The sequence below is a fragment of the Streptomyces sp. R35 genome, from assembly GCF_041053035.1.
Taxonomy (GTDB): Bacteria; Actinomycetota; Actinomycetes; order Streptomycetales; family Streptomycetaceae; genus Streptomyces; species Streptomyces lutosisoli.
Genome location: NZ_CP163440.1, coordinates 8,103,124 through 8,333,809, shown reverse-complemented (window position 1 = coordinate 8,333,809; position 230,686 = coordinate 8,103,124). Strand labels below are relative to the sequence as shown.

Genomic DNA, 230,686 nt, shown 5'->3' with positions numbered 1-230,686 from the left:
GCAGCGCGAGGGCCCGGGACACGGCCCGGGTCACGTCGGCCGGGAGCACGTCGTAGTCATTGGTCCCGGCCCGGGGAACGGCGACCGCGGCGTGGTAGATCCGCCGCACACCTTGTCCGGCCAGGGCCCCCGAGCTGGTGGCGGCCACCGTGCCGGGCAGCACCGGGCGTCCCGCGATCCCCTGCCGGGCCGCCCACTTGCGCAGTTCGTCGTGGACCGGGTCGTCCAGCACATCGCCGGTCACCCCGCGTACGGCGGCCGCACGGCGGAGCGACGCGGCGACCGACGACTTGAACTGCTCGGGGAGCGCGAGGTGGACGTTGGCAGGAGAGACGACCACGTCCACGTCCCGCAGCAGGTCCACGGGGTGCACATGGAGGGTGAGCCTCACCTGTCGGCCGCCGGCCCGGACCGACACGAACCGGTGTGTACCGACGCCCCACTCGTCCTCTTCCGCGCCCGGCACCTCCGTCTCCTGAGGCACCAGCCGGAGGACGTGCTCGGCGACCTGCCCGAGGACCATCACCTCGTGGTCCTTGCGGAAGCGCTCGACGCTCACGCCGTACACCGAGGCCGCCCGGGCACGACGCGAGGACGCCGGCCAGTCCCGGGTGCCCTGCGCCAGCCCCAGGGTGTACTCGGCGGCGGTGCGCAGCGTGCCCGCGTCGAGGCGCGACACGGCGAGTCGCAGCAGCGCCTCGACGGCCGCGCCCGGACTCCGGGCCGCGGTCACCGCTTCCGCGGCCGACTCCAGAGCCGGCAGTGTGCGCCCACGCAGCCGGACCAGCCCCGCACGCCTGACTTCCTTGAGTTCAGCGAGAAGTGACGCAGGGTCAGGAAGGGACGATGCCATGCGTTCACCATGGCATCACGCTTCACCCGCGGACAAGCGGGACCGCCGGCCCGCGGACGTCACTCCCGTCTCGGCCGCGAGATCTCCGACCGCAGCGGTTTGAGGATCTGGTTCGCCTTCTCGATGCCGGCGTCGGAGTCGAGGTCCGCGATGCCTCTCTCCGGCAGCACCTCCAGCGGCTCGCCGTCGCCGTGGCCGAACCGGTCGTGGAAGAGCACCAGGGCGCGCTGGGGCCGGTTGTGCCGGGACTGCCAGATCAGCCCCATGACGTCGGGTACCTGCGCCCGGATCTCGCTCGCCCAGCGCCTTGCCTGTACGTAGTTCCTCTCGTCCTCCAGGAGCGTGGAGTCCTGGCAGACGGCGGCCAGATCGGGCGCCTCGATCAGGGAGACCAGGTTCAGCTCGCACGTGGTGCGCAGCACGCTCAGCGAACGGCGCCAGACCGCGGCGTAGGGGATGAGCCGCATGCCCGCCGACGGTTCGAAGGGCCTGGAGCGCAGCACGCTTTCCGCGAGGGCCGTGGTCGCCGTGTCCGCCAGGTACAGACAGTGATACGGATCGAGCAGCGTGCCGTCGAAGCGGCTGCCGTCCTTGAACTCGAAGGGGTCCGCGAGCTTCGGGTTGAACTCGTTCGGCACGTACTTGGTGCTGTGGACGCGCCACAACTCCGTGCCGGCCGGGATCACATGACGGTTGGGGCGCAGCTCCAACGGGGTCATGGGGAAGAGGCCGCCCATCAGTCCCCCTCCACCAGTGCGGTGGCCGCACCGACCAGCTGCTGGTCGGGCAGCCGGCCGAGGAGCGACGCGGGGGTCCCGCCCAGCCAGGTGTTCCCGCTGAGCCACCAGGCCGCGGCACCCCGGGGGTCGATGTCCGCGAGGAGAAGACGGTTGACCTCGAGGACCACCTCGTACGGGGTACCGCCGCCCGCGGCGAACTGGAACTCCGGGTAGCGGTCGCCGCCCGGGTCCGACAGCCTGATCAACTCGGGCGGCGGTGCTGCGCCGCCGCACCGGGCCCGCGCCTCGTCCGCCGAGAGGGCCGGCGCCCGGAGCAACTCGTTCTGTGAGGCAGCGGCTTCGTGGGCCGGAGAGGGGCTCGCCAGCATGGCCAGCAGCTCCCGCGCTCCCGCCACGGCCGTCGGCCCGGGCGGCGCACCGACCAGCCGCACGGGGTCGAGCGCGATGCGCACCGGATGGCCGAGCGGCAGCGGGAGCAGCGCGCGGCGCACACCCTGCAGTGCCCTGCGGACGGCTCTGTCGTCGTCGGGCGCCACACCGGCGAGGGCTTCCAGCCTGGCGAGCAGCAACGCGTGCTGCTCGTCGTCGAGCGCCTCGCGGATGGTGGCCCCGTGCTCCCCGATCAGGGCGAGCAGTCGGTCGGCTGAACTCTCATGACCATCGTTCATCCGTTCCCCCCTCCCTTTCTTCCTCCTGCTTCTCCTGCTTCTCCTGCTGCCCCGGGTGCCCTTGATGAATGAAAGCGGCCCAGAGTGATATCCGGTCGAGATCCGGTCGCTCCAGCTGCCGCAGCAGTTCGCCGTGGAGCGAGCCCGGGTTCTCGCGGTGCGGGTCGAGCATCCACCGCTGCGCGGCCCGGAGCGCGTCGACGGGGCTGAGCCCACCGACGGTCAGGTGGTGGTGGAAGACTGCCATCAGCAGCGCCGACGCACTGTCGTTGGTCGTCCACCGGGATCCGATGGCATCACGCGCTCCGCCCGAGAGGAACGCCGTGGTGAGGGTCAGCGCCTCGTCGTGGTCGCGGGTGCTCAGGTCGGTCTGACAGGCACTCAGCACGACCAACGGCCCGTCCTCGGAGGCTTGTTGGGCATCCGGCCGGTCGAGGAGCCGAGTCACCGTCAGCATGCCCGGATCCGGCCCGTCGCCACCGTGCCCGGGGGCGGCGAGGTGCAGGGCCGAGACCGTGGGACGCGTGCCGGCCGAGCCGTGCGAGGCCACATGGAGCAGCGAGGCCCCGTCGGCGAGGAACCCGAGGACGTCGTCGGGCGTGCCGGGGACCAGCTCCTCCTCGGGCAGCTCGAAGATCCCCCCGCACATCCGGGCCTGCTGGTAGAAGGCGTCCCTCAGGGCCATGACCTCGACCTCGGCATACGTCAGGTCCATGGTCGGGTCGGCCAGCAGAACGGGGGTGGCCGCCGGATCCCGCGGCGCGCGTTTCACCGTACGCAGGAACTCCCTGCCGGACGCCGCGTAACTGATCACGTCGGTCTCGCACAGGTAGTCGTAGGGCGCGTCTTCCGGATAACGCGCGGCGTGCCAAGGGACGATGCCGAGCCGGCCGCAGGGCACCAGGACGACTCGGAGCGGCCGGCCGTTGGCCGCGAGCCCCTTGTCCACGTCGGCCAGCACGGGGCCGAGCACCTGGTAGGCCCACTCGCAGAGCGCCTTGAGGGCCTCCTCCCAGGCCTGTTCGGCGGACGGGTCGCTGCGGCCGCCGTCGCGTGCCGCGGCATCGCGCACGGCGGTGGCGTCGAGATAGCGCTCCAACGGGCCGCTCTCGGCGCCGGACAGCTGTTTCCGCACCGCCAGTCCGGCGCCGAGCCGCGGGGCCACCGTGATCACCACGCCGGCGTCCGCGTCCTCGCCGGGGACCAGATAGAGGAGCGCGTCGGCGCCGCTCTCCTCGACCCCGTCCGCGAGGTCGCTCAGCGTTGGCGTGGCGAGGAGTCCGCCCTCCCGGCGGTAGCCGAGGGCCTCGAGAGCCCGGCGGCGCAGGATGCTCGGCAGCTCACCGGGGACGCCGGCTCCGGCCCCGGCTCCCCTTCCGGGGCCCTGGGTGGCCGCGCCGACCGACCGCCACGCCTCGGCGAGTTCGTGGTGCCCGCCCGCGTCAAGGAGTTCGGGTACGGCCGACGAGGTGGACGCGGCGTGCAGCACCAGGGCCCGGCCCAGTTCCAGCGAGGCCACGGCCTCGTGCAGCCGTCCCTGCGAGCCCGCCCACAGAGCGGCCTGTACGGCCTTGCTCGCCCCGGAACGGGCCGCCCGCAGCCCGTGCTCCGCACCGGACTGGAGGAGGACGTCGGCGGCGAGCGCGGCCAGCGCCTCATTGGCGGCCTCCAAGGCCCTGATGTCCTTCACGTCCTGATTGAGGACTCCGCGCTCGCGGTAGGCCATGGCCAGCTGCCACAGCGCGTCGACGGCGATCCGCGGCGCCGTCCCCGCCCGGACGCCGTCACGGACCCGCTCCAGTTCGTCGATCAGGACGTCGAGGTCCGCGCGGTCGTGGGTGAGGGAGAAGCGCACGGCCAACGCGCCCGCGGATCTGTGCAGATCCTCCGTCGAGGCCCCGGCGGGCGGCGGGACGTGCTCCGGCAGTTCCTCCGTGCCGTCGCCGGAGAGGCCGCGGCGCAGCAGATCGAGGTCCGGGACATACGGCAGGGAGATCTCGTCGGCGAACGGGAGTCCGCTCTCCTTGACGCCGGTGAGCCCCTTCTCCATGTACGGCAGGGCGCGCAGCAGCAGTTCCTTGTCCCCGGTGAGGGCGCCGAGCCTGCCGTAGGCCGCACCCAGGGCCGCGAGGACGGTGAAGCGGTACTGATTGTCCTCGGGGACGGTCCGCTCCAGCTCTTCGGCCTCGTCCACGAGGTCCCGGAGCGCCTGGACGTCCTCCGCCTCCCCGGCGTCCATGACCCGGGCGTACAGCGTCAACGTCCGCCCCACGACGGCGGGATGCTCCATTCCCGGAGGCAGCTTCCCCACGGCCTCCTCGAAGTTCTCCATGTCGCGGACGATCTGCTCCAGGTGGGCCCGGCCCGCCGACTGGTCCTTGATGGAGCCGCCGACGTAGGAACTGATGTTGAGGAGGAGCGCCCTGACGGCCTCGAGCCCGGAGGCCGGGTCCGGCCCGGGGGGCGGGTCCTTCTGGACGGCGTCCAGCCTGCGGAGAAGTTCGTTGAGCGCCTCGGGATCGCCGCTCTTGAGTACGTCGGCGAGGCCGTGCGAGGAGGCGTGGATGGCGTCCAGGCCAGCGGCGAGCCGACGTAGGTCGTCGGGGGTGAGCGTGTGAGTCGGCTCGGGGTCGGGGGCGGGCTCAGGATCCGGCTCCGGCTCCGGCTCGGGGGACGGGCCGGACATCTGGCTCATCATCCGCCGCAGCTGGTCCGTGAAGGGATCCCCGGCGGGCATCATGCTGGTCAGCAGGTCGGTGAACTCCGCCCCCGGGGAAGTCGAGAAGATCCCCCGCATCCGCCGCAACTCCCCCAGGAACTCCGGCGGCAACGGCAGCTCCAGCACCTCCTCGGTCAGCTCTTCGAGCTCAGTCGCGAAGGTCGTCATCCCGGCGGGTCCCGCCCGTGCGATCCAGTCGACGAAGGCGGAGAGGTCGGGTACCGCCCCGTACCCGCCCTGCTGCGACCGTATCGGCGTAATGATCGACACCAGGTACAGGGCCGCCCATCGCCGGTCCTCCTCGGCCGTCGCGGCTCCCAGTGCCGTCCCGCGGTCCCGCGCCTCCCGCAGCAGCCGCTCCGCGCGCTCGCCGTCCGCGGGCCCACCGCCCCCGGCGGACTGCCGCATGGCCAGCGCACCGCCCAGCCATACGCTCACCGCGCCGCGGAGAGCGGGGTCGTGGTCCAGCAGCCCTGCCAGCTGGTCGAGTTCGGCGATCGACGCGTCGTACGCCCGAGGCGGCACATCTCTCGCGCCCATGGCGGGGGTCAGCCGCTTGACCCGCTCCGCGGCGTCCGCCGCCCAGGCACGCAGCCCCTGTACGCCGCCGCTCTCCTCGTCGTGCACCGGCACCCTGCCTCTCCCCCCGGACCCCGACAGCCCCGGGGATCAACGCCACTATGCCGATCCGCCGGACGCATGGCGACAAGATCCCGCGCTTCTCCTCCTCAACGCCCCAAATCCGCCCGGGACGCGCCCAGTTCGGCCCTCATCTCGCGCCGGGTCTCCCGCAGCCGGCCCCACAGTGCGTCGAGGTTCTCCTGCACGACGACCGGCGAGTCCCCTGCTCGCGGCACTCCGTCGTCCAGACGCCGCACCATGCCGAACACCGCGCCCAGGTCATGACTGAGGTCGCCCGCGAGTTCGAGCACACGCTCCGGCACCCGCATCTGAGCCTCCGCGTACACGTCCCGATGCTGGTCACGCGCCTCGGCCAGCCGCTGCCGCACGGACCGCAGATCCTCGTCGCGGCCCAGCGCGTGCAAGTGGTCGGTGAGCGCGGCCAGATACTGCCGGGCCGAGGTGTTGAGCGCCACGTAGCACGACCGCAGCTCCTGGGCCTCGCTGCGCCGCTCCCGCAACCGTTCGGCCCGCTCCCGCTCGCGCTGCCGGCTGCGGTCAGCCGCGCGCTGGGTCAACAGCGCGGACAGCAGCGTCCCGACGACTCCTACCACCGCGACCAGGAGAGCGGTCGTGCCACCGACGTCCACGCGGCCTCCATCCCTGTTCCGCCACAGCGCCACAGCGCCACAGCGCCAGCGAAGCAGCGGACCTCTCACCGTGTGAACCCCCACCCGAAGATCGCCCGATGTTCGGCCCGCCACCGACCAGCCGGGCGGGCGGGGCCGGAGCCGCGCACGAGCCGGCGGCGGACCGCTCCTCGCCCTCATACGGAAACCGTCCCGCAGCGTGCGGAGAGCCGCCGCCCGTTCTCGGGGCGGCGGCTCTCCGCACGTGTGCTCATCCCTGGGCGACGGTGATGTCCTGCTGCTGGGTCGCGTGGAAGATCGGCAGCGGCAGACCCGTGGCGCTCAGTTCCATGAGGGTGGCCTCGACGTGGGCGGCGCCGGGGGCGAGGGTGCCGGGCGTGCGCTTCTCCGTGTTGGTCCAGCTGTGTTCGGCGCCGTCACAGACCGCCGAGGTGCCGCCGATCCCGTGGCGGACCTGCGGGTCGCCCTGCGACACCGAGGAGGACACGTACACGGGCCCGGCGGCGCTCATACAGCGATAGGTGCCGGAGAGGGTGATGGTTCCGTCGGCCGCGACGGAGCCGGTCGGGTCGACGGTCACCTCGTCGTACGGGTCGGACAGGGCGACGGCGGACGGGGCGACGAGCAGCAGCAGTGCGGCGGCGGCGGCCGCGCCGACGGCCTGGCGCATGGACATGGGAGTACCTCCTGGAACGGGGCCGGGGTGGGGCCCGGAACGGGCGCTCCAGAGGTACCGGTCCGGCGCCCCGAGGGCGGTGATCATCACCCCTTTGGTGGCGAGTTGGCACCGTCCGTCTTGAGGACGTCCGAGTGTTGTCCGTGTGTTGTCACGCTTCACGACCGGCTGTTCCGATGAGTTCGCCGCGCGCGCATGGTCTAACCATGCGAGGCGGCGACACAGCCGCCGCCGTCCATCGCATCCGACCTGGAGGTGCGCCATGTGTTCCCACCAGTCTTCGTGCCCGACCGTGGACTCGGGCGCCGCGCACATCGTGGCGGCCCACCCCGAGCAGGGCTGGAACCTCCTGTGCAACGGCGCGATCGTCTTCGACGACACCGGCGAACTGCTTCCCGACGGCAGCGTGGTCGCTCCGCACCGGGTGTACGCCGAGCAACTGGCCATCGCCGCCTGAGTCCGCGCCGAGCGGTGCCCGGGAAGCGCGGCACGCCCCCAGAACCGCTCAGTCCAGCACCGCGAAGCCGTCGAGTTCGACCAGGGCCTGTTCGTCCCAGAGGCGGGCGGCGCCGATGACGGCCATCGCGGGGTAGTCACGGCCCGCCAACTCGCGCCAGATGCGGCCGAGTTCGGGGGCGTGGGCGCGGTAGTCGGCGACGTCCGTGGCGTAGACCGTGACCCGCGCGAGGTCGGCCGGGGTCCCGCCCGCGGCCCGCAACGCGGTCAGCAGGTTCGTCAGCGCCAGCGCGAACTGCTCCGGCAGCGCCCCGCCGACCACCTTTCCGTCCGGGTCGAGCGCGGTCTGGCCCGCCAGGAAGACGACGCGGGTGCCCGTCGCGACGACGGCGTGGGAGAAGCCGGTGGGCGGGGAGAGCTCGGGCGGGTTGACGCGCTCGGTGCTCATGGGGCCTCCGCCGCTCGCTCGGTCCCTCGGTACAACTCCTTGGCGATGACCGCTCGTTGGACCTCGCTCGCCCCCTCGTAGATCCGCGGTGCGCGGACCTCCCGGTAGAGGTGTTCGAGGAGATGGCCGCGGCGCAGGCCACGGGCGCCGTGCAGCTGGACCGCCGCGTCGACGACGTACTGGGCCGTCTCGGTGGCCAGCAGCTTCGCCATCGCCGCCCGCCCGGGTACGCCGGGGGCCCCTGCGTCGTACGCCGCCGCTGCCGCGTACACCATCAGGCGGGCCGCCTCCGTGCGCAGCGCCATCTCGGCGACCTGGTGGGCCACCGTCTGCAGGTCCTTCAGCTTGCCGCCGAACGCGTCCCGCCCCGCCGTGTGCGCGAGGGTCGCGTCCAGAGCGGCCTGCGCCATGCCGACCGCGAAGGCGCCCACGCTCGGCCGGAAGAGGTTGAGGGTGTGCATGGCCACCCGGAAGCCTTGGTCCGGTTCCCCGAGCACGTCGTCCGCCGTCACCGGTACGGCGTCGAAGGCGAGGGCTCCGATGGGGTGCGGCGAGAGCATGTCGAGCGGGGTGCCGGTGAGGCCCGGGCGGTCGGCGGGGACGAGGAAGGCGGTGACGCCGCGGGCTCCGGCGCCGAGGGTCGTCCGCGCGAACACGGTGTAGAAGTCGGCCTCGGGCGCGTTGGAGATCCAGCACTTCTCGCCGGTGAGCCGCCAGCCGTCGGGACCGTCCTCGGCCGCCCCGAGCGCCAGCGCCGCCGCGTCCGAGCCCGCGCCGGGCTCGCTCAGCGCGAAGGCGGCCACCGTGGTGCCGTCGCGGACGCCGGTGAGCCAGCGGTCCCGCTGAGCCCCGGTGCCGTACGCATGGACCGGATACGCGCCCAGGCCTTGCAGCGCGAGCGCCGTCTCGGCCTCCGTGCAGGTCTGGGCCAGCGACTCGCGCATCAGACACAGGTCGAGCGCGCCCGAGGTGAACAGGCGGGTGAGCAGGCCGAGTCGGCCGAGTTCGGCAACGAGGGGGCGGTTGACGTGGCCCGGCTCGCCCTTCTCCGCGAGTGGGGCCAGCCTGTCACCGGCCAGCATGCGCAGCTCGGCACACCAGGCGGTCTGTGCCGGATCGAGCGAGAATGCCGTCATTGCCGGTCCTCTCTGCTGCCGGGTTGCGGCTCCAGGCTATCGCGGACCGTTGACTGTCGTCACCAACACGATACGCTCCTGGTGCGAGCCCACCACGACGCCCACCAAGGCAAGGGGGGAACCGCCATGGACCCCAGCGACACCTTGGAGCCGACGACCTCGGCCCACGTCGACACCTTCCCGCGCGACCACCTCCCGCCCCCGGCACAGTGGCCCGAACTGCGGTTCGATCTGCCCGAGCTGCGCTACCCCGACCGGCTGAACTGCGCCGCCGAGCTCCTCCACCGGACCCGCCCCGAGCGCCCCGTCTTCCGCACCGCGTCCGGCGACCTGTGGACATACGGACAGCTCCGCGCCCGTGTCGACCGCATCGCCCATGTCCTGACCGACGAACTGGGCGTCGTCCCCGGCAACCGGGTGCTGCTGCGCGGCCCCACCACACCGTGGCTGGCCGCGTGCTGGCTGGCGGTGCTGAAGGCGGGCGCGGTCGCCGTCACCGTGCTGGCGCAGCAGCGGCCGCACGAGCTGACCACGATGTGCGAGATCGCCCGGGTGACGCACGCGCTGTGCGACATCCGTTCGGTCGACGACCTGGTCAAGGCGGAGATCCCGGGGCTGCGGGTCACCACGTACGGCGGTGACGCGCCCGACGACCTGCTGCTGCGGATCACGGGCGCGCCGGACGAGCCGTTCGAGGCCGCCGACACGGCCGCCGACGACGTCGCGCTGATCGCGTTCACGTCGGGCACGACCGGCCGGCCCAAAGGCTGTATGCACTTCCACCGCGATGTATTGGCGATAGCGGACACCTTCTCGAAGCATGTGTTGCAGCCACATGAGGACGATGTCTTCGCGGGCAGTCCCCCGCTGGGTTTCACCTTCGGGCTCGGCGGTCTCGTCGTCTTCCCGATGCGCGCCGGGGCCTGCTCCCTGCTGCTCGAACAGGCGGGCCCCAAGCAGCTGTTGCCGGCGATCGCCGAGCACCGCGTCTCCGTGCTGTTCACCGCGCCGACCGCGTACCGGGCGATGCTGGCGGAGCTGGAGGACCACGACACCGCGTCGCTGCGGCGCTGTGTGTCCGCGGGCGAGAACCTGCCCGCCGCGACCTGGCGGGCCTGGCACACCCGCACCGGGCTGCGCATCATCAACGGCATCGGCGCCACCGAGCTGCTGCACATCTTCATCTCCGCCGCCGACGAGCACATCCGCCCCGGCACCACGGGCATCCCGGTACCGGGATGGCACGCGCGCGTGGTCGACGCCGACGGGACGCCGGTGCCGGACGGCGAGCCCGGGCTGCTCGCCGTGCGCGGCCCGGTCGGCTGCCGCTATCTCGCCGACCCCCGGCAACGGGACTACGTACGCGGCGGCTGGAACATCACCGGCGACACCTATGTGCGCGACCCCGACGGCTACTTCCGCTATGTCGCCCGCGCCGACGACATGATCATCTCGGCGGGGTACAACATCGCGGGCCCGGAGGTCGAGGACGCGCTGCTGCGTCACCCGGACGTGGTCGAGACGGCGGTCGTGGGACAGGCGGACGAGTCGCGCGGGCAGATCGTGGTGGCCTACGCGGTACTGCGACCCGGCGCGCGCAAGGACACGGACGCGCTGCGCGCCTTTCTCAAGGCCGAGCTGGCACCCTACAAATGCCCCCGGGAGTTCGTCTTCCTGGACGCGCTGCCGCGCACCGCGACGGGCAAGCTCCAGCGGTTCCGGCTGCGGGAGCCGGGCGATCCGGCCGCACCGTCGCCGCCCGCGCCGGAGGGTGACTTGTCCACAGGCGGCGGCCCCAAGTGATCTTCGAGCACTAGAGTGATCAACGTGTCAGAGCAGCACGCCCCCCGGTCCCTCATCGTGACGTTCTACGGCGCGTACGGCCGCTTCATGCCCGGCCCCGTGCCGGTCGCCGAGTTGATCCGGCTTCTCGCCGCGGTCGGCGTCGACGCGCCCTCCGTACGGTCGTCGGTGTCCCGGCTCAAGCGCCGCGGCCTCCTGGAGCCGGCGCGCACGGCGTCCGGCGCGGCCGGGTACGCGCTGTCGCCGGACGCGCGGCAGCTGCTCGACGACGGCGACCGGCGGGTGTACGCGACGGCACCTCCCGAGGACGAGGGCTGGGTGCTCGCCGTGTTCTCCGTGCCGGAGTCCGAGCGCCAGAAGCGGCACGTGCTGCGCTCACGGCTCGCCGGTCTCGGCTTCGGGACGGCCGCCCCCGGAGTGTGGCTCGCCCCGGCGCGGCTCTATGAGGAGACGCGGCACACCCTGGAGCGGCTGCGGCTCGATCCGTACGTGGAGCTGTTCCGCGGGGAGCACCTGGGCTTCGCGGCGACGGCGGAAGCGGTCGCGCGCTGGTGGGACCTGACCGCGATCGCCAAGGAGCACGAGGAGTTCCTCGACCAGCACGCGCCCGTGCTGCACGCCTGGGAGCGGCGCGCGGACACCCCTCCGGAGCAGGCGTACCGCGACTATCTGCTCGCCCTCGACTCCTGGCGCCACCTCCCGTACGCCGACCCGGGGCTGCCCGCCGCGCTGCTGCCCCAGGACTGGCCGGGCGCCCGCTCGGCCGCCGTCTTCCGGGCGCTGCACGAACGACTGCGGGACGCGGGGGCGCGTTTCGCCGCCGTTCCCCCGGAGTCCACCGGGATGTGACCTCAGTTACATCACCAGTCGCTAAGGGAACCCTCAGGCTCCTCCATCCCTCTTCTCATGTTTCTTACCTAGCGTCGTGAGCCGCACGCCAGGACAGGAAGAGGACAGCACGTATGACCACCACGGCAAGGGCTCAGGGAGCCACCGTCTGGCTCACGGGCCTGCCGAGCGCGGGCAAGACGACCATCGCTCGCATTCTGGGCGGCACCCTGAAGGCCGAGGGGCACCGCGTGGAGGTCCTCGACGGTGACGAAATCCGCCGCTTCCTCTCCGCCGGGCTCGGCTTCTCCCGCGAGGACCGCAACACCAACGTGCAGCGCATCGGCCTGGTCGCCGAGGTCCTCGCGCGCAACGGCGTGCTCGCCGTGGTGCCGGTCATCGCGCCGTACGCCGACAGCCGCGAGGCCGTCCGCAAGCGGCACGAGGCGAGCGGGACGCCGTACATCGAGGTGCATGTCGCCACCCCGGTCGAGGTGTGCAGCGAACGCGATGTGAAGGGGCTGTACGCCCGGCAGGCCGCGGGTCAGCTCAGCGGACTGACCGGTGTCGACGATCCCTACGAGCCGCCGCTCGACCCGGCGCTCACCCTGGAGACGCACGTGCAGACACCCGAAGAGTCCGCGGCGTCCGTGTACGCGGTGCTCGCGGCGAGGGGGCTCGTGTGACCACCCCCACGACTGAACGTGCCTTCACGCTGTCGCATCTGGACGCGCTGGAGTCCGAGGCCGTCCACATCTTCCGCGAGGTCGCGGGCGAGTTCGAGCGGCCGGTGATCCTCTTCTCCGGCGGCAAGGACTCCATCGTCATGCTGCACCTGGCACTGAAGGCCTTCGCCCCCGCGGCGGTCCCCTTCACGCTGCTGCACGTCGACACCGGGCACAACTTCCCCGAGGTCCTGGAGTACCGCGACCGGACCGTGGAAAAGCACGGCCTGCGCCTCCATGTCGCCTCCGTGCAGGACTACATCGACCGCGGCGTCCTCAAGGAACGCCCGGACGGCACCCGCAACCCGCTGCAGACCCTGCCGCTCACCGAGAAGATCCAGTCGGAGCGCTTCGACGCCGTCTTCGGCGGCGGACGCCGCGACGAGGAGAAGGCCCGCGCCAAGGAACGCGTCTTCTCCCTCCGGGACGAGTTCTCCCAGTGGGACCCCCGCCGCCAGCGCCCCGAACTGTGGCAGCTCTACAACGGCCGCCACGCACCCGGCGAACACGTCCGCGTCTTCCCGCTCTCCAACTGGACCGAGCTGGACGTCTGGCAGTACATCGCCCGCGAAGGCATCGAACTCCCCGACATCTACTTCGCCCATCGGCGCGAGGTGTTCCAGCGCGGCGGTATGTGGCTGACCGCCGGCGAGTGGGGCGGGCCCAAGGAGAGCGAGACCGTCGAGAAGCGGCTCGTCCGCTACCGCACGGTCGGTGACATGTCCTGCACCGGCGCCGTCGACTCCGACGCGACCACCCTGGACGCCGTCATCGCCGAGATCGCCGCCTCCCGCCTCACTGAGCGGGGCGCCACCCGCGCCGACGACAAGATGTCCGAGGCCGCGATGGAAGACCGCAAGCGCGAGGGGTACTTCTAGACATGACCAGCACCACCACCGCCGTGACCGGCGCCACCATCGACACGCTGCGCTTCGCGACCGCCGGTTCCGTCGACGACGGCAAGTCCACGCTCGTCGGACGTCTGCTGCACGACTCCAAGTCGGTCCTGGCGGACCAGCTGGAGGCCGTCGAGCGCGTCTCGGCCAGCCGCGGCCAGGACACCCCCGACCTCGCACTGCTCACCGACGGCCTGCGCGCCGAGCGCGAGCAGGGCATCACCATCGATGTCGCCTACCGCTACTTCGCCACGCCCCTTCGCCGGTTCATCCTGGCCGACACCCCGGGCCATGTGCAGTACACCCGGAACATGGTCACCGGCGCGTCCACGGCCGAGTTGGCGATCATCCTGGTCGACGCCCGCCACGGCGTGGTCGAGCAGACCCACCGCCATGCCGCCGTCGCCGCGCTGCTGCGCGTCCCGCATGTGGTCCTCGCCGTCAACAAGATGGACCTCGTCGGGTACGAGGAGAAGGAGTTCGACCGCATCGTCGAGGACTTCGCGGGCCACGCCGCCGAGCTGGGTCTGCCCGGCTTCACGCCGATCCCGGTGTCCGCGCTGTGCGGCGACAACGTGGTGGAGCGTTCGGCGCACATGGACTGGTACACGGGTCCGGCGCTTCTGGAGTTCCTGGAGACCGTGCCGGTGGGCTCCGACGTGTCGGCAGCTCCGGCGCGCTTCCCGGTGCAGTTCGTGATCCGGCACGACGAAGTCCGCCACTACGCGGGCCAGTTGGTCTCCGGCCAGCTGCGCGTCGGCGACCGTGTCACGGTGCACCCGTCCGGTGAGACCTCCGAGATCATCGGCATCGACGTACTCGGCAACGACGCGGACATGGCGTACGCACCCCAGTCGCTGACGCTGCGCCTGGCCGACCAGCGCGATGTCGCGCGCGGCGACATGATCACCGCCGGGCCCGACGCGCCGGCGCTCACGCAGGACGTCCGGGCGGCCGTCTGCCATCTGGCCGACCGTGCGCTGCGGGTCGGTGACCGGGTGCTGGTCAAGCACACGACGCGGACCGTGAAGGCGATCGTCAAGGACCTGGGCGGCGCCCTGGAGCTGACCGCTAACGACCTCGGCAGGATCACCCTGCGCACCGCCGAGCCGCTGGCGCTCGACGACTACGCCGACTCCCGCCGCACGGGCGCGTTCATCCTGGTCGACCCGGCGGACGGTTCGACGCTGACGGCCGGGATGGCCGACCTGTCGTAGGCACTCCCCTTCCGTGCGACGCCCTCAAGTCCCCAGCGAAAGCCGGGGCTTGGGGGCGTCGGTGCGTCCGGTCTGCGGGCGCCGGCTGCCCGCCCGGTAGGGCATCGGCCAGGCGACACCGGGACCCTCGTACCCCTGCTCGGCCGCCGCGTGCAGCGTCCAGTGCGGGTCGTACAGATGCGGCCGGGCGAGCGCGCACAGGTCCGTACGCCCGGCCAGGATCAGGGAGTTGACGTCGTCCCAGGAGGAGATCGCGCCGACGGCGATCACGGGAAGGCCGGTCTCGTGGCGGATCCGGTCCGCGTACGGCGTCTGGTACGACCGCCCGTACTCGGGGTGCTCGTCCGCCACCACCTGGCCCGTCGACACGTCGACCGCGTCGGCGCCGTGCGCGGCGAAGGCCCGCGCGATCTCGACGGCGTCATCCCCGGTGGTGCCGCCGTCGGCCCAGTCGGTGGCGGAGATACGGACGGTCATGGGCCGTTCCTCGGGCCACACGGCCCGTACGGCGTCGAAGACTTCGAGCGGGAACCGCAGCCGCTTCGTGAGCGAGCCGCCGTACGCGTCGGTACGCCGGTTGGTCAGCGGCGAGAGGAAGCCGGAGAGCAAGTAGCCGTGCGCGCAGTGCAGTTCGAGCAGATCGAAGCCGCAGCGCGCGGCGCGCCAGGTGGCTGCCGTGAACTGCTCCCGCAGATCGGTGAGTTGGGCCCGGGACAGCGCGCGGGGTGGCTGGCTCTCCGGCTTGTACGGGATCGGGGAGGCGGCCACGAGCGGCCAGTTGCCGTCCTCCAGTGGCTCGTCGATGCCCTCCCACATCAGCTTCGTCGAACCCTTGCGGCCGGAATGGCCGAGCTGGATGCCGATCGCGGTACCCGGTGCCTGCCGGTGCACGAAGTCGGTGATCCGCCGCCAGGACTCGGCCTGCCGGGGCGTGTAGAGCCCCGCGCAGCCGGGCGTGATGCGGCCCTCGGGGCTCACGCACACCATCTCGGTCATCACCAGTCCGGCCCCGCCGAGTGCCCGTGCGCCCAGATGGACCAGATGGAAGTCGCCGGGGACGCCGTCAACGGCCGAGTACATGTCCATGGGCGAGACGACGACACGGTTGCGCAGCCTCAGGCCGCGCAGTCTCAGCGGCGTGAACATCGGCGGGGTGCCGGGCGGGCAGCCGAACTCGCGCTCGACCGCCGCGGTGAAGTGCGCGTCGCGCAGCCGCAGGTTCTCGTGCGTGACGCGGCGGCTGCGGGTGAGAAGGTTGAAGGCGAACTGGTGGGCGGGCTGGTCGAGATAACGCCCCAGGTTCTCGAACCACTCCAGGCTGGCACGCGCCGCCCGCTGCGTGGACGCGACGACCGGGCGCCGCTCCTCCTCGTACGCGACGAGTGCCTCTTCGAGGCCGGGCCGTTCCTCCAGGCAGGCGGCCAGCGCCAGCGCGTCCTCGACGGCGAGCTTCGTGCCGGAGCCGATGGAGAAGTGGGCGGTGTGGGCGGCATCGCCGAGGAGGACCAGATTGCCGTGCGACCAGCGGTCGTTGACCACCGTCCGGAAGGTGGTCCAGGCCGAGGCGTTGGACCGCAGCTGCCGCCCGCCGAGCGCGTCCGCGAAGATCTTGCCGCACTGTTCGACGGACTCCTGCTCGTCGAGGTCCGCGAACCCGGCCGCCCGCCATACCTCTTCGCGCATCTCGATGATGACGGTGGAGGCGCCGAATTGATTCTGCGGCCCGGAGGGCCTCGTTGAGGGGTGGTGGTCGGGCGACGGGCGGGAATACGGGTAGCCGTGCAGTTGCATCACGCCGTGCTCGGTCTCGGCGATCTCGAAGCGGAAGGCGTCGAAGGCGAAGTCGGCGGCGAGCCAGATGTAACGGCAGCGATGCTCCTCGACGGACGGCCCGAACACCTCCGCGTACGCCGCGCGCGTGAGGCTGTGCACGCCGTCGGCGGCGACGACGAGGTCGTACGCCGTCATCAGTTCGGCCACCGGCGGGGCCTCGGCCCTAAAGCGCAGCTCGACGCCGAGCGAGTCGCAGCGTTCGTGCAGGATCTCCAGGAGCCGGCGCCGGCCGAGCGCCGCGAAACCGTGGCCGCCGGAGGTGTGGCGCACTCCGCGGTGCACGATGTCGATGTCGTCCCAGCGTACGAACTCGTCCTGGAGCGCCGCGTACACGACCGGGTCGGCGTGCTCGATGCCGCCGAGCGTCTCGTCGGAGAGGACCACGCCGAAGCCGAACGTGTCGTCGGGGGCGTTGCGCTCCCAGACGGTGACCTCACGGCCGGGGTCGAGACGCTTGAGAAGGGCGGCGGCGTAGAGGCCACCGGGTCCGCCACCGATCACCGCGACGCGCATCGCACGCGCACCCCCGCGCATCGCCTGCTCACCCACGCGCATCCCCTACTCACCTCCCCCGCCACTTCGGCGACCGCTTCTCCGTGAAGGCGGCGTGGAACTCGGCGTAGTCCTCGCCGTTCATCAGGAGGGCCTGGGTCGAGGCGTCGAGTTCGACGGAGGCGGCGAGCGGCATGTCCAGTTCGGCGGTGAGCAGGGCCTTGGTCTGGGCGTAGGCGAGGGCCGGGCCCTCGGCGAGGCGGCGGGCCAGCCGCTGGGCGGCCTCGTCGGCGCTGCCCTCGTCGGCGAGCTCGCTGATCAGGCCGATCCGTTCGGCCTCGGGCGCGCGCACCGGTTCGCCGAGCATCAGCATCCGGGTCGCGTGGCCCAGGCCGACGACCCGGGGCAGCAGATAGGCCGCGCCCATGTCGCCGCCGGACAGCCCGACGCGGGTGAACAGGAAGGAGAAGCGGGCGCTCGGGTCGGCCACCCGGAAGTCGGCGGCGAGCGCGAGCACGGCTCCGGCGCCCGCCGCCACCCCGTGCACCGCCGCGATCACCGGGAACGGGCATTCCCGTACGGCCCGGACGACCTGCCCGGTCATCCGGTTGAAGTCGAGGAGCTGGGCGGTGTCCATGGAGAGGGTCGCGCCGATGATCTCGTCGACGTCGCCGCCGGAGCAGAAGCCGCGGCCCTCGCCGGCCAGCACCAGGGCGCGGACGGATCGCTCCCGGGACAGCTCGGCGAGCAGATCGCGCAGGTCGGCGTAGGCGCCGAAGGTGAGCGCGTTGAGTTTCTCGGGGCGGGCCAGCGTGACCGTGGCGACCCCGTCGGCGAACTCGCACCTCAGGTGCTGCCAGTCGGCGGTGCGGGCGGCGGAGCCGGTGAAGGGACTCATGACGTGCGGCCTCCTCGGGCGGGGGCGGCGCTCTGCGACTACACCTCGAAGCTATCACCGATCTGTGACTGTCGTCATGAGTGCGCGATAGAGCTGTCGCGAAATGACCGTTTCCCGTCACCGAGTCACGGGTCCTCGATAGCCCCGTAACAGCGGGAGCACCTCGCGGGAGACGGACCGTTCACCTGGGTACACAGCCTCATGCCGGGCCGAACGACCCGGGAGAACGCCCACCGAACGACCCGGACAGCGCCCGCCGAGCGCCTCTGTCCGGCCGCGCCGTACCATTCCTAAAGTTGAAAGCAGGACAGCCTGCTCATGAACGGACTCGCCTTGCACGACACCCCCGCCCCCGCCTCCTGGCGCATCGCACTGCCGCACACCGTCGCGGCCGTGCCCGTCGCCCGCGCCCTGGTCCGCACGGCGCTGGCAGAGGTGGAACACGCGGCCGACAGCGACACCGCGGAGCTGCTCACCGCGGAACTGGTCGCCAACGCCGTGGAGCACACCGCGGGCGACGGTCCCATAGAGCTGGTCGTGGAGCTGATGCCGGGCGGCTGCCGGGTCGAGGTGCACGACCCGGACCCGGTGCCGCCCGCCGATCTCACGGTCCCCCACCCGGTCGGCCAACCCGACCCCTGGCAGGAGCACGGGCGCGGTCTCCTGCTGATCCGCGCCCTCAGCTCGTCCTGCGGCCACCGGCCCACCGACTCCGGCAAGGCGGTCTGGTTCAGACTGCCTGTGGTTCCTCCGCAGCGACGGCCTGCCTAGCCCCGGCCTCGGCCAGCCGCGAATGACGGCGCCCGTAGAGGACGTACACGAGGAATCCGGCCGCCAGGAAGCAGGCGAACTGGATCCAGGCCGTCCAGCCCGTCTCGTACATCAGATACAGGCAGAAGCCCACGCCGAGCAGCGGTACGACGGGATAGAGCGGCACCCGGAAGGTGCGGGCGAGGCCCGGCTCCCGGCGCCGTAGCGCGATCACCGCGACATTGACGGCGGCCATGGTGGCGAGTGTGCCGATGGTGCACAGGTCGACCGCGGCGTCGAGCGACGCGAAGGCCGCCGGGACGGCGAAGACGACCGCGACGATCAGCGTTCCCGCGACCGGCGTCGAGGTCTTCGGCGAGATCTTCTCGAAGACGCGCGGGATGAGTCCGTCGCGGGACATCGACATCAGGATGCGGGTCTGCCCGTACATCACCGCGAGGACCACCGAGGCGATGGCGACGACCGCGCCGAAGGCGATGACCGAGCCGCCGACGGTGGAACCGGTGACCTCGTTCACCACGTACGACAGCGCGGCGGGCCGGCCGCCGACCGCGTCGCCGCCGATGGCGCCGATCGCCGCGAGCGCCACCGCGCAGTACAGCAGCGTGACCAGGCCGATGCAGATCAGGATGGCGATGGGAATGTTGCGGCGGGGGTTCTTGGCCTCCTCGCCGGCCGTGGTGATCGCGTCGAACCCGATGTACGAGAAGAACGCGGCCGTGGTGCCCGCGCCGATGCCGCCGAGTCCGGCCGGCGAGAACGGCGTGAGGTTGCCGTCCTTGAAGGCGCTGAACCCGATCGCGCAGAACAGCACGAGGATCGCCAGCTTCAGCACGGCCATGGCCGCGGTCGCCCGGGCACTCTCGCGCACACCGCGCATGAGCAGGACCGAGGCCAGCGCGATCACGATGACCGCGGGGACGTTGACGACTCCGCCGTCGGCCGGTCCCGAGGAGAGCGCGGCGGGGAGCTGCCGGCCCGTGAGGCTGCTGAGCAGCTCGTTCACGTACTGGCTCCAGCCGACCGCGACGGCCGACACGGAGACGCCGTACTCCAGGAGCAGACACCAGCCGACCAGGAACGCCGTGCTCTCGCCGAGTCCGGCGTAGGCGAAGGAGTACGAGGATCCGGAGACCGGGATCGCGCCGCCCAGCTCCGCGAACGCGAACGCGGTGAAGACGCAGGTGATCGCCGCGAGGAGGAAGGACACGACCACGGCGGGTCCGGCCTGGGCGACCGAGTCGGACAGGCCGACGAAGATTCCGGTGCCGACGATCGCGCCGACGCCGAAGCAGACGAGCTGGAAGAGGCCCATGGTGCGCTTGAGTCCATGGCCTTCGAGGTCCGTGCCGGATTCGGCGACGAGGAGCTCGGGGGATTTGAAGCGGGGAGCGCGCCGGGCGCGTGGAGCGGGCATGCGGGTGGTGCTCATTTCGGTGGTGCGGGGTGCGACGGGTAAGTCGCGCGGCGGCCGCGGAAGGGGTGGCTCCGGGCCGCCGGTCAGCATAAGGCCTGCTGGGACCGCGTTCAGGCCATCAGGCCAGCGTCGCGACCATGATCGCCTTGATGGTGTGCAGCCGGTTCTCCGCCTGGTCGAAGACGATCGAGTGCGCCGACTCGAAGACCTCGTCGGTGACCTCGAGGGAGTCGAGTCCGTGGGTCTCGTGGATCTCGCGGCCGACCTTCGTGCCCAGGTCGTGGAAGGCCGGGAGGCAGTGCAGGAACTTCACGGCCGGGTTGCCGGTGGCGCGCAGGACGTCCATGGTCACCGCGTACGGCGTGAGGGCCGCGATCCGCTCGTTCCAGACCTCCTTGGGCTCGCCCATGGAGACCCAGACGTCGGTCGCGACGAAGTCGGCGCCCCGGACGCCCTCCGCGACGTCCTCGGTGAGGGTGATGACGGCCCCGCTGTCCTCGGCCAGCTCGCGCGCCCGGGCCACGACCTCGTCACCGGGCCAGTACGCCTTGGGCGCGACGATGCGCACGTCCATGCCCAGCAGCGCACCAGTGATCAGGTAGGAGTTGCCCATGTTGAAGCGGGCATCGCCGAGGTACGCGAACGTGACACCGTCGTCGTAGATGTCCTTGTCGACGTGCTCGGTCATGGTGAGCACGTCCGCGAGCATCTGGGTGGGATGCCAGTCGTCCGTGAGGCCGTTGTACACGGGCACTCCCGCGTACGCCGCGAGCTCCTCGATCGCGGCCTGGCTGTCCCCGCGGTACTCGATCGCGTCGAACATCCGGCCGAGGACCCGTGCGGTGTCCCGCACGGACTCCTTGTGCCCGATCTGCGAGCCGGAGGGGTCGAGGTACGTCGTCGAGGCACCCTGGTCGGCGGCGGCGACCTCGAACGAGCAGCGCGTACGGGTCGAGGTCTTCTCGAAGATCAGCGCGACGTTCTTGCCCCGCAGGTACTGGGTCTCGGCCCCGGCCTTCTTGGCCGCCTTCAGCTCGGCGGCCAGCTCGATCAGACCGCGGAACTCCTCCTCCGTGAAGTCCAGCTCCTTGAGGAAGTGGCGGCCGGCGAGGGCGGTCGGAACTGTCGCCATGGGGAGCGCTCCAGGGGTACGAGGACGAGGGCGAACAAGAAGACGATTGGAAGTCTATACGATCGCTCACATTTCTATACGGCACCTATCAGGGGACCGCGGACACCAGCGCCCCTGAAAGGGGCGCGGGGCTGTGACATATGCGGCTCCGCCGCGTGGGCGCGACCAGCCCCCACCGACCCGCACCCGACATCAAGCCCCCACGGCTTCCCTCTCCACCGGACAGCTCATACACCGAGGCCCACCCCGACCCCGCCCCAGCTCACTCCCGGGAATCTCGATCACCTCGATCCCCTGCTTCCTCAGATGCGTATTGGTCGTCGAGTTCCGCTCATACGCCACGACCACCCCCGGCTCCACCGCAAGGACATTGCACCCGTCGTCCCACTGCTCCCGCTCCGCCGCATGCACATCCTGCGTGGCGGTCAGCACACGAATCTCGCTCAGCCCCAGCGCCGCGGCGATCGCCCGGTGCATGTGCTCCGGTGGATGGTCGGTGACCTTCAACTCCTTCTCCTCGGCGCCCGGTTCGATGGTGTACGAGCGGAGCATGCCGAGCCCCGCGTACTGCGTGAAGATGTCGCCGTCGACCATCGTCATCACGGTGTCGAGATGCATGAGCGCCCGCCGCTTGGGCATGTCGAGCGCCACGATGGTGCGCGCGGACCCGGCGGCGAACAGTTTGTGCGCAAGCATCTCCACCGCCTGCGGCGTGGTCCGCTCACTCATGCCGATGAGCACCGCTCCGTTGCCGATGACGAGCACGTCACCGCCCTCGATGGTGGACGGATAGTCCACCTGCCCCTCCGACCAGAGGTTGAAGGTCTCGTCACGGAAGAGCGGATGGTGCCGGTAGATCGCCTCGAAGTGCACGGTCTCGCGCTGCCGGGCCGGCCAGCGCATGGCGTTGATGGAGACCCCGTCGTAGATCCAGGCGGAGGTGTCCCGGGTGAAGAGGTGGTTGGGCAGCGGCCCGAGCAGGAAGTCGTCGAGGTCCATGACATGGAAGCGCACGGAGGTCGGCTCCTCGTGCGCGTCCAGGAACTCCCGCTTGGTCATGCCGCCGACGAGCACGGACGCCAGTTCCGGGGCGGGCAGGGTCTCGAAGGAGGCTCTCAGGTGGTCGGTGGCGAGCGGCCCGTACTCCTTCTCGTCGAAGACGCGGTCCAGGACGAGCGATCTGGCCGCCGGGATCTCCAGGGCCTCGGTGAGCAGGTCGCCGAAGAGATGGACGGTGACCCCGCGGTCGCGCAGCACGTCCGCGAACCCGTCGTGCTCCGCGCGCGCCCGGCGCACCCACAGCACATCGTCGAAGAGGAGGGCGTCCTTGTTGCTGGGGGTGAGCCTTTTGAGCTCAAGATCCGGTCGGTGCAGGATGACGCGGCGCAGCCGCCCGGCCTCGGAGTCGACGTGGAATCCCATGCCTCCATCCTGACCATCCGGACGCCCGTTCACCCGCCGATCGACCGACCCGGGCCTCTTTCATTTCGTCCCCTTGACGATAAGTGGACCGAGCCATTATCGTCTTACTGACGACAATGACGAACGAGGGGTCGCCGGGACCGCCCGGCGACAAGGGGGTACTCATGGCCGACATCACCCGACGTCTCGGCTGGCGCCATCTGCGCGGGGCGCCGACCGCGCATGTACGGCACCACCGTTCGGGGCGCCTGGTGCACGACGGCCCGGGGCTCAGCTTCTGGTACCGCTCCCTGACCGCCGCGCTCTCCGAAGTCCCGGTCGACGACCGCGAGTTGGCCATGACCTTCCATGCCCGTACGTCCGACTTCCAGGACGTGGCGGTGCAGGCGACCGTCACCTACCGGATCAGCGATCCCGCGATCGCGGCCGCGCGCCTCGACTTCTCCATCGACCCCGACACGGGCGCCTGGCGCGGCACCCCCCTGGAGCAGCTGGCGGGCCTGCTGACCGAGACGGCCCAGCAGCACGCGCTGGACGTGCTGGCCCGTACGTCGCTGGCGGCCGCCCTGGTCGACGGCGTCGCGGCGGTACGGGAACGGATCGCGGGCGGTCTCGACGCCGAACCCCGGCTGCCCGCGACGGGGATCGAGGTGGTGGCCGTACGGGTCGTCGCGCTGCGCCCGGAGCCCGAGGTGGAGCGGGCGCTGCGCACTCCCGCCCGCGAGCTGATCCAGCAGGAGGCGGACAAGGCGACGTACGAACGCCGTGCCGTCGCCGTCGAGCGGGAGCGCGCCATCGCCGAGAACGAACTCGCCAGCCAGATCGAACTCGCCCGGCGCGAAGAGCAGTTGGTCGACCAACGCGGTACGAACGCGCGGCGCGAGGCGGAGGAGCACGCGGCGGCGGACGCGGTGCGCGCCGGGGCGGAGGCGGCGCGCACGGTGCGCCTCGCGGAGGCGGAGGCCACCCGGTCGCTGCGGCTCGCCGAGGCCGAGGCCACCCGCAAGGTGCGGCTCGCCGGGGCCGAGGCACAGGCCGCGCGGGAGGTCGGCGAGGCACGGGCCGAGGCGCAGGCGGCCTGGCTGCGGGTCCACGGGGACGCGGACGTCGCCACGCTGCACGCCCTGACCGGCACCCGGCTCGCGGAGAACCTGCCGCGGATCGAGAGCCTGACGGTGTCGCCGGACGTCCTGACAGGCCTGCTCGCCAAGCTGGGCAACGGGGCCTCCGGGGAACCGGCGTGAGTCTCGCCCCGCGGGTCGTCCTCGTCCATCGCACCACGGAGTACGAGGAGTTGGTGGCCCGGCACGGCACGCACGGGCAGGCGGCGTTCTTCCTCTCCTCCCGGGGCCGGGACATCGAGGAGGTGGCCGAGCGGCACCGGCGGGCCCGGGAGGCGCTGGCCGAGGTGGTGTCCGCAGTGCCGATGACATGGCGTCAGGCGCGCGTGGAGCGGGGGGACTTGGACCGTTTCCTGTTCGCGCCGGAGGACGTGGTGGTCGTGGTCGGGCAGGACGGGCTGGTCGCGAACGTGGCCAAGTACCTGGCGGGGCAGCCGGTGGTGGGAATCGACGCCGACCCCGGACGCAATCCGGGCGTGCTGGTGCGGCACCGCCCCCGGGACGCGGGCGCGCTGCTCGCCTCCGCGCACGGGGGCCGGGCCGACGAGCTGACCATGGTCGAGGCGGTCGCGGACGACACGCAACGGCTGGTCGCGCTCAACGAGATCTACCTGGGAGCCGCGGGCCATCAGACGGCCCGCTATCGGCTGGGGCTCGACGAGTACGGGGGTGCCGTCGAGCCCCAGGCCTCCTCCGGTGTCCTCGTGGGCACCGGGACGGGGGCCAGCGGCTGGCTCCGCTCGGTCTGGCAGGAGCGGGGCGGCACCCAGCCGCTCCCGGGCCCCACGGACGAACGCCTCCTCTGGTTCGTCCGCGAGGCCTGGCCGTCACCGGCCACCGGCACCTCACTCGTGTCCGGCGAACTCACCGCGTCCGCACGGCTGTCCCTCACCGTGGAGTCGGACCGGCTCATCGCGTTCGGAGACGGGATGGAGGCGGACGCGGTGCAGCTGGTGTGGGGGCAGACGGTGCGGGTGGGGGTGGCGGGGGTTCGGTTGCGGTTGGTGGGGTGACACGACGCGCGCTAAAAGATTGCGCAGTTCCCCGCGCCCCTTAAGGGGCGCGGGGAACTGCGCAATCTTTTAGCGGGGGTATGGGGGCGCAGCCCCCAGGGATGGGACGGGCAGGGGCGGCGGGGGCGAAAGACTCACAGGCGTGGATCCACCGGCTCCGACTCCAGCGCCAGCACCCCGAACACCGCCTCATGCACCCGCCACAGCGGCTCACCCTCGGCGAGCCGGTCCAGCGCCTCCAGCCCCAGCGCGTACTCCCGGATCGCCAGCGACCGCTTGTGGTTCAGGAAACGCCCCCGCAGCCGCGCGAGGTTCTCCGGACGGGTGTACTCCGGGCCGTAGATGATCCGAAGGTACTCGCGCCCCCGGCACTTGATGCCGGGCTGAACCAGTCGGCCCTGCCCTCCCCCACTCTCGACTTCGCTCGAGCGGGGGGACCCCCATCGCACCACCGCGCCCACCGGCTTGACGACCATGCCCTCGCCGCCGCGACCGGTCATCTCCAGCCACCAGTCGATGCCGGCCCGCACCGACTCCGGGTCACCGGTGTCGACGTACAGCCGTCGGGTCGTCTGCAGCAGACCGGTCCCGTCGTGCTCCACGAGGCGGTCGAGCAGGGCGAGCTGCTCGTCGTGCGGCAGTCCGGCCAGGCTGCGGCCCTGGACCGCGAGGATCTGGAACGGGGCGAGGCGGACGCCGTCCAGGCCGTCCGTCGTCCAGCAGTAGCGGCGGTAGGCGTCGGTGAACGCCGAGGCGTCGGCGGCCCGTTCGCGCTGCCGGGCCAGCAGGCCGGTCACGTCGACACCTCGCGCCGCGGCGCCTTCGAGCGCGGCCAGCGCCCCCGGGAACACGGCCCCGGCGGCGGCGCCGACCGCCGCGTACTGACTGCGCAGCAGCCCGGATGCCTTCAGCGACCACGGCATCAACTCGGCGTCGAGCAGCAGCCAGTCGGTCTCCAGCTCCTTCCACAGTCCCGCCTCGGTCGCGGCGGCCCGCAGCCGGCCGAGGATCTCCTCGGTGACGTCGGCGTCGTCGAAGAAGGGACGGCCGGTGCGCGTGTACAGCGAACCTGTGGGCCCGTCCACCCCGAACCGCTCGCGCGCCACCCCCGCGTCGCGGCAGACCAGCGCCACCGCCCGCGAACCCATGTGCTTCTCCTCGCACACGACCCGGGCGACCCCGTCCTCCTTGTACTGCGCGAAGGCCTCGGCCGGGTGCTCCAAGTAGCCCTCGATGTGCGAGGTCGCCGTCGGCGCCATGGTCGGCGGCAGGTACGGCAGCAGTCGTGGGTCCACGGCGAAGCGGCTCATGACCTCCAGGGCCGCCGCCGCGTTCTCCTCGCGGACCGACACCCGCCCGGCGTGCCGCGTCTCGACGACCCGCCGTCCGTGTACGTCCGCCAGGTCCAGCGGACGGCCCTCGTGCCCGCCGGGCGCCTCGGAGGCCAGCGGCTTCGTCGGCTCGTACCAGACCTGCTCGGCCGGTACGTCGACGAGCTCGCGCTCCGGCCAGCGCAGCGCGGTGAGCTTGCCGCCGAACACGGCACCCGTGTCGAGGCAGATGGTGTTGTTCAGCCAGGTGGCCGTCGGGACCGGGGTGTGACCGTAGACGACGGCCGCCCTGCCCCGGTAGTCCTCCGCCCACGGGTAGCGCACCGGCAGCCCGAACTCGTCCGTCTCCCCCGTCGTGTCCCCGTACAGCGCGTGCGAGCGCACCCGGCCCGACGTACGGCCGTGGTACTTCTCGGGCAGCCCGGCGTGGCAGACCACCAGCCGGCCGCCGTCGAGGACGTAGTGGCTGACGAGTCCGTCGATGAACTCCCTTACCTGCGCCCGGAATTCCTCACTCTCCCCGTCCATCTGCTCGATGGTCTCGGCGAGGCCGTGCGTGTGCTGGACCTTGCGGCCCTTGAGGTGACGTCCGTACTTGTTCTCGTGGTTGCCGGGCACGCACAGCGCGTTGCCCGAGGTGACCATGGACATCACGCGGCGCAGCACACCGGGCGAGTCCGGGCCGCGGTCGACGAGGTCGCCGACGAAGACGGCCGTACGGCCCGCCGGGTGCGCGCCGTCGACGTAGCCGAGCTTGCCGAGCAGTGTCTCCAACTCCGAGGCGCAGCCGTGGATGTCGCCGATGATGTCGAACGGGCCGGTGAGGTGGGTCAGGTCGTTGAAGCGCTTCTCGGTGCGGACCTCGGCGCTCTCGATCTCCTCCACGCCCCGCAGGACGTGCACCTTGCGGAAGCCATCGCGCTCCAAGTGCCGCAGGGAGCGGCGGAGTTCGCGGGTGTGCCGCTGGACGACGCGGCGCGGCATGTCGGCGCGGTCGGTGCGGGAGGCGTTGCGCTTGGCGCACACGTCCTCCGGTACGTCCAGCACGATCGCGATGGGCAGCACGTCGTGCTTCTTGGCGAGGTCGATCAGCTGGCGGCGGCTCTCCTGCTGGACATTGGTCGCGTCCACGACGGTGCGCCGGCCGGCCGCGAGCCGCTTGCCCGCGATGTAGTGGAGTACGTCGAAGGCGTCGCCGCTGGCGCTCTGGTCGTTCTCGTCGTCGGCGACGAGGCCGCGGCAGAAGTCGCTGGAGATGACCTCGGTCGGCTTGAAGTGCTTGCGGGCGAAGGTCGACTTGCCCGAGCCCGACGCGCCGATCAGCACCACGAGGGAGAGGTCGGTGACGGGCAGGGTGCGCGCCTTCTTGGTCTCGTCCGTCATGCGGCCTTCTCCTCCTTCGTGGTCGGTGCGGCCGTGCTCAGGGAGAACACGGCCATCTGGGTGGGCGGGCCCACCTCGGGGTCGTCGGGTCCGACGGGTACGAACTCCACGTCGTAGCCGTGGCGCCCGGCGACCCGCCCCGCCCAGTCCCGGAACTCCTCCCGCGTCCACTCGAAGCGGTGGTCGCCGTGCCGGGAGTGTCCGGCCGGGAGGGTCTCCCAGCGGACGTTGTACTCGACGTTCGGCGTCGTCACCAGGACCGTCCTGGGGCGGGCGGAGCCGAACACCGCGTACTCCAGGGCGGGCAGCCGCGGCAGGTCGAGGTGTTCGACGACCTCGCTGAGCACGGCAGCGTCGTACCCCTTGAGGCGGTTGTCGGTGTAGGCGAGCGAGCCCTGGAAGAGCTGCACGCGCGACGCCTGCCGCTCGCCCATCCGGTCCAGCTTGAGCCGCCGCGAGGCGATGGTGAGCGCGCGCATCGACACATCGACACCGACGATCTCGGTGAACTGCGTGTCCTTGAGCAGCGCCTGCACCAACTGGCCCTGTCCGCACCCGAGATCGAGGACCCGGGCGGCCCCGGACGCCTTGAGCGCGGTGACGATCGCGTCCCGGCGCTGCACGGCCAGAGGCGCCGGCCTCTCCTCGGCCTCCGTCTCCTCCTCGACGGCGTTGTCGATCTCCTCGACAACGCTGTCGTCGGCCTCGGCGAGCCGCACCAGCTCCAGCCGCTCCATCGCCTCACGGGTCAGCGACCAGCGGCGCGAGAGGTACCGGCTGGTGATCAGCTTCTGCTCCGGGTGGTCCGGCAGCCAGCCTTCACCGGCCCGCAGCAGCTTGTCGACCTCGTCGGACGACACCCAGTAGTGCTTGGCGTCGTCGAGCACCGGGAGAAGTACGTAGAGGTGGCGCAGGGCCTCGGCGAGCGTGAGCTCCGCCGACTCCAGGACGAGGCGCACATACCGCGAGTCGCCCCACTCGGGGAACTCACTGTCCAGCGCCACGGCCTCGACCGTCACCGTCCAGCCGAGCGGCTCGAACAGAGACCGTACGAGGTCGGCGCCGCCGCGCGCGGGAAGCGCGGGCACCTCGATCCGGAGGGGCAGCGGCTGCCCGGGAAGGTCCGGCTTCGCGGTGCACTGGCCCTTCATCGCGCTGGAGAACACACCGCTCAGCGCCACGGCGAGCAGGGACGAGGCCGCGTACGGGCGGTCGTTGACGTACTGCGCGAGCGCGGCGTCGGGCGCGCCGCCGCGGCCCTTGCCCTTGCCGCGCCGGACCAGCGCCACCGGATCGACCTCGAGCAACAGCGCGGCCGTGCACCGCTCGACGGACGCCTCTGGGTACAGGACGTGCGCCGTGCCGTAGGAGGTCGAGAACACCTGCGCCTTGTCGGGATGCTTGTGCAGCAGAAAGCCGAGGTCGGTGGCGGGGCGCTCTGGGGTACCGGTGGTACTGATCGTCAGGAACACAGTGGGTGCCTCGATAGGTCTTCTGAGCTGCGGAAACTCACCGGACTGAGTGTCGCCGCGCGCATTGCGTGCGCATGCGCCGCATGCCGGTGAACCACAGCGATGGGAAAGCGCGCCTCGGTGATCACTGCTGCTGGCCCTTTCTCAACCTCGTAGCGGTGTGTACGCCGCGCTGCGGTCATCCGCCCGCGCGACGCCCCTCTCCGGCGCGCCTGCACAACGTACAGCGAACGCCCCAGGCAGACCCACGAATTTTCATCGCGCGAAGTGCGAGGTCAGGTGAGTTCGAGGACACCTCGGCGGACGGCCTCCGAGACCGCCGCCGCCCGGTTGTCGACCTTGAGTTTGCGGTAGACGCGGACGAGATGGGTCTTGATCGTGGCCTCGCTGAGGAACAGGGCCTCGGCGATGGCGCGGTTGCTGAGGCCCTCGGCCATCAGCCGGACGACCTCGATCTCGCGGTCGCTCAAGTCGTGCCGCGGGCTCACCACCTGGCCGACGAGTTCACCGACGATCTCCGGGGCGAGCCCCATGGAACCGGCGGCGGCGGTGCGGACCGCCCGGAAGAGTTCCTCGGGCGGTCCCGCCTTGAGTACGTAGCCGCGGGCGCCCGCCTCCAACGCGCGGACGACGTCGGCCCGTCCGGCATAGCTGGTCAGTATCACCACGGCCACGCGCGGGGCCCTGGCGGCGAGCCGGCGGGTCGCCTCGACGCCGTCGATGCCGTCGCCCGGGCCGGCGAACCGCAGATCCATCAGCGCGACGTCCGGCGTCAACTGGGCGGTCAGGCGGACGGCTTCCTCACCGCTGTGCGCCTCGGCGACCACATCGAGGTCGGGTTCGCCCTCCAGGAGGGCGCGCAGTCCGGCCCGTACGACGGCGTGGTCGTCCGCGATCAGGACGCGAAGCGGTTCGGCGGTCATCCGGCGGTCGCCGCCGTGGTGACCGGTGCGGTGGATGCGGCGGGTGCGGTCGATGCGGTGGATGCGGTCGGCCGGCGCTCGGGGCCGGCCGGCGCGGTGGCGCGGATCCTGGTGCCCCGGCCCGGTCCGCTGCCGACGTCGAGGTCACCGCCGCATTCACGCAGGCGTGCCCGGGCGGCGGGCAGGCCCATTCCGCGGTCCGGCCGCAGAACCGGGCGGACCTCCGCAGGGTCGAAGCCGATTCCGTCGTCACTGATGTCGAGGTCCACCCGGTCCCGGTGCCAGTGGAGGGTGACCAGCACATTCACCGCGCGGGCGTGTTCGCGGACGTTCGCCAGCGTGCTCTGCGCGACGCGGAACAAGGTGGTGGCGGCGTGCTCGTCGAGGACGGGCCGAGCCGTTCCGACCGTGCGGAACCGGACGCGGGCCGCGGTCCCGTCCGTCTGGGCGCGGGCGCACAGCAGCCGCAGAGCGCCCTCCAGACCGGCCTCGGCGACGGCCGACGGGGTGAGGTCCCGGATGATCCGCCGGGTCTCGGCGAGATTGGTGCCCAGCCCGTCGGCCACCGCACGGACGCGGGTGCGCGCCGCGTCCGGCCGCTCCTCCCAGTCGCGCTCGGCGGCCTGGAGCAGCATCAGGCCGCCGGCGAGTTCCTGGGCCAGGGTGTCGTGCAGATCGCGGGCGATACGGGTCCGCTCGGCGAGGACACCGGCCTGGCGCTGCTGCCTGGCCAGGGTGTCCCGCGTGCCGCGCAGTTCCTCCACCAGGCGTTGGCGGACGGCGGCGTCCCGCTGCTGGGACCGGTAGAGGGCGACCGTTCCCCAGATGGCCGTCACGGGGACGACCACGACCTCCAGGTCGAACCAGCCCGTGGACCGGATCAACGCCCAGACGAGTACGGCGGTGATCACGGCCACCGCGACCAGGGCGGAGCGGCGGCCGAGCACCCGCAGGGCCGCACACGCCAGCGGAACGGCGCACCACACATAGGCGGTCGTCAGCGATGCCGGGGCGAGGAGGACGAGGTCGCCCCACAGCACGAGCAGCACCGCGACCCAGGCGTGCCGGCCGACCACGCCGAGCCGGTTCCAGCACGCCGGCCCGCCCGCGTACGCCACTGCCAGCAGCCCGCTGAGGGCGACGATGTCCCAGCACAGCGGTGAGCGCAGCTGAGTGAGGCGCACGAGGGCGGCGCCGACCACGACGAAGAACGCCAGATGCGAGACCTGTTCCAAGGTGGGCCGGCTGCCGCGGATCCTCAGCGGTGATCGGGCGGGAGCGCGGTCGGGCACGGCAGATCCCCTTGGGCGGACTGGTCCGGTCGGGCAGGGTCCCCGAGTCTATCGGCCGCCTGTATGACTCATGTGAGGAGTGGGGCTGTTGGTCCGTGTGACGGCCCCACAGCCCCACTGGTCGCTAGGCGCCCGGGTGCAGTCCGAGCGAGCCCGGTGTGGGATCGCCCTTCACCTCGCCGAAGTAGAGGGCGAAGGTCTGCTTCCAGCGTTCGACCTGCGCGCGGTCGGCCATGAAGCGGGGGAAGCCGTCGATGTGCGCGTTCGGGTACTCCCAGATCGGCTTCAGGCCGGCGGCGGGCGTGACGTCGGTCCGTACGGACCAGCCGTTGAACGACGACTGCTGCCGGGCGGTGGACAGTTGCCAGTTCAGGTAGAGCTTGGCGGCCGTCGGGTTCTTGGCCTGCTTGAGGATCGCGGCGCGCTGGCCCCAGGCCATGAAGGGGTGGCCGTCGGCGACGACCCACTTCGCGGGCGAGGACGCCGGTGCGGCCAGCGAGCCCGCCGTGCCGATGCCGATCGTCTTCTGCCCGCCGAAGACCGCCTCCCCCGGGGAGTTGCTGCCCCGGGCGAACCGCACGTCCTGGGCGGCGAGCGCGGCCACCCAGTCCCAGCCGTACTGCTCGGCGTACAGGGTGAAGAGGTACAGGACCGCGTCGTCGTCGTGCGGATACGACGAGGCGATCTTTCCCTTCCACTTCGGGTCGGTCAGATCGAGCGGGGTCCGCGGGGCGTCCGCGCCGGCCGCGGCGACGTCGTACAGGAAGCTGAAGCCGATCGCACCGATGGCTACCCACGCGCCGTGCGGGTCCTTGAAGGCGTCGTGGACCTTCGCGAAGCCGGCCGGCTTGTAGCGCAGCAGGCGGCCCAGTTCATTCCAGCGCGTGAAGTCCTGCAACGTCTGGAGCTGTACGACGTCGGGGACGAGGGTGCCGGTCGCGAACTGGTTGTCCACGCGCACGTCGTGGTACTTGCTGTAGTCGACGATCAGCGTGAGGTCGATGTCGGGGAAGCGCTTGCGGAAGGCCGCCTTGGTGGCGTCCTGCTGGGTCGGGGTGTCCCCGCCGGCGTAGATGGCGAGCTTGCCGCCCTCCGCGAGGGCCGCCTGGTACAGCTCGTCGAGCGTCCTCGTCTCCTCCGTCCCGGCGGCCCGCCGGGAGGCGGCGGGCGAGGCGGCGGCGGGGGTCGCCGTGGCGCCGAGCGCGCCGAGGCCGAGGGCGGCACCGGCTCCGGTGGCAAGGACACGTCGTCTACTGAGGAAGCTGGACACTCTGCGGGGACCTCTCTGCTGGGGGGTGCGGACATGGGCGGGGACCCGGCGCCATGGCCTGTGGTGAGTCTTTCGCCGCGGAGAGGGCGTGCGCGTCGCCCGTACGGAGCGGGGCGCGTGCCAGAGATGGAAGCCGGGTTCAACCGAACGGTTGAACCGGTTGAACGGACAGGGGCGGGAACCGCGTTACGGATGTGCCAGCGGTTCAAGGCGGGGCGGTTGTTGTGACCGGTGCATGATGGATACATGGATCTTCGAGTCTTCACAGAACCCCAGCAAGGCGCGACCTACGAGACGCTGCTCCGCGTCGCCAAGGCCGCTGAAGACCTCAATTACGGAGCCTTTTTCCGCTCGGATCATTACTTGCACATGGGATCCGTCAGCGGCCTCCCCGGGCCGACCGACGCATGGATCACGCTGGCCGGTCTCGCCCGTGAGACCAGCCGGATCCGCCTCGGCACCCTGATGACCGCCGGGACCTTCCGGCTGCCCGGTGTGCTCGCGATCCAGGTCGCGCAGGTCGACCAGATGTCGGGCGGGCGCGTGGAACTCGGTCTCGGGTCCGGCTGGTACGAGGCCGAACACGAGGCGTACGGCATTCCGTTCCCCAAGGAGAAGTTCGGCCGGCTGGAAGAGCAGCTCGCCATCGTCACCGGCCTGTGGAGCACGCCCGCCGGCGAGCGGTTCTCCTTCGACGGGACGCACTACCAGCTCAAGGACTCGCCCGCGCTGCCGAAGCCGGCGCAGTCGAAGGTGCCCGTCCTCGTCGGCGGTCATGGAGCGAAGCGGACCCCGGCGCTCGCGGCGCGGTACGCGGATGAGTTCAACATCCCCTTCGCCTCGGTCGCGGACACGGACCAGCAGTTCGCGCGGGTGCGCGCGGCGGCCGAGCAGGCCGGGCGCAAGAGCGACGAGCTGATGTACTCCAACGCGCTCGTGGCCTGTGTCGGGAGGACCGACGCCGAGGTGAAGCGGCGGGCCGATGCCATTGGGCGTGATGTCGAGGAGTTGAAGGCGAACGGGCTTGCGGGGTCGCCCGCGGAGGTCGTCGAGCGGATCGCTCGGTTCGAGGCCGTCGGATCGCAGCGCATGTATCTGCAGATGCTGGACCTGGACGACTTGGATCATCTGGAGCTGATCGCGTCCGAGGTGATGCGCCAGCTCGGGTAGGGGTGGCGCTGGGCCGGCCGGTCACGCGGCTGGTCAACTCGGTCGGTCCTGGTGGGCGGGGTCTTCCTCGGTCGGGTGAAAACCGTCAACCCCCAGTGTGGGGCGGATCCGTGACAGTGACTCGGGTCGGTGGTGATCGTTGGCTCGGGCGGAGCCGGACCGCCCGGCACCCGTCGCCGGCGGTCGCCGGGGCGTCACGCTCGTCAGTGGCCCCCCTGCGCGGGGGCCGAGGAGGCCGTCGTGTCCCAGGAAGCCGTGCCACAGCAGGGCGCGCCCGCACCGCCGAAGGGGCTGCTCCAGCAGATGGAGGAGCTGATGGCCGCGCTGAACGCGGACCTGTCCCAGCTGGACGCGGACCTCTCCGGGCCCCGCCCCAGGCTTCCGACCGACCCCGACCGCCTCTGACCCACACGGCGGTTCCTCGCCCCCGCCGCCCCTACCCGTCCCATCCCTGGGGGCTGCGCCCCCAGAACCCCGCTCAAAAGATTGCGCAGTTCCCCGCGCCCCTTTTAGGGGCGCGGGGAACTGCGCGACCAGCCCCCACCCACCCTCTGCCGAAAAACCCACCCCCGGGGTCTGGGGCGGAGCCCCAGGAACGGGATGGGACGGGTAGGGGCGGCGGGGGCGAAAACCCCCACCCCACTACCCCGCCGCCGAATCCCGCTCCACCACCGCCTTCTGATCCCGCACCGCCAGCCGTCTCAACATCTCGAGCACCCGATCCCGGGACTCATCCGCCGCATCGATGGCCTCCATGCACTGCCAGTACGTACCCTCGTCATCCGCCGCGCTGGCAATCCCCACAAGGGCGATGCCGACCTCGCCGAGCAGCCCGCCCAGGCAGAGCAGCGCCTCACGGGCGTCACCCAACTCGGTGAGCTGCGCGGCGCGCAGGGCGCCGATGCCGAGGGTGGGGGCGTCGAGGACACCGCAGCCCCGGCCCGCCAGCTCGGTCAGTCCGAGGGCCTCGCCCCGGAGTTCAGGGGGGCCGGAGACGGCGAGGCGGCTGCCCATCGCCTGGGCGAGGGACTGTGCCTGCCAGGCTTCCGCCATCACCTCCGGAGTGTCACCGCTCTCCGCCAGGGCACGCCTGCTCGCCACGATGAGCCGCATCGCGTCCATGTGCTGCCCCCGTCTGTCCCGACGCGCTGGTCGCACGTCCGCCCGAACTCCCTTGTCCACTACCCAGAGTGAGAGCCCCTGAGACGAAAAGCCAGAGGAAGACCGAAATCTGTGGACACGCAATCGAATATGGACAGCGCGATGACTCCGGAGAGTGATGGATGGAGTCGGTGATGGATGGAGTCGGCGATGGACGGAGTCGTCGTCACGGACCCTCCGGCGCCGGGAACCTCCGCTCGTTCCGGTCGATCTTCGCGTCGAGCGCCGCGAGCGGGTCGATGCCGAGCACTTCGCACAGCTGGAGCAGATACGCCAGGACGTCCGCGACCTCGTCGGTGACGCGGTGCGCGGTGTCCGCGTCGTCCATGACCCGGGCCGACTCCTCCGGCGTCAACCACTGGAAGATCTCGACCAGTTCGGACGCCTCCACGCTCAGCGCGGCGACCAGATTCTTGGGGGTGTGGAAGGGCTGCCAGTTCCGCGCGGCCGCGAACTCGGCCAGTCGGCGCTGCAGCTTCGCTACGTCCAGTTCTGTCACGGCTAAAGGTCTACCGCAGGTCGTCCATAGATCTGCCGTAGATCTGCCGTAGATCTACCGCTGAAGGTTCACCACCGTGGCGCCGGCCACCCCGAGGGCCACCGAGGCGTCGTTCACCGCACCCAGCAGCCGGATGTGCCCGCGCTCGCACATCCGCGCCGCCAGCCGCACCAGCTCCCCCGTCTGCCGGGCGTCCAGGCAGCGGTCGAAGCTGTCGGCCAGGACCGTCAGCGACTGGAGCGCCGCGGGGACCTCCCCCGCCAGGTCCACCTCCAGCACGCCGGGCCCGGTGAGCAGCACCAGGGCCAGCGCGAGATACCGCAACTCGCCGTCTCCGAGCAGCCCGAGGTGCGTACGGACGCCGTCGCCGCGGTCGAGGAGCGCGCGGACCGTGCCGTCGCCGAGCGGCTCGGCCACCACGTCCGCGACCGGGCCGGCGCATCCGGCCCGGACCGCCGCCACCAGGTGCTGGTAGCGGTGGCCGCACTCCGACCGCGTACGCCACAGGACTTCGGCGAGGTTGTCGCAGCCCCGCAGCAGGCGGCCCGAGCCGAGTGGGGCGGGGGTACGCATGTACTGCGGGCTCGGGTCGCAGGCGTAGACGGACCGCAGCGCGAGCACCATCTGTTCGGCGGCGGCCAGGACTTGGCGTTCGCCGTCCGTGCGGCCCGCGACGCGCAGCGGCAGCAGTGCGGTGCCGAGACGGTCGTCGGGGAGCGGGACCCGGGTCACCGCGGACGAGCCCGCCGTGTGCCAGGCCGCCTGGACGACCGGGCGGCCCGGGTCGCGCAGCGCCGTCTCCAGCAGGGTCTGTCCGCCCGCCGTCAACCGCTCGCCCACGATGCGCAGTTCGGGCTCGGCCTGTACGGCGATGTCGAGCCGTACGGGGCCCTCGGGGCCGTCGACCGTGCAGCCGATACGGAAGCCGCGTCTGCGCTGGGCATCGGGCCGGGCCCGTTCCGGCACACAGGTGACCGGGTCGGGGAACACTTCCCCGAGCTCGGCGCCACTGCCGAGTCGCGCGAGCGCCTCGTACGCCCGCAGGGCGACGGTCTTGCCGCTGCCGCTCGGGCCGGCGACGAGGGTGAGCGGTCCGAGCGGGAACCGGACGCGGCGATGCGTGGCGAAGGCGGCGAGCCGCAGCTCGGTGAGGCCCGGCCGGTCGGGGCGCGCCTCCGCCGCCGCGGGGGCCTCCGGGGATGACACGGTCATATCGGGACGGTAGGCCTCCACCGCCAGGCGAACCGTTCCACCCCGGAGACCTTCCTACGATCGAGGGACCAGCTCCCCTCTCCCGGCCCCCTTCCCCCGGACCCTCCTCCCGGCCCCTTCTCCCGGGAGCCGGAAACCGTCTTCTCCCTCAGCCGGAACCCGGAAGCCGTCGTACGGTCGCCGGCTCCCGTCACGCGATCAGACCCCGGGAACCCCCGCTCCCTCCATCAGCCCCCGTACCTCGGTCCCCGGCGGCGTCAGCAGGAACACGTTCCGGTCCACCCGGTGCATGCCGCTCGCGAGGCCGAAGACCACGCCCGTACTGAAGTCCAGCACCCGCTTGGCGACCTCGGTCTCCGCGCCGGTCAGGTCGAGCAGCACGGGGATGCCCGCCATCAGCGTCTCGGCGACATCGCGGGCGTCCGCGAAGATGTTGACCCGCAGGACCACGAAACGGCGGCGGGCCTCGGTCGGGGCCTCGGGTATCGACCGGTGGTCGACCGCCGACGGCCACGCGTCCCGGCCCCGCAACGGAACGACCTGGGCGAGCCCCTCCCACTGTTCATCGGTGACGTCGCGGCTGTTCACCACACCACCCCGTCCTGGCTCGCACTCTTTATCTGCACCGGCCAATTCTTACGCATGGTCACCCGTTCGGCTCAACAGCGACACGGTCCGCGACGCGGTCAGGGGAGCGGCGGCTACGGAAAACTGCGCATAGTTGTCCAAACTGATCCCCCCTCACCGCAATCGAGGCCTCCTCCATGAGCCTGAGCATCCGCAACCAGCTTCCCGGCACCGTCATCTCCGTCACTCCGGGCGAGGTGATGGCGACGGTGAAGGTCCGTCTCGGCGGCGGTCAGGAGATCACCGCGGCCGTCACCCTGGAGGCCGTCGAGGACCTGGGCCTGGCCGCGGGGTCCACGGTCCGCGCCCTGGTCAAGTCGACGGAGGTGTCCCTGGCCACCGGCCCGCTGGACGGGGTGAGCATCCGCAACCAGCTGCCGGGCACGGTCACGGACGTCGCCGTCGGCGGAGCGATGGCCCGCGTCAAGGTCACGGTCGCGGGCGGTGAGCTGACCTCCGCGATCACCAAGGACGCCGCCACGGAGCTCGGTCTGACCGCCGGTGCCCAGGTCGTGGCACTCATCAAGTCCACCGAGGTGTCACTGTCCAACGCGTGACGCACCAGGTGGGCGGCCACCCTTCTTACCTGCCTCACACCGGACTCTTCACGTCCTGCCGCGCCCCGCTCACCTGCGGGAATTAGCGTCTGGAGCCGTGTACTTGGCAGAAACCAGGCTGTCGCCCACCGGTCGGCAGGTCCCCTCGAAGGCATCGCCCGACGGGGCGCCCGCGCAGTGGCATCCGGACGAGGCGCCCGCCCAGTGGCACCGTGTCCTGACCCTGCTCGCCGACATCAGCCTCTTCATCGGTACGCGCCCCTTGTGGACGCAGGCCGCGAGCCACCGTCTAGTCGTGGCCGCGGTCGTCTCGCTCTGTTACGCCTCGATCCTCGCGACGGGCGTCCTGACCCTGGTCGTACGCCGCGGCCGTACGCTGGCGCGGCTCGACCTGTGCGTCCTCGTGACCGCCGTGGCGCTTGCCGTGTGCGGGTGGGCGATGAACCACGGCGGCAGCGACGAGTCGGTCCTCACCACGCAGGCCGCCCACGAGTTCCTCGCCGGGCACCAGGTCTACGACCGGCCGTGGCCCTGGCTCTTCGGCCACGGCATCGCCCTCACCGCGACGATGAACGGCGGCTACGACTTCACGTACGGCTATCCGCCACTGACCCTGATGCTCACCGCGCCGCTGCTCTGGATCGGGCATGGCTCGGCCGCGGCGACGCTGGTCAGCACCGGGGCCCTGATCGTGGGTGCGATCGTGATGTGGCGGCTGCTGCCGGTGCCGTGGCGCTCGGCGGCCACGCTGGTCTGCCTCGGCTTCGGTCTGCTGCCCAACTACGCCCGGCTCGGCTATCCGGCGATCGTCGCCTGCGCCCTGCTCGTCCCGGTGGTGGTGGACTGGCCGCGGATGGGGCGCGGTGGCCGGGGCGACTGGGTGCGGGCGGTGTGTCTGGGCGCGGCCTGCGCGGCCCAGCAACTGCCCTGGTTCCTCGCGCCGTTCCTGCTGGCCGGGGTCTACGCGCTGCGCCGCGGTGAGCGGGGCCCGCGCGCGGCGGCGGCCGCCGTGGGTCGGATCGTCGGCGTGGCCGCGACGACCTGGCTGCTGATCAACGCGTACTTCATCGTGAGCGAACCCAGCTCCTGGGTCTCCGGTATCGCGCTGCCGCTCACGCAGAAGGCGGACATCCACGGCCAGGGTCTGGTCGGCATCTCGCTGTACTTCACCGACGGCAGCGACCGGCTGGCCTGGTACTCCCACGCGAGTCTGCTGCTGGCCGCGGGTCTGCTGGGCCTCTTCGTCCTGTTCGTACGGCGGCTGGGGCCGGCGGCGACGGTACTGCCCTGGTGCGCGTTCTTCGTGGCGACGCGCTCGCAGGACGGCTACTACCTGCTGATGACCCCGCTGTGGCTGGCCGCGGCCGTCACCGCGCCCTGGCAGTCCTTCACCGGCGCGTGGCAGCCCCGCCCCGCCTTCCTGCGCGGCGGGCACAGGCGCGGGGCCCGGGTGGCCGCGGCCGTGCTCCTGATGGCCCCGACGGCGGCAGCGGCGACCCTGGCCGTGTCGGGGTCACCGCCCCTGCGTATGGACGTCGTCGGCGCGCGCCGGGCCGCCGGCGCGCTGACCGGACTCACCCTGCGCGTCACCAACCTCGGCGGCGCGGCCCTGGACCCCCACTTCACCCTGACCACGGGCTCGGGCATGAGCCGCTACTGGTCCGTGGCGGCCGGCCCTGCCACGCTCCCGGCTCACGGCTCGGCGAGTTACGAACTCCGGCCGCCCGACGGGAAGTTCGTCCTCCCCCGCGCGGGCGTCCGGATCCGTGTACGGGCCGTCTCGGCGGCACCGATGACCCTGTCGAGCACGGACGTCGACCTGTCGGCCCTCAGCCTCAGCCCGTGACCCCATCAGATCGCCGTCCATCACGGCCGTACACCCCGGCTCGTCCGGTCCATCGCCGGCGGTCAGCCGCGCACGTGGAGCCCGAAACCCGTGCGGCCCGCGGGCTCCAGTCCCGCCTTCAGGTGCAGCGAGGGGATCTCGTAGTCACCGAAGTTCTGCCGCCGGAACGCGATCGGCTCGGTCGACTCCAGGGTGAGCAGGCGCTGCTCCCAGGCCTTGGCGACGTCCGGGTAGTCCTCGCCGGTCATCCGGTCGGTGCCGTACAGCACGAACGGCGGCAGCACCTCGATGCCCGGGTAGTAGAGGATGCCGTGCTGGATCGGGAACAGCAGATCGTCGATGGGGCCGTTGATCCCGCGGGCGGCGTAATGCGACTCCGGGCCGCCGGCGGTCACCGAGAGCAGAGCCTTCCTGCCCTTGAGGGTGCCTTCGCCGAAGCGCTCGCCGTACCTGGTGTCGCTGTGCTCGCCGACGCCGTACGCGAAGTGGTAGGTGAACACCCGGTCCACCCAGCCTTTGAGGATCGCGGGCATCGTGTACCACCACAGCGGGAACTGGAAGATGACCGTGTCGGCCCACAGCAGCTTCTCCTGCTCGGCGAGGACGTCCGGGGTGAGCGTCCCGGCGTCGAAGGCCCGGCCCGAGTCCAGGGCGACCTTCAGCGGACTTGAGGCGTCGGGGCCGTAGTCCGCGGCGTCCACGACCGCCTTCCAGTTCATCGCGTACAGATCGCTCACCCGCACCTCGTGCCCGGCGGTCTCCAATGTGGACACCGCGAGGTCCTTCAGCGAGCTGTTGAGCGACTTCGGCTCCGGGTGGGCGTAGACGATCAGCGTCTTCATGGGAACTCCTTCGGATCGGGTGCCTTCGATCCTGGGCGCCGCGGCGCCCGGCGTTCAGGGGCGCTTCTTCCGTCGGACGGGACTTCCTGGTACCGGCAGGACCACCTTCGCGGGCACCCACCGAGGCCATACTGGGGGCATGGATGATCTTGCGGGCTTCCTGCGGACCCGGCGTTCCCGGGTCGACCCGGCAGCCGTCGGCATCCCCACCGACAGCCGCCGCCGGGTCGAAGGGCTGCGCCGCGAAGAGGTCGCGCACCTGTCCGGAGTCAGCGTCGACTACTACGTACGCCTGGAGCAGGGCCGCGCGACCCAGCCCTCCGAGCAGGTCCTCGACGCGCTCGCCCGCGTCCTCGGCCTCGACGAGACCGAACGCGGGCACCTCTACCGGCTCGCCCGGCAGCGCCGCCGTCGCGCGAAGGCGCCGGGCGGGCGGGTCCGGCCGGAGCTGCTGCGCATCCTCGACCTGGTCGCCGACGCACCCGCGCTGATCATGGACCACCGCCTGGACGTGCTCGCCGGGAACCGCCTCGCCGGGCTCCTCTACGGCCGGCCGATGCCGGGCCTGAACACCGCCCGGCACATCTTCCTCGAGGAGGCCGAGCGCGGCCTTTACGCGGACTGGGAGAAATGCACCCTCGACGTGGTCGGGCACCTGCGCCTGGCCGCCGGCAAGTACCCCGAGGATCCCCGCCTGGCCTCGCTCATCGGCGAGCTGGCGATGGGCAGCGAGCGCTTCCGCCGCCTCTGGGCCCGCGCGGACGTGCGCGCCCGCACACATGGACGCAAGGCGTACCGGCACCCGCTGGTCGGACAACTGGAGCTGCACCAGGAGAACTTCGCGCTGCCGGACGAATCAAGCATGGAACTGCTGGTGCTGTCCGCGGCCCCCGGCAGCCCCGCCGAGGACGGGCTGCGCCTGCTCGCGGGCCTGGGCGCGGACAGCGGTGACGCGCATACCACAGTGAACGCTCAGAACGCCCAGGTCCGCGAGCAACTCAACGACGCCCACCCACCGCCGGGAACGCCTCAGTACTAGTACGCCCTACTTCGGTGCCTGGAAGCCGCCGATCCTCTGCTCCAGCAGTTCGGCCAGCCGCAGCGGGGTGCGGTCCTCGAACATCGGACCGATGAGCTGCACTCCCACCGGCAGACCCTCGGGCGACCGGCCCGCTGGTATGGCGGTGGCGGGCAGGCCGGGCATGGTGGCCAGACCGGCCCAGACGAGCTGGTCGAGGTACGGGTACCCGACGCCGTCGATGTCGATCCGGCGTTTCATCAGGTCGGGGTTGTGGTCGTGCGGGAACGCGGGGGTGGGCGTGATGGGACACACCACGGCGTCGAACTCGGCGAAGAGCTGCCGCCAGCCGTGGCGGTGGAGCTCGCGACGGTTGTTCGCTTCGATCCAGTCGCGGTGGCTGAACACCATGCCGCGCAGCCGCGTCGCATCGAGACTCTGGTCGTCTGCGCTCAGTGCGGCGGCCCAGGTCTGCATCTGCTCGTACGCTTCGACGGGAAAACGTGCAGCGGAGCTCGAAAACAGCAACTGCGTGTAGAGCACTGCGGCTTCGGTCAGATCGGGCAGCAGTGGACTGTGCCGTTCGACGCGGGCTCCGTCGTCGGCGAGCGCGTCGGCCACCCGGTTCACGCCCGCCCGCACAGCGGACCCGGTCGGAATGAGCGGATGCTCGTCGAGGACCAGGACCCGGAAGTCGCAGAGCCGCTCGTGGCGCGTGGGCGGCAGCGTCAGGTCGTGTGCCACACCGAGCGTCAGCGGGTCCGGTCCGGCCATGACGTCGAGCAGGAGCGTGAGGTCGCGGGCAGTGCGCGCCATCGGACCGACGACGGCGAGGTCAGGGTCGGCCGGCAGGGCCGGCGCGGGCGGCGGGACCATACCGCGGATCGCCGCCAGCCCGAGTGTCGGCTTGTGTGCGTAGACACCGCAGAAATGTGCGGGGGTGCGCAACGAACCACCGATGTCGGAGCCGATGGACAGCGCGCCGAATCCGGACGCCAGGGCCGCCGCCGATCCGCCGGAGGATCCACCCGGCGTACGACCGTGATCCCACGGGTTGTTGGTGGTGCCGTAGATCTCGTTGAAGCTCTGCACATCTTGCAGCCCCAAGGGCACATTGGTCTTGCCGAGCACCACCGCGCCCGCGGCCTTGAGCCGCGACACCTGCACCGCGTCCTCGGCCGGCATGTACTTCCGCTGTAGCGGCATGCCCCAGGTCGTGGGCAGCCCGGCGATGTTGTAGGACTCCTTGACCGTCACCGGAACGCCGAGCAGCGGCCGGTCCTCACCGCGGGCGCGCGCCTCGTCGGCACCGCGCGCGGCGGCCCGTGCACGGTCGAAGTCCGGCACACAGATCGCGTTGATCTCCTTGTCGTCCCGCTCGATACGGGCGATCGCCTCGTCGGTCAGTTCCGCCGAGGTCACCTCACCGGCACGCAACGCAGCCACGAGTTCTTCGGCCGACTGAAAATTCCACTCCATGAATCCGACCGTACCGACCTCTGCGACAAGCCACGAAATGCCTCTTCGCACAACGGGATTGCCGGATCGCACCTGTCGGGATGGCTCAACCACAGCTCCCGATCACGGTTGTTCGCGAGTGCTGGAAGGTGGCTCACCCGGGTTGTCCCGGCGGCGGTCTCACGGAGCCGACGTGCCGGAGGCCACACGTGCTGCAGTCCGACACCTCATCTAGGCATTCGGTCTGACCTTTGATATGTTTCAGCGATACCGAAGCTGCGGAGGGGTCCATGCTGTGGACTTTGAGCTGAGCGAAGATCAGGAGACCATCCGCAAGGCCGTCGCCGGCCTCTTGCGTGAATTCGACGACCGGTACTGGATGGAGAAGGACCGGGAGCACGCGTTTCCCGAGGAGTTCTACGCCGCCGTCGCGAACGGCGGCTGGCTCGGCATCACCATTCCCGAGGAGTACGGCGGCCACGGGCTCGGTATCACCGAGGCCTCGCTGCTGCTGGAGGAAGTCGCGCGGTCCGGTGGCGGGATGAACGCCGCCAGCGCCATTCACATGTCGATCTTCGGAATGCACCCCGTCGTGGTGCACGGCTCCGAAGAACTCAAACGCCGGACGCTGCCGCGTATCGCCACCGGTGATCTCCACGTCTGTTTCGGGGTGACCGAGCCGGGAGCCGGACTGGACACCGCGAGCATCACGACCTTCGCGCGGCGGGACGGCGACACCTATGTCGTCAACGGCCGCAAGGTGTGGATCTCCAAGGCCATGGAGTCCGAGAAGATCCTTCTCCTGACGCGCACCTCGAAGATCGGTGACGTCGCCAAGAGGACCGATGGAATGACGCTCTTCCTCACCGATCTGGACCGGAGCCGGATCGACGTCCGGCCCATCCCGAAGATGGGGCGCAACGCCGTCACCTCGAACGAACTCTTCATCGACGACCTGCGCGTTCCGGTCGAGGACCGCGTCGGCGAAGAGGGCCAGGGGTTCCGGTATCTCCTCGACGGACTGAATCCGGAGCGCATGCTGATCGCCGCGGAGGCGCTCGGGCTCGGCAGAGTGGCACTGGAGAAGGCCGTCGCCTACGCCAATGAGCGGGTGGTGTTCGGCAGGCCGATCGGCATGAACCAGGCCGTGCAGTTCCCCCTCGCGGACTCGCTGACCCGCCTCGACGCGGCCGAACTGATGCTGCGCAAGGCGACCTGGCTCTACGACCACGGCCGGCCCTGCGGACGGGAGGCGAACACCGCCAAATACCTCTGCGCGGACGCCGGGTTCACCGCCACGGACCGCGCGCTGCAGACACACGGCGGAATGGGCTACTCCGAGGAGTACAACGTCGCCCGCTATTTCCGCGAGGCCCGTCTGATGCGCATCGCACCGATCAGTCAGGAAATGATCCTGAACTATCTGGGATCCCATACTTTGGGAATGCCGAGGAGTTACTGATGGCCGACCATTCCGGGCTGTTCGATCTCACGGGACGATCGGCATTGGTCACGGGAGCCGCGGGCGGTATCGGCTCGGCGGTCGCCGAGGCGCTCGCCCGCGCCGGAGCCGCGGTCCTCGTGACCGATGTCGACGGGGCGGCGGCCTCGGCCGTGGCCGAGAAGATCTCCGCCACCGGCGTACGGGCGGAGAGTGCCGCCCTGGACGTACGGAACCGGGCGGCCGCCGACGCCGCGGCGGCACGGGCGGCCGGGCTCACCGGCGGAACCCTGCACATCCTCGTCAACAACGCCGGGGCCATCGCACCGGACATGTTCGAGAACCTCCAGGAGGAGGCCTTCCGCCGCATGCTCGACGTGCATGTGGTGGGCGCCTTCCACTGCGCGCAGGCGGCCCTGCCCTTCCTGCCGGCCGACGGCACGGGACGGATCATCAACGTCACGTCGTCGGCCGGCATCGTCGGCACGCTCGGGCAGGTCAACTACTCCGCCGCCAAGGCCGGCATCATCGGCCTGACGAAGTCGCTGGCGCGCGAACTGGCGCGCAGGCAGATCAAGGTGAACGCGCTGGCACCGCTGGCCGCGACCCCGATGACGGAGACCATCCGTACCCACAAGAAGTTCGCGGAGGCGATGCTCGCGCGGATCCCGCTGGGGCGGTGGGCCGAGCCCGAGGAGATCGCCGGGGCCTTCGTCTTCCTGGCGTCGGACGCCGCGTCCTTCATCACCGGTCAGGTACTGCCGGTGGACGGCGGAATGGTCATGTGAAACCCGGGGTGACCGTGAGCACGCGTACCATTCCCGATGATTGAAATGGTTCGGCCAAAGTGGTCGCACGACTCAGGGGTGCGCGAGATGTCCGGTAGGTCCCATGTCGGCTAGGTCCCATCCGCACTTCGACGCGCTGACCGTTCCAAAGGCTTCGGACGTGCTGGCGTCGGAGGTGCGCGAGCGCATTCTCTCCGGCGAGTTCACCGAGGGCATGGCATTGCCGCCGGAGCGCCAGCTGGTCGAGCAGACCGGGCTGAGCCGGGCGACGGTCCGGGAGGCGCTGCGGATCCTGGAGGTCGAGAAGCTCCTCCAGATCAGGCCGGGGCGGGGCGGCGGCGCCTTCGTGCACCGGCCCAATCGCGAATCCGTGGCCAGTACGGTGCAGTTGGTCATCCGGGGGCAGCGGATCCGGCTCGAGGCGCTGCACGAGACACGCGAGGCGATCGAGCCGACCTGCGCGGCACTGGCGGCGCAGCGCCGCTCGGACCAGGACCTCGCCGAGCTGGACGCCGCACAGGTCGACCTCGTCGAGGCCGGCGACGACATCCCGCGGTTCCTGCGGGCCAACATCCGCTGGCACAGCGCCGTAGCGCGGGCCAGCGAGAACGAACTGCTCATCGGGTTCATGAGCGCGCTGTCGCAGTCGATCTACGCCGCCACGAACCTCGAACAGTTCATGGACGCGGAGATCCGCGAGGTCACCGCCCGCGCGCACGCGAAGATCACCGAGGCGATCCGCGAGCGGGACGGCGCGGCGGCGATGCGGCGTATGGCGCGGCACGTGTGCGGCTTCGCGGACGCGGCCGCGCGGGTCGACCGGCGGGACCAGGTGGAGCTGTCGGTGCCGCCCGGCGATTGACCATCACCCGGGTCCACGCGCAGCCCGGGCTCGAATGAGAACGCCATATTCACGTCACGCGAACGCCACTCTTCACTTTTGGTCTGACCTTAAATAGGATCCCAGGGTGGAGAGGGGGTCCCATGGGCGAGCCGAATCCCGTCCTGACCGTGGTGGCCGACGGTGATGTCCGCGTCGTCACATTGAACAGGCCCGAGCGGCTGAACGGCGTTCCCGAGGAGCTCCACCAGCGGCTGGCCGAGGTCTGGCGCGAACTCGCGGCGGATCCGAAGGCGCGGGCCGTCGTCCTGACCGGCGCGGGCCGTGCGTTCAGCGCGGGCGGCGACTTCGACCATCTGCGCCGGCACCACACCGATCCGGACCTGCGGGAGCGCTCCATCCGGCTCGACCGGGCCATCCAGACGGAGATGATCCGGTTCCCGCTGCCCGTCGTCGCGGCGGTCAACGGCCCTGCGGTCGGGCTGGGTTGCAGCCTGGCGCTGGGCTGCGATCTGGTGCTGATGGCCGAGGACGCGTACCTCGCGGATCCCCATGTCTCGGTCGGTCTGGTCGCGGGCGACGGCGGTGTGTCCCTCTGGCCTCTGCTCACCAGTCTGCTCCGTGTGAAGGAGTACCTCTTCACCGGAGACCGCATTCCCGCCGCCACAGCGGTCGAACTGGGCCTGGCCAACCGCACGGTCCCCGCCGCGGACCTCCAGCGCGAGGCCCTCGCCCTGGCCGGACGGCTGGCGGCGCAGCCCGCGGAGGCGCTGCGCGCCACCAAGGCGGCGCTCGCCGTGCTGGTGGAGCAGGTGTCGCGGGGCGCCATGGAAGCGGCCCTCATGGCCGAGCGGGCCACCATGACCAGCCCGGACCACATACGGATCATCGACGAGCTGGCATCCGGAGCCCGCCGGCGGTCGACGCCACCGTCCGCGGGACCGGCGGCCACCGCGGCCGGGAAGGACTGACCGTGGAGGCCGAGGAGTTCCTGCTGGTGCGCGACCTGTTCCGCTCGTTCGCCGGGCGCTTCCGCATCGGCTCGGCCGACGAAGTGAAGCCATCGGTGCGAGCGGCCGCGCAGCAGGCACTCGCGGAGCTGGGCCTCGGCGAGTTGCGTCGCTCCTCACCGCCGGCCGCGACCGTCCAGGAGTGCGCCCTGCTCGCGGAGGAGCACGGGAGGCAGCCCCTCACCACTTCCCTGCTGGGGACGGTTCTCCTCGCCCCGGAACTCCTCCGCGTCCTGGGCGCCGAGCGGCGATCGGACAGCGGCACCACTCCGACGGTCGCGCTCGCCCGCGATCTGCGGTTCCCGCGGGCGGACACCTCCGAACTGGTCGCCTGGGACTGCGAGGGCGCGGACAGCGCGCTCTGCGTCACCTCCGACGGGGCCGTCACCCGCGCCGAGTTGGGGCCCGGAGCACCGAGCGCGGACCTCCTGCGCGGCATCCGGACCGTGGGGTCCCCGCAGCGGATCATCGGACGGCTCGACGCAGCGGGGCTTCAGCACTGGCAGGCGTACGCGCTCGTGATGGTGAGCGGTGAACTCGTCGGCGCGGCCCGGGAGTTCGTCGAGCAGAGTGTCGCGTACGCCCGCGAGCGCCGGCAGTACGGGCAGGCCATCGGGGAGTTCCAGGCCGTCCAGCATCTGCTCGCGGACGCGACGGTCGGCCTGGAAGCCTGCGTCAGCGCCACCCGGTATGCCGCCTGGTGCCTCGACAACGAACCCCCGGAGCGCGCCCTGACGGCCGCGCGCGTCGCGAAGGCCGAGGTGAACCGGTCGACCGTGGAGGCGGTCCAGGCCGGTATGCAGGTCTTCGGCGGCATCGCCCAGACCTGGGAGCACATCGCGCACCTCTACCTCCGCAAGGTCCTGCTGGGCGCCACGGTCCTGGCGACCACGGCCGACCTGCTGGTTCCCCTGGCCGAACCGGAGGTCACGCGATGACCGACACCCCCCTGGACTTCGGTGACCCCGCCGGCCTGGACCGGCTGCGCCGGGACTTCCGTGCCTGGCTGAACGGACACCCGCTTCCCGAGCGCCGGTCGGACGAGCCGCTGCCGGTCTTCCTGCACCGCTGGCACCGGCAGCTGCACTCCGGCGGCTGGGTCGGCCTCGACGTTCCCGAGCGCTACGGCGGGCGGGGCCTGAGCGCGCTGCATCAGGTCGCGATCAGCGACGAACTCGGGGCCTGCCATGCTCCGGGCATCCCCCGCATCGGCTATCTCGCCCACGCGCTCCTGGAGTTCGCGGACGAGGACCAGCGCCGGCGGTGGCTGCCGCGGATGCTCGCCGGGGACGACGTCTGGTGCCAGGGGTTCAGCGAGCCGGGGGCCGGGTCGGACCTCGCCGGGATGAGCACGCTCGCGACCCGGCACGACGGCCACTACAGCGTCCGCGGGCAGAAGCTCTGGACCAGCTACGCGCAGTACTCCGGCCTCTGTCTGCTGCTGGCCAGGACGGACCGTGGGGCGCCCGCGCACCGGTCGATCACCGCGTTCGCCCTGCCCCTCGACCGTCCGGGCGTGACCGTACGGCCGTTGCGGGCGATGAACGGCGACGACGAGTTCTGCGAGCTGTTCCTCGACGACGTCCGGATCGAGGAGTCCGAGCGGATTGGCGCCGAGGGCGACGGCTGGCCCCTGGCGATGACGACAGTGTCGTACGAGCGCAACGCACTCGACACCGGCCACATCTCGAAGTACGGGCTGCTCGTCGAGCGTCTTCGGCGCGTCGCCCGTGACCGTCGGGGCGAGCTCCCGGACGGGCTGCTCAGCGAGATCGGGCGGTGCTTCGTGGACTATGAGGTCCTCGTGGCGCACGCCCGGCGCCGGACCGCCGAGCGGCTCGGCGGGCAGGCCGCAGGGCCCGAGTCGTCCATCGACAAACTCCTGATGACCCGGACCGAACAACGGCTCTACGAGACGGCGCTCAAGGTGTTTCCCGAGGAACTCCACGAAGAGGGCGGGGAACTCTTCGGGGACTACCTCTATTCCAGAGCCGCGTCCGTGTACGGCGGAACCTCGCAGATCCAGCGGAACATCATCGCGAAACGCGTCCTGCACCTGCCTTCGCTCTCGAAGCCCCCCAACCCTGGAGCGACGTGATGCGCTACGACGACACCTTCCTGAGCATTCCGCACGCCATCAGGATCGCTTCCAGGAGTTTCGGCGACGACACCGCGCTGATCGACGGATCCCGGCGATGGAGTTTCCGCGAGCTTGAGCGGCAAATGGCCGAGGCCGTGAAAGCGACCGTCGCGCTGGGGGTCGAGCCGGGCGATCGGGTCGGGCTGTGCGCGCCCAACTCGGCGGAGTGGATTTTCGCCGCGCTGGGCATTCAGGGGGCCGGGGGCGTGATCGTGCCTCTCAATACACGGTTCAAGGCGGCAGAAATCTCGTACATTCTGCGGAAATCCGGCGCCAAGGCCCTGATCGCCTCACCTTTCCTGGGCAACGACTACATCGCCGAGCTGAGGAAGACCGACCCCGGACTGCCGGCCTTGCGCAAGACGGTGCCGATTCCCGCGTGGCCGGAATTCCTCCTGGGCGGCCGGGGTGTCTCCACCTCCCTGGTGCACGACCTCATCGACCGGCTGACCCCGAACGACGTCTCCGACGTGATGTTCACGTCCGGAACCACCGGTCATCCCAAGGGCGTCGTCCTGACGCACGGCCAGTCGCTGCGCGCGTACGGCTGGATGGCCGAGGAATACACCTTCGCCCGCTCCGACAGTTTTCTGATCATTCCGCCGTTCTTCCACTGTTTTGGATACAAGGCGGGCTGGCTCGCCTCCCTGATGCACGGGGTGACGGTCATTCCGATGCCCGTCTTCGACGCCGGACGGGCGCTCGACATCATCGCCAGGGAAAAGGTCAGCATTCTGCTGGGCCCGCCCACGATCTTCCAGGACCTGATCAGGCACCCGGACCGCCCGTCGTACGACCTGTCGTCGCTGCGGGTTTCCATGACCGGCGGCACCACCATTCCGGAATCACTGATCCGTGCGATGAAGAGTGAGCTGTCCTTCGACATCGTGATGAGCGCGTACGGGCTGACCGAGTCGACCGCGTTGGTGACGACCACCCGGATCGGGGATTCCGAGGAGACCGTCGCCCGCACCACGGGACGGGTCATTCCGGACGTCGAGATAAGGATCGCCGACGGTGAAAGCTCCGACGCCGGGGGAAAGGGCGCTCCCCCGGGACAGGACGGGGAGGTCCTGGTCCGCGGCTACAACGTCACGCGCGGATACTGGGAGGACCCGGAGGCCACCGCCGCGGCCATCGATCCGGAGGGCTGGCTGCGGACCGGTGACATCGGGCGGCTCGACGAGGACGGCAATCTGTCGATCGTCGACCGCAAGAAGGACATGTACATCGTCGGTGGATTCAACGCCTATCCGGCGGAGATAGAGAAATTGCTGCTCGGGCACGAGCTGATCGAACAGGCCGCCGTCATCGGGGTTCCCGACGAACGCCTCGGCGAGGTCGGCTGCGCCTTCGTCGTCGTGAAGCCCGGCCACCACGTCACCGAGAAGGACATCGTCGAGTGGGCGCGCGAGAACATGGCGAACTTCAAGGTCCCGCGCCACGTCCGGTTCAGCGGTCGACTCCCGCGCAACGCAAGCCAGAAGGTACTCAAGGACGAGCTGCGCGCGCGGTTCGTGAGCGGGGGCTGACATGGGAACGACCGGCCCGCTGGCGGGCATCACGGTGGTGGCGTTGGAGCAGGCCGTGTCCGCTCCGATGTGCACGCGCACCCTGGGGGACTTCGGAGCCCGGGTGATCAAGGTGGAGAACCCGGAAGGCGGCGACTTCGCCCGGCACTACGACGACGTGGTGGGCGGCCTCGGGGCGCACTTCGTCTGGGCCAACCGCGGCAAGGAGTCGGTGGCGCTGGACCTGAAGACTCCGGCCGGGATGACTGCGCTGCACCGGCTGCTCGACCGCGCCGACGTCCTGGTGTCCAACCTCGCTCCCGGGGCGACGGCCAAACTCGGCATCTCCCCGGCCGACCTGGCCGTGAGCCATCCGGAACTCATCGCGGTGGAGATCGACGGGTACGGTGCGGGCGGCCCGCTCTCCCACAAGCGCGCCTACGACCTGCTCGTCCAGGCGGAGTCGGGAGCGTGCGCGACGACCGGCCGTCCCGGTGCGCCGGCCAAGGCGGGTCCGCCGATCGCGGACGTGTGCAGCGGCCTGTACGCCGCCTTGTCGGTCATGGCCCTGCTCCATGAGAGGGCGCGCGGTCGCAGCGACGGTCCCGCCGCGGTCGCGGTGAGTCTGTTCGACACGATGACGGAGCTGATGGGGTACTCGCTCACCTACACCCGGCACACGGGCATCGATCAGGAGCCGGTGGGCATGGGGTCGCCCGCCGTGGCACCGTACGGGGCCTACGCCACGGCCGACGGCCACACCGTCGTCCTCGGCACCACCAAAGACCGCGAATGGCAGCGGCTGGCGCGCGAGCTGCTCGACCTGGCGGACGACGCACGCTTCGCGACCAACTCGGGCCGGGTGGAGCACCGTTCCGCCCTGGACGCGGAGATCGGCGCGTGGTGCGCCCGCCATGATCTGGCGCATGTGCAGGACAGCGCGGACTCCGCCGGGATCGGGAATGCCCGGCTCAACTCCCCGAGCGACGTCCTCGCGCATCCGCAGCTGACGGCCCGCGACCGGTGGCGCCGGGTCGACACACCCGGCGGTTCGGTGCCCGCTCTGCTGCCGCCCGCCGTGCTCTCCGGCTATGAGCCGCCGATGGGCGCGATCCCCGCGCTCGGCGAGCACACCGCCGCCGTACTCGCCGAGTTGGGCATCAGCGACGAAGGGGAAGTGCTGTGAGCGACCAGCCCGTTCTGCTCTCCAGCGACATCGGCGGCGTACGCACCCTGACGCTGAACCGGCCGCACCGCAAGAACGCGATCGACGAGGAGCTGTGGACCGCGCTGCGGGACGGGCTCTCGGACGCCGGACGCGATCACACCGTACGAGCGATCGTGCTGACCGGAGCCGGGGGCGCGTTCTGCTCCGGCGCCGACATCTCGAAGGGGGTGAGCAGCGCCCATCCGCTGTACCGCATGCGGACGTTGAGCGAAGTCGCCCTGCTGCTGCACGAGTTGCCGGTTCCCACGATCGCCAAGGTGAGCGGGGTCGCGGTCGGCGCGGGATGGAATCTCGCGCTGGGCTGCGATCTGATGGTGGCGACCCCTCAGGCGAGGTTCTCGCAGATCTTCGCGCGGCGTGGGCTGTCGCTGGACTGCGGTGGCTCGTGGCTGTTGCCGAAGCTCGTCGGACTGCAGCAGGCCAAGCGGCTCGCGCTGCTCGCCGAGACGATCGACGCCGAGGAGGCCCGGGCGCTGAACCTGGTGACGTGGGTGGTGTCCGCGAAGGAGATCGACGCCTTCGTGGCCGACCTCGGAGCGCGGCTGGTGGCGGGCGCCTCGATCGCCCTCGCCCAGAACAAGGCGTTGCTGAACGAGGGCTCCGACCGCACGATGCGCGACGCGCTGGCGGGCGAGGCACGCGCCCAGGCGGTCAACTTCGCCACGGCGGATGTCCCCGAGGCGTACGCGGCGTTCGCCGAGAAACGCGAACCGACGTTCACCGGGCGCTGGGCCGCGCCGAGTGGCCGGGCCGACAACGGAGGCCGTCATGCGTGAAGCGGTGATCGTGGAAGCGGTGCGGACCGCTGTGGGGAGGCGGAACGGTGGGTTGTCCGGCATGCACGCGGCCGACCTCTCCGCCGTCGTGCTGGGCGCGCTGGTCGAACGGGCCGGGATCGACCCCGAGGTCGTCGACGATGTGATCTGGGGCCGTGTGTCCCAGGTCGGCGACCAGTCCAGCAACATCGGGCGCTACGCGGTCCTCGCCGCGGGATGGCCCGAGAGCATCCCGGGAACCACGGTCAACCGGGCGTGCGGGTCGAGTCAGCAGGCGCTGGACTTCGCCGCGCACGCCGTCATGTCCGGCGAGCAGGACATCGTCGTGGCGGGCGGCGTCGAGGTGATGAGCCGGGTCCCGCTCGGCTCCGCGCGGGCCACCGGAATGCCGTACGGGCCCCAAGTTATCGCCCGCTACGAGGACTTCTCCTTCAACCAGGGGCTGTCCGCCGAGAAGATCGCGCAGAAGTGGGGCTTCTCGCGTGCGCGGCTCGACGCGTTCTCGGCGCTCTCCCATGAGCGGGCCGCGGCGGCGCAGGACGCCGGGGTCTTCGCCGCGCAGATCGTCCCGGTGGCCACGGAGGGCACGACGGTCGCGGTCGACGAGGGGATCCGGCGCGGGACCAGCGTCGACGGTCTCTCCTCGCTCAAGCCCGCGTTCGCCGACGACGGAGTGATCCACGCGGGCAACGCCTCCCAGATCTCGGACGGGGCGGCGGCGCTGCTGGTGACGACGCCGGAGAGGGCGCGCGAGCTGGGGCTGACGCCGATCGTGCGCTACCGCACGGGAGTTGTCACCGGGTCCGACCCGGTGCTCATGCTCACCGGTCCGATCCCGGCGACCGAGAAGGTCCTGCGGAAGGCGGGCATCGCGCTGTCCGACGTCGGGGTCTTCGAGGTCAACGAGGCTTTCGCACCGGTGCCGTTGGCGTGGCTGGCCGAGACCGGCGCCGACCCGGCGCTGCTCAATCCGCTGGGCGGCGCCATCGCGCTGGGCCACCCGCTCGGCGCGTCGGGTGCCGTCCTGATGACCCGCATGATCCACCACATGCGCGACCAGGGGATCCGCCACGGCCTGCAGACCATGTGCGAGGGCGGCGGCACCGCCAACGCCACCCTTGTCGAACTGATCACGCCCTGAAGCCGAACCGACCACGCCGTGAAGTCGATGACCACGCCCTGACCCGGAGGCCGTCGTGCGCCGAGAGCTCTTCACCCCCGACCACGAGGCGTTCCGGCGGCTGGTGCGGGACTTCGTGGCGAACGAGGTGGTCCCGCACTACGCCTCGTGGGAGGAGGCCGGGCGGCTGCCCCGCGCGCTCTTCGAACAGCTGGGCTCGCTGGGGCTGTTGGGCATGGCCGTCCCCGAAGAGTATGGCGGAGCGGGCCTCGACGACTACCGCTACAACGTCGTGCTCCAGGAGGAAGCCGCACGCGCCCTGGTCACGCTCGGCACCGTACGCACCCAACTCGACGTCGTTCTCCCCTACTTCCTCGCCTACGCCGGCAAGGAACAGCGCGGTCGATGGTTCCCCGGTCTCGCGGCCGGCACGCTCCTGACCGCCATCGCCATGACCGAACCGGGCACGGGTTCCGATCTCGCGGGCATCCGGACCACCGCCGTGCGCGACGGGGACGCGTACGTTCTGAGCGGGGCCAAGACGTTCATCACCGGCGGCCTTCTCGCCGACCTGGTGATCGTGGTGGCGCGGACGTCGACCGATCCCGGCAACCGGCGGGCGGGCCTCACCCTGCTGGTCGTCGAGGACGGTATGCCGGGCTTCACGCGCGGCCGGGTGCTGAACAAGATGGGCATCAAGGTCCAGGACACCGTCGAGCTGGCCTTCGACGGCGTACGGGTCCCGGTGGCCAACCGGCTGGGCGAGGAGGGCGCGGCTTTCGGCTACCTCGGCCACAACCTGCCGCAGGAGCGGATGACGGTGGCGGTCGGATCGGTCGCCCAGGCGCGGGCGGCGCTGGACACGACGATCGCGTACGTGAAGGAACGGCAGGCGTTCGGGACCCCGGTCGCCTCCTTTCAGAACACGAAGTTCGAACTCGCCGCGGTGGCCGCCGAGATCGAGGCCGCGCAGATGATGCTCGACCGTGCCGTGACCGAGCTGGTCGACGGGGAGCTGTCGGGCGCCGACGCTGCGAAGGTCAAGCTGTTCTGCACGGAGATGCAGGCGCGGGCCGTGGATCGCTGCCTGCAACTGTTCGGCGGGTACGGCTACATGCTGGAATACCCCATCGCCCGGCTGTACGCGGACGCGCGCATCACCCGGATCTACGCCGGGACCAGCGAGGTCATGAAGGTCATCATCGCCAAATCCCTGGGACTGTGAACACCATGACGGACTCCTCCAGCGGTGCTTCCACCGGTTTCTCCGGCGACTTCGCCCACAGGGCGGGTGCCGCGTTCGTCGCGGGTGGCACGGGCGCCATCGGGGCGGCGATCGTCCGTACGCTGGCCGAGCGGGGCAGCGACGTGGTGCTCACGTATCGCGCGCATCAGGCCGCGGCCGAGTCGCTCGCCGGTGAGATCAAGGAGTGCGGGCGTCAAGTCCTCACGCTGCGGCTCGATTTGAGCGACGAGTCGGCCACCGCTGCGGCCGTGTCCGAGGCGGCCTCGGCGTTCGGCGGTATCCACACCCTCGTGTACGCGGCGGGCCCGCGTGTGCCGATGGTGCATCTGAGCAAGGTCACGCCGAGCCAGTACCGGGCCCAACTCGACGCCGACGCGGGGGCGTTCTTCAATCTGGTCCATCCCGCGCTGCCCCGGCTGCGGGAGAGCCGGGGCAGCATCGTCGCGGTCACCACCGTGGCCACCCGCCGGTTCCCGGTCCGCGACGGGCTCTCGTCGGGCACGAAGGGGGCGGTCGAGGCGGTCGCCCGGGCGCTGGCCGCCGAGGAAGGGCGGTACGGCGTCCGCGTGAACTGTGTCGGCCCCGGCATGCTGACGGACGGCATCGCCGCCCGCCTGATCAGTTCGGGCGAACTCGACGAGGCGGCGCTGGAGATCACCCGGCGCAACATCCCGCTGCGCCGCTTCGGCAGCGCGACGGACATCGCCGAGGCGGTCGCGTTCCTGGCCTCGGACCGCGCGGGCTTCATCACCGGGCAGGCGCTGGGGGTGGACGGCGGGTACAGCGTCTAGCTGTCCTGTGGCGTGATCCGGCGTCCGTCGACGAAGCTGTCCGAAGCCGCGCCCGCCCAGTTCGGGGCCGAGATGCGGGGCCCACAGACCCTGGTCGCGCACCTGCTGTTTGAGCTTGCGGACGACGGGGCCGAGCTCGTCGTCGAGCGGCTGGAAGGCCCGGCCGGGGTAGAGCAGGTCGAGCGGTTCGATGCGTTCGGCGCGGAAGTGTCGGATCCACTCCAGCTTCTCCTCGAACTCCGGCTCTGTGCGAAAGTCCCATCCCATTGCGCGAGAATAACATTCTCACTCAGTGCAAGTAAGGGTCTCGTAACTTGCGGTGCGTGATTCGGTAGGGCGACCCGCCCGATTACCGTTGAAGTGGAGTATCGTTCTGCAAGTGACAGCAGTCCCCGAAGAGCCAGCGTGGCGCCAGCGCGCCGTCGAACGGTCCACCCGTGCCGCCAAGCTCCGCGCGGAGCAACGCGTGCAGCGCTTCCTGGACTCGGCGCAGGAGTTGATCGCCGAGAAGGGAACGACGGACTTCACCGTCCAGGAGGTCGTCGACCGTTCGAAGCAGTCGTTGCGCAGCTTCTACCAGCACTTCGACGGCAAATACGAGCTGCTGCTGGCCCTGTTCGAGGACGCGCTCTCCACGTCGGCGGCCGAGATCCGCGAGGCCGCGTCCGGGATGAGCGATCCGCTGGAGTCCCTTCGGCTCGCCGTGGACATGCTGTACCGGCAGTCGCACCCGAGCCCCGGTGTGCAGCGCCCGCTGTTCAGCGACTTCGCCCTCCAACTGCTGGTCAAGCACCCGGCACAGGTGGCGACCGCCCACATTCCGCTGCTCACGCTCTTCACGGAGCTGATCGAGCAGGCCGCCGAGGCCGGTGCCATCCCCGCTGGAAGGCCCCGCCGCCAGGCCTCGCTGGTCATGCAGACCATCATGTTCGCCGCTCAGGCCCACGGCGTCCCGGCCGACAGCCACTCCCACCCGGTCACCGCCGAGGAGATCTGGCAGTTCTGCCTCGGCGGCATCTCGGGCGTCCCGGCCACGGCGGGCAGGTCGGCCGCGGGCTAGTCCAACTTCTGGACGGTGAGGGGGACTTCCGGACGGCCGGCCCGACTTCCAGACGGCTGGTCCGACTTCCGGACGACCGATCCAGTTTCCGTACGACCGGTCCAGCCTCCGTAAGACTGGTCCAACTTCCGCGCGACTGGTCAACTTCCGTACGCTGACGCGAAATCCCGCTTCTCCGTGATCGAGAGTAAGGTTCTCGCCCACAGGGCAGGATCCGAGGGTGACGCCAAGACCTTCCTACCGGGTCGTCCAATGGGCGAGCGGAAACATCGGCGCCCGCACCCTGCGCGCGGTCGTCGAGCACCCGCGGCTGACCTTGGCCGGTCTGTATGTGCATACGTCGGCCAAGGCGGGAAGCGACGCCGGAGAGCTGTGCGGACTGGACGCGACGGGGATCATCGCGACCCGGGACATCGACGAGATCACGGCTCTCGGCGCCGACTGCGTCCTCTACACGCCGCGCGCCTGCGACTTCGACGAGGTGTGCCGACTGCTGGCCTCGGGCGCAAACGTCGTGACCACCCGGGGTGAGTTCCACCGTGCGGACAGTCTCGATCCCGCGGTGCGCAGGCGGGTCGAGGCCGCGTGCGACCGCGGCGGGACCTCGATCCACAGCACCGGAAGCAGCCCCGGATTCATCACGGAGGCTCTGCCGCTGGTACTGACGTCATCCAGCGGCGGCTCGACGGTCTGACGATCGACGAGTTCGCCGATCTCTCCCGACGCGACTCGCCCGGGCTGCTCTTCGAGGTGATGGGCTTCGGGAAGCCCCCTGCCGAGTTCGACGAACGCCGGTTGTCCGTGGTGCGCGACAGCTTCGGCCCGTCACTGCGTCTTGTCGCCGACACCCTCTCGCTGCGCCTCGATTCGGTGGAGGCGACCGGCGAGGTCGCGACCGCGCCCCGCCCCGTCCACATCGCCGCCGGCGTCCTGCCGGCCGGCACCGTGGCCGCACAGCGAATCACGGTGGCGGGCCTGCACGACGGCCGCCCGGTGCTGCGCTTCCGCGCCCACTGGTACTGCACCACCGATCTCGGCCCCGCGTGGGATCTCCGCCCCACCGGCTGGCACGTCACGGTGGACGGCGACGCTCCGCTCGACGTCGACATCCGCTTCCCGGTACCCCTGGACCGGATGGCGGCCACGTCGCCCTCGTACACGGCGAACTGCGCTGTCAACGCGGTGCCCTTCGTCTGCGCGGCACCCCCTGGCATCCGCACGACGGCCGACCTGCCTCAGATCGTCGCCGCGCTCGGCCCCTCATAGCCGCACTCGAACCCTCACGGCCACGCCCGGCCCGACACAGCGACGCCCGGACCCTCGTCACCCGTCACCCGTCACCCGTCACCCGGCCACCGGCCACCGGCCACCCGAGGCTCCTGCCGCGCAGCAGCACCCGTGTTCCGGCCGGCACCTCGGCCATCCGGAAGGGCTTGGCGAAGCAGTCGGACGGTCGACGGCGGCGGCGGTCAGCCAGACCCGCGCCTCGGTTCCGCAGCCCTCGGCGCGGACCTGACAGCCCGCCGGCTCAAGGGTGGCCGACAGCGGTTCGACGGCATCCGGGGCGTCAAGGGTGGTCGCCGGCGGTTCAACGGCTTCCGGGGCGGCGACGGCGACCAGGACGTGCTGCCCGATTCGGGATTCCTCCGCGGGTTTCCCGCAATCCACCAATCCACGGGCTTCGGGACGGGCGTGCACTCAGGTTCGCGACACCTTCTCGGACGTGATGTCCACGTCCTCCGCGGAGTAGAAGTCGTCGACCATCCGGTGGAACAGGCGGGCCAGCTGCCGCAGCTCGTCCGAGTCCCAGTCCTTCAGGGCGACCTGCATACCCCGGACGCTCGCCTCGCGAACGCGGTCGATCGCCTCGCGGCCCCTCGGGGTGATCTCGATGCGCTGCGCGCGTCGGTCGTCCGGGTCCGGGACCCGGGTCACGTAACCGGCCTTCTGCAGTTGCTGCACCTGGCGGGTGACATGGGACGCCTCCACGGCCAGCAGATTCGCCAGTTCGCCCAGCCGCATCGGCTCGGAATCGGCGATCTGCCGCAGCAGCGCCACGGCCGCGCGCTCCAGCGACACTCCGGCCAGGGCCATCAGACGGTCGTGCTGCCGGACCCGGCTGGTCAGATAGGAGATGCGATTGAGCGCGCCCTCGATCTCCGTGATGTCGGCCGAGGCCGGGGCGTCTGTCGGCGGTGTGGTGGGCATGGGTCCATCCTAGCAGCTAATTGCCTGACTCAAGTAAATTACTCATTAGTTTGCTTGACTCAAGTAACTCCGACATGTTTGCCTGAGTCAAGCAAGCCACCCACGACCCTCCTGGCCGTGGGTCCCCAGACCGGGGCCACACAGAGCGGACGTGGCCCCGTCGCGCCGAACCCGTGGGGACGGGGAGCGGCGCAGTCCCGGACCCGGCGATCGGACACCCCCTGCCCGTCGCCGGGTCCGAGGACACCGGCCGACCATGCCTCTCCCCTCTTCACCGGGGCGGACGTCGGCTCAGTGCCCGTGTCACTGCTCATCGGCCCTCCGGGCGCCGATCACCGGCCTGGTGTCCACCGCGAGGCGGAGTTCCCCGCACGCCGCTTCGCACCACGCGAACACCCCGCATGGGACCACCTGAGACGGAAGACGGGACTCTCCGATGGGAAGTTACACACGAGCAGGACTGGCCGGCGTGGGCGTCACGTGCGGCGTGCTCCTGCTCGCGGTCAGCGTCGGGAACAACAAGGACGACGACAAGACCACCTCCACCCAGCCCAAGGGCGCGGCAGCCGCCGCGCCACCGAAGGGCCCGTACGTCGCGCTCGGCGACTCGTACACCGCGGGACCGAAGATCCCCTCCCAGACCGGCAAGCCCGCGGGCTGCGAGCGCTCCGACCACAACTACCCCGCACTGGTCGCCGAGAAGCTGGAGATCGACGCGGCCGACTTCCGCGACATGAGCTGCAGCGGCGCCACCCTCGCCGATCTGTCCGCTCCGCAGCACACTGACAACGGCGTCAACCCGGCCCAGCTGTCTGCCCTTTCGGACTCGACCCGGCTGGTGACCATCGGCATCGGCGGCAACGACATCGGCTTCAGTTCGCTGGTGAAGAACTGCGTCAAGCAGGGCGCCCTCTACGTCGCGACCGGCAGCGGCAAGTACACCGGGAACGACGCGCCCTGCAAGGGGAAGTACGTCTCGGGCGGCACCGACGAGGTGCGGCAGAAGATCCAGGCGGCGGGAGAACGCCTGGCCGACACGCTGAACGAGGTCAAGCAGCGGGCCCCGAAGGCCCGGGTCTACGTCGTGGGCTATCCGTCGATCCTGCCGGACAAGGGCAAGGCCTGCGAGGACGACATGACCCTCGCACCCGACGACGCGACCTTCCTCAACGACAAGGAACAGCAGCTCAACAGCACACTGCGGCAGCGCGCGGCGGACGCCGGGGCCGGATACGTCGACACGTACACCCCCTCGGCGGGCCGCGACGCCTGCTCGGCGAGGGAGACCCGCTGGACAGAGCCCCTCATCCCGGCGGCCCCGGCCGCCCCCGTCCACCCCAACGAACGCGGTGAGCGCGGTATGGCCGACGCCGTCCTGCGCACGGTCAAGGGCTCGTAGCCAGAACCGACCGCGAACACCGATCGCGAACACCGACTGCGAACACCAATCGCGAGACACCGACCGCGAAAGACGACCCATGGGCGACCGCGAACGACGCCCCAGGGAGAGGAAGAGGTACGACATGAGAAGCACGGGTACGGGGCTGGAAGGACGCGGCGTCGTCGTCACCGGAGCGGGCTCGGGCATCGGTCGGGCCACCGCCCTGGAGTTCGCCGAGGAAGGCGCGAAGGTCCTGGTCGCCGATCTGAACGAGGACGCCGCCGAACAGGTCGTCAAGACGATCGAGTACGCGGGAGGCGTCGCCCGCGCGGTCGTCGGCGATCTCAGCGACCCGCAGGTGGTCGAGGAGGTCGTCGCCACGGCCGTGGACACCTTCGGCGGCCTGGACGTGCTGGTGAACAACGCCGGCGTCATGGACCACATGTCGGCCCTCGCCGACACCGGCGACGCCGAGTGGGAGCGCGTCATACGGGTCAATCTGACCGCGCCGTTCCAGCTCACCCGTGCCGCGCTGCCGCACATGCTGGCGGCGGGCAGCGGCTCGATCGTGTTCACCGCCTCCGAGGCCGGCCTGCGGGGCAGCACGGCTGGTGCCGCGTACACCGCCTCCAAGCACGGCATCGTGGGGCTGACCAAGTCCCTCGCCGTGATGTACCGGAACCAGGGCATCCGTACCAACGCCATCGCCCCCGGCCCCACCGCGACCAGAATCCAGGTCGATTCCCAGCCGAAGGCCCACGGCCCGAGCCTCATCGGTCCCTACATCGGCCTCTCCGGCAGGGTGTCCGAACCCGAGGAGCAGGCAGCCGCCATCGTCTTCCTCGCCTCGGACGCCGCCAGCAACATCAACGGCGTCGTCCTGCCGGTCGACTTCGGCTGGTCAGCCGTCTGACCGGCCGTCAAGAACCCCACCCTCCACACCCGTATATCTGCTGTCTGCAAGAGAGCGAGTCATGCCATGGCCACGATGAAGTCCGTACAGACCGGCCCCGTCGGCAAGATCGACGTCGTCGACGTCGAGCGGCCGGTGCCCGGCCCGAAGGACGTACTGATGCAGATCCGCGCCTGCGGCATCTGCGGCACCGATGTGACCTTCCTGCACATGGGCGGTATGCCGTCCCGGGGAGCCGCGGGCGGCGAGCTGGTCGCGGTGCCGCTGGGCCACGAGCCGGCCGGTGAGATCGTCGAGGTGGGAGCCGAGGTCACGGACCTGAAGGTCGGCGACCGCGTGGTGGTCAACCCGCAGGACGCGCCGACCGGCATCATCGGCTGCGGCGGCAAGTTCGGCGGGATGAGCGAGTACCTCCTCATCGAGAACGCCGTCGCCGGCAAGAGCGTCGCGGTCTTCCCCGACACCGTTCCCTTCGACGTCGCCGCGCTCAACGAGCCGATGGCCGTCGCCCGGCACGCCGTCAACCGCTCCGAGGCCAAGCCGTCGGACAAGGTCGTGGTGTTCGGGGCCGGGCCCATCGGCCTGGGCGCCACCATCTGGCTGAAGCTGCGCGGGGTCGAGCACGTGGTCGTCGCCGACGTGATCCCCGAGCGGCTGGAGACGGCGCTGGCCGTCGGCGCGGACGCCGTCATCAACTCCGCCACCGAGGACATCACCGCCCGGCTGACCGAGCTGCACGGCCAGGCCGCCAACGCCCTCGGCCAGCCCCGTGCCGGAACCGACATCTACATCGACGCCGCCGGCGCGCCCGCCGTCTTCAACGCCACCATCGCCGCCGCGCAGTGGGGCGCCAAGATGGTCATGGTCGCCGTACAGAAGAAGTCCGACGCGATCGACCTCGCCGGCATGCTCCGCAGCGAGCTGACCCTCATCGCCTCCCAGGGCTACCCCACGGAGATCTTCGAGGTCACCCAGGAGATCGCCGAGCACCACGAGCGCTTCGCCAAGCTGATCAGCCACCGCATCCCGTTCGCCGAGGCCGAGCGTGCCTTCGAGCTCACGCTGACGCCGGGGGCGGCGGAGAAGGTGGTCGTCACCTTCGGCGCCTAGGGGGTTCCCCACACCCCCTAGGCGTAGTCACCACGCCGTAGACCACCCGCACCACCCCCGTGGCCGTGCCGCACGTCCGAGCGGCGCGGCCACGCCTTTGTCCGCTCCCGTGGGCGGTCGTGTCCTGCTCGGGGACCATGCGCCGGGCCTCGTGTACTGCGTTCTCAGTAGTCCGGATTGTCGGCAGGCGCACGACGACAGGACACCCCCGTCCCCGGGAGCCTGGGGACGTATCCGAAATCAGATGTGGAGATCCCTGCTCGTGGCTACTTTCCTGTATCGACTGGGCCGCCTGGCCTTCCGGCGGCGCTGGTTCGTCGCCCTCATATGGGTGGCGGTGCTCGGTGCGGTCGGTTTCGGCGCGGCCACGGCGCCTGCCGCCCCCGACGCGAGCAACTCGATGCCCGGTATCGAGTCGCAGAAGGCGTTCGACCTGATGGAACAGCGCTTCCCGGGGGCGAAGGCCGACGGAGCGAGCGCCCGGGTCGTCTTCGTCGCTCCCGACGGGCAGAAGGTCACCGCCTCCGAGAACAAGGCCGCCATCGAGAAGTTCGTGTCCGAGGCCGCCGACGGTTCGCAGGTCGCCAGTGCGGTCAGCCCCTTCCAGGCGAAGGCGGTCAGCAAGGACGCCTCCACCGCGTACGCGACCGTCACCTACAAGGTGAAGGCCGACGACCTCACCGACGCCAGCAAGAACTCCCTGAAGGACGCGATCAAGCAGGCCGAGGGTTCGGACCTGACCGTCGAGGTCGGCGGCACCGCGCTGGCGACCCAGCCCGCCGCGGGCGGATCGGCCGAGGCGATCGGTATCGCCATCGCCGCGCTCGTGCTGGTGATCACCTTCGGTTCGCTGGCCGCGGCCGGGCTGCCGCTGCTGACCGCGATCATCGGCGTCGGCGTGTCCATGGCCTCGATCATGGCGCTGGCCAGCGCGCTCGGCCTCTCCTCTACCACCGGCACGCTCGCCAGCATGCTCGGTCTCGCGTGCGGTATCGACTACGCCGTGTTCATCGTCTCCCGCTACCGCGAGGAGCGCGCCAAGGGCCACGCGCCGCAGGAGGCGGCCGGACTCGCCGCGGGCACCGCCGGATCGGCGGTCGTCTTCGCCGGCCTCACCGTGGTCATCGCGCTGGCCGGACTCTCGGTCGTCGGCGTGCCGATGCTGACCAAGATGGGCCTGGCCGCCGCCGGTGCGGTCGCCGTCGGTGTCGTCATCGCGCTGACGCTGGTCCCGGCCCTCCTCGGCTTCTGGCCGAACGCCGTGCTGGCCCGCCGTGCCCGCAAGAGCGGCGAGATCAAGGAGGCCGGCGAGCACAACGGCGGCACCCGCTGGGCCCGGTTCGTGCTGCGCCGCCCGGTGCCCGTGCTCATCGCCTCGGTCGTCGGCCTCGGCGCGCTCGCCGTACCGGTGATGGACCTGCAGCTGGGCATGTCCGGAGACGAGGCGAAGTCCACCTCCACCACCGAGCGGCGTGCCTACGACGACCTCGCCAAGGGTTTCGGGCCCGGCTTCAACGGCCCGCTGACCATCGTCGTGGACGCCAAGGGCGCCGATGACGCGAAGGCCGCGGTGGCGACGATCGAGAAGAAGATCGGCGACACCGAGGGAATCGTCTCCGTCTCGGCCGCCCGGTTCAACCAGGACGGCGACACCGCGGTCTTCTCCGCGGTCTCGGCCGAGGCGCCCACCAGCGAGAAGACGAAGGATCTCGTCCAGACCATCCGCGACGACCGTCCGGCCACCGAGGCCTCGACCGGTGCGGAGTTCGAGGTCACCGGCACCACCGCGCTGAACATCGACGTCGCGCAGAAGATGCAGGACGCGCTGATCCCGTACCTCATCGTGGTGGTGAGCCTGGCGATCCTGCTGCTGATGATCGTCTTCCGCTCCATTCTGGTGCCGATCAAGGCGGCCGTCGGCTTCCTCCTGTCGGTGCTCGCGGCCCTCGGCTCCGTCGTCGCGGTCTTCCAGTGGGGCTGGGGCGCCGACCTGCTCGGCGTCGAGTCGACCGGTCCGATCATGAGCATGATGCCGATCTTCCTGGTGGGCATCGTCTTCGGCCTCGCGATGGACTACGAGGTGTTCCTCGTCGCCCGGATGCGGGAGGCGTACGTCCACGGGGACCGGCCCGGGCAGGCGATCGTGACCGGGTTCCGCTACAGCGCCCGGGTCGTGGTGGCCGCCGCGCTGATCATGATGGCCGTGTTCTCGGGCTTCATCGGAGCCGGCGAGTCCATGATCAAGATGATCGGCTTCGGTCTCGCCATCGCCGTCCTCTTCGACGCGTTCGTGGTCCGCATGGCGCTCGTGCCCGCGGTCCTCGCCCTGCTCGGCAAGGCGGCGTGGTGGATGCCGCGCTGGCTGGACAAGATCCTGCCCAAGGTCGACGTGGAGGGCGAGGCACTCAGCCACCAGCCCTCCACCACCCCCGCGCAGCCGGACCCGGCCGACCTGGAGTCGGCCCGCGTCTGACGACCCCCGCGTCGGACAGTCCCTGCGCCCAGGGGGTTGCTGTGCGGGACCTTCGCAGCACCCCCGAGGGCCGCCCGTGTCACCACGGGCGGCCCTCATCGGCCGTTCCGCGACGCGGTGTCCCCACTGGCCCTTCCCGCACCACCGCGCCCACCATGGACGCAGCTCACCCCCGACCGGAGAACCGATGATCACCAGCTGGCAGCGGTACAGGGCGGACCATCCCCGTGTGGTCGACGTGATGGTCGTCCTGGTGGCGTTCGCCCTCACCGTCCTCGGCTGTCTGATCAGCCTGGAGCCCGGGGGCGAGGAGATCCCACTGTGGCCCGGCGTGCTCCTGGGGGCCGCAGGCTCCGCGGCCCTGTGGTGGCGCCAGACTCACCCCCGCACGGTCGTCGCGGTGACCTCGGTCGCCGCCAACACCGCCGGGGCCCTGGGCTATCTCCTCACTCCCCTGCTCCTCGCACCGCTCATGAGCGCGCTGTACTGGCTGGCGATGCGCACCGACCGCAGGACGGCCCGGATCGCCCTCGTCGGCGTCGTCTCCCTACTGGTGACCACGGCCCTGGTCGACGACCGTTACGCCTACCCGTGGCCCCTCAAGACGCTCGGCCCCGCCTTCTGGGTGCTGGCGCCGGTCGCCTGGGGCACGGCGACCCGGCTGCGCCGCGCCTACCTGGAGGCCGCGCACGCCCGCGCCGAGTACGCCGAGCGCACCCGCGAGGAGGAGGCACGGCACCGGGTCGCGGAGGAGCGCATGCGCATCGCGCGCGAACTGCACGACGTCGTCGCCCACCACATGGCCCTGGCCAACGCCCTCGCGGGCACCGCCGCGCATCTCGCGCGCACCCACCCCGACCAGGTCCAGCGGATCCTCGACGACCTGGCCGGCACCACGTCCTCGGCGCTGCGTGAACTCAAGGCCACCGTCGGCCTGTTGCGGCAGGCGAACGAGCCCGACGCTCCCCTGGAACCGGCCCCCGGCCTCGGCCGGCTCTCCGACCTGACCAGCGCGTTCGCGGCCGCCGGGCTCACGGTCACCGTCACCGTCGAAGGAGAGGAGCAGCCGCTCTCACCGGGGGTGGACCTGACGGCGTACCGGATCGTGCAGGAGGCCCTCACCAACGTCGCCAAGCACGCCGCCGCGAAGACGGCGCGCGTCAGGCTGGCGTACACCCACGACCATGTGACCATCACGGTCAGCGACGACGGAGACGCCGCGGCCCCCGCCGCCCCGTCCCCGAGCGGCGGCTTCGGCCTGATGGGCATGCGGGAGCGCGCCCAGTCGGTCGGCGGCCGCCTTCAGGCGGGACACCGCCCGGAGGGCGGCTTCACCGTCACCACGGAACTGCCGATCCGCACGTAGCACCGACGATCCCCGACGTGGAACCCGCGATTGCTGACCCCACCGGTCCCCCAGCCCCGCCGCCCCCAGTCCCCAGCCCCCCAGTCCCCCAAGCCCCCCATCCCTGGAAGAAGACCGCACCAGATGACCATCCGCGTCCTGCTCGCCGACGACCAGGCCCTCCTGCGGGCCACCTTCCGGATCCTGATCGACTCGTGCGACGACCTGCACGTGGTCGCCGAGGCCACCGACGGCAAGGAAGCGGTCGAACTCGCCCACGTCCACCACCCCGACGTCGTCCTCATGGACATCCGCATGCCCGGCACCGACGGTCTCACCGCGACCACGGCCATCTGCGCCGACCCGGACCTGTCGGCCACCCGCGTTCTCATCCTCACCACGTTCGAGATCGACGAGTACGTCGCCCAGGCCATGCGCGCCGGCGCGAGCGGCTTCCTCGGCAAGGACGTCGCCGCCGACGCGCTGCTCGACGGCATCCGCACCGTGGCCTCCGGCGACGCCCTGCTCTCCCCCGCCGCCACCCGCGCCCTCATCACCCGCTTCCTCACCACTCCGGCACCGGGCACCCCGCTGGCGCCCCCCGATTCCCTCGACACCCTCACCGCTCGCGAACGCGAGGTGATGGCCCTGGCGGCGGAGGGCCAGTCCAACACCGAGATCGCCGAGCGACTCGTGGTCAGCCCCTTGACCGTACGCACCCACATCCACCGCGCCATGACGAAGCTCAACGCCCGCGACCGCGCCCAACTCGTCGTCATCGCCTACCAGTCGGGCCTGGTACGCCCCACACCACCACAGGCGCCCGAGCCGCCGCGCTGACTCACTCACGTCACTCACGCGAGGCGACTTCGGCGGCGTCCCGTCGATCACCCGGACGGCGCCGGCCGGTGGCGGACCTGGGCACGGGGTGCTGGCCTGGCACTCCCGTCCAATGCCCGTTACCGATGCCTGTCCGAGGCCCGACCGAGGCCGTCCGATGAACCGTGCGAGTTCAGTGGGAGCCCGCAGCATGCCCGAGACACCAGAGATGCCAGGGATGTCCGATCCGGGCGATGCCGTCACGGAGACCTTCGCGTTCGTGTGCGGAAACTGCGGCGAGTCCTGGGAGCAGACCTTCGAGGTCGTGTTCCTCCCCGACCCGGCCGCGCTCAACCCTCAGGAGTACGTCGACGAGGACGGCAAGGCCATGCGGTCACCGCTGGCCGACGCGGTCTGTCGCGTATGCGGGAGCCGGAAGGTGCGGGTGATGGCGCCCGACCTCGCCGAACGGGCCAGGGCGGCCGAGGACGCGGAACACCCGCACCACAGCCATCACTTGCATCTGCCCCACCGGGCACATCCGGCGCGGCGGACCGACTCGGAGGACTGACCGGACTCACCGGCATCGACATCGGCATCGGTCCACGCGGGGCGCGGGGAGGCCACTCAAACGTGCACGGTGTCCGGCTTGTACACGGAGAGCGCCCAGATCACGAAGAGGTCGACGGCGATCACGATGAGGCCCCAGAGGGGCGCGTACGGCAGGAACATGAACTGGGCGATGATGCTCAGCGCCGCGATCAGGATGCCGGTGAGCCGTGCCCACGCCTCTCTCGTGAGGATGCCCCAGCCGGTGACGGCGGTGACGGCGCCCAGCATCACGAGGATCCAACCCCAGCCGGTGAGGTTGATCCGGTACATGTAGTCGCCCACGACGGCGTACACGTCGTCCTTGGCGATGGCGGCGATGCCCTGAAGGATATGGAGGATGCCGTTCATCCCCATCAGGACGCCCGCGAAGGTGACACCGCCGGCCGCCCAGGCGCTCTTGCGCGACGGCGGCGCTCCGGTGCGGGTGTCCTGCGGTGTGTCCGACGGCTGCGAGGCATCCTGGCTCATGTTTCGACCCCTGCGTGGTGTCGGCGGGTTCCCGCCCGGTGCGGGGACGCCGAGGCGAGTTCGAGCCTCCGCCCCGACCTGGCACTCCGCCACGCGGGCTCGGCCGATCGGGTGACCGGGGCCGGGCCGTATCACGTAGGGAGTCTCGCCGAAGCCGGCGTCCAGGGCCCGCCTTCGACGACGAGCGGTAAGTCTCCGCCTCGGTATGCGGACGCGTGTCCTCGAAGCCGCCGAGAGGTCAGCATCCGTGACGTCACGCCTCTATCACCGGCATCTGTAGGAGCTCACGCGCCCCTGTCCGGGCGCCAGTGATCCGAGCAGAGCCTCGCGCGTACATCGGGCGGTGTTGCGCGGCGAGGGCGACGGGCGGGCAGTGCGCACTTGGGGATGCACCTCAACGAACCTGCGTCTCCAGGTCCGACAGCAAATCGTCGAGCACCGCCTCTTCTTCGACACGAACACCGCGTTCGGCGAGAGCGACGGCCAGGTCCGGATCCCACGGAGTCGCGGCGGGCGATCCCGTCAGGCCTGGGGCCTCGGCCACCATCGCCGCTGCTGCTCGATAGTGGGCAGCCGTGTAGCGCCACGGCCGCCACGGGACGCTTCGCCGCAGCGCCGTGGCGATGCGCATACCGCCCCAGTCGAAGTCGCCGTGGTACAGAAGGCCGACTCCCTGGGCGGACAGGCCGCGCAGCAGGGTGAGCGCGGCGGCCGAGGGCTGTCCCTGGAGGCACACCATGGGCGGGCATGCCGGGCCGAAGGCGTCGGCGGCGGCGGACAGGACGGCCGGGTTCTCACATACGTGGACGGTTCCCGTCGTCGGGACGGCGGGAGCCAATGGGTGACGGGTGAGACAGCGCAGCGTCAGGACCGCGGGCTCACCGGCATCGGCCATCCAGTCGAGGAACGGGGTGCCTCGCAGGTTGAGCAGGAGGACGGTGGATGACACGTCGTCCTTGAGCAGACCCGCCGACGCCCATGCTTCCCGTCGCCATTCGGCCCCGGCGCCGTCGGGAAAGCCCGTGAGGGAACGGAGTCCTGACAGGACGAGAGCGGCAAGCGGTGTCCCTTCGTCCAGGGCGTGGGCGCCCGAGAGATGTCGTGCCGCGAACGTCGCGCGTGACGTCGGGGGTACGACGGGCAGCGAACGCAAGGCCCGCACAGCGGCGTCCACCAAGGGTCCGGCGGCTTCTGGTGTACGCGCGAGCCGCCGTACGAGACCGTCCTTGCGTATCCGCTCCGTCCAGTCGGCCAGGTCGGCGTCAAGGGTGGCGAGCGGGGCATACGCCTCCTCCCATGCCCGCTCCTCTCTGCCCCGCGCCTCTGCGTGCAGCGTGACGGGTCCGGTGAGTGCCACCACGGCGGCCGCCAGTCCGTCAGGGCTGACACCGGAGCGGCGCAGGATCGCGTCCACTGCGTCGAGGCGAACGGTCAGAGAACGACCGGCTGACCGAGGGGCGCGCCCCAACAGGCGCTCGGCGGCGCGGCGTTGGGATTCCTCGGGATGGGACAGGGTGACCGGGCCGACGAGTTGCTGGGCGCGTGCCATCCGCTGCCGGGCGCGTTCCACGAGCCAGGCGAGGCCGGGATCACCGAGCAACCGGCCGAGGCGTTCGGCGTCGACCTGTTCGCCGGCCTGCGGTGTCGCGGGCGGCGCCGCTTCCACGGCATCCGCCGGCCTCTCCTGCCCCACCGGGTCCCGAGGGCCGGGCGACCGCCCAGTCCTTGAGGACGGAGTCACCGGGTGGTTCATGTCCACAGGGACTCCTGTTCTCCGGCACCATCGGCGACGGCAGCCCACCCCGGCCCGGCGAACGGCCCCTCGGCCCCACCGGCCGCCTCCTGCGGACCGTAGGCATGGGAGGGCCCCGTCGGCACGCTCACCGGTCCGCCGGGCTCCGTGCCGCGCAGGCGGTCGCTGCCGTCCCACTCCCACCGGGTCACCAGGACTGCGGCGATGTCGTCGACACGGGAGAGCTGCGCGATGGCGATTCCGGGGACCTGCGGGTAGCAGGCCCATTCCCGTTCGCTGGTCATGACGACATCAAGGTCGAAGGCACGCAGCAGGCCGAGACACTTGGCACGGGAATCGTCGTCCACTCCGGCGAACGCCTCGTCCAGGGTGACCAGGCGTGGGGCGTACGCGCCACCCGCGCTCGCGTAGTGCGAGGATGCCGCGGCGAACAGGGGTACGGACGCCGCCAGCACCCGTTCGCCGCCCGAGGCGGGCCCGGTGGCCGGTACCCACTTGCCGTGCTGGTGGCGTTCGACGCCGAACTCGTGCCAGGCCCGGTAGTCGAGGGCGCCGGTGAGATCCTCCAGCCAGCTGCCGGCATTGTCGTCGGCCTGTCGGCGCGCGATCTGCTCCTGGAGGAACGCGCCGACCGCGGCCCTGTCCTGTGGCGACCAGGCGTCGGCGGACTGGCGCAGCCGCTCACGGGCCTGCGCCAGTCCCTGCGGGGCCCGGCGCGAGGCCCGCCACACCAGCCGCAGCTTCATTCCGGTCGAGGTCGGCCGCTCCTCCAGTTCCCTGTTCATGGCGCGCACCTGTCGTTCGGCGGCACCGATCAGTTCCTGGAGCGTGCCGGCGACCTCGTTGATCAGATGGGTCTCCAGGATCTCGCGCTCGTGCGCGGAGAGGATGCGGGTCAGTTCGGCGACCTCGGTGGCCAGGGCTTCGGCGAGTTCGGGAACGGCCCGTTCACGGCCCTGGTAGACGATGTCGACCCGCATGCCGTCCTCGCTCGGGCGGGCGGTGGCGGTGTGGCCGTGCCGGGACAGCGCATCCTGGAGCCTGCTGAACTCCTCGCTCAGACGCTTCTGCACGCGCTCCCAGGCCGCGTCCGAGTCGTCGGTGGAGGAGAGCTGGGACTCGATGGCGCGGGCCAGATTAACGGCCGGGGTCGCCGCCCATGTCCCGCCGTCGCTGTCCGGTACGACGGCATCGGGAAGGGCTACGGCGAGCAGTCCTGTCGAGACGAACCGTTGGAGGGCCGCGATGGCCCGTTCACGGGCGGCGGTCGCTTCGGTGACGTCTTCGCCGAGCCGCTCGATGCGCCCCTCGGCGTGGCTGGCACGCCGGTCCGCGTCACCGAAGTCCGCCCGGGCCCGCTGCTGTTCGCTCTCGCAGGCGCGCACGGCGGCCGCTGTCTCCTCCAGCCGCCGCTGGAGTTCGGCGACGGCCGCTCCGACGGTGGAGCGGAGGGTGGTGAGGCGTTCGTCCGCGGCGGCGGCGATACGGGCCGCTTCTGTCGTGCGCTCCGCGAGTTCGGAAACCATGAGTTCGGCCCGGCCGGTCTCCGCCTGTTCGCCGGTGACCGCGTGCCCGGCTTCCGCGCGCTCCCGCAGTGCCGGCCACAGCGCCGCGAGGAGAGCGGTGTGGTCGGCGAGCGCCTGGCGCACGGCACCGAGTCCGACCCTGTCGGCAGGGAGGTTCATGTCGGCGGCGATCTCGGTGAGTTCGGCCGCAGCACGGTGGGCGTCCCCGGCCGCCCGGGCCAATTCTGCGGCCCGCTCACCGAGCCGGGTACGCGCCCGGTGGGCCGCTTCGGCCGCGGTGGTGACGCGAGCGTGGGCATGCCGCAGGTCGTCGTCGCCCGGTACCGCGGCGAGTTCGGCGTCGAGCACGCGCCGGCGCTCGGCCACTGCGTGCAGCTCCTCGGCCAACTGCTGCCGCTCCGCTTCCAACACGCCTAGTTCGGTGCGCAGTTCGCTGATCCGGGCTCGGCGCGCTTGCTCTCGGGCCCCTTCTCCCACGTACTGGGCGCTGTCCTTGGCCCAGCTTCCGGTCAGCGCACCGACGCGGAAACGCCCGTCCGTGGAGACCCAGGTGTCGTTGCCGCCGGCACCCCAGGAGGCCTCTTCGGGCCGGCCGCTGTTCTTTCCGGCCAGCCCGATCGCGGCGAGCAGCAGCTCGACCGTCCCCTCCCCCACGGCAGCCGCCCCCGCGTCCGCGTGGTCGACGGCCGGGCACAGCGCACGGTCGAGGCCGGATCCGCCGAGCGGGCCCATCGGATCGAGCAGCACATCGTGGCCGTCGACCGCCTCCGCGGAACCATCGGGCCGTACCCACGCGTCGAGGAGCCCCGACGCCTCCAGCGCGGCTTCCAGTCCCGCGCGTTCGGCCTCGGTGACGTGGGGGCGGAAGTCGACGAGCCGCCACAGCGGGGCGCCCAGACCCCGTTCCCGGACATCGGGCGTGCGGGTGTACGGAGCCGACGGCCCACGCTGCCCGCCCGTTTCGAGAGCTGTCAGCTCCTCTTCCGCCAGCCGCTGCCGTTCCGCCCTCCCCGTCTCCCGGTGGGCCAGGACGGCCGCCCGGTCGGCCAGCTGGGCGGCGAGGGTGCGATGGGTCCCGCCCGCCGCCGCGCGCGCCGGGTGAGGGCCGTCCAGACTGCGCACCCAGTCCTGAACCGCGTCGAGGACCCCCGGCAGCCCGGGAAGGCGCAGCTCCACACAGCGCGACAGGTGTTCTCTCACGGCCACGACCAATGCGTGCCCGGCCTCGGCGACGCTCTCCTCGGCCTCGGCCAGCCGCTCCCCGCTGTGCACGACCTCCTCGTCGGCCTCGTCGGCGCGCAGCTGGGCGGCCCTGCGCGTCTCCTCGGCCCGCTCGGCCCGCGTGACGAGTTCCTCCACGTGCGCGACGGCGCGCCGTCTGCGTGCTGTCGCCTCGTCCGCCTCCCTGCGCAGGGCGGCGTCGGGGGCTCCCTGGGTCCGCGGGGCGTCGAGCCGGGCCGCCGCGGCGCTCTCGACGACGCGGCCCTGGATGTCGTCCAGTGCCTGCTGCGCGGAGTTGAGCCGATTGTTCGCGGTGGCGAGCCGGCCCAAGGCCCGGGTGTGTGCTTCGGCCGCCGTCCGACGGTCCGCCTCGGCACGCGTCAGTTCCGCTGCCGTGCGGGAGGCGTCGGTCGCCGCCTGTTCGAGCTCGCGGGCGTCGCGCATCTCGGGCCCGGTCCGCAGTGCGGCGTCCTGGGCGCTCAGCCGCGCGGCCCGCTCGCCGAGTGCCTCCGCCCGGTCCTCGGCCGACTTCCGGTCCGCCAGAGCCTGTTCACGTTCGCCTTGTGCCTTGAGGAGTTCACGCTGGAGGTGTTCGTACCGGGCGTGTTCGCTGCGGGGCAGGCGGGCCCGGCGCCGGGAGGCGATGCGGGCATAGCGCCGGTAGTGGTCGAGGAATCCCGACGACGCCTGCTCCGCCTCGCGCGCCGCCCGCAGCTCCTCCTTCTCCTCGTCCAGCGACCTGAACGCCTCGGCCGCGTCGGCGATGACCGCCTGGTCCATCGGCGGCAGTGCCTCGGTCAGTGCCCTGGACAGGGCCGCTTCGTTGGGGCGCTTGGACAACTGCGGCTGACGCAGTTGGATCAGGAGATCGACGAGCGCGCCGTAGCGCCGCTCCCCGAGCCCGAAGAGAGCTTCATCGACCGCCCTGCGGTACGTCTTCGCCGTGTCGTAGACCATGCCGCGCCCGCCGACCGCCTCGGCGAGACGGTCCCGGGACAGGGCCGTGCCCGTGGCGTCGAGCAGGTCGAGTCCGGCGCCGATCCGCTGGTCCGTCACCGCGAACCAGTGGCGGGCGATGCCGCGTCCGGCGACCGCCTTCAGCCCGCAGAGCAGCGTACGGAAATGCGACTCGCCCGTGGTGTCGTCGAGCCGTCCGAACTCGATCCAGGTGTAGCCGAGCCGTTCCGGATGCGGGTGTTCACCGCCCAGGAGCAGATTCCACTCCATCCGCTTGCCCGGATCGCCGTCCGGCTCGACGCGGCGGGCGGAGAGGTCTCCGTCGAGCAGGAACGGCAGGGTGAGGGCGAGCACCTTCGACTTGCCGGTGCCGTTGTTGCCGCGCAGCAGCAGGCGGCCGTCGCGGAACCAGAACTCCTCGACGTCGTAGTGGAACAGGTCGACGAGCCCGATACGCAGGGGCCGCCACCGGCCGGGCGCGGGGCTGGGGAGCGCGGTCAAGGCGCGGTTCACCTTTGGTCCTTCACGATCGTGTCCGACAGCGCGGGCGTTTGGCGCGCGGGTCCCGGTTCCTTGACGACAGGCGCGCCGACCGCGTAGCGCGCCAGGGCCGGACGCGGCACAACGCCTCGTTCCGTGCGCACGGCGAGGCCCAGCGCCACCAGTTTCGCCAGGGCCTGCTCCACCAACTCGGGCTCCGCTCCTGGTTCTCTCGCCGACTTGGACCAGAAACTGCCGTGTTCCACGGCCAGTTCACGCACCCGGGACGCCAGCTCCGCCGGATCTACGGGTCCGTCGGCCTGCGCCAGATGTGCTGCGAGGAGCAGGGTGATGTGCCCGTGGGTGCCCTGCTCCGGCATGCGTACGTCCGTGAGGTCGTCCAGCGGGTCGACCATGGCGATGCCTTCGGCTCGCACCTCCGCGACCAGTCCGGTCAGTTCGCCGATGCGCGCGGTGATGAAGCCGCGCTGCCGGGTGAGGTAGGCGAGTTCGTCGTCGGTCAGGTCGTCGTAGTAGAGCACCGGGTCGTCGAGGAGGCGGCGGGTCAGTTTCCAGCGGATCGCCCGGAACCTGAGCTCGTCGCTGTCGAGCGCGGTCTGCGCCGTCATTTCCACCAGGCGCTCCTCGAAGTCCTGGGCTTCGATCATGGAGGGGCCACGCCGGGCGGCCGGCATCCCTGCCAGCACGCGCCGCCGTACGTCGTACAGCACATCCCCCGATCCGCTGACGTACGCCTCCTCGTCACCGGCCACCCGTCGCAGCACACCGAGCCGCAACAGCAGCCGTACGACGGCCGCGAGGTCGAGGCGTTCGTCGCGCCGCTCCAGGGTGAACGTGATCCCGGCGGCAACGAGTTCGGGTTCCGCCGCGGCCAGGACAACCTGTTCGGCGAGCCGTCCGAGCGCCACCTGCGACTCGCCCCGTTCCAGCGCGGCCAGCGTCAGGCACAGCAGGACGTAGCGGCGCCGGGTGAAGGGCAGGGCGGCCCGGCCGACCTCACATGCCGCGTGCGTGGCGTCGGTGAGGGTGCCCGGCGTCTTGCGCAGCCGTGCGGCGTCGGCGTCCGTGTGGAGCGTCCAGCCGACGTTGCGCTCGAACCACTCCCGCAGCTCTGCCGCGTGCCGCCGCACCAGCCGGAAGGCGTCGGAGTGCGGCCCGTCGGCGGTGAGCAGGGGCTCCTTCAGCAGGGCGCGCGCGGCCCGTTGCAGGTCGGCCTCGCGCTGGCCGTCGAGGATCTCGGCCAGGCGCCCGGTCACCGGTCCTCCTTCGTGTCCGAGATGTTCGCGGAGCCGGAAGGGAGGGACAATGCGGGTGCGGTCCGGAGGAGGGCCTCCTGCTGCGGGATGAATCCAAGCGCGGGCCTCGGCTCGGCCCCGGCCTGGGCAGAAGCATGCGCATCGGGCGGGACAGCCCCGTCCCGCGGCGCGAGGTCGATGATGTCGACCAGATGATCCGGCCCGCTGAACACCCCGTCCGGCGTGTGCACTTCAGCCGTCGACCCGTCGTCGAGCGCGGTCAGCCGGATCTCCATCGAGCCGTCCCCGCTGGTGGCCACGGTGGTCGTCATGCCCGGCCGCCAGGTGGCGAGGGCATCGCCGAGCAGGCGCAGGAACAACTCGAAGGCGAGCGGGTCGAGTTCTCCCAGGCGGGACAGCCGGATCGGGCCGCCCGTGGCGAGGCGCGAGCGGGCCGCGCCCGTCTGCTCCGCCTCCCGGGCGGCGATCTCGGCGAGTCGGCGCTTCGCCTCGCCCCGGTCCGCCACCCTGCGCGGCTTGCCGCGCCGCTCATAGCTGCCGGTACGGCGCAGCTGTGGACTGATCCGCAGCGGGCGCGCCTCGCCCCACGGAGTCGACGCCGGCTGCGGCTCGGCCGTCCGTTCGGCGAGGGTGTCGGCATCGACGGTGAGGTGCCGGGAGGAGTACAGCCCGAACGCCACCCGCCACAGCCGGTGCCTCGCCGCGTCGTCCGGCGCCTGGGCGAACCAGCGCGCCAGCGCGCGGAAGTCGGCCGAGCGGTCGGAACGCCCGGCCCGCCGCTCGTTCAACTGCCTGACGACTGAAAGGAGTTGCGGAATCGACCCGAGCGCACGCCCCCGCAGCAGCCTGGCCTGCGACTCACGCCCCTCCGCCGACACGAACCACTCCGCGAGCCCGGACCATCGAGCGGCCCACCTCTCCTGCGCCGCCGCCTCCGCGTGTTCGGCGTCCTCGGGAGCGGCGTCGGCGGCCTCACGGGCGGCAGCAAGGCGCAACATGGGCCCGACCCTGCCCTGCTCCTCCAGCTCCCCGATCAGCAGAGCAATCCGCCCGCCGAGGGTGATGAGATCCTGAATGAACCGCTCCAGATACTGGATCAGCCGGTCCTTGTACGCGAGGAACGCCTCGACCTCGATGTCGTGCAGGTCGATGGTGCGCTGGAGGGACCCCATGAACGCGCGGGCGTTGTCCGCGAGGTCGGTGAAGCGTGCCGTCAGCACAGACAGGGCGACGTACGCCTTGGCCGGGTCCGGCTCGTCCTCCGACGCAATCACCAGCAGCGCCCGCAGCTGCGTGACGATGTCGTGCAGCGCGACCGCCTGGAGTTCGCCGCGCCGTCCCAGCACCTCGTCGTACGTCCCGAGCGCCGCCTCGGCCGCCTCGCCTGCCCGCGTGAGCTGGTAGATGAACCGCTTACGGTAGAAGTCCTCGACCGCCGTCACCCGCGCCGTGTCCGGATCGGCCCGCAGATTGCCCCAGGCGACGAGGCTGTCCAGCGCCTTCACCACCGACTCCACATCGCCCGGCCTGCTCCCCGGCTCCATGGCGGCGTGCACGTCCTCCGGGCGGAGGTGCACCGCGAACCGTTCCTTGGCAGCGAGGAAGGCCCGCATCACCTGCCGGTAGACAGCGGCGTTGGGGACGGTGAGGTGGGCGAAGGGGGTGTAGTCGGCGGAATCGTGGCCGGGAGTCTGGACTGTCATCGTTGGTCCATCCTCCCGGACCGGCATCCATCACTCTGCGCGATGTCCGATTTTCGCCCCTCTTTTCGCCCACCCAGGTACGCGGGCCCGCCCAGGTACACGGAACTCTGCGTCCTTCTCGGCTCCATATGCTCTCCCCGGCGACGGCGGGGCATGCTGGTAGTCGTACGAGCGGGCCGGGAAGTACGGACATGCAATGACGGGCCGGGGGGTGGATGGTCGCCACAGTGTTCGTCCTGGCGGCCTGCGGCGCGTCGACAGGCGGCGGATCGGCGGGCGGACCGTCCGGGAGCCACTCGGCGGAATCGCCGGACCGTCGGCAGGTGCGCCGACGCGCACTTCCGCGGCCCCGCCCTCAACCGCGCCATCGAGTCCGGCCGGGCAGAGCCCGTCCACGCCTGCCATCACACCCTCCGCTTCGCCGGGGAACTGTGCCGCCGGGCACGCGGAGGTCACCGTCACCCCCGGTGACGGGCCCGAACAACAGGTGTGCGTAGGCCCCGGCACCGCAGTGTCCCTCGTCCTGCGGCCGCGTGACGACGACAAGCGGCGGACCCCAAACGACTCCTCACGATCCTCGACGCCTACTGGCAGACCGGCAGCCTCCCCCAGGTGATCTCCCGCCTCCCTCGCACACGCTGACGGCTGACGGCTGACGGCTGACGGCGATCTCTTGCTTAGACCCAGACCAGCGCTCCGCATCCGCCGGGACGCCGATGCTGCGGGCGCCGACGGAGCCGAAGCTCGGCCGTGGCCGCATGCTGAGCAACGTCCGGAAACGACCAAGGGCAACTTGGTTTTGCACTAGAGTTGTTCACTGCTGCGCACCTTCCCGGAGGGTACGTCGGCGGCGTTCAGGTGCCGATCCTCGACTGTGACTGACGAATGGTTTCCGCTGCGTACTGCACGCAGTGTGACTGCGGATGCCCGGTAGGGCCGTCCCTGCCATTCCCAGCTCAGGCCTAGGAGTGGATACCGTGAATCCCGTTGAGTACAAACCTGCACGTCGTGACCGGCTTCGCGAGATTCTGGTCAACGTCGTAGTAGGAGTCGCCGTCAATCTCATGGTGGCGGCTCTGACCGCGGCAGCACACCTGGTCTTCTGACACAGGTAGGTGGCGGGCCCGGAGAGCCCGCCACTCCATATGTCCTGGCAGTCCGTCAGAACAGACGCAGCTCATTCGGATCTGAGCCCGTGTCCTGGCGCCTCTTACGGGGGCGCCGCCCTCGGCGAGGTCGAGGCAGATGGGGTACGCGCGCCACTTCAGGCAAATTCTCCCACGTCGGGCGCAACCCGTGGATCTGAGCCTCGCCGACGAGTTCCTTCAGATAGACCCGGGTCTCCTCGTCCGTCGAATAGAGCACTGTCGCACGGCTCGCTCGGGTAGCCAACACGTGGTAGGCGTGCCGGACGAGCCGAGCGAATTGCTGGTCGTCGACGCTGCCGGGCCTCACCTTGGGGTCGAACGACCCAGGTACGGCAACGCGCTTGAGGCCCGTCTCCTGGTCTTCCCGCTCCTTGCCCCGGCGGAACATCCATCGGCCGTCCCGGCGCACCATGTCCTCACCCATGATCACGCCACACCAGTCCCACTCGAGCCCCTGCGCCGTATACACACAGCCGATCTGGCCGAGACCGTTCTCGTGCACGGACCAGATCTTGGAAGGTGGTGCCTCGTTCTCACAGAAGGAGTCGCTGTACGCGTTCCACGGCCTGTGCCAGTCACCGATTCGTACGTCGGCCTCAAGACGTCTTTCCTTGCCCAGCGGCTTGGTCCAAGGCCAGCAGTAGCCGGCCACCATGCGTGCGGACGCCCCGGCCCGAGCCTCGCTTCGAATGATCTGTTCGAGTTCCTCAGGGCTGTCCGCGACCTCGACGTGCATGAGTCCATCCGGCGTCCACCGCTCCGGCTCCTCGTCCGAGACCCCGAGCATGGCGCGCACCCAGCGGATGTAGGCGTCGCTACCACCACAGCGAAACTGTTCTCGAAGCGGGTACCGGACTAGATGTGCGCCGTACCGCTGTGCGGCATCTTCCACCAGACCGACGGTGCCGACCTCGTGGGGTCGTACCGACTGCCCCTCGTCGAGGAAGAACACCGTCAGCCGGGACGCGTCGAGAAGCTCGTCCACCTGGAGCTTCGTGCCCTGGTGTTCGGGCTTCCAGAAGCGATTGGTCGAGCGTTCCCGCAGGCGGTGGGCTTCGTCGCAGATCAACACGTCCAGAGGCGGATCCGGCGGGGTGACGAAGTTGCTGAAGTACGTGAAAGTTTCTCTGAATTCCCTGTCTCCATAACCGACATGCTCCTGAATGGCACCGTTGAATGCTCTGCTGCCGCTCGCATATTTGACGATCCGCCCTTCGGCCTCCAGTTCCGCCTTGATCTGGAGGCCGATGGCGCTCTTCCCGGTGCCGGCACCGCCCGTGACCAGAAAAATCACACGCCGCTCGTCCGGTACGAGCGCTGGCCGCTGAGGATCCGGAAGGACCTTGGAAGCCGTGTCCAGGATCTGGTCGGCGACCTTCTTCTGCCGGCCCCGCAAGGTGAAGACCGTGTCTTCTCCGCGGGAGCGGATCATGGCGTCGAGCAGAGGTGTGTTGCGCAGGCCCAAATTCCGCAGCAGTATCTCAGCCGCTGAGGCAGCACCCTCGTCGGCGAAATGCGCCCGGAGGTCGGACATCAGCTGTTCACGCCGGTCATTCGTATAGACATGGGCGTAGGCACCGGTCGGCGCATCCACATCGACCAACGGTCGCACCGAGGCGTCGGTGGCGTTGTGCAGATAGGCGAAGCCGCCGCATTCGAATTCCAGTCCGTGCAGCGGTCCCCTGTCACTCGTGAACGCCTCGTAGTACTCACGTAGTTGTAGCGCCGGGTGCTTCTTCCTCCCCAGGCCCGGTACGTGAACCAGCTCCGCAGTGGCTCGCTCCACCCTGGTCACCATCGACCAGCGTTTCAACTCGACAAGTTGGACGGACAGCCCTCTCCCTTCGGGGTGATGACCGACAAGAACCACATCGATGAGTCTGGGGTCACCAGGGCGGTCGGTCTCGTCGAGCGTGGCAGCGCACTCGACGATCATCTCCACGTTTCCCCGATCGGCGGCGACCAGGTCTTCGGCAAGGCTCACGAGGCTCTCAGCCCAAGCGGAACGTTCCGTCAGCGAGGCGTCGGCTCCACGGAAGTGCCGCCATCTGGCCGCCAGATGCGGAACCATACGGCGTCTTGAGTTCAGGGTCAGCAGATCCTGCGCTGCCAATTTCAGCAGGAGCATGGACACGAGGTGGTTCCCCCAGGGCACGAGTGATTCGTGCGGGTGGGGGCATGTCCTCGTAGGAAGTCCGTCGGGCCGCAATAGGTGACTGCGATCTTAAGGAAGCGGCCGTCCACTGCGGACGGCGGCGCCACTGTCGGCGCAAAGCACAGCCAGGTTGGCCGGATCGTGTGTTCGATGGCGGAGGACTGACCCGGTCGCAATCGCGACTGCCTGCCCGAACGGACCCCCACGAGTCTTCGCGGCTTGCCGCTTGTCTCCGGATCCGTGGCATGCACGACCGTGCCTCGGGACAGCAGCACTGTCTGCGTGAATGCCTGCGAGCCGGGCACCTCGGTCTCACCGCACCCGCGCACCACGGTGTGTGGCAGCCGGGCATGACATCAGCGACCGGTGTAGAGGAACCGCATGTAGCGCGTGTACGACAGCCCACGGTGCCGGAGCTTGGCGGCTTCCCTTGAGGCGCTCACTGCTCCGTGGAGCACACTGTTCTGCTGGAGCGCGACCGTACGTTGGCCGAACTCCTGACGCTGTTGCCGGGCCCGGTCTCCGGCAAGCGTGTTCTCCCGGGAGAGCCGTTCTTGGCCGTCCTCCAAACTCTTCCGCGCATGCTTGCGCGAGGCCTCGGTCCCGGACTCCACAGCCTTGCGCTGATCGGCGAGTTGGGCCCGGCGGCGGGTGATGTCCCCCTCGATCTGCTGTCGTTCCACCGAGCTGAGGGCCATCGGTTGCTGGGCGACGGCAGACGCGAACAGATCTTTTCGCCAGATGTCGAGGGCGATGGCCTTGGCCTCGCCGATTCCCTGAACGTTGACGAGGCGGCCGTTGCTCAGCACCAGTACGGCGCCGGTGCTGTTGTACGAGCTGTTCTGAACAGGCCGGTAGCCGGTGAAATCGGCTGCTGTCCGGATGCCCTCCGCGGCGAGACGGGCGGCAAGTTTCGCCCCGATGCCGTGCGGCGGGGACTGCGCGATCAGCCGACGGCTGAGCCGGTCCCGGACATATGCGGACTGCTTGTCGGCGAGCGCTTTGGCCAAGGCTCTGCGCAGTTCCTCCGAGAGCCCGTCGATCTTCTTGTCGATGTCGCGCTGCTTGCGAACTTTGCGTTTCTCGGCCTCCTTGAGTTCGGCGTGGTACTGGGCTGTGAGCTTGTCCTGAGCCTGCGGGTAGGCGGTGGTCCGCTTCATCTCCGCCGCGTCGAACTTCGCCTTGTCCTTGCGCAGCTTCTCGGCTGCCTTGACGGGATCCTCAAGTTGGGCCAATTCGTCCGACAGCTTGGCCAGTACGGCCCATGACTGCGCTCTCTCCACCCGGCGGCTCCGCGCGAAGGCAGTGATCACGGCGGCGAGGATGACGGGTGCTCCGGCTCCGATCAGGGACGTCGGGAATCCTGCGACGATCATCAGGGCGGTCGCAGCAAGCAGCAGCGGCCACAGCACCGCCGTGACAACGTCCAACGGCGTCCGTGTACGGAAACGGTCAGGTGAAGTTGTCGAGGACGCGGTCGGCGCTGGCGCGGTCTGCGGGGGAACGTGCCCGGTCATCCAGCCAGGCAGTCCGCCGGTGCCCGGAGCAGGTGCCGTGGGGGGAGCCGATGCTGATGCGCTCGTCGTCGCGGCGGTCCGCTGCTTGGGGATCGCGTTGGCGAGCGGGGGCAGCAGGTCCAGCGGCTGGAAGGCCAAGGACCTCACCTGGTCGGCAAGGCCACTCACCGCCGGGTCCGGATGGGCGAGCAGCGTCTGGAGCCCGGTGGAGCCGCCCGGATTCTTGAAGTCCTCCTCGGTGAGCAGCAAGAACTCACCACTGGGTTCGTGCAGCCGATGCCACAGTGCCGGGTCAGCGGCGGTCGCCTTGAGCGACATGAAGATGACCCAGGCGGAGAACCGGTCCAGCGCCGCCCCGAAGTCATCGTTTCCGCGCAGGGGCGACTGGTAGTTGCGGTGGCCGCGCTCGGTGCCACCGAGACCCGCCAGCGCCGGCACGTACATGCCGTCGTAGTCGACCAGGCGCAGGGTGTCGTCGCCTGCGACAAGCAGGTTGCCGTGCTGGAGGTCGCCATGGGCGATCTCGTGCTCCGACAGGTCGCGGGTCAGCGCCTCGAACCGGTCGGCCAGACGGTCGACTGCGAACCGGTCGGTGTGGTTGTCGTCCAGCCAGGAGGACAGAGTGACAGCGTCGATCCACTCCATCTTCAGGACCGGGTAGCGCTCCCGGCCGACGCCGATGGCGTCAGGAAGGTACTCGAAGCCGAGGTTCCACGGCTGGGACAGCTCGGCCGGGTCCAACTGCGCAAGTCGGCTGCTGATGGCCTGGTAGCGCCGTTCCTGGTCCGGGACATGGCGGGTGAAGCATTTGACCGCGTACCGCCGCCCCGACGCGGCCGAGGTCAGCGAGAACACGCTCGCGAAGGCGCCGGAGATGGCGCGGGGCAGGCCGAGCTTGGTCAGTTCCGGCCTTGCGCCCTTGAGTTCAGGATGCTCGAAACACAACTGCGTGTGCTGCAAGGCCTCCGCGTAGGCGGCACCGCTGGGGAACTGCCTCTGCTGACCGGTGGGCGAACCCACGTTCACCGTCCTTCGAAATCGATCCGTACGACAGCCACATCGTCGTTGCGTAGCTGCTGGCTGCCCCGGAGCCCGTTCAGCCAGTCCACGAACCCGCTCAGGTCGTCGGGCCCGGAGAATTCCAGCAACTGGCGTACTGCGATGTCCGGGTCAGGTGCCGATAGGAACCATGCGGCCAGCGCGTCGGTCATCAGGAGCAGCCGGTCGCCGGGCCGGCACCGGCCTTCGATGAACCGGGTGCGGCAGGCCAGCAATGCCACATCGTGGTTACGGCTGCCAAAGAGGTCGGGGACCGTGCCGAACTCCTCGGCGGCCCCCACCGGAAAGGCCTGCACCAGCCGGTCGTCGCGCAGATGGAACAGACAACTGTCCCCCAGGGCGGCGGCTCGCCAGCGCCATGCCGGTTCGGACGCGTCAGCGAGGGCACTCGTGCCAGGGCCGGGGTCTGGGTCGACGCGCACAGTGAGCAGCGTTGCGTAGGCGCCTTCGGCGAGCTTGGTGTGCTCGTACCACTTCAGCGGACGCCCTTCCGCTATCCGCGCCTGCGTGTACTCCACAAGCCAGGGATCCCATTGAGCCACCGCCGACGACGCGAACTCCTCGAAAGCGGTGCCGCCGGCCAGTAGGTCCGGCCGCTCCATGGCGTGTTCGGCCGCCGTGCGAGACAGCAGCCGGGCCCAGTCCTTGGCCAGAGCACTTTCCGTTGCTCCGTCACAGACTCCCGCGGTGAGCGGCTCCTGGAGCATGTAGTCATGAGAGCGGCTGGGAAGGACAACGACGGCGTCCTCGCATTCCGCCTCGGTGTTCCCGTACTTGGGAGCTACGAGGTGCGTGACGTACACGCAGGAAGGTGGAGCCGTCACCGCAGCTCGGTGGCGCGGGTGCCGATGTCGAGGAACTGCACGACCGTGGTGATGTCCGCGTTGTAGACGAAGCCGCGGGTGGACTCGCTGACCCGCTGGCCCTGCGAGGCGGCGTACGAACGCATGTGACTGGGCAGAGGGCTCGACATCGAGAAGAGAGTGCGGGCGTAGCTGTCGGGGAGGCCGTCGGCAGTGTCGGGGAAAGCGGTGGGTGTTCCGCCCGCGGCAGAGACGTGCAGGTTGAACAACAGCGCCGCACCGTCGGCCGTGGCGTGCGAGGTGATGGCCTCGGCGGCCGCGGTGGGGTCGCCATCGGTCGATTCCCCGTCCGTCAGGTTGATGACGATCGGAGGGAAACTGGCCGGGTAGCGCTCGGTCCAGCCGGCGACGAGGCCCTCGGCGTACTGAAGGGCGCGGTTCATCGGGGTTCCGCCGTGCGCGACCGGGTCCATCCAGAGCGGGAAGTTGACCACGGTCTCGACGAGACCACCGGCGCCGTCGGACACCTTCTTGCTTCGCTCGTCCACGCGGGCCGGGTTGTCCGCCACCTCGCTCAGGGGAACGATGTCCCGGCCGCCGAGCGAGCCCGCGAACGCCGAGCCGACGGTGGCGCCGTAGCCGACGACCGCGACGTGGAAGTAGTCACGTACGCCTTCTTCTTTAGCGCACTTGACCGAGAGTTCGGTGAGGAGCCGATTGATGGCGTCGGCGACGACATCAGCCTTCTGCTGGGGAACTTCACCGCCGATGGGGTCGCTCATGGAGGTCGACTGATCGACGAGGAAGATGATGCTCGTGGGATTGCTGCGGCTGATCTCTGCCGTATACGGCACGTTGGGCTCCCGCCGGACTGTGAAGAAGTCGGTCGTGGGAGGAGCTCCTACGGCGTGCCGATATGTCGGCCACCAGCACGCACGCCGACCGCCGAGATCCCCCGGCCGCATGATAGTGCGAGGACTTGGCGTAGGGGTGGACGTTCTGAAAGTGCCCTCGATGACCTGGACACCCGCGGTACTCGATCTCGTGGGACATGCACCCTCGTATCGCCAACTCGCCTGCGGCGAGATCGAGGTCAAGGGTCCAGCTTCATACACCGGCATCTCAGTGTTGTCCCCGTCGCCATGATCCCGGCGCCCAGTGCCTGGGTCGTGCGCCCTCGTCCGGCACCTGCAGAATTCTGTAGAGCGGCTCACCCAGGTCTGCCCACCTCTCCAGCGCGCGCCGGTCCACCAGGTGAATCCCATACCGCGGGTCTCCTGCGCGCCCCGGCCGATGGTTGCGGCTTTGCTCACGACTTACCCGCTGTCGTCGGCCGGAGCTAGGATTCAGCAGGTCCGCGACGTGGCGGAAACAGCAGGTAAGGCCACGCACGGACCGTGACCGGGGACAAAACTAAGAGGCGGAGACGGCGCATGCGGCAAGGCGGCCGGTGGACCACTGTCACCGAGTCCGAGTTCGACCATGAACACCGTGGCCTGGAAGCCATCCGGGAGAAGCTGCTGGACGCCGATCCCTGGCGGGCCTGGTCGAACTTCACCTTCACCGCCCACACCGGTCACGTCCGCGAGGTCGACCTCCTCGTCGTCGCCCCCGGCGGCGTGTACATGATTGAGCTCAAGGACTGGCACGGCTCCGTGACCAGCGAGAACGGCACCTGGGTCCAGACCACCCCCGGCGGCCACCGTCGCCCGCACGGAAACCCTCTCCACCTCGTCAACAAGAAGGCGAAGGAGCTGGCCGGTCTGCTCGGTCAGAACGGTCGGCGGGTGTGGGTCGGCGAGGCGGTCTGCTTCACCGACGACGGCCTGCGCGTACGCCTGCCCGCCCACGACCAGAACGGCGTCCACACCGTCGACGAGCTGGTCGCGATGCTGAAGCAGCCGCCGCGCGACGAGCGGCGCCGCATCACGGCCGTCGACTCCCGCGAGATCAAGGCCGCGCTCGAACGGATCGGCATCCGGCGCAGTGACGCCGAGTACAAGGTCGGCCCGTACCAGCTGGACCGCAAGTCCTTCGACTCGGGCCCGACCTGGGCCGACTACAAGGCGAGCCACAGTGAGCTGCCCGAGGTGGCCCGGGTCCGCGTCTATCTCAGCGAGCGCGGGTCGGAGGCGTCGATCCGGCGGTCGGTGGAGAACGCGGCCCGTCGCGAGGCGGCCGTACTGCAGCGGTTCAAGCACCCTGGCGTCGTCCAGCTCAAGCAGTACTACCCGTCCGGGCACACCGCGGGCCCCGCACTGATCTTCGACTACGACCCGCGCACGCTCCGGCTGGACGAGTACCTGCTCCAGCACGGCAAGGGCCTCGACATCCTCGGCCGGATGGCGCTGGTCCGCCAGCTCGCCGAGACGATGAGGTCGGCGCACTCCGCCCGCATCCACCACCGCGCGCTGGCCGCCCGCGCCGTCCACGTCATCCCCCGCAACCGGGGCCGCCGCGGCCAGACGATCGGCGAGGACGCCGCCTGGCTCACCCCCCGCCTGGAGATCTCCGACTGGCAGATCGCCACCCAGCGCGCCTCCGGCACGGACGGCGACAACGGATCGGGTGTGACCCGCTTCGCTCCGACGGCTCTGTCGGCAATGCACCTGGCGGAGGGCTCCGACCCGTACTTCGCCCCGGAGCTGACCGCCCTCAAGGCCGACCCGGTCTACCTGGACGTGTACGGCCTCGGCGTCCTCACCTACCTCCTGGTCACCGGTAAGGCCCCGGCCGCGAGCCAGGCCGAGCTGCTGGCGCGGCTGGAGGCGGGCGAGGGGCTGCGCCCCAGCTCCCTGGTCGACGACCTCTCCGAGGACATCGACGACCTCGTGCAGGCGGCGACCGCCTACCGCCCCGGACAACGCCTGTCCTCGGTGGACGAGTTCCTGGAAATGCTGGAGATCGTCGAGGACAGCCTGACCGCGCCGGTCTCGGCTCCCGACCCCGAACCGGCCGAGGACCCCGAGAAGGATCCGCTGGACGCGGTGGCCGGCGATGTTCTCGCCGGTCGCTGGGAAGTCCGCCGCCGCCTCGGCACCGGGTCCACGAGCCGCGCCTTCCTCGTCCGCGACCTCCAGGCGGAAGCACGCAAGACCCGGCCGCTGGCCGTTCTGAAGGTGGCTCTCTCGGACTCCCGGGGCCAGGTGCTGGTCCACGAGGCCGAGGTGATGAACCGGCTGCGCCCCGACTCCCGGGTGATCCGGCTCGTCGAGCCGGAGCCCGTGCACATCGGGCCCCGCACCGCCCTCGCCCTGGAGTACGTGGGCGACGAGCGCGAAGCCACCGACCAAGGCGACGAGGCCGCCGACTCCGGCACAGGCACGCGTTCCCGCCGCCGCGAGGAGACGGTCGCGCGCCAGCTGCGGGAACACGGCCGCCTGAAAATGGACCAGTTGGAGGCGTACGGCGACTACCTGTTCGGCGCCGTGGACTTCCTGGAAGGCGAGAGTGTCTGGCACCGCGACATCAAGCCGGACAACATCGCCATCCGCATCCGCCCCAACCGCACCCGCGAACTGGTCCTCATCGACTTCTCCCTGGCGGGCTACCCGGCCAAGGACTACGAAGCCGGTACCGACGGCTACCTCGACCCCTTCATCGGCACCCTGACCCGTACCGCGTACGACTCGCACGCCGAGCGGTACGCGGTCGCCGTCACGCTGCACCAGATGGCCTCACGTGAGCTGCCCAGGTGGGGCGACGGCTCGGTGCCGCCCCGGATGACGGACCCGAAGGAGTTCCCGTACCCGACCGTCCAGGCCGACGCCTTCGAGCCTGCCGTACGGGACGGTCTGGTCGCCTTCTTCCGTAAAGCTCTGCACCGGGACGCGGCGAAGCGCTTCCCCGAGCTGAAGCCGATGCGGGACGCCTGGAAGAAGATCTTCCTGGACGCCTCGCAGGCGGTGCCGTCGAGCCACCGCACCCGCCACCCCGAGCCCGCGCCGCAGGAGACGGTGACAGGCGAGCGCCCGACGGCGATCGCGGACGCCGAACCGATCACCGCCGAGGAGCAGCGTGAGCGCCTGGCGGCGGCGGTCACCCGGGACACCCACCTGTCGGCCGCCGGTCTCACCCCAGCCGCGGAGGCCTTCCTCTACAGCCTCGAGATCACCACCGTGGGTGGTCTCCTCGACTACAGCCGAAGCAAGCTCCTCAACGCGCCGGGCCTCGGCACCAAGACCCGGACCGAGGTGCAACGCCGTCAGCGCCAGTGGGGCAGGCTGCTGCGCGAGACACCGCTCTCCCCGCTCACTCCGAAGGGCCGCGCAGAGGCCAAGGAGGAACTCGCCCAGCTCACCGCCACCGAGTCGGCGGTCGCCGGAACCCTGGCCCTGGGCGAGGGAGCGGCGGGTCTGAGCGAGTCCGCGTTGCGCTCGGTGAGCCTCGACCTCCTCGCCACGCTCTTCGTCCCGGAGCTGAACAACAACCGCTCCAACAGCAACAAGGTCGAGATGGTCCGGCTGCTGCTGCGCCTGCCGGACGAGCGCGGCGAGCTGCCCGGCATCGGCGTCTGGCCCAAGCAGAAGGACGTGGCGGACGCCCTCGGCCTGTCCGCCGGGCGCATCCCGCAGATGCTGAAGGAGGAGCGCAAGCGCTGGAAGAAGCACCCGGCGGTCCAGGCCCTTCGGGACGAGATCGTCGGCCTGCTGGTGGGCCTCGGCCGGGTCGCCCCCGCCGTGGAGATCGCCGACGCCCTCGCCGTACGCCGAGGCACACAGCTCCTCGGCCGCGAACAGCGGCGCGCGCTGGCGCTGGCGGCGGTACGGGCCGTCGTGGAGGTGGAGCAACTCCAGCCGGAGGAGGCAGAGTTCCAGCACCAGGCCAACCGCAAGGCGACGGAGGAGGCTCTGGCCGCCGGTCTGCTCGCGCTGGATGTACGTGAGGTCGACGCCCCGGACACTCCGACGGCTCCGGGGCTCCTCGACTACGCGACCCGGCTGGGCAAGACCGCCGACCGGCTGACCCGACTGGAGACTCTGCCGACCGCTACGACGGTGCTGAGCGAGCTGGGCGCGCTGACCCCGCCGCCCGGGGTGGTGGACTGGGACGAGCGGCGACTGGTCGAACTGGCCGCCGCCGCATCGGTGAACGCGGCAGCCACACCCCGCCTGGAGATCTACCCGCGCGACCTGCCCCTGGTACGGGCCCTGCGCCTCACCCAGGCCGGCCTGGTACGGCTGATCCCGGCCATGCCGGAGGCGCGGCAGCCGGGCCTGACGGGCGAGGACGTCCACGAGCGGGTACGGGCCCGCTTCCCCGAGCTGATCGTCAAGGACGGCCGGGGTACGAGCACGCACGAGCTGCCCACCGGCAGCCTGCTGACCAAGGCCTTGCGCGAGGCGGGCTTCGACCTCACCCTGTCGACGCGCGAGGACTCGAAGACGCTCCGGTATCTGCCGACGCGGATGGACAGCGCGTCCACGTATCTGACGGGCGGGAACTGGCGTCAGTCGACGCAGGCCGGCGCGGTGACGCGCTACTCCGACGACCCGCTGGTGGCGGGCGGGATCCGCGCGGACGAACGCCTGCTGGCCTCGGCCCGGCGGGACGGCTACCGGGTCCTGACCGTGCACCACGACCGTACGGTCCAGGCGGTACGCAGACTGGCCGGCCACCGCATAGGAGCCCAGCCCGTCTCCGTGACCGAACTCTTCCTGGAGTCCATGCACGCCCTGGTCCCCCCGGGCACGAAGCCGACATGGGACACGCTGCTGAAGGCGGACGTGGCCGAGCCGGGCTCGCGGGGTGCGCTGAAGTTCACGGAGTACGCGCGGACCGCGTGGGGCACGGTGGAGCCGCGCATACGGGAACTGCTCGCCCCGGGGGCGGGTTCGGGCCCGGTTCTGCTGACCGAGGTGGCCGTGTTCGCCCGGTACGACGGGATGGGCCTCCTGGACCGGCTCGCGGAGGCGGCCCGTCAGGGCGGGCGCGGACTGTGGCTGCTGGTGCCGCAGGCGGACCCGGCACGTGAGCCGAAGCTGGGACACACGGCGGTGGCCTACCAGGCCGGCCTGGGCGAATGGATCGACCTGCCGGACTCGTGGGTGAAGAAGGACTACCTGTCCGGTGTGACGGACGTGAGTGTCATGAGCGTGAACGGTACCGAGGGAGACAACAAGTGATCGACCGCAAAGCCCTGTTGGAAGACCTGAAGCAGCAGGTCAAGGCGGTCGAGACCGATCTCGGCAAGCAGGTCAAGGTGGTACCGGAGGGCGAGAAGCTGCGCGCCGAGTACGACCGCGCGCGCAAGCTGGGCCGTACGGCCGCCACCTGGAACTCCTGGCTGGACGAGCGGGTCACTCAGGTCGCGGTGGCGTGGGTGCTGGGTACGGTCTTCGTCCGCTTCTGCGAGGACAACGAGCTGATCCCGGAGCCGTACCTGACGGCACCAGAGGGCGACCGTCGCGACCTGGCGCTGGCCCGCTTCGAGGAGTACGTCGCGAGGTCGGACGACCCGACGTACCGAGGCTGGCTTGAGCAGGCATTCGACGAACTGGGCACGGGGCAGGCGGGACGGCTGCTGTTCGACCGCCGGCACAACCCGCTGTTCCAGATCCCGCTGTCGCACGACGGGGCGCGGGAGTTGGTGGACTTCTGGCGCGGGCGGGACGAGGTTGGTGTCCTCGTCCACGACTTCACGGACCCGCTGAAGGAGGACGGCGACGGTACGCAGGGCTGGGACACGCGATTCCTGGGCGACCTGTACCAGGACCTGAGCGAGGCCGCCCGCAAGACGTACGCGCTGCTTCAAACCCCGGAGTTCGTGGAGGAGTTCATCCTCGACCGGACGATGGATCCGGCGGTACGGGAGTTCGGCTACGAGGGCCTGAAGATGATCGACCCCACGTGCGGGTCGGGGCACTTTGTGCTGGGGGCGTTCCGACGGCTGGTGCGGCTGTGGGCGGACGGTCGACCGGGCAAGGACGTGCACGAGCGGGTGCGGGAGGCGCTGGACTCCGTGCACGGGGTGGACCTGAACCCGTTCGCCGTGGCTATTGCTCGCTTCCGGCTGTTGGTGGCGGCCATGGCCGCGAGTGGGGTACGGACCCTGGCGGAGGCCGCCAAGTACGAGTGGCCGATCCATCTGGCGGTGGGCGACTCCCTCATCAAGCACCGGCACAAGCAGGGGAACCTGTTCGACGGCTTGGAGGAGGAGGGGGCGGATGAGCTAACCGACTTCAAGTACGAGACCGAGGATGTGCACGAGTACCCGGAGATTTTGCGGCCGGGGCGGTATCACGTGGTGGTGGGGAATCCGCCTTATATTACGGTGAAGGACAAGAAACTTAACGACCTTTATCGGAAGTTGTACGACGCTTGCGCAGGGAAGTATGCCCTGTCGGTGCCGTTTGCTCAGCGGTTCTTTGAGCTGGCAAAGGCCGGGGAAGCGGAGAGCGAATTCGGATACGGCCTGGTTGGGCAGATTACGGCGAACTCGTTTATGAAGCGGGAGTTCGGGACACGACTCATTGAGACGTACTTCGGACATGAGGTCGAGCTGATCGAGGTCATCGACACCTCGGGGGCCTACATTCCTGGGCACGGCACACCCACGGTCATCTTGGTCGGTAGGCCGCGAGGCGGGGGTGGACGCTCCGAGACCATCCGTACGGTACGAAGCGTCCAAGGGGAACCGTCCGCCCCGGTGCGCCCTGAAGACGGGTACGTCTGGCGCGCGATCGTCGAGCAGATCGACGAACCAGGAACTCTCAGCCAGTGGGTCTCGGTTGACGATCTGGGGCGCGAGCGCTACTTCGGCAAGCAGCCTTGGATTCTGGCCGACGGTGGACTTGAGTTGGTCGAGAGAATCAGCCAAAAATCACATACTTCACTAAAGTCAAGCGCCATAAGGATTGGCCCGTACGGAATCATTGGCGCCGATGACGCAATGACAGCTCCACAGCATGCATTTAAGCGTTTTGGTGCCGAAGACGAATACGTGCGCCGCATCGTAGCCGGAACAGAGGTGAGGGATTATATTTTCGATAATGGAGACCATGCAATTCACCCGTACGACCAGAAGCGCAATATCGCAAGCCTTGCAGGTATGCCAGCAATTGCCAACCACCTTTGGCGCACACGAACCGAACTGGGGGATCGCGCCACATTCTCTGGCGGGACATATTTCAGCGATGGTCGCCCCTGGTGGGAATGGCATCAAATCCCCAAGGACTCGAATGCTCACGCGTGGTCCATCTTGTTCGCATTCGTTGCCACTCACGCAAACTTTGGTCTGAACCGGGGAGAGCAGGTCTCAAGTCGCACTGCCCCCGCAATCAAGTTGCCACAGAATGCGACGAGGCAGGAGCACCTACAACTGCTCGGATTGCTCAACAGTTCCACCACTGGATTCTGGCTCAAGATGGTTAGTCACGACAAGGGAAGCCAGTCAGGAACGGGCGGGTTTATGCATGACGAGTGGGAAAGGTTCTACGAGTTTACCGGCACTAAACTCCAAGAACTTCCCCTGCCGCCCGCATACCCGACCACTCTCGCCTCTAGCCTTGACCATTTTGCACAACAACTGATCTCTTGCAGCCCCGCGGCACTCGCGAGCCGCTCAACTCCAACCTCCGCCAGCCTTCGCGAATCCAAACTACGCTGGGAATCCATCCGTGCCCACATGATTTCCCTTCAAGAGGAACTGGATTGGCACGTCTACTTCCTCTATGGACTTCACTCTGAAGATTTGAGGCTACCCGATGCCTCCGATATTCCCGAAGTATCTCTCGGCGAACGCGCCTTTGAGGTTGTCCTCGCACGCAAGGTGTCCGCAGGCGTAAGAGAAACAGTCTGGTTTGACCGACACAATTCCACTCCAATCACAGAGCTTCCGCATCACTGGCCAGCCGCCTACCGTAAGGTCGTTCAGAAGCGCATCGACGTTATCGAGTCGTCCCGCGCCATTGGCATGATCGAACGTCCCGAGTACAAACGACGCTGGGCCACCGAAGGGTGGGACGTACTTCAGGAGAAGGCACTCCGGAGCTGGCTGCTCGACCGTATCGAGAATCGTGCGCATTGGTTCGATGAAAACGGGATGCCCGCGCTCGTCACCCTCTCCCGCCTCACCGACAACCTCTCCCGCGACGAGGACTTCGCCTCCGTCGCCAAGATCTACGCGCCCCACAAGGAACTGCCTGCCGTCGTTGCCGAGTTGATGACCGACGAGCACGTGCCGTTCCTCTCCGCCCTACGCTACAAGCCCGCCGCCCTGAAGAAGCGCACGGACTGGGAGAACGTCTGGGATCTTCAGCGGCAGGAGGACGCGGCTCCGGATGAGCCGGCCAAGCGGAAGATTCGGGACACCATCCCCGTACCGCCGAAGTACACGTCAGCAGACTTCCTGCGTCTCTCCTACTGGCGAGCGCGCGGCAAGCTGGACGTGCCCAAGGAGCGGTTCATCTCGTACGCGCGGGCCAACGTGGCCACCCCCGACCTGTACGGCTGGGCAGGCTGGGACCACCGGGAACAGGCGATCGCCCTCGACACGTACATCGCGACCCACGAGGGTCTGACCACGGAAGAGGTCACCCCGCTGCTGGCCGGGCTGCTGGAGCTCCAACCGTGGCTGAACCAGTGGCACAACGAGCCCGATCCGCTCTTCGCCCCGACCCCCGCCAAGTTCTTCGAGGGCGACCGGCAGATGGAGCAGGGCAAGCACGGCCTCACGGACGACGACCTGCGCGCCTGGCGACCGGCCGCAGCAGTCCGAGGTCTCCGCGCAAGCAAGTAGGAACCTGCCAAAGGGTTGTCCCGCAATCACAGATCGCGGGACAACCGTCAGCCTCACCGTTTTGCGGTGGGGTGACGAGGCGCCACTGATCGTCAGCTGGGGGGGGGCAAGGTGCCTTCTCTGCCTGGGCCTGGTGGAGTCCGTGGCCCGCAACGGGGCTCCCGGCCTCCGAGCCCGGCATGACTGTTGTGCTCTGCCAAAGGGACGACGTGGGGTCGTGTCACCGAGCCCGAGGTCACCGACTGACGGCTGATGAAACCTGACCCTCACCTGGCCTCGCGCAATGCCGGGCCGCGGAAGGTGGCTTGTCTGCCACCGCCACGGCTGCAGCAGCGACGTCCGGAACGGCCGCGCCCCGTCGGCGTCGACGTGCCGTCACCGCGGATCCTCCTCGAGCAGTTCCTGCAACTGGTCCAGAGACCTTGCACGCTTCTCGGCGAGAAGCACAAGCTGAGGCATTACCCCTTGAGACAGGTGCTTCTCGGTGTACCGGACGGCCGAATCGCAAGCCACGCAACCGATGGCGTGGGAGACGGCATCCTGCATCCTCGCGTCGCGTTCTGTCCCAGACAGGACAAGGACTTCAAGCTCGCCCAGGATTGTTTGCACCCTCTCGCAGCCCAGTTCGAGGGAGCCATTGATGGCGGCGGCAAGGTCCCAGGACATGGAACGCGCAATGAAGCCCTCCTCTCCCAGCCCTCGTGCGAGGTACTTCACTGTGTCGTCATCCCACCTGGCCAGCAACGCGGCCAGCCACTCCCGCAGAGCACTCTCCTCGGGCAGTTCCTCCACCCGGCCCAGAGTCCTCGCGCGCTTCTCGGCAAGAAGCACAAGCCGCCGTACTACTTCACGAGACCGAAGCGACAGGTGCTCCTCGGTGTGACGGACGGCCCGATCGCAAGCTGTGCACCCGATCCCGTGGGAGATGACTTCTTGCATCCCCACTTGACGCTCTGTGCCAGACACGCCGTGGAGGCCGTCCAGTTTTCGATGCAACTCCTCGCAGCCCTTTCCGAGGGCACCGTTGATGGTGGCGGCAAGGTGCCAGGACATGGGATACGCAACGAAGTCCTCGTCGAATCCCAAAGCCCCTCGAGCGACGTACTCCACAGTGTCGTCATCCCATCTGGCTACCAGAGCAGCCAGCCACTCCTCCAGACTGAGGGCGTCCACTCGCTCGTCGACGCGGCTGTAGCAGTGCGGTTCGGAGCGGGTCGGCCTTCGTCGTCCACGAGACGTCACTGGGTTTCACTCTCCTCGTGCGAGGCCTGGTCGTTGGGCGGCAGCGAAGCGGGACGTACGCGGTGCTGGACAGCGTGGCGGCCGTCGCGCAGGACTTTCATGATCACCTCTGTCACGTACGGCACGTCCTCTTTGGTGCACGCGCCAATCGCCTTCCAACCGAGAACGCAGACCGCGAGCACTACGGCCAAGACCACAACCGTGCCGCCGCCAAGAGCGAGCGCCAACATGCTTGTCTCCATCTGATTACCTGCCAGATCTGGCTCTGGGAACGCGAAAGGCCCCCGAGCAGTGCGCTCGAGGGCCTTTTCAGCTCCGGAAACGACGAAAGCCCGCCGAACAGGCGGGCTGACGAATCGGAGACACATGTGTCCCCGAACTGGTTTCAGCGTAGCCGGACATGACCCGACTGACAAGACCGTCGGATTCGGTGACGGCACTGATCAGCGCCGCCCAGCCAGTCCCGAGAGGTCAGAGAACAGCCTCCCAGTCCTCGCTCTGCATGAGCAGGTCGTCCCGGATGTCGTCGTAGCGCTCCTGAAGCTCCCGGATGATCGACACGAGGAGCATGACGGCGATGATGCAGTGTCCCGGGCTCAGGTGAGACAGGGGCAGGTGGTGCACTACGGCATGCCGGGAGAGGTTGTCCGGGATCGGGTCGTTCCGGTCCGGGTAGTACTGCGTGTAAAGGGTGCTCAGCGGGGCCAGGACGGACTGGTTCCTGGGCAAGTAGGGATTCGGCTCCTTCTTACCCGCCATGAGTAGTCGATTGTGCCCTCCTCGGCCTCCCTTCGTACGCGTCAGGTTGTGCAGCATCTGCTCAACCCCGGTAACGGCGAGGCAGGCCGCGGCCTCGCGATGCCCGTCCGCCCATGCGGCAACAGCCTTCTCGCCAGCGGCGACCTCACCGGAGAGCCATTCGTCGGGGCATTCGCTCAGCTTCTGGCGGCACAAGTCGCGGATGGCAGCTTCATCGCCAGTGAGGACAGCGAGCTTGTCCGCATGCTCGGCTCCGGCTACAGCGAGGCGGCGCAGCGTCTCAGTGGGAGTAGCCCAGGCCACAGGTATGCCGTGGTCCTTGGCGAGATCGAGGAGAGCAGTGAACGGCAGGGAGCTGCCCCACCAGTTCTCGTGCCGTGCGGCCAGATAGAAGCGTGGCATCGGCCGGGTGCCGTGGATCGAAGGATCGTAGGTGTCCCAGACCGCACTCCAGTCGCGAAGCTGCGGCAATGTAGCACCGATGGCACCGGCGGAGGGGTCGATAAACGTCATGGGTGGATTGTGCATCCCTGGTGATCAACTATCAGCAGGATTGGCAGAATCCACATCGAACCGGGCAGGTCCGAGCAAGATTCTGCTTGCTATCAGACAGGCCGTAGACCGGCGCCACGGGCCCCGGAGCCGAGGCAGCCCGAACAGCTCAGGACCGACAATGCGGCGTCGGCCGGCGCGCTGCACCATGTCGGGAAGGGCAGCTGGCACGGTGAAGATGCCAGTCAAGCCGGTGGCATCAGCGAGGTCAGCCAGCAGGAGAGATCCAAACAAGCCTCGGCACTCGAAGCGCCCGAGGCAAGCTTGGCAAGCTCGTGGTTCGGTCCCTAGAAGGCTCGTGAAGATCTTGGGTTCTGGCCCTGCCGCGTCAGCGGCAGGGCCAGACTCGTTGTGTGGCGATGGGTGAGTGGGTCGGCGAGATGGTCGGGCCGGACGTGTGGGAGACGTGCCGGGAGTTGATCCCGGCCGGGAGCGTGTTCGCGTTCCTGGCCGAGCACCGCGGCGAGCTGTTCCCGGCGGCGATGTTCGTGGACATGTATCCGTCGGCGAACGGGCGGCCGAGCATGCCGCCGCAGATTTTGGCCGCCGCGGTCACCTTGCAGGCCCTGCACGGGCTGTCGGACTTCGAGACGGTCCAGGAACTGCGGTGCGACCTGCGGTGGAAGGCCGCATGCGGCCTGGGACTTCACGACATGGCGTTCGATCCGTCGCTGCTGGCCTACTTCCGCCGCTGGCTGGCCGGTTCCGCCCGCCCGAACCGCATCTTCGAGGCCGTGCGCGAGGTCGTGAAGTCAACAGGGGTCCTCAAGGGCAAGCACCGCCGGGCGCTGGACTCCACCGTGCTGGACGACGCGGTCGCCACCCAGGACACCGTCACCCAGATCATCGCCGCCGTCCGCGCGGTGATCCGCGAGGTCCCCGGCGCCGACACAATCGCCGCTGCCCAGTGCAGCGCGCACGACTACACCGACCCAGGCAAACCGAAGATCGCCTGGAACGACGAGCAGGCCCGCGCCGAGCTGGTCGACGCGCTGGTCACAGATGCCCTGCGGCTGCTGGGGCACCTGCCCGACCAGCAACTCGGGGAGAAGGCCGCGAACGCGGTGGGCATCCTGGCCCTGGTCGCCGGGCAGGACGTCGAGCCCGCCGAGGACTCCGACGGCCGCGACGGACGCTGGCGCATCACCCGGGGCACCGCCCCGAACCGGATGGTCTCCACCGTCGATCCGGAAGCCCGGCACGTGCACAAGACCCGCAGCCACCAGCAGGACGGCTTCAAGGCCCACCTGGCCGTCGAGCCCGAGACCGGGTTATACACCGCCGTAGCCCTCAGGCCCGGCGCCGGGCCCGAGCATCACGAGGCCGCGGTCGGCCTGGAACTGCTTGCCGACGAGGACAGCCCACTCGATGCCTTCGGCGACACCGCCTACTCCACCGGCGATGTCCGCCAGACCCTCCACGAGGCCGGGCACCGGCTGTTCATCAAGCCCGCCCCGCTGCGGCCTGCCGTCCCCGGCGGCTTCACCCTCGACGACTTCGCCATCGACACCACAGCCGCCGTCGTGACCTGCCCGGCCGGACACGCCGTGGCCCTGTCCGACCCCGGCGGGCACCACCACCAACGCAAAGCCTCTTTCGGGGACTTGTGCACCGGATGCCACCTGCGCGAGCGGTGCACCAAAGCCAAGGCCGGACGCATCCTGACCATCCGACCCCACCACGACCTCCAGACAGCCGCCCGCCACCAGGCCGCCGCCGACCCCGGCTGGCAGGCCGACTACCGCCGCTGGCGGCCACCAGTCGAACGCGCCGTCGCCTGGCTCGTCCACCACGGCAACCGGCGCCTGCGCTACCGGGGCACCGTCAAGAACGACACGTGGCTCCACACCCGAGCCGCCGCCCTCAACCTCCGCCGCCTGATCAACCTCGGGCTCACCCACACCAGTGGTACCTGGCACATCGCACCGGCCGGTGCATGACCGGAGGGGCTGTCCGGCCTGACGGCCGGACAGCCCCTCACCAAGATCTTCATCGACCTTCTAGGCCCAGCGTCAGCCCATGGAACGGCCCCGCGATCCCGACGTTGCCATACCTGTTCAGGCGCCCAACTGCCCGCCCCTGACTGCAGAAACGAAGGAGGCCCAGCCAGCCGCCGGAAACACGAGCACCGAACCGTGCGGAACCTTGCTGTCCCGTACCGGAACGACAGTGGTGAAGTCGTCAGAGACCTCGACGCAAGCGCCACCGTCTGAGTTGCTGTAAGAGCTCTTGCGCCACGTCACGACGCTCAGGTCGATGGATCGCACGGTACTTCCTCCAACATGCGCAGGACGAACTTCCGCGACTCGGCCGGGGTCAACGCCAGGTCACGGACTGCATCGTAGGCACCTTGCAGCTTCTCAACCGCAGCGCCGTCTTCGATCAGGTCACCCTTGTATGCATTCTCCGTGTAAGCCACGGTACGTCCGTGCGGCAGACGCAGGAACCACACGTCGGTGCTGTCGAGTCCGTACGGCCCAGCACTGAAGGGCAGCACCTGCACCACCATGTTTCGGCGCTCCGCCATCTCAGCCAGGTGCTCCAACTGCCCGCGCCACTCAGGCGTGTTCAGCAGCGCCATGCGCAAGACCGCCTCGGAAAGAATGGTCCGGAACCTGGGCGCATCCTCCCCCTCCAACAACTCCCGCCGCCCCATCCGAGCCTCCACCTGCTGCTCAAGTTCCTTCCCCTTGAGCCCGCCCGCCGCCAGCACCTCCCGTGCATACCCCGGCGTCTGCAACAACCCCGGCAGGACGCTCACCGCGAAGTGCCAAAGACTCACCGCCTCCGCCTCCAGGCCCATGTACCGCCGGTACCGCTCCCGGAACTGCGTATGGTCCCCTGCGGCCAGCTCCCACAGCGCCAGCAACAGTCCCGGTGTCCCGTAGTGCTGGTCGAGGGCCTGGACGACCTCCGGGCTGCCGAGTGTCTCGCCCTTCTCCATCTTGCCGAACAACGACCAGTCCCAGCCCAGTCGTTCGCCGAGCGCCCGCAGACTCGTGCCGCTCCCGGTCCGCAGGGTCCGCAACTCCTCGGCGAACCGTTGACGGGGTTCCTGGCTGCGGCCGGTGATGACGCGTCGTTGCGGCATACCGCTCCCTCCGGGACGTTCGCGTGAACGATGTGGAACGTGTGGAACCACCGCCACGCGACGGGGAAGCACCGCCCCGTCCACAACCCGGTCGCCCACATCCGGCGCATCCTCGTAACGACCGGACTACACAGCGTAATTCACGCAGTGCAGCCGGGTCATGGAATCAGCGGAACCACACCGACCGCCGCACTGACGAGGACTCACATGCCCCCACACCGCCCGCACCCCACACCCCCGCGATCCAGGAAGCCCTCGATGCCCGCGACGCCCTCGCCTCCGTCCTCTCACCCCCGCCGAGTTGCTGAGCGCCCTGGTCGCCGAAGCGAACGCCTGCAGCAGACAGCACAGATGACACGACAGGGGACAGCGCCCCAGTCACCCGAAGCCGGACCCCGGCACCCGCCCACCCCCGACCAGGCCGACTCCGTACCGATCCCCGCCCGTGATCGACCCCCTCACCTAGGATGGCGAGAACCATCTCAGCGGCCCGACGGGCTTCCTGATCCGCCTCGCAAGAGCGCGCGGCGGACCTCGAAGGACATGCCCCCACCCGCACGAGTCTTCTTCGTGCTGCCTGGGGGCATTGCCTCCGTGCGTCGAAAGAGCCGGGCAGCTTTCATCCCCCGACCGATTACGCACTGTTGCCGTTCCCGCACCCGCGATAACCTGCCGGGATCCGGCACGGCACAACCGGGACATGGATGGGGCACGAGGGGGATCGTGGAGGGGCGCGACGTGCGGGGCCACTACGAGGAGCTGGCAGCCGAGTACGACGAGCACTGGGTCTACGACCCCGGCTACGTTCCCTGGATGTCCGGCCGAATCGTCGAGGCGTTGGGGCTCGGCCGCACGGACCGAATCGCCGACATCGGCTCAGGAACAGGACTGTTCGCCAGAGAAGTAGTCAGGCAGGTCCAGCCGCAACATCCCGTTCTGTGCGTCGATCCGTCCGCGGCGATGCTCCTTCGGCTCGGCAGTCCGCCGCCACCCGGCCTGACGCCGGTCGTCGCTTCCGCCGAGGACCTTGCCGAAGGGCGTGCCAGTCTGCCGTACAAGGAGCTCGACGCGATGTGGCTGAAGGAGTCGGTGCATCACGTAGCCGACCCCGCGCACACGCTGCGAGGTCTCGCTGACCGGCTGGCGCCCGGCGGTCGAATGCTGGTGGTGATGCTTCCGGCCAGCATCCGGTATCCGCTGTTCGCGGCGGCCCTCGCGCGCTTCGAGGAATTGCAGCCCGACCCGACCACCATCGAGGAACACCTGCGCGCGGCCGGTCTGGAAGCCTCGCTCACCCACGTGGAGCACGAGCTGCGCATCGACCGGAGCAAGTACTTCGGCATGGTCCGTGCCCGCTACATGTCGCTGCTCTCCACCTTCACCGACAGTGAGATCGAGAAGGGCATCGAAGAGATGCGAGTCGCTCATCCGGAGCCGGTCCTGGTGTTTCCCGACCAGTTCGCGTTCATCCTCGGGAAGCGAGGAGGGGAGGGCTGATGAGCACGGTGGTCGACGAACGGCTGCGACGCCTGAGGAGTGAACTCGACGATCACTCGCGGATCGCCGAACGATTAGGGCTCGACCTCGAACGGCCGCTGCGGTCCCTCAACGACGGTTACCCCGAGAACGCGGTCGCCCTGGTCGGGAAGCTGACCGAAAAGCTGCTCAAAGAGCTGTGGCGCCATCATGGCATCGAGGGCGATCCCTCTACGAAGGCCCTGAACGACCTCGTCAAGCGCTGCCGTCCGCACATCCGCAGCAGCACCGTCATTGACGCGCTCGAGGACATCCGGCGGCTTCGTAACCGATCCACGCACGACGGATACGACATCAGCGACGAGGACGGACTGCTGGCGGTCCGCAGACTCGTCGACGTACTGGTGTGGTTCACCGACACAGGAAGCGCGGCACTGCTCGGCGGTGAGCCGGACATGGCACCCGAGGTGGCGCGCCGGTGCGAGTTCCTGGCCGGGCTGTACGTCACCCTGGGCTACCGCCAGGCCAAGCGGTTCGTCCTCAGCCCCGACACGGTGTACCAGTTGTTCTGCCGTGAGTCGGGGATGCGCCTGGAGTACGTGGAGCTGATGCTCTCCAAGAAGGCCGACGACCTGGGTACCGTCCTCGCCTCCAGCGGGGGCCAGCTGCTCCGCACCCGACTGCCCAAACTCACCCGGTTCGTCATCCTGGACGACGTGGCGGACGACGCGGCTTCCGGGCCGCTCCACCAGATGCTGGGCACGGATTTCCGGATCGTGCGCTACGAGGGCTTCGTCGACACCATCGTCAATCTTGAAGCGCACCTCGCCGGCCTGCTCTCCCCCGAACAGGCCGGACCACGGACCGCGGTGGCCGCGACTATCATGTTCACCGACCCACGCACCGGTGAGTCGCAGGTGGAGCAGTCCGAGGACGCGGCCGGGCTGCTGGCTCGCCTCGTGCGCGGCAGTGCGAACGTCCTGGTGACCGGTCGTCCGGGAAGCGGTAAGAGCACCCTCCTCCGTTCACTCGCCGTCAGTCCCGACGTCCGTCGCTTCCGCTTCTACTTCGACCTCGGCCTCAAGCCGAAGGACGAACCGTTCTCCGCATACGCGGCCCGTCTCCTGGCCCCGGCCATGGCATCGGACCGCTCGCGCGCCTACGACCTTTTCCTCTTCCTGATCCGTTCCGGGTCCGCGCTGTGCGTACTCGACGCAGTCGACGAAGGCGTTGAGGAACCCAGCCCAGCCGGTTTCCTTCGACTCTTCACCGATCTTGCCGCCGTCCTGTCCGCCGAGTCGGCGGTGGTCATGAGTTCACGTGTGTCCTTCCTCGCCGACTCGCCCCAGGTGCGTCAACTGCTGGACAGCGGCGCCGGCCGCTCCGAGCAACTGGTCGAGCAGATGTACGCGAACGGCATCGAACCGTCACGCGTTCCGCACTTCCATGTGGTGCGCCTGGCCGAACCCGGTGCCACCCCCTTGGAGAGGCGGCTCAGCGCCGCACTGGCACTTCCGTCGGGGCAGCCGCTCGCGGACATCCTCGGCGCCCACATCACCCAGACATTGGCCGAGCATGGCCGACCCGATCTGGAGGAGCGGCTACCGGCCGCGTTCGGACATGCCTTCCTCACCGACCGGACCGTCTTCTCGTTTCTCGACCTCCACCGGCTGCTGGGGGCCGACGCCTTCACCGACGGGAACCTCAGTCTCGACACGTGCGTCCTTGCGCCACTGTTGCGCCCCGCAGGACCGGATCACGTCGCCTTCGTGCACACGGCGTACCAGGAACTGCTGGCCGCCCGGCACCTCGCCGAGTCCGGCCTTCGTGACAAGGCGGCCGACATTCCCGACGGCGCCTTCCTCACCGAGCAAGTGCGTGCCTTCCTCGCGGGGATGGCCGGCAGTTCTGAGACGGACAACTGTGTGCTGCCCGCCGGGACGTACCTGGTCGGTCCGGCCGAACGGCTGCTGATCCGCCGGATCCCGCGCCCCGTCCTCTTCGACCGGCATGCCGTGACCGTCGCACGCTACCGCCGCTTCCTCAACGCCCTCGACGCAGACGGCACCTCGCAGTGGGACCACCCGGACCAGCCCGCCCACGTCACTCACCACCCCTGGACCGACCGGTTACGGCTGCCCGACTACTACACCGACCCGCGCTACGACGCCCACCCCGCGATCTGCGTCAACTGGTGGAGTGCGTACGCTTTCGCTGCCTTCGAAGGCAAGCGTCTGCCGACCTCCCTCGAATGGGAGGCTGCCGCGCGCGGAGCAGACGGCCGACTGTTTCCCTGGGGTGACGATCCCGATGATCGAGCCGTCAACTGCGCCGACTCCTGGGTCGGCCGACCTGTCGTCACGTACCAAGCGTGGTACCACGACTTCGCGGACGACGCACTTCGCCGGGCAGGGGTGACACCCGACGGCGAACGCGTGGACAACCGCTCACCGTTCGGCGTACGAGACATGGTCGGCAACTGCTGGGAATGGACCTCCACCAGCCTCGCCGACACCGGCGAGGCCGTCATCTGCGGCGGCAGCTACGACAACCCACTGCGGGCCGTGCAGACCAGCTCCAAGGGCATCTACCGCAAACGCGGCGGGAGTAACGCGGTCGGTTTCCGGTGCGTACAGGACATCCCCCGCAGCCCTGGAACAGAGGAGACGACAGCATGACCGGCGGCGGACCGCGTCTCGGAACCATCGTCGACCGGCGCCCCAACGGAGGAGGACTCAGCGGTTCCGCCGGCCTGTACATCGTGCGGGACGACGAGGACGAGCGATACTACACCTTCGACTACCGCCAGATCGTCACGGAGGGATTCCGGACCGTCCGCACCGGCGAACGCGTCCGCTTCCACATCCGCGCCGAAAGGCCGGACCAGGCAGAGTTCGTCATCCGCCTCGACCAGCCCGACCCGGCGGAGTGCTACCAATGACCAACAACACTCCGCCACTTCACGACATCACAGGGGCGCGTCAGGAATTGACGGTCGTCCTGCCGGTACGGCTGCTCTGCGCACCCAACTGGAACGAAGGCCCCTTCCCGTTCGAGTTGGGCAGCCGTCGCACCGACGCCGAAACCCGATCCACCTACTTCGCCCCCGCCTCCGCGCGAGCCCTCTACGGGACACCCGGACGCCCCCGCCGCTGGTACCTTCCGCTGGATATCAAACAGGACGGGCTGCACCTGCTCGGCATGGAACTCCTGCACGCGGCGACCGCACGCAGACCCGAACATGCCCTCGCCGTAATGCACTTCAGCGTGGAGAGACCCCTGTTGCCTGCCCTGCGGGCTCTGGCCGGACGGCGGCAGAACTCCACCGACTACCCGCTGACCGGGCCGTTCGACCCGGCCGGGCTTCTCGCTGGCATAGCTGACGTACTCGAATCCGGCACACCATTCGCCATCGCCCGGCCCTACTCCATCGCTTTCATGGCCCCGGCCGCGCAGCATGCTCCTGCCCTTCGTCGCAGCATGGAGAGGAATCTACCCGCGACCGCGGACCGATGGCTGTGGCAGCTCGCGTCGCGCTCCACGCCGGACGACTTCCCTCTCCCACCGGAGACCGCGAACGACCAGCTCAAGGACGCCTTGCGGATCTCGGCGGACTGGAGCGCCCTGGTGCTGCGACAAGGGGCCGCCTTCCTCGGCCATCGTCCTGACAGCGGCACGGGCGACTTCTTCGAGTTCGGCGCGCTGCACTCCCGTACCGTCTATCTCGATGCCCTGCTCCTCGGTGCCCTCCAGCGCGATCACATCGACGAGCTCACTGACGAACTCTCCGAAGTGTTCACCTCCTCACGGCTGGCACGCCGCGTTGCCTTGCTGGAGCGGAACATCGCAGTCTTCCGCAGCACATACTGGCGACAGCACCTGACCGCCCACGGCCCCGCGAACGACCTGCTGCTCGCGTTTCAGAACCAGCACCGGCTGCCTGCTCGCTTCCAGGAGATCCTCGCCGAAGCCGCCGACTACAGCAGGCTTGTCCAGACGCAGGAGAGTCAGCAGATCAGTGGGGCCCTCGGTGTCCTCACGATTCTCGGCCTGCCGCTCGGCACCGCCCTCGGCGTCCTTCAGGTCCTCGACGACCACTCCGTGACACATCTGCTTCTCGCCGTCGGCCTGTCCGTCGTCGCCACGACGGCAGTCCTCACCACCCGGTACGGGCGACTTGTTGTGTCGTCGCTGCGGGGCGTCACCAGAAAGGCATAGCGACCCCCGCCCCGGGCCCGAGGAGCGATCTTCACGAAGGCGACGCCCGACAGCGACATCGACCGGCTGATCCGCAACACCTACAAGGTGCTGCTCACTCGGGGCATGGTCGGCACGATCATCTAGCAGCAACCCCGGCGTCCCGTAGTGCTGGTCCAGCGCCTGGACGACCTCCGGGCTCCCCAGCGTCTCGCCCTTCTCCATCTTGCCGAACAACGACCAGTCCCAGCCGAGCCGTTCGCCGAGCGCACGCAAGCTCGTCCCGCTCCCTGCCCGCAGCGTCCGAAGTTCCTCCGCGAACCGCTGACGGGGTTCCTGGCTGCGGCCGGTGATGACGCGTCGCTGCGGCATACCGCTCCCTCCGGGACGTTCGCATAACCGATGTGGAACGTGCGTGGAACCACCACCGCGCGACGGGTATGCACGACCCCGCCCACAGCCCAGCCGCCCACACCCAGGCAAGGTTCATCCTCGTAACGACCGGACTACACACCGTAATTCACCCAGCGCAGCCGGGTCATGGAATCAGCGGAACCGAACCCCCAAGGCCCTGACCGCCCAAGTCGACCTCACCGACAACGACTCGCACGCACCCGGCGCCCGCTCCACCACCGCAGCCCAAGGCCGACGCACAACCAGGCAGCAACCGCCCGAGGACCGTCCCGTACCCGCGCAGCGCACGGGACTACCGATCAGTACTCCAGCCAAAGCGCCGCCAGGAACGGTTCTGTGCCGCCAGGTGCACCCGCGCCTGACATCAGCAAGTCCGGAATCAACCCGGCGGATTCGGGCCGAACCGCAGGGCGTCGAACTGTAGGCTCCGGCAGTGAACGCCGACGTCGTCTGGCCGTTGTGCACCCCGCGGGTAGGAGATCGCATGCAGGACCCTTCGGACTCGATGGAGATCGCCGAGCCTGAGGAGAAGGGTCGGAGCACCACCGCCGACTCACCTGATGCGGACGATCCGACACCCGACCCGGACATCGACTCAGCGACCGCATCGACGGTCATAGCGGAGGTGCTCCCAGGGGTTGCCGTCGTCTTCGGTGAGGTCCCGGCGGAACTCAAGCCCGATCTGCTCGACTTCGGGTTCGTGTCGGCCGCCGACCGCAAGCAGATCTCCACAGTCCTCACCTCGATCGGAAACACGGCGACCGTGGCGGGTAACCTCGGCAACGCATTCGCCAGCGCGCAGGGGCTGTACAGGATCAGCAGCGCGACACAGGCCCTCCTGAAGGCCGGCGGAACGCTCGCGGTCAAGGACGGCGCGAACCTCGGAACAGTGATGATTCCGGGCCGTTTCATCGGTCAGGCCCGCTTCTACCCCGTGAATGCGGTGAGCGCGGCGCAGAACGCGGCCTCGATCGGGCCCGCGCTGGCCATGGTCGCCCTTCAGATGCAACTGAGTGAGGTCGAGGGCCTTGTCAGAACCAACATCGCGCTGACCAGCCAGGTACTCACGACTGTCCGCCACGGGCAGTGGGCCGAGCTGACGGCGCTCGTCGCCACCGTCGATCACGTAGTCGACCAGGCGCGAGAGGTCGGTTCGGTCCCGGCGTCCCTATGGGACACCGTCGCGGGTAAGAGGGCGGACCTGCGTACGCAGCGTGATCTGTACCGACTGAACGTCGGCAATCACATCCGGCAGATCCATCGGCTCGACGGACATGCCCGCCGTGAGTATCTCGAGACGAACGCCGAGGCGATTCTCTTCGACGCGAACGCCCTCCTGTCCTCCGTCAAGGCATGGACCGGATATCAGGCGCTCCACGCCGCGCGAGCGAGAGCCGCCGGCCCCGAGGACGCCGGCGAGGCACGACTCGTCGACGCCATCGCGCGCGACACTCGCACGGAGCTCGACGCCGCCCTCGCCGAGACGACGAGCCTCGTCGACTCGCTGACGCGGGAGCTGCGCATCATCGCCGAACTCCCCGGACGCGACACACTGCCACTGCCGGGGAAGCGGAAGGACTCGATCGCAGCCCGCCAGACCTCCGCCCGTCTTCTGGAGGCGATCGAGCCTCTTGCCGATGCTCTCCATCCGCCGGCCCCTCCGCTCGAGGATCCTCGCGTCGTCTGCGCACCCAAAGCACTGGACCTCGAGCCGTACCTCCGCATCCTGCGATGGTTCCTCGAGGACGGTGAGACCCTACGTGTCCTCGGCTTCCCCGATCAGCTCGATGCTCTCGGTCCGGTCTCTGCGATCTTCAATGGAGCGAAGGAGAAGTTGGCGGCAGCGAGGGACAAGATGGCGGGAAAGACACTGGTCGCCGTCACGGATCGCCGCATCATCACGGCCAAGACGAACGCGTTCCTCGAGCAAGGCGAGATCCGTCAGGACATCCCGATCGGCCAGGTGCGATACGTCCGAGCAGCGACCACACAGGACAGAGGCGGGCGCTTGGCAATCGACCTCATCACGCGCGACGAGAACACCCGGTGGCTCTTCCAGGCCGACATCGACAACGCACAAGTGGACGCGCTCGCCGCCGTGCTTGCCGAGTCGATGACGATCCCGGACGTTGAACGCGATGAACTTCAACGGCGGCGCTACGCCCCCATCGAGGCGGACAGGAAGGGCGAGATCACCGGCACGACGCAGTCTACGAAACCGACTGGATCCGAGGCCACGACCGGCGGTGCCGAGTAGGCCTCGGGCAATCGGCGCGGATCGCGAAGGCCCGGGCCGGGGCACGCCGTCAGGTGTGACAGCCACTGCACCTGCGACCCAAGGTGCGTATACGGCGCGCGCGGGACATGCGAACGGCGTGCACGGCCCGGCGACCGATCAGGGGCCCCCGCCGCTCGGTTTAGACTTTTTCGGCCACCACCCGAGGGTGCTCAGCGGTGAGCTTCGCGACGTCCTCCACGTCGGAGGTCAGGATCGTCACGCGCCCCGGGTGTGCCAGCGCGGTCGCGCACAGCATGGCGTCGATGGCGTACTTGTGGCCGTGCAGCCCCGCGTCCCGCAGCAGAGCGGCGGCGGACTGGGCGAGCGCTTGGGTAACCGGCTCGACGCGGAGCCGGGACAGTGTCCACTTCAGCGCGGCGTCATTGATCCTCGGGTGAATCACCTCGACCAGCACCGCAGCCGACGTGACCACCGGAAGGTCCGCCTCCCGTGCCGCCGTCAGCCACTCGTGAACCTCCCGGTCCCGCTGTACGGCTTTCGCCAGACCTTCGCTGTCCAAGACCAAGGCACCACTCACGCAGCGGCCCCGTTCGCGGCCGTGCCACCAGTGAGCTTGGCCCGCTTCGCCGCCACGGCTTGCGGGTCGGCCGGACCGTGAACCTTGTCGAAGTCGGCGATGAGCTCATCCAGGTTGTCACGCTCGATCTGGCGCTGGGCGGCCCTCTCCAGGTACGCGGAGACGCCCCGCTTACCGACCCGCTCGCGGATCGCCCGAAGCGTTCCAGCACTCAGCGTGACGGAGATGCCACTGCTGGGGCCGTCACCAGGGGCGAGATCACTGTCGTCAGCCATGACAAGAGAATGGCATTCCAAATGCCATAAGGCAAGCCTCCGAGATCGCCGAGGTCGCCGGTGTGGAAGGTGTGGAACGACCTCCGTGCCACGGGGAAGCACAGGCCCATCCACAGCGTGACCGTCCGCATCCGGCCGCATTCTCGTAACACCCGGACTACGCGGCGCAGTTCATCCAGCGCAGCCGAGTGACGGATTCCGCAGGACCGAACCGACGAGGATGCCGATGCCCCCCACGCCCCGACACCCGGACCACATGGCGACGCCGCACCCCGCCACCGCTCAGCACCGCCCGCCGACCACCGCCCCGAAGATCCAGGAAGCCCTCGACGCCCGCGACGCCCTCGCCACCGCCCTCTCCCAGGCCGGCATCCAGCTCCCCGCGATGGACATCCGCACCCCCTGGGCGGACGACCGCAAGGCCGAAGCCCGGTACGCCCTCGTCCATCTCGGCGTGTGCTCCGCCCCCATCGCGCTCATGCTCGCGGACGTGATCACGAAGGGGATCGCCGGGTGACGGAGGACGCCGACGGGGTCCCCTCCGTCGGTGAGGCCGTCCACGACACCGTCCGCGACCGCGTCGGACGGGTGATGGGCCACATAGGGCCGTACATCCAACTCCGCCCGCTCGCCGGTGGCCTCGAATGGGATGCCGACCCGAACCACCTCCACCCCCTCACCCCGGCCGAACTGCTGAGCGCCCTGGTCGCCGAAGCGAACACCCGGAGCAGACAGGACAGGTAGCAGGGCCACAGCCACCCGTAACCGGACCCCCAGCCCCCGCCCACCCCCTGTCCGGCCGGCTCCGTTCCCTTCCCCTCCCCGTGATCGACCCCCTCACCTAGGATGGCGAGAACCATCTCAGCGGCCCGACGGGCTTCCTGATCCGCCTCGCGAAACCGCGCGGCGGACATCGAAGGACATGCCCCCACCCGCACGAGTCTTCTTCGTGCTGCCTGGGGGCATTTCCTTGCTGTTCCGTGAGTCCGCGGCGTCCGTGGCCGTCCGCATCCTCGAAGGGTCGCTGGCGCTGCATCTGACCGAGAACTTCCGTCACCAGCACGGCCGGAACGCCGGGCAGGCGGAGATACGGTCCTGGGAACGCAGCCTCCCGGCTCTCGTCAACGCCCTCATGGAGGCCGGGCTCGACGACGTCGAGGTCCTCATCGAATACAGCCTGCCCCTCACCAGCAAGCGCGCGGACGCCGTACTCGCGGGCGTACACCCCACCACGGGTGAACCGTCGTACGTCGTGGTCGAACTCAAGCAGTGGAGCGCGGCCTACCCGGAGGAGGACGAGCCGCTGCTGTGCCGAATCGACGCGTACGCGCACCCCGTACTCAACCCGATCGAGCAGGTCCGCGGCTACTGCGAGTACCTGCAGTCCTTCAACGGCGCACTGGAGCGGATGCCGAAGTCGCTGGCCGGAGTGGCGTTCCTGCACAACGCGACCGAGTTCGGCGTCGCGGGTCTGCGGAGCGTCAAGGAGGACCAGCACGGGCGCATGTACACCGGCGAACAGCGCGGCGCCTTCCTGGACTTCCTGCGCTCGCGGCTCGCCGCGAAGCCCGGCGCGGAGGCGGCGGACGTACTGCTCGGCGGCAAGATCCGACCGTCCAAGCAGCTGATGGCCGTCGCGGCGGCCGAGATCCGCGACCGCGAGCAGTTCGTCCTCCTCGCCGAACAGCGGGTCGCCTACGAGCAGGTGATGTCCGCCGTCCGCAAGGCGAAGCGGTCCAACCACAAGCAGGTCATCGTGGTGACAGGCGGTCCCGGTTCCGGCAAGAGCGTCGTCGCGCTGTCGCTTCTCGGCGAGTTGTACCGGCGCGGGGTGACCGCTCTGCACGCGACCGGGTCCGCCTCGTTCACCAAGACCATGCGCAAGGTCGCCGGGGCGCGCATGCCCGCCGTGCAGAAGCTGTTCATGTACTTCAACAGCTTCATGGACGCCGAGCCGAACGACCTCGACGTACTGATCTGCGACGAGGCCCACCGCCTGCGGAAGACCTCCGCCAACCGCTACACCAAGGCGGAACTGCGCACCGGCCGCCCTCAGGTGGCCGAGCTGATCGACGCGGCCCGGGTGCCGGTGTTCCTGCTCGACCAGCACCAGGTGGTGCGGCCCGGCGAGATGGGGACGAAGGAGGAGATCAAGCGGGCCGCCGCCGAACAGGGCCTCGACTGCACGGTCGTAGAGCTGGACGGCCAGTTCCGGTGCGGTGGGAGTGACGCGTACGAGAAGTGGGTCGTCGACCTCCTCGGACTGGAGGGCGGCACGCCTGGCGTGTGGGAGCCGGACGGCAAGCTGGAGCTGCGGACGGCCGAAAGCCCGCAGGAACTCGAGGACTTCCTCGTCGCGCGGCGCGAGGAGGGCTACGGGGCGCGCATGTCGGCCGGCTACTGCTGGAAGTGGACCACCAAGGTCACCCCGGACATGACGGCGCTTCCCACCGATGTCGTCATCGGCGACTGGGCGCGGCCCTGGAACGTGTACGGCGAACGGTCCGTGCTCGGCGCACCGCCCGCGCCCTTGTGGGCCACCGACCCGGCCGGTTTCGGGCAGGTCGGCTGCGTCTACACGGCGCAGGGATTCGAGTACGACTGGTCGGGCGTGATCATCGGCCCCGACCTGGTGTGGCGTACGGACCGCTGGGTCGTGGACCGGTCGGCGTCGAAGGACCCGATCTTCACGAAGGCGACGCCGGACAGCGACATCGACCGGCTGATCCGCAACACCTACAAGGTGCTGCTGACGCGGGGCATGGTCGGCACGATCATCTACTCGACGGACCCGGAGACGCGCGACAAGCTGCGCTCGCTCGTGCATCCGGCGTCCGGGGTGGAGGCGCCGGTTCTCGTGTAGTCGGGCATGTGCGAAAAGTGGTCATCTGTTGTCAGTGGTACGCCATACGATCGGATGAGCCCGCGCAGCCGCCCGTCGGAGAGTGATCGTTCATGGCCCAGCAGCCGCCCCTGCTCCGCGATGTCATCGACATCAAGGAGTCCATCTCCACCTCGGACTTCGTCCTCCAGCTCTCGGAGGCAACGACCCCGGAAGGTGCCGAGCGCGCGCTGCGGGACTACGTGGTCACGGAACGGCTGCTGGAGAACTTCGACGAGGCACTCGGCCTGATCCGGAAGGCGCTCGACGGGCACACGTCGAAGGCCGCTTACCTGCACGGCTCGTTCGGTTCCGGTAAGTCGCACTTCATGGCAGTGCTGCACGCCCTGCTCAGCGGGGCCCCGGCGGCCCGCGCGCGGACGGACCTGGACCCGGTTCTGACCAAGCACGAGTGGCTCGGCGCGGAGGGCAAGCGGTTCCTGCTCGTGCCGTACCACATGCTCGGGGCGAAGGCCCTGGAGCAGCGAGTCCTCGGCGGGTACGTCAGTCATGTCAAGAAGCTGCACCCCGAGGCGCCGACCCCGCAGGTGTACCGGACGGACGCCCTGTTCGAGGACATCCAGGCGATGCGGTCCCGCATGGGGGACCAGGCTGTCATCGGCGGCCTCACCTCGGCAGACGGCGGCGACGGCACGGCGGACGAGGAGGACGAGTGGGGCGAGGCGTTCGGCTGGACGCCTCAGCTGCTCGACACCGCCCTCGCCGCCGAGGAGGTCCACGAGAGCGGTCAGGCGCTCAACCTGGTCAGCCCGTCGACGCCCGCAGAGCTGAGGGCGCGGCTGGTACAGGACGCGAGCACGCACCTGCTCCCCGGCTTCGCGAAGAACGCCGCCGAGGACGAGCACGGGTTCATCTCGCTCGACGCCGGTCTGTCCGTGATTGCCGAGCATGCCAAGGCGCTCAACTACGACGGCCTGATCCTCTTCATGGACGAGCTGATCCTGTGGCTGGCCACCCTCATCCACGACCAGAAGTTCGTGGCTCGGGAAGCCGGCAAGATCACCAACTTCGTGGAGGGCGGCGACGCCCGCCGCGCTGTGCCGGTGATCTCGTTCATCGCCCGTCAGCGCGACCTGCGCGAGCTGGTGGGCGAGGAGGTGTCGGGTGCGGCCGAGGCGTCCATCCAGGACACGCTCAGCCTGGCCTCGGGCCGGTTCGACAAGATCACGCTGGAGGACCGCAACCTCCCCCAGGTCGCGCACGCCCGCCTGCTCAGGCCCAAGGACGACGAAGCCGCGGCGCTCGTCACCGCGGAGTTCGAGAAGACCCGCAGGATCCGCCAGGAGGTGTGGGACACCCTCCTGGGATCGGACCGCGGGGCGGACGGCGTCGGCGCGGACGAGGAGAGCTTCCGGCTGACATACCCCTTCTCGCCGGCGTTCATGGACACCCTCGTGCACGTGTCGTCCGCGCTCCAGCGCAACCGCACCGGCATGAAGCTGATGGGCCAGCTGCTCGCCGACCACCGGGCCGAGCTGCGACTGGGCGACCTGATCCCGGTCGGCGACCTGTACCCGCTGATCACGGCGGGCGGCGACAAGCCGTTCACCGACAGCCTCAAGGTGATCTTCGAGGCCGCCGACAAGATGTACCGGACGAAGCTGCGGCCGTACCTTCTGCTCACGCACAACGTGACGGAGGAGGACATCGAGCAGTACACCCACCGGCCCGACAGCGTCACCGACCCCGCCCTGCGCACCCGGATCAAGCAGTTCACCGGCGACAACCGGATCGTCGGCACGCTGCTGCTGTCGGCGCTCGCTCCGAGCGTCCCGGCCCTGTCCGACCTGACCATCCGCAGGCTGTCCGCGCTCAACTACGGCTCTGTGGTCGCCCCGATCCCCGGCCGCGAGTACGGCATCCTGAAGAACAAGATCGCCGAGTGGGCGGGCCGCTTCCCCGAGATCAAGGAGACCGGCACCGAGACCAACCCCGGTGTCCGGCTCGAACTGTCCGGCGTCGACGTCGACTCGGTGATCGCCAACGCCAACGTCAACGACAACCCTGGCAACCGCGAGGCCCTCGCCAAGCGGCTCCTCGTCGAGGAACTCGTCATCGACCAGGACCACCTGATCAACGAGCTGCACTTCGCGTGGCGGGGCACGGAACGCAGTGTCGAGGTGGTGTTCGGCAACGTCGCCGACGAGGACGCGCTGCCGGACCACGACCTGATGCCTCAGCAGGACGGGCACTGGCGGATCGTGATCGACCTCCCCTTCGACGAGAGCGAGTGGGGGCCGCGCGAGGACGCCAACCGCATGCAGCGGCTGCGTGAGCGGCAGGGCGAGCCGTCCCGGAGCGTCGCCTGGCTGCCCACTCACCTCTCCAGCCAGCGGTACGCCGACTTCCGCCGCCTCGTCGTCATCGACAAGGCCCTGTCCGACAGCCAGCGGTTCGACGGCCAGTACGCGGGCCATCTGAGCGCGGACAACCGGGCCCGCGCCAAGGGACTGCTGGAGACCCAGCGGGAGTCGCTGCTCAAGAACGTGAAGGCGGCCTTCAAGCAGGCGTATGGCCTCGCGGACAAGAAGGCCACCGACGTGGAGCTCGGCTTCGGCGATCACCTGGAGTCGCTGCGTGAGGTCGAGGGCCTGACCCTGTCCTTCGGCCAGTCGCTGCGGGACGGCATCCGGCACATCGCCGGCAAACTGCTCGCGAGCCAGTACCCGGACCATCCGAACCTCGATCCCGACAGCAACGGCACCGTCGTCAAGGCCGCCGACGCCAAGAAGGTGTTCGCGCACGTACGGGCCGCCGCCGAGGCCCGCGACGGACGCGCCGAAGTCCCCGCAGCCGACCGGAACCTGATGCGCCGGGTGGCCGCCCCTCTGCGGCTGGGGCAGCAGAAAGAGGCGTACTTCGAGCTGTCGCATTATTGGGCGGACCACTTCCGGCAGCTCGCCCGCGAGCAGGGGGTGACCGGCGACCTCAGCCTGATCACCCTCACCGACTGGACGGACCGGCCGACGCCGCGCGGCCTGCCGGGCTTCCTCGCCCGGCTCGTCGTGGCCTCGTTCGCCGAGATGGACGACCGGGTGTGGGTGCGCGAGGGCACGACGCTCGACCCGGCACCCGCACTGAACGAGATCAAGGACCGCGACGCGCTCCGCAGTCAGCCGCTGCCCTCCGAGGAGGACTGGACGGCCGCCCGCGAGCGGTTCACGGCGGTCTTCGGCGAGCCTGCCCCCACGCTGCGGCGTGGCCGCATGGTCAACCAGCTCGCCCGGCAGATCGCCCAGCAGGCGGGTGCCCACCAGGAGGCGGCCCGTGAGCTGGTGACCCAGCTGGAGCGGCATGCCGGCTTCCTGCAGCTCGACGAAACCGTCGAGAGCGGACGCCTCGCCCTCGCGCGGCGGGCCGTCGAACTCCTCCAGGAGCTCACGCGGTCGGCCGGTCAGGGAGCCGCAGGAGCCCGGAAGACCGTCGAAGCCCTGGCCGCCTTCGACTTCGGCGATGTCGGCGCGGACCGGTTCGGGACCTCGGTCAAGCAGGCCCGTGCGGTGGCGCAGGCGCTGGACTCGGCGTCCTGGACCACCCTCGACCTGGCCTCTTCGGAGGGCCCAGAGGGAGAGGCGCTGCTGGAGTCCCTGCGCAACGCCGCCCAGAGCGACCAGCGGACCAATGACCTGAAGGCGGCTCTGACCCGGACGCAGCACGAGGTGCTGGCGCTGGTGAAGCGCAACCGCGCGACGACGACACCGCCGCCCGCGCCACCGGCCCCGCGCCCCGGAGACGTACCTCTCGACACCCCGACGAGTCACCCGCCGGTCCCCGCGCAGGAACCCGGCACAGGCTCGTCCGGGCCGTCCGTCCCCGGGCGGGTCAAGCACTCCGGCAGCAGTCGTACCACGGCGGCCCGAGCAGTGGCCGAACTCCAGGCGGAGATCGCGGAGCTGGCAGCGCGCGAACCCGGTGCCACGGTCGAAATCACCTGGCGGGTCGTCGAAGGATGAGCACGACGACGACCAGCGCGGTGACGGTGCGACTGAACCTCGCCACGATCACCCAGTACCTGTCCGCCCAGACCTCACTCGCCGACACCCTCGCAGGCCGTGACCGGCGGCGGGCCGTTCTGCTGCGCTCCACACCGCAGTGGGACGGTCCCACCGAACACGTCTGGGGCGACGGACAGTCCGCCCGCATCGCGGCGGCACCCTCCCCGCTGGCCGTGCACGAGCTGCTGCTCGGCCACCTGTCGGACACGGCGACCGGGCCCGCCCTGCTCGTCGTCCTGACCGACCGCGAGCAGAACGAACTCGACCCCGCCATCCTGGCCCGCGCCCACAAGGCCCGCGTCGACACGGTGGACAGCTGGGACGTGGTGCGGGACGCGTTCGGAGCGCATCAGGTCGACCAGCGGCTCAGGGACGACAAGTGGGCCGCGGAAGCCCTCCTTGACGCGGCGCCGCCGAGGGGCGGCTGGCCCCGGCTGGGAGGCGGCATGCTGTCGCGGGGCACCGCCCTGTCCGCGCTCGCGCTGCGCCGCCTGCGCATGGGCCGCTACGAGGACGAGGAGACCCGTGCGGACCACACCACCTCCGCCGACCGGCTCGACACCCACGCCCTGTTGAGCTGGTCCTTGATGCCCGGCCGCCCTGAGCGGCTGCTGGCGCTTCGTGGCCCCGAGCGTGCGGGCCTTGCGCAGTTCCTCGGCGAGGAGGACCAGGCCGGACTCGCCGGCCGCGCCCTCCTGGCCCTGGTCGAGGCCGAACACGGGCCAGACGCGGTGGCCTTCGGGCTCGTGTGCGCCGCCCTGTGGTGCCATGCCGAACCGGACGCTTCCACCTACACGGCTCGCGGTCGCGCGGAGCGGTGGTTCGGAGAGCGTCCCCCGGCACAGGGCGAACAGCTCGACGCCATGGCGGCCGCCTTCGGTCGGGCCTCGGAGGAATACGTCGGCACGCTGCTCGCCGGAGCTTCCAGGGAAGGCGGCGCGGGCTCGGAGGAAGCCCGTGAGGCCCGCCGGACCAGCGACACGGTGCTGGAGCGTGCTTCGGGACTGGTCCGCCAGTTCGGCGCGGAAGCCGCCGCCGGCACCAGCCCGCTCCTGCCGGCCGGCATGGACGCCAGGTTCACCGCCGTCGGGACGGCCCTGGCGGACGGCGAGCCGGGACGGCTCGATGCGGCTGTCCGCTCGCTGATCGAGCACCGGCGCGCACAGGGACCGGAGCTACGGGCCCGGATCGAACGGACCCGCATGGGCCAGCGGCTCGTCCAGTGGCTGGCCGGCGAACCGGCGGTCGAGGCACCCCACGTCGACGCGGCCCTGCAGCGTCACATGGACGAGACCGGGTGGGTCGACCGGGCCCTGGAGCACATCGAGGCCGGCGGGGACCCGGACGACCGTCTGAGGGCCGCCTACGACGCGCTGGCCACGCGCGTACGGGAACGGCGACACGAGATCGACCGTGAATTCGCCCGCGTGCTGGCGACCTGGACCGCGGCCGGCACCGAGCCCGGCCGGATGCTGACGGTGGAGACGTTCCTCGAACGCGTGGTGAAACCGGTCGTTCGCGGAACTGCCGAACGACGCGTGCTGCTGATCGTCCTGGACGGGATGAGCACGGCCATCGCAACCGAGCTGGGCGAGGAACTGCGCGCTTCCTGGGCCGAGTTCGACCCGGTGGACGAGGGCGCGCCGCGACGCCGCGCCATGGCCGCGGCACTCCCCACCCTCACGTCCGTCTCCCGCACCTCCCTGTTCGCCGGAAAGCTGACGCAGGGGTCGCAGAACGACGAGGCCCGTCTGTTCTCCAACCTTCCCCTGTGGGGCGGCGCACCGGCGGCCGTGTTCCACAAGGACGACCTGCGGGCCGACAGCGCGGGAGACACATTCGGGCCCGAGCTCACCCAAGCGCTCACGGACGGCCGTACCCACGTGGCGGTCGTCCTCAACTCGATCGACGACCGGCTCGCCAAGGAACAGAAACTGGGCGACGGAGCCTGGCAGACCGAGCACATCCCCGGCCTGCCGGACCTGCTGCGGGTCGCCGCCACGGAGGGCATGGCGGTGGTGATCACCAGCGACCACGGGCATGTCGTCGACCGGCACGGTGCGAAGGTGGACACCGGCTCGCCGCTGTCCGCACGCCATCGGCCGCCTGGCGGACAGGTGGGCCCGGCGGAGATCGCCCTTCAGGGCTCCCGGGTCGTCGCACCGGATCCCGGAGGGTCGATCGTCGCCCTGTGGGACGCCGACTCGCGGTACACGGCCCGCAAGGCGGGATACCACGGCGGCGCATCCCTCGCCGAGTTCACCATCCCGGTGCTGGCTTTCCTGCGGTTCGAGGCGTCCCCTCCCCCGGCCTGGCGGGAGTTGGGGGATCCGCGGCCGACCTGGTGGCTGCTGGAGGAGCCCGCGCCGCGCCCCGCAACCACCTCACCCGCCCCGGCGGCCAGCGCGAAACGGCAGGCGCGGCAGAAGCCGTCGAAGGTCCAGGCCCAACTGGCCCTTACCCACGACTCGTTGTTCGACGTCGCGGTGGTTCCGGCGTCCGACGGCGAGGAGACGCTGGTGACCGCCACCGTCGTCGGTCCCGACGACGCCCTCGTCTCGGCCCTCTTCGCCTCGGAGGCTTTCCAGGGCCAGATCGGCCTGCTCGCGCGCAAGCCGCCCATGGACAAGGTGGAAGGGGCGATCCGGGCCCTGCTCGACGCCGGGGGCACGCTGCCGGTGTCCGCGCTGGCGCAGCGCGTGTCCTACCCGGTGACACGGGCGGACGGATTCGCCGCGATCCTGCGCCAGTTGCTCAACTACGACGGGGTGCAGGTTCTGGAAACACTGCCGGACGGACGGACCGTTCGTCTCGATCTCCCCTTGCTCCGCATGCAGTTCGACCTAGGCTGACGGTTCCATCCGCCGTGTTCCTCCACCGATGAGCCGGGAGCCATGAGCGCCAACGACCGTGTGCTGATCAACCAGATGATCGAAGACCGGCGGAACGCCCGCGCCGTGCCCCTTTCGTTCGACGCGGCCTTCGAAAGGTTCGCGAGCGAACACGCCTTGCATGGCTTCGGTCTCTCGGAGGAGGAAGTCGAAGCCGGTGTGATCGGGGGCGCGAACGACGGCGGTATCGACGGCGCGTACGTCTTCCTCGGTGGCCGGCTCCTGCACGAGGACAGCGAGATCTTCCAGCAGTCCTCCGCCGTCTCGAACGTGGAGAACGGAACCCAGCTGACGCTCTGGCTCGTCCAGGCCAAGACCAGCCCCGGATTCTCCGAGGTGGCCCTGGACAAGGTGGCGTCCACGTGCGCGAACCTCCTGGACATGGAGGTCGACGAGACCGTCGTGGGGGTGCTGTACACCGAGGACCTGCTCGCCCGCTTCAGACTCTTCAGAACGGCGTTGACCCGGCTCCTCAGCCGTCACCCGACCGTGCTGATCAAGTTCTCGTACGTGACGCGCGGCGAGGCGAGCGAGGTGCATCCCAAGGTCCAGGCCAAAGCCAAGATCCTTGAAGCACAGTTCTCCAACGCCTTCGCCATCTCCACCGGCGAGGTCGAGTTCCTGGGCCCCGCGGAGCTCTGGAAGCGTGCCAGCACCCTCCCGTCGTACACCCTCGAGCTCCCCTACCGGGAGAGCATCACCCACGGCACGAGCCATGTCGCGCTCGTCGGCCTGGGCGAGTACATCGACTTCCTCAGCGACGAGACCGGAGCGATCAAGTCCCACATCTTCGACTGGAACGTCCGCGACTACCAGGGCAATGTCGAGGTCAACCGGGAGATAACGGCCTCGCTCCAAAACCCTGAAGCACCCGAGTTCTGGTGGCTCAACAACGGAATCACCATCGTGTGCTCGCAGGCCACCGCGATCGGGAAACGACTGAGCCTCTCCGACGTACAGATCGTCAACGGTCTGCAAACCTCGTACACACTCCACGAGACATTGCACGAGCTCTACGTGACCGACCCCGCCGACCCGGTCTTCGACAGGCTGGTACAGGTGCGCATCCTCGTCACCGTGGACCAGGCAGCCCGTGACTCCGTCATTCGTGCTACCAACCGGCAGACAAGCGTGCCGGTCGCCTCACTCCGGGCCACCGACGACATCCAGCGGCAGATCGAGTCGTACTTCCTCGAACACGACTGGTTCTACGACCGGCGCAAGAACTTCTACCGCAACCAGGGAAAGTCGGCCGACCGCATCGTCAGCATCCCGCTGCTGGCGCAGTCCGTGATGGCCATGGCCCTGGGCCAGCCCGATTACGCCCGCGCCCGCCCGTCGAGCCTGCTGAAATCCGACGCGGACTACCGGCGCGTGTTCTCGGCCAAGACGGAACTCCCCGTCTATCTGTGGCTGGCCAAGGCACAACGTCAGGTGGACGAGTTCCTGCAGTCGATGTCGGATCCCACCTCCAAGGCACAGCACACGAACCTTCACTTCCACCTGGCCATGCTCGGCGCCGTGGACCTCATGGGTCGCGTGTTCAGCAAGCCGGAAACCCTGAACAACGCCGCCCGCGAGGACGTCTTCCCGCGCACGGTGCGCCTAGAGGAGCTGTGGGGATCACTCCAGGAGCAGTTCGAGGCATTCCAGAGGCAGAACCGGTCGGGACCGGACAAGACCGCGAAGAGCAGCGAGTTCGTCGGCTATCTGACGAGCAACCTCGGCTACGGGAGCCTCCGCCGCCGGTGACTTCGGGGCACGGTACGCGCTCCGTCGCGGATGGGAGAATGGGCCGGTGATCGATCCTCGCCCCTCTCCCGTCTCCGCCGCCCGGCGGCGCACCGCCATCGACGCGCTCCGGCGCGGTGCCGTGCCCGAGAGCGGCTTGGATCTCCTCGCCACCGGGCTGGACCGTTTCGAGTCCGCGCTCGACGCGGAACTCGACGCGGTCGCCTCCGGTGCCTCGGTCTTCAAGGCCGTACGAGGTGAGTACGGGTCCGGCAAGACGTTCTTCACGCGCTGGCTCGGGGAACGCGCCAAGCAGCGCAACTTCGCCGTCGCCGAGATCCAGATCTCTGAGACGGAGACACCGCTGCACAAGCTGGAGACCGTCTACCGTCGCCTCACCGAGCGGCTGTCCACCCCCAGCTTCCCGCCGAGCGCGCTGCGGCCGGTGGTGGACGCCTGGTTCTACGCCCTGGAGGAGGACGCCCTCGCCGCAGGGGCGGATGAGGACGACCTGAGCGGCGCGGTGGAGGAACTGCTCGCCGCCCGGCTGACCGAGGTGTCACGGCACGCCCCGTCCTTCGCGGCCGCGCTGCGCGGATACCGGTCAGCGCTCACCGACGGCGATGAGGCCACAGCGGCGGCCGTCCTCTCCTGGCTCGGCGGCCAGCCCCATGTGGCAGCGGCGGCCCGCCGGTCCGCTGGGGTACGCGGCGACCTGGACCACTTCGGCGCCCTGGGGTTCCTGCAGGGACTGCTCACCGTCCTGCGGGACTCCGGCCATCGGGGGCTGTTCGTCGTCCTGGACGAGGTGGAGACCCTGCAGAGGGTGCGGTCGGACGCCCGCGACAAGGCACTCAACGCCCTACGGCAGCTGATCGACGAGGTCCACTCCGGACGGTTCCCTGGCCTCTATCTGGTCATCACCGGCACACCCGCGTTCTACGACGGCCAGCAGGGCGTGCAGCGGCTCCCGCCACTCGCCCAGCGGCTCGCCACGGACTTCACGACCGATCCGCGCTTCGACAATCCGCGGGCGGTCCAGCTGCGCCTGTCCGGTTTCACCCTGGAGTCACTGACCGGCCTCGGGGTGACCATCCGCGATCTCTACGCCTCCGGGGCAGACTCACCCGACCGGATCAAAGCACTGGCCGACGACGCCTACGTCGCCGATCTCGCCCGTGCAGTGGGAGGAGCCCTCGGCGGCAAGGTCGGCGTCGCACCTCGGCTCTTTCTCAAGAAACTCGTCGGTGATGTCCTGGACCGTATCGACCAGTTCACGGACTTCGACCCCCGGCAGCACTATCGGCTGACCGTGGACAGCAGTGAACTCACCGACGTCGAACGCAACTTGTCCAAATCGTCGTCGGCCGACGACATCGATCTGGAGCTGTGATGACGTCGGCTACGGACCCCGTCGACCGGCTCGACCCTGTCATCGTCCACCACGTGGTGAACACGCTCGGCTGGCCGGACCTACGGCCGCTGCAACGGGCCGCGATCGACCCGGTGATGGACGGCGAGGACACCGTGCTGCTCGCCCCCACCGCCGGCGGCAAGACCGAGGCGGCCTGCCTGCCGGTCCTCTCGGCCATGTCCGCCCAGGGCTGGACCGGCACCTCGGTCCTCTACCTCTGCCCGCTCAAGGCGCTCCTCAACAACCTGGTGACCCGTATCGACGGATACGCGCAGTGGCTCGGACGCAGCGCGGCTCTGTGGCACGGGGACACGAAGGAGTCGCAGCGTCGGCGCATCCGTACCGACAGACCCGACATCCTCCTGACGACGCCCGAGTCGCTCGAAGCCATGCTGATCGGCGTGAAGACGGACCACGCACACCTGTTGGGAGGGATCCGGGCCGTCGTCGTCGACGAAGTGCACGCTTTCGCCGGTGACGACCGGGGCTGGCATCTCCTGGCGGTGCTCGAACGTCTGCAGCGGGTTACCGGGCGCCCCATTCAGCGCATCGGGCTGTCCGCCACGGTCGGCAATCCGCAGCAGCTGCTCGCCTGGCTCCAGGGGTCGGGCGCAGGCCGGCGTCCAGGCCAGGTCGTCGCCCCGGGACTCACCGACCCCTCGGGTCCCTCCTCCGGCCAGGTGCCCGCGGGCGGCGTGACCGGGCCACCGCCCGGGGAGATCGAACTCGACTACGTGGGCTCTCTGTCCAACGCCGCCAAGGTCATCGCAGCCCTGCACAAGGGCGAGAAGCGACTGGTGTTCTGCGACTCGCGGCGACAGGTCGAGGAGCTGGGGGCGGCCCTGCGTGCACGCGAAGTAACCGTGTTCCTGTCGCACGCTTCGCTGTCCGCCGACGAGCGGGCCCGATCCGAGCAGGCGTTCGCCGAGGCACGCGACTGCGTCATCGTCGCCACCTCCACCCTGGAACTGGGCATCGACGTCGGCGACCTGGACCGGGTCATCCAGATCGATTCGCCCGGCACCGTCGCTTCCTTCCTCCAGCGGGTCGGGCGCACGGGGCGGCGGGCGGGAAGTACCCGCAACTGCCTGTTCCTGGCCACGCACAAGGACGCCCTGCTGCAGGCTGCAGGGTTGCTGGTCCTGTGGGGTCGCGGCTGGGTCGAACCGGTCGTCCCACCGCCCGAGCCGCGCCACCTGGTCGCGCAGCAGCTGCTCGCCGCCACGCTCCAGGAACATAAATTGGGCGACCAGATGTGGCCCGAGCAGTGGAACGGCCTGGCGCCTTTCGACCGTTCAGCCGCTCCGATCCTGCGCCATCTGACCGACCAGGGCTTCCTGGACACCGACGGAGGCATGCTGTTCATCGGCCCTGAGGCCGAACACCGCTTCGGGCGACGGCACTTCATCGAGCTGACCGCGTCGTTCACCGCACCGCCGCAGTTCACCGTCCTGTCCGGGCGCACCGAGATCGGCCGGATGGACCCGTCCGTACTCACCGAGGAACGCCCGGGCCCACGACGCCTGTTGCTGGCCGGTCGTAGCTGGCAGGTGACGTTCATCGACTGGGGGCGCAAGAGGGTCTTCGTCGAGCCGGTCGACAGCGGCGGGGTCGCCAAATGGTCCGGGGGAACACTCGTCGGACTGTCGTACGCGCTGACCCGTGCGATGCGGGAGGTCCTCCTGGGCGCCGACCCGCCTGTGTCACTCACTCGGCGAGCCGACGTCTGCCTCCGAGAATGGCGTGACGAGGAGGCACCGCACCTGGTCCACCCCGGCGGGACCTTGGTGGCCCGGCGGGCCAACGACGTCCGCTGGTGGACGTGGGCGGGATATCGTGCCAATGCGACACTGGGCGCGACGCTATCGTCGATCGCCGACCCGGTACAACGCCCGACGGACTGCTATCTGCGTCTACGGGAGGATCTGACTCAGGACATGTGGCACGCCGCGCTTGAGGCCGCCCAGGTCGGACCGGCACTCGTACTTCCCGATGTCGACCCGCGAGCTGTGCGCGGACTGAAGTTCTCGGTAGCGCTCCCCCAGCGACTTGCCGTAGCCACGCTGTCAGCAAGACTCGCCGACTTCGACGGTGCACGCGCCGTTCTGTCGGATCCGAAGCGCCTCTCCATCGAGTCGGCGACCTGAGCGAGCTCTCGACCTGCCCCTGCCTCACCCTTGACGAGGTACGCCTCGCATTCCTGGCCGCACCCACGGTCATCGACGATGTGAGCGGCACCTGCGCGTGACGTCCGATTTTCGCCGCCCTCGCGGGCACCGGGATGGAGTTCCACGGCCGGGACGCGACCTGGTCGACGGGGCACCCGCCCCGGCCGGGACGTACACCCTGCGTCTCGTCCTCGACAACGCGGGCGGGGACCACGACCACGCGGCCCCGCCGGAGACCTGGACGTCACCGCCGGTGACGGTCGTCCGCTGAACCGTGCCGTCTGCCCCGCGGCAACGGTGGGGGGACGCCGTGCACGCCGACGGATGCCGACCGGGACGTGCAGATGGCGAGCAGCCGGTCGGCGCAGCAGCACGCCCAGCCACCGCCTGTCCCCTCAGCCGCAGTTGCAGCCACCCCCCGTCACCCCGCCCCTGCCGCCCGGACGCAACGGCAGCCCGGAATCGGCCCTCACCACGTAGGCGGCCCGGCCGCAGCACACCGATCACCGATCACCGATCACCGATCACCGAGTGGATCAGGCGCCGGGATGAGGTCCTCCTCGCACACACGGTCGGCGGCCCCGCCGCCTACCGGGCCGACGGCGATCCAGGTGAGCGCCACGGCGAAGAGCACAAGCAGTCCGAACGCCGCGAGCCACTCCAGGACGGTGGCATCGGTGGAGCGGATGCCGATGGCCACGGCGACGGCGCCGACGAGGACCACGCTGATGACCGACTGCAGCACGCTGCCGATGACGTGTCCGATCAGCACGGAGCCGCGGTGGATCGCCATCGTGCGGAAGCGGGCGACGATGCCCTCGGTCATGTCGTTGGAGACGGAGACCGCGGTGCCGCCATGAGGCTTCTCGCCGTAGGACTTGCGCAGCCCGTTCGCCGCGATGGCCAGGTTGGTCATGAGGGGTGTTTCTCCTTGCTCACAGGCTGCGGGCGGTGATGTCGCCGTAGGCGGTGGTCGCGTGGATGTTCAGGCCGGCGGCGCCGTCGTCGGCGTTCTTGAGCGCGTTGTGGATCCGGCCGTAGCCGGTGCCGGCGTCCAGGGAGGCGGAGACTCCGCGGGCGGCGCCGACCGAGATCTCGCCGTGCTCGGTGCGCAGCGTGACCGTGCCGCGCACGGCCTCGGTGATGTGGAGGTCGCCCTTCTGGGTGCTGATCTCCGCGGAGCCGCCCAGGCGGCCGACCGAGATGTCGCCGGCCTGGAGGGTGAGGCGGGCGCTCGCGGCCTCGTCGAGCTTGACCGTGCCCTGCGCGCTCTCGAAGGTGACGTCGCCGAGCCGTCCGACACCACGGAACTCGGCGCTGGCAGCCTTCGCCTCGACGCGGGAGCCGGCGGGCAGCTGGACGGTCACCTCGATGGATCCGGAAGAGCCGAGGATCCGGTTCTTCGCCGCCGGGGCCTCGATCCGCAGGACGCCGTCGCCGTAGACGACCTCGATCTGCTCCGCCGCCTTCACGTCGCGGCCCTTCGAGGCGTCCGCGGGCAGGATCTCGACCGTGGTGTCGGCCCGGTCGGCGGCGATGAACCGGATGCGTCCCGCGGGGATGTCGAGGACGGCGGAGACCGGGGCGGGGGTGTCGAACTTCTGCATCGTGCTCTCCTTCTTCTGCAGCGCGCGCTCTTTCGGCCCGCTGTTTCTGATGATGGAAAAGCTACGTTGCGTTCATAGATCTGGCAACAAAGTCGTTGCACACAATTCTCATCATCGCAGGTGACAGCCGCGCAATCGTTGCAATGAGCTTGAATCTAATGCAACAACCCCACTCCATTCGTTGCAATGAAATGGGAGCGAACGCTATGCTGGAGGCACCACGGACCATGAAGGAGACCGCGATGCCGGGAGGCAGGCTCACCCAGCAGGAACGTCAGCAGATCGCGCTGGGACTGGCCGACGACCTCGCCTACGCGGAGATCGCCAGACGCCTCGACCGTCCGACCTCGACGATCACGCGCGAGGTGATGCGCAACGGCGGCCCCACCGCCTACCGGGCCGACCTGGCCCACCGCGCCACCGAACACCGCGCCCACCGGCGCAGGCAGACCACACCCCGAGGGCCGGAAGAGGCGCCCCCGCTGCCCCACGGACGCGATGCCGAGGCCGTGCGCGAGTACGAGGAGACGTTCACCACCGTCCTCATGCAATCAGGCGCGCCCAAGATGATGTCCAGGGTCCTGGCCTGCCTCTACACCACCGACGCCGGCAGCCTCACCGCGTCCGAACTCGTCCAGCGCCTCCAGGTCAGCCCGGCGTCCATCTCCAAAGCGATCGCGTTCCTCGAGAGTCAGGGCCTCGTCCGCCGGGAACGCGACGAGCAGCGCCGCGAGCGCTACTTCGCCGACGAGGACGTCTGGTACCAGTCGATGATGGCCAGCGCCCGCTCCACCGCCCAGCTCGTCGAGACCGCACGGCAGGGCGTCGGCATCCTCGGCCCCGGCACCCCGGCCGCCGTCCGCCTCGAGAACATCGCCCGCTTCCTCGACTTCGTCACCGAGAGCATCACCCGCGCCGCGGAGCAGGCCCGCGAAGTCCTCCACACGAAACCCGAAACGACCTCGGGCGACACTGCCGAGCCAAGTCCAGATCGCTGAAGACCTTCCAGCCGCGCCGAACGCCCCTGGCTCCGCGAGGCCCTCGGCGAGGACGCATCCGCGCCCGGCGCCGCGCACACCGAGAACGATCCCCCTACGCTCGAAGAACCCGCGAGCCGAGAGGCGACGGAGGTCCCGCATGCTTGCGTCCTGGTACGACGAACAAGGCCCCGCAACCGACGTGCTCCAGGTCGGCGAACTCCCCGACCCCCAGCCCGGCCCGGGCGAGGTCCGCGTCCGCGTCACCGTGTCGGGGGTGAACCCCGGCGACACCAAGAAGCGGCGCGGCTGGCTCGGCTCCTCGATGCCCTACCCCCGGGTGATCCCGCACAGCGATGCCGCCGGTGTCATCGACGCCGTCGGGGAAGGAGCCGACGCACGCCGGGTCGGGCAGCGGGTGTGGGTCTACGGCGCCCAGTCCTACCGGCCCTTCGGCACCGCGGCCCAGTACACCGTCGTACCCGAGGACCTGGCCGTTCGCCTGCCCGACCACCTCAGCGACGAACTCGGCGCGAGCCTGGGCATCCCCGGGATCACCGCCCACCGCACCGTATTCGCCGACGGCCCGGTCGACGGAAAACTCGTGCTAGTCCACGGCGTCCTCGGCGGTGTCGGCTCGCTGGCCGCACAGCTCGCCCGCTGGGGCGGGGCGACGGTGATCGCCACCGTGCGGCACGGCAAGGACTTGGAACGCGTCGATCCCGCCGTCGTGTCCCACGCCGTCGCCCTCGACCAGGGCGACCCGGCGAAGGAGATCCGCGCCCACGCGCCCGACGGCGTCCACCGCGTCATCGAGGTGGCCCTGTCCGACAACGCCGACCTGGACACCGCGGTCCTCGCGGTCGACGGCGTCATCGCCGCCTACGCCACCCGCGCCGACCGCACCGAAATCCCCTTCTGGCCGCTGCTGTTCAACAACGTCACCCTGCGCCTGCTCGGCAGCGACGACTTCCCCGCCGACGCCAAACGCCAGGCCACCCGCGACCTCACCGCCGCGGCAGCCGTCGGCGCGCTCACCGTCGACGTCGGCGACCGCTACCCGCTGGAGGACATCGCCCAGGCCCACGACCGCGTCGACGCGGGCGGCCGGGGCCGGGTGCTGGTCACCGTCCCCCACTGACCGGTCCACCGTAACCGCGCTGCCGGACAGCCCGGCGTCAGGCCGCCTTCACCACCTTCATCGTGAAGTGCGAGGTGACGTTCTTGATCCGCGGGATGGTCATGACGTGCCGGCTGAGGAACGTCTCGTAGGCGGGCAGGTCGGCGACCGCCACGCGCACGAAGTAGTCCGGGCTGCCGAAGAGCCTTCTCAGCTCGATGATCTCCTCGGCCTGCGCCAGGGTCTGCTCGAAGCGCTCGACCGTCTCCGCGTCCTGCGCTTCGAGGCTGAGGTCGATGAGCACCTCGAAGGAACGGCCCACGGCGACGGGGTCGATGACGGCCCGGTAGCCGCGGATGACGCCGTCGGTCTCCAGTCGCTGCACGCGCCGCAGGCACGGCCCGGTCGTGAGCCCGACCCGCTGCGCCAGCTCGACGTTGGTCAGCCGCCCGTCCCGCTCCAACTCGGCAATGATTGCCAGATCAATCGCATCCACAGCAGAAGATTGCACTCGGGACCGTCCAGTGAGCAATCTTCGCAACCACATGTCGAGGGTTTTCCGAGACGATGGACAGATGCAGCAAGACGTTCTCACCGGCACAGCGGCGCCGGAACCCGCTCCGGCCCCGTCCACTCGGCGCCGCCAGATCGCCGACGGAGTCCGCGACTCCTCCTCCGCCGGCCTCGGGATCTTCCCTCTGGGCATCGCCCTCGGCCTGCTGATCATCCAGGCCGGCCTGCCCTGGTGGCTCGCTCCCGCCCTGTCCCTGGCCGCGTTCGCAGGATCCCTGGAACTGCTGCTGGTGGGCATGATGGCCACCGTCACGCCGCTGGCCGCGGTCGCGCTGACTGTCCTCGTGGTCAACTTCCGGCACGTCTTCTACGCCTTCTCCTTCCCCCTCCACCTGGTCAAGCACCGGCACGACGAGGGTTCAGACGAGTTCCCGCTCGATCCGCCAGCCCACCGGCGTGACGTCGCCTGCAATCGAAACCTGAGATCCAGGCTCGCTCCCCCTGGCAGAGCGCGAGCAGTGTGGCGTCAGAAGGTCAGGTCGGCCTTGGAAATGCGGCAGTGGACGCCCTTGACGATGTCGACCACTTGGGAGACCTGGAAGTCGGCGGCCGCACTGAGGTAGGCGAGGGCAACCGGGCCGGGGACGGAGAAGCGCTCGTCGAGGAGGGTGAGGGCGTCGCGTACGGCATGGCGCATCGCCTCGTCGAGGTCGATGTCCAGGCCCATGACGATGTGTTCGGTGTCGGTCTCGGCGAAGGGGGCGCGCAGGCGGGATGCGAGTCGGCGGAGGGCGGGGTCGCGGTGGACGGTGAGGCGGAGGGTCGCGCGCAGAGGGGCTTCGAAGGCGGTGAGAGCCACTTCGCCGTCGCCCTGGGAGAAGTGCGGGTCGCCGGCGTAGAAGAGGGCACCCTCGACGGCAACGGGGAGGAAGAGGCGGGCGCCGACGCCGAGGTGGCGTACGTCGAGATTGCCTCCGTGCGGGCCGGGAGGCACCGAGTGGACCGGGGCTTCGGTGGCTGGGGCGGTGCCCATGATGCCGAGGAAGGGGCGCAGGGGGAAGCGGATGTCCCGGCCGTCGCCCACCGGGAGGCGGCCGCGGCCGTCGTCGTCGACGGTGGCGACCAGGCTGACCGGGTCGGGGCCGGGGGCCTGGGGGTATTCGCCGGGGAGCGCGCCCTTGCCGTGGCGGTTGCTGATCACGCCATAGGGGGCGCGGCGGCGCAGGCGGAGGACTTCCACTTCGAGTACGTCGCCGGGCTCGGCCCCCTGGATGTGGACGGGTCCTGTGACCACGTGCGGGCCGTGGGCGGCGGGGTCGTGAAGGCGGGTGGAAGCGGCGAGTTCGGCCGTGTCGTGGAGGATGCCGTGGATGCCGGCCGCGGCGAAGAAGGCGGCCGGGTCTCGGCCCTGGTCGGCGAGGATGCCCTCGTGGCTGATGGTGTCGAGGCTGACGATCGCGCCGGAGGGGAGCGAAAGGGCCGGCTTGGAGAGGGCGTTGGGGAGCAGACCCCAGTGGACTGCGGCTGGGTCTGCGGGCAGGTAGTGGTCGCCGTCGACGGGGCCCCGGTGGGGCTGGAGGAGGGTCACAGCGCTTCCCGGAGGTCGGCGGCGGTGAGGGTGAAGCCGAAGCACTGGCGGACGTTGTAGACGGTGGCGTCCATGCAGTACGCGGGTGAGGTGGTGGCCACCGCGTCCTCCAGCATCAGCACGTCGTAGCCGAGGCTCGCTGCGTCCATGAGGGTGGCGAGGACGCACTGGTCGGCGTTGACTCCGGCGAACAGGAGCGTGTCGGCGCGGAGATTGCGCAGGACGCTGTCGAGTTCGGTGTCCTGGAAGCCGCTCATGCGGTACTTGGCGATGTGCAGGTCGCCGGGTGCCGCGAAGAGGGGTGCGGTGATCTCGGCGGACGCGCTGTCGCGTTCCAGGACCCTTGCCCCGGTGGGCAGTTGGGAGCCGAGGCCGCCTCCGGCTCCATCCTGGTCGTAGACGTGGAGGACGCCGGGCGGGAGGTTCGCCCGGTCGGGGCGGTTGCCCCAGTTGAGCCAGACGACGGGGACGTCGGCCGCCCGGAGGGCGGGGAGGAGCCGCTGGAGTACGGGGATGGGGGTGCGGGCCGGGGACACGTCCACGCCGATCGAGGCCAGCCAGCCGTCGGGCGAGCAGAAGTCGTTCTGCATGTCGATGACCACGATGGCCGTTGAGGCCAGGTCGAGCGTCAGGATTTGGGGCTGAGCCTCCACGGTCACGGGGCGGGCCGGGCGCTGCGGGCGGCGAAGGTCGACCTGTGTGGCGTCCGCGCTCCAGGAGTTGCGGGAGTTGGGGCCGATTTCATGCATGGGTCAACTCCAGGAGAGCGTGGTCCGTGCCCGGTGCGCCGATCGCGCAGAGGCCGACCGGAAGGTCGCGGACCCGCAGCCGGGGCATGGTGACGGCGGGCAGCCCGGCGAGCGAGGCAAGGCAGGTGAGGCGGAGGGTCGCGGCTCGTACGGTCTCGACCTCGGCCGGTGTCGCATCGGCGTGGGGGGCCGGGCTGCTCGTGGCGGGGAGCAGGAGCGCGGTGCCGGGCGGGAGGGCTTCGGCGATCACCGAACGGGCGGACAGGAGCCCGGAGGTGGCGTCCCGCACTTCGTCCTCGGTGACCTGGCTCCCCCCGGCGAACCGGGCCTCGATGTCGGCCCCCAGCGCGCCTGGGTGCTTTTCGATCCACTCCCCGTGCGCGGCCCACGCCTCGGCCGCCTGGACGGTACGGAAGGCGGGCAGCCACTCCTCCAGGTGTGGGGCCGTGCCGGTGTCGGTCCGTACGAGCTCCAGGCCGGTACGGAGGGAGAGAGCCCGGCATGCCGCCTCGAAGGAAGCCTGGACCTCGGGTTCGGCGAGCGCGGTGAGGGCGTCGTCGACCAGGAGAGTGGTCACCCGGGCTTCGCCGTCCCGGGGCAGGAGCACCTTCGCCGCTGTACGCAGCAGGTCCGGGTCCCGGGCAAGCAGTCCCGCCGTGTCGAAGGACGGGGCCAGCGGGAGCAGGCCGCCGGTGGGGACGGCGCCGTGGGTGGGGCGCCAGCCGTAGAGGCCGCAGTAGGAGGCGGGGACCCGGATCGAGCCCGCGGTGTCCGTGGCCAGCCCCAGGTCCACCCAACCGCGGGCGACCGCCGCCGCCGGTCCGCTGCTGGAGCCGCCGGTGATCCGGCCGGGCGCTGCGGGGTTGACGGGGGTGCCGTAGTGGATGTTGGTCCCAGCAAGGCTGAAGGCGAGTTCGTCGGTCTGGGCGATTCCGGTGACATGCGCGCCGGCGCCGAGCAATTCCCTTACAGCGTCGGCATGTTGGGGCTCCACCGGCGCTTCGGCCAGCCACTGCGGGTTGCCACCGCCGATCCGCTGTCCGGCAACGGCGAAGAGGTCCTTGACGGCCGTACGTACGCCGGTGAGCGGCCCCTCCCCCGCCCCGGCGACCAGCGGCTCGCCCACGACCCGCCACACCGCGGGGTCCGGAGCCTCGTCCGCCACCGGATCCGGCACCGCGCTGACGTGCGCGGCCGCGATCCGCCAGCCCTCCCCCGTCAGCCGCCACACCTGAGTCTGAATGCCGCGCCCCCCGTCGTACCGCAGCGTTTCAGCGGTCAGTACGGCGACGTCCTCGGCGATCCGCACCTCATGGACGCGCTCGACCGTACGGGCCGGCGCTCCCCCGCTGCGGCCGCGGCGGAAGTCCGAGATGGCCGCATGCCCGCTCAGCACCATGGAACCCTCGGCGCGCACCGTGTCCGGGGCGTCCAGGAACCAGTGGTCGAGGCCCGCCAGGTCATTGGCGCCGAGGGCCTGTTCGTACGACCAGAAGGCGTCGAGGAGTTCGCTCATCGGGCGGCTCCGAGGACGGCCAGGTCCGCGTCGTCGAGCGCCACGCAGGGGCCACGCTGGATCAGGTCGGCGAAGCCCTCGTCGGGGGACATGATCGTGAGGGTGTAGAGCCGCTCGGTGGCCGAGGTGTTGGTGATCCGATGCTTGGAGCCGAGGGGCAGGACGAGTACATCACCCGGTGCGAGGTCGCGTTCGTGCTCGTCGCTGACCGCGCGGCCCTCGCCCGCGAGCACCACGAAGGTCTCCACGGACTCGGGGTGCCAGTTGAGCGGCTGGGCGCCGCCCGGCTCCCACACCTCGAAGACGACGGTGGTCGGTGAGCCGTCGGCCGGTCCGGTGAGGACGGCGAGCTTGACCGTGTCGCCCGCGGTGATGTGGTGGGCGGTGATCTCGCTGAGCGGCTTGTGGAGCGGGGGGATGGCCATGGCGGGTGTCCTCGACGTCAGGCGGTCGGGCAGGTGGCGGTCGGACGGGTGACGGTCCGACGGACAGTGAAGGCTGTCAGACGGAAGGCAGGAAGCGGGCGCATTCGCGCAGGGCGGCCGCGTTGCCGGCGATGGCGGTGTCGACGAGCTTGCGGCCGAGTTCGGGGGTGGCTCCGGTGGGGTCGCCGATGACGCCGTTGCCCGTACCGAAGTCGTCGCTCGTCCAGCCGAAGGAGACGGACTTGCCGAAGCCGATGTGCTCGTAGGCGGTCAGGTGCTCGGGGACACTCCGCTCGGCCAGCGACATGTCCACCGTCTCCGGGTGGAGGTGGAGCATCGCCGCGGTCTCGTTCAGCCCGCCGTGCACCCCCAGACCCAGCTCGCCGGACGGGGACGCGCCGCCCTGATCCGCTGGCAGCGCGGCGTGCAGAAGGAAGGTGAACAGACCGTATTTGGTGCGGAGTTCACGTAGAGCGACGCCCAGCAGCGCACTGTTGCCGCCGTGCGCGTTGAGGAACGCGAGCCGCCGCACGGGCCCTTTGGCGAGCGAGCGTCCCAGGTCGTCCAGTACCGCGAAGAGCGTCGAGGCGCTGAGCCACAGCGTCCCGGGCGACCAGGCGTGTTCGTCGGACTTGGCGTACGCGAGGCCCGGCAGCAGCGTGATGTCGCAGCTGTCGGATGCGGCCAGGGCGGCGCCCTCCGCTATCGCCGTGGCCATGAAGTAGTCGGTGGCGACGGGAAGATGGGGCCCGTGCTGTTCGATCGCGCCGACGGGAAGGACGGCCACGGTGTCGGCGGACAGGTCGGTGACCGACGGTCCGCTGAGGTCGGTGAAGCGGGTGAAGGCCATGGTCAGTGCGCTCCCAGGAGGTGGCCGGGGTTGAGCAGCCCCAGCGGGTCGGCGGTGCGGGCGGTGGCGCGGACGAGGTCGAGGCGCCGGTCGACGTACCAGTTGTGGACGTCATGGACGCGGACACCCAGTGCCTCCAGGGCGGCGATCCCCTCGTACACGGTGGCCTCGTCCCGGTAGTGCGCCATCAGCATGCCGACGGTCCCCGAGCGCATCCCCTCCAGGTGCAGCACCGTCCCGGGGAAGACGGCCTTGACCGCCGCCGGGTCGCCGAGCAGTACGTCGCCGCCGATCTCCAGGTGGAAGTAGCCGTCCTCGGCCTTCATCAGGTGGTACGTGGGGTGGTTGAAGGAGAGCGAGGAGATGAGGGCAGGACCGCGCGGCGCGGGACGTACCTCCGTCACCTGGCCGCCGTGCTTCTCGATGATCGCCCGAGCGTCGTCCCCGGCCCGCTCCTCGATGATCGCGCGGACGCTGAGCGCGGCCGGGTCGAGGGCCGGGTCGGCCTCGAAGGTCTCGACGAGGCCGGGCTCGTCGAGGGAGACCAGGCGCGGGGCGGGCTCCAAACGTACGAGGTCGCCGAGTGCGGCGGTGGCGGAGGTCCACGTGTCGAAGGAGGTGAAAAGGCCGGTCCAGACGCGGGCCGGCTGAAGTGCGACGGTCGCGGTCGTGGTGATGCCGGTGGTGCCGTAGGCGTGGATGTACGGGAGTGCTTCCTCGCCGCGTACGGTGAAGGGCTCGGCCTCCGCCGTGCACGGGACGACGGTCAACTCCCGTACAAAACCGTCCCCGTTGGTGCCGTTGGCAAGCGAACCCGTGCCGCCGTTCCCACCGGAGAGGAAGCCGCCGAGCGAGGTCCCGAAGGTGGAGGGGAACATCCACAGCTCCTGGCCCAGCGTGCGCGCATGCGCCTCCAGGTCGGACATCTTCACGCCCGCCTCGGCCCTGATCCACCCGTCGCCCGCGCCCAGGATGCGTCCGCATCCGGTGAGGTCGAGGACGGCGCCGCCGTGCAGCGGGATCGCCTGGCCGTAGTTGCCGGTGCCCTTGCCGCGCGGGGTGAGCGGGATGCGCAGGCGGTGGGCGAGGGCGACGAGGGGCTGGACCTGCTCGTACGATGACGGGCGCAGCACCACCTCGGCGCGACCGGCGGGGAGCTTGGCGGCGAGGATCGGCGACATGTGCGCCCAGTCGCGGGACGCCTTGTCGAGGGCGGAGTCCTCACGTACGACGGCATCCTCGCCCAGCAGTGCGGCAGCCTCCGTACAGAATTCGTCGATGCCGGGGGTGCGGTGCGTGGCACCTGGGCCCGCGCCCATCATCGCGTCGTCCGCGACCAGTTCGGTCATCCGGCGCAGTTCGGCGGCGGACAGGGTCGTGCCCTTGGGGTCGACGGCCATCACTTCATTCCGATCTTGGTGTCGATGAATGCGTTGGTCGCCAGGTCGTCGGCGCTCAGCCCGGCCGGGATCTTGACGCCGCTCTTGGCGAGGATCGGCCCGAAGGTCTTCAGGGAGTCGGTCACCCGCTTCTTGTCGAAGCTCGCGATCGATCCGTCGGCCTCGTTGCCGAGGATGCCGAGCTTGACCATCTCCTTGGCGGCGTACTGGCCGGTGCCCTTGGAGTAGACCCAGCTCGTGCCGTACTGCTTGACGATGTCGTCGATGAGCGTGACCGCGGTGTCCGGTGCGGCGGCGAAGTCGGCGGCCGACTGCTGGATGACGGGGACCAGCTTCTTCAGGCAGGGGCTGAGCTTCTTCAGCGCACCGGTGCGGACGGAGAGTGCCTCCGGGTAGACGGTGTAGCCGACATCGGACAGCAGCTGGAACTTGACCGGCTTCTTCCAGGCGGCGACCTCGTGCTCATAGATGTACGGTTCCGCGGTCGCGAAGCCCTGCTGCGCGATGGAGGGGTCGGCGACGAAACGGGACGGTGAGCTGTCGTAACTCCCGTCCAGCTGGCTCTTCTTGATGAGTCCCTTCGCCACCAGCATCGGGGCGAAGACCTCGCCGTCGCGGTACACGACCTTGGCGCCGCTCTTGCCGATGTCGGCGACGGTCTTCCAGCCCGGGTGGGTCTTGGGGTCCCACATCAGGACCTGCGGACTCTTCTTCATCAGCGCGGCGACCGCGGTGACGGGCCGCTTGCCCGCTGTCTGGATGGCGCTGTCGGTGGTGACCATGCCGAGGGTGATGGACTGGTCGATGTACATCTCCGAGGCGGGGCTCTGGAACCCGACGGCCGAACCGCCCGCCCGTACCTGGATCTTGACGCCGGTGTCCTTGCCGCCGATGACGAGGGGGCCGGTGACCCGCTTCTTGTCGGTGTCGACGGAGTAGCCGGGGCCGACGAGGTTGTAGATCGGACCGTGTTCGGCCTCGGGCTCCCAGTCGGCCTGGACGACGACGGTGGCGGGACAGACCTTGTCGAGGCGCTGGGCAGCGGGGGCGGGCTTGAGGTCGGCGGACGAACCGGCGGCGGTGGTGGTGGCGCCGGCGCCGCAGCCGGTGACGGCGAGAAGGAGCGAGGCGCTCAGTCCCGCAACAAGGCTTCTTCTGACGGAAATTGGCATGGCTGTCTCCCGGAAGGGGCTCTGACGAGGAAGTGGAGAGGGGGGTGGGGCCGGCTCAGCTGCGGCCGGACGCGTGCCAGGAACCGACGGCGAGGCGGGACAGGAACGTGAAGAGCGCGAAGACGGCGACCCCGAAGAGGGAGGCGAGGATGATCGCGGCGAAGAGGTCCTCGGACTGGAGCCGTGAGCGGTAGACGTCGAGGAGGGTGCCGATACCGGGCGCGCCCTGCTTGAAGAACATGTCGCCGACGATCGCGCCGATGACGGAGAGCCCGGAGGAGGTACGCAGTCCGGTGAAGATGGCGGGGAGCGCTGCGGGCAGTTCCAGCTTGCGCAGGCGGGCCCAGCGGCTCGCCTTCTGGAGGGTGAAGAGGTCGTGGTGTGCGCGGTCCACGGACTGCAGTCCGAAGAGGGTGTTCGCGATCATCGGGAAGAGGGCGATGAGGACGCAGACGATGACCCGGCTGGTGAAGCCGAAGCCGAACCAGAGGCCGATGAGGGGGACGATGGCGAGGATCGGGACGGTCTGCAGGATGACGGCGTACGGATAGAGGGAGCGCTCCAGCCAGCGGGCGCGGCTCATCACGACGGCCCCGGTGATGCCGAGGGCGGCGGCGATGGCGAGCCCGGCGAGAGCGACCTGCGCGGTGAGGGCGAGGGCCTGGAGCATGGGCTGCAGGTGGGTCCAGTCGAGGACGGCGACCTGGAGGACCTGATGCGGGGGCGGCACGAGGAAGCGGCGGGCCGGGGCGAGGAGCAGGTAACTCACCGCGTACCAGAGGCCGATGGCGACGGCGAGCGAGCCGATGGGGGCGAGCAGGGCGACGGGGCCCCGGCGTGTGCGGACGGACGCCTCGGCGGCCGGGAAAGTCTCGATCGTGGCGCCGGCGGCAGCAGCGGACTGGTGCGCGGGGGTCTTCGCCTCGTGGGCCGGAGCGGCAGCGCTCGAGTCGGTGACGGCCGGTTCGGAAGCGGCAGACGGTTGGCCGCTCGGGCCGACTGTGACCGAGGCGGCAGTGGTTGCGTGGGCGGTCGGCGCGTCGGCGGGCGGGGCAGCCGGGGTGTTCATGGTCACTGGGCGTCTCCTCGCAGGGCCCCGGAGACCGCGCCCGCGATCGCGGCGAACTCCGGTTCGTAACGGAGCGATGCGGGCCTGGGGTGGGCGAACGGGACCTCGAATGCGGCGGTGATGCGTCCAGGCCGGGCCGACATCACCACGACCCGGTTGGCCAGGAAGACCGCCTCGGTCACCGAGTGCGTGATGAAGAGACCCGCGAATCCCGTCTCGGTGAAGATCCGCTGGAGCTCCTCCTGCATACGAAGCCGGGTCATCTCGTCCAGCGCGCCGAAGGGTTCGTCGAAGAGGAAGAGCGCGGGGCTCATCATCAGCGCGCGGGCCAGCGAGACCCGCATCCGCATCCCGCCCGAGAGCTGTCCCGGCAACTGCTCCTCGAAGCCGTCGAGGCCGACGAGACGGATGGCGTCCATGGCACGCTCGTGCCGTTCGGCCTTGGGACGGCCGGCCAGTTCGGCCGGCAGCGCCACATTGGCGAGGACGCTGCGCCAGGGCAGCAGGGTGGCGTCCTGGAAGACGTAACCGATGTCCCCGCCCGGGGTGCTGATCTCGCCCGCGCTGGGGGCATCGAGACCGGAGGCGAGCCGCAGCAGGGTGGACTTGCCGCATCCGGAGGGGCCTACGACCGCCACGAACTCCCCTGCCCCGACGCGGAGATCCACACCCGAGAGTGCCGTGGTTCCGCTGTCGAAACGCTTGTCGACGGCTACGAAGCTCAGCGCCGTCTGCACCGCTGTCGTCACATCGACTCCTTCCTGTGGGCCGTGGAGCGTTCACTGATGTTCGTAGCATCAACATTCATTGTTTCGGAGGGGTGTCCCGGGCATTTACGCCCGGGACCAGTCAGAGCACTTCGCGGATCACCGTGGTACGGCTCACCGCCCGCCCGCCCTTGAAAACGATCCGGTCCGGGTACGACGCCCCGACGACCCCGGAGAGCGAGTCGGCCCGTACGGCGAGGAAATCGGCGATCGCACCCTCGTACGGCCCTGCGGCGGGTAGCCCGAGGACCGTGCGGGCGCCGGTGGTCACCGCGTGGACGGCCTCGGGCAGCGTCAAGTGACCTGCCGCGACGAGGAGTCCGGCGGTCTCCAGGGGGTCGGCCCTGCCCACCGGGTTGAAGGGGTCGCGGATGTTGTCGCCGCCCCCGGCCAGGGGCACGCCCGCGTCCAGGAGGGCGCGTACGGCGGTCAGCCCGCGCGGGGTGCGGGCAGGGGTGTCGCGGCCCTGGAGGTAGAGGTTGGTGAGCGGCAGTGCGACGACCCCGATCCCGGATGCCGCCGCCTCCTTGGCGATCCGGGCGGCCTCGGCAGGGTCCAGGCCGCCCAGTCCCACGCAGTGGCTGGCGGTCGCGCCGTGGGCGAAGCCCCGCTCCCGTACCGCCTGGGCGAGCAGCAGCAGATCCTTCGGGTCCGGACGGAGATTCTCGTCCGCATGCAGATCGACGCCGACGCCGTGCCGCTCGGCGATGGTCAGGGCGCGGGCGACAGCGGCCCGCGGGTCGTCGGAGAGGTGCGGGCAGCCACCGAGCAGGTCGGCCCCCAACTCCAGTGCCTCGTCGAGGACTTCGTCTGGCTCCTCGACGTGCAGTACGGCGATCTGCAGTGCAACTCGCTCACTCAGCTCCTCGCGCAGCCGCAACAGCGCCCGCAACCCCCGGAGCGGATCGGGGCCGGGCAGGACGTCGGCGTGGGTGCGGACGGCGGTCGCACCATTGGCGACCAGCTCGTCCAGGGCACGGTGGGCCCTGACCAGCACGTCCTCCTCCGTCACCTGCTCGGCATAGCCGCGCCAGGCGGCGACCGCCCCCGGCAGGTCGCAGGGCGGTGTACCGGCCAGGTCCCAGGTGAGCGCCTTGTCGAGGTGGGCGTGGGGTTCGGCGGGGGCGGGCAGCAGCATGAAGCCGGAGAGATCCATCTCCTCGCACAGGGAGGGGAGTTGACCGGCCGGCGCGACGGCCGATACCCGCCCGTCCTCGATCAGTACGTCCCGGACCTGCCCTTCGGGAAGCCGCGCCCCGCGCAGCAGCAGTGCCGTCGCCGTCATCGTGCGTCCCCGTTCTCCGGCGCGGTGAGTACCGCGAAGCCGTCGAAGGCGTGCCACATCGCGGGCGCGCCGAACATGTCCTGGCGGCGGACCGGGCGGGTCCGTCCGCGTACCACCTGGTCGAAAGCTTCGGCGACCCGTCCCACGAAGCAGTGGCCCTCACGATGGCGGAGGTTGTGCCCCAACAGGGCTGCTCTGACCGGAAGTTCGGCCAATCGCCGAGTCGATGCGGCGAAGGCGGGTACATCGGCGCCCGGCACATGGGCGAAGAAGGTGCCGCTGATCAGCGTGTCGCCGGCGAGGAGCTGGCCACTCTCCGGCTCCCAGAGGCAGATGCCGTCGGTCGAGTGGCCGGGGGTATGCAGGACGTGCAGCCTCCGCCCGCCCAGGTCGAGCTGCTCCCCTTCCCTGAGCAGCCGGGTCGGCCGCACCGCGTCGATACGCCACTGGGTCAGTTCGGGGACGGGCCGCACCTCGATCCGCGAGTCGGTGAGGAAGAAGCCCTCGGCGGAGAGTGCGCTCAGCTCGATGTAGCGCTGCCGCATGTCCTGGGCGATGTGCTCGTACGTCTCGAGCCACTCGCGCGGTGCGGGCTCGCCATGCAGGTCCGCGCCCGCCTCGTGGACGGCGAAGTCCTTGGCCTCGCCCACAAGCGAGGCGTTGCCGCCCCGGTGGTCGTAGTGGTGGTGGGAGTTGACGACGAGCAGCGGCAGCGAGGTCAGTGTGCGCACCTCGTGCCCGATGTCCCCGATGCCCATCCCGGTGTCGTACAGCAGGGCGACGTCGTCGCCCACGACGAGATAGCTGTTGACGTGCCCGGGCTCGGCGATGAGGAAGGTCCCGGGTCCGGTCTCCTGTACGGAGAACCAGTCGCGCCCGCTCATGCGCCGATGCCGTGGTAGCGGCGGGCGTGGTGGACAAGAGCGCCGGCCCCGCCTTGGCCGGGGATGATCTCGTCGATGTCGGCGATCAGCAGCAGGTGGTCCCCGGCCGCCGCCTCTTCCCGTACCCGGCACACAACGGCGTACGTGCTCTGCGCGAGCAGCAGCGGCACACCTCCCTCTCCCGCCGTCCACTCCAGCCCGGCGAACCGGTCGACGGCCGGATCGGCGAACCGCCGCGAGACGGATTCGCCGTCCGCGGCCAGGATGTTGAGGGCGAGCCTGCCGCCGTCCTGGAGCAGCGGCAGGGTGCGGCTGCCGCGCTGTACACCGATCGCTATCAGCTGCGGCGTGCGGCTGAGGCTCATCACGGCGGTGCTGGTGAATCCGGCAGGTGTGCCATCGGCCGCGGCGGCGGTCACGACGCAGACGCCGCCCGCGAGGGCGGCCATGGCATCGAGGAACCCGGCCGTGGCGGGTCGGTCGGCGGTGGTCGCGGTCATTCGGGCTCCTCGCCTAGAATGTTCGTCACATCAACATTTAGCGTAGGGGACATGTGTTTCGCGGGAGTAAATCCCCCTACGAAGTGACCGCTTAGGATTTCCGCCATGGCAGACCGCCCCACCGAAACCCCCGCCGATCCGGACCAGCAGCTCGGCAACGCGATCCGTCGGCTACGCAAGAAGCGCGGCCTCACCCTTGTCCAACTCGCGGGCAGCGCAGGCCTTTCGCACCCCTTCCTCAGTCAGCTGGAGCGCGGGCTGACCCGCCCGAGCATGCCCTCGCTGCACCGGATCGCCCAGGCGCTCGGCACCACCCAACAGGCCCTGCTGGCACACTCGGCAACCTCCCCCGCCGACATCCATGTCGTACGGGAAGGGACCGGCACCCCCGTCGCCAACAGCGGCGGCTCGGCCCGGATGCTCGGGGCACCCCAATTCGCCATCCACCCAGTCGAGTACACCGGAGGACCCACCGCCTTCGAGGAGTACTACGACCACCCGGGCGATGAGTTCCTCTACGTGGTGCACGGCGCGATCGAGGTCGATCTCATGGGCCCCGACGGCCGCGAACTGCACCGCCTCCACACCGGCGACAGCCTGCTCTACCCAGGCGGAACCCCGCACCGCTGGCGCGTTCTGACGGAGGAACAGGACCCCTCCGGGGTGCACGTCCTCACCGTACAGAACGCCCCTCGCTAGAACGCCGGGCAAAGAGCGACAGGTGTAGAGGTCGTTCAGTCGGCTCGGACCACGGATCCGCGCTATGGGACGTATTCCGCCGGGGTGGTGGACGTCAGCCGAGTCTGGTTCTCTGCCTCTGCCTCGTCGTCCGCCGTGCGTGCCGGGCGGGTCCGGTTGAAGGCCAGGTTCAGCCCGAACGCGACCAGGGTCGCGCTCGTCACCGGTGAGCCCAGCACGATGCGCACACCGTCCGGGAAACGGGAGTAGAGGTCCGGTGCCACGTCGGGCGCCATGCCCACACCGATCGACACGGCGACGATCAGCAGGTTGTGCGTTCCCTCGAACTCGACCTTCCGCAGTGTGCTGATGCCGACGGCGGCGACCGTGGCGAACATGACCAGCCCCGCCGCGCCCACGACCGGTCCGGGCAGCCCGGCCACCACCGCCCCCAGCTTGGGAACCAGGCCCAGAGCAACCAGGATGGCGCCCGCGACGGTGACCACATGGCGGCTGCGCACCCGGGTCATCGACACCAGGCCCACGTTCTGGGCGAAGACGGTGTCGATGAAGGCGTTCATCACTCCGCCGAGCACCCCGGACAGGCCGTCGGCGGCCAGCCCGCGCGCCATGTCCGCGGTCGTCAGCTCCTTGCCGGTGAGTTCGGCGACCGCGATCAGGTCCGCGGTCGACTCGGCGAACAGGACCAGCATCACGACACACATGGAGATGACCGCGACGGGCGGGAACTCGGGCGCGCCGAAGTGGAACGGAGCGCTCACCCCGATCCAGTCGGCGCCACGAGCGGCGGACAGGTCCACCAGACCCAGCGGTACAGCGACCGCGGTACCGGCCAGCAGCCCGAGCAGGACGCCGGTCTGGGCCAGAAAGCCCCGGCCGAACCTCGCCACCAGCAGGATCACGATGACGACGAAGGCGGCGAGCGCGAGGCGCGACGGCGCCGCGTAGTCCGCCGCCTTGGGGTCTCTGCCGACGACAAGGTTGACGCCGACACCGATCAGCGCCAGGCCGACCACGGTGATCACCACACCGCTCACCAGCGGCGGGAAGAAGCGCGCTGCCTTGGCGAACGGCCAGGCGGCGAGCAGGCCGAAGATCCCGGCGGCCAGCATCGAACCGTATACGGCCTGAAGCCCGTACTCACCGGCGATCAGGATCATCGGCGTCACGGCGGTGAAGGCAGCGCCGGCCATCACGGGCATGCGGACGCCGAGCACTCGCCCGACGCCCGCGCCCTGGATCATCGTGACGACGCCCGCGACCAGCAGGTCCGCGTTGATGAGCAGAGCGATGGTCGAGGCATCGAGCCCTGCGGCCGCGCCGAAGACGAGCGGCACCGTGACACAGCCCGTGTACATCACCAGAACGTGCTGGAGACCCAGCACCGCGAGCCGCCCGAACGGCGCCCGCTCCTTCGCGGACATCATCACAGCAGTCCCCTTACCGTGCGAAGTTGGCGGCGATGCGCTGCTGGATGTACTGCTCCGCTGTGATCGGCGGATACCGGCCGTCCGGCCCCTCGATCACCACGTCACGGTCGGCCTGGGCGAAGAAAGCGATGCTGTAGCGGGCGCCCCGGTCCTCGCCGGGGCCCGGGGACTTGACCCGGTGGAAGTTGGACGGGAGCCGGTCGTCGCTCCACCGCATCAACATGTCGCCGATGTTGCAGGTGATGGCGTCGGCCGAGGGCACCACGGGAGTCCACTCCTGGGCCTCGGCCTCCTTTCCCGGGCACACCTGCAGCCCGCCCTGCCCATCCCGCTGGAAGAGCAGCGTCAGGCAGTCGAAGTCGGTGTGCGCACCGGCCCGCCACACGTTCGGGTCGGGCTCGGCGTCCTCGGGGAGCGCGAAGTAGTGCAGCATCCGCAGGGTGGACTGGTAGTGCATGCTCCGAGGGTCGTGGGCGCGGGTGAAGAAGTCGCCGGCGAAGCCCAGCTTGTCGGCGAAGCAGGACAGGACCCGCATCGCCACCTCGCGGCAGCGCGTCTCGAAGTCGAGGGCGCGCAGCCGGAATTCGGGCAGGACGTCGTCGGGCCAGAGCCCCTCCATATGAGGGCGGGTGACCTGGTACGACTCCTTCTGGTCCGGTGTCCCGACGGACGGCCTGACCTGGGTCATGGACTCCCACCCGGAGTTGAGGCCCTTCTTCAGCCCATGCCGGGCCTTGTGGGCCTCGGGCAGCGCGAAAAATCCCTCGGCGTTCGTGAACGCCTCGTCCACCAGGGCCTGTTCGATGCCGTGGTTGACCAGCTGGAAGAACCCTATGTCCGTGGCCGCCGCCCACAGCTCCTCGGTGATCTCGGCCCTGCGGGCCTCGAAGCCGGAGAGGTCGATGCGGCGGATCTCCCGCGCCGTGGTCTCGGTTCCGGCCCCGCCCATGCGGGTTTCCTTGTCGAGTTCGGCGAGGCCGTACGTCGATCGAGGCGTCGTGCGCGGCACAGCACGCGTCGTGATGTCAGTCATCGCGGCAAGTACTCCTGAGTACGTCGGAGTGGTGTTCTCCGAGTCCTACGAGGTGCAGTCACCGCCCCTGCACCCCCACCGCGGACACACAGAGGTCCGCGGGCACGGTCGGCCTCGGACCCGTCCGTGGGCCCGGCGCCGTGGGCTGGCATTCGCCCCGTCGACCGGGGCCATGCGCGATGAAGTCAGCCTGGCGGCACCGTGTTTCGTCCGGGAACCAGTTCTGTTACTGCGACAGCACGTCCACGACGAACGACGACGTCGGTGTGGCGGCGGTACGGGCCGAAATCGGGACCATCCCCCGATGCTGTGCGCTCGGCGCCGCCCACCCTGTTCGAAGGGCGATCACCAGAGGGTGGCCGCTGTCGCGACAACAGGTCCACCAGGAACGCCTCGGAAAGGCGCGCACTGCGCCCGTCCCGCACCACCGCCTCACCCGCCACCAGGACCGTGTCCACGGTCCGGCTGCTTGCACAGGTCAGCAGCGTTGCGCCCGGATCGCGCACCGGAAGGCACGCGTAGTCCCGCTCGAAGCGGTGCAGCACAAGGTCAGCCCTGGCACCGGCCACCACACCGTCCGCGCGGGAGTCGAGCCCGAGCACCTCTCCCGCGCCGCCGGCGGCGATGGCCGGCATCTCCGCGAAGCCGAGCAGATCGGCCCGGCGGTGCGCGGCACGCTGCAGATACGCCCCGATCCGCATGGCCTCCAGAATGTCCTGGGTGTCGTTGCCGGCGGCCCCGTCGACCCCGAGTCCTACCCGAAGGCCCGCTTGCCGCATGGCGATCACGGGGGCGATGCCACTGCCCAGCCGCATATTGCTGAGCGGGTTGCAGGAGACGCCGACTCCGTGCCGGGCGAGCGCCGCCCGGCCCGCCGCGTCCAGCTCCACACAGTGCACGGCGAGCAGCCGCTCCCACAGGAATCCGGCCGCCTCCAGGTATTCCACGGCTCCTTGACCGGTGTGCTCCCGGCACATCAAGTCGTCCGTCGCCGTCTCCAGGAGGTGGATCGACACCGGCAGGTCCCGCTCTTCGGCGTACGTCCGTACCTGCCGCATTCCCGCAGGAGTGAGGCTGCGCGGATTGGGCACGGCGAGCCCTACCGAGACGCGGCTGCCCGCCATGGCGTCCACCAACTCGTCGGCGTGCGCGAGGGCGCTGTCCAGCTGCCGCATGAGACGTGGGTCGAAGCCCCACTTGCGGGACGGGTCCGCCCGGTCGGCCACGCCGCGGCACAGCACCGCGCAGATCCCCGAGTCGTGCAGGGCGCGCAGCACCGCGTCGTGGATCTCGGCGGACGGGTTCGGCCACATGTGGTCCACCAGGGTGGTGGTGCCGCTGCGCAGGGTAGATGAACCGGGCGGTGATCCCATGCAAGATGATCTTCAGGCTGTCCCGGTTCAGCTGCAGAGCACTTCGAGGGTCCCGGTGGCGTCGACATAGCGCTTGTGTTCGCGGCCGTCTACATGGTCGCCTACCTCAGCTTCGGCATACCGACGATCATCGCAGGACTCCTGATCGGCGCGATCGGCCTCCTGCACACCGTCCTCGGCTACGGCATCGCGGTCATCCTCACAGCCGCCCTCACGCTCCTCGCCCAGCACCGCCTCACCCACCGCGCACCCGACGCCTCCGGCATCTTCCGGCTCGGCGGTGACCTACCCGTCAACCGCCTCGGATACGGAGCGATGCAGCTGACTGGCCCCGGCGTCCGTCCCTACCCCGCGGGCCTGGTGATCGCCACCAAGGGCGGGCTGTCGCGTTCGGGACCGGACGACTGGCGACCCCTGGGCCGACCCGAATACCTGCGCCGGCAGACCGAACTGAGCCTCCGCCATCTGGGCCTGGAGCGCATCGACCTCTACCAGCTCCACCGTATCGACCCCCAGGTCCCCCCGGCCGATCAGGTCGGCGAGCTACGCCTGCTGCAGCAGGAGGGCAAGATCCGCCACATCGGCCTGTCGGAGGTGACCGTCAAGCAGATCGAGGAAGCCCGGACGATCGCGGACATCGTCTCCGTGCAGAACCTGTACAACCTCGCCAACCGCAACGCCGAGGACGTACTGGACTACGCCGAACGGGAGAACCTGGGCTTCATCCCGTGGTTCCCCATGGCCACCGGCCGGCTCGCACGCCCCGGCGGCCCGCTGGACACACTCGGCAAGACCTACGGTGCAAGCCCCTCCCAACTGGCCCTGGCCTGGCTGCTACACCGCTCCCCCGTGACGCTGCCCATTCCCGGCACCTCCCGCGTATCCCACGTCGAGGAGAACACCCACGCCGCGCAGTTCACCCTGAGCGACACCGAGTTCCAAGCACTCAGCCAGGCCGTGCAGCCGGCACGACTTGCGCCGTGAGCCCAGTGCCGCGAAGAACCCGCAATGACCCGCCCGAGGAGGCCACCAGCCGCGTCGTGAAACCCCACGCACCCCGATCAGCTAGAGATGGATCCCGTACGGCACATCAAGCGACTCGAGGAGACCGCCATCTCTACACCCGAACAGAACAAGGACGTCGTTCTGAGAGCGTTCGACACCCTCTTTCACCAGCGCGACTACGCCGCCGCAGCTGAGCTCTGGTCCGAGGACTACATTCAGCACAGCAGGCACATCGCGCCAGGAAGGGACGGCCTGTTCGATCTCGTCCGCTCCCTGCCCCCCACGCTCCGCTACGAGCACCAGCTCGCGGTCGCCGACGGCGACTACGTGATCCTCTACGGCCGGTACTCCGGCACCGGCCAGACCGCTTCCGTCGTCGCCGACGTCGTGCGCATCGACAACGGCAAACTGGCCGAACACTGGGATGTCTGGGAAGACGAGGCGACCCGCACCGAGTCCGCCGGCGACTCGCCGATGTTCGGCGACACCTTCCCGCCCGAACGCTGACCCGCATCGGCACAAGGAACACAGATTCGCGCCGTACGGCCACGCACCGGTGCCTCCGGCCAGGGCTGCTCAACCCCTGCGGCGCAGGCCGTCGGCGAGTGGGACGTGGTGCGAACAATCAGCCGCAGGCGCCCTGCGACGTCGGAACGGGCCAACAGCGTGACCGACCAGGGATCCGATGATCCCGCCGATCAGCCGCCCGGGGAGGGAAGGCTACCCGCGACGATAAGAAGGCCCGACGGTCGCCCTTCTCGGAGAGCCCCTGGGCGTCGAACGTGCGTCACGGCAGAGCCCATCTCCTTGTGCCTGCCCCAGCAGTAGCGGCATCCATGATCCGTACGGTCGAGCGGTGGGATCACTCGATCGTGAGTTCTTCCGCTGCCGCACCCGATGGGACGCGATGCTCGGAAGGACGGTGCGCCCAGGACTGCCTGGAGGTACGACGGATGGGGGAGATGGCGTGACGCAAGATGCGGGACGGCGGGGAGGCTTAGACGGCCAGGCGCTGCTGCTGGCTGCCGGGCTGGCCGATCTGGCGGTGAGCACGGTGGGTTCGGCCCTGGGGACGGTGCGAGGGCTGCTGCGCCGGTCGGACGCCGCGGAGCTGGCGGCGGAGGCCGAGCACGAGCTCGTGGCGCGTGGGCGTCTGGTGCTGGACCGGTATGCGGCTGTGCCCCCGGCCCACTTGGAGATCCTCGCCCGGCGTGCCCTGGCTCGGAAGGCCGCCGGTGACGTCTGACCGGTGGGAGCCGACCGCGTTCAAGGCCCGCGTGGACGAGCTGCTGCGTCGGTTCGTCGCCCGGGAGGCCGATGAGTTCGCGGCGGTCGATCCGATGCTCGGCGCGGTGGCCGAGAGGCTGGAGGCGGCGGTCGCGGACGGCAAGCGGCTGCGGGCGGCGTTCTGCTACTGGGGGTGGCGGGCGGTGGGGCAGCCGGACAGCAAGGCGCTGGTGCGGGCGGCGGCCTCGATGGAGCTGGTGCATGCCGCCGCGGTCGTGCACGACGACCTCATCGACGACAGTCCGCTGCGGCACGGGCGGCCCACGACCCACGTCGCCTTCCTCGGGGCCGTAGGGGCTCGTCCGGACGCCGAGGCCGCCGCGCGGTCGTTGGCGATGCTGGTGGGGGACCTGCTGATGGCGCTGGCCGGACAGTTGTTCGCCACCAGCGGTCTGCCCGCCGCGTATCTCGTCCGGGCCCGCCCGTTGTGGGCGGTGATGGCCCGTGAGCTGATCGCGGGCGAGTGTCTGGAGATCCTGCGGACCGGAGCCGGTCCGGACACCGAGGCATCGCTGAAGGTGATCCGGTACAAGACCGCCAAGTACACCGTCGAACAGCCCCTGTTGATCGGTGGCGCGCTGGCCGGCGCGGGCGCGCGGCTGCGCGAGGGCTACTCCGCGTACGGGCTGCCGCTGGGCGAGGCGTTCCAGCTGAGGGACGACCTGCTCGGGCTGTTCGGAGACCCCGAGCACACCGGCAAGGCCAATGCCGACGATGTGCGCGGTCGACGGCCCACCGCGCTGCTGGCAGAGACATGGCGTCTCGCCGACGACTCGCAACGGAAGCTGCTGCACTCACTGCTGGGCCGGGACGACCTGGACGGGGAAGGGCTGGACGCGGTGCGCGAGGTGATGCGCCGGCTGAGGGCGCCCGACCGCATCGAGGACATGATCGGGGCACGGGTCGAGGAGGCTCTCGGTGCCCTCCACGAACTGGATCTGCCGGCGCACGCCGTCACCGGCCTGACCGCGCTGGCGCATTCCGCGGCAGTACGCCTGTCCTGACCGCTCGCATCCGGGTGGCGCGAGCCCGTGCCCTCGCGGGCAGGCGCCCCTCCCGCCTGTCGTGGACGCTCCCGAGGAAGATGAGGAACCCTGCCATGACCTACACCGACGCATCGCTGGACGCCCTGCGGCGGGCCGGGGACGAACTCGCCGATGCCACCGTCGCCGAGCTCTTCGAACGCGGGGAGGTCGGCAAGTTCAACACCCTGATGCGCTACGTCTCCACCGCCGGCGCTCCCCTGCCGGACGGGCTGCCCGACGTCGCGCGCGAGTACCTCGAAGCCACCCGCACCCCGCCGGCCTGGGTGGACTGGGCGGAGATGGAGAAGGCCCGGCTGTTCTTCATCGACAACAACGTGCACATCTCCACCGCGCTGTCCTTCGCCTCCATGCCCGCCTGCTACCTCGTCCCGCACGTGGCGAAGCTGCTGTCGGCCACCCACGGGCTGCAGTACCCCTCCAAACGGATGGCGGAGACCGGCCAGTTCACCGTCCACCTGATGCAGCCCGACGCCTTCGAGGCCGGCAGCCGCTTCGTCCCCGCCGCCCAGAAGGTCCGCCTCCTGCACGCCTCCATCCGCCACCACCTCGCCCGCGAGAACCGCTGGGACACCGCGGCGGTCGGGACGCCGATCTGCCAGGAGGACATGATCGGTGGGCAGATGTTCTTCTCCCTGCTCGTCCTGGACAGCCTGCACCGCCTCGGGATCCACATGTCGACCGAGGGCGCGGAAGCCTACTACTACGCATGGCGCGTCGTCGGCGCCATGCTGGGCGTCGACCAGGACGCCGTCCCCCAAACCCTCGACGAGGCACGCCGGTTCCTCGACCTGTACATGGTCCGGTACATGGGGCCCTCCGAGGAGGGCGCGCACCTGACCCGCCAACTGATCGACCTCTACGAAGAGGTGGTGCCCGGCACCTTCTTCGACCCCGTTGTCTCCGCCCTCGTCCGCCACCTCGTCGGCGACACCTGCGCCGACTGGCTCCAGGTGCCGCGCACATCGTGGGACACCGTCGTCAAGGCCGTGCCCCACCTCCTCGGCGTCCTGGAGACCATCGAGGACCGCTCCCCGCTCGGCGCCTGGGCCCTGGACCGCCTCGGCCACCTCACCACGGTCCTCGAACTGTCCTCCCTCACCCGTGGACGCGTCATGCACTACGCGATCCCCGAATCACTCAAGAAGGACTACGGCATCATCAGCGCGGCGCCCCGCATCCACCGGTGGGTTCCGCCGGCCGCCACGGTCTGACGCCCCGTGCGCCGGGCGGACCCGGGCACGCACGATCACCGTCCCCGCCCGGCCGATCGTCCGGGGCTCGGGAGAGCGGCCTGCTCCGGTGCTGCAGACGTCATGAACCCGGACGGACCACGCGTCCGCACACCCCAGCCTGCGCACCCTCGCCCTGGCACCGCGATCCCGGTGAATCGGAAGAAGCGACGCCGTGGTGGTGGCATGGCCGGAAGGCTCATGCCACCACCACGGGGGGCTGGAGTGGAGGCGGGTCCCCCTACGACACCGTGACGCGGTCCGGCGTGTGCGTCCCGTTCCGGACTGCCCTGCGCTGGCGGACCACGGCGTAGACCACCACGGCCAGGGCCACCAGGGTGGACAGGACGACCTGGTCGCGGCCGCCGCCGTCGGCCGTGTCGGTGAGCATGTAGCCCAGGACGAAGGTGATGAGGGCGATGGCGGCCCAGGTCAGGTAGGGGTAGAGCCACATCCGGACGACCAGCTTCTCCGGCGACTCCCGCTGGATGATCTTGCGCATCCGCAGCTGCGAGAAGCAGATCACCAGCCAGACGAACAGGGCTATCGCGCCGGAGGAGTTGAGCAGGAACTGGAAGACGGTGTCCGGCCAGAGGTAGTTGAAGGCGACCGCGACGAAGCCGAAGACCACCGAGGCCAGGATGGCCGAACGCGGGACACCGCGGCCCGTGGTCCGGCCGAACGCGGCCGGGGCGTCGCTGCGGCGGCCGAGGGAGAAGGCCATGCGGGAGGCCGTGTACAGGCCGGAGTTGAGGCAGGACAGCACCGAGGTCAGCACGATGGCGTTCATGATCTGGCTGGCGTGGGGGATGCCGATGGAGCTCAGGGCGGCGACGTACGAGCCGTCCTTGAGGATGGCCGGGTCGTCCCAGCGCAGCAGCGAGACCACGATCAGGATCGAGCCCAGGTAGAACACCGCGATCCGCCAGATGACGCTGTTGGTGGCCTTGGTGACGGCGGCCTGCGGGTCCGCGGTCTCGCCCGCCGCCAGCGTGACGATCTCGCTGCCCATGAAGGAGAAGACGACCATCAGGACGCCGGTGAGGATCGCTCCGGGTCCGTTCGGCAGGAAGCCGCCGTGTGCGGTGAGGTTGGAGAAGCCGGACGCCGGGTGGTCCGAGCCGGGCAGCAGGCCGAAGATGGCGAGACCGCCGACCACGATGAACGCGGCGATCGCGACGACCTTGATACCGGCGAACCAGAACTCGAACTCACCGTAGGAGCTGACCGAGACCAGGTTGGTGGCGGTGAGGACGACCATGACGATCAGGGCCCAGCCCCACTGCGGGACGGCCGGGATCCAGCCGGCCAGGATCTTCGCCCCGGCGGTCGCCTCGACGGCGAGCACCACGACCCAGAAGAACCAGTACAGCCAGCCGATGGTGAAGCCGGCCCAGCGACCCAGCGCGCGGTCGGCGTAGGCGGAGAACGAGCCGGAGGTGGGGTTGGCCGCGGCCATCTCGCCGAGCATGCGCATCACAAGGACGACCAGGATGCCGACGAGGGCGTACGAGAGCAGGATGCCGGGGCCGGCGGCGGCGATACCGGAGCCGGAACCGACGAACAGGCCGGCGCCGATGACACCACCGATCGCGATCATCGACAGGTGACGGTTCTTGAGTCCGGCCTGGAGGCCGGGCTCGGGCTCCGTGGGAGGGCTTTTGGGGACGGTTGTGGTCATCTCGACATCCATGGAGGGAGTGCGGACCAGGGCCCCTGGAAATTAGTTCAGTACGATCCAAAAGAACAAGACTTGTTTAACTGTTCACGTTGCTCTATTTTTCGTGCAGCGCGCACGGCGTCCTCCGTCCTCCGTGGCTGCCACTGCGTCGTCCCCGTGTTCCGGCCCCCTGGGGAGCCCCCATGCACCACACCGCGGCATGGTCGCGAGAACCCTCCGTGCGGATGCCGTCGCCGTGGGCCCTGCCCGCGCTCGACAGGCCGTTAGGGTGGCGTCGTGGTGAATGCAGCGGGCAAGTTCGGTCCCTACAACCAGCCGGTGCCCGCGCAGGTCGGCGGGGCATGGGACACCCGCGTCCTGGCCGGCCGGGGTCCCACGGGAGCGGAGCTCGTCCGGTCCAGGATCGCCCTGCGGGTGCGTCTGCGGTCCGTGGCGCCGGGAGACCGGCTGCCGGACGCGGGCGTCCTCGCCGAGGAACTGGGGATCAGTGAGATCACCGTGCGCCGCGCGCTGGAGGCCATGTGCCAGGACGGCCTGCTCGACCGCCGTCGGGGCCGGGCGGGCGGAACCTTCGTCGCGGCGGACTGGGACTCGGTCGTCGCCGTGCTGCACGACGCCGACGAGGCGGCCTCGCTGGACTCCTTTCACCTGTTGCTCGAATGCGGTCTCGTGGCGCACAGCACGGGCGAGGTCCCGGACGGGCGGCTCGACGGGCTGCGGGCACTGGTCGAGGAGATGGACCTGGCCGAGGATCCGGCCCGGCTGCTCGAGCTGGAGACCCGCTTCCACCTCGGCCTCGCGGAGGCCCTGGGCGGCGCCGGGATCCGTGAGTTCGCCGCCGACCTGCTCGGCCGGCAGTGCCTGCTGGGGCCCGCGCCGGCCCCCTCGGTCGTACGGGCCCGCAACCGCTGCCACGCCGACCTGCTCGACGAACTCACCCGTGGCGCGATGGACCCGGCGGTACACGCGCTGAAGGCACACCGGCACGCCGGCCTGAACTGATCCCTTCTCCCCCTTCCTCTCCCTTCCCTGTGTCGCCACCCCACAGAAGGAGCTGTCGCCATGCCGGACCCCGGAACTGTCGGCCCGTCGTCGACGTCGGGCACCGTCGGCGGCGCGCCCCAGCGGCTGCGCGGCGGCGTCCTCGGGATGGCGGACATCGCCGCCGCCACGATGGCCAACGTCGGCCCGGCGATGAGCTTCTTCTTCGGCTTCGCCTTCCTGGCCACCACCGCGGGGGTCGCGTCCCCGCTGACCATCGTGGCGGCGGGGGTGGCGGTCGCACTGCTCGGCAACACGCTGGCCGAGTTCTCCCGGGCGCACCCCTCGGCGGGCAGCTTCATCACCTTCGTCGGCCGGACGTTCGGGCCGGTCAGCGCGGTGACCACGGCCCTGCTGGCCGGACTCGGCTACATCATCGCGATGGCCTCGGTGATCGCGATCTCGGGCGGCTTCGTGCAGATCACCCTGAACCACTACACGGGCGTGGACCTGCCGTGGATCATCTGGACGCTGCTGCTGACCGGGCTGTCGGTGGTGCTGATGCTGCGCGGGATCGTGGTCTCCACCAAGTGGGCCGGCTACTTCTTCGGCGTGGAGATGCTGGTGCTCGTCGTGGTGTCGGTCGCGACGATCGTCGAGCACCGCGGCGACCTCTCCGCCGCCCCGTTCCTGCCCGGCCACCTCACCCACGGGTTCAAGGGGCTGGCGGCCGGCTTCCCGCTGGCGGTGTACCTGTTCATCGGCTGGGAGAACTCGGCCGCACTCGCCGAGGAGACGGAGAACCCACGGCGCAACGTCGGCCGCGCCGTGTTCTCCTCCGTCGCGATCATGACCGTGAGCTACATCCTCTTCTCCTACGCCACGGTGACCGGCTTCGGCTACGACGTGCAGCGGCTCGGCGCCTCCCCGATCCCCTTCATCGACGTCGCCCACCACACGCTCGGCGCGCTGGCGCTCCTCGCCTACATCGGCGGCCTGACCTCCACCCTCGGCGTACTGATCGCGGGCATCAACTCCCAGGCCCGCCTGGTGTTCAACGCGGGGCGGGAGGGACTGCTGCCGTCCTTCTTCGGCTACGTCCACCCCACGCGCCGTACGCCGAACAACGCGATCGTCACCTTCACCGTCACCGCGCTGCTGATCATCGGAGGCTGGGGCCTGGGGCATCTGCTCGGGTCCGACGGCGGTTCCATGAACCCCGTGGTCTTCTTCACGGAGTCCTCGAGCCTGGGCGCCATCCTGATCCTGCTGGTCTACCTCGCGTCCAACATCGCCCTGCCGCTGTACTACCGCAGATACCGCCCGCAGGAGTTCCGGACCGTCCGGCACCTCGTGCTGCCCGCGATCGGCACCCTCGCCATCCTGGTTCCGCTCTACTACCTCGCCAAGCCCGGCCAGCCCGCCCCGTACAGCTGGTTCCCGTATGCCGCCCTGGCCACCCTGCTCGCAGCCGTCGGCTACGCGACCCTCCTGGTCCGCCGTGACCCCGGCCTGGCCGAGCGGGTGGGGTCGATCGTCGCCGACGCGGAGTGAGCCGAAGGCGGCGGCCCGGCGGGCGGAACGCGACTGACAGACCGGGAGACGGCACGGATCAGCCGCCCGCCCCTGCCACACACGGCCCGGCGCGCCTGAACCAGAGGTCAGCGCCCTCGCTTCACCGCCACCGGAGACCAATGATCAACCATTGAGTCAACGCCGACGCACCTGACGCTCCGTCAAAAGCGGCGTCGAACCAGCGTTGTTCCTTGGCAAATCCGCAGGTCAGTGATGCTTCTCGGCAGGTTCGAGGATCGCCACGCACTCCACGTGATGCGTCATCGGGAAAAGATCGAACGCCCGCAGCGTCCGCACCTTGTACCCACCGTCCCGGAAGTACCCCAGATCCCGCGCCAGCGCCGCCGGATCGCAGGCGACGTACGCGATCCGTCGCGCGCCCAGGGACGTCAGCTGCTCGACCGTCTTCTTGCCGGCGCCGGCGCGGGGCGGGTCGAGGACGATGAGGTCGACCTCGGTGATGCCGGTGCGCGGGAGGACGGCCTCGACCTTGCCCTGCTCGATGCGGACGCGGTCGAAGGCGGCGAGGTTGTGCCGGGCGTCCTCGACCGCGCGCTTGCCGGACTCGATGCCGAGGACCGCGCCCTTGTCGCCGAGGCGGTCGGCGAGGGCGCCGGCGAAGAGGCCGACGCCGCAGTACAGGTCGAGCGCCATGTCGCCCTTGCGCGGCAGCAGGCCCTGCATGACGGCCTTGACGAGGGTGTCGGCGGCCATCGGGTGGACCTGCCAGAAGCCGCCGCTGCCGACACGGTACGTACGGCCGTCGGCGCGCTCGCGCACGAACGCGCGGCCGTGGACGCGGTGGATGCCGCCGTCGTGCTCGTCGACGCGCATCACGGAGACGGGCTTGTCGAGTTCGACGAGGGGCAGGCGGGCGCCCGGCTTGGGCTCCAGGATCACCATGCGGTCCTGGGATCCCGTCGCGGCGATCGCGTCGACGGAGGCCATGCCGGACCAGTCGCGCTGTTCGATGCCCAGTTCGCTGACGCCCGGCGCGGCGATCATGCAGTGCTCGATCGGCTCGACCTCGTGCGAGCGGTGGCGGCGCAGTCCGGCGTTGCCGTCGGCGTCGACGGCGTACTGGAGGCGGGTGCGCCAGGCCGGGACCTCGCCCGCGGGCAGCTTGTCGCCCTCGGCGGGCATCACCGTGCCGTCCCAGCCGGCCTCCTCGGGCGTGAGCCCCGCGAGCCGCTGGAGCTGCTCGGCGATGACCTCGCCCTTGAGACGGCGCTGGGCGCCCGGCTTGGCGTGCTGCCAGTCGCAGCCACCGCAGCGGCCGGGGCCGGCGTACGGGCAGGGCGCCGCGACCCGGTCCTTCGACGGGTCGAGGATCTCCACCGCGTCCGCGCGCAGGAACCGCGCGCCCTCCTCGCCCTCCGTCACACGCGCGACGACGCGCTCGCCGGGCAGAGTGTGCCGGACGAAGAGGACCTGACCCTCGGACGTACGGGCGATGCAGTGGCCGCCGTGTGCGACGGGGCCGATCTCGACCTCGTACTCCTCCCCCACCAGCGATTTCTTCGGTTCTGCCTGCATGGCGGGGTGACTCCAGTTGAGAAGGGGGTGAGCGAAAGGGGCGCGCAAAGGGAAACGGCCGGACAACAGCCCACCAGTCTACGTGGACGTTGCCCGGCCGCTCACCACATGACCGTCAGCCCTTCGAGTTCGAGGACTCCTTCGGGCGCTCTTCCGCGGGCCCCCGGCGCACCGCTCCCGGCGCGTTCCAGTCCTGCCGCTTGCGGGCCCGCAGCTTCGCGGCCTCGGAGGATTCCAGCTGGTAGGGCACGGAGGTCACCATGACGCCCGGGGTGAACAGCAGTCGGCCCTTGAGGCGCAGGGCGCTCTGGTTGTGCAGCAGGTGCTCGTACCAGTGGCCGACCACGTACTCGGGGATGATCACGGAGACCGCGTCGCGCGGGGATTCCTTGCGCAGGCCCTTCACGTACTCGATGATCGGCCGCGTGATCTCGCGGTACGGCGAGTCGAGGATCTTCAGCGGTACGTCGATGCCGCGCCGCTCCCACTCCTCGCGCAAGGCCTTGGTCTCGGCCGCGTCGACGTTGACGCTGAGCGCTTCGAGGGTGTCGGAGCGCAGCAGCTTGGCGTAGGCGAGGGCGCGCAGCGTCGGGCGGTGGATCTTGGAGATCAGGACGACGGAGTGCACGCGGGAGGGGCGGACGCTGTCGTCGCTCGGGCCCTCGGGGGCGGCGATCTCCTCGGCGACCCGGTCGTAGTGCTTACGGATCGCGCTCATCGTCGCGTAGAAGATCACCATGCCGAGCAGTGCGACCCAGGCTCCGTGCGTGAACTTCGTGACGAGTACGACGACCAGCACCAGACCCGTGAAGAAGGCGCCGAACGCGTTGATCGCCCGGGAGCGGACCATGTGGCGCCGCTTGGCCTGGTCCGTCTCGGTGGCCAGGTGGCGGTTCCAGTGGCGGACCATGCCGGTCTGGCTGAGGGTGAAGGAGACGAACACGCCGACGATGTAGAGCTGGATCAGCCGGGTCGAGTCGGCGCCGTAGATGATGACCAGCATGGTCGCCGCGCCCGCCAGCAGCACGATGCCGTTGGAGAAGGCGAGGCGGTCGCCGCGGGTGTGCAACTGGCGCGGGAGGTAGCGGTCCTGGGCGAGGATCGAGCCGAGCAGCGGGAAGCCGTTGTACGCGGTGTTGGCGGCCAGGAACAGGACCAGCGCGGTGGCGGCGGCCAGCACGATGAACAGGAAGCTGCCCTTGCCGAACACGGCCTCGGCGACCTGGGAGATCACCGGGTTCTGGACGTAGCCGGAGCCGACCGCGAGACCGTTGTGGATCAGGTCGGTGGCCGGGTTCTCGGCCATCCGGACGTTGGTCGCCATGGCGAGGGCGATGATGCCGCAGAACATCGTGACGGCGAGCAGGCCCATCGCGGCGAGCGTGGACGCGGCATTCTTCGACTTCGGCTTGCGGAAGGCGGGGACACCGTTGGAGATCGCCTCGACGCCGGTGAGGGCGGCACAGCCGGAGGAGAAGGCGCGCAGGAGCAGGAAGACGAGGGCGAAGCCCGCGAGACCCTGGTGCTCGGCCTTGATGTGGTAGTCGGCGGTCGGCGCCTTCATGGTGTCGTTCAGGACGAGGCCGCGGAAGGCACCCCACGCGATCATGATGAAGACGCCCGCCACGAAGACGTACGTCGGAATCGCGAAGAGCTTTCCGGACTCCTTGACTCCGCGCAGGTTCATCAGCGTGAGCAGCACGATGACGGCGACCGCGCAGGCCACCTTGTGCTCGACCACGAAGGGAACCGCCGAGCCGAGGTTCTCGATGCCGGAGGCGATGGAGACGGCGACCGTGAGGACGTAGTCGACGAGCAGGGCGCTGGCGACCGTGAGTCCGGCCCGGGGACCGAGGTTGGTGTTGGCCACCTCGTAGTCGCCGCCGCCGCTCGGGTAGGCGTGCACGTTCTGCCGGTAGGAGGCGACCACCGTGAACATCAGCACGACGACCGCGACCGCGATCCAGGGGCTGAAGTGGTAGGCCGACACGCCCGCGATGGACAGGACCAGCAGGACCTCGCCGGGCGCGTACGCCACGGAGGACAGCGGGTCGGAAGCGAAGACAGGGAGTGCGATGCGCTTCGGCAGGAGCGTTTCTCCGAGCCGGTCACTGCGCAGTGCGCGCCCGATCAGGATCCGTTTGGGCACGTCGGTCAGTTTGGACACGCAGAGGATCGTAAGCGTTCGAACGCGGGGTCGCCCACCTACCTCGCCACATCTGCCCTCCGAGTGAAAACGGGGGCGGCTGCGGCTGCGGATTCCGCACCCCCGCAGATCCGCATGCCTATATGACGAAAGCCCCAGTCTGACCGGTTATGGAGGTTCCATGCACGGCACCGCGGAGCTGATCGGCGCCCTGGCCGGACTCATCGGCCTCGGAATCCTGACCCTCGCGAGCGTTCGCAGCATCACACGTCGCTGATCGTGCAGAGGGGTGCCGCCGACGGACCGCGCGTGTGTAGCTTGGGCGGCGGTCTGAGACCCTGTTTAGCCTGAGCCGTAACCATTCACATTCGGAAGGACGGTCGTGCACATCGTCATCATGGGCTGCGGAAGAGTGGGTTCCGCTCTTGCCCAGACCCTGGAGCAACAGGGGCACACGGTCGCCGTGATCGACCAGGACCCCACCGCCTTCCGACGACTGGGCTCCGGGTTCGGCGGCCGTCGTGTCACCGGAGTCGGCTTCGACCAGGACACCCTGCGCGAGGCGGGCATCGAGGAGGCCGGGGCGTTCGCCGCGGTCTCCAGCGGTGACAACTCGAACATCATCGCCGCCCGCGTGGCCCGCGAGATGTTCGGCATCGAGAACGTCGCGGCACGCATCTACGACCCCCGCCGTGCCGAGGTCTACCAGCGCCTCGGCATCCCGACCGTCGCCACCGTCCGCTGGACGGCCGACCAGATGCTGCGCCGGCTGCTGCCCTCGGGCGCCGAGCCGCTGTGGCGCGACCCCACCGGCGGTGTGCAGCTCGCCGAGGTGCACACCTCCACCGGCTGGGTCGGCCACAAGATCAGCCGGCTCCAGGACGAGACGGGCGTGCGCGTGGCCTTCCTCACCCGGCTGGGCGAGGCGATCCTGCCGTCGTCCCAGACGGTGCTGCAGGAGGGCGACCTGGTGCACGTGATGATGCGCACCGACGAGGTGGACAAGGTCGAGGCGTCCTTCGCCAAGGGCCCTGAAGAGGAGGCCGGTCACTGATGAGGGTCGCCATTGCCGGTGCCGGTGCCGTGGGCCGCTCGATCGCGGGCGAGCTCCTGGAGAACGGCCACGAGGTTCTGCTGATCGACAAGGCGCCGACCGCCATCTCGGTCGAGCGCGTCCCGCAGGCGGAGTGGCTGCTCGCCGACGCCTGTGAGATCACTTCCCTGGACGAGGCCGCGTTGCAGCGCTGCAACGTGGCCATCGCGGCCACGGGCGACGACAAGGTCAACCTCGTCGTCTCCCTGCTCGCGAAGACCGAGTACGGGGTTCCGCGGGTCGTCGCCCGCGTCAACAACCCCAAGAACGAGTGGCTGTTCAACGAGGCCTGGGGCGTCGACGTCGCCGTCTCCACCCCGCGCCTGATGTCGGCCCTGGTCGAGGAAGCCGTCAGCGTCGGCGACCTCGTCCGGCTGCTGCGCTTCAGCCACGGCGACGCCAACCTCGTCGAGCTGACCCTGCCGCCGGAGTCCGCCCTGGCCGGTACGACGGTCGGCGACGTCGAGTGGCCCGAGGACACCTCCCTGGTGACCATCATCCGTGGCACCCGCGTCCTCACCCCCTCCCGGGAGGACTCCCTGGAGGCGGGCGACGAACTCCTCTTCGTGGCCGCCCAGGCCCGCGAGGAGCAGCTGGAGGACCTGCTGTCGGTGCGCCGCGAGGACGCCACCGGCTGATTGACCGGGATACGGGAATGGGGCGCCCCCCGGATTTCCGGGGGGCGCCCCATTTCAGCTCGTGCGGCGTTTGAGGACGAGGCCGTTCAGGCCGAAGCGGGGTCTGGGGGCGGCAGCCCCCAGGACGGCCACGCCAGCGCCGGGCTACGCCTCTCGGCGGTGGCGACGGACAGGTGTGTCCTGCTCCCCGGCGGCAGCCGCGCGGCGCTCCTTCTCGGCCTTCTCCTCGGCCTCCATCTCCGCGAACACGTCGATCGGCGCGGGGGCCTTGGCCAGGAAGACCCAGGTGAGCCAGACGGCGAGGAGGAAGGGCGGGATCTTGAGGGCGATCAGGATCCAGCCGAACTTGGTGGTGTCGGCCCACCAGTAGAGCGGGAAGAGCACCGCGCACTTGGCGAGCAGGATCAGGCCCCAGGCCCAACTCGCCTTCGCGTACGCCTTCTTGCGGCCGGGGTTGCGGGTGCGCCAGGAGAGGTTCTCCTTGAAGACCGGGCCGAGGATCAGGCCGATCAGCGGGACACCCACGAGGGTCGTGACGATGTAGGCGACGGCCAGGCCGAGCGTGTAGAGCATGCCCGGCAGGTAGAAGTCCTTCGCGTTGCCCGTCATCATCGCGAAGACCACGCCGAACGCGACGCCGAAGACGCCGCTGAAGGCGTGCTTGACGGTGTCGCGCTTCACCAGGCGGACCACGACGAGCAGCAGGGACATCGCGAGGGCGGCGATCGCCGACCAGTGCAGGTCCTTGTTGATCGTGAAGATGGTGACGAAGAGGAGACCGGGCACCACGGTCTCGACCATGCCCCGCACGCCGCCGAACGCCTCGAAGAGAGCGGCCTCGGTCACCGCCCTCGAATCATGCTGGGCGTCTTGGGCGTCTTCGGTCGGCTTGTCGAGCGACGTCACCGGCTACTCCCGTCCGAGCGGTCTGAGTTCGTACTTCGGGTTGAACAGCACCCTACGGCCCCGGCTCATCGAAATGCGGCCCGATGCGATCAGCTTGCGCCCCGGCTCGATCCCGACGATGGAGCGCCGGCCGAGCCAGACCACGTCCAGGGCGGCCGAGCCGTCGAACAGCTCGGCCTCCAGGGCCGGGACACCGGCCCGTGGCCGCAGAGTGACCGTGCGCAAGGTACCAGTAACCGTGACGATCTGTCGGTCGTGGCAGTCGCAGATGCGCGTACAGCCCGCGGTCTCGGCGTCCTCGCGCAGCTCCTCGGACTCCAGGTCCTGCTGGGACGAGGAGAGCCGGTCTATCATGCGCCGGAACCGGCCCGCCGGCTTTTCGGAACGAGGAACAGCACTCATACCGAAAGCGTACCGGGGAGCACTGACGACGGATGAACGAGAGCGCTCACCTGTGGTCTTTCGCGCACTGATTCCCGAATGCCCGGTGTCGGATTCCCGTATGCCCGGTGTCGGATTGCATGGCCGTATGCCCGGCGTCGGACTCCCGTGTGCCCCGCGTCCCGGGCAGAAACCTCCGGGCTACCTCTCGAACCGGTATCCCATTCCCGGCTCCGTCATGAAGTGCCGCGGATGCGACGGGTCCGCCTCCAGCTTTCGGCGCAGCTGTGCCATGTAGACCCGGAGGTAGTTGGTCTCCGTGCCGTACGACGGCCCCCACACCTCCTGGAGCAGCTGTTTCTGGCTGACCAGGCGGCCCGTGTTGCGCACCAGGACCTCCAGGAGGTGCCACTCCGTGGGGGTGAGGCGTACGTCCCGCCCGTCGCGGTTGACCTTCTTCGCCGCCAGGTCGACGGTGAAGTCCTCGGTCTCGACGATCACGTCGTCCTCGTCGCCTCCGGTGGGCTCGGCGCGGCGGACGGCGGCGCGCAGCCGGGCCAGCAGCTCGTCCATGCCGAAGGGCTTGGTGACGTAGTCGTCGGCGCCCGCGTCGAGCGCCTCGACCTTCTCGTCGGAGGAGTGCCGGGCGGACAGCACCAGGATCGGCACCCGGGTCCAGCCGCGCAGCCCCTTGATCACCTCGACGCCGTCCATGTCGGGCAGGCCCAGGTCGAGCACGACGACGTCGGGATGCCGGGCGGCGGCGAGCTGGAGCGCGGTGGCTCCGTCGGGGGCCGAGTCGACCTCGTACTTGCGTGCCTTCAGGTTGATCACGAGGGCTCGGGTGATCTGCGGCTCGTCGTCGACCACGAGGACCCGGGTCATGAGACCTGCCTTTCCGCTGTTGCTGTTGCCGTGGCGAGGCCGGGCCGGCGCTCCACCGCCCGGACCGTGAGCACCATGGTGAGTCCGCCGCCGGGGGTGTCCTCGGCGTTCAGTGTGCCGCCCATCGACTCGGCGAAGCCGCGGGCGACCGCGAGGCCGAGGCCCACTCCGGCGCCGCGCGGGGCGTCGCCGTAGCGCTGGAAGGGCGCGAAGATACGGTCCTTGGCCTCGTCCGGGACGCCCGGGCCGCGGTCCACCACCCGCACCTCGACGCGGTCGGCGATGGCGCTCGCGGAGACCAGGACCAGTTCGTCGACGGGGCTGTACTTGACGGCGTTCTCGACGAGGTTGGCGACCGCGCGCTCCAGCAGCCCCGCGTCGACCGCCACCATCGGCAGGCTCTCCGGGATCTCCAGCTCCACGCTGTCCTCGGGGACGCCGCCGAGCGCCATCGGGACCACCTCGTCGAGGTCGATCTCCCGGATCAGCGGGGTGACCGTGCCGGTCTGGAGGCGGGACATGTCCAGCAGGTTGCCCACCAGGTGGTCGAGGCGGTCGGCGCCGTTCTCGATGCCTTCGAGGAGCTCCGCCTGGTCCTCCTCGGACCACGCGACGTCGTCGGAGCGCAGCGAGGACACGGAGGCCTTGATCCCGGCCAGCGGGGTGCGCAGGTCGTGGCTGACGGCGGCCAGCAGCGCGGTGCGGATGCGGTTGCCCTCGGCCAGTTCCTTGGCCTGGTCGGCCTCGTGCTGGAGGCGCTGGCGGTCCAGGACCACGGCGGCCTGGGCGGCGAAGGCGGCGAGCACCCGGCGGTCGGAGGCCGGCAGCACGCGTCCGGACAGGGCGAGCGCCATGTGGTCGCCGACCGGCATGTCCACGTCGGCGTCCTCGGGGCGCTTGGAGGGCCCCGGCCCCACACTGCCGGCGCAGGTCCACGGGTCGACGTCGCTCGTCCGCTCCAGCAGCGCGACGGACTCCATCCCGAAGGTCTCCCGGACCCGTTCCAGCAGGGCCTCCAGGCTGGTCTCGCCGCGCAGCACGCTGCCCGCCAGGAAGGAGAGGATCTCCGACTCGGCCCGCAGATGCGCCGCCTGGTGGGTGCGGCGGGCCGCCAGGTCCACCACGGACGCCACGGACACGGCGACGCCCACGAAGATCGCGATGGCGACGATGTTCTTGGGGTCGGCGATCGTCAGCCGGTGCAGGGGCGGCGTGTAGTAGTAGTTCAGCAGCAGCGAGCCGAAGGCCGCCGAGGCCAGCGCCGGGTAGAGGCCGCCGAGCAGGGCCGCCGCCACCGTCACCGTCAGGAACAGCAGCATGTCGTTGGCGAGGCCGAGGTCGACGGTGTTCAGCAGCAGCGCGAGGATCACCGGGCCGCCCACACCGACCAGCCAGCCCCAGATGCTCCGGGAGCGGCCGAGCCGCGCCCCGCGCGCGACCGGCAGCCCGCGCCCCTTGGCGACCTCGTCATGGGTGACGATGTGGACGTCCAGGTCGGGGCCGGAATCCCGGGCGACCGTGGCGCCGACGCCCGGCCCGAAGACGTACTGCCAGGCCTTGCGGCGCGAGGAGCCGAGCACGATCTGGGTGGCGTTGACGCCGCGCGCGAAGTCCAGGAGCGAGGCCGGTATGTCGTCCCCGACGACATGGTGGAACGTTCCGCCCAGGTCCTCGACCAGCGTGCGCTGGACGGCGAGCTCCTTGGGCGAGGCCGAGGTGAGCCCGTCGCTGCGGGCGATGTAGACGGCCATCACCTCGCCGCCGGCGCCCTTCTCCGCGAGCCGCGCGGCGCGCCGGATCAGCGTGCGCCCCTCCGGCCCGCCCGTCAGCCCCACCACGATCCGCTCCCGCGACCCCCAGATCTTCGAGACCCGGTGCTCACTGCGGTACTCGGTGAGGTACTCGTCGACCCGGTCGGCGACCCAGAGCAGCGCCAGTTCGCGCAGCGCGGTGAGGTTGCCGGGCCGGAAGTAGTTGGACAGGGCCGCGTCGACCTTGTCGGACTTGTAGATGTTGCCGTGCGCCATCCGCCGCCGCAGCGCCTGCGGCGACATGTCGACCAGCTCGATCTGGTCCGCCCGGCGCACCACCTCGTCCGGCACGGTCTCCCGCTGCCGTACGCCCGTTATCGACTCGACGACATCGCCCAGCGACTCCAGATGCTGGATGTTGACCGTCGACACGACGTCGATGCCGGCCGACAGCAGCTCCGCCACGTCCTGCCAGCGCTTGTCGTTGCGCGAGCCGGGGACATTGGTGTGCGCGAGTTCGTCCACCAGGGCGACGGCCGGGGCGCGCTCCAGTACGGCGTCCACGTCCATCTCGGTGAACACGGACCCCCGGTACTCCAGCTCCTTGCGCGGCACCTGCTCAAGGCCGTGCAGCATCACCTCGGTGCGCGCCCGGTTGTGATGCTCCACGAACGCGACCACACAGTCGGTCCCCCGCTCGACGCGGCGGTGCGCCTCGGAGAGCATCGCGTACGTCTTGCCGACGCCCGGTGCCGCACCGAGGTAGATCCGAAGCTTGCCGCGTCCCATGGCCCCTATTGTCTTCCTGTCACCGCTGTGTACGCAGCGTCGACCTTACGGCCAATAATCTCGACAAATGGGGCCAGGGGGTCGGCCGGGGCCGTCTTTGACGCAACCCTGATGCGCCTCCCTGACGCGCTTCCCTGATGCGCCTCCCGGTGGCGTCAGGCGGAGGCTTCCCTGGGCTGCTGAGGCAGGGCTGAGCCGGTGCGCTGCGTCGCGCGGAGGTCCAGCGCCGGGCCCGCGTCGTCCGGGACCAGGGTCCGGAGGTGGGGCTCGGCCGTGACGAGCCAGGCCAGCAGCTGCCGCCGCCGCAGCCGCTCGGGGGCGGGCGTGGCCGGGTCCGCGATCAGTTCGGCCAGCCAGGTCACCGCCGTGTCGGTCACCCGTGCGGCTTGCAGGTCCAGGAGCAGCCGCGGCTCGCTGTTGCGTGGCGGCGAGGGGAAGGCCAGCGCGCGCCGCCAGAGCGTCAGCGCGGCTTCCCGCTCGCCGAGGGCCGCGAGCTCCCGGGCCAGGTCGCACCACTGGGCCCAGTACAGCCGCCGGTGTGTCAGGGCCGTCTCCAGCACCCATGCCACCACGGCGTGGCCCTGGGTGGTGAGCATCATCCGCAACCCGCGCAGCACATCGGACGCTGTGGCCGCGGGAAGAGCGACGAGCTCCCGGGCGAATCGCACGACGACAGCGTCCGTCGCCCGGTCCTCGAAGCGCGGCAGCGCGTCCAGTACACCGTTCAGCCAGTTGGCATCCACGCTCAGCGTCGGGTGCGCGGACCAGATCTCCTCCAGCCGGACCACCGCGTCGTCGCCGCCCGTCTTGAGCAGCACCCGGGCGACTTCCTCGTAGTTCTCCCTGGGCACATTGGGCGTGCTCAGCGCGAGCTCCGCCATCTCCCTGGCCTGGCCCAGCGCCCCGGCCTCGAAGAGGGCCTGCGCGGCGGGCGGACGGTCGTACGAGGAGAGCAGATGGCCCCGGTCGAGACGCTGCATGATCTGATCGGCTCCGCCGACACCGACCGCGGCCAGCCAGGTCGCGACGGCGTTGCCGGTCCCGTACACGCCCCACCGCTCCTCGCCGAAGACTCCGCGCGCCCAGTCGGCCGTGCCGTCGTCCGGGGCCAGGGGAACGAGCGCGCGCAGCAGAGCGGCCGGGTGCCAGTAGAAGTGCCCCACGTCGGCGCTGCTGCGCTCGAACGCCGCGGTGATCGCCTCACGGGCCTCTGCCCCACGGGCCTTGACCCACATGTCCGCGGCCCACTCAAGAGCGCTCAGCGGGACCGCGGCCGCGCTGAGCAACTGGTGGGCGACGCGCGCCGCGGCCTCCTCCGCGCCGAGCTTGTCGAGGACCTTGCCCACCGCGTACCGCCGTGCGTGGTCGGTCCCGGGCAGGGCCAGCGTCAGCCGCTCCACCTCCGCCACCGCGCGATCCGGCGACGAGGTGAGCCAGGCCTCGACGGCACGCTCCGTATCGTTCGCGTACACCGCGGGCTCCTGGAGTGCGCGCCGAGCCAGTTCCGCCGCCTCCTGAGCCCGGCCCAGGCAGCCGAGCGCCTCCGCCGCGACCGACATCTCCCATCCGCTGGCCTCGGGCTTCTCCACCATCTGCCACGCCCGTTTGCGCACGGCCTCCCGAGCGTCCTCCCCGAGGGTGCAGGCGATCCGCGCGGCCCTGCCGAGCAGGCCGTAGATGCCGCTGAGTACGAGGCTCAGCAGTTCCTGGGTGGTCTCGGCCGCGCCCGCCTTGCCGTACGCCTCGACCGCGTAGAGCCGGACACCTACGTCGAGGAACTCGCAGCGCGCCATGCGCTCCAGCCGCTTCAGCACCCCGGGCTGTCCGCCCAGCGCCCCCAGTACCTGCGCCGCCCGCTCCCGGTACTCATTGTCGACGGCGCACCGCGCCACCACCTCCAGCCGGTCGAACGTCTCCTCCCGGTCCGCCTCGCCGAACCTGACGCCCTCGGCCACGAGGAGCCCGGCCAGCAGGGGCCGTTCGTGACCGCCGACGGCTCCCGTGCGCAGCTGTTCGGCGAGCCGGCCGCCGTCGCAGTCGTCGCGTTCGCCCCAGAGGCAGAACACGAACATGGCCAGCGTGCGTTCGTCGTCCTTGAAGGCGCGCAGGATCCAGTCCTCCGCCTCCGGGAAGGAGGGAGATATCCGCTGCGCGTAGGACTGGGCGGCGAAGTACTCGGCGAACGAGTGGTGCAGGAACCGGTAGTCGTCCTCGTCCCTGACGAGCAGGCCGGTGCCCTGGAGGAATTCCCGTACGTCGGCCTCCCAGCCCGTCACGGCCCAGTCTTCCGGCAGGTTGGCCCGCACCCACTCCAGGCCCGCCTCCAGGAGCGACGACTCCCCCTCCAGGCGGCACCTGCCCAGCACCCCGAGGACGTCCCGCTTCCGCTGGTTGAGCCACAGGTGCAGCTCACGCCGCCCGGGGTCGTCGCGGTACCGCCGCATCAGCCCCTGCCGTACGGCTCCTTCGCTGCCCGCGCCCCGGGTCAGCAGATGCTCGAAGAACCGCTGGTAGAGGCTGAGCCTGCTGGTCGGCAGCGGATGTGTCGGAGCCGCCGTCGCCGTGACGGCCGCGATGGTGGCGAGCAGCGGATTGCGGACCAGGTCGCGCAGCCGGCCGTCTTCGGTCTCGCCCAGGAAGCGGTCAGCGGCGGTCCGCGCCTGTTCCTTCTCCTGGTACTGCGCCGCGAACCACTTGGCCGCGAAGTCCCGCAGCTCCTCCGTACCGAAGGGCTCCATGCGGTATTCGCCGATCAACGCCCCCCTCAGCGGCGCCAGTTCGGGGTCGGACAGCGGGCGGCTGGTGATGACGAAGCGGTAGTCGCTGTCGGTGCGCGCGTGCTGCGCGATCATCCGGACGACCTCGGCGCGCGACTCACGGTCCGCGATCTCGTCGAGCCCGTCCACCAGGACCATCCAGCGCGCCCCGTGCACGCGCCCCAGGAACAGCCGTGCGTCGGGGTCGGCGACCAAGCTGTGGCCGAGCGTGCGGCGTAAGGCCTGGCACAGCACCGTGCTCCATGAACCGGGCTGGTCGACGAGCGTCCTGGCCGCGACCCTGACCGGAATCACCGGTTCGGTCACGGGTGCCTCCAGGCTGGTGTCCTCGCGCAGCCAGATCCGCGAGAGGGTCCACGCCAGATGGCTCGACAGCGTCGACTTCCCGGCGCCGGGCTCCCCGGTGATCAGGAGGTGTTCGTGGCGGGCCAGGGCCTCCGGGACCGGAAGCTGGGCGTCGATCGTCTGCGTCTCGTCCCGCGCGGCGGAGTCCCCCTGTGTCGCCGAACCGCCGTCGAGCTGGGTGGAGTTACGGGCAGCGCCCTCCGTGGAGTGCCACTGGGTCCGCATGCTCTGGCGTACGTAGACCGCCGACAGCGGCGGCTCGGCCACACCCAGCATGTCGTACGGCAGCCGCTCCACCGCCTTCGCCTGCGCTTCGAGGAGGTTGCGGACCGCCGGATTCGGCAGCGGCAGCTCCGTCCACTCCGTCAGCCGGGGCGCGGCCGCCTCCCGGCTCTCGGCGCCGGCCCGGTCCAGGGCCTCCTTGGCCTTGATCCACAGCGGGGTGATCTCGTCGGGCTCGCGCTCCAACGCGACGGCGAGCGACCGCAGGACCGGCAGCTTCAGCAGCCTGGTGGCACTGCAGGCGCCGTAGACGACGTTCTTGTGGGCGATCTCCGCGCGGACCACCGCGTTGAGGCTCTCGTAGCCCGCGTCGGCGATCGCTTCGCGGAACCACTCGGCGAGTGCTTCGAGCTCCGGGTACCGCTCCGTGTCGCCCTTCGGCGGACGCCCCCCAGCCATACATCTCCCTGCACCCCGGCGGCACTTCGGTTTCCCGCGGTTTCCCCAGCGTAGTGGGAAACCCTTGCCTGCTCGGAGAGTTGGGGCAAGCCCGTCGCCGCCCGACACCGAGGAGCACCGCATGACCGCGATCGACCCCTTCGCCTCCCTCACCGCCGCCCTTCTCGCCACGGCACCTGGAGTGCCGGCACTGGCCCGCTCATGGATCCGGCACCGGACCGTGGTGCGAACGGAGGAGGAGAACACGCGCCGCACCCTGATCGCCGTGGAGGGCTCGGATCCGCACCAGCGCGCCGCGGTGGTGCGGGCCAGCGCCGATCTCCACTCGGCCGCGCCGGCCGCGTCGACCGCGGAGAAGCCCCCGGGGAGCGGACGGTGATACGCCGGACAGCCCGCCCCAAGGCTCACGCTCAGGGACGCACACCTCGGGCCGCACCGCCTCAGTTCTCGACGATCTCCCCGTCGCTCAGCTCCAGCACCCGGTCGGCCAGATCCAGCAGGGTCGCGTCGTGCGTGGCGACCAGCGCCGTCACCTGTTCGCTGCGGACGACCGCGCGCAGCAGCTCCATCACGGCGATGCCCGTCTCGGCGTCGAGCTGGCCCGTGGGCTCGTCGGCGATGAGGAGGGAGGGGTTGTTGGCGAGGGCGCGGGCGATGGCCACCCGCTGTTGCTGGCCGCCGGAGAGTTCGCCGGGGCGCTGGGCCGCGTGGTCGGCGAGGCCGACGAGGGAGAGGAGCAGGTCGACGCGTTCCTCGCGCTCGCGCGGGTCGGCCCGGCGCAGTCGCAGCGGGACGCCGACGTTCTCGGCGGCCGTGAGGATGGGGATGAGCCCGAAGGACTGGAAGACGAAGCCGATGCGGTCGCGGCGCAGTCCCAGGATGCCGTTCTCGTCGAGCGTGGACAGATCCAGCCCGTCGACGACGATCCTGCCCTCGTCCGGCTCATCGAGCCCTCCGACGAGGTTCAGGAGGGTGGTCTTGCCCGATCCGGAGCGGCCCTTGAGGGCGACGAGTTCACCGCGCGGCACGTCGAAGGAGACACCGCGCAGCGCGTGCACCGCGGCGGCTCCGGTGCCGTATGAACGATGGATGTTCTCGACGCGCACCATGGCGTCCGTGACGACCTGGCTCATGTCCCCTCCCCCGTGGACCGGGCGCCAGTATCACCGCCGGGAGCCCGGTCCTTCAATGGTTCAGCTGGGGTTGTCTCCGTGGGTCAGCGTCTCCCAGGCCACGAACAGGTTGTTGCTGCCGGCCGGGCGGTTCTGCTCGGTCAGCGTCTGGGTGTTGGTCATCGCGATGCCCAGGCGGTTGTGCAGGGCGTTGTAGCCGACCTCGGTGACGGGGCCCAGGCCGAGGGTGAGCGAGCCGCTGCACAGCCAGCTCGGCACGGCCGTCCCCAGCTGGTACTTCGACTGGAAGCCGAGCGCCTGCCGCAGCCGCTCGCCGACGTCGGTGCCGTACAGGTCCTGCCCCTGGATCCGGCTGGTCTCGGCGACGTGCGAGATCGCGGAGATGCCGTATCCGGTGTGGGTGAAGTCGCGGCACGTCTCCTGGGTGAGCCCGGTGACGAAGGTGGACTGCCCCTGCCAGTAGGAGACGATCTTCGCCGTGGTGTCGAGGTTCTGGCTCGGCACGGTCTTCGGCACGGAGCCGTCGGAGGAGAGATAGACGTACGCGGCCGTACGCGTCCGGAACTTCGCCATGGCCGTGTCGTACGACGTCTTGTCCTCCAGGAAGACGGAGATGCCGATGGCGGCCTCCATCATCGACAGCTCCCAGTTCCCGTTGGAATTCGAGCCGTTGATGATCTCGGGGAGGTAGACGTTGCGGAGCATCGTTCCGAAGCGGGCGGAGTTGGTCCACGTCCCCGTGTACGTGTACTTGATGATCTCGGCGGCCTTGGGCCAGGAGGAGCCGGCCCAGCCGGTCTGCAGCGGCGCGTTGCTGTTGGTGTGGTCCTTGATGGTGGCCGACCAGGCATCCATCAGCTCGATGGACTTCTGGGCGTAGCGCGCGTCGCGGGTGATGTACCAGGCGAGGGCGTCGGTGTACGCGGCTATCGCGTCCTCGCGCTCGTCGGTGCAGCCGTAGTTGGGGTTGGAGTACGAGCCGCACTCGACGGTCGCCCGGGGCGTGGCGGTGCGCGTCAGCGAGGCGTACTTGCTCGCCATCATCTGGTCGTACGCGCCCTTCCAGGGCTGGGCGCCGGCGAGGACCTTGGTACGGGCGAAGTCCAGCTGCCCCTTGGAGACGGTGACTCCGGGGTGCACGAAGGTGGCGGGCGCGGCGTCGGCCCGCTGGGCGCCGGGCCAGGAGAGGAACCCGGCGACCAGAGCGGCGGTCGCGGCGGCGACGGTGGCGAGCAGGGCCGGGCGCCGTCTGCGGCGGTGGGCGGCGGGGGTGTCGGGGGTCTCGGGAGTCTCGGGCACGTGGGGGGCCATCTGCCATCCGTTCTCGTATGTGAACGATGAGCGCGTGTTTGAACGTACGCGATGGCCGGGACCTTAGGTATAGACCAACTGCCCGTCAAGAGGCGGCACATGAGCGGCGCATGAGAAAGGGCACGAGAAGGAGCTCACGAGAAGGAGCTCATGAGAAAGGGCCGCACCCCGACCAGGGGTGCGGCCCATATCCAGACTCAAGCCAAGCGCGGCGCCTAGCGGACCTCGGTGATCTCCGGTCCGCGCTGCAGCTGTCCCATGCCGCCGGAGAATCGGGAACCGCCCTGATCCTCCTGCTGGACACCTTCGGGCACCATCTGCGCGTCGTTCGGCAGCTTCAGGACGATCGGGTCGCGGGGGGCCATCGGACCCTCACCACGGACGACGACCGTGTCCCGGAAGATCTGCTCCAGCAGACCCGCGGCCTGCGGCTGCACCGCGCCCTGCCCGGAGATCACTCCGCGCAGGAACCAGCGGGGGCCGTCCACACCGACGAACCGCACGACCTGGAAACCGCCCGTGCCGTCCGGCAGCTGCACCGGCACCTGCGCCCGCAGCTCCCAGCCCAGCGGGCCCTCGACCTCGTCGATGACACCGCCCTGCTGGGTGATCCCGGAGGCGATCTCCTCGCGTACCTCGCCCCAGATGCCCTCGCGCTTGGGAGCGGCGAAGGCCTGGAGCTGCACAGCACTGTCCTTCAGGACGACGGTGGCCGCGACGATCGCGTCGCCCGCGACCTCGACCCGCAGCTCCATGCCGTCGACTCCGGGCACGAAGAGACCACCCAGGTCCACCCGGCCCTCGGCCGGGTCGCGGACCTCGGAGTCGTCCCAGGGACCATCGGGGCGCGGCTCGGGTTCGAGCCTCACGCGCTCCCGCTCCTCCGACTCGTCCGCCTCAGTGTCGACGTCGTCGACGACCTGCTCGGCCTCGCTCGCCGCGTCCTCGGCGGCACTGCCCTTCTTGCGACGTCCGAACACGTCACTGTCCTTCCCGGTCGGATACGACCGAAGCGTATCGATTCCCACCCGTTGTGCTGTCCACGGCGGCATGACCGCCGGTGGACCCGAAGCCCCCTGCGGCCCGCGCCGAGTCGGGAAGCTCCGCGACCTCCTGGAAGCGGACTTTCTCGACCTGCTGGACGACCAGTTGAGCAATCCGGTCGAAGCGCTCGAACCGCACGGACTCGCGCGGGTCGAGATTCACCACGATCACCTTGATCTCCCCACGGTACCCGGCATCCACCGTCCCCGGGGCATTCACGAGGGCGACACCGCAGCGGGCGGCGAGCCCGGAACGCGGGTGCACGAAGGCCGCGTACCCCTCGGGCAGCGCGATGGACACTCCCGTGGGCAGAACCGTCCGTTCACCCGGCTTCAGTTCACAGCTCTCGGTGGTGCGCAGATCGGCTCCCGCGTCACCGGGGTGCGCGTACTCGGGAAGCGGGACTTCCGGGTCCACGCGCCGGATCAGCACGGCGATTTCCTGACGGGGCTGACGGCTCACGGGTTCACCTCGAAGGCGCGGGCGCGCCTGATCTGGTCCGGTTCGCTCATGGCGGCCCGGATCTCCTCCGGGCGGCCGTTGTCGATGAAGTGGTCGACCTTCACCTCGATGAAGAGGGCGTCGGCGCGGACGGCGACGGGTCCGTCGGGACCGCCGATCCGCCCGGTGGCGGTCGAGTAGATCTTCCGGCCGGCCACCGCGGTGACCTCGGCCTCCAGGTGGAGCACGGTGCCGACGGGCACCGGGCGCCGGAAGTCGGTCTCCAGCCGTCCGGTCACCGCGATCGTGCGCAGCAGCCAGTTCAGCGAGCCGAGCGTCTCGTCCAGCGCGGTGGCGAGGACGCCGCCGTGCGCGAGCCCCGGGGCGCCCTGGTGGGCGGGCCGCACGGTGAACTCCGCCGTGATCCGGACCCCCTCCCCGGCGCGGGCCTCCAGATGGAGTCCGTGGGGCTGCTCTCCGCCACACCCGAAACACTGTTCGTAGTGCGCCCCGAGGAGCTCGCCGGGGGCGGGCGCGTCGGGGTGCCGCACCGGTGCGACGGCGTCGGCTGGAGGCGTCAGAGCTGCGGAAGTACCACTCACAGCCGCAGACCTTACCCGCGAGTCCACCATCTCTTCGCACCGTGCCAAGCTTGGCTTCATGCAGCTTTCCGCCTCGCCGTACGAAGAACGCCTCACCGCACCCCGCACCTGGTGGCTGGTCTGCTTCCTGGTCGGGATCGCGATGGCCCTGATCTTCCTCCCGTTCGGCACGCTGCCGCTGCTGGGAGCCCTGGTCGGCGGCACCGCGGTCTCGGCGGTCGTGGCCAGCGCCTACGGCTCGATCCGCATCCGTGTCGTCGGCGACTCCCTGATCGCCGGAGAGGCCAAGATCCCCGTCTCGGCCCTCGGCGACGCCGAGATCATGGACCAGGAGGAGGCGCGCGCCTGGCGCACGTACAAGGCCGACCCCCGCGCCTTCATGCTCCTGCGCGCCTACATCCCCACGGCTCTCCGCGTCCAGGTCACGGACCCGGCCGACCCGACGCCGTACCTGTACCTGTCGACGCGGGAGCCGGAGCGGTTGGTCGCAGCGCTGGAAGCGGCGCGGGCGTCGGCGTAGGCCGCACATCTGCACAGGCCGCGCGGGCGGGGTGCCACGGACGGCACCGCACGGCTGGGCGGCACGCGCGAAGCGTGACCGCCTTCGGCGGATGAGCCCACGCGGCGACGGCACTCACCTGGGCACTGCTTCCCGCGGGACGTCACCACGCCGCCGGCAGTACTTCTGTGCCGGACTCGGAGCGACCGACGACGGAATCCGCCCGCGGGGCACTGCATCGAGACGCGGGCGCGCGCCCGCCAAGAGCACGCCGCCCGGGGAGGTCTCAGCGCTCCAGCTCCCTGGTGATCTCGCCCATCCGCAGCGGATTCGCCGGCTTCTCCAACGGCGGCAGCTCGGGAAGCGCGTCCCACGGCACCTGCATCTTCCGCAGGTCCTTGCGAATGCGCCCCGCGAGGCGTTTGGTGTCGCGGCGGTTCATGACCGCACCGACCGCGGCGCCGACCATGAACGGCATCAGGTTGGGCAGATCCCGGACCACGCGTTTCATGATCTGCTGGCGCAGTTCGCGCTTCATCTGGCCGCCCAACGCGGCGTTGATCGTCGCGGGCTTCGTCACGTCGATCCCGCGCTCCCCGGACCAGGAGTTCAGATACGCGGTACTGCGCTGCTTGAGGTTGCCCGGCGGTCGCAGGCCGTAGACCTCATGGAGCTCAGCGATCAGCTTCAGCTCGATCGCGGCGACGCCGGTGATCTCGGTGGCCAGCTCCGTGGGCATGGCGGGCGGCACCGGCAGCATCGCGGCGGCGCCGACCCCGGCGCCGACCGTGGACGTCCCGGCGGCCGCGCCCGCGACGAGTTTGTCCGCGAGCTGCTCGGGACCGAGGTCCGGGAACTGCTTGCGAAGGGTCGCGAGGTCCCGTACGGGGATTCGCGGGGCGATGTCGATGATCCGGTCGGCGAGGTACGCCAGGCCCGCCCTGGCCAGGCTGCCGCCCTTCTGAACGCCCTTGTGGACGCCCTTCACGACCCCGTCCCGGATCACCGCCGCGCGGCGCCTGGCGGCGGGCGCGGGAGTGACGGCGGAAGCCGTCAGGCCGCCTGTGGCGGGCGCCCGCTCGAGCGAGGCTGATCCCGGTTCGGAAGAGCCCCGCTCGTCGTCACGCACGCCTTCAGGGCCGTCTGAGGGCCCTTCGTCCGCTTCCCGTGGGGGGAAGCGGCGCTTCCAAGGTGAGGTCGAGCCAGTCACGGCCGACCCTGCCTCAGTCGCAGTCGCGGCAGATCGGCTGACCGTTCTTCTCGCGGGCCAGCTGGCTGCGGTGGTGCACCAGGAAGCAGCTCATGCAAGTGAACTCATCCTGCTGCTTGGGCAGGACCCGGACGGCCAGCTCCTCGTTCGAGAGGTCGGCTCCGGGCAGCTCAAGGCCTTCTGCGGCCTCGAACTCATCTACGTCGACGGACGAGGTCGACTTGTCGTTCCGGCGAGCCTTCAGTTCTTCAAGGCTGTCCGAGTCGACGTCGTCGTCGGTCTTGCGTGGGGTGTCGTAATCCGTTGCCATGTCGCTCTCCCCCTCTGGGTGTCTGCGGTGTCTCCAGCGCACGTAACGCGTGAGAGGCCGGACTTGTGCCCGACCCGAGGCGGAGATTTTGCCTCACATCAAGGTCTGTTACTCAATCGACACCCAACCGGACTCCTCAAGAGTGATCGGCTTGGATGGCGATGCGGACCGTACACGGTCCTAAGGCCGCACTTCAAAGGCGTCCCACCGTGTACTTCCCGTGATCAAGACCCCCGAAAACCCGGATTTTCCCGGCTTTCCGACAGCATGCATGATCACGGAGAGTAGATGGCCGGAAAATCGCCCTTGTGATCGATCACACACGGGCCTCCCGGACGGGTGACCAGAAAATTCCGCGCAAAGCGAACATCGTCGCGTGTCGGCGACATGGTCTCAGATAGGCAGGGTGACGCGCATCACGAGGCCACCCCCTTCTCGCGGCTCCGCGGTGATGTGACCCCCGTGGGCGCGGGCCACCGACCGGGCGATGGACAGGCCGAGGCCCACGCCCTTGTCACTGCCCGTGCGCTCCGTACGCAGCCGCCGGAAGGGCTCGAAAAGATTGTCGATCTCGTACGCGGGAACGACCGGCCCCGTGTTCGAGACCACCAGGACCGCCTGGCCGTGCTCAACCTCTGTCCGGACGTCGACCCAGCCCCTCTCCGGCACGTTGTACCGGACGGCGTTCTGGACGAGGTTCAGGGCGATCCGCTCCAGCAGGACGCCATTGCCCTGCACGACCGCCACGGCGCGCTCCCCGCGGATCTTCACCCCCTTGGCCTCGGCCTCGGCATGCACCTGGTCGACCGCCTGCGAGGCGACCTCGGCCAGGTCCACAGGCTTGCGCTCGACGATCTGGTTGTCGCTGCGGGCGAGCAGCAGCAGGCCCTCGACGAGCTGTTCGCTGCGCTCGTTGGTGGCAAGCAGCGTCTTGCCGAGCTGCTGGAGCTCCATCGGCGCACCGGGGTCGGAGAGGTGCACTTCCAGGAGCGTGCGGTTGATCGCGAGCGGGGTGCGCAGTTCGTGCGAGGCGTTCCCCACGAACCGCTGCTGGGCGGTGAAGGCCCGCTCCAGCCGCTCCAGCATGTCGTCGAAGGTGTCCGCGAGTTCCTTCAGCTCGTCGTCCGGGCCGTCCAGCTCGATCCGCCGGGACAGGTCCGAGCCCGCCACCGCGCGCGCGGTGCGGGTGATCCGGCCGAGCGGCGAGAGCACCCGTCCGGCCATCGCGTAGCCGAAGGCGAACGCGATGATGGCGAGGCCGAGCAGAGCGAGCAGCGAGCGGCTGAGCAGGTTGTCCAGGGCTGCCTGGCGCTGGTGGTCGATGCAGGTGCTGATCGCGGTGTTGAACTCGTCGAGCGACAGGTTGCCCGCCTGGACGGCGGGGCAGTTGTCGCTGTTGACCTTGATCGCGGTACCGCTGGCGATCTTGAAGAGCGGCTCGGCCCCCGTGTTCAGGGCCTGCGCCGCGAGCAGATAGATGATCGACAGCAGCATGATGCCGGCGATCAGGAACATGCCGCCGTACAGCAGCGTGAGCCGTATCCGGATGGTCGGGCGCAGCCAGGGGAACGGGGGTTCCGGCCTTCTGGGGTCCCAGGTGGGCTTCGGAGGCGCCGTCGGCGGCGCGGGGGTCGTGGCCACGGGTGATCAGATCCGGTAGCCGGAGCCGGGCACGGTCACGATGACGGGGGGCTCGCCGAGCTTGCGGCGCAGGGTCATCACGGTGACGCGTACGACGTTGGTGAACGGGTCCGTGTTCTCGTCCCAGGCCTTCTCCAGGAGCTGCTCGGCGGAGACGACGGCGCCCTCGCTGCGCAGCAGCACCTCCAGGACGGCGAACTCCTTGGGCGCGAGCTGGACCTCCTTGCCGTCGCGGAAGACCTCGCGGCGGTTGGGGTCGAGCTTGATCCCGGCGCGCTCCAGGACGGGGGGCAGCGGCAGGCTCGTACGACGTCCGAGGGCACGCACGCGTGCCGTCAGCTCGCTGAACGCGAAGGGCTTGGGGAGGTAGTCGTCGGCGCCGATCTCCAGGCCCTCGACGCGGTCGCTGACGTCGCCGGACGCGGTGAGCATCAGCACGCGGGTGGGCATGCCGAGCTCGACGACCTTGCGGCAGACGTCGTCGCCGTGCACGAGCGGGAGGTCGCGGTCGAGGACGACCACGTCGTAGTCGTTGACGCCGATGCGCTCCAGGGCGGCCGCACCGTCGTACACGACGTCGACGGCCATGGCCTCCCGGCGCAGTCCGGTGGCCACCGCATCGGCGAGCAGCTGCTCGTCCTCGACGACGAGTACGCGCACGTCGCTTGTCCTTCCTCTGTCCACCCGCGTAGCGCCCTTCAGGGCACCACGCGGGCAGGTCTGTCACGGATGAGGGCTCCATCCTGCCCTTTTCGGCCATAAACCGGCTGTAAGGCGGGTGAGGGGTGCTCGGGACGGCGGTCCCGGGCCCCGGGAATGCGAGATTTTCTCGTCGGGTTGAGGTTTCCACGGAAGAGAGCGGGGGGAGGACGGCTTTACACCCCGCGATCACGCTCTGCATGTGGCAAGCCACCTTGTGGTACGTCCAACCGCTTCCGCAGAGCGGGCGTGGGTGTCCGGCACCGTCGCCGCCCAGCCTGGGCAGCGCTGGGCACCCATCTGGCAGACGTGATCGCCCCTTCCGAACGGCACACCCCCGTGCCACCCGACCCACGACCCAGGACGAGGGGGCGCAGCATGGACGCATTCACCGCAGGACTTCTGCAGCGCATAAGGGCGACCGAGTCCGACCTGACGCGGGCTCGCGAAACAGGCGACGACTTCCTCGCGGAGGTCGAGCAGGCCGAGCTCGACGACCTGCACCGCCTCGCCGCCGAGCACGGTGTGGAGGTCGGCGCGACGCGCGTCTGATCAGTTCATACAAGAGCGGGGCCCCGGCATCGATCCAGTGCCGGGGCCCCGCTCCGTTTCGTAGTGAACGACGTCAGTCGTGCCAGGCGCCGAAGTCCTCCAGGAGCCGCTGGAGGGGCTCGAAGACGCCGGGTGAGGCAGCCACCGCCAGATCGCCCGCGGGGCGCTCTCCGGGGCGTCCACCGGTCAGGGCGCCCGCCTCACGGGCGATCAGGTCGCCCGCCGCGAGGTCCCAGGGGTTGAGGCCGCGCTCGTAGTAGCCGTCGAGGCGGCCGGCCGCGACGTCGCACAGGTCGACCGCGGCGGATCCGCTGCGCCGGATGTCGCGCACCAGCGGGATCAGCCGCTGGGCGACGTCGGCCTGGTGGGCCTTGACCTCGGTCACGTAGTTGAAGCCGGTCGAGACCAGGGCCTGGTCCAGGGGCGGCGACGGGCGGCAGGCCAGCCGGCGCTCGCCGACCCAGGCTCCGGTGGCCCGGGCGCCACGGCCGCGCACCGCGTGGTACGTCTCGCCGCGCATCGGCGCCGCGACGACTCCGACGACGGTCTCGCCGTCCTGTTCTGCCGCGATGGACACCGCCCAGGTCGGCAGGCCGTACAGGTAGTTGACCGTGCCGTCGAGCGGGTCGATGACCCAGCGGATGCCGCTGGTGCCCTCCGTGGCGGCGCCCTCCTCGCCCAGGAAGCCGTCGGCCGGGCGGTGCTGGGAGATCAGGTCGGTGATCAGCTTCTCGGCGGCGATGTCCATCTCGGTGACGACGTCGATCGGGCTGGACTTGGTGGCGGCGACCGCGAGGTCCACCGGGCGTCCGTCCCGCAGCAGCTCACCGGCGCTGCGGGCAGCCTGGTGGGCGAGCTGGAGCAGTTCGGTGTGCAGGGGCTCGATCACGGGGCTCCTCAGGCGTACGGGCTGTCGGCGCCCGCGGCGGCGGGCTTCGGGGCACGGGCGGGGCAACAGCCCACCGGGCACAGGTCCGCGCTCGGGCCGAGCGCCCCCAGGGCGCAGGGTGTCACCTGCCGGCCGCTCTCCGTCGCGGCGCGCTCCAGGACGAGTTCACGGATCGCCGCGGCGAACCGGGGGTCGGCGCCCACGGTGGCCGAGCGGCGCACCGGCAGACCCAGCTCCTCGGCCTTGGCCTTCGCCTCCGTGTCGAGGTCGTACAGGACCTCCATGTGGTCCGAGACGAACCCGATGGGGGCCATCACGACGGCCGGGACCCCGGCGCCGTGCAGCTCCTCCAGGTGGTCGCAGATGTCGGGCTCCAGCCACGGGATGTGCGGGGCTCCGGAGCGCGACTGGTAGACGAGCTGCCAGGGGTGCTCGATCCCGGTCTCCTCGCGCACGGCGTCGGCGATCAGCCCGGCGACGTCCAGGTGCTGCTTGACGTACGCGCCGCCGTCTCCGTGGTCCCCGACCGGCCCGGAGGTGTCCGCCGCGGCGTTCGGGATGGAGTGCGTCGTGAAGGCGAGATGCGCGCCCGCGCGTACGTCCTCGGGGAGTTCGGCGAGGGACTTCAGGACGCCCTCGATCATGGGCTCCACGAAGCCGGGGTGGTTGAAGTAGTGGCGCAGCTTGTCGATCTTCGGCAGCTCCAGGCCCTCGGCCTCCAGGGTCGCCAGGGCACCGGCGAGGTCCTCGCGGTACTGACGGCAGCCCGAGTACGAGGCGTACGCGCTGGTGGCGAGGACGAGGACGCGGCGGCGGCCGTCGGCGACCAGCTCGCGCAGGGTGTCGGTCAGGTACGGCGCCCAGTTGCGGTTGCCCCAGTAGACGGGCAGGTCCAGGCCGTGGTCGGCGAAGTCCTTGCGGAGGGCGTCGAGCAGGGCGCGGTTCTGGCCGTTGATGGGGCTGACCCCGCCGAACAGGAAGTAGTGCTGACCCACTTCCTTGAGCCGTTCCTTGGGGATGCCTCTCCCCCGCGTCACGTTCTCCAGGAACGGGACCACATCGTCCGGGCCTTCCGGGCCGCCGAACGAGAGCAGGAGCAGGGCGTCGTAGGGGGTGGCATCGAGCGCATCTGGCATGCATCCGATCCTGCCACCCGGCACTGACAGGCAGGAAACGGCGGGGTGACGGGAGAGCGAGGGCGGACTCGACGGGGCGAGGGGCAGGCGCGAGGACGGCCTCGAAGGCTCAGGAGAACGGCTTCGAACGCACAAGGGAGATCGGCGCGAAGGCGCACAGAGAGGCGTGCGGAGGGCGTGCGTTAGGGTCACCTCACCCGTAAGCTGTATCGGCCAGATTCACGCCTTACCGGAGTTCGGACCGCCCGTGGTGACCGGTCGGCCGAGCCGAGCCGACCGGAGTCCTCCGTGCCCAGCCCCTACCGCGCCCTGTTCGCCGCCCCCGGCTCCAAGGGTTTCTCCGCCGCGGGCTTCCTCGGCCGGATGCCGCTGTCGATGATGGGCATCGGCGTGGTCACGATGATCTCCCAGCTCACCGGACGGTACGGGCTCGCGGGCGCACTGTCGGCGACCATGGCCCTGGCGGCCGCCGTGATGGGCCCGCAGGTCTCGCGACTCGTGGACCAGTACGGGCAGCGGCGGGTGCTGCGCCCCGTGACACTGTTCGCGCTCGCCGCGGCCGCCGGGCTGCTGCTCGCCGCGCACTTCGACCGGCCGGACTGGGTGTTGTTCGTCTGCTCGGCCGGCATCGGCTGTGTCCCGAGCATCGGCGCGATGATCCGGGCCCGCTGGGCGGCCCTCTACCGGGACACCCCGCAACTGCACACCGCGTACTCCTTCGAGTCCGTGGTGGACGAGATCTGTTTCATCTTCGGGCCGATCATCTCCATCGGCCTGTCCACGGTGTGGTTCCCGGAGGCCGGGCCGCTGCTCGCCGCCTGCTTCCTCGCCGCCGGAGTCTTCTGGCTGACCTCCCAGCGCGCCACCGAGCCCGTGCCGCATCCGCGCGAGCAGCACACCGGCGGTTCGGCGCTGCGCGCGGCCGGACTCCAGGTCCTGGTGGCCACGTTCGTGGCGACCGGGGCGATCTTCGGAGCCGTCGACGTGGTCACCGTGGCCTTCGCCGAGGAGCAGGGCCACAAGGGCGCCGCGAGCGTCGTCCTCGCGCTCTACGCCGCGGGCTCCTGCGTCGCGGGAGCCGTGTTCGGACTGCTGCACTTCAAGGGGGCGCCCGAACGCCGGTGGCTGCTGGGCATATGCGCGATGGCCGTGAGTATGATCCCCCTCCTACTGGTCGGAAACTTGCCGTTTCTGGCCGTGGCGCTGTTCGTTGCGGGTCTCTCCATCGCTCCCACGATGATCACGACGATGTCCCTCATCGAACAGCACGTACCACGCGCGAAACTGACCGAGGGCATGACCTGGGTGAGCACCGGGCTCGCGGTCGGGGTCGCGCTCGGTTCCTCCGTGGCCGGCTGGGTGATCGACGCCGCCGGCGCGAAGGCCGGGTACGGGGTTCCGGCGGTCTCCGGAGCCGTCGCGGTCGCGGTCGGTTTCCTCGGGTATCGCCGGCTGAGCAGGCCGGTTCCGCAGCGGGAGGGGACCCATGAGCACCACAGTGAGCGGGAAGAGCGGCACGTGGCGTAACTGGGCGGGGAACGTCACCGCCCGTCCCGTACGGGAGGTCGCCCCCGCTTCGGTCGAAGAGCTCTCCGCGGCCGTACGGAAGGCCGCCGACGACGGTCTGAAGGTGAAGGCCGTCGGCACCGGGCACTCCTTCACGGCCGCCGCCGCGACCGACGGCGTATTGATCCGCCCTCAACTGTTGACCGGCATCCGCAAGATTGATCGCGAGGCCGGCACCGTCACTGTTGAGGCGGGCACCCCGCTCAAGCGTCTCAACATGGCTCTCGCGCGCGAGGGACTGTCGCTCACGAACATGGGCGACATCATGGAGCAGACGGTTTCGGGTGCGACCAGCACCGGAACGCACGGCACGGGGCGCGACTCGGCCTCGATCGCCGCACAGATCAAGGGACTTGAGCTGGTCACGGCGGACGGCTCGCTGCTCACCTGCTCCGAGAACGAGAACCCGGAAGTCTTCGCGGCGGCTCGGATCGGAATCGGCGCCCTGGGGATCGTCACCGCGATCACCTTCTCCGTAGAGCCCATCTTTCTGCTCACGGCCCGCGAGGAGCCGATGACCTTCGACAAGGTCACCGCCGACTTCGACGAACTCTTCACCGAGAACGAGCACTTCGAGTTCTACTGGTTCCCGCACACCGGCAACTGCAACACCAAGCGCAACAACCGCAGCGCCGGCCCCGAGAAGCCCATCGGGCAGATCGGCGGCTGGATCGAGGACGAGTTCCTCTCCAACGGCGTCTTCCAGGTGGCCAATCTGCTCGGCCGCGCCGTGCCCGCCACCATCCCGACGATCGCGAAGATCTCCAGCCGCGCGCTGTCCGCCCGGACCTACACCGACATTCCCTACAAAGTCTTCACCTCTCCGCGCCGGGTGCGCTTCGTGGAGATGGAGTACGCCGTCCCGCGCGAGGCCCTGGTCGAGACGCTGCGCGAACTGAAGGCCATGGTCGACCGCTCGACACTGCGGGTCAGCTTCCCCGTCGAGGTGCGCACGGCCCCCGCGGACGACATCACCCTCTCCACCGCGTCCGGGCGGGAGAGCGCCTACATCGCCGTTCACATGTTCAGGGGCACCCCCTATCAGGCGTATTTCACCGCCGCCGAGCGGATCTTCACCGCGCACGAGGGTCGGCCGCACTGGGGCAAGGTGCACACGCGCGACGCGGAGTACTTCTCCAAGGTCTATCCGCGCTTCGGCGAGTTCACGGCGCTGAGGGATCGGCTTGACCCGGATCGGCGCTTTGGGAATGACTACTTGCGGAGGGTTCTGGGGTCGTAGCGGACTCGCTGGGCGTGGGGGCCGGGGTGGTGTCCCCGGCCTCCGGGTCCGAGGAAGCGCTGGAACTCGGCGTCGGCGTGGGTGTCGTAGCGCCGTCGCCACCGTCCTGAGCAGCCCCGGAACCGCTGCTGCCCGTGGACGGCCGCACGGAGGGGGATCCGGCGGAAGGCGTCGTACTGGTCTCCGGCTTCTCCGAGTTGGAGCCGCTTCCCTTGTTGAAGGCGGTGCCGACGGTCGTGCTCTTGCCGTCGCCGCTGAAGCTCTGCCCCGACACCAGCTCGTACGTGGTGATCCCGGCCATCGTGACGCCGAAGACGAGGGCCGCGGCGACCACGGGCCGCTTCCAGCTCTTGACCCGCGCGCGATAGACGGTCGCTTCGGTGAACTCGCCCACGGCGGGCGCCTGCTGGAGCTGGGTCTTCGGCTTGGCCTGGACCGTCACGTCACGTATCTGTTCGCCGGTGCGCTTGAAGAAGTGCTGGAAGACGGTGCCTCCGCAGGTGGCGATCGCACTGACCACTCCGGCGCCCAGGATCGTCCCGTAGACCCCGAAGCAGGAGGCGAGTTTGGCCGCCACCACGGCGGCCACCGCGCTGCCCGCGACTTGGGGGACGCTCAGATCCACCCGCTTCTTCTTCGGCCCCGCCTCCCCCTCCTCCTTCTTCCTCGATTCCTGGTCGGCCTCCGACTTCACACCCATCCCCGGACCTTGCCTGCCTTTCCCGAACGTGAATCGACCTACTGCACCAGGAAGGGACGAACAGGCGAAACGATTCGTTCCTTTTCTGGTGATTCCGTGAAGTGCGCCACGTTTCATGGTCACGAAAACGGTGCATCGGGCGGCCAACTACCACCCCCCACTAGAAGTTGGGCGGCGTGCCGATCCACGCACGTGGCCCGAATGGAGTACTGTTGCGAGCCCTGGGTCCGGACTCCCGCCAGGGTGTCCGGGGCCTTGCAGGACCGCCGGGAGGGGGCTCGTTGCACAGGGTGATGGAGTTCGTCACTTAGCGTTGCGAATAGGTAACCGTGCCATAACGGCGATCCCGGGCCCGCGCCCGACACGCCGGGCAACTCGGCAAGGTTGTGGCAGGCTGCACCCGGGCAGGCCACACTCGACTAGCGGAAGCAGCGACGCACGTGACGTCGGCAGGCACCACCCGGGAGGTCCCCATGCCCGAACTGCGTGTCGTGGCCGTCTCTAACGACGGCACACGGCTGGTGCTGAAGGCTGCGGACAGCACGGAGTACACGCTTCCGATTGACGAGCGTCTGCGCGCCGCCGTACGCGGCGACCGTCCGCGCCTTGGCCAGATCGAGATCGAGGTGGAGAGCCATCTCCGCCCCCGAGACATCCAGGCACGTATACGTGCCGGCGCCTCCGCGGAGGAAGTCGCCCAGCTCGCCGGGATCCCCGTCGATCGCGTACGCCGCTTCGAGGGTCCCGTGCTCGCCGAGCGCGCCTTCATGGCCGAGCGTGCCAGGAAGACTCCTGTCCGCCGCCCCGGTGAGAACGCCGGACCCCAGCTCGGTGAGGCCGTCCAGGAGCGGCTGCTGATCCGGGGCGCCGACAGGGACACCGTCCAGTGGGACTCGTGGCGCCGCGACGACGGCACCTGGGAAGTCCTGCTGGTCTACGTGGTCGCGGGCGAGCCGCACTCGGCGAGCTGGACCTACGACCCGCCACGGCGGCTCGTCCAGGCCGTCGACGACGAGGCGCGTTCGCTGATCGGCGAGTCCGACGACCTCGCGGCGCCCGAGCCGAGCTTCCCGTTCGTGCCGCGGATCGCACGGCTGCCGCGCGACCGTCCGCTCGATCGCGCCCTGGACCGGCAGATGGAGCGGCCGAGCATTCCGGCGCCGTCCCCGGAGCCGGTCGAGGAGTCCGAACGGGACTCGCTCACCAGCCTCCTGGAGGCGGTGCCCAGCTTCCGGGGCGACATGGTGGTGCCCGAGCGGCCCTCCACCACGGAGCACCCTGCGGCGGAGGAGCCCGCCCCCGAGCCCGAGACGGAGGAGCCCCCGGCTCCCGCCGCCTCGGCCGGTGCCGGTTCCGCCTACGCGGACGTCCTCATGCCCCGCTCGGTCGGTGCGCACCGCGACCGCCTCGTCGGCGCGACGGACCGCCAGGCCGAGGCCGACGGCGTCCGCCCGGGCCGCAGAGCGGCGGTCCCGAGCTGGGACGAGATCGTCTTCGGCACGCGGCGGAAGAAGCAGGACTAGTCGGTTGTACGACGATGGGGCACGCACCAGGCCGGTGCGTGCCCCATCGCTGTTACTGAGGGCCGGAGCCTTCGGCGAGCCGCCGTTACTGCGGATCCGGCCCCACCGCGACCGGGCGGCTTCCGTCCTGGGACCACTCCGACCAGGAGCCCGCGTACAGGGCGGCGGGGATGCCGGCGACGGCGAGGGCGAGCACCTCGTGGGCGCCGGAGACACCCGAACCGCAGTAGACGCCGACCTCGGAAGTGCCGGTCACACCGAGGGACTTGAAGCGGTCGGCCAGCTCGGCGGCGGTCAGGAACTGCCCGTCGTCGGTGACGTTCCCCGTGGTCGGCGCGGAGACCGCCCCGGGGATGTGCCCGCCGACCGGGTCGATCGGCTCGACCTCGCCCCGGTACCGCTCACCGGCCCGGGCGTCGAGCAGCAGCCCCGTGCGGGCCAGCGCCGCCGCCCCGTCCGCGTCGAGCAGCGGCCGGGCACCCGGCGCCGGCACGAAGCTCCCGGGGGCGGGCGTGGGGACCTCCGAGGACACCGGCCCGCTCCAGACGGCGAACCCGCCGTCAAGCACGCGTACCGACGGATGACCCGTATAGCCCAGCAACCACCAGGCGCGCGCGGCGGCCCAGCCCTGACCGCCGTCGTACACAACGACATCGCGGTCCGCCGACACGCCCGCGGCCCGCATCGCCGCACCGAAGAGCTCCGGGTCGGGGAGCGGATGCCGGCCCCCCGCACCGGCCGGACCAGCAAGTTCGGAATCCAAATCGACAAAAACGGCCCCAGGAATGTGCGCCTTCTCGTACTCGGCGCGCAGGTTCGGGCCACCCAGTTGCCAGCGGACGTCGAGGAGGACCGGAGGGGTCGGACCCGCCAGGTCGCTCGCGAGTTCGGATGCGGAGATGATGGCGTTCATGGCCACCATCCTTGCGCATGGGGTGGCCGCGTCGTCCAGGTCCGGCTACTCTGCTCCGCCGGACAGGTCCGATCACGAGGCGTACGGGATCGGGCACATGCTGTACAGCCGATGGACACCACGCGGCAATCGCGCCGAAACGGATGGGAAACGGCACATTGGGCATCCTCCGCTCGTGAGCCGCCGAAGGGCGACGCGGTCGGGACGCGCGGTGCGACCGGTGGTGCGAACATCGGCACGGGGCGTGGACGCACGCGGCCGCAGTACGCGTGTTCGTAGGCGGAAGGTGACCGGCCACCGCGAGGGGCCGAGAAGAGAGTGACGATGACCGAGGCACGGGGGTCGGCCGGCCTGAACGGCACAACGCACGCTCGGCACGCGCCCGGCACACCCTGCTGGGTGAGTCTGATGGTGCACGGGATGGCCGCGACCCAGGAGTTCTACGGAGCACTGTTCGACTGGGAGTTCCAGCCGGGACCTCAGCAGCTCGGCCCCTATGTGCGGGCCCTCCTGGACGGCCACGAGGTGGCGGGGATCGGCCAGCTGCCGCCCGACCGGCATCTGCCCGTCGCCTGGACGCCGTATCTCGCCTCGGACGACGTGGATCTGACCGCCGAGACGGTGCGGCACAGCGGCGGCACCGTGGGCGTCGGTCCTCTCGACGCCGCCGAGGCCGGGCGCCTGGCGATCGCGTCGGACCCGACGGGTGCCGTCTTCGGCATCTGGCAGGCGGCGGCCCACACGGGCACGGGGATCACCGGCGTGCCGGGCACCCCCGCCTGGAACGAGCTCGTGACCCGCGACACCGAGAGCGTGGTCAAGTTCTACCAGGGGGTCTTCGGCTACGAGCAGGAGCCGGTCGTCTCGGCCGACTTCGACTACGTGACCCTGCACGTCGAGGGTCGCCCGGTGGCCGGCATCCACGGCGTCGGACACGGCCTGCCCCGCGACCGCGGTCCGCACTGGATGACGTACTTCGAGGCCGCGGACGTGGACGAGGCCGTCGACCGGGTCGCCGAGCTCGGCGGACACCTCCTCAAGCCCGCCCACGACTCGCCGTACGGGCGGGTGGCGACGGTGGCGGATCCGGAGGGCGCGATGTTCTCGCTGATCCACTCGGCCCGGTGAACGGACCTCAGGCCGAGGCGATCGGCAGCACGTCCGGCGACAGGACGCCCGCGCGAGCCGTCGCGGCCGTCATCCGGCGGCGGTGGTGCCGGCGGCACAGGACCTCGTACCCGATGTCCTCAGGCTGATTGACGTCGCCCACGACGACCTGGGCGCCCTCGACGACCATCTCGCCGCCTATCGTGCGGGCGTTGTGGGTGGCGCGGGCGCCGCACCAGCACAGGGCCTCGACCTGGAGGACCTCGACCCGGTCGGCCAGCTCCACCAGGCGCTGGGAGCCGGGGAAGAGCTTGGAACGGAAGTCGGTGGTGATACCGAAGGCGAAGACGTCGATGCCCAGGTCGTCCACCACGCGGGCCAGTTGGTCGATCTGCGCGGGGGCCAGGAACTGGGCCTCGTCCGCGATCACGTAGTCCGCCCGGCCGCCCTGGGAGAGGTGGTCGACGAGGTACGCGTACAGGTCCTGGTCGTCCGCCACCTCGACCGCGTCCGTCACCAGGCCCAGGCGTGAGGAGAGCTTGCCCTCGCCCGCGCGGTCGTCGCGCGTGAAGATCATGCCCTGCAGGCCCCGGGCCGAGCGGTTGTGCTCGATCTGGAGAGCCAGCGTCGACTTCCCGCAGTCCATCGTTCCGGAGAAGAACACCAGCTCGGGCATGGGGAGTTGAGCACCTTTCGGCAACGGAGGACTGGAGGGCGGAAGCTCAGGAGGGCAAGGGCTTCAGGCGGGCAAGGACTTCAGGAGCGTACTTGCAGGAGGGGCACGAGCTGCTCGACGGGGGTCATCGAGCCGTGGTTGCCGACCATCGCCGACTCCTTGGGCTCCCGCTCCGTCGCGATGATCAGGACGTCGTCGCGGGCCGCCGCCACGACGTCGCCGATCCGGGCGTACACCCGTTCGTCGATCTGGGGGCCGAACCAGCCCGCCGCGATCGCCTCGTCCCGCGAGGCCACCCAGAACTGCTCGCCGAGCACCTCGCGCCAGCAGGTCAGGACGTCCACCTCGGCGCCCGGCACCGCGTAGACGTGCCGGGCACGGCCCTCGCCGCCGAGCAGGGCGACGCCGGCGCGCAGCTCCCAGTCCTCGTCGAAGTCGATGCGGTGCTGCTCGTCGAAGGGGATGTCGATCATGCCGTGGTCGGCGGTGACGTACAGGGCGGTACGCGGCGGCAGCTGCTCCGCGAGGCGCTGGACCAGGCGGTCGACATACATGAGCTGGCCGCGCCAGGGGTCCGAGTCGACGCCGAAGCGGTGGCCCTTGCCGTCCACCTCGGCGTAGTACGTGTAGACCAACGAACGGTCCCCGGCGGCCAGTTGTTCGGCCGCGAGGTCCATGCGCTCCTCGCCCGACAGGCGTCCGTGGAACGTTCCGCCACTCAGGGCGATCTTCGTCAGCGGGGTGTTCTGGAAGGTCGGGGACGAGACCTGAGCGGTGTGCACGCCCGCTTCATGAGCGAGCTGGAAGACCGTGGGGTACGGCTGCCACACGCGCGGTGACGTCCACGGGTTCCAGCGGAGCTGGTTCATCAGCTCGCCGGTCTCGGGGTTGCGCGCGGTATAGCCGGGCAGGCCGTGCGCGCCGGGCGGCAGGCCCGTGCCGACCGAGGCGAGGGAGGTCGCGGTGGTCGCGGGGTAACCCGCGGTGATCGGACGACCCGTGCCGCCTCGGGAGGACGCCAGAAGCGACGTCATGAAGGGGGCCTCGTCGGGGTGCGCCTTCAGCTGCTCCCAGCCGAGACCGTCTATCAGGAACACGCAGTTCCGGTCGGCCTCGGTCAGCTCGGGTATGGCGGCGGTCATGCCGGGCACGGCCATGCCCGCGGCGAGCGTGGGCAGCAGGTCGGCCAGCGAACCGGCGCCGTACTCAGGGACGGGCGCCGAGTCGACGGCGAGCGGTTCCGGGTGGTCCCAGGTGGGCAGCGCCATCAGCGGGCGACGTCCGCGGTCGCCTCGGAGAGGGACTGCGCGAAGGCGAGAGCCTGGCGGACCGTCTCCGGGCCGTCCCCGGCCTCGCTGACACGCAGGCTCAGGTCGTCCGCCGTCGAGTTGCCCGTGTAGCCGTGGTCCGCCTCGCAGTTGGGGTCGCCGCAGGCGGCGGGCTCCAGGTCGATGCGGGAGACGGCGCCCCAGCCGATGGTCAGGACGACCTCGCGGGGCAGTGTGCCCGGCGTGTACGACTCGGGGTTCGCGACGACACGGCTGACGACGACCGACGAGATACGGCCGAGCTTCACCGACTCGGTGGACGTCGTGGCGTACGGCGTCGGCGACGTGGTGTCCGCGTTCTGCTCGTCGGTGTGGCTCACGATGAAGCGGTTGCCGGTGAGGACGAGCACGGTGACGTGTCGCCGCACCTCGTTCGCGTCGAACGTGGTCTCCTGGTGGACCAGGTACGACCGGATGGTCTCGCCGCCGATCGCGGCCTCCACCGCCTCGGCCACGAGGGCCGGGTAGTAGCCGCTGCGCTCGATCGCCGCTCGCAGCCCCTGGGTCGTCGTACTGGTCTTGGCCATGATGTCCATCCTACGGGGGCCCACTGACTGCGAGGCACCGCTCGTGGGTGTCTGTCGTGGACGGAACAGAGACGGCACAGGGACGGCACAGGTTCGCGGTGGGATCCGCGGATGGATCCGCGGATGGATCAGGTGCGGCTCAGATGACGGGAAGGGTCCGGGGGCCGAGGTCGTCACGGAGGGGCGCGCGTGCCAGCCGTACGGTCGCGCCCAGCACGCTCAGGCCGTGCGGGGCGACCACCACGGGCTCCAGCGACACCGCGACGACCTCCGGGTGGTCGTCGACCAGCCGGGACACGCGCAGCATCAGCTCTTCGAGGGCGGCGGTGTCGACCGGAGCGGAGCCGCGCCAGCCGAACAGGAGCGGCGCCGTCCGGATCGACCGGACCAGCGACGTCGCGTCCCGGTCGGTGACCGGAATCAGCCGGTGCGCGGTGTCCCCGAGCAGCTCGGAGGCGGCCCCGGCGAGCCCGAACGAGAGCACCGCCCCGGCCGCCGGGTCGATGACGGCCCGTACGACCGTGTCGACTCCGCGCGGTGCCATCGCCTGCACGACGGGCCGCAGCTCCTCCGGCTTCCCGAACAGCTCGGTCAACTCCGCGTACGCCCGCTGCAGTTGCTCCTCGTCGGCAAGATCCAGCCGTACGCCGCCCAGGTCCGCGCGGTGCCGCAGATGCGGGGCGGTGGTCTTGAGGGCCACGGGGTAGCCGAGGGCGCCCGCGGCCGCCACGGCGTCGTCCGGCGTGGGCGCGGGCAGGGCACGGCGCACGTCGATGCCGTACCGCCCGAGCAGCACACAGGTCTCCTCCGTGCCGAGGGTCAGCCCATCGCCCCGTGCGAGCAGCCCGTCGATCTGCCCGGCGGCCGCCTTCTCGTCGATGTCCTCGAACTCGGGCACCTTGCCGGGCTCAGCTGCGTCGCGCCGCCACTGGGCGTATCGGACGGCTTCGGCGAGAGCGCGGACGGCTCGTTCGGCGGCGGGGTAGGCGGGGATGAGACGGGAGTCGGGAGGGGTCGCGCCGGGGGCGGGCGGGACCGCACCCGAGTCGGGCGGGGTGGCGCATACGGCGGGGGGAGGCGCCGTTTCCGAGGCGGTTACAGCTCCGACGCCGGCTGCGGCTCCCGCTTCCCCGGTGGGCAGTCGTTCCGCAGGGCGGAACGGGTGGGCACCGCCTACAGCGCCGGGTGCCGTCGCAGGACCCTGTGGTGCAGTGCTGGCAGCGGCCGACAACGCCTCCGCCAACCCGCCCAGCTCCACGTGCACCACCAGCACTGGCTTGGCCGGAGCCGCCGCGGCGGCGGACCGGAGCGCCTGCGCCAAGGCTTCATCGGCAGCCGACGTCTCCCCCACCGCCGGAATGGCGGTCACGACAACGGCGTCGCACCCGTTGTCGTCCAACGCCCGCGCCAGCGCCTCGCGAAAGTCCTCCGCCGACGCCGCCGTCGTCAGATCCAGCGGCGGCAGCGGCCGCAGGCCTTGGGCCAGACACGCGTCGTACGTCAGCAGCCCCAGCGACTCCGAGTTCCCCAGGATCGCCACCCGGGGCCCAAGAGGGAGCGGCTGGCGTGCCAGCAGAAGCCCCGCATCGACGAGCTCGGTGATCGTGTCGACCCGGATCACCCCGGCCTGCCGCAGCAGCGCCGACACGGTGGCGTGCGGCAGCCGCGTGGCCCGTACGGCATGTCCCTGGGGAGCCGCCCCGCCATGGCGCGCCCCCTGGACCACGACGAGTGGCTTCGCCGCGGCCGTGCGCCGTGCGAGGCGGGTGAACTTGCGCGGGTTGCCGATGGATTCGAGGTACATCAGGACGACGTCGGTGTCCGGGTCGTCGTACCAGTACTGAAGTACGTCGTTGCCGGACACGTCCGCCCGGTTCCCGGAGGAGACGAAGGTGGACACACCGGTCACGCCCGTGACACCGCCACCGCGCCGGTGCAGCCGGGACAGCAGGGCGATCCCGATCGCGCCGGACTGGGCGAACAGGCCTATCCGTCCGGGGCGCGGCATCTCCGGGGCGAGCGAGGCGTTGAGCCGCACGTCGGGGGACGTATTGATGACCCCGAAGGCGTTCGGCCCGATGATGCGCATCCCGTACGTACGCGCCTGGCGGACGAGTTCGCGCTGGCGCTCGCGCCCCTCGGGGCCGCTCTCGGCGTACCCGGCGGAGACGACCACGAGCCCCTGCACCCCGTGCTCGCCGCACTCGGCGACAACCTCGGGGACGTACGGCGCGGGCACGGCGATGACGGCGAGGTCGACGGGATCGTCGATCTCGCGGATGGAGCGGTACGCGGGGACTCCGTCGAGTTCCTCCTCCTGGAGCGCCTTGTTCACCGCGTACAGGCGGCCGGTGAATCCGGCGTCACGGAGGTTGGTGAGGACGCTGCGGCCGACGCCGCCGGGTGTGCGGCCGGCGCCGATGACGGCGACGGAGCCGGGCGCGAGCAGCCGCTGCACGGACCGGGCCTCGGCGCGCTGCTCCCGCGCGCGCTGCACGGCGAGCGAGCGGTCGGTGGGTTCGAGGTCGAACTCCAGGCGTACGACGCCGTCCTCGAAGTGCCGCTTCTGCTGGTACCCGGCGTCCGTGAACACCTTGATCATCTTGGTGTTGGCGGGCAGCACCTCGGCGGCGAAGCGGCGGATGTCACGCTCGCGCGCCACGGCCGCGATGTGTTCGAGGAGGGCCGAGGCGACGCCGCGTCCCTGGTGGGCGTCCTGTACGAGGAAGGCGACCTCGGCCTCGTCGGCGGGCGCGGAGGCGGGCAGGCCGTCGGCATTAATCCGGTCATAGCGTACGGTGGCGATGAACTCGCCGCCCACTGTGGCCGCGAGACCCACCCTGTCCACAAAGTCGTGGTGCGTGAAGCGGTGGACGTCCTTGGCGGACAGGCGCGGATACGGCGCGAAGAAGCGGTAGTACTTCGACTCGTCGGACACCTGCTCGTAGAAGCTGACCAGGCGCTCGGCATCATCAACGGTGATGGGCCTGATGCGTGCGGTGCCGCCGTCGCGCAGCACCACGTCGGCCTCCCAGTGAGCGGGGTACTCGTGCCGGTCCGACGAGGTCTGCATGGGCCCCAGAGTACGGCTCGCGTCCGACAACGGCGCGAGGCAGTCTGTGGAGGACGGAAGTCGGACCGAGGCCGCGGTCCGACGTCACTCCGGACGGGACGAAGTGCCGCCCGGGCATGCTTCACGTTATGGGACACTGGTCTAGACAACCCTGAACACTGAAGGGCAGCATCACATGGCTGAGCGCCGCGTCAACGTCGGCTGGGCTGAGGGCCTCCACGCCCGTCCCGCCTCCATCTTCGTCCGGGCCGCCACGGCCTCCGGCATCCCCGTGACGATCGCCAAGGCCGACGGCAACCCCGTCAACGCGGCCTCCATGCTCGCGGTCCTCGGCCTGGGCGCCCAGGGCGGCGAGGAGATCGTCCTCACGTCCGACGCCGAGGGTGCGGAAGCCGCCCTCGACCGTCTGGCGAAGCTGGTCGCGGAGGGCCTTGAGGAGCTCCCCGAGACCGTCTGAGCATCACGCGCACCGTGCGGCGGAGCCGCGTCACCCCACCCCGGGCGGCGCGGCTCCGCCGCTTTTCGGTACACCGTCCAGGAATTCTCTGCGCGCCACCCGCACACCTCGCGCCGCACACACGGAAATAGCGCGCGCCGGAATTCACGGCACGCGAAAAGAGGGGCAACAGAAATAGACCCCCTGCCGAATATCCCTCTTTGTATACGGCGCCCTTGTTAATGCCGCAGGCCCGTCATGTTTACGGGATGTTGCGAAGTCCTCACACGTTCCGGACGATCTCCGCCGCCGGGAAACCGGAGCCGGTGCGCGGCCGAGGCGCGCTCGGTATGCAGGGCCGTGATCGCCCTGGCCCGCTCGCTGTCGCCGCGCGCGACCGCGTCCACGATGCCGCCGTGCTCCGCCCAGGACTCCGCGGGGTTGGCCGGCGCCTCCACCGCGTACATCCAGGCGATCTTGTGCCGCAGCTGGCCGAGCGTGGAGGTCAGCGCGGGGCTTCCGGAGGCCTGCGCGAGGGTCTCGTGGAACCAGCCGCCCAGCGAGCGCAGATCCTCGCTGTGGCCCCTCCTGGCCCGCTCCTGACCCAGCCTGACCAGGCCTCGGAGCACCTTGAGGTGGGCCTCGGTACGGCGCTGCGCGGCCCGTGCGGCACCCAGCGGCTCAAGGAGCATGCGCATCTCGAGCAGGTCGGAGGCCTCCAGCTCGGTGGGCTCCGCGACGCACGCACCCGCGTGCCGCCGGGTCACGACGAAGCCCTCGGCCTCCAGCGTGCGCAGCGCCTCGCGCACCGGGACGCGCGAGACGCCATAGCGACGCGCGAGCAGTTCCTCGGTGAGCCGGCTCCCTCGCTCGTAGACACCCGCGACGATGTCGTCACGGATCGCCGTGCATACCGAGTGCGCCGGAATACGCATGACCGGACCTCCGCTTTAATCCCCGCGAAACGCCATCGATTGACGCTTGTTCAGTGACTCTATTGCAGGGAGCCGGAATTTCCGATGGCAGACCGAAATCCAGGGATATTTTTTGGACAGACGGCCGTGCGAAACGACGATGCCCCGGCTCGGCGGGCCGGGGCATCGGAAGTGGTGGAGATCTGATGAAGCGGTCGTCAGACGTTCACGCCGCCGAACGTCAGACGTTCACGCCGTGCGAGCGAAGGTACGCGACGGGGTCGATGTCCGAGCCGTACTCCGCGGTCGTACGGGCCTCGAAGTGGAGGTGCGGCCCGGTGGTGTTGCCGGTGGCCCCGGAGAGGCCTATCTGCTGACCCGGGGTGACCGTCTGGCCCACGGAGACGCCGATCGACGACAGGTGGCCGTACATCGTGTACGTGCCGTCGTGCATCTTGATGACGACCTGGTTGCCGTAGGCGCCGCCCCAGCCGGCGGTGACGACCGTGCCGGAGCCCACGGAGTGCACCGAGGTGCCGGACGCGGCGTGGAAGTCGACGCCGGTGTGGCTGCCGGAGGACCAGAGGCTGCCGCCGGCCTTGTAGCCGGTGGAGATGTACGAGCCGGTGATCGGCACGACGAAGGTGTTGAGGCGCTTGCGCTCGGCGGCGCGGGCGGCGCGCTCCTTGGCCTCGCGCTCCTTCTTCGCCTCCTCCGCGGCCTGCTTACGGGCGGCCTGCTCGGCAGCCTTCTTCGCGGCGGCCTCGTCGGCGGCGCGCTGCTGGGCCGCGGCCTGGGCGTCGATCTTCTCGGCGAGGGAGTCGCCGATGGTGATGACGGGGGTGAGCCCGGTCTGCTCGACGGAGGACTCCGCGGCGAGCGCGGGGGCGGCCAGGGTTCCGATCACACCGGTGGTGGCGAGCGCCGCGACGCCGACGGCGTTCGTGGTCGTGCGCTGCACGCGGCTCGGGCGACGGTGCTTCCCTGTGCCACAGGTGAACGCCATGTAGGGGCTGATCCTTTCCTTCCTTCTCGCCTACCGGGTTAGCTGACGGGTTCGGAGCAGGAAGGTCTCCTACGGACCCCCTCCTGGGAGGGCGTCCGATTCACCCCAGGGACTACGTGTGGGTCCCCGGCTCCCCTGGCTCGCGCCGTACGGGGACTCGGCGATGACTGTCCGGTGCCGCGGGCGCGGCGCACTGCCTGACGAACAGCCGCACCGACGCTAATCGGGACATCTTTCAATCGACAAACGGATCACGGCTTTTGTAGCGCATGCCACAGGGCAGACAGGCAACCTCCCTACCAATACGGACATCTTGGGGATGAAGTCCGGACAAAAGAAGACCCAGGTGACTCTTCAGTCACCTGGGTCCTCAGGGAGTGGCTCTGTTCCGCTCTGCTCTACTCGGCCCGGACGACAGTCACTTCACCGATTCCGAGGGCTGTGACGGGCTCCTCGATCTGCGCGGCGTCGCCCACCAGGACGGTCACCAGACGGTCCACCGGGAAGGCGTTCACGGCGGCCGCGGTGGCCTCCACGGTGCCGGTCGCGGCGAGCTGCTGATACAGCGTCGCCTGGTAGTCGTCCGGCAGGTACTGCTCGACCTGGTCGGCGAGCGTGCTCGCGACGGCTGCCGCGGTCTCGAACTTGAGGGGCGCCACGCCCACCAGGTTCTGCACGGCGACATCGCGCTCGGCGTCCGTCAGGCCCTCGGCGGCGAGGGTGCGCAGCACCTTCCACAGGTCGTCGAGCGCCGGACCGGTGTTCGGGGTGTCCACGGAGCCGCTGATGGCGAGCATCGCGACGCCCGTGCCGTCCGGCGCGGCGCGCAGCACCTGGCCGAACGCCCGCACACCGTAGGTGTATCCCTTTTCCTCGCGCAGGACACGGTCCAGGCGCGAGGTGAGGGTGCCGCCGAGGCAGTACGTGCCGAGCACCTGGGCGGGCCACACGCGGTCGTGCCGGTCGGCGCCGACACGGCCGATGAGCAGCTGTGTCTGGACGGCACCGGGCCGGTCCACGATGATCACGCGGCCGGTGTCGTCGGCGGTCACCGGCGGCACGGGACGCGGCTCGGCGGACGAGCCGGTCCAGGAGCCGAGCGTGTCGGCGAGCAGCGCGTCGAGGTCGACACCGGTGAGGTCACCGACGATGACCGCGGTGCCCGTCGCGGGGCGAACATGCTTCTCGTAGAAGGCCCGTACGGCCGCCGAGTCGATCTTCTGGACGGTCTCCTCGGTGCCCTGGCGCGGGCGCGACATGCGCGCCGTCGCCGGGAACAACTCCTTGGAGAGCTCCTTGGCGGCGCGGCGGGCCGGGTTGGCCGCCTCGTGCGGGATCTCGTCCAGGCGGTTGCGGACCAGTCGCTCCACCTCGCTGTCCGCGAACGCCGGTGCCCTCAGGGCGTCGGCGAGCAGACCGAGCGCCTTGGGGAGGCGCGAGACGGGGACTTCGAGGGACAGGCGTACGCCGGGGTGGTCGGCGTGTGCGTCGAGGGTGGCGCCGCAGCGCTCCAGCTCGGCGGCGAACTCCTCGGCGGAGTGCTTGTCGGTGCCCTCGGAGAACGAGCGCGCCATGATCGTGGCGATGCCGTCGAGGCCCGCGGGTTCGGCCTCCAGCGGCGCGGCGAGGATCACCTCGACGGCGACGACCTGCTGGCCGGGGCGGTGGCAGCGCAGGACGGTCAGACCGTTGTCGAGCGTGCCGCGCTCGGGCGACGGGAAGGCCCACGGCCTGGCCTCGCCGGCCTGGGGCTGCGGGTGGAAGTCCATGGTGGCGAGCTCGGTCACTTCGCCGCCTCCTCGTCGGTGTCTTCAGCGGCGTCGGTGTCTTCGGCGGTTTCGGGGGCGGTGGGTTCGTAGACGAGCACCGCGCGGTTGTCGGGGCGCAGGCGGGCCTTGGCGACCTCCTGGACCTCCTCGGCGGTGACGTCGAGGACGCGCTGCACGGCGGTCAGGGCGAGCTGCGGGTCACCGAACAGGACGGCGAACCGGCACAGTTCGTCGGCACGGCCCGCGACCGTGCCGAGCCGGTCCAGCCACTCGCGCTCCAACTGGGCCTGGGCGCGTTCCATTTCCTCGGCCGTGGGGCCCTCCTCGGCGAACCGGGCGAGCTCCTCGTCGACGGCGGCCTCGATGACCGGGACCTCGACATCGCCGGACGTCTTCACGTCCAGCCACCCCAGGGAGGGCGCTCCGGCCAGGCGCAGCAGGCCGAACCCGGCCGCGACGGCGGTGCGGTCGCGGCGTACGAGCCGGTTGTAGAGCCGGGAGGACTCGCCGCCGCCGAGGACGGTGAGCGCCACGTCGGCCGCGTCGGACGCGCGCGTGCCGTCCTCCGGGAGCCGGTAGGCGGCCATCAGGGCGCGCGCCGGGACCTCTTCCTCGACGACCTCGCGCAGCTGCTCGCCCATGATGTCGGGCAGCGAGCCGTCACGCGGGGCGGGCTTGCCGTCGTGCCCGGGGATGGAGCCGAAGTACTTCTCGACCCAGGCGAGCGTCTGCCCCGGGTCGATGTCGCCGACGACCGACAGCACCGCGTTGTTGGGCGCGTAGTAGGTGCGGAAGAACGCGCGGGCGTCCTCCAGGGTGGCCGCGTCCAGGTCCGCCATCGACCCGATCGGGGTGTGGTGGTAGGGGTGGCCCTCGGGGTACGCGAGCCCGGTCAGCTTCTCGAATGCGGTGCCGTAGGGCACGTTGTCGTAGCGCTGCCGGCGTTCGTTCTTGACGACGTCCCGCTGGTTCTCCATGGACTCGTCGTCGAGCGCGGCGAGCAGCGAACCCATGCGGTCGGCCTCCAGCCAGAGCGCGAGCTCCAGCTGGTGGGTGGGCATGGTCTCGAAGTAGTTGGTCCGCTCGAAGCTCGTCGTGCCGTTGAGCGAACCGCCGGCGCCCTGGACGAGTTCGAAGTGGCCGTTGCCGTGGACCTGCTTGGAGCCCTGGAACATCAGGTGCTCGAAGAGGTGAGCAAGTCCGGTACGGCCCTTGACCTCGTGGCGCGAGCCGACGTCGTACCAGAGGCACACCGCCGCGACCGGGGTCAGGTGGTCCTCGGAGAGCACCACGCGCAGGCCGTTGGCCAGGCGGTGCTCGGTCGCTGTCAGGCCGCCGGAGCCTGCCTCAGCTGTGGCCGTGTGACCCATGGGCATGTACGTCCCTTCGATCGCGGAAACTGCGTAGTTCCTGTCGGTCCTGCCACTGTATGCAAGCGCGCCGACAGGTGGCGAAGTTCCCGCACCTCGTACGCCGAGAGCGAGACTCGCGTACGTCACAGCCGCGTCCCGGCAGACCCTCCGAGGGCCGCTACGGACGGGTCGCGGTCGGCGTTGTCAGTGGGGCGGTCCACAATGGTCCGCGTCAGATCCCGTTCATGCCCCGGCAGAGACTGTGAAGGAGCCGCAGCAGCGATGGCCCGCCGCAGCACGAAGACCCCGCCGCCCGACGACTCGTACGAGGAGAAGATCCTCGACATCGACGTCGTGGACGAAATGCAGGGCTCCTTCCTCGAGTACGCGTACTCGGTCATCTACTCGCGAGCCCTGCCGGACGCGCGCGACGGCCTCAAGCCCGTGCACCGCCGCATCGTCTATCAGATGAACGAGATGGGCCTGCGCCCCGACCGCGGCTATGTGAAGTGCGCCCGCGTCGTCGGCGAGGTCATGGGTAAGCTCCACCCGCACGGCGACGCGTCGATCTACGACGCGCTGGTGCGCCTGGCGCAGCCCTTCTCCATGCGCCTGCCGCTGGTCGACGGCCACGGCAACTTCGGGTCGCTCGGCAACGACGACCCGCCCGCCGCCATGCGTTACACAGAGTGCCGGATGGCCGACGCGACGTCACTGATGACCGAGTCCATCGACGAGGACACGGTCAATTTCACGCCGAACTACGACGGCCAGGAGCAGGAACCGGACGTCCTCCCGGCGGCGTACCCGAACCTGCTGGTCAACGGCTCCTCCGGCATCGCCGTCGGTATGGCGACGAACATGCCGCCGCACAACCTCGGCGAGGTCATCGCCGCCGCCCGCCACCTCATCCGGTACCCGGGCGCCGACCTCGAGACGCTGATGAAGTTCGTCCCGGGCCCCGACCTGCCCACCGGCGGCCGGATCGTCGGCCTCACCGGGATCAGGGACGCGTACGAGTCGGGCCGCGGCACCTTCAAGATCCGCGCCACGGTGTCCGTGGAGGACGTGACGGCGCGCCGCAAGGGCCTGGTCGTCACCGAACTGCCCTTCACCGTCGGCCCGGAGAAGGTGATCGCCAAGATCAAGGACCTGGTCGGCGCCAAGAAGCTGCAGGGCATCGCCGATGTGAAGGACCTCACAGACCGTGCGCACGGGCTGCGTCTGGTCATCGAGATCAAGAACGGCTTCGTGCCGGAAGCGGTCCTGGAGCAGCTCTACAAGCTGACGCCGATGGAGGAGTCCTTCGGCATCAACAACGTGGCCCTGGTGGACGGCCAGCCGCTCACGCTGGGCCTCAAGGAGCTCCTGGAGGTCTACCTCGACCACCGCTTCGACGTCGTGCGCCGCCGCAGCGAGTTCCGCCGCGGCAAGAAGCGCGACCGGCTGCACCTGGTCGAGGGCCTCCTCGTCGCCCTTCTGGACATCGACGAGGTCATCCGCCTCATCCGCTCCAGCGAGAACTCGGCGCAGGCCAAGGAGCGCCTGATCGAGCACTTCTCGCTCTCCGAGATCCAGACGCAGTACATCCTGGACACGCCGCTGCGCCGCCTGACCAAGTTCGACCGCATCGAGCTGGAGTCGGAGCGCGACCGGCTCAACGGCGAGATCGACGAGCTGACCGGCATCCTGGATTCGGACTCCGAGCTGCGCAAGCTGGTCTCCGGCGAACTGGCCGCCGTGGCCAAGAAGTTCGGCACCGACCGGCGCACGGTTCTCCTGGAGTCCGCGGGCACCGTCGCCTCGGCGGTCCCGCTCCAGGTGGCGGACGACCCGTGCCGGGTGCTGCTGTCCTCGACGGGCCTCCTCGCCCGTACGGCCAACGGCGACCCCTTCGGGGAAGTCGAGGACGCCAAGCGCACCAAGCACGACCTGATCGTCTCCGCGGTGCCCGCGACGGCCCGCGGCGAGGTCGGCGCGGTCACGTCCTCCGGTCGTCTGCTCCGCCTGAACGTGATCGACCTGCCGCAGCTGCCGGAGACGGCATCGGCGCCCAACCTCTCCGGGGGCGCGCCGATTTCGGAGTTCCTGTCCTCCCTGGAGGCGGACGAGACGGTGGTCTGTCTGACGACGCTCGACGAGTCGTCGCCCGGCCTGGCGATCGGCACCGAGCAGGGTGTCGTCAAGCGTGTGGTGCCCGACTATCCCTCGAACAAGGAGGAGTTGGAGGTCATCACCCTCAAGGACGGCGACAAGATCGTCGGCGCGGTCGAGCTGCGCACCGGCGAGGAGGACCTGGTCTTCATCACGGACGACGCCCAGTTGCTGCGCTACCAGGCCTCGCAGGTCCGCCCGCAGGGCCGCGCGGCGGGCGGCATGGCGGGCATCAAGCTCACCGACGGCGCGAAGGTGATCTCCTTCACGGCGGTCGACCCGGCGGTGGACGCGGTGGTGTTCACGGTGGCGGGTTCGCGCGGCACGCTGGACGACTCCGTCCAGACCACGGCCAAGCTCACCCCGTTCGACCAGTACCCGCGCAAGGGCCGCGCCACGGGCGGCGTGCGCTGCCAGCGGTTCCTGAAGGGCGAGGACTGCCTGTCGCTGGGCTGGGCCGGCCCGGCACCGGCGCGGGCCGCGCAGCGGAACGGCACGCCCGCCGAGCTGCCGGAGATCGACCCGCGCCGGGACGGCTCGGGCGTGTCCCTGGCGAAGACGGTGGCGGTGGTGGCGGGCCCGGTGTAACCCCTGGCCGGCCCGCGGGCTCGGGTCAGCCCTCCGGGCTCGGCTCCTGTACGTAGCGGAGGACGCCCCACATGCTGTGCTCGTCGGCGTGTGGGGCGTCCTCTTTGCACGCCTCCAGCTCCTTGTCCAGAGCCGCCGTGTCGATGCCGGAGCCGATCAGGACGAGCTGGGTGAGCCGCGCCTCGGCACGGGCCCAGGGCTCCGGGTAGAAGCGCAGGAACCGCCCGACGGCATGCACGGCATACCGGTTGACGCTGTCCTGGACGCCGAAATCGACGTACCCCTTGATGCGGTAGAGCCCCTCGGGCCTGCTGTCGAGGAAGTCCATCAACCGCCGGGGGCCGAGGGGCACTTCGGAGCTGAAGGAGAGCGAGTCGTAGGCGGAGTGCAGGTGGTCGTCGTGGCTCTGCCGATCACCCTCGTCGTGCCGGTGGAGGTCGTCGAAGGACAACTGCCCGATGCGCTCCTCGCTCGGCCGGCAGTCGAAGAGGAACCCGGGATCGATGCGGCCGTAGCCGGCGGGAACGACGGCGGCACGGTCGGCGAGCTCTCGGACGACGCGGAGCACCCGCTCACCGTCCGCCGCCCGGTCGACCTTGTTGACGACGACAAGATCGGCGAGTGCGAGATGCCGCTCGATCTCGGGATGCTTCGCGCGCGTTGCGTCGAACTCGGCGGCGTCGACGACCTCGACGAGCCCGCCGTACACGATCCGCGGATGCTCACTCGCGAGGACCATCCGCACGAGCTCCTGGGGCTCGGCAAGCCCGCTCGCCTCGATGACGATGACGTCGATACCTGCCGAGGGCCGGGCGAGCCGCTCCAGATACTCATCGAGCTCACTGGCGTCGACGGCACAGCACAGACACCCGTTCCCCAGGGAAACGGTGGAATCCCCCAGCGCCCCGGCCACCGCCATGGCATCGATCTCGATCGCGCCGAAGTCGTTGACGACGGCTCCGATCCGACTGCCGCCGCTGTGGTGCAGCAGGTGATTGAGCAAGGTGGTCTTCCCCGATCCGAGGAACCCGGCGAGGACGACAACGGGGATCTGCCCGGCCTGGATCGGCCCGATCTGGATCTGCTGCGGACGGGGCTGGCTCAACGGGCGACCTCTTTCACACCGGTGCGTACACCGGCTCGCGGACCGGCTCCTGTACGAGGACGGCGCACGCACCGGCACTCGTACGAGGAAGGAATGCCGACCCAGCATACGAGCGGGAGGAATCGCCCCGAAGTGAACGATTGTTAGCGGCGCTCGCGGGGCACACGTTGGACATGGCGCCGGGAAACGCGACCCGCACTTCCCTCCGTGCGCCTCCTCTCCGCCTCCCTGCCGATCAGAGCCGCTCGGCAAAACTGGGAGACGGCAAGCGCGCCGCCCACCGCTCGCCGGTCCGCTCCCTGTCGCCCCGCACCCGACGACCGGCGGACGGTCGCCTGATTCGGGGGTTGACATGGTCACACAGAACTTTGGGATACGAGGGCTGGGCTCCGCGGCCGCCGCGGGGCTCGCCTTCGCTGCGGGGGCCCTCGCTCTCCTGACCGCGCAGCAGCGCAAGTACCACGAGCAGCGCCTGCGGGTGGAGCAGCAGCGCATGCACTTTCACCTGCTGAGCAGGGCCATGGACGACCCTGACCTGGCCGCCGTGATGAGCACCGTGGATCTCAGTGCCGAACCGGCGGAGAATCGCCCCGCGCTTCGGCGCCAATACCTGTTCGCCAACGCGTGGTACACCAACACGCTGCAGCTCTACCGAACCGGAAACGTCAACTCGCAGGAGTTGCACGGCCATCTTCGGGTGATCTGCCAGAGCGGGATATTTCGCGACTACTGGGAGGCCACCCGCCATCACCGGGAGAGCCTCCCGTATTCCTCGCAGGAAGCCCGCGTGGGTCGGCTCGTGGACGGTCTCATTCGCGATCTGGAGGAAGCGAGCACGGACGAATGGTGGGTGGTGGGTGAACCACCCGTCGAATAGGGCCAGTTGGGCTACGCCTCGGCCGCACCATCAACATCGAAGGCACTACCCTGTCCCCACCCTAAAGCCCTACTGTCCAGAGGACCGGGATCCCCTTTGAAGATCGTGCGCCGCATTGGTGCATCTCCCCGTGAACGGGGCAGTGCCACCGCCGAGACCTGCCCCGACATCTTCGAACTCAACGACGGCAGTTTCGCCGTCATCGGGACAGATGCCACTGACAGGCTCGATGGCGAGCTTCCTCCCGACGCCGCACGAGCCGACTACGAGCGGATCGTCGTGATCAGCCGGGAAACCCTCATTCGGGCCAAGGTCGACATCCCCGAGGCCTGACACTCTCCAAGACCCGACGCCGCGACACCATCCAGTCCGGCTCTGGGACTCCTCTGTGCGGCGCGCGGAACTCGCCACGCCGAACAGCACAGCAGACACCCCCTGCTCTCATTCGTCTTCGTCCTGCATCATCGTCTCCGAGAGGAGCCAAGGATGGCCGTCCATCTGGGGCGCAAGAGCGCTTGCAAGTTGGCTGCCAAAAAGCTGTCGATAGCGCGACGCATAGGAGTTGCCCCTCACCTGCGCGGCAGCATGTGTGGCGAGACCTGCCCCGACGTCTTCGAGCTCAGCGACGGCCGCTTCGCCGTGATCGGCGCCGAGCGGACCGCGAAGGTCCAGGAAGAGCATCCGGAACTCCGGGAACTCGACGCACGCGAGATCATCGTGGTCGTGGATCGGTGGACCCTGATCTACGCCAAACCCTTCATCCCCGACCACTGAGGTCCGGGCCGTCTGCGCCCCAGGTCAGGCGCAGACGGCCCGCCGCACGGGCTCGGCAGGCGTGTACCAGGCGTTTCCCTCCAAGGGACCCGGGAAGGATTCTGCGGACCTGTGGGGAGGGACCGATGGCACGTCGTGGCATATGGCGCTCAACGCTCTCGGTTGGTGCATGGCTGGTCGCGGCCGCCGCGGGCATCGCCCTCGTGGGCGCCGTGTCCATCGTCGTCAGCGGCTGGCTCGTCAGCGGTGTGGAGGAAACCAACGGCAGCAGGCACACAGCGGCGGAACGCAGTGCCATAGGCGGCTACTTCGGCGGCGTGAGCGCCGTCTTCTCCGGACTGGCCCTCCTTCTGCTCGTCATCACCCTGTTGTTCCAGCAACGCGAGCTACAGATGCAGCGTCGGGAACTGGCTCTGCAGCGCGACGAGCTCTCGTCCTCGCGCATCGAACTGCATCGCAGCGCGGAGGCGGACATGCGCGCCCTCCATGTCCAGCTCACACAGATGGTGATGGACGACCCCTCTCTGGCCGCGGTGTGGAACGACTTTCAGGGCGAGCCCGAGTCGGCCCTGCGCCAGAACCTCTTCGCCAACCTGACGTTCAACCACTTCGTCCTGGCCCACAGTTGGGGAAGCCAGTCGGAGGCGGATCTCTTGGTCCATGCCCGGAACCTGCTGCGCAGCACGGCGTTCCGGCGCTACTGGAACGCCACGCGAGCCCATAAGAGCGAATTACCCCCGGAGAGCGCGGAGGGGCGTGTGTTCCAGATCTTCGAGCAGGCGTTCACGGACCCGGGTCGCGGCACTCCCCCGAGGTGAGGTCCGTGGGAGCCCTCCAAGGAGCGCGAGAAGGAAGCCCGGCGCTCACCCTTCCCTCCGTCCGGTTACGCCACCTCCGGCACCGCCACCGGCGGAACCGGTCCCACGTACCGCGCCGCCGGCCGGATGATCTTCGGGTCCTGCGCTTGCTCCAGGATGTTGGCGCTCCAGCCGACGACGCGGGCGGCGGCGAAGGTGGGGGTGAACATCTCGCGGGGCAGGCCGCAGAGTTCCATGACGACGCCGGCGTAGAACTCGACGTTGGTGTGGAGTTCGCGGCCGGGCTTGAGCTCGGCCAGGATCGCTTCCACCTGGCGTTCGACCTCGACGGCGAAGTCGGCCAACGGGTCGCCGAACCGTTGCGCGATGCCGCGGAGCATGCGCGAACGCGGGTCTTCCGTGCGGTAGACGGGGTGCCCGAAGCCCATGATGCGCTCGCCCGCGAGGACGCGTTCGCGGATCCACGCGTCGATGCGGTCGGGGGTGCCGATCGCGTCGAGGGTGTCCAGGGCACGGCTGGGGGCGCCGCCATGGAGAGGCCCGGACAGGGCACCGACCGCGCCCACGAGGCACGCCACCACGTCCGCGCCCGTCGATGCGATCACCCGTGCTGTGAACGTTGATGCATTGAATCCGTGATCAATGGTGGAAATCAAGTACTGCTCGATCGCACGGGCACACGCGGCATCCGGCTCCGACCCCGTCAACATGTACAGGTAGTTGGCGGCGTACGCGAGGTCGTCCCGGGGCTCCACCGGCTCCAGCCCCTGCCCGAGCCGATACAGCGCGGTGAGCAACGTCGGTACGGCCGCGGACGCCGCGAGTGTGTCCGCTCGGCGCCGGTCGGCGTCGATGTCGTACACGGGCCGGAACCCCGACGAGGCGCCGAACAGCGACAACGCGGTGCGCAGACCGGCGAGCGGTCCCGACGTTCCCGTCGCCGCGGCGATCGCGGGCAGTGCGGCGCGCACCTCGTCCGGCAGCCGGCGCAGCCGAGCGGTCCGTGCGGTGAAGGCGGCGAGCTGTGCCGCGTCGGGCAGTTCGCCGTGGGCCAGCAGATGCCAGACGTCCTCGAAGCCGCGGGTCTGCGCGAGTTCGACGGCCGAGTACTGGCGGTAGTGGTAGAAGCCCTCCAGCCCCCTGACGTCACCCAGTTCGGTGTCGGTGACGACGACGCCCGCGAGTCCTCGCGGTACATCGACAGAGGTGGACGCGGCTCGGTTGATCGGCATGTTTCCTCCCTGGACTTGATTCGACTGTCTATGCTTGACTCATTCTCTGTCAATATTGATTCGATCAATATGCCGATACACGGATACGGTGGCGACCATGAGGGATCGAGAAGCCGCAACGCCAGGGCTCGAAGGCCGACGGCTCAGCACCAAGGAGACCGCCGAGCTGCTCGGCGTGAAGCCCGAGACCGTGTACGCGTATGTGAGCCGCGGTCAGCTCAGCAGCCGACGCGACCCCGGAGGGCGCGGGAGCACGTTCGACGCCAAGGAGGTGGAGGCGCTCGCACGGCGCAACAGGCGGGAGACCAGCGGGAATTCGAGTTCCAGCACCAGCGGCGAGCTCTCGGTCCGTACCCGCATCACCCTGATCGACAAGGACCGGTACTACTTCCGTGGCGTCGACGCGACCGAACTGGCCGCGCGGTACTCCTACGAAGAGATCGCCGAATGGCTGTGGACCGGAGAGCTGCGGCCCGGCGTCACGTTCACCGCCCCGGAGGCGTCGGTGACCGTCGCCCGCCGCGCCGTCGACGCGCTGCCCGAGCACAGCGGCCCGACCGACCGGCTGCGCGTCGCCGCGATCGCCGCCGCGGCCGCCGACCCACTGCGTTTCGACCTCTCCGAGGACGCCGTCCTCGGCACCGGACGCACCCTGATCCCCACCCTCGTCGCCGCGCTTCCGCCCCTGCGGCACGACCACCGCGACGAGGGCCCGCTGGCCCACCGCCTCTGGGGACGGCTCTCCGGCCGTACGCCCGACGACGTGTCACTGCGTGTACTGGACACGGCGCTTGGGCTGCTCGTCGACCACGACCTGGCCGCCTCGACGCTCGCGGTCCGGGTCGCCGCGTCGGCCCGGGCCCACGCGTACGCCGCCGTGTCGGCGGGCCTCGGCGTGCTCGAGGGCCCGCTGCACGGCGCGGCCAGCGGGCTCGCACACCGGCTGCTCCTTGACGTCCTGGACCTGGGCAGCGCGGCGCCCGTGGTCGCGGACGAGCTGCGCGCCGGGCGCCGTGTTCCTGGTCTGGGGCACCGGCTCTACCCCGGCGAGGATCCACGCGCGCGTGCCCTGTTCACCCTCCTGGAGGACATGCCCGGCGCGGCGCCCGCCCTGGCGGCCGCCCGCGACATCGTGACCACGACCGCCCGCCACACGCCCCTGCACGCCAACGTCGACCTGGCGCTCGCCGTCTTCACCGTGTCCTCCGGCATGTCCGCGTCCGCGGGCGAGACGATCTTCGCCATCGCCCGAACGGCGGGCTGGATCGCCCACACCTTGGAGGAGTACGAGGAACGCCCGCTGCGCATGCGCCCGAGCGGCCGATACGTGGGCGAACGACCTCCGCAGCCACTCCCCGGCCCGCTGGGGCGGTAGGCGGGCGCGCGGCCCTCACAGCCACTTCCGGCGGAGTCGGTCGGTACATGGAAGCGCGCCCGACGCATCCGCTCCCTGTCCGCACGCCCCCACGCCCCGCCGTGCGCCGAGGGCGCCCCAAATGCGCCCCCATCCGCGCGGTCGGAAGTCACCCCGACGCAAGTCAGGTTAGGCTCACCTCTGTGAGTACGTGCACGACGGCGTCGCGGGACCTCGACGAGCCCCTCGCGGGGACCGCGGCCACCGCGAGGACATGGCTGCTGATCGAGCAGCCCGGGCCCTGGGGTGCCAAGGCGCTCACCGAGAGCCACCTGGCCCCCGTGCTCGGCCGCGCCCTCGAGGCGGCCGCGGAGGGCACCGGTGTACGGATCGCACTCATCCGCCGCCCCGGACGGCATGCCGACTGCGGCACGCTCGCGGAGCGCCATGTGTATGTAGCCCACACCACTCCGGGAAACGTATGGCTGCACAGCGCCATGACGTCCGACCCCGAGCAGGTGCTCAACCTCGACTTCGCCGCCCTCGGCATGGGTGACCCCCATACCTTCGACACGGTTCTCCAGGGCCTGCCCCACACAGGTGACCCGCTCGCCCTCGTCTGCACCAACGGCAAGCGCGACCGCTGCTGCGCCCTGCTCGGACGCCCTCTCGCGGCCGAGCTCGCCACCTCCGGGGTGGAGGGCGTCTGGGAGGTCACCCACCTGGGCGGTCACCGCTTCTCGCCCACGCTGCTCGTCCTGCCGTACGGATACGCGTACGGGCGCGCCGAGGCCCACGCCGTCAAGGAGGCCCTCCAGGGCGTCAGGGAGGGCCGTGTCGTCACCGAGGGCTGCCGCGGGCGCTCCGCCTGGGAGCGGCCGGGCCAGGCGGCCGAGCTGGCCGTGCGCCGGGCCGCGGGGGAGCACGCCGCCGATGCCCTGACCGTGGTCCGTACGGACGGCACCGCGCCGCGCTGGGAGGTCACCGTCGCCCACGCCGACGGCCGTCTGTGGCGCGTCAGCGTCGCCCAGGGCGCTTCGCTGCCGCCCCGCCCGGAGAGCTGCGGTTCGGTGCTGGGGTCGCCTGCCCGGATGGACGTGGTGGCGGTACGGGAGCTGGCGCGGGCTGCGCTCGCCGTGCCCTGCTGACGGCGGATCCGGCGCTCACCGGCCGCGTAGCCGTATCCCTCCCGCGCGGCTTCCACACCTGACGGTCAGGAGATCCACGCCACACTCCCTACGGCAGGGCTCGCCCGCCCCCGTACCGTCATAGGCATGAGCCCCACTCCCCCCGCACGACGACTGCGCCTCGGTCTGCCGCGGCGGGTGTTCTCCCAGGTGCTGCTGATGCAGGTGGCGATCGCGGCGGGAGTCGCCGTACTCGCCACCGGACTGTTCCTCGCGCCGCTCAGCGCACAGCTGGACGACCAGGCGATGCGCCGCGCACTCGCGATCGCGCAGACCACCGCCGTCCAGCCGCAGATAGCCGAGGACCTCCGGACCACGCGACCGTCCGCGAACGGGCCCGTGCAGGCCGAGGCCGAGCGGATCCGGAAGGCCAGCGGGGCCGAGTACGTCGTAGTCATGGACATGAAGGGCATCCGCTGGTCGCACCGCGATCCGACGGAGATCGGCAAGCCGGTCTCGACCGACCCGCGCGATGCCCTGGGCGGCAAGGACGTCATGGAGATCGACACCGGCACGCTGGGCCGCTCGGCCCGCGGCAAGGTGCCCCTGCGCGGCGTCGACGGCGACATCATCGGAGCCGTCTCGGTCGGCATCAAGTACGACAGCGTGCGCGCCCGGCTGATCGACGCCATCCCGGGGCTCTTCGGGTACGCGGGCGGAGCCATGGCCGTCGGTGCGCTGGCCGCGTATCTGATCTCCCGACGGGTGCAGCGGCAGACCCGTGACCTGGCCTTCTCCGACATCTCCGCACTGCTCGCGGAGCGCGAGGCGATGCTGCACGGCATCCGCGAGGGCGTCGTCGCCCTGGACCGCGGCGGCCGCGTACGCCTCCTCAACGACGAGGCGCAACGACTGCTCGGCGTCGACGCCGAGGCCATCGGGCAGCCGCTCGACGACGCGCTCGGTCCGGGACGTACGACCGATGTGCTGGCCGGACGCGTCACCGGCACCGATCTGCTCACCGTCCGCGGCCAGCGCGTCCTGGTCGCCAACCGGATGCCCACCGACGACGGGGGCGCGGTCGCCACGCTGCGCGACCGCACGGAGCTGGAGCAGCTCGGCCGCGAACTCGACTCCACGCGTGGCCTGATCGACGCCCTGCGCGCGCAGGACCACGAGCACGCCAACCGTATGCACACGCTCCTGGGGCTGCTCGAACTGGAGATGTACGACGATGCCGTGGAGTTCGTCGGAGAGGTGGTCGGCGACCACAGGGTCACCGCCGAACAGGTCACCGAGAAGATCCACGATCCGCTGCTCGCCGCCCTGCTGGTCGGCAAAGCGACCGTCGCGGCCGAGCGTGGTGTGGCCCTGTGGATCTCCGACGGAACGATGTTGCCGGACCGGTTGATCGACCCGAGGGGTCTGGTGACCGTCGTCGGGAATCTCGTCGACAACGCCCTCGACGCCGTCGCGGGCACGCAGCACGCGCGCGTGGAGGTCGAATTGCGCGCCGAGGGACGTACCGCCGTACTGCGGGTACGGGACACCGGGCCCGGAATCCCGGAGGAGCGGCGGGAGCTGATCTTCACCGACGGGTGGACCACCAAGAAGCCCCCGGCGCACGGCAAGCGCGGAATAGGCCTCTCCTTGGTGCGCCGACTCGCCGAACGGCAGGGCGGCAGCGCGGAGGTGGCCGAGGCGGACGGCGGGGGCGCGGAGTTCACGGTCGTACTGCCGGAGGCACTGACCGAGCCGGGGCTCGCACCGGAACCGGAGGCGCTGACGGTGCCCGCGCCCGCGCCGGACCGGCAGGAACCGACCGCACAGGAATCGCGCCCGGCGCCGGAGCCCGAACCCCGGCTCGTGCCGATACCGACCCCCTCCCCGGAGACTCCCAGCACCGTCTCGGAAGCCACGGACGCCACGGACGCAAAGGGGGAGTCGCGATGATCGAGGTCCTGGTCGTGGACGACGACACCCGGGTCGCGCGCGTGAATGCCGCCTACGTGGAGAAGGTTCCGGGCTTCCATGTCGCGGGCGAGGCGCACAGCGCGGCCGAGGCGCTGCGCCTGATGGAGACACTGCCCCGTCTGGACCTGGTTCTCCTGGACCACTATCTGCCGGACGAGACGGGCCTCGCGGTCGTCCAGGAGATGCGCCGGCGCGGCCACCAGACCGACGTGATCATGGTGACCGCGGCACGTGACATCTCGACCGTCCAGGCGGCGATGCGGCAGGGCGCGCTCCAGTACCTGGTCAAGCCCTTCGCCTTCGCGGGCCTGCGCGCCAAGCTGGAGGCGTACGCGGATCTGCGCCGCACCCTCGACGGCGGCGGCGAGGCCGAGCAGTCCGAGGTGGACCGGATCTTCGGCGCCCTGTCGGCGAGCGCGGAGCCGGATCTGCCGAAAGGCCACTCCCCCACGACCGCGGAGCTCGTACGCCGCGCCCTGGTGAACGCCGAGGGCCCCCTGTCGGCGCAGGAGATCGCGGAGGTGACCGGACTGAGCCGGCAGACCGCCCAGCGCTATCTCAAGCTCCTGGAGCGCACGGGGAGGGCGAGGCTGACCCTCAAATACGGCGACGCGGGCCGCCCGGAGCATCGCTACGTCTGGGCGACCCGCGCCTGAGGGCACGGCCGAGGAAGGCGGGGAAGCAACCGCGCCCCCGCGCGCGGACGGCTGTCAGGGGAGAACAGCCGTCCGCGCGCGGGGGTGACTCAGCGGGTGGCCCACTTCACGGACTCGTCCGCGATGGGCCGCGTCACGGAATCAGCCTGTGGCCGCCTTCTTCACGAACTCCGTGGTGAACGTCTTGCTCAGGTCCACGTTGGCGTTCTTGATGTTGGGGTTGAACGCCTTGAGGACCTTCTCGACGGTCTCGGGGCCGTCTGCGGGCATCACACCGTCCTCGGTGAACATGGGCAGCGTGCTCTGGATCGCCGAGGCGTAGAGCGTCTTGCTGTCCTGTGAGTAGTCGGCGGGCATCTTGGCCGCGATCTCGGTGGCGGTGTGCGTGGACATCCACTTGAGGGTCTTCACGAAGGCGTTGGCCAGCTTCTGGACCGTCTCCTTGTGGCTGTTCACCCAGTCCGTCTGCATGTAGAGGCTGGACGAGGGGTACGGCCCGCCGAGCGCCTCCTGCGAGCCCTGCGGCGTACGCATGTCGATGAGCACCTTGCCGAGGTCCTTCTGCAGGACCGTGGCGACGGTCGGGTCCGTCGTCATGCCGCCGTCGATGGCCCCCTTCTGGAGGGCGGAAATGAACGTCGGTCCGGCGCCGACGGCGACCGGCGTGAACTCGCTGACCTTCACACCGTTCTTGACCGCGAGGTACTTCGTGAGGAAGTCGGTCGAGGAGCCGAGCCCGGTGATGCCGAGCTTCTTGCCCTTGAAGTCCTTGGGCGACGTGATGTCGTCCGCACGCTTCTTGGAGACGATCTCGACCTCGCCGGGCGCCTGCGAGAACTGCACGACGGACTCCACGGACTTGCCCTTGGTCTGCAGATCCAGGGTGTGATCGTAGAAACCGACGGCTCCTTGCACCTGTCCGGAGACCAGGGCGGTCTCGGCCTGAACACCGGCCGGCTCGCTCAGGAGTTGGACATCCAAACCCTCGTCGTTGAAGTAGCCGAGCCGCTGCGTGAGCATCGCGGGCAGGTAGATGACCTTGTCCAGGCCACCGACCATGATCTTGACGTGTTCACCCTTGCCGCCACCCCCGTTGCTGCCGGAGTCGGCCGTCGAGCTGGCGGCGTCGTTGGCGCAGGCGGTGAGCGAGGTGAGAGCGAGCAGACCGGCGGCTGCCAGCGCGGAGTATCTGGCGGTCTTGCGCATGGTGGGTCACGTCCTTGTGAGCTGGTGGGAGGGAGGAGTTGGTGGGTACGACAGGGTCAGCGGTCGGAGTCCGACGGCTTCCACCGGAAGATGCGGCGCTCGGCGAAGGTCAGCAGTCCCTCGGCCAGCAGGGCGACGACCGCGAGGATGACCATCGCGGCGTACACACCGGCCGCGTTGAAGGTGCCCTGCGACTGCGCGACGAGCAGGCCGATGCCCTTGGTGGCGCCGATGTACTCGCCGACGATGGCGCCGATGAGCGCGAAGCCGAAGCTGACGTGGAGACTGGTGAAGATCCACGAGGTGGCGGACGGGATGACGACCTGAAGCGTCACCCGGCGGTCGCTCGCGCCGAGGATCCGGGCGTTGGCCACGAGGTTGCGGTCGACTTCCCGGGCACCCTGGAAGGCGTTGAAGAAGACCGGGAAGAAGACGAGCACCACGGCCGACGCGACTTTGGAGGCGGGGCCGAGCCCGAACCAGATCACGAAGATGGGTGCCAGGACGATCCTCGGTATGGAGTTGAGCACCTTGATGTATGGACCAAAAACATCGGCGAGGAAGGCGATCCGCCCCAGCGCGATGCCGAACACCACACCGGCGATCACACCGATGACCCAGCCGAGCAGCGCTTCGTGGAGCGTGTACCAGACCTGCTCCCCCAGGGATCCGAGCGCGGTCCCGTGCATCACCCAGGTGTAGATCTGGTCCCAGATCTTCGACGGCATCGAGAAGTTGAACGGATCGATGACCTTGGCCCGCGCGGACACCTCCCACAGGCCGAGCACGGCGACCAGAAGCAGTGCGCGGGCGGCGGCGACGATGGCCTTGCGTTTGCGGGCGGCACGGGCGCGGGAGTGTGCACGTCCCTTGTTGCCGGGCTCGGTCATCGTCAGGGCGACAACGGCCTCGGGCATGATGTCAGGCGACATTCGCCGCACCCCTCTCGCGGGTGATGCGGACCTCTTCGCCGAGCGATTCCCAGATCTCGCGGTAGATCTCGATGAACCGCGGCTCCAGGCGCACCGATTCGACCTTGCGCGGCCGCGGCAGATCGATGTCGAAGACCTGCTTCACCGTGGCGGGTCCCGCGGTCATCACGACGACCCTGTCGGCGAGCGCGATGGACTCTTCCAGGTCGTGGGTGACGAAGACGACCGAGGCGCCCGTGCCCTCCCACAGTTCGAGCAACTCGTCCGACATCAGGGCCCTGGTCTGTACGTCGAGCGCCGAGAAGGGCTCGTCCATCAGCAGGATGTCGGGGTCGTTGACGAAGGTCGCCGCGAGGGCGACACGCTTGCGCTGGCCGCCGGAGAGCTGGTGCGGATAGCGGTCCTCGAAGGCCGCGAGCCCGACTCGGGCGAGCCATTCACGGGCCTTCCGCTTGGCCTCCGCCTTGGGCACGCCGCGGAAGCGGGGCCCCGCCATCACATTCGACAGGACCGTGCGCCAGGGGAAGGTGGCGTCCTGCTGGAAGACGAAGCCGACCTTGTCGCCGACGCCGGCGACCGGCTCACCGGCGACCAGGACCTCGCCCTCGGTGGGCTCTTCGAGACCGCTCACCAGGGTCAGCGTGGTCGACTTTCCGCAGCCGGTGGGGCCGACGACGGCCACGAACTCGCCACGGCCGATGGTCAGGTCCAGCTCCCTGACCGCCGTGTGCAGACCCCCTGACGGGGTCTTGAAGATCTTGCTCGCGCCCCGTAGCTCGATGGCGGGGCTGGTGTCTGCGCTCATGGCCCGGGACCGTAGATGTGGCCCGGGCCACAGGAGCAGTCTTCTGAGCGCATGGAGTTCTTTTGCCTGCAACAGCCTGTTGTGCTCATTTTGCTCGCGCTACAAACAGCGGAGCCGAAACACGGGCTTAACGCTCGCCAGGCCTTGAGGGAAAGAGGCCCGATGATTGACGTCCTGGTCGTGGACGACGACTTCCGCGTCGCTGAGATCAACGCGAAGTACGTGGGGAAGGTTCCCGGATTCCGGGTGGCCGCCCGCGCGCACAGCGCTGCCCAGGCCCTGGCCGCCGTCGAGCGCGCGCCCATCGACCTGGTGCTGCTCGACCACTATCTGCCCGACCAGACGGGCCTCGAACTGGTCCACCGGATGCGCGAACGCGGCCATGGCACCGACGTCATCATGATCACCGCGGCCAGTGACGTGGCCACCGTGCAGACAGCGATGCGCCTGGGCGCCCTGCACTATCTGGTCAAGCCGTTCACCTTCGCCGCCCTGCGCACCCGCCTCGACTCGTACGCCGCCCTGCGCCGCACAGTCGACCGGGTGGGCGGCCGTGGCGTGGCCGGTCAGGAGCAGGTCGACCGGATCTTCGGCGCCCTGCGGACCACGCCCGCGCCCTCGTCACCGGGACTGCCCAGCGGTCACTCGGAGCCGACCACGGACCTCATCTGCGATGTACTGCACCGCGCGAGCCACCCGCTGTCGGCCCACGAGGTGGCCGCCGAGACCGGCCTGAGCCGGTCCACCGCCCAGCGCTATCTGCGCCATCTAGAACAGGCCGGACGCCTTCGCCTCTCGCTCAAGTACGGGGACACGGGGCGTCCGGAGCATCGGTACGCGTGGGTGGCACCGTAAAGATCCATGGCGTACGTCGATGGAGGCGCGCCCCCTGCCGGCTCCGTACGCCCCCTGGAGGCGCCCTCAGACCCCCTCAGCCCCCCTCAGACCGCCCCGGCCCCGGTGAGCGCGCGTACCTCGGTCTCGGCGTGCTTGGCCTCGTCCGGCGGCTCCGCCGAGGTGACGGTGCCGAGCCAGCCCGCGAGGAAGCCCAGGGGGATCGAGACGAGCCCCGGGTTCTGCAGCGGGAAGTACTGGAAGTCCACGCTCGGAAACAACGATTCGGGGCTCCCCGACACCACCGGGGACAGCAGCACGAGCACCAGCGCGGGCACCAGGCCGCCGTATACGGCCCACACCGCGCCTCGCGTCGTGAAGGACCGCCAGAACAGCGAGTACAACAGCACCGGAAGGTTCGCGGACGCGGCGACCGCGAAGGCGAGGCCCACCAGGAAGGCCACGTTGAGATCGCGGGCCAGCAGCCCGAGGGCGATCGCGACGACACCGATCCCGACGGCCGCCGTCCGCGCCACGGCCACCTCACTGCGCGGCTTCGCGTGCCGGCGGCGCAGCGACGCGTACAGGTCATGGGCCACGGACGCCGAGGACGCGAGGGTGATTCCGGCGACGACCGCCAGGATGGTGGCGAAGGCGATGGCGGCGACGATCGCGAAGAGAACCGTTCCTCCCGTTGAGTTGGCACCGCCGCCCAGATCGAGCGCGAGCAGCGGAACCGCAGTGTTCCCCGCGGCGTTCGATCCGCGCACCGCGTCCGGGCCGACGATTGCGGCCGCGCCGAAGCCCAGCACGATCGTCATCAGGTAGAACCCCCCGATGAGCCCGACCGCCCAGACCACCGAGCGGCGCGCGGCCCGCGCGGTCGGCACCGTGTAGAACCGGGACAGGATGTGCGGCAGCCCGGCCGTGCCGAGCACCAGCGCGAGCCCCAGGCTGATGAAGTCGAAGCGCGCCGTCCAGCCCCCGCCGTACTTCAGCCCGGGCGCCAGGAACGCCGCACCGTGTCCACTGCGCTGCGCCGCCGAACGCAGCAACTGGTTGATGTCCCCGTGGAATCGCACCAGGACGAGGACGGTCAGAGCGATGGCCCCGCCCAGCAGCAGGACGGCCTTGACGATCTGAATCCATGTGGTGGCCCGCATCCCTCCCAGCGACACATAGATCACCATGAGCGCGCCGACGCCGATCACCGTCCAGTTCCGCGCGGCCTCGCTCGTACCCCCGAGAAGCAGCGCGACCAGGCTGCCCGCTCCGACCATCTGCGCCACCAGATACAGAACGGACACGGTCACCGAGGAAGTTCCCACCGCGATCCGCACCGGCCGCTCGCTCATCCGGGCCGCGACCACGTCCGCGAGCGTGAACCGCCCGCAGTTGCGCACCAGTTCGGCCACCAGGAACAGCACCACGAGCCAGGCGACGAGAAACCCCACGACGTACAGCATCCCGTCGTACCCGTAGAGCGAGATGAGCCCCGTGACGCCCAGGAAGGAAGCCGCCGACATGTAGTCGCCGGAGATGGCAAAACCATTCTCCATCGGAGAGAACAGCCGCCCGCCGGCATAGAACTCCTCCGCCGAACCATGGCGGTTACGGCTCACCCACGTCGTGATCGCCAGCGTCACCGCCACAAACGCGCTGAACAGCAGCAGCGCCAGCGTCTGATGGTTGCCGGTCACCGCTCACCACCTCTGACGTTCCGCGTCAGCTCCTGGGTGTCCCAGCGCAGATCGAGCGCGGCCCGGTCCCTGCGCAGCCGCGCATGCCGCGCGTACGCCCAGGTGAACAGGAACGTCGTGAGGAACTGCCCGAGCCCCGCGAGCAGCGCCACGTTCACGGCGCCTGCCACAGGCCGGGCCATGAACCCGGGCGCCGTCGTCGCGGTCACCACATAGCCCACGTACCAGGTGAAGAACACGGCGACGCCCGGGACCACAAACCTCCGGTAGCGGCTGCGCACTTCCTGGAAGGCCGCGCTGCGCTGCACCTCCAGATAGACGTCGGCCGCCCCGCCCGCCCGCCCTTCGTGCTCCGAGCGCGCGGCCGGCACGGCGGGAGCGGGCGCACCCGTGCCGTCCAACTCACCCCAGCCGGAGGCGAGCGCGTCATACCAGGGGTCGTCGAACCGGACCTCCCCGGTGTCGCCGCCGTCGTGCTTCTCCACCGAACTCTCCTTGTCCGCGGCCCGTTTCGGCCGCGTGCCCAAGGATGGGCAGATCGGGAAGATCCCGGACTCTTCTCTCCGTGCTCTTCACCCCATCAGGTGACTCAGTCAGCCGGTGGCCGTACGAGACCTTTCCCAAAGGCGTAACGGACCGCTTGAGCACGGTCCTTCAGCCCCGTCTTGGCGAAGAGGTTGTTGATGTGGGTCTTCACGGTCGCCGTGGAGACATGCAGCTTGCGCGCGATCTCCTGGTTGCTGAGCCCGTCCGCGATCAGTAGAAGCACCTCGGTCTCGCGCGCGGTGAGCCCGTCCGGCGCCTCCGGAGGCAGGGCCGGTTCCGGTGCCGGCTCCGACAGCCGCTCCAGCAGCCGCCGCTGGATGCTCGGCGAGAGCCCCGCATCCCCGGACAGCACGCTCTCCACCGCCCGTACGATCTCGTCGCCTCCCGCGTCCTTGGTGAGATAGCCGCGAGCTCCCGCTCTGAGCGCGGGAAACAGCGACTCGTCGTCCGCGTACGTCGTGAGCACGACGACCTGCGTCCCAGGGTGCTCGGTGCGGATGCGCCGGGTCGCCTCGACACCGTCACAGCGGGGCATCCGCAGATCCATCAGCACGGCGTCCGGGGCGAGTTCGGCCACAAGCGCCACGGCCTCGTTCCCGTCTCCGGCCGCTCCGACGACCTCGATCCCGGGCAGCAGCCCCAGCAGCATCACAATGCCCTCGCGCACCACGGTCTGGTCGTCCGCCACCACGACCCGCGCCGGCTTCCTGCCCGCCTCCTCCCCCTGCGTCATACGGGCACCTTCAGCGTCACCACGAACCCCTCCTCGTCCGGCCCGGCCTCCAACGAGCCACCCAGCAGCTCGGCACGCTCCCGCATGCCCAGCAGACCGTACCCGGCTCCCGAGCCGCTGAGCTCGCCCGGCGTCCCGCCCGAGTCCCGTACGTCCAGCGTCACTTCGTGCACTCCGTAGTCCAGCCGTACATGGACCTTGGCGCCCGGAGCGTGCTTGCGCACGTTCGTCAGGGCCTCCTGCGCGACTCTGCGCACCGCCTGCGAGGCCTCGGCGCGCAGCAGCTGGCGTTCGCCCGTCACGGTGACGTCGGCGCCGTCGGCCGTGGCGACGAGTTCGCTGAGGAAGTCCTCCAGCGGAGACATCTCGCCGCGCAGCGCGGAGAGCGCCTGCCGGGTCTCCGCGAGCCCCTCGCGGGCCATCCCCCGTGCCGCCACGACCCGTTCGAGGATCGTGTCCCGGTCCGCGCCCCGCTCGATGAGCAGCCGGGCCGCCTCCAGGTGCACCAGCTGCGCCGAGAGGCTGTGGGCCAGCACATCGTGGATCTCCCTAGCGATCCTGGCCCGCTCCGCCAGCGCCGCCGACTCCGCCTCGGCCGCGCGCGCGGCGCGCTCCTGGGCCAGGAGCCGCTGCGCGCTCCCCCGCGCCTCCGCGTCGAGGCGCAGCACATACCCGGCCAGGATGAGCCCCGCGGTGGTGGCCGCGGTGGTCAGCCACACGTCGTTGTTGACCGCCGCGTACGCACTCAGCGCCACCGAGGTGGCAGGCAGCGCCGCCGCGAGAGGCAGCCGCTCGATGGCGCTGACTGCGCACCCGCACCACAGGACGAGAGCCGGTATCCGGAAGCCGACACCCTGCCCCACCGTCGCAATCGCCAGCAGCAGAGCGAGCAACCCCAAGGAGGGCAACAGACGGTGCGCGAGCGTGCTCCGCCAGAAGGCCCACGCGAGAACCGCGCAGAGGAGGACTCCCGCAACGCCCGCCGCGGCACCCCAGCCGTGCAGGTCTCCGTCCGTGAAGGTGGTCGCGATGAGAGTGCCGAGGGCCATGGCGCGCACCGTCCAGGCAAGCGCGCGCCGGGCCCTGGGCGCTCCCTCCCGGGAGAGGGCCTCGCGGGAGGGCCAGCGCTTCCACGAGTTCTCCGTCACACGCGCTCCTTCCACAAGGCCTGAGGCAGGCCGTCACCGTACGCCGGGCTCTGCCCGTTCGCCGGGAGCAGGGACTGCGTACGCCAGACCAGGAGTCCGGAGCGGACCAGCAGGGTGGCCGCGAGAGCGAGCAGCAGAGCCGAGGAGTCCTGGTGCACGCCGAACAGGGCGCCGATGCCGAACAGGCCCACACGCAGGCCTATGCCCACGATCCAGACAGCCACGCTGGCCTTGGTGCTCTTGCTCCATACAGAGCCGTCCGGCGCCGTCCATATCCGCGTGGTCCACGCCCAGCCGGCCCCGGTGGCCAGGCCTATGAACACCTCCGCACCGAGCAGGAGGATCGCCTCCGCGTGATGGTGGGGGTCGATCAATCCGGGCTCGCGCAGCGCCACTACGACCAGGACGGCGGGCACGATCCACCAGCGCCTGTCCGTGCCGATCCTGCGGGTGCGGAACTGGCGCGCGATCACCAGCACGACAACGGCGCAGATCACCAAAGCATTGACGAGCCCGGACATCACGGCCTCCGTGAGCGAGGAAGAGCGGTTTCGGCAGCGGGAACTGTCGACACCTTCGACGCTACGGAAAATGGCTGGTCAGCAGATCGGAGCCAGGGTGGATCGTGGGTGGATCCCTGACCGCCACGACTCTCCACCCACGGGTGGAGCCGTGGCCGGGTGACCGCAGCGGTTTTCGCCCCCGCCGCCCCTACCCGTCCCATCCCTGGGGGCTCCGCCCCCCCCAGACCCCAAAAGATTGCGCAGTTCCCCGCGCCCCTGAAACACGGCGGTGGTTCGTCGCCCGCAGGCCGGTGGGGGCTGGTCGCGCAGTTCCCCGCGCCCCTAAAAGATCAAGACAACAAGGACAAAAGACAGGGGCGGGCCGGGGGATGCGGAGCACAGCCCCCACCCACCGGCAGGTGGGGCCCGGCCAGAACCCCTACGCGTCGATCCGCGACCGATCCAACGTCGCCGCCGAGCTGGAGATGAACTCCTTCCGCGGCGCCACATCGTTCCCCATCAGCAGGTCGAACACCTGCTCGGACGCCTCCAGGTCGGAGATGTTGATCCGACGCAGAGTCCGATAGCGCGGATCCATCGTCGTCTCGGCCAGCTGATCGGCATCCATCTCGCCCAGACCCTTGTAGCGCTGGATCGAGTCCTTGTACCGCACGTTCTTGCGCTGCAGCTCCAGCAGGGTCTCGCGCAACTCACGGTCCGAGTACGTGTAGACGTACTTGTCCTGGCCCTTCTTCGGCTGGCTGAGCTCGATGCGATGCAGCGGCGGCACCGCCGCGAACACCCGCCCCGCCTCGACCATCGGCCGCATGTACCGCTGGAACAGCGTCAGCAGCAGAATCCGGATGTGCGCACCGTCGACATCGGCGTCGACGAGAAGAATGATCTTCCCGTAACGCGCCGCGTCGATGTCGAAGGTCCGCCCGGACCCGGCTCCTATGACCTGGATGATCGCGCCGCACTCGGCGTTCTTCAGCATGTCCGTCACGGACGCCTTCTGAACGTTGAGGATCTTGCCCCGGATCGGCAGCAGCGCCTGGAACTCGGAGTTCCGGGCGAGCTTGGCCGTACCGAGCGCGGAGTCGCCCTCGACGATGAACAGCTCGCTGCGCTCGACGTCGTCGCTGCGGCAGTCGGCGAGCTTGGCGGGCAGCGAGGAGGACTCAAGGGCGGTCTTCCGGCGCTGCGCGTCCTTGTGCTGGCGGGCAGCGATCCGCGTGCGGGCGGCGGCGACGGCCTTCTCGAGGACGACCCGGGCCTGCGCGGCGGCGTCCCTCTTCGTAGTGGTCAGGAACGCCTTGAGCTCCTTGGAGACCACGTTGGTCACGATGCGGCGGGCCGCCGACGTGCCGAGCACCTCCTTGGTCTGCCCCTCGAACTGCGGCTCGGCGAGGCGCACGGTGACGACAACCGTCAGGCCTTCCAGCGCGTCGTCCTTGACGATGTCGTCCTCGGCGACACGGAGCAGCTTCTTGGCCCGCAGCACCTCGTTGACGGTCTTCGTGACGGCCTGCTCGAAGCCCGCGACGTGGGTTCCGCCCTTGGGCGTCGCGATGATGTTCACGAACGACCTGAGGGTCGTGTCGTAGCCGGTGCCCCACCGCATCGCGACATCGACGCCGAGCTCACGCGTGACCTCGGTCGGTGTCATCTGCCCGTGGGCGTCGAGGACCGGGACCGTCTCCTTGAACGTGCCCTGCCCGGAGAAGCGGAGGACGTCGCAGACGGGCTTGTCGGTGGCCAGGTACTCGCAGAACTCGCTGATGCCGCCGTCGAAGCGGAAGGACTCCTCGCCCTTGCTGCCGCCCTCACCGAGGCCGTACTCGTCGCGGACGACGATGGTCAGGCCCGGCACCAGGAACGCGGTCTGGCGGGCGCGCTGGTGCAGGTTCTCCAGGGAGAGCTTGGCGTCCTTGAGGAAAATCTGGCGGTCGGCCCAGTAGCGCACGCGCGTACCGGTGCGGGTCTTGGGGATCCGCTTGAGCTTGCGCAGCCCGCTCGTCGCGTCGAAGGCGGCGTCGGGACCGTCCGCCTTGAACGCTCCCGGGGTGCCGCGCCGGAAGCTCACCGCATGGGTATTACCACTGCGGTCCACCTCGACGTCCAGACGGGCGGAGAGCGCGTTCACCACGGAGGCGCCCACGCCATGCAGGCCGCCGGAGGCCGCGTACGAGCCGCCGCCGAACTTGCCGCCGGCGTGCAGCTTGGTCATCACGACCTCGACGCCGGACATGCCCGTCTTGGGCTCCACGTCGACCGGGATGCCACGGCCGTTGTCCCGCACCTCCACGGAGGCGTCGTCGTGCAGGATGACCTCGATGTGGTCGCAGTAGCCCCCGAGGGCCTCGTCCACGGAGTTGTCGATGATCTCCCACAGGCAGTGCATCAGACCGCGGCTGTCGGTCGACCCGATGTACATGCCCGGGCGCTTGCGCACGGCCTCGAGCCCCTCGAGGACGAGCAGGTGCCGCGCGGTGTAGTTGGAACCGTCCCGGTCTGCTCCGGTCAGCAGCGCTGTGGACGGCACGGACGTCTCGGCGGTCACGCGGTTCGCTCCTCGCTGAATTTCAGGTGGGACCCTTTTGGGTAAGGGCCCGGCTTCGGTCGCCGCTCAGAGGGTACCGAGGCCTGGTAGAGCCGTTGTAACGCCACCCTCGCATGAACTCAGACTAGTCCAGAGTCGCATGGGTGTTCGATCCCTCGATGGAGTGAAGTACATATCACGTTCCCTTCGAGGCATGAACCATTTAGGCTCCGGGCACGTCCTCATGAACAACCGGCAACCCAGCCGGGAGGACTGACCCTGACAGACTGCGCGAACCCGTAAGACACGAAGACACGAAATACGGCTCATTCGCCGCCACCCGGCAGCAGACAGCCGCCCCGGAGAGAAATTTTCGAGGAAAAGCCACGAGCGGGAACGTTTTCGGCCTGGTTGGATGTTGACCCTGGTACGACAGCTCGTCGAGCTAGAGAAGAGGCGACGTGACTACTGTTCTGACCCCCGCGAGCCCGCTGACGGCCGCTGACCGCTGCGACCGTTGCGGCGCCCAGGCATATCTGCGCGTCGTCCTCCTGAGCGGCGGAGAACTGCTCTTCTGCGCCCACCACGGTCGCAAGTTCGAGCCGGAACTCAAGAAGATCGCCGCTGAGATACAGGACGAGACGGAGCGACTGACGTCCGTTCCGGCAAGCGTCAACGAAGAAGAACGCTGACACTTCGCATCAACGACGAGCGAGTGCCGGCATCAGGCCGGTGAGCGGGCGGCCACTCCCTGGACACAGGGAGTGGCCGCCCGTACTCGTACCGCATCGCCCGTCGTACTCAGCGGCACGCCCGTACGCGTACCGCATCACCCCTGGCGCTCAGCGACACACCCGCGCTGGTACCGCGTCCATCGCCCTCAGCGGCCCCCACCGAGCGTCCGGACCACGTCCGAGACCCGCGTGTAGACCCCGGGGCTCCCGGCGCGCCCACAGCCGCTCCCCCAGGACACCAGGCCGATGAGCCGCCCCTGGGCGACCAGCGGCCCGCCGCTGTCCCCCTGGCAGGCGTCACGCCCGCCCGCGACCTCTCCGGCGCACAGCATGGACGCGGCCTCGTACGCGCCGTCCGCGCCGCCCGGATAGGCCCGCTCACAAGCGGCATCAGGAAGCACGTTCACGCGCGCGGCCCGCAGACCGCGGGCGTAGTCGCCACCACCGGTCGTATCACCCCAGCCGTAGACCACGGCGGCCGTGTCCGGCTCGTACGCGGGGTCTTTGGCGGGCGCCATACGGATGACCGAGCTCTCGGGAAGCGGGGCGGTGAGCGTGAGCACGCCGAAGTCCCCGGCGTTCGTATAGCCGTCGTAATCCGGGTTGACCCAGATGTCGCGTACCGGGATCTCCTTGCCGTCGTTCGACAGGAGGTCCCCGCGGCCCGCGATGACCTTCAGGTCACGTACTTGGCTCGGCGGCGCCCCCAGGACGTCCGCGCCCAGGCAGTGGGCCGCGGTCAGGACCGTGGACGGGCCGATCACCACTCCTCCGCAGAACTGTCCCGCGCGCGTACCCCCGAACCGGTCACGGCTGGACAGCGCCACCGTCCACGGACTCTCGGAGATCTCGACCGGATAGCCGCCGATGACAACGCTGTCGGTCGCCGCCGGAGCGGGAGACGCGAGCGGTATCACGGCTGCGGCGGCCGCGAGGGCCAGCACTGAGGCAAAGGGACGGCGCATGCGCGCTCCTCACTCCGGGATGGTCATGGAACACCCAGAGTGATTTACTACGCGCGGGCACGCACTCCGCACACGCGCTGAGGGCCCGGCTCCCCTTCGGGAGTCGGGCCCTCAGCGACGTACGGCCGAGACCTAGTCGAGGTAGTCGCGCAGCACCTGGGAACGGGACGGGTGACGCAGCTTCGACATCGTCTTGGACTCGATCTGGCGGATCCGCTCACGCGTCACGCCGTACACCTTGCCGATCTCGTCGAGGGTCTTCGGCTGACCGTCGGTGAGACCGAAGCGCATCGAGACGACGCCCGCCTCGCGCTCGGACAGGGTGTCGAGAACAGAGTGCAGCTGCTCCTGGAGGAGCGTGAAGCTGACCGCGTCGGCCGGGACGACGGCCTCGGAGTCCTCGATGAGGTCACCGAACTCGCTGTCACCGTCCTCGCCCAGCGGGGTGTGCAGCGAGATGGGCTCGCGGCCGTACTTCTGGACCTCGATGACCTTCTCCGGGGTCATGTCGAGTTCCTTGGCCAGCTCCTCCGGGGTGGGCTCGCGGCCCAGGTCCTGGAGCATCTGGCGCTGCACGCGCGCGAGCTTGTTGATGACCTCGACCATGTGCACCGGGATACGGATGGTGCGGGCCTGGTCGGCCATGGCGCGGGTGATCGCCTGACGAATCCACCAGGTGGCGTACGTGGAGAACTTGTAGCCCTTGGTGTAGTCGAACTTCTCGACCGCGCGGATCAGACCGAGGTTGCCCTCCTGGATGAGGTCCAGGAAGAGCATGCCGCGGCCGGTGTAGCGCTTGGCCAGAGAGACCACCAGACGGAGGTTGGCCTCCAGGAGGTGGTTCTTGGCGCGGCGGCCGTCCTCGGCGATGATCTCCAGCTCGCGCTTGAGCTTGGGGGCGAGCTTGTCGGCGTTGGCCAGCTTGTCCTCGGCGAACAGACCGGCCTCGATGCGCTTGGCGAGCTCGACCTCCTGCTCAGCGTTGAGCAGCGGGACCTTGCCGATCTGCTTGAGGTAGTCCTTGACGGGGTCGGCGGTGGCGCCTGCCACGGCCACCTGCTGGGCAGGCGCGTCGTCCTCGTCGTCGTCGGAGAGGACGAAGCCCTTGTTCTCGGCCCCTTCCTCCTCCTCTTCGCCGGGCTTACCGGCGCCCGGGATCTCCTCGACGGCCTCGTCGTCGACGAGCTCGGCGTCGTCCTTCTTGGCGGTGGTCTTCTTGGCCGCCGTCTTCTTGGCGACCGTCTTCTTCGCGACGGCCTTCTTGGCGGTCGTCTTCTTGGCGGCGGGCGTCGCGGACGCGTCCTCAGCCGGATCCCCGGCGACGGGCGCTGCCGAGGCGGCGGTGGCGGTGGCCTTCTTGGTGGTCACCGTCTTGGCCGCCACCGTCTTGGTGGCGGTGCGCTTGGCCGGACTCTTCGCTGCGACGCTCTTTCGGGTGCGCTTGGGCTCCGCGGCACTGACCATCAGCGTCACACCCTCTTCCTCGAGGATCTGGTTGAGGCTGCGCAGTACGTTCTTCCACTGAGTGGCCGGAATCTGGTCAGCTTCGAAGGCCCGACGCACGTCATCGCCGGCGATCTGCCCCTCAGCCTTTCCCCGCTCAATGAGCGCCATGACAGAGACGGACTCGGCGATCTCCGGCGGGAGCGTACGGGATGTGCTGGCCGACACGAACAACCTCTCGGAACGTTGGAAAACGGCTTCCGGCTCCATCCATTGTGGACAGGAACCGACGACCGCCGACTTGGGGATGGGTCGACGGCGCGGGCGGGGGCCGGGAAGATGCACAGCGCCGCAAACGGCGTCCGTATTCCCTCCTCGGCTGTCACCTCTTAGGTCATCGCGCTGTTCCGAAGAGCGTTACGCCCAATCTGCGTGGCCCGAGTCACACCCCGTAAGCGCTCAAAAGCGGCCAGATACGGTCAGAGGAGGTCAGCCGGTGGACTCATCGCCGCAGCCGACAGGTTCACCGCCCCTTCGCACCGCCGGACCCCGCCAGGTCCCAGAAGGATCCGACGGGGTCCGACGGGCGATGGTTCGCCGGCCAAGCGATGCCAGGAGAGGACACACGCCCCCGACCGCGCCGCCCTCGGTGCGCGGTCAGTGCTCGCGCGGCGCGGGCACCACGCGCTCCACCTCGGGGTGGACCGTGAGCAGTTGGCGCATGGCCGCCTCGGCCCCGGCTCCATCGGCCGCGGCGAGGGCGTCGACGATGCGGGCGTGGTGCGCGATGGAGGCGTCGTTCGGCCGGTCACAGCCTGTGACGGGTCCGCCGGAGACCTGGAGCGCGGCCGACACGATCCCGGAGAGATGCTCCAGCATCCGGTTGCCCGCGAGCTGGATGAGCAGCGAGTGGAATTCGGCGTCGGCCCGCGAGAAGGTGAGCGAGTCACCCTGCGCCATGGCGTGGCCCATGATCTCGACCATGTCGCCGAGCCGCTGCTGGACCTCCTCGCGCCCGTGCCCGGCCGCGAGGCGCGCGGCGAGCGGCTCGATGGTCCAGCGCAGCTCGCTCAGCTCGCGTCGCTGGTCGTCGCGCTGCGGGCCGAAGGCCCGCCACTCGATGATGTCCGGGTCGAGGAGGTTCCAGTCGCTGACGGGGCGTACGCGCGTGCCGACGTTCGGGCGGGCGCTGACCAGTCCCTTCGCCTCCAGGACGCGAAGCGACTCGCGGACGACGGTGCGGGAGACCTCGAACCGCTGGCCGATCTCCTCGGGGACGAGCGGGCGGTCCGCGCCCAGGTCGCCGGAGACGATCATCTGGCCCAGCTGCTGGACGAGTTGGCCGTGCAGTCCGCGTCCGCGGCTGCCCGCGGCGCGTCGGCCCACGCGGCCCAGCTCCGGGTCCGCGCTCTCCCACGCGGGGACGCCCACGCGGTCGGCGCCAGGAGCCTCGGCATAGGGGTAGCGGTCGAGTTCGCCCGGGCCGGCCAGGCCGGAGTCTGCGGAGCGGGCGGCGGTCATCATGGTCTGCGCAAGGGTACTCACGGATCCTTTGTCGGCGCTGGCTCCAACTCCCTTGAGGTCTTTGGTGAAAAGCACACGAAAGGGTGATCGCTCACCCCGTCGCAATTGACGCCTTATCGGAAAGAAATGGGCGCACTTCGGGGAGTTGTGCACACAGCGGGAACGGAAGGGCGCGGACGGTCGTCATCGGACCCTGCTCCGCAGGGTCGTGAGCAGATATGCGCAGAGCAGGGCGGTCAGCGACAACATCAGCGCACCGCCCACGGGTTGGGCGAGCACCCGCACCCCGGCTGCCAGATAGCGCTCACCTCCGAACGGCCACTGCATCAGAACCAGCTCGCGCAGCCTCCAGGGCAACCCTGCCGCGGTCCGCACAGACGGCCCCGCCAAGGCCTTATGTACGAGCGGTACGACCACGATCGGCACCGCGAGCACCGCGGCGAGCCCGGCGGTCGTGGACCGGAAGGTGCCTGCGGCCAGCACGCCCGCCCAGGCGCAGCCCACCACGAGACCAATCCAACTCGCGCCCAGCGAAAGCCAGTCCGAGGGAACTTCGGTGAGCTCCCGTCCGTAGACGAGGTAGAGCACTTCGAGGTCGCATCCCAGGGCGAGGAAGGCCAGCATCAGCGCGGTCGTCGAGGCGACAAGGAGTTTGGCGGCGAGCAGTCCCAGCCGGCGGGGGACGGTACCGCGGTCCGCGGCCAGGGCGGGGTGGCGGAACTCTTCGCCGAAGGCGATGGCGCCGAGCAGTCCCGCGCCGAGCGCGGCGGGTGGCAGGGGAAGTTCCCGCGGCCACGCGGCCAGGAGGCGCGGCTGTGGGGTGTGACCGATTCTGGCCAGGAGTACGGACAGGAGGGCCGAGGTGACGAGTACGGCTGCCGCGGTGAGATAGCCGGTGCCGACTCCGGCGGCGCGCCGCAGTTCGTAGCGCAGGGGACGCAGCGGGCTCGGGGCTTGTCGCACGGCGATGGGCGGCGGCAGCGGAGGCAGGGCGTTCGCGGCCAGCGTCTCGGCCTGGCGCGGCTCGCCCGTCTCATGGGCGTCCCCCTCGCCGGGCGGCGTTGAGACGGGCCCCATGTCGCCGATCTCGTCGGCGAGTTGGTGTACGAGGATGCCGTGCCGGAAGGCGGTCTCGCCGACGTCGGCGCAGGTGCTGCCGTACACCGAGAGCCGGTTGCCCTCCTCCCGTACGACCTCGACGGAGCGCTGTGCGGTGCGGGCCTCCTTGGTCAGCAGGGCGCTGAGCCGGACGGCGTGCGGGCTGCGGACGGCGACCCGGGGGCGGAGCCGGGTGCGCGCGAAGTCGGCGGCCTCCTGGTCGGCGACGAGCCTGCCTTCCTCCAGCGTGACGACTTGGTCGGCGGTTCGCGCGGCCTCCTTCGGGTCGTCCGTGGTGAACAGCACGGTGCCGCCCTGTGCGGCGTGCGCGCGCAGAATTCCGTGCAGCCAGCGCCCTTCGCGGGCGTCGATTGCGTCGGCGGGGGCGTCGAGGACAAGGGTGTGCGGGTCGGACAGGAGTGCGCACGCCAGGCCCAGGCGCCGGTCCATGCCGCGCGAGAGCGTGCCCAGGCGTTCGTCCCGGAGGCTGACGAGCCCGACCACTTCGAGCACTTCGTCCGCGCGTCGCACGGGCACCCCTGCGGCGGCGCACAGCATCCGGAGCTGGCTGCGGACCGTCCGCGCCGGATGGCCGGGCACCTCGCCCAGAAGCACGCCGACCTCACGCGACGGATGGGCGATCCGATGCAGCGGGCGGCCTCTGAAGTAGGTGATTCCGCGACCTTGTTGAAGTTCGAGCATGAGCTTCAGCGCAGTCGTCTTGCCTGCGCCCGGGGCTCCGAGGACCGCCGTGACGCGGCCCGCGCGCGCCTCGAAGGACACGTCGTCGACGGCGGGCGGAAGCTCCTTGCGAGGGTTGCTGGTCAGTCCGATGGCCTGGATCACTCTCAGCAAGATAGCGCGACATTTCCGGTTTTTCGGGCACCTTGAGGCTCGTCTCGGGCAGGCCTCACACCTCCTGCGAGCACACCCCGGCCCTCACCGCCGGTTCCTGCCCCCCCGCCCTGGTCAGACCTCGGGGCGCAGCATCGGCGGGTTGAGCAGCGTGGCGCCGCCCGCGCGAAAGAGCTGGGCGGGGCGGCCGCCCTGGCGCGTGGTCGTACCGCCCGTGGGCACCAGGAAGCCCGGCGTGCCCGTCACTTTGCGGTGGAAGTTGCGTGGGTCGAGCGCCACGCCCCACACCGCCTCGTACACGCGGCGCAGCTCACCGACAGTGAACTCGGTCGGACAGAAGGCGGTGGCCAGCGATGAGTACTCGATCTTGGACCGGGCGCGCTCCACGCCGTCCGAGAGGATCTGCGCGTGGTCGAAGGCCAGCGGCGCCGCCTGTTCCCCGTCGCGCCCGTAACCACCCTGCTGCAACAGCTCCTCGACAGGCGCCCAGCGCGCGCTGTTGGCGTCGCCGCCGGCCCGGGGCGCGGGCAGATCAGGAGCAAGCGCGAGATGGGCGACGCTGACGACGCGCATCCGAGGGTCGCGCTTGGGGTCGCCGTATGTCGCCAGCTGCTCCAGGTGCGCCCCGTTGTCCTGTGCGGGTGCGGACGGGTCGTGGGCGCACAGCCCGGTCTCCTCGACCAGCTCGCGCGCCGCCGCCTGGCCCAGATCCTCGTCGGGCCGCACGAAGCCGCCGGGGAGCGCCCACCGCCCTTGGAACGGCTGCTCGCCCCTCCGTACCGCCAGCGCGCACAGGGCATGGCGGCGCACGGTCAGCACGACCAGGTCCACGGTCACGGCGAAGGGCGGGAAGGCCGACGGGTCGTAGGGCATGCCGCGATCATAGTCGTCTGCCTGACGATAAACACTCCCTTCGTCAGCCGCATCCACGGTTGATCCACGTCCGTCCGGTACGGCGCCCACCGGCTGCTCCGGGTCGCCGTCCGTGGACGCTCCCCGCAAGGTCACACCCCCAACTGCAGCCCGTCGGCGGCCTCCTCGACCATGGCGAGGCCGAGCCTGCTGACGCGTACGGAGAAGGGGGCACCCGAGATCCGCAGTCCCGTCAGCCCGATCTCGCCCAGCGGCGCACCGCGGACCGGACGCAGCGTCACCGTTCCGGCCGGGGCGTCCGGGCGGATCCCGGCCAGGGAGGTGAGCAGCAGCACCCCGGCGGCCGCTGCCGTGGCCGCCGGTCGGCAGGCCGCGGGATGGGGCAGCGGGGCGCTCCCCTCCGTGCGCTGCTCCCCCGCGTACATCTCCGGCAGCCTGTGACCGAAGGCCTCGGCCGCTGCCAGTACGCCCTGCAGCAGCGAGCTCGCCTCCTTCTCGTAGCCCGCGGCAGCCAGCCCCGTGACGGCGATCGCCGTCTCCTGGACGCGCACGGCACCACCGCGATGGCCGAACGGGCTGTACGCCGCCTCCTTGGCCCCCAGGCTGCGCAACCCCCAGCCCGAATCCATGGCCGGACCGCCGAGCAGCCGCGCGAGCTGCTCGGTCTGCACCTTGTCGAGCAGACCGGGGGCCAGTACCCCGGACCCGAGCAGTCCGGTGTCGAGGAGGTGGGCGGTACCCGAACCGAGGTACGGCACGAGACGCCCGTCCGGGGCGCGGGCGGCCGCCGGTCTGCCGCCTCCCCGGTCTTCGACCCAGAAGTCGTCGCGGAACGCCGTGCGCAGCTCTTGGGCCCACTGCCGCAGCCCCGCACCACCTGGCCGACCGTGCGCGTCGAGCAGATCCGCGCCCAGGAGTGCCGCCCGGTGGGCATGCGCCTGTGTCTCGCAGCGCAGCGGCCCGCCGGGGTGTGGGTCGGGCAGATAGTTGCCGTCGGCGACGGTGGTCCGCAGCCACGTGAGGCACCGCTCGGCCGTGGGCAGCAGCTCCTCGACCTCCTGCTGCGCCAGCCCCCAGCGCCAGGCCTCCGCGAGGAGCACGGGGAAGAGCAGGGTCGCCTCGGTCGCGGTGCAGCCCGGTGGCAGGTGCGGCCCCCCGTCCCGGCGCGGGCCTGGAATCAGGCCGGACAGCGGTCCCGGTCCGGCAAGTTGGGTGCGGGCGAGAGTTCGCAGGGTGCCCGCGGCGAGGCGGGTACCGAGCGGCAACGTCATCCGTGCCGCGACAAGCGCCTCCGCCGGTGCCAGGCCGCACCGCCAGGGAGCCCCCGCCGCGAGGTGCGGGTCGGACGGATGCCGCGGGTCGCGCAGCATCAGCGCCTGGAGGTCCTCCACACAGGTACGCAGGAGTGGCCGGACCCTCGGGTCGTCGCCCGCCGCCCGGGCCCGGGCGAACGGGCTCGCCGCGCCGCGTCCCGCCGCTCTGATGAGTCCCGCACCGTCCGGCCGTACGCGCAGCTCCACGCTCCGGGTACCGCCCGGCGGCAGTTCGAGCTCCCAGCGGAGCAGTCCCGCGGAGGCCAGGGCGTCGGTGGGCGGCGGGTCGGCGGTGACGGCCGAGTGCCCCGTGGCGCAGGACCACCGCAGGCCGGAGTCGTGGACACTGGCGGGCAGTTCGGGCCCGGCTCGGCCCGAGGCGACCGAGCCGAGTTCCGCGAGATCCGTGCCGAGGGCGACCTCGACGGGCAGATGGAGGGTGCGAGAGGCCGCGCTCTGCAGGGTGATCCGCTCGGTGCCGTCCGCGTACCGCGTCCGTTCGACGAGCACATCCGGATCCGGGCCGGCGTCGGGGGATGCGCGCAGCGTCCCCACGAAGCGGGCTCGGTCGGCGGCGACCATCCGGGCCTGTACGGCGAGAGGTTCCCGGCCGGCGACCCTCACCTGGCAGCGGGAGAGCATGCGCCGCCCCGCCCGGTAGAACCCCTCCAGCCCCTGGCCGGTCAACTGCCCCTGCTCCGTGGAGATCGCCAGCCCCGGCAGGGCGACACAGATCAGAGCCGTGTGGGCGGGCGGCAGGTCCACGGTCCGGCGCGGCACGGGAAGCGACGCCTGGGGAGCCGTGGGGCCACCCGCTCCCGCGAAGGAGGCCGAGCCGTTGTCCCTTCCCGCGATCGGGGCCGACGGGTCGCCCCGGCGCGTGGCGGGCTGCGCGATCCTTCGCAAGGGCGGAAGGTCGCCGTCGGGGGCCGAGGACGGGTTGGGCAAGGGCATGGGGCAGCTTCCTCCGCGCTCGGTGCGCCTTGAGCGCGCTCGGCGCCGGGTGGGGGGCTCCGTAGGGTCGGGGGCGTTGCGGCGGCGCGGTCCGGCCACGGCTTCCGCCACTCAGGTGAACGGAGCTTCCCCGCCCGGGGTCACGCCCTCGGCCGGGGAAGCCGACCGAATGGCGGTGGGGTGGTGGGCATGCCAGGCGCCCGCTCGGCGAAAGCTCGGTGCGCACGCGGAAGCCGACGTCGGCGCTTGGAAGCACGCGCCGCTTGGCGTCCACGGGGTGGACGTGCCGTTCGCCGTCGGTGCGGCCGGAACGGCGCCCGGCCTCCGCGCGACGAGAGCAGCCCCCAGCGGCTCCGTGGGAGTCGAGCCGCGACGCGACACCGCGCCTGCACCTCACCCAGGGCGCCCCACTCGCCCTCCCAGGAGCCGGTCCCCGTGCCAGAGCCGGGCACCCGCTCACCGCACCCGAGCCGCCCCGCCCCACCCCGGTCCCGGCACTCACGCGTCCTCCCCCGAACCCTGCCGACCGCCTTCCCGCCGCGCCCGTGGCCGACCGCTCGTGCCTTCGGCCGCGCGCCCCGGCCCGTCCCCGGCGGGCGAGACCTCGTCGGTGGGCCTGCGTCGGCGATCGCTCGGTGTCCCGGGGCCGCGTCGGCTCGGACGAACTCCGCCGTTCCCCGACGGACGCGGCCGACGTCGGCGCCGGGTGGCGGCCCCGGCACCCTGCAGCCGGGGACCGGGTGTCGGGTCAGCCGATGCGAGCGGCGCCGTGAGTCCGGTGGGCTGCTCCGGATCCGCCGGGGCACGGCCGGTGCGCTCCGCGCGCAGGCAGCGGCGGATGGACTCCGGGTCCAGGCCCTCGTTGCACGCCTGGTGCAGGAGGCGGGCGAAGAGG

General features: G+C 70.1%; 191 protein-coding genes, 4 pseudogenes and 1 riboswitch (2 of these 196 running past the window's edge). Of the genes and pseudogenes, 88 read left to right on the top strand and 107 right to left on the bottom strand.

Translation table 11 applies throughout. The features are described 5' to 3' along the window. From AB5J50_RS37605 to AB5J50_RS37580, 6 genes are all read right to left on the bottom strand, one after another. On the bottom strand, positions 1 to 853 hold the 5' portion of the coding sequence (locus AB5J50_RS37605; protein WP_369263073.1) for a macro domain-containing protein. It extends 218 nt beyond the left edge of the window; 853 of the gene's 1,071 nt are visible here — the first part of the coding sequence; the start codon lies at positions 851 to 853; its stop codon lies off the left edge, out of view. A 59-nt stretch (positions 854 to 912) separates the two neighbouring features. Continuing rightward, positions 913 to 1,590: an RES family NAD+ phosphorylase gene (locus tag AB5J50_RS37600; RefSeq protein WP_369263072.1), complete on the bottom strand. Its 678-nt coding sequence runs from the start codon at positions 1,588 to 1,590 to the stop codon at positions 913 to 915. Continuing rightward, positions 1,590 to 2,261 carry a hypothetical protein gene (locus AB5J50_RS37595; protein ID WP_369263070.1) on the bottom strand — a complete coding sequence of 224 codons (672 nt, stop codon included), beginning with the start codon at positions 2,259 to 2,261 and terminating at the stop codon, positions 1,590 to 1,592. The genes AB5J50_RS37600 and AB5J50_RS37595 overlap by 1 nt, the downstream gene beginning before the upstream one ends. Then, positions 2,245 to 5,613, bottom strand: a complete 3,369-nt coding sequence (locus tag AB5J50_RS37590) for a CHAT domain-containing protein (protein ID WP_369263068.1) — start codon at positions 5,611 to 5,613, stop codon at positions 2,245 to 2,247. Before AB5J50_RS37590 ends, AB5J50_RS37595 begins: the two co-directional genes overlap by 17 nt. Before the next feature lie 95 nt (positions 5,614 to 5,708). Next, positions 5,709 to 6,251, bottom strand: coding sequence for a hypothetical protein (locus AB5J50_RS37585; RefSeq protein ID WP_369263066.1), 543 nt, complete (start codon positions 6,249 to 6,251; stop codon positions 5,709 to 5,711). Positions 6,252 to 6,501: 250 nt separating this feature from the next. After that, positions 6,502 to 6,927: a DUF6299 family protein gene (locus AB5J50_RS37580; RefSeq protein ID WP_369263064.1), complete on the bottom strand. Its 426-nt coding sequence runs from the start codon at positions 6,925 to 6,927 to the stop codon at positions 6,502 to 6,504. 262 nt (positions 6,928 to 7,189) lie between these two features. Between AB5J50_RS37580 and AB5J50_RS37575 the strand changes: the two genes are divergently transcribed. Beyond that, complete coding sequence (locus tag AB5J50_RS37575) at positions 7,190 to 7,384, top strand: DUF5999 family protein (protein ID WP_327432434.1); 195 nt, start codon at positions 7,190 to 7,192, stop codon at positions 7,382 to 7,384. Positions 7,385 to 7,432: 48 nt separating this feature from the next. Here the strand turns inward: AB5J50_RS37575 and AB5J50_RS37570 are convergent, their stop codons facing one another. Further along, positions 7,433 to 7,831, bottom strand: a complete 399-nt coding sequence (locus tag AB5J50_RS37570; RefSeq protein ID WP_327432433.1) for a RidA family protein — start codon at positions 7,829 to 7,831, stop codon at positions 7,433 to 7,435. Further along, positions 7,828 to 8,967 (bottom strand): acyl-CoA dehydrogenase family protein, encoded by a 1,140-nt coding sequence (locus AB5J50_RS37565; protein WP_369263063.1) that lies wholly within the window; start codon positions 8,965 to 8,967, stop codon positions 7,828 to 7,830. The genes AB5J50_RS37570 and AB5J50_RS37565 overlap by 4 nt, the downstream gene beginning before the upstream one ends. A gap of 126 nt (positions 8,968 to 9,093) precedes the next feature. Here AB5J50_RS37565 and AB5J50_RS37560 point away from each other — a divergent pair, with 126 nt between their 5' ends. The 5 genes from AB5J50_RS37560 to AB5J50_RS37540 all read left to right on the top strand — a co-directional run bounded on the left by AB5J50_RS37560 (position 9,094) and on the right by AB5J50_RS37540 (position 14,436). Continuing rightward, the gene (locus AB5J50_RS37560; protein ID WP_369263061.1) at positions 9,094 to 10,770 is read left to right on the top strand and encodes an AMP-binding protein; all 1,677 of its coding nucleotides are present in this window, start codon (positions 9,094 to 9,096) and stop codon (positions 10,768 to 10,770) included. 15 nt (positions 10,771 to 10,785) lie between these two features. Further along, positions 10,786 to 11,619 carry a PaaX family transcriptional regulator C-terminal domain-containing protein gene (locus AB5J50_RS37555; RefSeq protein ID WP_369263060.1) on the top strand — a complete coding sequence of 278 codons (834 nt, stop codon included), beginning with the start codon at positions 10,786 to 10,788 and terminating at the stop codon, positions 11,617 to 11,619. A 113-nt stretch (positions 11,620 to 11,732) separates the two neighbouring features. Beyond that, positions 11,733 to 12,284, top strand: a complete 552-nt coding sequence (cysC, locus tag AB5J50_RS37550) for an adenylyl-sulfate kinase (protein ID WP_369263058.1) — start codon at positions 11,733 to 11,735, stop codon at positions 12,282 to 12,284. Then, complete coding sequence (gene cysD, locus AB5J50_RS37545) at positions 12,281 to 13,201, top strand: sulfate adenylyltransferase subunit CysD (RefSeq protein WP_369263057.1); 921 nt, start codon at positions 12,281 to 12,283, stop codon at positions 13,199 to 13,201. The genes cysC and cysD overlap by 4 nt, the downstream gene beginning before the upstream one ends. A 2-nt stretch (positions 13,202 to 13,203) precedes the next feature. Continuing rightward, the gene (locus AB5J50_RS37540) at positions 13,204 to 14,436 is read left to right on the top strand and encodes a sulfate adenylyltransferase subunit 1 (protein ID WP_369263055.1); all 1,233 of its coding nucleotides are present in this window, start codon (positions 13,204 to 13,206) and stop codon (positions 14,434 to 14,436) included. A 24-nt stretch (positions 14,437 to 14,460) separates the two neighbouring features. Here AB5J50_RS37540 and AB5J50_RS37535 read toward each other — a convergent pair whose 3' ends face one another. Further along, positions 14,461 to 16,782, bottom strand: a complete 2,322-nt coding sequence (locus AB5J50_RS37535) for a bifunctional salicylyl-CoA 5-hydroxylase/oxidoreductase (protein ID WP_369265618.1) — start codon at positions 16,780 to 16,782, stop codon at positions 14,461 to 14,463. 49 nt (positions 16,783 to 16,831) lie between these two features. Next, on the bottom strand, positions 16,832 to 17,659 hold the full coding sequence (locus AB5J50_RS37530) for an enoyl-CoA hydratase family protein (protein WP_369263053.1): 828 nt from the start codon (positions 17,657 to 17,659) through the stop codon (positions 16,832 to 16,834). A 318-nt stretch (positions 17,660 to 17,977) separates the two neighbouring features. Between AB5J50_RS37530 and AB5J50_RS37525 the strand changes: the two genes are divergently transcribed. Next, positions 17,978 to 18,430 (top strand): ATP-binding protein, encoded by a 453-nt coding sequence (locus tag AB5J50_RS37525; protein WP_327432425.1) that lies wholly within the window; start codon positions 17,978 to 17,980, stop codon positions 18,428 to 18,430. On the opposite strand, the gene AB5J50_RS37520 is transcribed toward AB5J50_RS37525, so the two are convergent. The 3 genes from AB5J50_RS37520 to AB5J50_RS37510 form a co-directional block, all read right to left on the bottom strand. Continuing rightward, positions 18,390 to 19,847, bottom strand: a complete 1,458-nt coding sequence (locus AB5J50_RS37520) for an amino acid permease (protein ID WP_369263051.1) — start codon at positions 19,845 to 19,847, stop codon at positions 18,390 to 18,392. The genes AB5J50_RS37525 and AB5J50_RS37520 overlap by 41 nt on opposite strands. A 118-nt stretch (positions 19,848 to 19,965) precedes the next feature. Then, entirely contained in the window at positions 19,966 to 20,979 is a 1,014-nt protein-coding gene (gene argF, locus AB5J50_RS37515; protein WP_369263049.1) for an ornithine carbamoyltransferase, read from the bottom strand. Positions 20,980 to 21,171: 192 nt separating this feature from the next. Continuing rightward, on the bottom strand, positions 21,172 to 22,401 hold the full coding sequence (locus AB5J50_RS37510) for an arginine deiminase (protein WP_369263048.1): 1,230 nt from the start codon (positions 22,399 to 22,401) through the stop codon (positions 21,172 to 21,174). A gap of 164 nt (positions 22,402 to 22,565) precedes the next feature. Here AB5J50_RS37510 and AB5J50_RS37505 point away from each other — a divergent pair, with 164 nt between their 5' ends. Both AB5J50_RS37505 and AB5J50_RS37500 read left to right on the top strand, forming a co-directional pair. After that, positions 22,566 to 23,645 (top strand): SPFH domain-containing protein, encoded by a 1,080-nt coding sequence (locus AB5J50_RS37505; RefSeq protein WP_327432422.1) that lies wholly within the window; start codon positions 22,566 to 22,568, stop codon positions 23,643 to 23,645. Beyond that, on the top strand, positions 23,642 to 24,535 hold the full coding sequence (locus AB5J50_RS37500; protein WP_369263046.1) for a hypothetical protein: 894 nt from the start codon (positions 23,642 to 23,644) through the stop codon (positions 24,533 to 24,535). Before AB5J50_RS37505 ends, AB5J50_RS37500 begins: the two co-directional genes overlap by 4 nt. Before the next feature lie 134 nt (positions 24,536 to 24,669). Here AB5J50_RS37500 and AB5J50_RS37495 read toward each other — a convergent pair whose 3' ends face one another. The 5 genes from AB5J50_RS37495 to AB5J50_RS37475 form a co-directional block, all read right to left on the bottom strand. Then, complete coding sequence (locus AB5J50_RS37495) at positions 24,670 to 27,249, bottom strand: polynucleotide kinase-phosphatase (RefSeq protein WP_369263044.1); 2,580 nt, start codon at positions 27,247 to 27,249, stop codon at positions 24,670 to 24,672. After that, positions 27,246 to 28,721, bottom strand: coding sequence for a 3' terminal RNA ribose 2'-O-methyltransferase Hen1 (locus AB5J50_RS37490; RefSeq protein ID WP_369263042.1), 1,476 nt, complete (start codon positions 28,719 to 28,721; stop codon positions 27,246 to 27,248). The genes AB5J50_RS37495 and AB5J50_RS37490 overlap by 4 nt, the downstream gene beginning before the upstream one ends. 275 nt (positions 28,722 to 28,996) lie before the next feature. Next, positions 28,997 to 29,644 carry a response regulator transcription factor gene (locus AB5J50_RS37485; protein ID WP_327432418.1) on the bottom strand — a complete coding sequence of 216 codons (648 nt, stop codon included), beginning with the start codon at positions 29,642 to 29,644 and terminating at the stop codon, positions 28,997 to 28,999. Next, positions 29,641 to 30,936 (bottom strand): sensor histidine kinase, encoded by a 1,296-nt coding sequence (locus AB5J50_RS37480; protein WP_369263040.1) that lies wholly within the window; start codon positions 30,934 to 30,936, stop codon positions 29,641 to 29,643. Before AB5J50_RS37480 ends, AB5J50_RS37485 begins: the two co-directional genes overlap by 4 nt. Positions 30,937 to 31,060: 124 nt before the next feature. After that, positions 31,061 to 32,206 carry an ABC transporter substrate-binding protein gene (locus AB5J50_RS37475; RefSeq protein WP_369263038.1) on the bottom strand — a complete coding sequence of 382 codons (1,146 nt, stop codon included), beginning with the start codon at positions 32,204 to 32,206 and terminating at the stop codon, positions 31,061 to 31,063. Positions 32,207 to 32,452: 246 nt separating this feature from the next. Here AB5J50_RS37475 and AB5J50_RS37470 point away from each other — a divergent pair, with 246 nt between their 5' ends. Continuing rightward, entirely contained in the window at positions 32,453 to 33,376 is a 924-nt protein-coding gene (locus tag AB5J50_RS37470; protein WP_327432415.1) for an LLM class F420-dependent oxidoreductase, read from the top strand. 240 nt (positions 33,377 to 33,616) lie between these two features. After that, positions 33,617 to 33,781, top strand: a complete 165-nt coding sequence (locus AB5J50_RS37465) for a hypothetical protein (protein WP_369263036.1) — start codon at positions 33,617 to 33,619, stop codon at positions 33,779 to 33,781. Between the two features lie 237 nt (positions 33,782 to 34,018). Here the strand turns inward: AB5J50_RS37465 and AB5J50_RS37460 are convergent, their stop codons facing one another. From AB5J50_RS37460 to AB5J50_RS37445, 4 genes are all read right to left on the bottom strand, one after another. Beyond that, complete coding sequence (locus tag AB5J50_RS37460) at positions 34,019 to 34,498, bottom strand: DUF6099 family protein (RefSeq protein WP_327432413.1); 480 nt, start codon at positions 34,496 to 34,498, stop codon at positions 34,019 to 34,021. Between the two features lie 205 nt (positions 34,499 to 34,703). Beyond that, positions 34,704 to 35,036 carry a nucleotide pyrophosphohydrolase gene (locus tag AB5J50_RS37455; protein ID WP_327432412.1) on the bottom strand — a complete coding sequence of 111 codons (333 nt, stop codon included), beginning with the start codon at positions 35,034 to 35,036 and terminating at the stop codon, positions 34,704 to 34,706. Positions 35,037 to 35,090: 54 nt separating this feature from the next. Next, positions 35,091 to 36,248 carry an AAA family ATPase gene (locus AB5J50_RS37450; RefSeq protein WP_369263033.1) on the bottom strand — a complete coding sequence of 386 codons (1,158 nt, stop codon included), beginning with the start codon at positions 36,246 to 36,248 and terminating at the stop codon, positions 35,091 to 35,093. A gap of 198 nt (positions 36,249 to 36,446) precedes the next feature. Beyond that, positions 36,447 to 36,836: a cell division protein SepF gene (locus AB5J50_RS37445; protein WP_327432410.1), complete on the bottom strand. Its 390-nt coding sequence runs from the start codon at positions 36,834 to 36,836 to the stop codon at positions 36,447 to 36,449. Positions 36,837 to 37,012: 176 nt separating this feature from the next. Between AB5J50_RS37445 and AB5J50_RS37440 the strand changes: the two genes are divergently transcribed. Continuing rightward, positions 37,013 to 37,432 carry a molybdopterin-binding protein gene (locus tag AB5J50_RS37440; RefSeq protein WP_369263031.1) on the top strand — a complete coding sequence of 140 codons (420 nt, stop codon included), beginning with the start codon at positions 37,013 to 37,015 and terminating at the stop codon, positions 37,430 to 37,432. A 97-nt stretch (positions 37,433 to 37,529) separates the two neighbouring features. Further along, the gene (locus AB5J50_RS37435) at positions 37,530 to 39,278 is read left to right on the top strand and encodes a hypothetical protein (RefSeq protein ID WP_369263029.1); all 1,749 of its coding nucleotides are present in this window, start codon (positions 37,530 to 37,532) and stop codon (positions 39,276 to 39,278) included. A 62-nt stretch (positions 39,279 to 39,340) separates the two neighbouring features. Here the strand turns inward: AB5J50_RS37435 and AB5J50_RS37430 are convergent, their stop codons facing one another. After that, complete coding sequence (locus AB5J50_RS37430; protein ID WP_369263027.1) at positions 39,341 to 40,120, bottom strand: NAD(P)H-dependent oxidoreductase; 780 nt, start codon at positions 40,118 to 40,120, stop codon at positions 39,341 to 39,343. Positions 40,121 to 40,259: 139 nt separating this feature from the next. Here AB5J50_RS37430 and AB5J50_RS37425 point away from each other — a divergent pair, with 139 nt between their 5' ends. Then, the gene (locus AB5J50_RS37425; RefSeq protein ID WP_369263025.1) at positions 40,260 to 41,159 is read left to right on the top strand and encodes a helix-turn-helix transcriptional regulator; all 900 of its coding nucleotides are present in this window, start codon (positions 40,260 to 40,262) and stop codon (positions 41,157 to 41,159) included. A 6-nt stretch (positions 41,160 to 41,165) separates the two neighbouring features. On the opposite strand, the gene AB5J50_RS37420 is transcribed toward AB5J50_RS37425, so the two are convergent. Next, positions 41,166 to 42,617 (bottom strand): amidase, encoded by a 1,452-nt coding sequence (locus tag AB5J50_RS37420; protein WP_369263024.1) that lies wholly within the window; start codon positions 42,615 to 42,617, stop codon positions 41,166 to 41,168. A 274-nt stretch (positions 42,618 to 42,891) separates the two neighbouring features. On the opposite strand from AB5J50_RS37420, the gene AB5J50_RS37415 reads away from it, so the two are divergent. From AB5J50_RS37415 to AB5J50_RS37345, 15 genes are all read left to right on the top strand, one after another. Next, positions 42,892 to 44,058, top strand: a complete 1,167-nt coding sequence (locus tag AB5J50_RS37415) for an acyl-CoA dehydrogenase family protein (RefSeq protein WP_327432404.1) — start codon at positions 42,892 to 42,894, stop codon at positions 44,056 to 44,058. Then, positions 44,058 to 44,825, top strand: a complete 768-nt coding sequence (locus AB5J50_RS37410; protein WP_369263022.1) for an SDR family NAD(P)-dependent oxidoreductase — start codon at positions 44,058 to 44,060, stop codon at positions 44,823 to 44,825. Before AB5J50_RS37415 ends, AB5J50_RS37410 begins: the two co-directional genes overlap by 1 nt. A 103-nt stretch (positions 44,826 to 44,928) precedes the next feature. After that, entirely contained in the window at positions 44,929 to 45,687 is a 759-nt protein-coding gene (locus tag AB5J50_RS37405; protein ID WP_369263021.1) for a FadR/GntR family transcriptional regulator, read from the top strand. 122 nt (positions 45,688 to 45,809) lie between these two features. Beyond that, entirely contained in the window at positions 45,810 to 46,637 is an 828-nt protein-coding gene (locus tag AB5J50_RS37400; protein WP_369263020.1) for an enoyl-CoA hydratase/isomerase family protein, read from the top strand. 2 nt (positions 46,638 to 46,639) lie between these two features. Further along, the gene (locus tag AB5J50_RS37395; protein WP_369263018.1) at positions 46,640 to 47,614 is read left to right on the top strand and encodes an acyl-CoA dehydrogenase family protein; all 975 of its coding nucleotides are present in this window, start codon (positions 46,640 to 46,642) and stop codon (positions 47,612 to 47,614) included. Next, a complete protein-coding gene (locus AB5J50_RS37390; RefSeq protein WP_369263016.1) occupies positions 47,611 to 48,774 on the top strand; it encodes an acyl-CoA dehydrogenase family protein in 1,164 nt (387 codons plus the stop codon). The genes AB5J50_RS37395 and AB5J50_RS37390 overlap by 4 nt, the downstream gene beginning before the upstream one ends. Continuing rightward, the gene (locus AB5J50_RS37385; protein WP_369263014.1) at positions 48,774 to 50,348 is read left to right on the top strand and encodes an AMP-binding protein; all 1,575 of its coding nucleotides are present in this window, start codon (positions 48,774 to 48,776) and stop codon (positions 50,346 to 50,348) included. The genes AB5J50_RS37390 and AB5J50_RS37385 overlap by 1 nt, the downstream gene beginning before the upstream one ends. A gap of 1 nt (position 50,349) precedes the next feature. After that, complete coding sequence (locus tag AB5J50_RS37380) at positions 50,350 to 51,513, top strand: CaiB/BaiF CoA transferase family protein (RefSeq protein ID WP_369263013.1); 1,164 nt, start codon at positions 50,350 to 50,352, stop codon at positions 51,511 to 51,513. Next, positions 51,510 to 52,331: an enoyl-CoA hydratase/isomerase family protein gene (locus AB5J50_RS37375; RefSeq protein ID WP_369263011.1), complete on the top strand. Its 822-nt coding sequence runs from the start codon at positions 51,510 to 51,512 to the stop codon at positions 52,329 to 52,331. The genes AB5J50_RS37380 and AB5J50_RS37375 overlap by 4 nt, the downstream gene beginning before the upstream one ends. After that, entirely contained in the window at positions 52,324 to 53,472 is a 1,149-nt protein-coding gene (locus tag AB5J50_RS37370) for an acetyl-CoA C-acyltransferase (protein ID WP_369263009.1), read from the top strand. The genes AB5J50_RS37375 and AB5J50_RS37370 overlap by 8 nt, the downstream gene beginning before the upstream one ends. A gap of 55 nt (positions 53,473 to 53,527) precedes the next feature. Beyond that, positions 53,528 to 54,676 (top strand): acyl-CoA dehydrogenase family protein, encoded by a 1,149-nt coding sequence (locus AB5J50_RS37365; protein ID WP_369263008.1) that lies wholly within the window; start codon positions 53,528 to 53,530, stop codon positions 54,674 to 54,676. Positions 54,677 to 54,681: 5 nt separating this feature from the next. Continuing rightward, entirely contained in the window at positions 54,682 to 55,488 is an 807-nt protein-coding gene (locus tag AB5J50_RS37360; protein WP_369263006.1) for an SDR family NAD(P)-dependent oxidoreductase, read from the top strand. A gap of 379 nt (positions 55,489 to 55,867) precedes the next feature. Continuing rightward, positions 55,868 to 56,548 carry a TetR/AcrR family transcriptional regulator gene (locus AB5J50_RS37355; RefSeq protein ID WP_369263004.1) on the top strand — a complete coding sequence of 227 codons (681 nt, stop codon included), beginning with the start codon at positions 55,868 to 55,870 and terminating at the stop codon, positions 56,546 to 56,548. Between the two features lie 220 nt (positions 56,549 to 56,768). Next, on the top strand, positions 56,769 to 57,242 hold the full coding sequence (locus AB5J50_RS37350; RefSeq protein ID WP_369263002.1) for a hypothetical protein: 474 nt from the start codon (positions 56,769 to 56,771) through the stop codon (positions 57,240 to 57,242). Between the two features lie 59 nt (positions 57,243 to 57,301). Then, a complete protein-coding gene (locus AB5J50_RS37345; protein ID WP_369263001.1) occupies positions 57,302 to 57,814 on the top strand; it encodes a hypothetical protein in 513 nt (170 codons plus the stop codon). Between the two features lie 432 nt (positions 57,815 to 58,246). Here the strand turns inward: AB5J50_RS37345 and AB5J50_RS37340 are convergent, their stop codons facing one another. Continuing rightward, on the bottom strand, positions 58,247 to 58,756 hold the full coding sequence (locus tag AB5J50_RS37340) for a MarR family winged helix-turn-helix transcriptional regulator (protein WP_369263000.1): 510 nt from the start codon (positions 58,754 to 58,756) through the stop codon (positions 58,247 to 58,249). A gap of 469 nt (positions 58,757 to 59,225) precedes the next feature. Between AB5J50_RS37340 and AB5J50_RS37335 the strand changes: the two genes are divergently transcribed. The 7 genes from AB5J50_RS37335 to AB5J50_RS37305 all read left to right on the top strand — a co-directional run bounded on the left by AB5J50_RS37335 (position 59,226) and on the right by AB5J50_RS37305 (position 67,368). Next, a complete protein-coding gene (locus AB5J50_RS37335; protein WP_369262999.1) occupies positions 59,226 to 60,155 on the top strand; it encodes an SGNH/GDSL hydrolase family protein in 930 nt (309 codons plus the stop codon). A 124-nt stretch (positions 60,156 to 60,279) separates the two neighbouring features. Continuing rightward, positions 60,280 to 61,050, top strand: a complete 771-nt coding sequence (locus tag AB5J50_RS37330) for an SDR family NAD(P)-dependent oxidoreductase (RefSeq protein ID WP_327432330.1) — start codon at positions 60,280 to 60,282, stop codon at positions 61,048 to 61,050. A 66-nt stretch (positions 61,051 to 61,116) separates the two neighbouring features. Further along, positions 61,117 to 62,160, top strand: coding sequence for a zinc-binding dehydrogenase (locus AB5J50_RS37325; protein ID WP_369262997.1), 1,044 nt, complete (start codon positions 61,117 to 61,119; stop codon positions 62,158 to 62,160). A gap of 262 nt (positions 62,161 to 62,422) precedes the next feature. Continuing rightward, positions 62,423 to 64,633 (top strand): MMPL family transporter, encoded by a 2,211-nt coding sequence (locus AB5J50_RS37320; RefSeq protein WP_369262995.1) that lies wholly within the window; start codon positions 62,423 to 62,425, stop codon positions 64,631 to 64,633. Positions 64,634 to 64,820: 187 nt separating this feature from the next. Continuing rightward, a complete protein-coding gene (locus tag AB5J50_RS37315; RefSeq protein ID WP_369262993.1) occupies positions 64,821 to 65,999 on the top strand; it encodes a sensor histidine kinase in 1,179 nt (392 codons plus the stop codon). 123 nt (positions 66,000 to 66,122) lie between these two features. After that, positions 66,123 to 66,818 carry a response regulator gene (locus tag AB5J50_RS37310; RefSeq protein ID WP_369262992.1) on the top strand — a complete coding sequence of 232 codons (696 nt, stop codon included), beginning with the start codon at positions 66,123 to 66,125 and terminating at the stop codon, positions 66,816 to 66,818. Positions 66,819 to 67,008: 190 nt separating this feature from the next. After that, the gene (locus AB5J50_RS37305; protein ID WP_369262991.1) at positions 67,009 to 67,368 is read left to right on the top strand and encodes a hypothetical protein; all 360 of its coding nucleotides are present in this window, start codon (positions 67,009 to 67,011) and stop codon (positions 67,366 to 67,368) included. A 56-nt stretch (positions 67,369 to 67,424) separates the two neighbouring features. Here the strand turns inward: AB5J50_RS37305 and AB5J50_RS37300 are convergent, their stop codons facing one another. The 5 genes from AB5J50_RS37300 to AB5J50_RS37280 form a co-directional block, all read right to left on the bottom strand. After that, complete coding sequence (locus AB5J50_RS37300; RefSeq protein ID WP_369262989.1) at positions 67,425 to 67,877, bottom strand: hypothetical protein; 453 nt, start codon at positions 67,875 to 67,877, stop codon at positions 67,425 to 67,427. A gap of 394 nt (positions 67,878 to 68,271) precedes the next feature. After that, on the bottom strand, positions 68,272 to 69,570 hold the full coding sequence (locus AB5J50_RS37295; RefSeq protein WP_369262987.1) for a TIGR02679 family protein: 1,299 nt from the start codon (positions 69,568 to 69,570) through the stop codon (positions 68,272 to 68,274). A 56-nt stretch (positions 69,571 to 69,626) separates the two neighbouring features. Beyond that, the gene (locus AB5J50_RS37290; RefSeq protein ID WP_369262986.1) at positions 69,627 to 73,847 is read right to left on the bottom strand and encodes a TIGR02680 family protein; all 4,221 of its coding nucleotides are present in this window, start codon (positions 73,845 to 73,847) and stop codon (positions 69,627 to 69,629) included. Beyond that, positions 73,844 to 75,091, bottom strand: coding sequence for a TIGR02678 family protein (locus tag AB5J50_RS37285; protein ID WP_369262985.1), 1,248 nt, complete (start codon positions 75,089 to 75,091; stop codon positions 73,844 to 73,846). The genes AB5J50_RS37290 and AB5J50_RS37285 overlap by 4 nt, the downstream gene beginning before the upstream one ends. After that, the gene (locus AB5J50_RS37280) at positions 75,088 to 76,794 is read right to left on the bottom strand and encodes a TIGR02677 family protein (RefSeq protein ID WP_369262984.1); all 1,707 of its coding nucleotides are present in this window, start codon (positions 76,792 to 76,794) and stop codon (positions 75,088 to 75,090) included. The genes AB5J50_RS37285 and AB5J50_RS37280 overlap by 4 nt, the downstream gene beginning before the upstream one ends. Positions 76,795 to 77,717: 923 nt before the next feature. On the opposite strand from AB5J50_RS37280, the gene AB5J50_RS37275 reads away from it, so the two are divergent. Beyond that, on the top strand, positions 77,718 to 77,900 hold the full coding sequence (locus AB5J50_RS37275; RefSeq protein ID WP_369262983.1) for a DUF6408 family protein: 183 nt from the start codon (positions 77,718 to 77,720) through the stop codon (positions 77,898 to 77,900). Positions 77,901 to 77,955: 55 nt separating this feature from the next. Here the strand turns inward: AB5J50_RS37275 and AB5J50_RS37270 are convergent, their stop codons facing one another. The 4 genes from AB5J50_RS37270 to AB5J50_RS37255 all read right to left on the bottom strand — a co-directional run bounded on the left by AB5J50_RS37270 (position 77,956) and on the right by AB5J50_RS37255 (position 84,330). Beyond that, on the bottom strand, positions 77,956 to 80,070 hold the full coding sequence (locus AB5J50_RS37270) for a DUF2075 domain-containing protein (protein ID WP_369265617.1): 2,115 nt from the start codon (positions 80,068 to 80,070) through the stop codon (positions 77,956 to 77,958). 383 nt (positions 80,071 to 80,453) lie between these two features. Beyond that, positions 80,454 to 82,634 carry a hypothetical protein gene (locus AB5J50_RS37265; RefSeq protein WP_369262981.1) on the bottom strand — a complete coding sequence of 727 codons (2,181 nt, stop codon included), beginning with the start codon at positions 82,632 to 82,634 and terminating at the stop codon, positions 80,454 to 80,456. 2 nt (positions 82,635 to 82,636) lie between these two features. Next, positions 82,637 to 83,380 carry a hypothetical protein gene (locus AB5J50_RS37260; RefSeq protein ID WP_369262980.1) on the bottom strand — a complete coding sequence of 248 codons (744 nt, stop codon included), beginning with the start codon at positions 83,378 to 83,380 and terminating at the stop codon, positions 82,637 to 82,639. 113 nt (positions 83,381 to 83,493) lie between these two features. Then, the gene (locus tag AB5J50_RS37255; RefSeq protein WP_369262978.1) at positions 83,494 to 84,330 is read right to left on the bottom strand and encodes a vWA domain-containing protein; all 837 of its coding nucleotides are present in this window, start codon (positions 84,328 to 84,330) and stop codon (positions 83,494 to 83,496) included. Between the two features lie 579 nt (positions 84,331 to 84,909). On the opposite strand from AB5J50_RS37255, the gene pglW reads away from it, so the two are divergent. Both pglW and pglX read left to right on the top strand, forming a co-directional pair. Continuing rightward, complete coding sequence (pglW, locus tag AB5J50_RS37250) at positions 84,910 to 89,601, top strand: BREX system serine/threonine kinase PglW (protein WP_369262977.1); 4,692 nt, start codon at positions 84,910 to 84,912, stop codon at positions 89,599 to 89,601. Next, the gene (gene pglX, locus AB5J50_RS37245; protein ID WP_369262975.1) at positions 89,598 to 93,215 is read left to right on the top strand and encodes a BREX-2 system adenine-specific DNA-methyltransferase PglX; all 3,618 of its coding nucleotides are present in this window, start codon (positions 89,598 to 89,600) and stop codon (positions 93,213 to 93,215) included. Before pglW ends, pglX begins: the two co-directional genes overlap by 4 nt. A 375-nt stretch (positions 93,216 to 93,590) precedes the next feature. Here the strand turns inward: pglX and AB5J50_RS37240 are convergent, their stop codons facing one another. The 3 genes from AB5J50_RS37240 to AB5J50_RS37230 all read right to left on the bottom strand — a co-directional run bounded on the left by AB5J50_RS37240 (position 93,591) and on the right by AB5J50_RS37230 (position 95,729). Then, positions 93,591 to 94,388, bottom strand: coding sequence for a hypothetical protein (locus AB5J50_RS37240; protein WP_369262974.1), 798 nt, complete (start codon positions 94,386 to 94,388; stop codon positions 93,591 to 93,593). 65 nt (positions 94,389 to 94,453) lie between these two features. Continuing rightward, complete coding sequence (locus tag AB5J50_RS37235) at positions 94,454 to 94,687, bottom strand: hypothetical protein (protein WP_369262972.1); 234 nt, start codon at positions 94,685 to 94,687, stop codon at positions 94,454 to 94,456. A 241-nt stretch (positions 94,688 to 94,928) separates the two neighbouring features. Then, positions 94,929 to 95,729: a hypothetical protein gene (locus AB5J50_RS37230; RefSeq protein ID WP_369262970.1), complete on the bottom strand. Its 801-nt coding sequence runs from the start codon at positions 95,727 to 95,729 to the stop codon at positions 94,929 to 94,931. A gap of 398 nt (positions 95,730 to 96,127) precedes the next feature. On the opposite strand from AB5J50_RS37230, the gene AB5J50_RS37225 reads away from it, so the two are divergent. Further along, positions 96,128 to 97,708, top strand: a complete 1,581-nt coding sequence (locus tag AB5J50_RS37225) for an IS1182 family transposase (RefSeq protein WP_369265616.1) — start codon at positions 96,128 to 96,130, stop codon at positions 97,706 to 97,708. Positions 97,709 to 97,825: 117 nt separating this feature from the next. On the opposite strand, the gene AB5J50_RS37220 is transcribed toward AB5J50_RS37225, so the two are convergent. Both AB5J50_RS37220 and AB5J50_RS37215 read right to left on the bottom strand, forming a co-directional pair. After that, entirely contained in the window at positions 97,826 to 98,035 is a 210-nt protein-coding gene (locus tag AB5J50_RS37220; RefSeq protein WP_369262968.1) for a DUF397 domain-containing protein, read from the bottom strand. Beyond that, positions 98,017 to 98,859 carry a helix-turn-helix domain-containing protein gene (locus AB5J50_RS37215; protein ID WP_369262966.1) on the bottom strand — a complete coding sequence of 281 codons (843 nt, stop codon included), beginning with the start codon at positions 98,857 to 98,859 and terminating at the stop codon, positions 98,017 to 98,019. Before AB5J50_RS37215 ends, AB5J50_RS37220 begins: the two co-directional genes overlap by 19 nt. A 723-nt stretch (positions 98,860 to 99,582) precedes the next feature. On the opposite strand from AB5J50_RS37215, the gene AB5J50_RS37210 reads away from it, so the two are divergent. The 5 genes and pseudogenes from AB5J50_RS37210 to AB5J50_RS37190 form a co-directional block, all read left to right on the top strand. Next, positions 99,583 to 100,356, top strand: coding sequence for a class I SAM-dependent methyltransferase (locus AB5J50_RS37210; RefSeq protein ID WP_369262964.1), 774 nt, complete (start codon positions 99,583 to 99,585; stop codon positions 100,354 to 100,356). Next, entirely contained in the window at positions 100,356 to 103,013 is a 2,658-nt protein-coding gene (locus AB5J50_RS37205; protein WP_369262962.1) for an SUMF1/EgtB/PvdO family nonheme iron enzyme, read from the top strand. The genes AB5J50_RS37210 and AB5J50_RS37205 overlap by 1 nt, the downstream gene beginning before the upstream one ends. Further along, complete coding sequence (locus tag AB5J50_RS37200) at positions 103,010 to 103,276, top strand: hypothetical protein (protein ID WP_369262960.1); 267 nt, start codon at positions 103,010 to 103,012, stop codon at positions 103,274 to 103,276. Before AB5J50_RS37205 ends, AB5J50_RS37200 begins: the two co-directional genes overlap by 4 nt. Next, on the top strand, positions 103,273 to 104,553 hold the full coding sequence (locus tag AB5J50_RS37195) for a hypothetical protein (protein WP_369262958.1): 1,281 nt from the start codon (positions 103,273 to 103,275) through the stop codon (positions 104,551 to 104,553). Before AB5J50_RS37200 ends, AB5J50_RS37195 begins: the two co-directional genes overlap by 4 nt. 27 nt (positions 104,554 to 104,580) lie before the next feature. Continuing rightward, positions 104,581 to 104,676, top strand: a pseudogene (locus tag AB5J50_RS37190) (DNA/RNA helicase domain-containing protein); the annotation flags it as partial. Here AB5J50_RS37190 and AB5J50_RS37185 read toward each other — a convergent pair. After that, positions 104,677 to 104,904 (bottom strand): annotated as a pseudogene (locus tag AB5J50_RS37185) (helix-turn-helix domain-containing protein); the annotation flags it as partial. A gap of 475 nt (positions 104,905 to 105,379) precedes the next feature. Between AB5J50_RS37185 and AB5J50_RS37180 the strand changes: the two are divergent. Beyond that, positions 105,380 to 107,203, top strand: coding sequence for a hypothetical protein (locus tag AB5J50_RS37180; RefSeq protein WP_369262957.1), 1,824 nt, complete (start codon positions 105,380 to 105,382; stop codon positions 107,201 to 107,203). A 160-nt stretch (positions 107,204 to 107,363) separates the two neighbouring features. Here AB5J50_RS37180 and AB5J50_RS37175 read toward each other — a convergent pair whose 3' ends face one another. Next, positions 107,364 to 107,762 carry a PIN domain-containing protein gene (locus AB5J50_RS37175; protein ID WP_369262955.1) on the bottom strand — a complete coding sequence of 133 codons (399 nt, stop codon included), beginning with the start codon at positions 107,760 to 107,762 and terminating at the stop codon, positions 107,364 to 107,366. Then, complete coding sequence (locus tag AB5J50_RS37170) at positions 107,759 to 108,037, bottom strand: hypothetical protein (RefSeq protein WP_369262953.1); 279 nt, start codon at positions 108,035 to 108,037, stop codon at positions 107,759 to 107,761. The genes AB5J50_RS37175 and AB5J50_RS37170 overlap by 4 nt, the downstream gene beginning before the upstream one ends. A gap of 256 nt (positions 108,038 to 108,293) precedes the next feature. Here AB5J50_RS37170 and AB5J50_RS37165 point away from each other — a divergent pair, with 256 nt between their 5' ends. From AB5J50_RS37165 to AB5J50_RS37125, 9 genes are all read left to right on the top strand, one after another. Next, positions 108,294 to 108,554 carry a hypothetical protein gene (locus tag AB5J50_RS37165; protein ID WP_369265615.1) on the top strand — a complete coding sequence of 87 codons (261 nt, stop codon included), beginning with the start codon at positions 108,294 to 108,296 and terminating at the stop codon, positions 108,552 to 108,554. Next, positions 108,551 to 108,781, top strand: a complete 231-nt coding sequence (locus tag AB5J50_RS37160; protein ID WP_369262951.1) for a hypothetical protein — start codon at positions 108,551 to 108,553, stop codon at positions 108,779 to 108,781. Before AB5J50_RS37165 ends, AB5J50_RS37160 begins: the two co-directional genes overlap by 4 nt. A 178-nt stretch (positions 108,782 to 108,959) precedes the next feature. Beyond that, entirely contained in the window at positions 108,960 to 110,900 is a 1,941-nt protein-coding gene (locus AB5J50_RS37155; RefSeq protein WP_369262949.1) for a DNA/RNA helicase domain-containing protein, read from the top strand. A gap of 92 nt (positions 110,901 to 110,992) precedes the next feature. Continuing rightward, positions 110,993 to 114,892 (top strand): DUF6079 family protein, encoded by a 3,900-nt coding sequence (locus AB5J50_RS37150; protein WP_369262947.1) that lies wholly within the window; start codon positions 110,993 to 110,995, stop codon positions 114,890 to 114,892. Next, positions 114,889 to 117,786, top strand: coding sequence for a BREX-2 system phosphatase PglZ (gene pglZ / locus AB5J50_RS37145; protein ID WP_369262945.1), 2,898 nt, complete (start codon positions 114,889 to 114,891; stop codon positions 117,784 to 117,786). Before AB5J50_RS37150 ends, pglZ begins: the two co-directional genes overlap by 4 nt. Positions 117,787 to 117,828: 42 nt before the next feature. After that, positions 117,829 to 119,577: an AIPR family protein gene (locus AB5J50_RS37140; protein ID WP_369262943.1), complete on the top strand. Its 1,749-nt coding sequence runs from the start codon at positions 117,829 to 117,831 to the stop codon at positions 119,575 to 119,577. 46 nt (positions 119,578 to 119,623) lie between these two features. Continuing rightward, the gene (brxD, locus tag AB5J50_RS37135; protein ID WP_369262941.1) at positions 119,624 to 120,949 is read left to right on the top strand and encodes a BREX system ATP-binding protein BrxD; all 1,326 of its coding nucleotides are present in this window, start codon (positions 119,624 to 119,626) and stop codon (positions 120,947 to 120,949) included. Continuing rightward, on the top strand, positions 120,949 to 123,117 hold the full coding sequence (locus AB5J50_RS37130) for a DEAD/DEAH box helicase (protein ID WP_369262940.1): 2,169 nt from the start codon (positions 120,949 to 120,951) through the stop codon (positions 123,115 to 123,117). Before brxD ends, AB5J50_RS37130 begins: the two co-directional genes overlap by 1 nt. Positions 123,118 to 123,214: 97 nt before the next feature. Next, a complete protein-coding gene (locus AB5J50_RS37125; RefSeq protein ID WP_369262939.1) occupies positions 123,215 to 123,409 on the top strand; it encodes a hypothetical protein in 195 nt (64 codons plus the stop codon). A 324-nt stretch (positions 123,410 to 123,733) separates the two neighbouring features. Here AB5J50_RS37125 and AB5J50_RS37120 read toward each other — a convergent pair. Both AB5J50_RS37120 and AB5J50_RS37115 read right to left on the bottom strand, forming a co-directional pair. Beyond that, positions 123,734 to 123,991, bottom strand: a pseudogene (locus AB5J50_RS37120) (ABC transporter permease); the annotation flags it as partial. A gap of 82 nt (positions 123,992 to 124,073) precedes the next feature. Then, entirely contained in the window at positions 124,074 to 124,745 is a 672-nt protein-coding gene (locus AB5J50_RS37115) for a DUF4097 family beta strand repeat-containing protein (protein ID WP_369262937.1), read from the bottom strand. Positions 124,746 to 124,888: 143 nt separating this feature from the next. On the opposite strand from AB5J50_RS37115, the pseudogene AB5J50_RS37110 reads away from it, so the two are divergent. The 3 genes and pseudogenes from AB5J50_RS37110 to AB5J50_RS37100 form a co-directional block, all read left to right on the top strand. Beyond that, a pseudogene (locus AB5J50_RS37110) lies at positions 124,889 to 125,185 on the top strand (helix-turn-helix domain-containing protein); the annotation flags it as partial. A 105-nt stretch (positions 125,186 to 125,290) separates the two neighbouring features. Further along, positions 125,291 to 125,743 (top strand): GbsR/MarR family transcriptional regulator, encoded by a 453-nt coding sequence (locus tag AB5J50_RS37105; protein ID WP_369265613.1) that lies wholly within the window; start codon positions 125,291 to 125,293, stop codon positions 125,741 to 125,743. Positions 125,744 to 125,882: 139 nt separating this feature from the next. Next, the gene (locus tag AB5J50_RS37100) at positions 125,883 to 126,863 is read left to right on the top strand and encodes an NADPH:quinone reductase (RefSeq protein ID WP_369262935.1); all 981 of its coding nucleotides are present in this window, start codon (positions 125,883 to 125,885) and stop codon (positions 126,861 to 126,863) included. Between the two features lie 37 nt (positions 126,864 to 126,900). Here the strand turns inward: AB5J50_RS37100 and AB5J50_RS37095 are convergent, their stop codons facing one another. Next, on the bottom strand, positions 126,901 to 127,338 hold the full coding sequence (locus AB5J50_RS37095; RefSeq protein ID WP_369262933.1) for an Lrp/AsnC family transcriptional regulator: 438 nt from the start codon (positions 127,336 to 127,338) through the stop codon (positions 126,901 to 126,903). A gap of 79 nt (positions 127,339 to 127,417) precedes the next feature. Between AB5J50_RS37095 and AB5J50_RS37090 the strand changes: the two genes are divergently transcribed. Then, positions 127,418 to 127,978: an AzlC family ABC transporter permease gene (locus AB5J50_RS37090; RefSeq protein ID WP_369262931.1), complete on the top strand. Its 561-nt coding sequence runs from the start codon at positions 127,418 to 127,420 to the stop codon at positions 127,976 to 127,978. Here the strand turns inward: AB5J50_RS37090 and AB5J50_RS37085 are convergent. From AB5J50_RS37085 to AB5J50_RS37030, 12 genes are all read right to left on the bottom strand, one after another. Further along, a complete protein-coding gene (locus AB5J50_RS37085) occupies positions 127,882 to 128,943 on the bottom strand; it encodes an acetamidase/formamidase family protein (protein ID WP_369262930.1) in 1,062 nt (353 codons plus the stop codon). The two genes, AB5J50_RS37090 and AB5J50_RS37085, sit on opposite strands and share 97 nt — an antisense overlap. Next, the gene (locus tag AB5J50_RS37080) at positions 128,940 to 129,692 is read right to left on the bottom strand and encodes a cysteine hydrolase family protein (RefSeq protein WP_369262928.1); all 753 of its coding nucleotides are present in this window, start codon (positions 129,690 to 129,692) and stop codon (positions 128,940 to 128,942) included. The genes AB5J50_RS37085 and AB5J50_RS37080 overlap by 4 nt, the downstream gene beginning before the upstream one ends. After that, the gene (locus tag AB5J50_RS37075; protein WP_369262926.1) at positions 129,685 to 131,208 is read right to left on the bottom strand and encodes an amidase; all 1,524 of its coding nucleotides are present in this window, start codon (positions 131,206 to 131,208) and stop codon (positions 129,685 to 129,687) included. Before AB5J50_RS37075 ends, AB5J50_RS37080 begins: the two co-directional genes overlap by 8 nt. Further along, positions 131,205 to 131,633, bottom strand: a complete 429-nt coding sequence (locus AB5J50_RS37070) for a cupin domain-containing protein (RefSeq protein ID WP_369262924.1) — start codon at positions 131,631 to 131,633, stop codon at positions 131,205 to 131,207. Before AB5J50_RS37070 ends, AB5J50_RS37075 begins: the two co-directional genes overlap by 4 nt. Before the next feature lie 76 nt (positions 131,634 to 131,709). Further along, a complete protein-coding gene (locus tag AB5J50_RS37065) occupies positions 131,710 to 132,483 on the bottom strand; it encodes a creatininase family protein (RefSeq protein ID WP_369262923.1) in 774 nt (257 codons plus the stop codon). 2 nt (positions 132,484 to 132,485) lie between these two features. Then, positions 132,486 to 133,883 carry an FAD-binding oxidoreductase gene (locus tag AB5J50_RS37060; RefSeq protein ID WP_369262921.1) on the bottom strand — a complete coding sequence of 466 codons (1,398 nt, stop codon included), beginning with the start codon at positions 133,881 to 133,883 and terminating at the stop codon, positions 132,486 to 132,488. Continuing rightward, the gene (locus AB5J50_RS37055) at positions 133,883 to 135,055 is read right to left on the bottom strand and encodes a hypothetical protein (RefSeq protein ID WP_369262920.1); all 1,173 of its coding nucleotides are present in this window, start codon (positions 135,053 to 135,055) and stop codon (positions 133,883 to 133,885) included. Before AB5J50_RS37055 ends, AB5J50_RS37060 begins: the two co-directional genes overlap by 1 nt. A gap of 55 nt (positions 135,056 to 135,110) precedes the next feature. Next, positions 135,111 to 136,124, bottom strand: a complete 1,014-nt coding sequence (locus AB5J50_RS37050; protein WP_369265612.1) for an ABC transporter permease — start codon at positions 136,122 to 136,124, stop codon at positions 135,111 to 135,113. 2 nt (positions 136,125 to 136,126) lie between these two features. Beyond that, positions 136,127 to 136,873: an ABC transporter ATP-binding protein gene (locus AB5J50_RS37045; RefSeq protein WP_369262918.1), complete on the bottom strand. Its 747-nt coding sequence runs from the start codon at positions 136,871 to 136,873 to the stop codon at positions 136,127 to 136,129. Between the two features lie 100 nt (positions 136,874 to 136,973). After that, entirely contained in the window at positions 136,974 to 138,176 is a 1,203-nt protein-coding gene (locus tag AB5J50_RS37040) for an amidohydrolase family protein (protein WP_369262916.1), read from the bottom strand. Then, positions 138,173 to 139,060 carry an MBL fold metallo-hydrolase gene (locus AB5J50_RS37035; RefSeq protein ID WP_369262914.1) on the bottom strand — a complete coding sequence of 296 codons (888 nt, stop codon included), beginning with the start codon at positions 139,058 to 139,060 and terminating at the stop codon, positions 138,173 to 138,175. The genes AB5J50_RS37040 and AB5J50_RS37035 overlap by 4 nt, the downstream gene beginning before the upstream one ends. Next, positions 139,057 to 139,560, bottom strand: coding sequence for a flavin reductase family protein (locus tag AB5J50_RS37030; RefSeq protein ID WP_369262912.1), 504 nt, complete (start codon positions 139,558 to 139,560; stop codon positions 139,057 to 139,059). Before AB5J50_RS37030 ends, AB5J50_RS37035 begins: the two co-directional genes overlap by 4 nt. 105 nt (positions 139,561 to 139,665) lie before the next feature. On the opposite strand from AB5J50_RS37030, the gene AB5J50_RS37025 reads away from it, so the two are divergent. Next, the gene (locus AB5J50_RS37025; RefSeq protein ID WP_369262910.1) at positions 139,666 to 140,259 is read left to right on the top strand and encodes a helix-turn-helix domain-containing protein; all 594 of its coding nucleotides are present in this window, start codon (positions 139,666 to 139,668) and stop codon (positions 140,257 to 140,259) included. A gap of 62 nt (positions 140,260 to 140,321) precedes the next feature. On the opposite strand, the gene AB5J50_RS37020 is transcribed toward AB5J50_RS37025, so the two are convergent. From AB5J50_RS37020 to AB5J50_RS37010, 3 genes are all read right to left on the bottom strand, one after another. Beyond that, the gene (locus AB5J50_RS37020) at positions 140,322 to 141,686 is read right to left on the bottom strand and encodes a nucleobase:cation symporter-2 family protein (protein WP_369262908.1); all 1,365 of its coding nucleotides are present in this window, start codon (positions 141,684 to 141,686) and stop codon (positions 140,322 to 140,324) included. A 13-nt stretch (positions 141,687 to 141,699) separates the two neighbouring features. Further along, positions 141,700 to 142,722: an isopenicillin N synthase family dioxygenase gene (locus AB5J50_RS37015; RefSeq protein WP_369262907.1), complete on the bottom strand. Its 1,023-nt coding sequence runs from the start codon at positions 142,720 to 142,722 to the stop codon at positions 141,700 to 141,702. Positions 142,723 to 142,907: 185 nt separating this feature from the next. After that, on the bottom strand, positions 142,908 to 144,095 hold the full coding sequence (locus tag AB5J50_RS37010; RefSeq protein ID WP_369262905.1) for an amidohydrolase family protein: 1,188 nt from the start codon (positions 144,093 to 144,095) through the stop codon (positions 142,908 to 142,910). Between the two features lie 75 nt (positions 144,096 to 144,170). Here AB5J50_RS37010 and AB5J50_RS37005 point away from each other — a divergent pair, with 75 nt between their 5' ends. The 5 genes from AB5J50_RS37005 to AB5J50_RS36985 all read left to right on the top strand — a co-directional run bounded on the left by AB5J50_RS37005 (position 144,171) and on the right by AB5J50_RS36985 (position 148,644). Next, positions 144,171 to 145,079, top strand: a complete 909-nt coding sequence (locus tag AB5J50_RS37005; RefSeq protein WP_369262903.1) for an aldo/keto reductase — start codon at positions 144,171 to 144,173, stop codon at positions 145,077 to 145,079. Between the two features lie 87 nt (positions 145,080 to 145,166). Further along, the gene (locus AB5J50_RS37000) at positions 145,167 to 145,607 is read left to right on the top strand and encodes a nuclear transport factor 2 family protein (protein WP_369262901.1); all 441 of its coding nucleotides are present in this window, start codon (positions 145,167 to 145,169) and stop codon (positions 145,605 to 145,607) included. 460 nt (positions 145,608 to 146,067) lie between these two features. After that, positions 146,068 to 146,346: a polyprenyl synthetase gene (locus AB5J50_RS36995; protein ID WP_369262900.1), complete on the top strand. Its 279-nt coding sequence runs from the start codon at positions 146,068 to 146,070 to the stop codon at positions 146,344 to 146,346. Further along, positions 146,336 to 147,391 carry a polyprenyl synthetase family protein gene (locus AB5J50_RS36990; protein ID WP_369262899.1) on the top strand — a complete coding sequence of 352 codons (1,056 nt, stop codon included), beginning with the start codon at positions 146,336 to 146,338 and terminating at the stop codon, positions 147,389 to 147,391. The genes AB5J50_RS36995 and AB5J50_RS36990 overlap by 11 nt, the downstream gene beginning before the upstream one ends. Before the next feature lie 95 nt (positions 147,392 to 147,486). Further along, positions 147,487 to 148,644, top strand: coding sequence for an oxygenase MpaB family protein (locus AB5J50_RS36985; RefSeq protein WP_369262897.1), 1,158 nt, complete (start codon positions 147,487 to 147,489; stop codon positions 148,642 to 148,644). A gap of 259 nt (positions 148,645 to 148,903) precedes the next feature. Here AB5J50_RS36985 and AB5J50_RS36980 read toward each other — a convergent pair whose 3' ends face one another. Then, positions 148,904 to 150,343 (bottom strand): amino acid permease, encoded by a 1,440-nt coding sequence (locus AB5J50_RS36980; protein WP_369262895.1) that lies wholly within the window; start codon positions 150,341 to 150,343, stop codon positions 148,904 to 148,906. 276 nt (positions 150,344 to 150,619) lie between these two features. Here AB5J50_RS36980 and AB5J50_RS36975 point away from each other — a divergent pair, with 276 nt between their 5' ends. After that, a complete protein-coding gene (locus AB5J50_RS36975) occupies positions 150,620 to 151,345 on the top strand; it encodes an FCD domain-containing protein (protein ID WP_327432284.1) in 726 nt (241 codons plus the stop codon). Positions 151,346 to 151,405: 60 nt separating this feature from the next. After that, positions 151,406 to 152,878, top strand: coding sequence for an APC family permease (locus AB5J50_RS36970; RefSeq protein ID WP_369262893.1), 1,473 nt, complete (start codon positions 151,406 to 151,408; stop codon positions 152,876 to 152,878). Positions 152,879 to 153,106: 228 nt separating this feature from the next. Here AB5J50_RS36970 and AB5J50_RS36965 read toward each other — a convergent pair whose 3' ends face one another. Then, on the bottom strand, positions 153,107 to 154,435 hold the full coding sequence (locus tag AB5J50_RS36965; protein WP_369262891.1) for a class I SAM-dependent RNA methyltransferase: 1,329 nt from the start codon (positions 154,433 to 154,435) through the stop codon (positions 153,107 to 153,109). Between the two features lie 115 nt (positions 154,436 to 154,550). After that, on the bottom strand, positions 154,551 to 156,602 hold the full coding sequence (locus tag AB5J50_RS36960; protein ID WP_369262889.1) for an APC family permease: 2,052 nt from the start codon (positions 156,600 to 156,602) through the stop codon (positions 154,551 to 154,553). 361 nt (positions 156,603 to 156,963) lie between these two features. On the opposite strand from AB5J50_RS36960, the gene AB5J50_RS36955 reads away from it, so the two are divergent. Next, the gene (locus AB5J50_RS36955; protein ID WP_327432278.1) at positions 156,964 to 157,635 is read left to right on the top strand and encodes a TrkA family potassium uptake protein; all 672 of its coding nucleotides are present in this window, start codon (positions 156,964 to 156,966) and stop codon (positions 157,633 to 157,635) included. Further along, positions 157,635 to 158,312 (top strand): TrkA family potassium uptake protein, encoded by a 678-nt coding sequence (locus tag AB5J50_RS36950; RefSeq protein WP_327432277.1) that lies wholly within the window; start codon positions 157,635 to 157,637, stop codon positions 158,310 to 158,312. The genes AB5J50_RS36955 and AB5J50_RS36950 overlap by 1 nt, the downstream gene beginning before the upstream one ends. A 144-nt stretch (positions 158,313 to 158,456) precedes the next feature. Here the strand turns inward: AB5J50_RS36950 and AB5J50_RS36945 are convergent, their stop codons facing one another. The 5 genes from AB5J50_RS36945 to AB5J50_RS36925 all read right to left on the bottom strand — a co-directional run bounded on the left by AB5J50_RS36945 (position 158,457) and on the right by AB5J50_RS36925 (position 166,827). After that, the gene (locus AB5J50_RS36945) at positions 158,457 to 159,218 is read right to left on the bottom strand and encodes a DUF3159 domain-containing protein (RefSeq protein ID WP_327432276.1); all 762 of its coding nucleotides are present in this window, start codon (positions 159,216 to 159,218) and stop codon (positions 158,457 to 158,459) included. A 3-nt stretch (positions 159,219 to 159,221) separates the two neighbouring features. Continuing rightward, on the bottom strand, positions 159,222 to 159,620 hold the full coding sequence (locus tag AB5J50_RS36940; protein WP_369262886.1) for an OB-fold nucleic acid binding domain-containing protein: 399 nt from the start codon (positions 159,618 to 159,620) through the stop codon (positions 159,222 to 159,224). Between the two features lie 180 nt (positions 159,621 to 159,800). Then, positions 159,801 to 160,484 carry a response regulator gene (locus AB5J50_RS36935; RefSeq protein WP_369262884.1) on the bottom strand — a complete coding sequence of 228 codons (684 nt, stop codon included), beginning with the start codon at positions 160,482 to 160,484 and terminating at the stop codon, positions 159,801 to 159,803. After that, positions 160,481 to 163,024 carry an ATP-binding protein gene (locus AB5J50_RS36930; protein WP_369262882.1) on the bottom strand — a complete coding sequence of 848 codons (2,544 nt, stop codon included), beginning with the start codon at positions 163,022 to 163,024 and terminating at the stop codon, positions 160,481 to 160,483. Before AB5J50_RS36930 ends, AB5J50_RS36935 begins: the two co-directional genes overlap by 4 nt. 155 nt (positions 163,025 to 163,179) lie before the next feature. Continuing rightward, the gene (locus AB5J50_RS36925; RefSeq protein ID WP_369262880.1) at positions 163,180 to 166,827 is read right to left on the bottom strand and encodes a hypothetical protein; all 3,648 of its coding nucleotides are present in this window, start codon (positions 166,825 to 166,827) and stop codon (positions 163,180 to 163,182) included. Between the two features lie 121 nt (positions 166,828 to 166,948). Between AB5J50_RS36925 and AB5J50_RS36920 the strand changes: the two genes are divergently transcribed. Then, positions 166,949 to 167,206 (top strand): hypothetical protein, encoded by a 258-nt coding sequence (locus tag AB5J50_RS36920; RefSeq protein WP_369262879.1) that lies wholly within the window; start codon positions 166,949 to 166,951, stop codon positions 167,204 to 167,206. Between the two features lie 61 nt (positions 167,207 to 167,267). Here AB5J50_RS36920 and AB5J50_RS36915 read toward each other — a convergent pair whose 3' ends face one another. The 5 genes from AB5J50_RS36915 to AB5J50_RS36895 form a co-directional block, all read right to left on the bottom strand. Next, complete coding sequence (locus tag AB5J50_RS36915; RefSeq protein ID WP_369262877.1) at positions 167,268 to 167,960, bottom strand: ABC transporter ATP-binding protein; 693 nt, start codon at positions 167,958 to 167,960, stop codon at positions 167,268 to 167,270. 60 nt (positions 167,961 to 168,020) lie between these two features. After that, on the bottom strand, positions 168,021 to 169,271 hold the full coding sequence (locus AB5J50_RS36910) for an alginate lyase family protein (protein WP_369262875.1): 1,251 nt from the start codon (positions 169,269 to 169,271) through the stop codon (positions 168,021 to 168,023). A gap of 215 nt (positions 169,272 to 169,486) precedes the next feature. Beyond that, positions 169,487 to 170,251, bottom strand: coding sequence for a DUF3710 domain-containing protein (locus AB5J50_RS36905; RefSeq protein WP_327432268.1), 765 nt, complete (start codon positions 170,249 to 170,251; stop codon positions 169,487 to 169,489). Position 170,252: 1 nt separating this feature from the next. Further along, positions 170,253 to 170,747 carry a dUTP diphosphatase gene (gene dut / locus AB5J50_RS36900; protein WP_369265611.1) on the bottom strand — a complete coding sequence of 165 codons (495 nt, stop codon included), beginning with the start codon at positions 170,745 to 170,747 and terminating at the stop codon, positions 170,253 to 170,255. Between the two features lie 26 nt (positions 170,748 to 170,773). Next, positions 170,774 to 171,358 carry a PaaI family thioesterase gene (locus tag AB5J50_RS36895; protein ID WP_369262873.1) on the bottom strand — a complete coding sequence of 195 codons (585 nt, stop codon included), beginning with the start codon at positions 171,356 to 171,358 and terminating at the stop codon, positions 170,774 to 170,776. Between the two features lie 58 nt (positions 171,359 to 171,416). On the opposite strand from AB5J50_RS36895, the gene AB5J50_RS36890 reads away from it, so the two are divergent. After that, positions 171,417 to 171,878: a DUF3093 domain-containing protein gene (locus AB5J50_RS36890; RefSeq protein WP_327432265.1), complete on the top strand. Its 462-nt coding sequence runs from the start codon at positions 171,417 to 171,419 to the stop codon at positions 171,876 to 171,878. Positions 171,879 to 172,143: 265 nt separating this feature from the next. On the opposite strand, the gene AB5J50_RS36885 is transcribed toward AB5J50_RS36890, so the two are convergent. The 4 genes from AB5J50_RS36885 to AB5J50_RS36870 form a co-directional block, all read right to left on the bottom strand. Further along, the gene (locus AB5J50_RS36885; protein WP_369262871.1) at positions 172,144 to 173,067 is read right to left on the bottom strand and encodes a hypothetical protein; all 924 of its coding nucleotides are present in this window, start codon (positions 173,065 to 173,067) and stop codon (positions 172,144 to 172,146) included. Positions 173,068 to 173,080: 13 nt separating this feature from the next. Beyond that, a complete protein-coding gene (locus AB5J50_RS36880; protein ID WP_003997302.1) occupies positions 173,081 to 173,377 on the bottom strand; it encodes a DUF4193 domain-containing protein in 297 nt (98 codons plus the stop codon). A gap of 393 nt (positions 173,378 to 173,770) precedes the next feature. Further along, positions 173,771 to 175,018, bottom strand: a complete 1,248-nt coding sequence (locus tag AB5J50_RS36875) for a HAMP domain-containing sensor histidine kinase (RefSeq protein ID WP_327432263.1) — start codon at positions 175,016 to 175,018, stop codon at positions 173,771 to 173,773. 6 nt (positions 175,019 to 175,024) lie between these two features. Continuing rightward, the gene (locus AB5J50_RS36870) at positions 175,025 to 175,678 is read right to left on the bottom strand and encodes a response regulator transcription factor (protein ID WP_266474245.1); all 654 of its coding nucleotides are present in this window, start codon (positions 175,676 to 175,678) and stop codon (positions 175,025 to 175,027) included. Between the two features lie 417 nt (positions 175,679 to 176,095). Between AB5J50_RS36870 and AB5J50_RS36865 the strand changes: the two genes are divergently transcribed. Then, the gene (locus AB5J50_RS36865) at positions 176,096 to 176,269 is read left to right on the top strand and encodes a hypothetical protein (protein WP_167459062.1); all 174 of its coding nucleotides are present in this window, start codon (positions 176,096 to 176,098) and stop codon (positions 176,267 to 176,269) included. Positions 176,270 to 176,342: 73 nt separating this feature from the next. On the opposite strand, the gene AB5J50_RS36860 is transcribed toward AB5J50_RS36865, so the two are convergent. Both AB5J50_RS36860 and AB5J50_RS36855 read right to left on the bottom strand, forming a co-directional pair. Then, positions 176,343 to 177,158 (bottom strand): inositol monophosphatase family protein, encoded by an 816-nt coding sequence (locus AB5J50_RS36860; RefSeq protein ID WP_330307785.1) that lies wholly within the window; start codon positions 177,156 to 177,158, stop codon positions 176,343 to 176,345. A gap of 8 nt (positions 177,159 to 177,166) precedes the next feature. Then, the gene (locus tag AB5J50_RS36855) at positions 177,167 to 178,294 is read right to left on the bottom strand and encodes a ferrochelatase (RefSeq protein ID WP_369262869.1); all 1,128 of its coding nucleotides are present in this window, start codon (positions 178,292 to 178,294) and stop codon (positions 177,167 to 177,169) included. 288 nt (positions 178,295 to 178,582) lie between these two features. Between AB5J50_RS36855 and AB5J50_RS36850 the strand changes: the two genes are divergently transcribed. Next, positions 178,583 to 179,821 (top strand): MFS transporter, encoded by a 1,239-nt coding sequence (locus AB5J50_RS36850; RefSeq protein ID WP_369262868.1) that lies wholly within the window; start codon positions 178,583 to 178,585, stop codon positions 179,819 to 179,821. Beyond that, complete coding sequence (locus tag AB5J50_RS36845; RefSeq protein ID WP_369262867.1) at positions 179,781 to 181,100, top strand: D-arabinono-1,4-lactone oxidase; 1,320 nt, start codon at positions 179,781 to 179,783, stop codon at positions 181,098 to 181,100. Before AB5J50_RS36850 ends, AB5J50_RS36845 begins: the two co-directional genes overlap by 41 nt. On the opposite strand, the gene AB5J50_RS36840 is transcribed toward AB5J50_RS36845, so the two are convergent. Continuing rightward, on the bottom strand, positions 181,024 to 181,800 hold the full coding sequence (locus AB5J50_RS36840; protein ID WP_369262865.1) for a hypothetical protein: 777 nt from the start codon (positions 181,798 to 181,800) through the stop codon (positions 181,024 to 181,026). The two genes, AB5J50_RS36845 and AB5J50_RS36840, sit on opposite strands and share 77 nt — an antisense overlap. Before the next feature lie 440 nt (positions 181,801 to 182,240). On the opposite strand from AB5J50_RS36840, the gene sepH reads away from it, so the two are divergent. Next, positions 182,241 to 183,323: a septation protein SepH gene (sepH, locus tag AB5J50_RS36835; protein WP_327432256.1), complete on the top strand. Its 1,083-nt coding sequence runs from the start codon at positions 182,241 to 182,243 to the stop codon at positions 183,321 to 183,323. An 85-nt stretch (positions 183,324 to 183,408) separates the two neighbouring features. Here the strand turns inward: sepH and AB5J50_RS36830 are convergent, their stop codons facing one another. Further along, a complete protein-coding gene (locus AB5J50_RS36830) occupies positions 183,409 to 184,236 on the bottom strand; it encodes a sulfurtransferase (RefSeq protein ID WP_369262862.1) in 828 nt (275 codons plus the stop codon). Positions 184,237 to 184,560: 324 nt separating this feature from the next. Here AB5J50_RS36830 and AB5J50_RS36825 point away from each other — a divergent pair, with 324 nt between their 5' ends. Next, positions 184,561 to 185,364 (top strand): VOC family protein, encoded by an 804-nt coding sequence (locus tag AB5J50_RS36825; RefSeq protein ID WP_369262860.1) that lies wholly within the window; start codon positions 184,561 to 184,563, stop codon positions 185,362 to 185,364. 7 nt (positions 185,365 to 185,371) lie between these two features. Here the strand turns inward: AB5J50_RS36825 and AB5J50_RS36820 are convergent, their stop codons facing one another. From AB5J50_RS36820 to AB5J50_RS36805, 4 genes are all read right to left on the bottom strand, one after another. Continuing rightward, positions 185,372 to 186,019, bottom strand: a complete 648-nt coding sequence (locus AB5J50_RS36820) for a thymidine kinase (protein ID WP_369262858.1) — start codon at positions 186,017 to 186,019, stop codon at positions 185,372 to 185,374. 80 nt (positions 186,020 to 186,099) lie between these two features. Continuing rightward, entirely contained in the window at positions 186,100 to 187,287 is a 1,188-nt protein-coding gene (locus AB5J50_RS36815; protein WP_369262857.1) for an alkaline phosphatase family protein, read from the bottom strand. After that, a complete protein-coding gene (locus AB5J50_RS36810; RefSeq protein ID WP_192582336.1) occupies positions 187,287 to 187,874 on the bottom strand; it encodes a DUF5998 family protein in 588 nt (195 codons plus the stop codon). Before AB5J50_RS36810 ends, AB5J50_RS36815 begins: the two co-directional genes overlap by 1 nt. 139 nt (positions 187,875 to 188,013) lie before the next feature. Further along, positions 188,014 to 190,947, bottom strand: a complete 2,934-nt coding sequence (locus AB5J50_RS36805; RefSeq protein WP_369262855.1) for a GNAT family N-acetyltransferase — start codon at positions 190,945 to 190,947, stop codon at positions 188,014 to 188,016. A 175-nt stretch (positions 190,948 to 191,122) separates the two neighbouring features. Here AB5J50_RS36805 and AB5J50_RS36800 point away from each other — a divergent pair, with 175 nt between their 5' ends. Further along, positions 191,123 to 191,404: an HPr family phosphocarrier protein gene (locus AB5J50_RS36800; RefSeq protein WP_327432250.1), complete on the top strand. Its 282-nt coding sequence runs from the start codon at positions 191,123 to 191,125 to the stop codon at positions 191,402 to 191,404. A gap of 218 nt (positions 191,405 to 191,622) precedes the next feature. Here AB5J50_RS36800 and AB5J50_RS36795 read toward each other — a convergent pair whose 3' ends face one another. The 4 genes from AB5J50_RS36795 to AB5J50_RS36780 all read right to left on the bottom strand — a co-directional run bounded on the left by AB5J50_RS36795 (position 191,623) and on the right by AB5J50_RS36780 (position 196,448). Further along, positions 191,623 to 192,318, bottom strand: coding sequence for a GntR family transcriptional regulator (locus AB5J50_RS36795; RefSeq protein WP_327432249.1), 696 nt, complete (start codon positions 192,316 to 192,318; stop codon positions 191,623 to 191,625). A gap of 220 nt (positions 192,319 to 192,538) precedes the next feature. Further along, complete coding sequence (locus tag AB5J50_RS36790; protein WP_369262853.1) at positions 192,539 to 193,303, bottom strand: M23 family metallopeptidase; 765 nt, start codon at positions 193,301 to 193,303, stop codon at positions 192,539 to 192,541. A 12-nt stretch (positions 193,304 to 193,315) separates the two neighbouring features. Continuing rightward, a riboswitch (cyclic di-AMP (ydaO/yuaA leader) is annotated at positions 193,316 to 193,476 on the bottom strand. Between the two features lie 225 nt (positions 193,477 to 193,701). After that, entirely contained in the window at positions 193,702 to 195,090 is a 1,389-nt protein-coding gene (locus tag AB5J50_RS36785) for a pitrilysin family protein (RefSeq protein ID WP_327432247.1), read from the bottom strand. Next, a complete protein-coding gene (locus tag AB5J50_RS36780; protein ID WP_369262851.1) occupies positions 195,087 to 196,448 on the bottom strand; it encodes a M16 family metallopeptidase in 1,362 nt (453 codons plus the stop codon). The genes AB5J50_RS36785 and AB5J50_RS36780 overlap by 4 nt, the downstream gene beginning before the upstream one ends. Positions 196,449 to 196,706: 258 nt before the next feature. Between AB5J50_RS36780 and AB5J50_RS36775 the strand changes: the two genes are divergently transcribed. Beyond that, positions 196,707 to 199,166, top strand: a complete 2,460-nt coding sequence (locus AB5J50_RS36775; protein WP_369262850.1) for a DNA topoisomerase (ATP-hydrolyzing) subunit A — start codon at positions 196,707 to 196,709, stop codon at positions 199,164 to 199,166. Positions 199,167 to 199,191: 25 nt separating this feature from the next. Here AB5J50_RS36775 and AB5J50_RS36770 read toward each other — a convergent pair whose 3' ends face one another. After that, positions 199,192 to 200,271, bottom strand: a complete 1,080-nt coding sequence (locus AB5J50_RS36770; protein WP_369262848.1) for a GTP-binding protein — start codon at positions 200,269 to 200,271, stop codon at positions 199,192 to 199,194. A 352-nt stretch (positions 200,272 to 200,623) separates the two neighbouring features. Here AB5J50_RS36770 and AB5J50_RS36765 point away from each other — a divergent pair, with 352 nt between their 5' ends. The 4 genes from AB5J50_RS36765 to AB5J50_RS36750 all read left to right on the top strand — a co-directional run bounded on the left by AB5J50_RS36765 (position 200,624) and on the right by AB5J50_RS36750 (position 202,740). Continuing rightward, complete coding sequence (locus tag AB5J50_RS36765; protein ID WP_327432244.1) at positions 200,624 to 201,148, top strand: DUF6082 family protein; 525 nt, start codon at positions 200,624 to 200,626, stop codon at positions 201,146 to 201,148. Between the two features lie 96 nt (positions 201,149 to 201,244). After that, positions 201,245 to 201,481, top strand: a complete 237-nt coding sequence (locus tag AB5J50_RS36760) for a hypothetical protein (RefSeq protein ID WP_369262847.1) — start codon at positions 201,245 to 201,247, stop codon at positions 201,479 to 201,481. Positions 201,482 to 201,634: 153 nt separating this feature from the next. Next, positions 201,635 to 201,922 carry a hypothetical protein gene (locus tag AB5J50_RS36755; protein WP_369262845.1) on the top strand — a complete coding sequence of 96 codons (288 nt, stop codon included), beginning with the start codon at positions 201,635 to 201,637 and terminating at the stop codon, positions 201,920 to 201,922. Positions 201,923 to 202,047: 125 nt separating this feature from the next. Beyond that, positions 202,048 to 202,740: a DUF6082 family protein gene (locus AB5J50_RS36750; protein ID WP_369262843.1), complete on the top strand. Its 693-nt coding sequence runs from the start codon at positions 202,048 to 202,050 to the stop codon at positions 202,738 to 202,740. A gap of 65 nt (positions 202,741 to 202,805) precedes the next feature. Here the strand turns inward: AB5J50_RS36750 and AB5J50_RS36745 are convergent, their stop codons facing one another. Next, complete coding sequence (locus AB5J50_RS36745; RefSeq protein ID WP_369262841.1) at positions 202,806 to 203,972, bottom strand: citrate synthase; 1,167 nt, start codon at positions 203,970 to 203,972, stop codon at positions 202,806 to 202,808. Between the two features lie 97 nt (positions 203,973 to 204,069). Between AB5J50_RS36745 and AB5J50_RS36740 the strand changes: the two genes are divergently transcribed. The 4 genes from AB5J50_RS36740 to AB5J50_RS36725 all read left to right on the top strand — a co-directional run bounded on the left by AB5J50_RS36740 (position 204,070) and on the right by AB5J50_RS36725 (position 209,083). Then, positions 204,070 to 205,347 carry a citrate synthase gene (locus tag AB5J50_RS36740; protein ID WP_369262840.1) on the top strand — a complete coding sequence of 426 codons (1,278 nt, stop codon included), beginning with the start codon at positions 204,070 to 204,072 and terminating at the stop codon, positions 205,345 to 205,347. Positions 205,348 to 205,529: 182 nt separating this feature from the next. Next, positions 205,530 to 206,474: a sucrase ferredoxin gene (locus AB5J50_RS36735; RefSeq protein WP_369262839.1), complete on the top strand. Its 945-nt coding sequence runs from the start codon at positions 205,530 to 205,532 to the stop codon at positions 206,472 to 206,474. Between the two features lie 126 nt (positions 206,475 to 206,600). Then, positions 206,601 to 208,406, top strand: coding sequence for an ATP-binding protein (locus tag AB5J50_RS36730; protein ID WP_369262837.1), 1,806 nt, complete (start codon positions 206,601 to 206,603; stop codon positions 208,404 to 208,406). Continuing rightward, positions 208,403 to 209,083, top strand: coding sequence for a response regulator (locus tag AB5J50_RS36725; protein WP_369262835.1), 681 nt, complete (start codon positions 208,403 to 208,405; stop codon positions 209,081 to 209,083). Before AB5J50_RS36730 ends, AB5J50_RS36725 begins: the two co-directional genes overlap by 4 nt. Before the next feature lie 141 nt (positions 209,084 to 209,224). Here AB5J50_RS36725 and AB5J50_RS36720 read toward each other — a convergent pair whose 3' ends face one another. The 3 genes from AB5J50_RS36720 to AB5J50_RS36710 are packed head-to-tail and all read right to left on the bottom strand — an operon-like array spanning position 209,225 to position 212,026. Continuing rightward, positions 209,225 to 210,289, bottom strand: coding sequence for an ABC transporter substrate-binding protein (locus AB5J50_RS36720; protein ID WP_369262833.1), 1,065 nt, complete (start codon positions 210,287 to 210,289; stop codon positions 209,225 to 209,227). 56 nt (positions 210,290 to 210,345) lie between these two features. Continuing rightward, a complete protein-coding gene (locus AB5J50_RS36715; protein WP_369262831.1) occupies positions 210,346 to 211,221 on the bottom strand; it encodes an ABC transporter permease in 876 nt (291 codons plus the stop codon). Next, positions 211,211 to 212,026, bottom strand: a complete 816-nt coding sequence (locus tag AB5J50_RS36710; protein ID WP_327432233.1) for an ABC transporter ATP-binding protein — start codon at positions 212,024 to 212,026, stop codon at positions 211,211 to 211,213. The genes AB5J50_RS36715 and AB5J50_RS36710 overlap by 11 nt, the downstream gene beginning before the upstream one ends. Positions 212,027 to 212,188: 162 nt before the next feature. Here AB5J50_RS36710 and AB5J50_RS36705 point away from each other — a divergent pair, with 162 nt between their 5' ends. Further along, on the top strand, positions 212,189 to 212,881 hold the full coding sequence (locus tag AB5J50_RS36705) for a response regulator (protein ID WP_327432232.1): 693 nt from the start codon (positions 212,189 to 212,191) through the stop codon (positions 212,879 to 212,881). A gap of 86 nt (positions 212,882 to 212,967) precedes the next feature. Here AB5J50_RS36705 and AB5J50_RS36700 read toward each other — a convergent pair whose 3' ends face one another. The 6 genes from AB5J50_RS36700 to AB5J50_RS36675 form a co-directional block, all read right to left on the bottom strand. Continuing rightward, positions 212,968 to 214,560: a cation acetate symporter gene (locus AB5J50_RS36700; protein ID WP_369262828.1), complete on the bottom strand. Its 1,593-nt coding sequence runs from the start codon at positions 214,558 to 214,560 to the stop codon at positions 212,968 to 212,970. Continuing rightward, a complete protein-coding gene (locus AB5J50_RS36695) occupies positions 214,557 to 215,045 on the bottom strand; it encodes a DUF485 domain-containing protein (RefSeq protein ID WP_330307757.1) in 489 nt (162 codons plus the stop codon). Before AB5J50_RS36695 ends, AB5J50_RS36700 begins: the two co-directional genes overlap by 4 nt. Positions 215,046 to 215,149: 104 nt before the next feature. Continuing rightward, positions 215,150 to 215,839: a response regulator gene (locus AB5J50_RS36690; protein WP_369262827.1), complete on the bottom strand. Its 690-nt coding sequence runs from the start codon at positions 215,837 to 215,839 to the stop codon at positions 215,150 to 215,152. Beyond that, complete coding sequence (locus tag AB5J50_RS36685; protein WP_369262826.1) at positions 215,836 to 216,987, bottom strand: sensor histidine kinase; 1,152 nt, start codon at positions 216,985 to 216,987, stop codon at positions 215,836 to 215,838. Before AB5J50_RS36685 ends, AB5J50_RS36690 begins: the two co-directional genes overlap by 4 nt. Further along, positions 216,984 to 217,508, bottom strand: a complete 525-nt coding sequence (locus AB5J50_RS36680) for a DUF1453 domain-containing protein (RefSeq protein ID WP_327432227.1) — start codon at positions 217,506 to 217,508, stop codon at positions 216,984 to 216,986. The genes AB5J50_RS36685 and AB5J50_RS36680 overlap by 4 nt, the downstream gene beginning before the upstream one ends. Before the next feature lie 421 nt (positions 217,509 to 217,929). Continuing rightward, positions 217,930 to 220,053 carry a DNA topoisomerase IV subunit B gene (locus AB5J50_RS36675; protein ID WP_330307753.1) on the bottom strand — a complete coding sequence of 708 codons (2,124 nt, stop codon included), beginning with the start codon at positions 220,051 to 220,053 and terminating at the stop codon, positions 217,930 to 217,932. A 440-nt stretch (positions 220,054 to 220,493) separates the two neighbouring features. Between AB5J50_RS36675 and AB5J50_RS36670 the strand changes: the two genes are divergently transcribed. Continuing rightward, positions 220,494 to 220,724 carry a hypothetical protein gene (locus AB5J50_RS36670; RefSeq protein WP_369262824.1) on the top strand — a complete coding sequence of 77 codons (231 nt, stop codon included), beginning with the start codon at positions 220,494 to 220,496 and terminating at the stop codon, positions 220,722 to 220,724. 188 nt (positions 220,725 to 220,912) lie between these two features. Here AB5J50_RS36670 and AB5J50_RS36665 read toward each other — a convergent pair whose 3' ends face one another. The 7 genes from AB5J50_RS36665 to AB5J50_RS36635 all read right to left on the bottom strand — a co-directional run. Further along, positions 220,913 to 221,731, bottom strand: coding sequence for a serine protease (locus AB5J50_RS36665; RefSeq protein ID WP_369262822.1), 819 nt, complete (start codon positions 221,729 to 221,731; stop codon positions 220,913 to 220,915). 132 nt (positions 221,732 to 221,863) lie between these two features. Continuing rightward, complete coding sequence (locus AB5J50_RS36660) at positions 221,864 to 223,402, bottom strand: RNA polymerase sigma factor (RefSeq protein WP_369262820.1); 1,539 nt, start codon at positions 223,400 to 223,402, stop codon at positions 221,864 to 221,866. 429 nt (positions 223,403 to 223,831) lie between these two features. Continuing rightward, a complete protein-coding gene (locus AB5J50_RS36655) occupies positions 223,832 to 224,719 on the bottom strand; it encodes a FadR/GntR family transcriptional regulator (protein ID WP_369262818.1) in 888 nt (295 codons plus the stop codon). Positions 224,720 to 224,881: 162 nt separating this feature from the next. After that, positions 224,882 to 226,642: an ATP-binding cassette domain-containing protein gene (locus AB5J50_RS36650; RefSeq protein ID WP_369262817.1), complete on the bottom strand. Its 1,761-nt coding sequence runs from the start codon at positions 226,640 to 226,642 to the stop codon at positions 224,882 to 224,884. Between the two features lie 123 nt (positions 226,643 to 226,765). After that, positions 226,766 to 227,524, bottom strand: a complete 759-nt coding sequence (locus AB5J50_RS36645; protein WP_327432220.1) for an NUDIX hydrolase — start codon at positions 227,522 to 227,524, stop codon at positions 226,766 to 226,768. 131 nt (positions 227,525 to 227,655) lie between these two features. Then, positions 227,656 to 229,791, bottom strand: coding sequence for a glycogen debranching N-terminal domain-containing protein (locus AB5J50_RS36640; RefSeq protein ID WP_369262815.1), 2,136 nt, complete (start codon positions 229,789 to 229,791; stop codon positions 227,656 to 227,658). A gap of 498 nt (positions 229,792 to 230,289) precedes the next feature. Further along, positions 230,290 to 230,686, bottom strand: the final stretch of a protein-coding gene (locus AB5J50_RS36635) for a DUF4192 domain-containing protein (RefSeq protein WP_369262813.1). It continues 1,256 nt past the right edge of the window; 397 of the gene's 1,653 nt are visible here — the last part of the coding sequence; its start codon lies beyond the right edge, outside the window; the stop codon is at positions 230,290 to 230,292.

Excerpts from the sequence above, each read along its gene's own strand:
- AB5J50_RS37600 (WP_369263072.1), bottom strand. The coding sequence starts at position 1,590 with ATGGGCGGCCTCTTCCCCATGACCCCGTTGGAGCTGCGCCCCAACCGT.
- AB5J50_RS37595 (WP_369263070.1), bottom strand. The coding sequence starts at position 2,261 with ATGAACGATGGTCATGAGAGTTCAGCCGACCGACTGCTCGCCCTGATC.
- AB5J50_RS37580 (WP_369263064.1), bottom strand. The coding sequence starts at position 6,927 with ATGTCCATGCGCCAGGCCGTCGGCGCGGCCGCCGCCGCCGCACTGCTG.
- AB5J50_RS37575 (WP_327432434.1), top strand. The coding sequence starts at position 7,190 with ATGTGTTCCCACCAGTCTTCGTGCCCGACCGTGGACTCGGGCGCCGCG.
- AB5J50_RS37570 (WP_327432433.1), bottom strand. The coding sequence starts at position 7,831 with ATGAGCACCGAGCGCGTCAACCCGCCCGAGCTCTCCCCGCCCACCGGC.
- AB5J50_RS37565 (WP_369263063.1), bottom strand. The coding sequence starts at position 8,967 with ATGACGGCATTCTCGCTCGATCCGGCACAGACCGCCTGGTGTGCCGAG.
- AB5J50_RS37560 (WP_369263061.1), top strand. The coding sequence starts at position 9,094 with ATGGACCCCAGCGACACCTTGGAGCCGACGACCTCGGCCCACGTCGAC.
- cysC (WP_369263058.1), top strand. The coding sequence starts at position 11,733 with ATGACCACCACGGCAAGGGCTCAGGGAGCCACCGTCTGGCTCACGGGC.
- AB5J50_RS37540 (WP_369263055.1), top strand. The coding sequence starts at position 13,204 with ATGACCAGCACCACCACCGCCGTGACCGGCGCCACCATCGACACGCTG.
- AB5J50_RS37535 (WP_369265618.1), bottom strand. The coding sequence starts at position 16,782 with ATGCGCGTCGCGGTGATCGGTGGCGGACCCGGTGGCCTCTACGCCGCC.
- AB5J50_RS37530 (WP_369263053.1), bottom strand. The coding sequence starts at position 17,659 with ATGAGTCCCTTCACCGGCTCCGCCGCCCGCACCGCCGACTGGCAGCAC.
- AB5J50_RS37525 (WP_327432425.1), top strand. The coding sequence starts at position 17,978 with ATGAACGGACTCGCCTTGCACGACACCCCCGCCCCCGCCTCCTGGCGC.
- AB5J50_RS37520 (WP_369263051.1), bottom strand. The coding sequence starts at position 19,847 with ATGCCCGCTCCACGCGCCCGGCGCGCTCCCCGCTTCAAATCCCCCGAG.
- argF (WP_369263049.1), bottom strand. The coding sequence starts at position 20,979 with ATGGCGACAGTTCCGACCGCCCTCGCCGGCCGCCACTTCCTCAAGGAG.
- AB5J50_RS37510 (WP_369263048.1), bottom strand. The coding sequence starts at position 22,401 with ATGGGATTCCACGTCGACTCCGAGGCCGGGCGGCTGCGCCGCGTCATC.
- AB5J50_RS37505 (WP_327432422.1), top strand. The coding sequence starts at position 22,566 with ATGGCCGACATCACCCGACGTCTCGGCTGGCGCCATCTGCGCGGGGCG.
- AB5J50_RS37495 (WP_369263044.1), bottom strand. The coding sequence starts at position 27,249 with ATGACGGACGAGACCAAGAAGGCGCGCACCCTGCCCGTCACCGACCTC.
- AB5J50_RS37485 (WP_327432418.1), bottom strand. The coding sequence starts at position 29,644 with ATGACCGCCGAACCGCTTCGCGTCCTGATCGCGGACGACCACGCCGTC.
- AB5J50_RS37470 (WP_327432415.1), top strand. The coding sequence starts at position 32,453 with ATGGATCTTCGAGTCTTCACAGAACCCCAGCAAGGCGCGACCTACGAG.
- AB5J50_RS37460 (WP_327432413.1), bottom strand. The coding sequence starts at position 34,498 with ATGGACGCGATGCGGCTCATCGTGGCGAGCAGGCGTGCCCTGGCGGAG.
- AB5J50_RS37450 (WP_369263033.1), bottom strand. The coding sequence starts at position 36,248 with ATGACCGTGTCATCCCCGGAGGCCCCCGCGGCGGCGGAGGCGCGCCCC.
- AB5J50_RS37440 (WP_369263031.1), top strand. The coding sequence starts at position 37,013 with ATGAGCCTGAGCATCCGCAACCAGCTTCCCGGCACCGTCATCTCCGTC.
- AB5J50_RS37430 (WP_369263027.1), bottom strand. The coding sequence starts at position 40,120 with ATGAAGACGCTGATCGTCTACGCCCACCCGGAGCCGAAGTCGCTCAAC.
- AB5J50_RS37425 (WP_369263025.1), top strand. The coding sequence starts at position 40,260 with ATGGATGATCTTGCGGGCTTCCTGCGGACCCGGCGTTCCCGGGTCGAC.
- AB5J50_RS37420 (WP_369263024.1), bottom strand. The coding sequence starts at position 42,617 with ATGGAGTGGAATTTTCAGTCGGCCGAAGAACTCGTGGCTGCGTTGCGT.
- AB5J50_RS37410 (WP_369263022.1), top strand. The coding sequence starts at position 44,058 with ATGGCCGACCATTCCGGGCTGTTCGATCTCACGGGACGATCGGCATTG.
- AB5J50_RS37405 (WP_369263021.1), top strand. The coding sequence starts at position 44,929 with ATGTCGGCTAGGTCCCATCCGCACTTCGACGCGCTGACCGTTCCAAAG.
- AB5J50_RS37400 (WP_369263020.1), top strand. The coding sequence starts at position 45,810 with ATGGGCGAGCCGAATCCCGTCCTGACCGTGGTGGCCGACGGTGATGTC.
- AB5J50_RS37390 (WP_369263016.1), top strand. The coding sequence starts at position 47,611 with ATGACCGACACCCCCCTGGACTTCGGTGACCCCGCCGGCCTGGACCGG.
- AB5J50_RS37385 (WP_369263014.1), top strand. The coding sequence starts at position 48,774 with ATGCGCTACGACGACACCTTCCTGAGCATTCCGCACGCCATCAGGATC.
- AB5J50_RS37380 (WP_369263013.1), top strand. The coding sequence starts at position 50,350 with ATGGGAACGACCGGCCCGCTGGCGGGCATCACGGTGGTGGCGTTGGAG.
- AB5J50_RS37370 (WP_369263009.1), top strand. The coding sequence starts at position 52,324 with ATGCGTGAAGCGGTGATCGTGGAAGCGGTGCGGACCGCTGTGGGGAGG.
- AB5J50_RS37360 (WP_369263006.1), top strand. The coding sequence starts at position 54,682 with ATGACGGACTCCTCCAGCGGTGCTTCCACCGGTTTCTCCGGCGACTTC.
- AB5J50_RS37345 (WP_369263001.1), top strand. The coding sequence starts at position 57,302 with ATGGGCTTCGGGAAGCCCCCTGCCGAGTTCGACGAACGCCGGTTGTCC.
- AB5J50_RS37340 (WP_369263000.1), bottom strand. The coding sequence starts at position 58,756 with ATGCCCACCACACCGCCGACAGACGCCCCGGCCTCGGCCGACATCACG.
- AB5J50_RS37330 (WP_327432330.1), top strand. The coding sequence starts at position 60,280 with ATGAGAAGCACGGGTACGGGGCTGGAAGGACGCGGCGTCGTCGTCACC.
- AB5J50_RS37325 (WP_369262997.1), top strand. The coding sequence starts at position 61,117 with ATGGCCACGATGAAGTCCGTACAGACCGGCCCCGTCGGCAAGATCGAC.
- AB5J50_RS37315 (WP_369262993.1), top strand. The coding sequence starts at position 64,821 with ATGATCACCAGCTGGCAGCGGTACAGGGCGGACCATCCCCGTGTGGTC.
- AB5J50_RS37310 (WP_369262992.1), top strand. The coding sequence starts at position 66,123 with ATGACCATCCGCGTCCTGCTCGCCGACGACCAGGCCCTCCTGCGGGCC.
- AB5J50_RS37305 (WP_369262991.1), top strand. The coding sequence starts at position 67,009 with ATGCCCGAGACACCAGAGATGCCAGGGATGTCCGATCCGGGCGATGCC.
- AB5J50_RS37300 (WP_369262989.1), bottom strand. The coding sequence starts at position 67,877 with ATGAGCCAGGATGCCTCGCAGCCGTCGGACACACCGCAGGACACCCGC.
- AB5J50_RS37280 (WP_369262984.1), bottom strand. The coding sequence starts at position 76,794 with ATGACAGTCCAGACTCCCGGCCACGATTCCGCCGACTACACCCCCTTC.
- AB5J50_RS37275 (WP_369262983.1), top strand. The coding sequence starts at position 77,718 with ATGCCCGGTAGGGCCGTCCCTGCCATTCCCAGCTCAGGCCTAGGAGTG.
- AB5J50_RS37270 (WP_369265617.1), bottom strand. The coding sequence starts at position 80,070 with ATGCTCCTGCTGAAATTGGCAGCGCAGGATCTGCTGACCCTGAACTCA.
- AB5J50_RS37260 (WP_369262980.1), bottom strand. The coding sequence starts at position 83,380 with ATGCTCCAGGAGCCGCTCACCGCGGGAGTCTGTGACGGAGCAACGGAA.
- pglW (WP_369262977.1), top strand. The coding sequence starts at position 84,910 with ATGCGGCAAGGCGGCCGGTGGACCACTGTCACCGAGTCCGAGTTCGAC.
- AB5J50_RS37235 (WP_369262972.1), bottom strand. The coding sequence starts at position 94,687 with ATGTTGGCGCTCGCTCTTGGCGGCGGCACGGTTGTGGTCTTGGCCGTA.
- AB5J50_RS37230 (WP_369262970.1), bottom strand. The coding sequence starts at position 95,729 with ATGACGTTTATCGACCCCTCCGCCGGTGCCATCGGTGCTACATTGCCG.
- AB5J50_RS37225 (WP_369265616.1), top strand. The coding sequence starts at position 96,128 with ATGGGTGAGTGGGTCGGCGAGATGGTCGGGCCGGACGTGTGGGAGACG.
- AB5J50_RS37215 (WP_369262966.1), bottom strand. The coding sequence starts at position 98,859 with ATGCCGCAACGACGCGTCATCACCGGCCGCAGCCAGGAACCCCGTCAA.
- AB5J50_RS37205 (WP_369262962.1), top strand. The coding sequence starts at position 100,356 with ATGAGCACGGTGGTCGACGAACGGCTGCGACGCCTGAGGAGTGAACTC.
- AB5J50_RS37200 (WP_369262960.1), top strand. The coding sequence starts at position 103,010 with ATGACCGGCGGCGGACCGCGTCTCGGAACCATCGTCGACCGGCGCCCC.
- AB5J50_RS37195 (WP_369262958.1), top strand. The coding sequence starts at position 103,273 with ATGACCAACAACACTCCGCCACTTCACGACATCACAGGGGCGCGTCAG.
- AB5J50_RS37170 (WP_369262953.1), bottom strand. The coding sequence starts at position 108,037 with ATGGCTGACGACAGTGATCTCGCCCCTGGTGACGGCCCCAGCAGTGGC.
- AB5J50_RS37165 (WP_369265615.1), top strand. The coding sequence starts at position 108,294 with ATGGCGACGCCGCACCCCGCCACCGCTCAGCACCGCCCGCCGACCACC.
- AB5J50_RS37155 (WP_369262949.1), top strand. The coding sequence starts at position 108,960 with ATGCCCCCACCCGCACGAGTCTTCTTCGTGCTGCCTGGGGGCATTTCC.
- AB5J50_RS37150 (WP_369262947.1), top strand. The coding sequence starts at position 110,993 with ATGGCCCAGCAGCCGCCCCTGCTCCGCGATGTCATCGACATCAAGGAG.
- pglZ (WP_369262945.1), top strand. The coding sequence starts at position 114,889 with ATGAGCACGACGACGACCAGCGCGGTGACGGTGCGACTGAACCTCGCC.
- AB5J50_RS37140 (WP_369262943.1), top strand. The coding sequence starts at position 117,829 with ATGAGCGCCAACGACCGTGTGCTGATCAACCAGATGATCGAAGACCGG.
- AB5J50_RS37130 (WP_369262940.1), top strand. The coding sequence starts at position 120,949 with ATGACGTCGGCTACGGACCCCGTCGACCGGCTCGACCCTGTCATCGTC.
- AB5J50_RS37115 (WP_369262937.1), bottom strand. The coding sequence starts at position 124,745 with ATGCAGAAGTTCGACACCCCCGCCCCGGTCTCCGCCGTCCTCGACATC.
- AB5J50_RS37105 (WP_369265613.1), top strand. The coding sequence starts at position 125,291 with ATGCAATCAGGCGCGCCCAAGATGATGTCCAGGGTCCTGGCCTGCCTC.
- AB5J50_RS37100 (WP_369262935.1), top strand. The coding sequence starts at position 125,883 with ATGCTTGCGTCCTGGTACGACGAACAAGGCCCCGCAACCGACGTGCTC.
- AB5J50_RS37090 (WP_369262931.1), top strand. The coding sequence starts at position 127,418 with ATGCAGCAAGACGTTCTCACCGGCACAGCGGCGCCGGAACCCGCTCCG.
- AB5J50_RS37080 (WP_369262928.1), bottom strand. The coding sequence starts at position 129,692 with ATGCATGAAATCGGCCCCAACTCCCGCAACTCCTGGAGCGCGGACGCC.
- AB5J50_RS37075 (WP_369262926.1), bottom strand. The coding sequence starts at position 131,208 with ATGAGCGAACTCCTCGACGCCTTCTGGTCGTACGAACAGGCCCTCGGC.
- AB5J50_RS37070 (WP_369262924.1), bottom strand. The coding sequence starts at position 131,633 with ATGGCCATCCCCCCGCTCCACAAGCCGCTCAGCGAGATCACCGCCCAC.
- AB5J50_RS37065 (WP_369262923.1), bottom strand. The coding sequence starts at position 132,483 with ATGGCCTTCACCCGCTTCACCGACCTCAGCGGACCGTCGGTCACCGAC.
- AB5J50_RS37060 (WP_369262921.1), bottom strand. The coding sequence starts at position 133,883 with ATGGCCGTCGACCCCAAGGGCACGACCCTGTCCGCCGCCGAACTGCGC.
- AB5J50_RS37055 (WP_369262920.1), bottom strand. The coding sequence starts at position 135,055 with ATGCCAATTTCCGTCAGAAGAAGCCTTGTTGCGGGACTGAGCGCCTCG.
- AB5J50_RS37050 (WP_369265612.1), bottom strand. The coding sequence starts at position 136,124 with ATGAACACCCCGGCTGCCCCGCCCGCCGACGCGCCGACCGCCCACGCA.
- AB5J50_RS37040 (WP_369262916.1), bottom strand. The coding sequence starts at position 138,176 with ATGACGGCGACGGCACTGCTGCTGCGCGGGGCGCGGCTTCCCGAAGGG.
- AB5J50_RS37035 (WP_369262914.1), bottom strand. The coding sequence starts at position 139,060 with ATGAGCGGGCGCGACTGGTTCTCCGTACAGGAGACCGGACCCGGGACC.
- AB5J50_RS37030 (WP_369262912.1), bottom strand. The coding sequence starts at position 139,560 with ATGACCGCGACCACCGCCGACCGACCCGCCACGGCCGGGTTCCTCGAT.
- AB5J50_RS37025 (WP_369262910.1), top strand. The coding sequence starts at position 139,666 with ATGGCAGACCGCCCCACCGAAACCCCCGCCGATCCGGACCAGCAGCTC.
- AB5J50_RS37020 (WP_369262908.1), bottom strand. The coding sequence starts at position 141,686 with ATGATGTCCGCGAAGGAGCGGGCGCCGTTCGGGCGGCTCGCGGTGCTG.
- AB5J50_RS37015 (WP_369262907.1), bottom strand. The coding sequence starts at position 142,722 with ATGACTGACATCACGACGCGTGCTGTGCCGCGCACGACGCCTCGATCG.
- AB5J50_RS37010 (WP_369262905.1), bottom strand. The coding sequence starts at position 144,095 with ATGGGATCACCGCCCGGTTCATCTACCCTGCGCAGCGGCACCACCACC.
- AB5J50_RS37000 (WP_369262901.1), top strand. The coding sequence starts at position 145,167 with ATGGATCCCGTACGGCACATCAAGCGACTCGAGGAGACCGCCATCTCT.
- AB5J50_RS36985 (WP_369262897.1), top strand. The coding sequence starts at position 147,487 with ATGACCTACACCGACGCATCGCTGGACGCCCTGCGGCGGGCCGGGGAC.
- AB5J50_RS36980 (WP_369262895.1), bottom strand. The coding sequence starts at position 150,343 with ATGACCACAACCGTCCCCAAAAGCCCTCCCACGGAGCCCGAGCCCGGC.
- AB5J50_RS36970 (WP_369262893.1), top strand. The coding sequence starts at position 151,406 with ATGCCGGACCCCGGAACTGTCGGCCCGTCGTCGACGTCGGGCACCGTC.
- AB5J50_RS36965 (WP_369262891.1), bottom strand. The coding sequence starts at position 154,435 with ATGCAGGCAGAACCGAAGAAATCGCTGGTGGGGGAGGAGTACGAGGTC.
- AB5J50_RS36950 (WP_327432277.1), top strand. The coding sequence starts at position 157,635 with ATGAGGGTCGCCATTGCCGGTGCCGGTGCCGTGGGCCGCTCGATCGCG.
- AB5J50_RS36940 (WP_369262886.1), bottom strand. The coding sequence starts at position 159,620 with ATGAGTGCTGTTCCTCGTTCCGAAAAGCCGGCGGGCCGGTTCCGGCGC.
- AB5J50_RS36935 (WP_369262884.1), bottom strand. The coding sequence starts at position 160,484 with ATGACCCGGGTCCTCGTGGTCGACGACGAGCCGCAGATCACCCGAGCC.
- AB5J50_RS36930 (WP_369262882.1), bottom strand. The coding sequence starts at position 163,024 with ATGGGACGCGGCAAGCTTCGGATCTACCTCGGTGCGGCACCGGGCGTC.
- AB5J50_RS36925 (WP_369262880.1), bottom strand. The coding sequence starts at position 166,827 with ATGGCTGGGGGGCGTCCGCCGAAGGGCGACACGGAGCGGTACCCGGAG.
- AB5J50_RS36920 (WP_369262879.1), top strand. The coding sequence starts at position 166,949 with ATGACCGCGATCGACCCCTTCGCCTCCCTCACCGCCGCCCTTCTCGCC.
- AB5J50_RS36915 (WP_369262877.1), bottom strand. The coding sequence starts at position 167,960 with ATGAGCCAGGTCGTCACGGACGCCATGGTGCGCGTCGAGAACATCCAT.
- AB5J50_RS36910 (WP_369262875.1), bottom strand. The coding sequence starts at position 169,271 with ATGGCCCCCCACGTGCCCGAGACTCCCGAGACCCCCGACACCCCCGCC.
- AB5J50_RS36890 (WP_327432265.1), top strand. The coding sequence starts at position 171,417 with ATGCAGCTTTCCGCCTCGCCGTACGAAGAACGCCTCACCGCACCCCGC.
- AB5J50_RS36880 (WP_003997302.1), bottom strand. The coding sequence starts at position 173,377 with ATGGCAACGGATTACGACACCCCACGCAAGACCGACGACGACGTCGAC.
- AB5J50_RS36865 (WP_167459062.1), top strand. The coding sequence starts at position 176,096 with ATGGACGCATTCACCGCAGGACTTCTGCAGCGCATAAGGGCGACCGAG.
- AB5J50_RS36855 (WP_369262869.1), bottom strand. The coding sequence starts at position 178,294 with ATGCCAGATGCGCTCGATGCCACCCCCTACGACGCCCTGCTCCTGCTC.
- AB5J50_RS36845 (WP_369262867.1), top strand. The coding sequence starts at position 179,781 with ATGAGCACCACAGTGAGCGGGAAGAGCGGCACGTGGCGTAACTGGGCG.
- AB5J50_RS36840 (WP_369262865.1), bottom strand. The coding sequence starts at position 181,800 with ATGGGTGTGAAGTCGGAGGCCGACCAGGAATCGAGGAAGAAGGAGGAG.
- AB5J50_RS36830 (WP_369262862.1), bottom strand. The coding sequence starts at position 184,236 with ATGAACGCCATCATCTCCGCATCCGAACTCGCGAGCGACCTGGCGGGT.
- AB5J50_RS36825 (WP_369262860.1), top strand. The coding sequence starts at position 184,561 with ATGACCGAGGCACGGGGGTCGGCCGGCCTGAACGGCACAACGCACGCT.
- AB5J50_RS36820 (WP_369262858.1), bottom strand. The coding sequence starts at position 186,019 with ATGCCCGAGCTGGTGTTCTTCTCCGGAACGATGGACTGCGGGAAGTCG.
- AB5J50_RS36815 (WP_369262857.1), bottom strand. The coding sequence starts at position 187,287 with ATGGCGCTGCCCACCTGGGACCACCCGGAACCGCTCGCCGTCGACTCG.
- AB5J50_RS36810 (WP_192582336.1), bottom strand. The coding sequence starts at position 187,874 with ATGGCCAAGACCAGTACGACGACCCAGGGGCTGCGAGCGGCGATCGAG.
- AB5J50_RS36805 (WP_369262855.1), bottom strand. The coding sequence starts at position 190,947 with ATGCAGACCTCGTCGGACCGGCACGAGTACCCCGCTCACTGGGAGGCC.
- AB5J50_RS36800 (WP_327432250.1), top strand. The coding sequence starts at position 191,123 with ATGGCTGAGCGCCGCGTCAACGTCGGCTGGGCTGAGGGCCTCCACGCC.
- AB5J50_RS36795 (WP_327432249.1), bottom strand. The coding sequence starts at position 192,318 with ATGCGTATTCCGGCGCACTCGGTATGCACGGCGATCCGTGACGACATC.
- AB5J50_RS36790 (WP_369262853.1), bottom strand. The coding sequence starts at position 193,303 with ATGGCGTTCACCTGTGGCACAGGGAAGCACCGTCGCCCGAGCCGCGTG.
- AB5J50_RS36780 (WP_369262851.1), bottom strand. The coding sequence starts at position 196,448 with ATGCCCATGGGTCACACGGCCACAGCTGAGGCAGGCTCCGGCGGCCTG.
- AB5J50_RS36775 (WP_369262850.1), top strand. The coding sequence starts at position 196,707 with ATGGCCCGCCGCAGCACGAAGACCCCGCCGCCCGACGACTCGTACGAG.
- AB5J50_RS36765 (WP_327432244.1), top strand. The coding sequence starts at position 200,624 with ATGGTCACACAGAACTTTGGGATACGAGGGCTGGGCTCCGCGGCCGCC.
- AB5J50_RS36755 (WP_369262845.1), top strand. The coding sequence starts at position 201,635 with ATGGCCGTCCATCTGGGGCGCAAGAGCGCTTGCAAGTTGGCTGCCAAA.
- AB5J50_RS36750 (WP_369262843.1), top strand. The coding sequence starts at position 202,048 with ATGGCACGTCGTGGCATATGGCGCTCAACGCTCTCGGTTGGTGCATGG.
- AB5J50_RS36745 (WP_369262841.1), bottom strand. The coding sequence starts at position 203,972 with ATGCCGATCAACCGAGCCGCGTCCACCTCTGTCGATGTACCGCGAGGA.
- AB5J50_RS36740 (WP_369262840.1), top strand. The coding sequence starts at position 204,070 with ATGAGGGATCGAGAAGCCGCAACGCCAGGGCTCGAAGGCCGACGGCTC.
- AB5J50_RS36730 (WP_369262837.1), top strand. The coding sequence starts at position 206,601 with ATGAGCCCCACTCCCCCCGCACGACGACTGCGCCTCGGTCTGCCGCGG.
- AB5J50_RS36725 (WP_369262835.1), top strand. The coding sequence starts at position 208,403 with ATGATCGAGGTCCTGGTCGTGGACGACGACACCCGGGTCGCGCGCGTG.
- AB5J50_RS36720 (WP_369262833.1), bottom strand. The coding sequence starts at position 210,289 with ATGCGCAAGACCGCCAGATACTCCGCGCTGGCAGCCGCCGGTCTGCTC.
- AB5J50_RS36715 (WP_369262831.1), bottom strand. The coding sequence starts at position 211,221 with ATGTCGCCTGACATCATGCCCGAGGCCGTTGTCGCCCTGACGATGACC.
- AB5J50_RS36710 (WP_327432233.1), bottom strand. The coding sequence starts at position 212,026 with ATGAGCGCAGACACCAGCCCCGCCATCGAGCTACGGGGCGCGAGCAAG.
- AB5J50_RS36705 (WP_327432232.1), top strand. The coding sequence starts at position 212,189 with ATGATTGACGTCCTGGTCGTGGACGACGACTTCCGCGTCGCTGAGATC.
- AB5J50_RS36690 (WP_369262827.1), bottom strand. The coding sequence starts at position 215,839 with ATGACGCAGGGGGAGGAGGCGGGCAGGAAGCCGGCGCGGGTCGTGGTG.
- AB5J50_RS36680 (WP_327432227.1), bottom strand. The coding sequence starts at position 217,508 with ATGTCCGGGCTCGTCAATGCTTTGGTGATCTGCGCCGTTGTCGTGCTG.
- AB5J50_RS36665 (WP_369262822.1), bottom strand. The coding sequence starts at position 221,731 with ATGCGCCGTCCCTTTGCCTCAGTGCTGGCCCTCGCGGCCGCCGCAGCC.
- AB5J50_RS36645 (WP_327432220.1), bottom strand. The coding sequence starts at position 227,524 with ATGCCCTACGACCCGTCGGCCTTCCCGCCCTTCGCCGTGACCGTGGAC.
- AB5J50_RS36640 (WP_369262815.1), bottom strand. The coding sequence starts at position 229,791 with ATGCCCTTGCCCAACCCGTCCTCGGCCCCCGACGGCGACCTTCCGCCC.